Genomic DNA, 230,686 nt, shown 5'->3' on the forward strand with positions numbered 1-230,686 from the left:
GCCTTTGCGATGGATGACTGCAATCGCCCGGGCACGACGCTCGAAGGGCTGGCGGGACTGAAGCCGGTACGAGGTGAAGAACACTTTGTAACCGCGGGGAATGCCTCGCAATTGTCTGATGGTGCTGCCGCGCTGGTGGTAATGGATGCTGATCTTGCTGCAAAGCAAGGGCTGGAGCCCCTGGGTGCGCTCAAGGGGTTTGTGACCGCCGGCTGCGAGCCCGATGAGATGGGGATTGGCCCTGTCTTTGCGGTGCCGCGCCTGCTGGAGCGTCATGGTCTGAAGGTCTCCGACATCGATCTGTGGGAGCTCAACGAAGCCTTTGCCTCACAGGCGCTCTACTGCCGGGATCGGCTCGAGATTGATCCGGAGATCTGCAACGTGAACGGCGGGTCGATTTCCATTGGCCACCCCTTTGGCATGACAGGCGCACGGATGAGCGGGCACCTCTTGTTGGAAGGCAAACGGCGCGGCGCAAAGCTCGGCGTTGTCACCATGTGCATTGGCGGCGGTCAGGGCGCTGCGGGGCTGTTCGAGATCTTCTGACGCGGGAACGCCCCGCGGAACATCAGCCACGACGTCCAAGTCCGGGCGTCGTGGTCCCAAAGTGCAAATGCCCCAGAAAACAACTGTGAGACTATGGCAAAGGCGTTGAGGCAGCAGCAAAACTCTCTTTTCTTGACGCGAGAGAACTTTGTATGATGGTGCCTCCCGGTGACGGTAAAGGACGAAAAATGATGCGTGATCTTGAGCAGGATCGCCGATACGCCAACACTCTGGCGCGTGGGCTGAAGATATTGCGCGCGTTTCGTCCGTCCGACAACGGCTTGGGCAATCTCGAAATCTCTGAGCGCACCGGTATTCCGCGCTCCACCGTCTCCCGGTTGACGTTCACGCTCTGTGCCTTGGGCTATCTCACGCATGGGCGTCACTTTGACAAATACCGGCTTGGGCCTGCGGCGCTCGCGCTTGGCAATATCGCGTCTGCAGCGTTTGGGTTTGTGACGGTGGCCGCACCGATCATGCAGGAGCTTGCCAACAAGGTGAATGCCCTCGTCGGAGTTGCGATTCAGGACGATGGCACCATGCTGATCGTAAAAACCTGGCGGCCCGAGGGGTCGGGAGCGATCTGGCTCGATGTGGGCTATCGCATGCCGGTTCTGACCTCTTCATCGGGTGTGGCCTACCTTGGGGCGTTGACGCAGGAGGAGCGTGAAAAGCTCGAGGCGCTTTTGCCCGAGGAGGGGGCCGAGATCTGCGAAGAGGTCTGGCAGCACCAGAGCGCGCAGCTGCGGCGTGTGGGCTATGCCTGTGTGGCAGAGGATATGCGCTATTCTCGCGCGATCCATGCGGTCGCAACCCCGTTTCGCCCCTCCGAAATCGGCGAACCGGTGTCGATCTTCTGCGGGGCCAATGTGGATGATCTGAGCACCGAACAGATGCATGTCGAGGTCGGCCCCGAGCTTGTGAAGGCGGTCAACAGGCTGAAGCTGCTCACGGGGCACGCGGTTTCGGCCGTAGCGTCGGCCTGAGATTGACGTGCTTTCTGTTCTGTCGGGGTCACTGATTTCTGAGCGGATGCACCTTCAGGGCGCCTGCGCCTTGGTGGGAGCGTGGCCAGCGACACGATCAGCCGCTGTTTGAGGGCGATGTTTTTTGCGGAATTTGTTTGCGCTAACACTTGCGTCTGGAGCGCTCTTGGGCGACAGTCGCGCGGGTTTTGGCCAACGATCAGCAAAGCGGTCGCGAAATGACCGCTGGGGCTTGACCCGCGCGCGCTGAGCCTGTTTGACCCATGGCAACTGACAACCTGAGCATCGGCTTTGCCCGCGCCTGTTTGGTGTGGCGAACTGGAGGGGCTAAGATGTGGAATCTGATCGCTGACGTCGGCGGAACAAACATGCGGCTGGCGGCCGTGAATGCGGAGGGGGAGATCCTCGAGCAAGCCCGGTATGACAGCAAGGGCACGCAGAACCTTGAAGAGGCCTGTGCAGATTTTGCAGCCCATCGCGGCAGCGCGCCTGGCCGTGCCGTCATTGCGGCGGCAGGTGTGGTGCGGGGCGGCTCCGTTCAGTTGACCAACGCCAACCAGAGTTTTTCCGAACGCGGGATTGCCGTAGCCCTGCAAACCGAGCGGGTCAAAGTTCTGAATGACTTTGAAGCCGCTGCCTGGTCACTGGCTTCGGTGAGTGCGGGGGATGTGACCGTGCTGCAGGGGCAGGCGGTGTTTCCCAAGGAACCCTGTCTGATCATCGGCCCGGGCACCGGGCTTGGCGTGGGGGCCCTGATTTGGGCCAATGGCGAACCCTGCGTTGTCCCCGGCGAAGGGGGGCATGTTGCCATCGGCCCGCGCACGGCCGATGAGGTCGCGATCTTTGAGGCGTTGCGCGAGGAATGGCCCGAGATCGGCATGGGGCCGGGGCTTGCGGTAGAGGCCGAAGGCATCCTCTCGGGCACAGGGTTGCCTTACTTTTACCGCGCGGTTGCGCGCAGCATGGAGCTGACCGCGCCGCTCACGACTGGGGCGGAGATTTTTCAGTCCGCGCAGGCCCGGCTCGACACCGCAGCGGTGCGTGCGGTGTCGCTCTTTGCGCAGTATCTCGCCGGAGTCGCGGGGGATCTCGGTCTCGTCTTCGCGGCCAAAGGGGGCGTGTTCGTCACCGGGGGCGTTGCCGCCGCAAACCCGTGGATCTTTGATGCGGCCTTTGTGGAGGCGTTCAACGCGGGTGGGCGCCACACCGCGTGGCGCGAAGAGCTGCCGCTGCATCTCTATCATCAGCCCAATTTCGGCCTGATCGGCGCGCGCAATTATCTGCGCGCCCGCTGAGATCGATGCGCCGTATTTGAGCCGCATCATCCAGCGCGCCCTGGCGTGTGTCCGGCCAGTCTCATCTTGATATTCCAACACAGAAGGCCAAGCATTGCAGTCATTCTTTTGACCGAAGCGGAGTTTCAAAACCTCTATGACGGATAGCACATTGCCTTCGCCGCAGATTTTTACCTTTCGCGGTCAGCCGGTGATCCGGGATGGCGAACTTGCAGAGCTGTTTTCCTACACAACCGGGAACCTCAACAAGCTGGTGAACAATAATGCCGACCGCTTTGGAGAGGATTTTGCCTTTCGGCTGACTGACGAAGAGTTTGCCGAGTTGAAATTCCAACTTGGAATATCAAAAACGCATGGAGGACTGCGCCATCCTCCGATGATGTATACCGAGCATGGTGCGGTGATGGCGGCGACGCTGATGCGATCGCCACGCGCAGCAGAGGCCTCGCGGTTTGTGGTCCGCAGCTTTGTGGCTGCGCGGCGTGGTCTGATGGCGAAGGCGCAGGGGCAGAACCTGCCACTATCGCTTCCAGTCAATGATCTGGTGCCCATCGCCGGGCGCGAGCGTAGCGGTCTCGTCGGAAAGCTGGATGCTGCTCTGGGGCGGGTGCTCGATGCCATTGCCGATCCGGTGCAGGAAACAACGGTGCGCGATGAGGCGCGCCAGATCGCGCTTGAGGGGCTGTCGGCGATCAAGGCGCATTTGAAAAAGCAGGACATCGCCAATGAAAAGACATTGGCCGAGGTGCAGAAGCTTTTGAAGGAGGCCGAGGCGATTGATGCCGAGATCTCGGCCCGCCACATTGAGAACAATCATCGCCAGATGGCATATCTTGCCAAGCAGTTGCGGATCGTTATTGAAGTGCAGCGTTATCTGGATCAGGGCGATGTGGACACGCTGTTAGCTGTGTTAAAGGACCTCGGCACCTGATGCCGGGTCGTCCTGCGGAGCGCCTGCGGCGCGCAGGCTGAGGCGCTGGCGCGCCCGTTGGGCTGGCGGTGCGGGCCGTGCTAACTCTCACCGGACGCCGCATCGCCGCGGCGGAGTGCTCCGGAGACTTGCTGCAAATGCTGGCGCATGGCGGCGCGGGCGTCTTCGGCGGATCCGGCGCAGATGGACTGCGCTATGTCGCGGTGCAGCGCCGGGAGGCGCGCGATGTCGTCGCCCGTGAGCGCTGCGCGCCGCGTGCGTTGCCAGTCGCCTGCACGTCGCAGGGTGCGAATTTCTTCAAAGAGTGACAGGAACAGCGGGTTTCCAGCCATCTCGGCAATCTTGTAGTGAAAGAGATCATCCGCGTGTTCGTAGCGCTCAATATCGTCCGCCGCGAGGCTGTGTTCCATAAGTTGAAGCAGGCGTGCCTTATCCTTTGCGCTGCCGCGCCGGGCGGCATGGGCAGCGAGCGCCGGTTCGAGATCGAGACGGACCTCCATCAGATCGCGCGGCGTGACGCGTTTGGCAAGCGTGCTCAGGCGCTCCGCAGCCTGCACGGGAGGTGGCTGCAAAAACGTACCCTGTCCGTGACGGCGAAAGATCAGCCCATCTCGCGCCATCGCGTCCAGGATCCCACGCAACTGGGTGCGAGAGATCGAGAGCTGCGCCGCGAGGATCCGTTCGGGTGGCAGGCGGCCATCGGGTGACGCGCCCGCATTGAGGATGGCTTCGCGCAGTGCTTGCTCCGGAGGGTTGGGGTGGCTCAGAGCCACCCCATTTGCTCCGCGAGATCGGCAAACATGCGCAGGGAGGTCGCCATCAAAAAGACCCCAAACGAGAGTTTGAGTGCACGGCGGGGGATCGAGTGGGCCAGTTTCACGCCCACCCGGGCAAATGTGGTCGAGAGCGGAATGATTACCGCCGCCAGCAGAAGGTTCACGTAGCCCAGCGAGAGCGGCGGCAACCCTTCGGCGCCAAATCCGGTGGCCATATAGATCACTGCACCGGGCAGGCCAATGATGAACCCGATGGCAGCCGAGGTGCCGACCGCCTTGCGAATGTCATATCCCAGAAAGCTCAGGGTTGGGACGCAGACCGTGCCGCCGCCGATGCCCATCATGGCCGAGACTGATCCGGCAAATACGCCGAGTGCAGCCCAGACCGGTTTGGAGAAGGAGCGGGGCTCTGGGGAGTCGTTGGGTTTGCGCAGCATCAGGTCCAGGGCTACCGCCATCGCGATGGTCGCAAAGACCACCAGAAGGACGATGCCTGACACTAGCCCGCCCAAGACGCCGCCGATCACCACGCCGCCAAGGATGGAGGGTGCCCAGAGCTTGAGGAGCGCCATGTCGATTGCGCCCTTCTTGTAGTGGCCATAGCCCGACGACAGCGCGGTGAACACGATTGTCGCAAGCGATGTGCCCACGGCGACCTGCATCGTCAGGGCAGGGTCCATGCCGGTGAGGCCAAGCGCAAAATAGAGCGCGGGCACGATGACAATGCCGCCTCCGACCCCCAAGAGCCCAGCAAGTATGCCCCCGGCGACGCCTGCACCTGCGGCCACGCCCAGCAAGGGCAAGAGCGTTTGAAATTCGAGCATATCTGTCCTGTCCCTCTCCGGGTGTTGATGGGAATACCAATTTGAAATTGGTTTAAGCGCTGCGCAACTCGCGCGTCAAGCCCCACAACGGATGGCACGGTCCGGCGCTTGCGTGTGGTTCGCGGGTGTCAGCTTGTGGCAGTGAAACCGGCGTGAGTATCAAGGAGATACTGCGCAATCAGGGGTTTGGCGGCCGCTCCAAGGGCCGAGGCATGCGGGCCGATCTGGCCCTCCTGGACGTCGGGTAGGATCAGGCCGCGGGCATCCAGCTTGGGGAGCTCTTCGCGAATGCGATCGACCAGGCGTTGGCGGATGGACCTTGGCAGTACCCCATCTACCACAACAGCCTGAAAATCAATGACCGCGCAGGTGGTCAGCGCTGCACGCGCCAGGGCGCAGGCGGTTTCTTCGAGCCATTGATCCACCTGCGGGGCAAAGGCACTCCAATCCTGCGGTTGCTCCCAGAGCGCGCGTGGATCAATATCGGCCTCATTCAGAAGCCGCTCGAGCTCGCGGATGGACGCGCTGTCGAGCAGGCGGCAATTGCTGCCATCAGCCCGTTGCGAGGGCAGGGGCCCTAGAGCCCCCGCATTGCCCATGCCGCCTTCATAGACGGAGTGATTGAGCACCACGCCACCGCCAATGAAGGCCGCGATGAAGAAATAGATGCTGTCGCGCCAACGGCTGCTGGCGCCGAACATATGCTCGGCTCGGCATGCTGCGGTGGCATCATTGATGACAAAGACCCGCAGGGGGCTGAAGCGGGCAATTTCGATCGTCGGATCCAGCGCGCGCCATGCGGTGAGGCTGGACTTTGGGGCGCCGACTTGTGCATGCCAGCGCCAGAGATCAAAGGGGGTCGCAACGCCGATGCCGCAGATCCGCGCCTGTTGCTCGGCACTCAGATCGGCGCTGATGTCTTCTATGCCGGTTTTGATAAACTCAAATACATCGTCAGGTTGCGGATAGGCGTATCGCAGTTGCCGCTCGGCGCGCAGCCCGCCTCGAAAGTCTGTGAGCACCAAATCCGTACTGCGCCGGCCAATCTTGACACCAAAGGAAAACAGGCCCTCGGGATTGATGCCCATCGGGACCGAAGGCTTGCCCACGCGGCCTTTCTGGCTCTCGCCGCGCAGTACCAGACCGTCCTGTTCGAGCTTGCGCAGGATCACCGAGACGGTCTGGGACGACAGCCCGGTGCGCCGTGCCATTTCACTGCCGGGTAGGGCGCCACCTTGGTGCAAGAGCGTGAGCAACAGGCGTTCATTGTAAGCACGAAGCTCACTCTGGCTTGCGCCGGTGGAGTAGGGGCGTGGATCTGGCATGACTGGTCTATGCGCTCCTCCTGCATTTGAGGCAAGAGCCTGCATGGGTCGCTTTAATAAATCAACTTTATTTATTTATTGACAGAGATGCGGAATCACGGCTTTGATGCAGGCATCGACCGCAACAGCCCCACGGAGGAAGAGGGCTGAGCGACGCAAACTGACTGAGTAGAATGTTGTTTCTGGGAGGAGACCATGAAGAAACTACTGCTGACCACCATTGCCGGTGTGGGCTTGCTGGCGGGTGCTGCGCAAGCGGATGAAAAGGTGACGGCCTGCCTGATCACCAAAACGGATACCAACCCGTTCTTTGTCAAAATGAAAGAAGGGGCGACCGCCAAGGCCGAGGAACTGGGCATGGAGCTCAAGGCGTTTGCGGGCAAGATCGACGGGGACCATGAAACCCAGGTGGCCGCGATTGAGACCTGCATTGCAGACGGCGCCAAGGGTATCCTGCTCACCGCGTCTGATACGTCTTCGATTGTACCCGCTGTTCAGCAGGCGCGCGATGCGGGCCTCGTGGTGATCGCACTCGATACACCTCTCAACCCGATTGATGCGGCTGATGCGACCTTTGCCACCGACAACTTCCTTGCCGGCGAGCTGATTGGCCAGTGGGCGGCGGCGGCCCTTGGGGATGACGCGGCCAATGCCAAGATTGGCATGCTCGATCTGGCCGTGAGCCAGCCCACCGTCGGCGTGCTGCGCGATCAGGGCTTCTTGCAGGGCTTTGGCATCGACATCGGGGACCCCAACAAATGGGGTGACGAGACCGACCCGCGGATCGTCGGCAATGACGTCACGGCGGGCAATGAGGAAGGTGGCCGCAAGGCGATGGAGAATCTTCTCGCCAAAGATCCAATGATCAACGTGGTTTACACCATCAACGAGCCTGCCGCTGCCGGGGCCTATGAGGCGCTGAAGTCCATCGGTCGGGAAAACGATGTGCTCATCGTCTCCGTCGATGGCGGCTGCCCTGGCGTGCAGAACGTCAAGGATGGCGTGATCGGCGCCACCTCGCAGCAATACCCGCTGATGATGGCCTCGCTGGGCGTTGAGGCGATTAAGAAATGGGCCGAAGAAGGCGTGAAGCCGGAGCCTACTCCGGGCAAGGCGTTCTTTGACACCGGCGTTGCGCTGGTGACGGACCAGCCGGTTGACGGTGTTGAAAGCATCGACACCACAGAGGGCACCAACCTCTGCTGGGGCTGATTTGACCCAAAGGCGAGGCCCACGCGGCCTCGCCTGATCCGGAAATGACTGCCTTTACCTCGAGGCGAGGCGTCAAAGGGCGTTCTCAGCACTCAATTCAGTTGGGCGGCGCGCCTTCGCCGCCCCTTTGGCCCTATTACAACAATGATAAAAACAAACCCCGCCGTTGCGGGTGATTTGGAGGAGTATGATGTCAACCCCGCAGAGCTATGAAGCCGCGGTCGCCGGAAGCCCGGACAAGGTCGCCGAATTTGATCAGGGCCCGCAGAGTTTCATCCAGAAATTCCAGCACGCCCTGCATGTGACGCCTTCGCTCGTGCCGTTGATCGTGCTGGTGCTGTCCATCATCATATTCGGCCTCTTGTTGGGGTCAAAGTTCTTCTCTCCGTTTGCGCTCACGTTGATCCTGCAACAGGTTGGAATCGTGGGTATTGTCGCCTGTGCCCAATCGCTGGTGATCCTCACCGCGGGCATCGATCTTTCGGTGGGGGCCATCATGGTGCTCTCGTCGGTCGTGATGGGGCAGTTTACATTCCGCTATGGCCTGCCGCCAACCCTTGGGGTGGCCTGTGGGCTTTTGTGCGGCACGCTCTGCGGCTACATCAATGGCTGGCTCGTTGCGAAGATGAAACTGCCGCCGTTCATCGTGACGCTCGGCATGTGGCAGATCGTCCTGGCGTCGAATTTCCTCTATTCTGCCAATGAAACCATTCGCAGTCAGGTGATCGCCGAAGAGGCGCCCTTCCTGCAGTTCTTTGGCGAGAAATTCAAAGTGGGCGGTGCGGTCTTCACCTACGGTGTGATCTTCATGATCGTCTTGGTGCTGGTGCTTGCCTATGTGCTGCGTCACACCGCCTGGGGGCGACATGTCTATGCGGTTGGCGACGACAAGGACGCAGCCGAGCTGTCGGGGGTCAATACCGACAAGGTGCTGATTTCTGTCTATATGCTCTCGGGTCTTATTTGCGCCTTTGCGGGCTGGGCGTTGATCGGTCGCATCGGTTCGGTGTCTCCCACTTCGGGGCAGCTCTCCAATATCGAGTCCATCACCGCGGTGGTGATCGGGGGCATTTCTCTCTTTGGCGGGCGAGGCTCGGTGCTTGGCACGTTCTTTGGCGCGCTGATCGTGGGTGTCTTTACGCTTGGTCTTCGACTGCTCGGGGCAGATGCACAGTGGACCTATCTCCTCATCGGTGTGCTTATCATCGCCGCCGTGGCCGTGGACCAGTGGATCAGAAAGGTGTCGGTATGATGGAACCCATTCTCAAAGGCCGCAATCTCGTCAAACGCTACGGGAAGGTCACGGCGCTCGATCATTGTGACTTCGACCTGATGCCGGGGGAGATTCTCGCGGTGATCGGAGACAATGGCGCGGGCAAGTCCACGCTGATCAAGGCGCTCTCGGGCGCGGTGATCCCGGACGAGGGCACGGTGGAGCTGGAAGGCAAACCGGTGAATTTCCATTCGCCGATCGATGCGCGCGAGTCCGGGATCGAGACCGTCTATCAGACCCTCGCGATGTCGCCTGCGCTCTCGATTGCCGACAATATGTTCATGGGGCGCGAGCTGCGCAAACCCGGCTGGCGCGGGCAACTCCTGCGGCAACTGGACCGCAGCCGGATGGAGGAGATTGCCCGCCAAAAGCTCAATGATCTGGGGTTGATGACAATCCAGAACATCAATCAGGCGGTGGAAACCCTGTCGGGCGGCCAGCGCCAGGGCGTTGCTGTGGCGCGGGCGGCGGCCTTTGGATCGAAGGTGATCATCCTGGACGAGCCCACGGCCGCGCTTGGGGTGAAGGAAAGCCGCCGCGTGCTGGAGCTGATCCAAGACGTGAAGTCGCGGGGTATTCCGATCATCCTCATCAGCCACAATATGCCACATGTGTTTGAGGTCGCGGATCGTATCCATGTGCATCGTCTGGGGCGCAGGCTCTGTGTGATAGATCCCAAAGAGCACGAAATGGCCGATGCGGTGGCCTATATGACCGGCGCAAAGGAGCCTGATGCGGAGCTGTCGGCGGCATGACCCTCGCGGCGCTCTGCCAAGGCGTTCTGGAGCGGCTCGACCCTCGCCAGCCGGGACGACAGTTGGTGGCTCTCTCCGGGGCGCCCGGAAGCGGCAAGTCCACCCTGTCCAACCCGCTGGCCGCCGCTCTGAGCGCGCAGGGGCTCCCTGCTGAGGTGGTGCCGATGGATGGGTTTCACCTCGACAATCGCCTGTTGGAGCCACGCGGGCTGCTGCCTCGCAAAGGCGCACCAGAAACCTTTGATTTCGAGGGGTTCCAGCGCCTGTGCCATGCGTTGAAACACCAAGAGCGTGTGATCTACCCGCTCTTTGACCGGGCGCGCGACATTGCCATAGCGGGTGCGGCCGAGGTCGGGCCGGAATGTCGTGTGGCGATCATCGAAGGCAACTATCTGTTGTTTGACGCGCCGGGTTGGCGCGATCTGACTGCCATCTGGGACGTGTCGATCCGGCTTGAGGTTCCAATGGCGGATCTTGAGGCGCGGCTGGTGCAGCGTTGGCTGGATCACGGGCTGAATCATGACGCGGCGGTGGCGCGGGCGCAGGGCAATGACCTGGCAAATGCGCGCGCGATCGAGGCCGCGCGCCTGCCGGCGGACCTTACATGGCCGCAGGCCTGAGTTATGGACTTACAAAAGGAGTGCGGGCGTGAAACGCTCTGAGGTGAATGAAATACTGGACCGGAGTTGGTCTTTCATCAAAAGCCACGGGGTGCATCTGCCCCCGTTTGCGCATTGGACACCCGACCAGATGCGGACGCCGGAGGCAGCCGATATTCGGTCGCGCGGCTTGGGATGGGATATTACCGACTACGGTCAGGGGCGGTTTGACGAGTTGGGTCTGTTCCTTTTTACCGCGCGCAACGGGAGCCATGAGGATCTGAGCGCAGGGCGCGGGATGCTTTATGCGGAGAAGATCATGATCTCGCGGGCAGAGCAGCTGTCTCCGATGCATCGTCACAACATCAAGGCCGAGGATATTATCAATCGCGGCGGCGGCACATTGGTGATCGAGCTATTTGCCCCGGATCGCGATGGAGGCATTGATCGCGCGGCCCCGGTGACGGTGCCCTGCGATGGGATCGCGCGCACGCTTCCTGCGGGCGGCAAGCTCAAGCTTGCGCCCGGTGAAAGCGTCACCCTGATGCCGGGGATCTGGCATGCGTTCTGGTCCGAGGGAGGCGATTGCCTGATTGGCGAGGTGTCGACCGTCAATGATGATCGCACCGACAATGTGTTTGAAATGGAGATCGGACGGTTCAGTCAGATCGACGAGGACACAGCCCCGACGCATCTTCTGGTCTCAGACTACTAAAGAACGGGTTGGTTTTATGCGAAACACCGGGGCGGCGCCCCGCTGCGCCCGTTTGATGTCGCGAGATGCGTTGTCCTTCGAGCGCCCCGGTATCTTTCTCAAGAAGATGAACCAGGACACTATCTGTGCTGAGGAACCCTTGTAGTACGGGGGCTGGAGTTCGATAAGACTGTTCCAACGTGGATTTGGTGGCTTTCAGGCGCTCAGAGGGGCGGGAAGCACTGTTCCAGATCTTGATACTGCGGGACCCAACCCGTCGCTGCTCGAAGGCGCGCTCCACTGAGCCTCTGGTCGAGCATTGGCCCCTCCGCCCAGTGCCCTGCAAGTGCCTGAGCCTTGGCGCGAGAGAGGCAATTCAAGGTTTCATCATGGCCGTGGGCACGGGCGAGCGTTGCGGCGATTGCGCCGATCTCGACCCCGCATTGGGCAACCGCGTTGAAATGCCCGGTGAGGTCTGGGTCCTCTGCGAGCAACCGATAGGCAACCGCGAGATCTTTGCGGTGGATCAGTGGCCAGCGGATGCTGGCGTTCCCCCACAGTTCAATCGGGCGCTCTGCCGCGATGTCTGCAAGCATGCGATCAAAGACGCCGCCTTCTTGATGGTACACCATTGCTGGATGCAGTGTGGCTGTGGAGAGAGTGGGCTCCCTCATCAGACGTTCGGCCTGATTCAGAAAGGGGCGAAATGCAGGAATTGGGTTAAACCCGTCTGCCTCGTGTAGAATTCGACCTCGGGTGTCACCGTAGAGCCAGCATCCCCCGGTATAGATCACGCGCAGGGCAGCAGCGCGCGTCTGGGCCGCGTTGATCAGCGTGTCGACAACCTGACGGTCGGCGGCGGCCATCTCTTCATCGAAGGTGATGGCGGCATGGATCACCACATCCTGGCCCTCAAGCGCAGGGGCCCAATCCTGAGGCGCGCGCATGTCGCCGCGACACACTTTGGCACCCTGCGCATCTACGGTCCTGGCCGCTATGTCAGAACGGCAAAGTGCGGTGACATGATGCCCCGCGGCCAAGAGTTCGGGCAGGAGGGCAGTGCCGATAGAGCCCGTGGCCCCCAAGAGGAAAATACGCATGGTTTTGTCTCCGGTAAAACGTCTCTGGGATGTTGTCGGATCTCAACCATGATTGAGGGCAAGCGGTATTTCAGCGACGGGAATGATTTTGGGGCAATCCATCAGTTTTATCAGCCGCAGCGATGCCATCGACCCATTTGGCCCGGTCTGACCAGCAGATGCCCGCGCTGATCGGGACTTCGGGCACCTGATCGAGACAGCCTGCGGGGATCACAATGCAATCGGGCTGAACCTGAGGCATGGGACTTGCACAGGTGGGGCAGAAGCTGCGGCAGTGGCGGCTGTTGTTGTGCTGGTACTGGCGCAGATGTTCCGCGCCACGGGTCCAGTAGATCAACGCGTCGGGAGCGAAGAGATTTGCAGCATGGGCGCTGCCCGTTCCTTTGCGGCAGCGCGAACAATAACAAAGGAAGAAGGCGGCGATATCACCCGTGAGTTCAAACGCAATGGCGCCACAGAGACAGCTTCCAGTGTAATCTTGCGTCATGGGCGCTCCGTTGGTTGTGGGGGTGCGCGCAGGCTGTCGTGGCTTTGGGGGCGGGTCAAGCCTGGGTCTGTAGAAATGCCACCGGGCGCCGCTGGCTAGCGGCGCCCGGTACAAGTTCTGTAAGATCGGTCATCGCTCCTTCAGCGGGCGAGCGTGCTTGCCTCGCGGGCCAGGTCTTCAATGGCTTTCCAGTCGCCTGCCTCGACGAGTTTGGCCGGTGCAACCCAACTGCCGCCTGCGCAGACCACGTTGGAGAGGCCCAGGTAGCTTTCGGCATTGCTGGGGCTGACGCCCCCGGTGGGGCAGAAGGAAATCTGCGGCAAAGGCGCGCCGATGGCCTTGAGCGCGGGCGCGCCCCCGGAAGCTTCGGCGGGGAAGAATTTAAGCATGTCATAGCCACGCTCCAAGAGCGTCATGGCCTCAGAAGCGGTGGCCGCACCCGGCAGCATCGGCAGATCCGCAGCCAGAGCCGCATCAAGCAGCAGGGGTGTGGAGCCGGGGGAGACACCGAACTTTGCGCCAGCTTCAACAGCAGCGGTCACGTCTGCGGGCGTGACCAGCGTCCCGGCACCGACAACACCGCCTTCGACCTTGGACATCTCGCGGATCACATCAAGTGCAGCCGGGGTGCGTAGGGTGACTTCGAGGGCGGGCAGACCGCCAGCGACCAGTGCTTCGGCCAAGGGGCGGGCGTGGGCGACGTCATGCACAACGAGGACCGGAACGATCGGGGCGAGGGCGCAGATTTCGCGCGCCTTCGCGCTGGACTGTTGCGGGGTAAGTGTCATGAGGTCAAACTCCAAATACGGTTGCGCCGGTGTCGGCAGAGGTCACGGAACTGCGAAACAGGGCAAAGAGCTCGCGCCCAGTGCCGTGTTGATAAGAGGTAAGATCGGCGGTTGCCGCCGGGCGGTCTAGCACGCCTTCTGTGAGGACTTCGAGATTGCCCGAGATCGCATCCACCCGCACAATGTCGCCATCCTGCAGCTTAGCGATTGCGCCGCCATCGAGGGCCTCGGGGACGACATGGATCGCGGAGGGAACCTTGCCAGAGGCACCCGACATCCGACCATCGGTCACAAGCGCCACCTTCTGGCCCCGCCCCTGCATGATCGACAGGAAGGGTGTCATCGAGTGCAGCTCCGGCATGCCATTGGCCTTGGGGCCTTGGAAACGGACCACGATCACAACGTCGCCTTCATCAAGCTCGCCCGCCTTGAAGGCCGCCTTGGCCTCGTCCTGGTCGTGGAAAACGCGCACGGGTGCCTCAACGACGCGGTGTTCTTCGGCTACGGCAGAGATCTTCATCACCCCGGTGCCGAGGTTGCCGGTCAGGCGTGCAAGGCCACCGGTCTTCTGGAACGGATCCGAGGCAGGGCGCACGATCTTGTCGTTCAGGGATTCCGTGGTGCCCTTGCGCCATGTGAGCGCGCCACCGTCGAGGAAAGGCTCCATCAGATAGGCGCCAAGCCCCTCGCCGGTTACGGTTTTTGTGTCGGGGTGCAGATAGCCATTCTCGAGGAGTTCTCCGATCATGTATCCAAGCCCACCAGCGGCGTGGAAGTGGTTCACATCCGCCAGCCCGTTGGGATAGACGCGCGCCAGCAGCGGCACCACATCGGAGATCTCGGAGAAATCCTGCCAGTCGAGGATGATGCCGCCCGCGCGGGCCATGGCAATAAGATGGATCAGCAGGTTGGTAGAACCACCGGTCGCCATCAGCCCGACCATGCCGTTCACAAAGGCCTTTTCATCAAGAATATCGCAGGTCGGCGTGTAGTGATTGCCAAGCGCCGAGAGCGACAGCGCGCGTTTGGCGCCTTCGCGGGTGAGGGCGTCGCGCAACTCGGTGCCGGGATTGACAAAGGACGACCCGGGCAGGTGCAGCCCCATGAACTCCATCAACATCTGGTTGGTGTTGGCGGTGCCGTAGAACGTACATGTGCCGGGGCCGTGATAGGCGGCCATTTCGGCCTTGAGTAGCTCGTCCCGGCCGATCTCACCCTTGGCAAACTTCTGGCGAATCTGCGCTTTTTCGTCGTTTGACAGACCAGAGGTCATCGGTCCTGCGGGCAGAAACACGGCGGGCAAATGGCCAAAGGCCTGGGCGCCGATCACAAGGCCGGGAACGATCTTGTCGCAAACGCCCAGAAACACAGTGGCGTCAAAGACGTTGTGCGACAGGGCGATGCCGACGGACATCGCAATACTGTCGCGCGAAAAGAGCGACAGCTCCATGCCGGCTTCGCCCTGCGTGATGCCATCGCACATGGCGGGCACGCCACCGGCCACCTGCGCGGTGCCGCCCGCTTCGCGCACCGCTTCACGGATCAGCATGGGGTAGGTTTCAAACGGCTGATGCGCCGAGAGCATGTCGTTGTAGGCGGTGACGATGCCGAGGTGCCCGCCTGTACCGGTGGCCAGTGTCTCCTGATCCGGGCCGGTGGCGGCATAGGCGTGGGCCTGACCGGAGCAACTCAGATGCGCGCGGGCCGGGCCTTTGGAGGCGGCGGCGCGCATCCGCGCCAGATAAGCCTCGCGCGTGGGGCGGCTGCGTTCGATGATACGGTCAGTGACGGCGGCGAGTGTTGCATTGAGCGACATTGGCGTGCCTCCTTTCAGATCTCAGTACAGGGTCAGGCACCGATGGAGCGCCAGCGGCGGCCATCCCGGTGCAGCAGCAAAAGCGCATCCTCGGGGCCGGAGCCACCTTGGTCATAGGGTTGCGGCGCGCGGGTGGATGTGTCCCACGCGTTGATGATCGGGTCGGCCCAGGTCCAGGCAGCTTCGACCTCATCGCCGCGCATGAACAGGGTCTGATTGCCCCGGATCACATCCATGATGAGGCGCTCATAGGCGTCCTGCGGGCGACCCGCTTCGGGCAGGCTGTCAGCAAAGGTCATATCGAGGTCCGCAGACGTCAGGCGCATGCCTCCGGGGCCGGGATCCTTGATCGTGGTCTTGAGCGTGATGCCTTCGTCGGGTTGCAGGCGAATGACCAGCATATTGCCATCAATCGCATTGTCCTCGCCAAAAATATTGTGCGGCGGTTTGCGAAAATACACCGCAATCTCCGACACGCGCTCGCGCAAGCATTTGCCGGTGCGCAGGTAGAACGGTGTCCCTGCCCAGCGCCAGTTTGCCACCTCGACCTTCATCGCGACAAAGCTCTCGGTGCGCGACTGCGGGTCACCTGCGTGGTCAAGGTAGCTGTCGTTCCCAGATTTGGCGCGATACTGGCCGCGCACGATGTCATCTGCGGCCACGGGTACGAGGCTCTCGATTACCTTGAGTTTTTCATTGCGCACCGCATTGGGTTCAAAGGTGGAGGGAGGCTCCATCGCGGTGAGGCACAGAAGCTGCATCAGGTGGTTCTGCACCATATCCCGCATGGCGCCGGATTTGTCGTAATACTCGCCCCGACCCGCAACCGAGATGCTCTCGGAGACGGTGATCTGCACATGGTCGATGTGATGCGAATTCCACTGCGGCTCAAAAAGCGAATTGGCAAAGCGCAGCGCCATCAGGTTCTGCACCGTCTCTTTGCCAAGGTAGTGGTCGATCCGGTAGATCTGGCTTTCCTCAAAGTGCTCGCGCAGGGCCGCATTCAACGCCTGTGCCGAGGCCAGATCGTGACCGAAGGGTTTTTCCACCACGATGCGGCTCTGGTCGTCCGCGATACCCGTGGATTTGAGCCGCCCGGCGATGTCGCCAAAGAGCGAAGGCGCGACCGAGAGATAAAACGCCCGCACTACGCCATCGCGCAGCTTGCTGCCCAGATCCGACCAGCCGCCATCGCCCTTGGCATCTACCGATGCGTAATCCAGAAGCGACAGAAACCGCTCCACATCTGGTTCTGCATCGGCGGGGATGTCGCCGAATTCCTTGAGCGCATCGCCCACGAGGGTCTGAAACTCACCCTGATCCATCTTGGAACGCGAGGCCCCGATGATGCGGCTGTTGTCGTCGAACTGGCCGATCTGAAAGCGGTGGAACAGGCTTGGCAGGATCTTGCGTCGGGCAAGGTCGCCGGTGGCGCCGAACAAGACGAAGTCGAAACTGTCGACGGGGATGACGCGGGATACCATGGGTGTCTTCCTCTTGGTTGACGGTCAGGTGGAGAGTTTGGCGAGCAGGCCGCGGGTGGAGGCGTCTTTTTGGGATGCATCTGCCCCTTCGACCATCGGCAGAAGGCGGGTCGCCAGTTCTTTGCCCAGCTCAACCCCCCATTGATCAAAGGAGTTGATCCCCCAGATCACGCCTTCGGTGAACACACGATGTTCGTAGAGAGCAACGATCTGACCAAATACGAATGGCGTCAGTTTGGGGTAGGCGAGGGTCACCGAGGGACGGTTGCCGGGAAAGCTCAGATGCCCGGCCATACGGTCGGCATCCACCCCGTCAAATCCGCGCGCGATGGCAATCTCGCGCGCCTCATCCCAGGATCGCCCCAGCATCAGCGCTTCGGATTGAGCAAGGCAGTTGGCTTTCAGAAGATTGTGCTGATGGGCCAGCTCGGGCTCGTGACCCGTTGCGGCAATCAGGAACTCGGTGGGGATCACCTGCGTACCCTGATGCAACAACTGGTAAAACGCGTGCTGGCCGTTGGTGCCGGGCTCGCCCCAAACCACGGGACCGGAGGCGCGGGGCAGGGGGCTGCCATCGAGCGCGACGGATTTGCCGTTGCTCTCCATATCAAGCTGCTGAAGATAGGCGGGCAGGCGGGACAGACGCTGATCATAGGGCAGAACCGCGCGCGAACCATAACCGCAGATGTTGTTGTGCCAGACGCCAATGAGCCCGAGCAGCGCAGGCAGGTTTTCCATCAGCGGCGCATCACGGAAATGCTGATCCATCGCGGCAGCGCCTGCGAGGAATTCGCCAAAGGACTCCGGCCCCACGGCAATCATGATCGGCAGACCGATCGGTCCCCACATGGAGTAGCGTCCGCCCACCCAATCGGCAAAGCCAAAGACACGGGCGTCTGGGATGCCCATCGCGGCCGTTTTGTCCAGTGCTGTCGACACGGCCGCCAGATGGGTCGAAACATCCTCACCCAGCGCACCTTTGAGCCACTGGATAGCGGTCTCGGCGTTGGTCATCGTCTCGATGGTGGTAAAGGTTTTGGAGGCGATCACGACCAGAGTGGTTTCCGGGTTCAGACCGGCCAGCACGTCATGGATATGCGCGCCATCCACGTTGGACACAAAATGACAGGCGGGCCCGTCGTGATAGGGGGCAAGCGCCAGCGTGGCCATCACCGGGCCAAGGTCAGAGCCGCCGATGCCGATGTTCACAACATCGGTGAAGGCCGTGCCGGTCTTGGTCTGGTAGCTGCCCTCCCGCAGGGCGGTGGCAAAGGCGCCCATCTGCGCCAGGACCTTTTGGATGCCAGGGACGACGTTTTCGCCGTCCACCTCAATGACTGCATCCTTTGGCGCACGCAGGGCCGTGTGCAGCACGGCGCGGTTCTCGGTTGAATTGATCTTGGCACCCGACATCATCGCCGCGATCCTCGACTTCAGATCCACGCTTTCGGCCAGTTGGACCAAAAGGTCGCGCGCGGTATCGTCCAGCGCGGTCTTGGAATAGTCCAGCAACATCTCACCGGCAGAGGCGGAGTAGCGCGCGAACCTGTCGGCGTCCTGAGCAAAGTAGTCGGTGAGCGGGGTGGCCTCGGTCGCGGCGCGATGGGCTGAGAGTTGCTGCCAAATGTCACTCATCAAGTGGGCTCCTCGTTATTCGCATCGAATAGGCGGCGCTGGTGGCGCGCCTGCGAGATCCGGTTCGCGGCCTATATGCCAAGTTAGCGCTAACAATGCTAGTTCAAATTCCAAATTTTCGCAAACTTGCCACTGACGGGTTGGTCTTTGACGCCTGCAGATCCTGAGCCAAGCCCAAAGGCGCGGGGCTGGCGAGTTCAAGTCCCAGCTTATCGCATGCGCGGTGGTCTGGTCCAAGCGAAGGTCGAAGTTTTTTGCGCCTTATGTGAACCGCTTCATATTTTGCATGCAAGCTGCACGTTAAACCTGCTGGTGTGAGGGGCGAATGTTGCCCCTGTCGCCAGAGGATACCGATATGATCCAACATATTAAAACAAGTGCATTGGTGGTTCTGATCGTCGGCGTGAGCCTGACCAAATCCTATGCACAAAACGAATATTGCGCTGATGTGACGCCTGCGGGGCAGATTGCCCAGACGCAGGCAGACCAGACACAGAATATCTAGACCCAAGACCCGCGGTCTTTGGCCTGGTCCCAGATATAGGTCCCCGACACCTCGTGAGACGCCGCTTCGGGTTTGCCCGGGCGGCGTTCTCTTTATGTCACCGCGCCCGAGTCGATGCCGCCGATGTCAAAGAGATGGCGGAGCACGGTGTCGACTCCTTCGCCATGACGCAATGCAGTAAAGGCAAATGGCAGCCCATTGCGCATGCGCTTCGCATCGCGTTCCATCACCTCAAGCGAAGCCCCCACATGAGGGGCAAGGTCGGTCTTGTTGATAATCAGAAGGTCTGAGCGGGTGATGGCCGGGCCACCCTTGCGCGGGATCTCTTCGCCTGCGGCCACGTCGATGACATAGAGCGTCACATCCGCCAGTTCCGGCGAGAACGTGGCCGAGAGATTGTCACCACCGCTTTCGATCAGCACGATTTCCACCTCGGGGTGGCGGTTTTGCATCTCGGCCACCGCCGCGAGATTGATCGAGGCATCCTCGCGGATTGCCGTGTGCGGGCAGCCGCCGGTCTCCACGCCGATCACCCGGTCCTGTGGCAGGATTTGCTGGCGCATCAAGGCCTCGGCATCTTCCTGTGTGTAGATGTCGTTCGTGATGACGCCGATGGAGTGATGATCCTTCAGCGCGCGGGCAAGCTCTGCCATGAGCGTGGTCTTGCCTGCTCCCACGGGGCCGCCGATGCCGACGCGGAGCGGTCCATGGGGCGCAGTTGTCTGCGATGTCATGAGCGAAAGATCCTCGAATATTGGGTTTCATGGCGCATGGAGGCAATATCGGCGGCAAAACTCGCACCAAAGAGATCGTCGATCGTACCCGAGAGCGCCGCGTCGACCGTCCTGCGCAGTTGTGGCCCGCAGGCGTTGAGGCGTTGCTGTGCCTCCGTCTGTCCAAGCGAAAGAAGCCTTTGACCGGCCGCAACAAGGTTGGAGAGGAAGGCATGCAGATACATGTTCAGCGTAAGATCCAGCGCAACATCATTGAGTCTGGCCGCGTGCCCCACGGCCACGGGGTAGGTGAGGCTAGGCAATGCTGTGTCCCAGATCGCGGCCGTGGTCCGACAAAAGGCCGCGCCCTGCAGGTCGGTCTCCTGCAGACGTTCCGCCGAGGGGCAAAACGCGCGCGCGGTGTCGTCGATCTCCGCCAGCGACTCTGCGGTTTCTGTGCGATAGGCACAGGCCAAGAGCAGCGCATCCGAGCGCGCGCCACCATGGGTCAGCAGGTCGCTCAGCCAGTCCGACAATGTGTCCCCGTCGCGCACATGCCCCTCTGAGACGGCGCCTTCGAGCCCGTGCGAATAGGCAAAAGCCCCCACCGGATAGGCCGGCGAAAGCCATTGCATCAGCTTCAGCGTCGCCTCACTGGTCATGGGAATGGTCGTGGCTGTGGCCATGATCTGCGTGATCGTGGTGCTGGCCGTGATGGTTCGTATGGCCGTGTTCATGGGCGTGGGTGCGCCCGTGACCATAAGCGCCGCCTTCGGGCGTGAAGGGCTCCTCCACCTCTCTGAGCTGCGCGCCGAGCTGTTCGAGCATGGCCCGGATCACATGATCGCGCTGGATCAGCAGCCGGGACGCCTCGATCTGGCAGGGGGTGTGGCGGTTTCCGATGTGCCAGGCCATTCGCGGCAGATGATCGGCGGTGACCTCCAAAAGTGGCTCTGGGGCCGCAACCACACGGATCTCGCCGCCGCCTTCGAGCAGCAAGACACCATCGTGATCAAGTGATGTCGTATGCGAAAGGTCCACCAGAAGACGCTCTCCGCTCTCACAGGTCAGAACCTTTCGGCGCAGGAAGCGGGCGTCGTAATCAAGCACCACGCAATCTCGCGGGCTTTCGTCATGGGGGTGCCCGTGATAGTGCCGGGCAATCAGCCGGGGGGCGCTCATGATCGGCCCCCCGCGCTGGTCAGGTTTTTGATGCGCGATGCGCGGGTCGTCAGACGTACATGATGTCCGAGAAGACGTGCTTTACAACGTCTTCGCGTTTCAGGCCGCGCTGTGCCAGTTCTTCGTCCGACAGCTCCATCAGGGTGCGGGCGCGGTTCACGCGGTGGTTGGATTCTGCGAGATGCACCAGACCATTGCCAATCGCGCGGAAAAAGCCTGCGATCAGGCCGAACGGATTGAAGGGGGTGCTGGTTTGTGCGTTCGATGCGTATGCCATGGGGACGTGCTCCTGTGTTCAAGACTGTCTCTCCCGTGGCTTCAACATAGCCGCATCGCAGCAAATAGGTTAGCACTTCTGACGCATTCCCGGCATGCGCCAGAGGCAAGGCTGTTGCGGTTGGCGTGGTCTCATAGGTCACTTCACGCTCCTGATGGATTGATATTCATAGGTTTCTTCGCCTTCCGCCGTGATATTGCCCGCGAGATACGAAATCCCGAGCGCGGGCAGGTAGTGCAGAACATCGCGATCCGTGAGTGGAGTTTCGCTGTAGTGGACATGGACCGGAAGGACGTCGTAGGTGCAGTCGCCGTAGCTCTTCTCGAATTTTGGCTGCGGGGTGAAAGTCTGCGTCTCCTGGTCAATGTAGCCCACATCATTATAGGCCACTTTATAGCTCCATTCCGCGAGGCCATTGGTCTCGGTCTCCGGGAGAAGAAGCGCGTCCGCCGCGACAGGAAAGGCATAGGTCAGCCGGGTGTTCGGCCGCAGTTCGCCGCGCTCGAGCTCGATGATTTCCAGAACATAGAGCCCCTTTGCGAGCAACACCCGCGTGGCGCCGGAGGCTTCTGCGTCATGCGCGTAAACGCTCTCGATCAGACCGGGGCGCAGCTCGCGAAATGTCTCGGAGTCGCCTTCTTCGAACTCAAAAATGATACCCCCCTCAGTCAGATCCGACGCAGTCGGACATGCCTGTGCCCACAGGGGCAGCGGCAGAATGGCAGCAAGAAGAACGGCAGAAAGGCGCGACATTATGGGCTCCTGAATTGAGGGTCGCTCAACCTTAGAAGAGGAAATATCGCTGTGCCAAGGGCAGTTCCTCGGCGGGCTGACAGGTCAAAAGCTCCCCATTCGCGCGTACCTCATAGGTTTCAGGGTGAACCTCGATCTCAGGCGTGGCGGTGTTGAGCTTGAGTGCTGACTTCCCGATCCCGCGTGTGCCCTTTACCGCAAGTGTCTGTTTTGCAAGACCCAGTGTCTTACCGATGCCTGCGGCCTGCGCGGCCTCGGACACAAAGGTGACGGCAGAATGCTCGACCGAGCGCCCGTAAGCGCCCCACATGGGACGCGAATAGACCGGCTGCGGCGTCGGAATGGAGGCGTTGGGATCGCCCATTTGCGCGCAGGCGATGGTGCCGCCCATCAGGACCATCTCGGGCTTTACACCAAAGAAGGCTGGGTTCCACAGCACCAGATCCGCGCGCTTGCCCACCTCGATAGAGCCAATTTCATGCGCGATCCCATGCGCGATCGCCGGGTTGATGGTGTATTTTGCCACATAGCGCCGCACGCGAAAGTTGTCGTTCTCACCTGTTTCCTCGCTCAGGCGGCCGCGCTGTTTCTTCATCTTGTCTGCGGTCTGCCATGTGCGAATGATGACCTCGCCCACGCGTCCCATCGCCTGGCTGTCGCTTGCGATGATCGAGAAGGCCCCCATGTCGTGCAGGATGTCCTCGGCGGCAATGGTTTCGCGCCGGATCCGGCTCTCGGCAAAGGCCACATCCTCGGGGATGGATTTGTCGAGGTGATGACAGACCATGAGCATGTCGAGGTGCTCTTCGATGGTGTTCACGGTGAAGGGGCGGGTCGGGTTGGTCGAGGAGGGCAACACGAACTCCTCACCGCAGATCTTGATGATGTCCGGTGCGTGGCCACCGCCCGCACCTTCGGTGTGAAAGGCGTGGATGGTGCGGCCTTTCATGGCCTTGACGGTGTGTTCCACAAACCCCGACTCATTGAGCGTGTCTGTATGGATCATCACCTGCACATCCATTGCATCGGCCACCCCGAGGCAGCAGTCGATGGCAGCGGGTGTGGTGCCCCAGTCCTCATGCAGTTTCAGCGCGCAGGCGCCTGCGTTAACCTGTTCTTCAATGGCGGCGGGCAGCGAGGCATTCCCTTTGCCTGCAAACGCCAGGTTCATCGGAAACGCATCTGCGGCCTGCATCATCCGACCCAGGTGCCAGGCACCGGGGGTGCAGGTGGTGGCCAAAGTCCCATGGGCTGGCCCGGTGCCGCCGCCGAGCATGGTGGTCAGACCCGAGTGCAGCGCATCCTCGATCTGTTGCGGGCAGATATAATGGATATGGCTGTCAAACCCGCCTGCCGTCAGGATGCGCCCTTCGCCCGCGATCACCTCGGTGCCGGGGCCAACGATAATGGTCACATTGGGTTGAGTGTCGGGGTTGCCGGCCTTACCGATGGCATGGATGCGCCCGTCTTTCAGCCCGACGTCAGCCTTGTAGATGCCGGTCCAATCAAGGATCAGCGCGTTGGTAATCACGGTATCGACCGCGCCGCCCGCGCGCGTCGTCTGCGCCTGTCCCATCCCGTCGCGGATCACCTTGCCGCCGCCAAATTTGACCTCTTCGCCGTAAGGGCCGGTGAGGTCGCGCTCCACCTCGATGATCAGGTCAGTATCGGCCAGCCGCACGCGGTCGCCGGTGGTCGGCCCATACATGGCGGCATAGTCAGAGCGAGGGATGTTGGCGGGCATGATTGAATTCCTATCGGAGGAGACGGTCGAAAATCTCAGACGAGACGTTTAGAAGGCGAAAGACAGGCCGCGGCGTACTTGCGCCTGAAAGCTGCAGACGGTTGGTGGCGCATCACAGATCCCCCATGATTTCGGCGTTGAACCCAAAAATCCTGCGTGCCCCGCCGATGGGGATCAGCGGCACCTCACGGCGTTGGCCGGGTTCAAACCGCACGGCGGTTCCGGCGGCAATGTCGAGACGTAGGCCCCTAGCGGCCTCACGGTCAAAGTCGAGCGCAGGGTTCGCTTCGGCGAAATGGTAGTGGCTGCCCACCTGCACCGGGCGGTCGCCGGTGTTTGCAACCATCAGTGTGAGGGCCTCGGCGCCCTCATTCAGGGTCAGATCACCTGCGGCGGGCATCAGCTCTCCTGGGATCATTTGCGACTCCGAAACCACGAAATGGTGCCACCGACCACGGCGGCAGCAAGGATGAGGGCAATCCAGACCTCGGCCCCGTGTGGATGCACATGCGCCCCACCATGAGCGAGGGCCGGACCAGCGGTGAGCGCGAAGGCAGGCGCGAGAGCGAGCAGGTGTTTCATGGGGCAAGATCTCCGGTTTGAGCTGTCAACGGATGGGGTTGTGTACGGTCACGAGCTTGGTGCCGTCGGGAAAAGTGGCCTCGACCTGCACTTCGTGGATCATCTCGGCCACGCCGCTCATGCATTGATCGCGGGTGATGACCTCGGCCCCCGCCTGCATCATCTCCGCTACCGATCTGCCGTCGCGCGCCCCCTCGACCACGGCATCGGTAATGAGCGCGATTGCCTCTGGATGATTGAGTTTCACCCCGCGCGCCAGTCGCTTGCGGGCGACTTCGGCCGCCATCGCGACCAGAAGCTTGTCTTTTTCTCTCGGTGTCAGATTCATGCGCCTGTCGCTTTCATGGTCTCAAAGTCTCCAGCATCGGGGCAGGCTGCCCTCGGTGAGCTTGTCAAGAATGGGCAAGAGGCTCTGGCGTAAGACAAAACTGTCGCGCGCCAGAAGCCGCATATGCAACAGATTCGGCGCGAGGAGGGACGCCCCGCCATAGGCCTCTTTGCCCGCAGGCAACTGAGTGCGCAGCCACGCCAAGGCGGCTTCGGCACCGGGGCTTGCCAGAACGAGTGTGACCATGGCGGTGCAGGGGCCAGACAGAACGCCGGCAATGCCCGGGCGCTTGAGCTGAGCCATAGCATCCCCGTCGAGCCGGATTGCATCGCGAAAGAGGATGCGCCCTGCGCGTCGGATCTGGATCTGGTCGTGAAAGCGCAGCGCGGAGAGATGCTCGCCCATGGCGACGCGGCCAAAGACAAGCGGCTCGACCAGCAAGAGCTCCGCATCGTCGGCGAGTTCCACATGAAGGCTGCGCCGGAAGGCGCTGTGCTGAAACAGGATTGTCTCTTGCGGCACCCATCGAAGGCGCGCTTGTGGCTCCACGCTCAGCCGCGTTGTCATCTGTCCGGTCTGATGCGGCTGTGCGCGATAGACCCGTTCGGCGGCTTGTGTTGTCAGGGTGAGCTGGCTTTGGGCGCCAGCCTTGGCCGTCAGCGCGAAGTCATCACCGCCCGTGATGCCGCCTGCAGTGTTGACAGTCACCGCCTCAAGATCTGGCCGACCAGTCGGGAACAGAAGCTTCAGCGCCCCGGATTGGTGAAGCGTATCGAGGGCTACTGCGCCATCATCGCGCCGTTTGCTGCTGACATGGGCCCGCCCCCGAGCGCGCGGCGGCTGACCAGCTGCCACAACATCCCCAGGGGCGCTTGGGCGTTGGGGCGCTGTCGCGATATCTGCGGCCTGCGGCATGGCAGCTTCCCTGAACATTATACCAGAGCCTTTGAGGGTTGCGGGATGGATTTCGCTGAGAGTGCGAGGTCTTGCGGCAGTGCGCTATCCGCGCGGTGTGGCCAGGGAGCATCCGTCCGCCGTGGTGATTAAAAAATAAGCGCAATGGGGTCGTGTGGTGTAAAATGAGGCATTCTTGGGTCGCGGGCGCACTCCCGCCCGCTTTGTCCGCATTGAAATGCAGTCAAACCCGTTGGGCCGGGCAGCGCACCTGCGGTGCGCTGCGGGGGTCGCACGCGGGTCCGGGGGCGGGGGCGAAGCGAAGGATGCTTGGCCTTTGAGAGCGCGGTCCGCTATGCAGGGAGCCAAAGTGATTAACGTGCAAAGGAAGTCGCCGCATGACACCGCTTCATGGCCTCAAGGTTGTTGAACTCGCCCGCATTCTGGCTGGTCCCTGGATTGGTCAGGCGCTCGCGGATCTGGGCGCCGAAGTGGTCAAGGTCGAAAGCCCCGAGGGTGATGACACCCGCCGCTGGGGGCCGCCCTTTGTGGAGCGGGAGGGTGACAAAACGGCCGCCTACTATTATGCCGCCAACCGGGGCAAGACCTGTGTCACGGCTGATTTTCGCACATCAGAGGGGCAGGCCCAGGTGCGCGATCTGGTCCGCGATGCCGACATTCTGATCGAGAATTTCAAAGTGGGCGGGCTGAAGAAATATGGCCTGGATTTCGAGAGCCTCTCCGCTCTCAATCCGCGTCTGATCTATTGCTCTGTCACCGGATTTGGTCAGGATGGTCCCTATGCGACGCGCGCGGGGTATGACTTCTTGCTGCAGGGCATGTCGGGGCTGATGTCGATCACCGGGGCCGCCGATGGGGAGCCGCAAAAGGTTGGCGTGGCGATCACGGATGTGGTGACGGGGCTTTATGGCAGCATCGGTATTCTGGCAGCGGTGGAGCAGCGGCACCGCACCGGGCGGGGGCAGCATATCGATATGTCCTTGCTCGATTGCGCCACAGCGATGTTGGCCAATCAGAACATGAACTATCTGGTAACCGGGGAAAGCCCCACCCGAATGGGCAATGAACATCCCAATATCGCACCCTATCAGGTGATGGCGGTGCGCGATGGTCATGTCATTCTTGCGGTTGGCAATGATGGTCAGTTCACCCGACTGTGCGATGTGCTTAACCTTGCAGGGCTCAAGGATGATCCGCGCTTTTCCACCAACCAGCTGCGGGTGGCGCACCGTGCAGATTTGACGCCGCTGCTGGCGGCGGCGCTTGCACAGTGGAGCCAGTCGGATTTGCTGGCTGCGCTTGAGGCCGCGACCGTTCCGGCTGGGCCGATCAACACCATCGGGCAGGCTTTTGAGGATGCGCAGATCAAACATCGTCAGATGCAGATTGCGCCCGAGGGCGTGCCAGGCGTGCGGGGGCCTTGGGTATTTTCTGACGCGGACCTGGCGCTTGACCGCTCGGCCCCCGTCCTGCCGCGCGACACGAAGCCCGAGAAAGATTAACTGGGTGCCAAGAGGTCCGATACGATACTGAGCGGCGAGTCATCTCCGAGGAGGCGCCGCACTTTGGGGTCAAGGCGCGGGCTGTCCTTGGCCAGGGTGCCCGTGGCGGCAAGTGCTGCGCGGGCAGAAGTCTTTTCTTCGATCCTGACCCAGACGGTGCGGGTGGAAAAAGGTCGGCGGTTTGCGCCTGCAGAGACTCCGAGCACCAGACCCTGCAGGTACGAGATCTGATGCGGGTGCTCGGGCATTAGGATCGTTTCTGAGAGCGCGCCGACGGCATTGCGGGGGCGCTCTAGTAAGCAGAGCCGACCACCACGTTCTGCGACCAGGCCGCGATAGCTGCTGCGCTGGTGGATGCTGCCATCCAGCGAGCGGGCGCGCTCGAACGTGTGGCTCGTGACATAGCCGTCGACGTCCCGGAGATGAATGAGCGTGCGAAGCACCTGCCCGGGCCAGGTCGGGGTGGTGAAATAGCCATGATAACTGCCCAAGAAACGGCGCAAGATTCGCGCCTGATCGGCAAAGCCTGTCCCGAGATGAAACAGTGGAGCGGGCAATTGGGGGCTGCGCTTGGGGCGACGCGCGGCTGCAAATTGATCGGGGTTTGTGAACAGATCGGCCTCCGGAACATCAAAATGGCGGGCGATGCGGCGCAGGTTATGTGCCGAAGGCAGGCCTGCTCCGGAAAGATAGCGATTGAACTGCTGTCGGTTGAGGCCGATGTCGCGGCAGGTCTGCGCAATCGAGGGAGTCTCGGCGCAGAGAAAACGCAGGTTCTGGCTAAAAGCGGTGCGCATGTCTCATCCTTCGCGATGTGATGCTACCTTGCGTACATATGCATCATGTCGCGTACAAGCGCGCAGTTTCCCCGGCCCGACATTTCGCGCAGAGTTTGCAGACATCGCCAAGACCGAAGAGAAATCTATGACACAGCCCTCTGCCATCACCGTGACCGAACATTTGTGGATTCCCCTGCCTGATGGCCGCAGGCTTGCGGCGCGGATGTGGATGCCCGAAGGTAAAGGTCCGTTTCCTGTCATTCTTGAGTATCTGCCTTACCGCAAACGCGATGGCACGGCGCCGCGCGATGCCACGACGCATCCGGTCTTTGCCGCAGAGGGCTATGCTTGCCTGCGTGTGGACATCGCAGGCTCTGGCGATAGTGACGGGCGGTTTGACGACGAATATTCCGAGCAGGAACTGTCGGATGGTGAGGCAGTGCTGGAGTGGATCGCGGCGCAGCCCTGGTCGAGCGGAAATGTCGGTATGATCGGGATTTCCTGGGGTGGCTTCAATGGCTTGCAGATGGCCTACCGCCGCCCCGAGGCGCTAAAGGCGGTGGTCTCGGTGGCCTCTACCGTGGATCGCTACGCCGATGATATTCATTATATGGGGGGCTGTCTTCTTAGCGACAACAAGAATTGGGCGAGCCAGATGTTTGCCTATATGACGCGACCGCTGGACCCGAAACTGCGTCCGGATTGGCGGGAGGAATGGCTCGGCCGTATCAACGATCTTCCTTTTATGGCCGCTGATTGGCTGAAGCACCCAACCCGGGACACGTTCTGGAAACATGGGTCCGTCAGTGAGGACTGGTCGGCGATCAAGGCGCCGGTTCTGGCGATCACGGGCTGGGCCGATGCCTATGTGAACGCACCATCTGCGCTCGCCGCCAAGATGACTGGCGCCCCTGCCAAAGCCTTGATGGGGCCGTGGGAGCATCGCTATGCACATATTTCCCAGATCGAGGCGGCGGATTTTCACGGTGAGGTCCTGCGCTGGTTCGATCACTATCTCAAAGGCGAGGACGCCGGGGCAGACGCGCTGCCGGATTACCGTGTCTTTCTGCAAGAGTTTACCGAGCCGAGCCCCAAGAACCTGCCGCAGAACGGCCGGTGGGTGGCCGAGGCGCATTGGCCGTCGCCCAATGTCAGCGATGTGACATGGCCGCTGGCGCGTGCGGGATTTGCGGCTGCCCCGCAGGCGGGAACGGTCGTGGTCAAGAGCGCGGCAACCGTGGGGCAGGCGGGCGGGTATTTTTGCCCCGGGATCCGGATCGACAACGAACGTCCTGGTGATCAGAGCGTGGATGACGCGGCCTCGACCTGTTTTGACAGCACACCGCTCCTGGCGCCGATGGAGATCCTGGGCCGCCCGCGTGTGCGCTTGGCCTTTAGTGTCGACAAACCCGTGGCGCAGGTGGTGGCGCGGCTTTGTGATGTGGCGCCTTCGGGGCAATCGCAGCGTATCACCTATCGACCGCGGAACCTATGTCATGATGACAGTCATGAGGTCGCCACCAAACTCGAACCCGGCAAGCGCTATGAGGTGGAGTTTGAGCTCAATGAATGTGCCCATCGTGTGCTGGCGGGGCATCGACTGAGGCTTGCGCTCTCGACCTCGTATTGGCCAATTGTCTGGCCCGCGCCGGAAGCGGCGGAGATTATGCTGCATCTGGAAGACTGCGCGCTCGTCCTGCCGGAGCGCCGCGTCGAGGTTGAGATTGACGCGCAGGCCCCGGGCGCGGCGCGGGACTACCCGAGGTATCAAGCACAGGTGTTGGAAAAGCCCTGGGGCGAGGCAACAACCAGGATCGAGGCGGATGGAACCCATGTTCTGGAGAGCTATGACAGCTACGGGGCCGCGCGCGATCTCTCCCATGGCCAGCAGGTGAGCAGCAATGTGCGGATGCGCTATGCCATCCACCCGGATGATCCGGCCAGCGCGCGGTTTGATTGCGCCTGGGTCTTTGCCTTTGGGCGCGAGACAGACGGGGATGCTCCGGATTGGAACCTGCGCATCGAGACCGACAGCGCGATGTGGTGTGACACCGAAACTTTCACGCTCTGGCGCGAGATCAAGGCCTTTGAGGGCGAAGACTTGATCCTGACTCGTGACTGGAAAGAGGTGATCCCGCGCGGCTGTCACTAGGCGCGGCGGTTACAAAAGAGCCCACCGCGTGCGGCGGTGGGCGTCATTCTGCGTTGAGCGATCGCTCAGGATTGTGGCAGGGCGCGGGGGTCGAACTGGCACATCTTGCCCGCCTTGGCCAAGGCCTGATCGAACCCTTCGAGGGAGAAACCGCCATACAGCCATGTCTCGCCATCCACGGCGCGGTCGACGGCAAAATCAAACCGCTCACCATTGGCGATCATTTCGGCCGTCAGTTCAGAGATGAAGCCGGGGGTTAGGCTTGCGCCATAGGTAAAGCCGGGGCCGGTATAGAAGAACATCTCTTCTCCATACCAGACTGGCTGATCCCCGATGTAGAGCGAAACACTGTCCATGGACTCGTCCCAGGGGGCGTCGATCTCATCGGGCGTGTAAGGCGTGTAGATGTAGTCAAACGTGGCGTTGAAGCCGTTGTTCTGGAAGGTGAACTCGAGATAGCCCGATGTGTCCCGCGCCGAAGAGAGCGTGTAGACGTGGCAGGTGTCGCCTTTGTAGACCGCCGCCCAATTGCCGGCCTCAAGAAACAGCGATGAGGCCTGAGCGAGGCTGCCGACCAGAGAGAGTGCAAGTGCCGCAAAAATGGAGTTCCGCAAGAATCATATCCCTATCAATGATGTTTGGCGCCAAAATAGGACGCGAAAGATGCGGAAACCTTAAGCCGAGCTGCCGTATGGGGAAACAGGGATTCTTCGCACGGCCGCCCGGCTTGCGCTCGCCTAGTCCTCGGTCACATGGATCGCAAATTGTTCCAGACCTGCCGATTGGGCCTCGATGACGCGGAAGCTCTCGCGCACACCGGCCTCGGTCAGCTCGCGCGCCACGGTCAGGAGCGTGTTGGGATCGTGATCCTCACAGAGCTCGGCCATATGGTCGATTTCGGCCTCTGCCACAGGGCGGGCGCTTGCAAGATCCGGGGCGCCGTAGATTTCCATGAAATGCTGGGCGAGTTGCTCGACGAGTTTCGTGACCTCTTCGGGTTCGATCTGGGTGACCGCGACAAAGGTCACCCGCCCAGCGGTTTCGAGCCCCATCCAGCCGTTTGCAAAGGCCTGACGTTGTTTGCCGACCAGATCGCCTTCGCTCCAGTTGGAGAACTCAAAGCCCCCGGAGATGCACCATTCTCCTGTCCGTGCGGGGCTGGCAAAGACGTTCATGTCGCTTTCGTCAAAATGGATGGCGCGGGCCAGTTTCATCACGTCTCTCTCCTGTCAGTCCTGCACCAGAACGGTGGTGAGCGGGATCAGATGAGTGGTGGTCTCATCCCGCAAAAGCATTCCGAAATCCTCGTCTACACCAAGGAACGTGCCGCTGCGCCCGGCTTCGGTGCGCGCTTCGCCCATGCCATGCGCAAGGCCGCGCCATTCGCCGTGGATCGTCTCAAGCTCGCCCTCATCCCATCGGTTGATCCAATGCAGGCAATGGCGTGCCCAGCTTTCCAGCAGGCGCGGTGCAGCAACATCAGCACAGCCTTCGGCATAGAGCGCGGTTTCGTCGGGGGTCTCGCCGCCATCGCCTTCAGGCCAGAGCGGCAGGTCCAGCCCCACCACAAGCCAGTCCGGTTGCGTGTCCGGATCATCTGTGCTGGCGGCGATCCGCAATCTGCCACAGCGTGCGCCATTGATGCGCAGGGCGCCGTTCCAGTCCAGATGCACCGCGACCTCTGGCGGAGCGAGAGCGCCAAGCGCGTTCTGGAACCCGACCCCGCAGACCGGCAGCATCGCCATAGCCTTGGCGAGTGGCACCTCGGGGGCCAGCACGAGGGCCGCCCGCAGCACGTCTGTTCCGAGCTCATAGACCACAAGCCCCGCATCGACACCGAGTTCTGCCTTCTGGCATGCAAGGTCAAAGGGATCCTGTCCCGGGCCTGCGGCCTCCCCCGTCATCAGGGGAGGGAAGGTGATCGTCTCGCTCATGCGGCGCCACGCTCCAAGAGGGCTGCCGCGATGTCCTGAAACGCCCGCGCCTGGGCGCTGTCAGGTTTGGACACCACGATCGGTGCGCCGCCATCCGCCGCCAGACGAACGTCAAGATGCAAGGGCACCTCGGCGAGCAGCGGCACATTCAGTTTCTCGGCTTCGGCGGCAACGCCACCATGGCCAAAGATGTGCTCCTCATGGCCACAGTTGGAGCAGATATGGGTCGACATGTTCTCGATCAGACCAAGGATAGGGACATTCAGTTTGTGGAACATATCAATGCCTTTACGGGCATCAATAAGCGCAACGTCCTGCGGTGTGGAAACAACGATCGCACCGTCCACTTGCGCCTTTTGCGCCAGTGTCATCTGCACGTCGCCGGTGCCCGGCGGCAGGTCGACAATCAACACGTCAAGTGCGCCCCACTGCACTTGCATCATCATCTGTTGCAGCGCGCCCATCAGCATCGGTCCACGCCAGACCACCGCCTGGTCATCATTGGTCATGAGGCCAATCGACATCATTGTGACGCCGTGATTGCGCAGCGGCAGGATGGTCTTGCCATCCGGGCTGGCGGGGCGACCGGACACCCCGAGCATCCTCGGCTGGGAGGGGCCATAGACATCTGCATCCAAAAGCCCCACGCGACGCCCGGCCTGAGCCAGTGCACAGGCGAGGTTGGCAGAGACTGTCGATTTCCCGACGCCGCCCTTGCCAGAGGCAACCGCGATGATCTTGGCAATGCCGGGGATCTTTTGCGGGCCTTGCGGCTCTGCTGGTTTGTTGGGCTTCAGATCCGGCGGCGCCTTGGTGCTGTGGGCCGTCATCAGGGCCGAGACCTTTTCGACCCCGGCCAGAGCGCTCACCACTGCCTCGGCCTGATCGCGCACAGGCGCGTAGGCGTCGGATTTTGCAGGATCGATTTCGAGGACAAAACGCACGGTGCTGCCTTCGAGAGTAAGGGCACGGACAATGCCTGCGGCGACGATGTCGCTGCCGCTAACAGGGTCATTGAGGGTCTTCAGGGCGTCGAGGACGGCGTCGCGGGTGATGGACACGCGGGGCTACTCCTTGCTTGGTCTATTACGGTCTCGCGCGGGCATGGTGCCCGTTGTGGGCGCGGGGGGAAAGGGCGGAATGGTGCGGGTCTGATTTAATGATCACGGCGCGTGCTGAGATAGTCTTCCGTGGTGCGGACGCGCGGGCGTTCCTTGCTCGCAAAGGGCGAGTCCTTCTGGTGGAACTGCGCATTTACCCGGCAATCATCACACATCTGGATCATCTTGGCGGCCTCGGAGCTCGCAAACATCGCGTGATTGCCCGCAAGCTTCTCCATGATCCGTTCGACTGTGGATTTGACCCCAAAGAGGCTGCCGCATTCGATGCAGGCAAAGGGCTCTTCTTCGTTCAGTACTATTTGATCCAGCGCCGATGGGGCGAGGTTCAGGCGGGGCGCAAATGTGATTGCATCCTCCGGACAGGCATTGGCACAGAGACCGCATTGCAGGCAGGCGTCCTCTTGAAAACGCAGCTGTGGCAGATCTTCGTTGTCGCCAAGCGCACCGGAGGGGCATAGCGAAACACATGACAGGCACAGCGTACAGGCGTCAGTGTCCACAACCACGGCACCATAAGGCGCGCCCTCGGGCAACGGCAGCTCGGTGTCAGCCGCGGTCAAGGCCAGGGCTGCCTGACGGGTGATCTGTCGGCGGGTGCCCATGGGGCGCTGTGGTGTCTCCGGCGCGGCGGGCAGGGTGCGCGCCTCATAAAGCGCATCGCAGAGGGCTTCGGGTTCGGCGGCGTGCAGCAGGCGAGCCGCGTCGGCCGAGATTGCATTGGCCAGCTCCCGTTCACGTGTTTGCACATCGAGATCGGCGCGGGGGCCGGGCAAGAGGCACACTTCGCGAAAACCAGCTGCGCGTGCCGCGAGAATTTCGGCATGGCCAAAAGTGTTGAAGGCTTCGACTTCGAGTGGAATGACAGCTGCAGGCAGACCGCGATCAAACCGTGCCGCGAGGCGGATCATCTCGGCTCCATGCGCATCAACGACCAGCAGGCGCGGGGCTTCGCCCCCCGCGTCGAGATAGGCTTTGGCAAGGGTCTGGATCCGCAGGAACAGGCTCTCGGTGGGTGGCGCGTCATAGGTGATCGCGCCCGAGGGGCAGAGCGAGGCGCAGGCCCCGCAGCCAGCACAGATCATCGGATCAATGGCAACGCTGTCCCCATTGGGGGTGATGGCACCGGTGGGGCAGGCATCGAGACAGCGCGTGCAGCCGGTCTGGCGGGCGCGGGAATGCGCACAGAGAAGTGGCTCGGCTTTGACATAGAGCGGCTTTTCGAAGGTGCCCACCAACTGGCTTGCGGCAAACACCGCATCCGCCACCGCCACAGGCGATTTGGGATCTGCACGCAGATAGCCTTCGCGCTTTTCAGGCGCGGGGAACAGGGGCGTGCCGCCGCGCAGATCGAGGATGATGTCGCACTCTGAACGGCCGCCGTCACGCGGTGCGCTCCAAGACCATTCTCGCCCGGTCACATCAAGCGATTGCAGCGCGTCTACCGTGATCTCAAAACCGCCAAGCGCCCCTTGCGCGCTGCGCAACTGGCCGCGGATCGTGTCAAAGCCTCGGCTGAGGGGCGGTTCTGCAGCATCGGTCAGCAGGACGGTGACGCCAAGACTGTCTTGCAGTTTTTCTGCTGCCGGGAGCGCCGCGTCCGCAGTTCCCACGATGAGGCACAGACCCTCGCTTACCACATCGACGCTTTTGGCAGGGCGCAGGTCCAATTGGGCCTCTGACACCAATGCGGACATTTTGGGTAGTACATCGGCTGCCTTCAGGGCGTCACGGGACCATCCGGCACGGTCTCGCAGGTCCAGGAAGGCGGGGGCATCTTGGCCCAGCTCCTCGGCAAGGGCGGTGAAAAACCGACTTTCCTGCCCGCAACAAAAAATTGCATCCGGGTCCTGAAGGGCGGCCGCAGCGGCCTCTGACTCGGTTGTGCAGAGGTGTGAATGTACCTTCGAACAGGGCAGGCCGGTGGCCGCGCTGAGCGCCTCTGAATCGAGCGGTTGGGAACCGGAACAATCACACAATATCGGGTGCTTGGGCATATTTTCCTCGCTGGCGGTCGCGCTGGCATTTGGCCGCGAAATCGCGGTATCGGAGCATATCCTAGGCAGGTTTCTGCGCGTTCGTAAACCACCCCGACGGCGAAGACGGGTCGCAAAAGGCCGCCACGAATTGTGGTGATTCGGGAAAGCATCGCAAAATTCGAATACCCGAGTGAAAAGCTAAGTTTGGACAAAACGTCCACTGCCGACCTGCGCCGTAAAAACCGCGAGTCAAAATGTCCCCTTAAGCGTGAAATGCTCAATCTGGGGGCACTGTGTGCTTTCGCATGCAGGCCCTTTTGCGGCAAGCTAGGCGAAACAAGCCAGGGAACATCCGTGAACCAAGCCAACGCAAAGACAGTGGTTATGCCCCTTGGAGTCGTGATACGGCGCACGCCGGGTGTGACGCCTTGGGCCAAATGGTCTTGGCGCGCGGTTGCGGTTCTGCCCGGCGCTGCAGAAGCCGATTGGAGCCTGCTGCGCGAAGAAGGCGAGGCGAGCGAATTTCACGCCGCGACCCTGCCGCTGGAGCTGCACCGTGCGGATGCCGAGGCCTACATGCAGGGGCTCACCGCCAATCCGCCCAGCATCTATGTCGTGATGCGCCCCGGTGCGGATGCGCGCCCAGAGGTGGCTCTGGTCACGGCATCGCCTTTCGAGGCGCAAGACTACGCCGATACGGGCGAGGACCAGGTTGAGAAAGTTGACATGCCTGTCGGTCTGGTGGCCTGGGTGCGCGACTTCACGTTGGCGCATTTCAAAGAAGAGGAATTCAAAAAACGACGCCGCGATAGGCAACGCGTGGATCTCGAAGAAGAGGGCGTTGGCGATGCACGTATCCCGCAGTTGTCGGACGTCTACCGCGCACCTGTCAAAGCCCGCAAGGAGCGTCTGCAATGAGTGCGCAGGATTTCTGGTCCCGCCGCCGCGCTGCGGTTGAAGCGGAAGCCGCACAGGGCGAGCGCGCCCTGAAAGAGGCGGAAGCAGCAGAGCGTGACGCCGAGGCCGCCGAGCGCAGCGACGAGGAGCTGCTGGCAGAGCTTGACCTGCCAGATCCCGATACGCTTGGGCCAGGTGATGACTTCAAGGCGTTTTTGAGCGAGGCGGTGCCAGCGCGTCTGAAGACACGCGCCCTGCGTCGGCTCTGGATGACCAACCCGGTGCTGGCCAATCTCGACGGTCTTTTGGATTACGGCGAGGATTTTACCGACGCCGCGATGGCGGTCGAAAACATCCAGACGGCCTATCAGGTTGGTAAAGGCATGACCGCCCATGTGGAAGAGCTGGCGCGGCAGGCAGAGCTTGAGGCGGCCGCGGCGCGTGCGACAGAGGAACAGCCAGTCGAAGACGCGCCAGACGTCGATCAGGACGAAGCGGATTTCGACGCGCCAGCCGAGACGAATGAGCCGCCCGCAACTGCGCCTAAGGATGCAACCCCATCCGTGACCGCGCATGCGAGTGCTGCAGGCGGGGATCACGAAGAAGAGGCCGTGGCGCCCGTCACATCGCGCCGCATGCGCTTTGTGTTCGAGGACGGGGCGGCCAGCACATGACACAGGAGAGCCCGATGACTGAGGCAGCCGTGACTGCAGAGACGGTCACTGAAGAGGACCGTCTGCGCGCGGATCTTTACAACTATCTCGGCCTGATGCTTGCGGCCCCGCCGGCAGAGATGCTGCTGGAACAGACTGCTGGGCTCTCTGGGGACGATACCCCCTTGGGGGAGGCGATCACCCAATTGGCCCGGGTGGCCAAACGCACCAAACCCGCCGCGGCTGAACGCGAGTTCAACGCGCTGTTCATCGGTTTGGGTCGTGGCGAGCTCTTGCCTTACGCAAGCTACTATCTGACGGGTTTTCTCAACGAAAAACCTCTGGCGGCGTTGCGCAACGACATGAGCGCTCGCGGCTTGAGCCGCGCGCCGAACGTATTCGAGCCCGAAGACAATATCGCATCGCTCATGGAGATGATGGGGGCGATGATCGTGGGGCGGTTCAACACTCCGGTCTCGTTGGCGGAACAAAAAACCTTTTTCAACAAGCACATCGGCCCGTGGGCTGCGCATTTCTTTGCGGATCTCGAAGGAGCGAAAAACTCTGTGCTTTATGCCTCGGTGGGCGCGGTGGGTCGCGCCTTCATGGAGATCGAGGCCGAAGGATTTCGGATGGGGGGCTGAGGCCCGCAATCCAAAACGGCGCGCCTGCAGGGGGCAGGTGCAGGGTGGGGCGGCCCGGACGCCCGAATGACTGGACCCAAGACGACCCAAAAGGAGGAGGATCCACATGTCACGGAAAGAGGATGGCGCAAGCCGCCGCGACTTTCTGAAACTGGCTGCAACCACCACGCCCGCTGCGGTAGTGGCGCTTGCAACCACCGGAGGCGAGGCGGAGGCCGCGACCCCGGACCTGTCATCAAGCAAGATGCAGGATACCGCGCATACGCGCGCTTATTACGACAGCACCCGGTTCTGATCGGTTGCTTTTCGTGCCTTGGCCGACTGGTTGCGTGACGCCCGACCGAGCGAAGGTTTCTCATTGAACCCAGCGCGCTTCTGATTTCAGGGGCAAGCAAGGGAGGTTTTAAAATGCTTAGGAAAAAGACCAACGGGGTTGCGCGACGCCCCCAGCGGACCAGTATCCTGTCCAAGGTCGGTGAGTCAGCCGTCGACCGCCGCGCGTTCCTGCGCGGATCTGGCCTTGCCATCGGCGGGCTTGCTGCCATCAGCGCAACCGGTGGTACAGTGACGCAAGCCAATGCGGCGGCGTCTGCAACCGGCGCGATGGAAACGATCAAATCCGTCTGCACCCACTGCTCGGTCGGCTGTACCGTGGTGGCAGAGGTGCAAAACGGTGTCTGGGTTGGCCAGGAGCCAGGCTGGGACAGCCCCTTCAACCTCGGTGCGCATTGCGCCAAGGGCGCTTCGGTGCGTGAACACGCTCATGGTGAGCGCCGCCTGAAGTACCCGATGAAGAAAGAAGGCGGTGAGTGGAAGCGCATCAGCTGGGAGCAGGCCATCGACGAGATCGGCGACGGCATGATGCAGATCCGCGAAGAAAGCGGCCCTGATAGCGTCTACTGGCTCGGTTCTGCCAAGCACAACAACGAACAGGCCTACCTGTTCCGCAAGTTCGCCGCCTACTGGGGTACGAACAACGTGGATCACCAGGCCCGGATCTGTCACTCCACCACGGTTGCGGGTGTTGCGAATACATGGGGCTACGGCGCCATGACCAACAGCTACAACGACATCCATAAATCCAAGGCGATCTTTATCATCGGTGGCAACCCCGCCGAGGCGCATCCGGTATCGCTGCTGCATGTGCTGAAGGCCAAGGAAGAGAACAACGCGCCGCTGATCGTCTGCGATCCGCGTTTCACGCGTACGGCGGCCCATGCGGATGAATATGTCCGCTTCCGTCCCGGCACCGACGTGGCGCTCGTTTGGGGCATCCTGTGGCATATCTTTGAAAACGGTTGGGAAGACACCGAGTTCATCCGCACCCGTGTCTGGGGTATGGATCAGATCCGGACCGAAGTGGCCAAATGGACGCCCGAAGAGGTCGAACGCGTCACCGGCACCCCGGGTAGCCAGCTCAAGCGCGTTGCGCGCACCCTGGTCAACAACCGCCCCGGCACCGTCATCTGGTGTATGGGTGGCACCCAGCACACCAATGGCAACAACAACACCCGCGCCTACTGCATCCTGCAGCTGGCCCTTGGCAACATGGGTGTGTCCGGCGGTGGCACCAACATCTTCCGCGGCCACGACAACGTGCAGGGGGCAACCGACCTTGGCGTTCTGAGCCACACTCTGCCGGGCTATTATGGTCTGTCGGCTGGCGCATGGGGCCATTGGGGCCGCGTCTGGGGCGAAGACATGGACTGGCTGAAGGGTCAGTTTGAAACCGTCAAAGGCGCCGACGGCAAGGATAAGAACCTGATGAACCTGACGGGCATTCCGGTGTCCCGCTGGATCGACGGTATCCTTGAAGACAAGGAAAACATGGACCAGCCCAACAATGTTCGGGCCATGGTTCTCTGGGGCCACGCGCCGAACTCTCAGACCCGGATGACGGAGATGAAGACGGCGATGGAGAAACTCGACATGCTTGTCGTGGTTGACCCCTATCCGACCGTCTCTGCCGTGCTGCATGATCGCACCGATGGTGTCTATCTGCTGCCCGCCTGCACCCAGTTTGAGACCCGCGGCTCCGTGACGGCCTCGAACCGTTCGCTGCAGTGGCGCGATCAGGTGGTGGAGCCTCTCTTTGAGAGTCTGCCGGATCACGTCATCATGGCCAAATTCGCCAATAAGTTCGGCTGGGCAGATCGTCTCTTCCGCAATATCGAAATGGAAGACGCCGAGACCCCCAACATCGAAAGCATCACCCGTGAGTTCAATGCGGGCATGTGGACAGTGGGCTACACGGGTCAGAGCCCGGAGCGCATCAAGCTCCATATGGCCAATCAGCACACCTTTGATCGCACGACGCTTCAGGCCGTTGGTGGCCCGGCGGATGGCGATTACTACGGGATGCCATGGCCCTGCTGGGGCACGCCGGAAATGAAGCATCCGGGCACGCCGAACCTCTATGACATGTCCAAACCTGTCGCCGAAGGTGGTCTGTGTTTCCGCGCCCGTTTCGGGGTGGAGCGTGATGGCGAAAATCTCCTGGCAGAAGGGGTCTCCAACCCCGGTGCGGAGATTCAGGATGGCTATCCTGAGTTCACCATGCAGATGCTGATGGATCTGGGCTGGGATGGCGACCTGACGGCCGAGGAACGCGCGGCGATCGACGCCGTTGCCGGGCCAAAGACCAACTGGAAAACCGACCTCTCCGGTGGGATTCAGCGGGTTGCGATCAAGCACGGCTGCGCGCCCTTCGGGAACGCCAAGGCTCGTGCGGTTGTGTGGACCTTCCCGGATCCGGTGCCGCTGCACCGCGAGCCGCTCTACACCAACCGGCGTGACCTGGTGGCGGATTATCCGACCTATGAGGATCGGAAATTCTATCGTCTGCCCACCATGTATGCCTCGATCCAGAAGAACGATGTCTCCAAGGAGTATCCGATCATCCTCACCTCCGGCCGTCTGGTCGAATATGAGGGCGGCGGTGACGAGACCCGTTCGAACCCGTGGCTTGCAGAACTGCAGCAGGACATGTTCGTCGAGATCAATCCGCGCGATGCCAATGACATCGGAATCCGCGATGGGTCTCAGGTCTGGGTCGAAGGCCCGGAAGGCGGCAAGGTCAAGGTGATGGCAATGGTGACAGAACGCGTCGGGGCCGGTGTGGCCTTCATGCCGTTCCACTTTGGCGGGCACTTCCAAGGTAAGGATCTGAGGGATAAATATCCCGACGGGGCCGACCCTTACGTGCTGGGTGAAAGTACCAACACCGCGCAGACCTACGGCTATGACTCTGTCACGCAGATGCAAGAGACCAAAGCCACCCTCTGCAAAATCTCAGCAGCCTAAGGAGTAGAGAAACATGTCAAGAGCAAAGTTCCTCTGTGACGCCGAACGCTGCATCGAGTGCAACGCCTGTGTCACCGCTTGTAAGAACGAGCATGAAGTCCCCTGGGGCATCAACCGTCGCCGTGTTGTGACCATCAACGATGGTAAGCCCGGCGAACGCTCGATCTCGGTCGCCTGCATGCATTGTTCCGATGCTCCCTGCATGGCGGTCTGTCCGGTAGACTGTTTCTACCAGACCGAGGATGGGGTGGTTCTCCACTCCAAGGACCTCTGCATCGGCTGTGGGTACTGCTTCTATGCATGTCCCTTTGGCGCGCCGCAGTTCCCGCAGGCGGGTAACTTCGGATCTCGTGGCAAGATGGACAAATGTACCTTCTGTGCAGGCGGTCCCGAGGAGAACAACTCTCAGGCGGAGTTCCAGAAATACGGGCGCAACCGGATTGCAGAAGGCAAGTTGCCGATCTGCGCCGAGATGTGCTCCACCAAGGCGCTTCTTGCGGGCGATGGCGATACCGTTTCGTCGATCTACCGCGAGCGCGTGGTGGCCCGTGGCTTTGGTTCCGGCGCCTGGGGTTGGGGCACGGCCTACGATCAGAAAGGCGGCTAACGCCTCCTTTTGATCCCAAAACGCCTACAACGGGAGGCGGCCCGCCGTTTGGCGGGCCCCTTCCGCTATACGAATAATTCATCTTAACAAATCCGGCTCAACGGGAGGTCCATCCATGCCGCGCCTGATTTTCGTATTCGTCCTCAAATTGGCCTTGCTTTGCGGCCTTTCTGTCAACGCGCAGGAGGCGAGCCCAGCTGCGCCAGACCGCTCCGCCACCGGCGGCGCGCAGACGCTCGAGGATATTCTCGCGCGGCAACGTGGCGAGGATCTGGACGACAGCTTCCGCAGCGAGGCCACGGGCAACCCCGAGCTTGCCGCCGGGATTGAACAGCAGCTTGGCACCCTTGGAGGCCAGTCCGACCCCGAACTCTGGCGCGCATTGCGCTATAATTCTGCCGACATCAGTGTTTCGGCCGGCGGCGATGTTGCGACGGTTCTGGTGCAGGATGGCGGCATGAGCTGGCTGAGCTTCCGCGAAGGACCGCTGCGCCAATATGGCGGGTGGCTCCTTTTAGGCACGATTGCCGCGCTCGCCGTCTTCTTTGTGCTGCGGGGCCGGATCGGTATCGATGCAGACAAGACCGGACGCACCGTGACCCGCTTTGCCTTTGTTGAGCGCATGGCCCATTGGACGCTTGCGGGATCGTTCATCCTGCTGGGTATCACCGGGCTTTTGACGCTCTTTGGGCGCGTCGCAATCCTGCCCTACCTGGGCAAGGATGTGAATTCGGTGCTGCTCATCGGCTCCAAGTGGATCCACAACTCCGTATCGTGGGCCTTCATGCTGGCGCTGATCGTGGTCTTTTTCATGTGGGTGGCGCATAACATCCCAAACAAGCTCGATCTTGTCTGGCTCAAGCAGTTCGGTGGTATCATCGGCAGCAAGCACCCGCCCGCAAAGAAATTCAACGCAGGGCAGAAGGTGATCTTCTGGTCGGTGATCTTGCTCGGGGCCTCGATTTCCGTCTCTGGTCTGTCGCTGCTGTTTCCCTTCGAGATGCCGCTCTTTGCCAAGACCTTTGCCGCTCTGAACAGCACGGGAATCCCGGAATTGCTGGGCTTTGGGGTTCTTCCCACCGAGCTTACGCCACATGGCGAAATGCAGCTTGCACAGCTCTGGCACGCCATTGTCGGCTTTGTCCTTATGGCGATCATCATCGCGCATATTTATATCGGCTCTGTCGGCATGGAAGGCGCCTATGATGCCATGGGGTCGGGCGAAGTGGATGAGGCCTGGGCCCATCAGCACCATTCGATCTGGCTCGAAGAAGTGAAGGAAAAAGAGCGCGCAAAAGGCAGCGACGCGAGCGCCACTCCGGCGGAGTGACGCGATGCTGCGGCGACTGGCTCTTGGCCTGCTCCTCTGCGCCGCCTCTGGGGTGAGCGCGGAGGAGTTCCAGACCCTCAAAGGACACGGAGGGCCGATCATGGCGCTTGCCGTGAACGATCGGGGGCACGTGGCCAGCGCCAGTTTCGACAATTCCGTCTCACTCTGGCAGGAGGGGGCGCCGAGCTGGCTCGAGGCACATGAAGCAGCCGCGACCGTGGTGGCCTTTGGCCCTGATGATACCCTGTTCAGCGCAGGCGACGACTTTGTGATTTATCGCTGGCAGCAGGGCCACCCCCAAGAGATCGGACGGCATACCGCCAAGATCCGCGCCTTGGACCTCTCGCGCGATGGGGAATGGCTCGCCTCCGCAAGCTGGGATGGCGGCATTGGTCTTTGGCCTATGAGTGCGGGCACGCCCCGCCGCATCGCGGTTGGAACGGGCGTGAACGATCTTGCCTTTGACGGGGCCGGTCGCCTCTTCGTCGCCACCATGACCGGGCAGATCCAAGTCTTCGACAGCCCGGAGGCTGCCCCACGAATTCTGGCGGAACAAGGGTTTGGCATCAACCGTTTGGTGCTCTCTGCTGCTGGCTGGCTGGCCTATGGCGCCGTTGATGGCGGCACCCGTGTGATCAACGCAGAAACCGGGGCCGAGATTGCCGATTTCACCCTCGACCGGCGGCCCATACTGGCCCTTGCGCATCATGCCGAGAGCCAGCAGATCGCCGTGGGTGATGGGCATGGCTATATCATGATGATCGACACACACGACTGGAGCATTGCGCGCGATTTTCGGGCCATGCGCGAAGGCCCCGTCTGGGCTCTGGCGTTTTCAAAGGACGGCCAGCGGGTCTGGGCAGGCGGCATACACGATGTGATCTATGGCTGGCCCATCGCGCTGATGGCCAGCAGCCCAGCGGCGGGAACCGAGACCCGCACATTCCTGCAGGCGCCTGAAACCATGCCCAATGGTGAGCGCCAATTCATGCGAAAATGCTCGGTTTGCCACGATTTGGTCGCCACAGAGCAGCGGCGCGCCGGTCCTCATCTGGCGGGGCTCTTTGGACGACCGGCCGGCAGTCTGCCTGGCTATCGGTATTCCGACACGCTGGCGCAGTCTGACATCATCTGGGGTGCCGAGACCATCGATGCCCTGTTCGATCTCGGCCCTGACCATTATATTCCGGGGTCCAAGATGCCGATGCAGCGCATCACCGCCCCCACAGATCGCCAAGATCTGATAGACTATCTGAAAACCGCGACACAACTTTCGGAGGATAATTGAAATGAAAGCCATGCTAACAGGCTTTGCCCTCATCGCCGTCATCGCCGTGGGCGCAGATCTTGCGCTGGAGCAGGCAGGGTATTCGGCGCAGGAGCAAAACTCCGGCACCGCCGTGCGCCTGAACTGACACCCTCAGATGAACGTCTCCAGCGTCATTCGCGACGAATACTCTGAATCGCTGTCGTCAGCGTCGATCCTTGTGATTGATGACGAACCCGGGATGCGTCATTTCATGACAAAAATCCTGGAACCCCGCTGCAAGCGCGTGGAGCAGGCCGCCTCGGCGGCCGAGGCGTCGGATATTCTCGACAAGGCCCATTTCGACCTCATTGTGCTTGATAACATCATGCCGGGCAAAACCGGCCTTGATTGGGTGGCTGAACAGCGCCGGGTCGGTTTGTTTGCCGATACCATCCTGGTCACAGCCTATGCGGACCTCGATACGGCGATTCAGGCGCTGCGGATCGGAATTGCAGATTTTGTGCTCAAGCCGTTTCGCGCCAATCAGATCCTCAATGCGGTGGCGCGCGCCCTCGACCGCAAGTACCTGCGGCGTGAAAACTATCTATTGAAACACGAGCTCTCTGCCGAGAAATCCAGCGCGCGGGGGCGTCTTCTCGGAAAATCTGCCGCCATTGAGAAGGTGCGAAAGATGTTGCAGCGTCTCGCGCCGCTGCCGACGCCGGTGCTGTTTACGGGGGCGTCGGGAACCGGCAAGGAGATCGCGGCCCGCACACTGCATTCGCTGTCGGATCGCGCAGAGCAGCCCTTTGTTGCCATCAACTGTGCCAGCCTGTCGCCGGATCGGCTTGCCGAAGAGCTTTTCGGCGTCGTGGACGCGCAAGATCGCCGCCGTGATGGGCTGTTTTTGCATGCAGATGGTGGCACGCTGTTTTTGGATGAGGTGGCGCAGATGCCCGAACAGGTGCAGGCGGCCCTGTTGCGGGTTCTGGAGGATCAAAAGGTTCGCCCGGTAGGCGCCGAACGTGATATTCCGCTCAACCTGCGCTTTTTGTTGGCCACCAATGCGGATCTGCTGCAGGCGGTCGAGGAGGGAAAATTCCGCGCTGACCTTTATCACCGGATCAATGTGGTCAATATCGAGATGCCCGCCCTCAAAGAGCGCATCGAGGATATTGTGGAGCTGGCCGCGCTGTTCATGGATCAATTTGCGCTGAGCCTTGGCATGCCCGCGCTGGAACTTGATGAGGAAACACTTCTGAAATTCTCACGCTATGCGTGGCCAGGTAATGTGCGCGAGTTGCGCAATCTGATCGAACGCTCGGTTATCCTTGGCGCTTTTCCCGAAGAGTTTTCCGGCACGGGTTCTGTGATCGGAGCCGCCGCCGTCGAAAACCTCGATATGGTCATGCAGCGCCACATCATGCACGTGTTGGACGCCTGCGATGGGAACCGGGCAGAGGCGGCCCGACGACTGGGAGTGTCGCGCAAGACCGTCGACAGGAAATGCGCAAGCTGGGGGCTATAGCGCCGCCTGCGTCTTGCGCGAAACAGCGCGTTATCTCTGATCCGGGTCATCCGCGTCAGTTGGCTCTGGCAGCCAGATCAGGAACTCCGCCCCCCGCGCGCGTCTGTTGCGCACCGTGATGCGCCCGCCAGCCCGCTGAATGAGGGTCTGGCTGATGGACAGCCCAAGCCCCGTGCCTTCGCCCTGTTTTGTCGTAAAGAAAGGGTCGAATATGTGATCGATCCGCTCCATGGGGATGCCGGGGCCGGTATCGGCGATCCGCAGGGCAACACCTGTCTGTGCATCGCGTACCTCGCCCGCAACAGAGATCGCAAGCGTGCCTTTGCCCTCCATCGCCTGGCTGGCGTTGATGATGATATTGATCACCACCTGTTGCAATTCGCCCGGGTCGATGCGGACGTGTGGCGCGGCGTCAAACTGTGTGAGGACCCGCACCTCTTGTTTCGAGATGACGTGATCCACCAACACAAGACAGTCGCGGACCACGGCGGCCACATCCACATGCTCGGCAAAGGTGCCAAACTCCGACGGGCGCGCGAACTGCAAGAGTTTGCCCACGATGGCCCCGATGCGCATCACTTGATTGTCGATCAGATCGAGCTCGGTGCGCACCGGCTCTGCTGCGTCGCCAAGGGTCATACGCATCACATCCACATTGCCCTGGATCACCGCGACGGGATTGTTGATCTCATGGGCGACGCCTGCGGTGATTTCCCCGATCGAGGCCAGTTTTTCACTCATCACCAGCTGGCGAAAGGTCTCTTCGAGTTTGGCATTTGCGACTTGCAACTCTCGCGTGCGCTCTTCGACGCGCAGGTTCAGCTCTCCGGCCCAGTTGCGCAGCCGCCGGTCGCGTTCCTGGACCTGATCAAGCAATGTGTTGAGGTGATTGGCCACCTGACCGATCTCGTCACCGCGCGCCGAGGTCTGATTGCGGGCGGTGAGGTCGCCGCGCTCCACCCTCGCCATGGTGCGCGTCATCTGCTCGAGTGGGGCAAAGATCCCTTTGGCCAACCACAAGAACAGCGGCGCGGTGAGTGCGATCACCAGCACAAATGCCCCAACCACCGTCCAATAAGCCGCGCGTTTTGCGGTCTCATAGGGGGCTTCCAGGAAGCCGACGTAGAGCATGCCGACCCGTTTGCCAAAGCTGTCGCTGATCGGCAGATACCCCGAAATGTACCAATCATTCACGACAAAGGCGCTGTCTAGCCATGTGCGCCCCTTGCCGAGCACCGCGTCACGTACGGCAGCAGACACCCGCGTGCCAAGCGCACGCACGTCCTCGAAGAGGCGCACATTTGTGGAGACGCGGGTGTCTGATAAAAACAGGGTGGCGGTGCCTTGTCGCCCATCGCTGTACTGTCCTTGCAGATAGACGAGTTCGTTGAGCGTATCGATGAAATCAAGGTTGCGGTTGAGCAAGATCCCCCCCACCAACACCCGGATCTCGCCATTCACGCGCACTGGGGCGGCGGTGTGCACCACCATACCCCGATCCTCCACGGTGTGATCGGCGGGGGCGGCGGCTTCGGTCTCGATCAGCTCAATCCGGGCTTCTGCCGCCAGCGCAGGGGAAAGGGCCGCCAGATCGCTGGCCGAGAGAATATCGATCTCCGAGACCATGCGGCCAGCGGCGGCTTGAAAGATGACCGGCCATTTTTCTTTGGCGTCAGTCAGCTCATCGCCTTGTAGAAGATAGAGAAAGTCGAGTCCGAGGCGATCCTGGCTTTGCTCCAGAAAGGCTGGCGTTAAACCTGGGTCGCGCGTGAGGACGTCTGCGATCTCGGCTGATTGGGCAAGTCCTTGCAGCGCACGCGCCGAGTTGCTCTGAAGGTGGCCGAGATATTGCTCGGCGATGCGCAGATCGCTTTCGACCTTTTCGATCAATATTTTATCGTAATCCGCATTCCAACGCGCCATCGCCACCACCATCAAAAGCGGCATCAACACGATAAGCGGTAGCAGCGCCAGAATGAGCAGGCGCAAGCGGACAGATTTCAGCATGAATGGGGCTCCCTCCCAGCGCCGCCAGACGGCGCTCCATGTGCGAACAGTCTCGCTGGAACGCGCCTTGGGTGCAAGGCGGGCGCTGAGGGATTTGGATTAGGCTGGTACCTCCGCACCCGCCCAGTCGAACTGTTTGCCGCTGTCTTTGGGGGTCAGCTGGCTCAGCACGGAGGCCAGGCATTTCGCAGAGTATTCAGGCGTGAACAGTTTGCCCTCGGGAACATTGCCCTGAAACGGGGCGGAAAGCCCCGTGTCCACGGTGCCGGGGTGCAGGCAGACGCAGATCGCATCTTCGTTCTTGCGTGCAACCTCGATGGCGTAGTTGCGCATCAGCATACACAATGCAGCCTTGGAGGCACGATAGGCGTGCCAACCGCCGAGGCCGTTGTCGCTGATGGATCCCACCCGAGCGGCCAGTGCCGCAAAAACCGTGCGTCCCTTGCGGGGCATCCGCCCCAGAAAGTGTTTGGCCACCAGCGCAGGGCCGATCGTGTTGATGCCGAACACCTGCTCAAACGCGGCTTTGTCTTGATGCCGGTAGCTCTTTTCCGGTGAAAGCCCTGTCTCTTGGTCGGTCAGAATGCCGGTTGCCACAATCACCATCTCCGCCGCACCGATCCGCGTTGCGAGTGCTTCAAGATCCGAGTCGGATGTTATATCTGCTTGATGTTGAGCGATTTTCTCTTGGCCAGCGGGCGACCCTTCAAAGGAGATGTCACCCCCGCGGGATACGGCATGGACCGTCTCAACCGCCGACATGCCGGCATAGGTTTCCACCAGGGCGCGGCCAATGCCGCCTGAGGCTCCAAAAATCACGACTGTGCGCGGGTCTGTCATATCAACCTCGTTACCAATTTGCGGGGCAGGAGTGCAGCGATGCGAAACACCCACGAAAACGGCGCGGGAAAAGAAGTCTGGAACCGATTTGAGCGCATCGCCTTGATGCAGCAGGCAGCGGCATCTTCGGGGGTCTGGATCATCGGCATCTTGAAGTCATTCTTGGCCGTAAGCCGGGTCTTGATAAAGCCTGGATTGACCACCTGTACTTTCACGCCGCTGTCGCGCAGATCGCGGTGCAGGTTCTCGCCCAGATGCATCACTGCCGCCTTGGAGGCGCCATAGCCGATTGCCCCCGGAAGCCCGGTGAACCCCGCGAGCGAGCCAATCAACACAATATGCCCATGCCCGCGTCTGGCGAACCGTGGGGCCACCCGTCCCATGGCGCGCATTGCGCCCATGAAATTGACTTCGCAGATGGCCTCTGCGGTTTCGGGTTCCCATTCCTGTACTGTCATCGGGTCGTACAGACCGGCACAATAGATCACCCCGTCAGCATCAGAGGCGGCTTCGGCGGCACTCGCAACCGAGCGCGAATCGGTGACATCCATAGGCAGGGCTTGCGCATCACCGAGCCCGTCAGAAAGCGCCTGCAGACGGTCTGCGTTGCGTGCAGACAGGATCAAGGATGCGCCTTCTTGGTCGAGGGCTTCGGCCAATGCGCGCCCAAGACCCTCGCTCGCGCCGATGATCCACCATGTTTGATTTTTGAAGCTCATGACTGTTCCGGTGCGTCTGTGTCGGGCGCGGGGCGAATGGTGGCGACAAGCTCTGCAACCTTGATGCCGAATTTGCGCATCTCGGAACGGTTCATGATGGTCCCATTCTCCATTAGATACATCCAGTCAGTCACATCAAGCACATGACCACCGGCATCCTTGGGCAGGCGAATGCGATACTGAAGCCGCACCGTGGCGCCTTCGTGCTGGCCTGTGCCCGTGCCGATGATATCCTCTGCAGTTGCGGTGAAGCTGCCGTTTTCGTGGATCTCGAGGTTCCATTGTCTGGCCTGTGTGCCACCGCCAGCATAGGAAAAATCTTCTGACAGCGTGCCACGGGTGCCGTCCCAGGTGCCGTTCATCTCAGCCACAAAGCGGGAGACCACGCGGCCGGTTGGCCCGTAGATCATCCCTTCGGAAATGAAACGCCCGTTCAGATGTGTGCGGATGTCAAAGGCAGGACCTGTGCCGGTGTAGTCAGAGGGGCGCTGGGCGCGAAAGCCAAAGCCGGGCCGCCACAAAAGCAAGAGCAGCACGAGGACAGTGATGCCGAGGAGGAGTTTCATGCATGGACCTCTTCACGGGGAAGTTGCAGCGCCAGCACGATTGCGGCGCATTTGATGACACAGGGCAGAACCGCGTAGGCGAGGGTCAGCGCGGTCAGCGCCGCTGCGGAATTTGTTTCGCCGGGCCGATAACCGCTCACTTCGAGCAGCGGCAGCAGCAGTGCCGCCGCGCTTGCGAGTGCAAGCTTTGCGGCAAAGGACCAAAGCCCGAAGGCGCGACCAGCTTGCAGCCCTGCACGATCGAGCGCGCCTGCAAAAAGGGCGGGCAGGATGACCATATCTGCGCCAAGCGCAGCGCCGGACCCAATGCAGATCAGCGCAAATCCAAAGGCTGCACCCGCAGGCAGGAGAGCGGCGCCGACAAAGGCCAGAATGGCGAGGCACATCGCAAAGATCAGGCTGCGAGTCGCCCCATATCGCGCTGCGGTGCGGGTCCAGACCGGCACCGAGAGCCCGGCTGCGAGAAAGAACAGGATCAGGAAGGGGCCGGCAAACTCCGGCAGCAGAAGCCTGTCTTCGACAAAGAACAAGAACAGCGTCGAGGTGATTGCCACCGGCAGCGCATTCACAAACGCCAGCGCCAGAAGGCCGAGGGCCCCCGAGCTGCGCAAGTCGGACAGGGTCAAAGGGGCGTCAGACGCACTTGGGACGCGCCAGAGCGGGCGGCTTGACCAGAGCGCGACGAGGCAGATAGCGGCCAACAGGATACCAAATGCGCCGTATCCACTGCCCGATGCCCCAAGTGCCACCAGTGCCGCCGGGGCACTCGCGGCAATGATAATGCCCGCCAGCGTGCCTGCCTCACGGTAGCCGGCCAGTGAAATCAGCCCGTTTCCCTGCGCCGCCAGTGCGGCGCTTTGCCCGTAAAACAAGATCGTCCCAAGGCTGTAGGCGGTGAATACCACCGCAAGGGCTGCGGTAAACCACACCGTGCTGCCCGTCTCGGGCCGCAGCGTGTAGAGCATCACAAACCCCAGTGCCATGCCCAGAGCGGCAAGGGTGGCAAAGGCAGGCTTTTGACGCGGGTAGCGGTCCACCAGCCAGCCAATCGCGGGGTCCTGTGCAAAATCCATCACCCGGATGCCGGCCAGGATCACGCCGAGGGTGGCAAGACTCATGCCAAGCTCCCCCGTCGCGTATCGCGGTAGGTGGATATAGAGCGGCAAGCCAGCCGCAGCCAGCATCAGTGCATATGTGCTGACCCGCCAGTTCACTGTCACTCCCCCCGCAGTTGCGCAGACAAACGCGCAGAGCGGCTGTTTGGCGAGAGCCAGATCCCGAGGAAACGCTTGCGCAGATCCGGATGCGAGATCCGGCAGGTGCGTTGCCCGTTGAGGCGCATGTCGATGACGTTGGCAGCAGGAGAGACGGCAACATAGCTGTCGCCTGAGTTTACATCGCGAAAGCAGCTGGCAAGCTTTTGCAGCATCTGGGGCTGGTCGGACCGCGCACCCTCAATCCGCTGAAGCTCTTTCTCGGTGCCTTCAAGGAGCTCCGCATCGGAAAACCCCCGCGCATAATCAATGCGAAGCGACAGCGGCTGGTTCCAGTCAAAGCGCCGCGCTCCCTCAATATGGAGCGTCGCCGTGTAGATCTCGAAGCCCAGAAACCGCAGCGTTGCCTTACCCAGTTCCACAGGGGCGCGCAGCCCGGTGGAAACCGGGTTCGCCGCAAGCGGCGTCGCCAGCGTCACGGCCGTAAAGAGCGCGACGCCTGCAAACCAGCAACAGAGGGCGGTGAGGCCGGTTTTAGGTCGCATGAGCCAGCTCCACCTGAACCACATCGGTCTGGCGGGTTTCGAAAGAGGCTGCGCAAATCTGCAGGTAGAACTGCCAGTTGCGCAAGAAACTCTGGTCATACCCGAGACCAAGCACCTTGTCCGAGGCTGCACTCAGGCGCTCGGACCACATGCGGCAGGTGCGGGCGTAATCCTGACCGAAGCCAAAGTTATCCGTGACCTGAAGCCCTGCATTGCGTGCGTGATGTGCGATCATGGCATCCGACAACAGCATACCGCCGGGAAAGGTGTATTGCCGAATATAGTCGGAGCCTTTGCGGTAAATGTCGAAATAGGCGTCAGGCACCGTGATGGCCTGCACCACCGCCCGTCCGCCTTCGGCGAGGCGGTCCTTCAGCATCGCGAAATACTGCGGCCAATATCGTTCTCCGACCGCTTCGATCATTTCGATCGAGACAATGCCGTCGAATTTGCCGCTGGTATCTCGGTAGTCGCAGAGCTGAATATCGGCCCGCCCATCGAGGCGTGCATCGGCAAAGCCATGTTGGCTGGGCGAAATCGTGATGCCAGTCACATGGCGGCCATGGTCTGCGGCGCGCTCGGCAAATCCGCCCCAGCCGCAGCCAACCTCGAGAATGCGCTCGGCCTCGCCCGTGCGGTTGAGGATGCGGTCATATTTGCGGTGCTGGGCGTCCTCCAGCGTGGCATCCCCCGGCGCAAAAAGGGCGGAGGAATAGGTCATGCTTTCATCGAGCCACAGCTGGTAGAACTCATTGCCGACGTCATAGTGCGCCTTGATGTTGCGGCTGGCACCAGAGCGCGAATTGGCGCGCAGGATGCGATCTACGATGCGGAATTTGAGCGTGGCAAGGCGGCTGGGATAGGCGAACCCCTCGAGATAGTCGAGGTTCAAAAGGGCCACCTGCGTGACGGCCTCAATCGACGGGGTGTCCCAAAGGCCCGCGACATACGTCTCGCCGAGCCCGATGTCGCCGCGAGACGCCAAAGCTGTGACCACGCTCCAGTCGTTGATCTGCATCTCGGCCGCCGGTTCGCCTTGGCCGAACTCGTAGACTTCACCCTCAGGGGTGATCAGACGCAGGCTTCCACGCCGAATGCTGGCGCAACTGTCGAGAAAATCACGTTTTACGCGGTTGGTAATAAACAGCATCAGCTGACCTCCTGTTCGGGCGGGAGCGGGCGTCTTCGATACCGGGCGCCCTTGAGTTTGAGTTTCAGCGCCTGCCAGTAGATCAAGGCGACCGTGCGCATGGCCCCAAACGGGCGACGCAGGCTGGCTTTGATCAGGCGGGCGTTATTCAAGTCGTGCAATTCGCCCATCAGGGTTGCGATGACGCCTTCGGAGCCGTTTTTGTGGGCGATGCGGATCGCGATCCGAGTCCCTGTTATATCAAAGGTAAATCGATAGTCGCCCGCGACCTCCTGAAAGGGGGAGACGTGAAAGATTTTCTGCGCACTCAGGCAGGATTTTGCGGTAATCGGTGCAAATTCAGGCTCAGCACAAAGATAGCTGTGACGGTCGCCAAAGGTGTTTGACACCTCGGCGATCACGCCCCTGAGGGTCGCTCCGTCGTATGCGAGCCAGAAGCTCACCGGGTTGAAGATGTAACCCAGAAAGCTCGGCTGAGTGAGCAACAGGATCCGGAGGTTTTGAGGGGCAAGGCCCGCGTGTTCGAACACCTCTTTCGCCCAATCCAGACCGCGTCCTTTTTTGGGGGCGCCACCGTGGTTTCGATCCATGACAGAGGCAAGGTTCCAGCGGTTGCGCGAAAAGAGCAACGGGCCGCGGGTCGATTGCGGATCAATCAGAACATAGTCCACGCCATATCGAAACGCGTTCTGGATGGCGCCGCGTCTGGCGTGGGTGGTGGTGCCTGCCAGATGCAGCGGCCCTTTTACCAGGGGGGATATGGGCGCGCTTGCGCTCATGCGACAAGGTCCTGCGCGCTGCGGCTACCCATGGTGCGCGCATCAATGGCCCGCGCGACGCGAACTGCACTGGCAAACCCGTCTTCGTGAAACCCATGGCGTAGATAGGCGCCTGCAAACCAGGTGTGGTTTTCGCCCTGCATGGCCTGAACGGCCCCCTGCGCGCGGATCGCGGCGCGATCAAAAACCGGATGGCGGAAGGTCTTGTCATCGTAGATCAGCTGCGGATTGACGTCCTGCACCGGGTTTAGGGACACGAACAGCGGATCGTTTTCCGGCAAGTTCTGCAGACGGTTCATCCAGTAGGTGACACCAATAGCTGGACGGTCGTCGCGCAGATCGGCCTTGTAAACCCACGAGGACCAGCAGGCGCGCCGCTTGGGCATCTGGCTTGCGTCACGGTGCAGGATCATGTGGTTGTCCTGATAGCGCATCACCCCGAGGGTCGCCTGTTCCTGCGGCGTCGGCGCAGCAAGGAGGCGCAGCGCATCATCGGAGTGGCAGGCAAAGATCACTTCGTCGAATTGCTCTGAACGACCATCGCCCAGACGCAGGGTCACACCCGCATCGTGGCGCTCGACCGTTTGCACAGGGCTGGCGGCGCGCAGGTCAACGCCGGTGTTCTGAAGGTGCCGGGTGAGGCGACGGACATACTCTCGGCTGCCGCCTTTGACCGTCCACCACTGATGCTGACCGGTGGCCGACAGCAGCGCGTGGTTGCGAAAGAAACGCACCAATGACCGGGCTGGAAAGGCGCTGATTTCTTCGGGTGGGGTTGACCAGATCGCGCCACAGATCGGCATCAGATAGTACCGCTGAAACCAGTCCCCGAGCGAGAGTTCCTTGACCAACTCGCCGATGGTGGTGCTGTCGTCGCGGGCGAACTCTTCGGCGCGGGCGTTGAAGCGCAGAATGTCGCGGACCATGCCAAAGAACGCGGGCCGTGCAAGGTTGCGGCGCTGTCCAAAGAGCGCATCCAAGCTGCGCAGTCCGTATTCCATCGCACCGTTCTCGATGGTGGCTCCAAATGACATGTCACTGCGCACAACCGGCACGTCCAGTTCGTTAAACATCCGCGTGAGATGCGGATAGTTCACGTAGTTGAACACGATGAACCCGGTATCGACCGGCTGGGTCCCGTGCAGGCCTGCCTCGACTGTGCGCGCATGCCCGCCAAACCGCGCGGCCGCTTCAAACAGGGTCACATCGTGGCGCGGACCAAGAAGCCAGGCGGCGGCCAGACCGGAAATGCCACCGCCAATGATGGCGATGCGGCGGCGCTGGGGGGGCAGGGCATCAAATGACATAAACTCTCCATCGGTTTTCATGAACTTACGAGTCCAAACGGGCGATCGGATCAAAAAACTAAAAAATACTCGGGGCAGAGCACTATTTTGCGGGATGAGGCATTTTTTTATGATCTGCTCGATGAAGCCGTGCGTACTGAAGGTATGTTCGAAGCATCTGCAGCTCTTTGTGAGGACCCACTTGATGCCCGCGCCCCGACCGCTAGTGTGGGCGAGGGCACAAGCGGTTGCCGGGAGAGCGACAGAGTGACAGGTGAGGCATATTCCGAGACGACAGTCTGGATGCTGGCAGTGCGCGATGACAGGGACAAAGCCGCCTTCGGGCGCTTGTTCGATCACTTTGCGCCCCGCCTCAAAGGCGTGATTTGCCGCTCGGGTGTCTCCCCTGCGCAGGCTGAGGACATCGTTCAGGACGTGATGCTCACGGTCTGGCGAAAGTCGCATATGTTCGACCCCGGTCGCGCTCAGGTTTCGGCCTGGATCTACCAGATCGCGCGCAACCGGCAGATCGACATCTTGCGCAAGGAAAAGCGTCCCGTACCGGAAGAGTTGAAGCCGGTCGAGGACACAGAGGATGACGCGTCACAGGTCGTGGCGCTGGAACAGGAGACGCAGGCTCTGCGTGCGGCGCTTCAGACCCTGAAGCCCGCGCAGCGCGAAATGGTGGAGCGCGCCTATCTGGGCGAGCTGACCCATGCGGAGATCAAGGCCGAGACCGGTCTGCCGCTGGGAACCATCAAGTCGCGCATCCGGCTGGGGCTGGAGAAACTGCGTCATGAATTGAAGGGAACGCAACGCTCATGACGGGTATTACGCACCATATCCCTGACGAGTTGCTGATAGCCTACGCGGCGGGCAGCTTGACAAAGGCGTTTTCACTTGTGGTCGCCGCGCATGTTTCCATGTGTGACGAATGCCGCGCGCGCCTTGGCGCGCATGAGGCGCTCGGTGGCGCGCTCCTTGATGATATGCCCGTGGCCGAGGTTTCGGCGGATATGAAGGGACGGCTGTTTGACGCGCTCGACGATCCGGTTGCCCGAGAAAAGCGCTATGACCGGGCGGGGATTTTTCCTGCACCTGTCATGGAAGCCTTGGGGGGGCTGCCGCCAAAGTGGAAGCCCCTCGGGCTCGGTGTGCGGCAGATGATCCTCGATCATGATCGCAGTGGCAGCGTGCGGCTTCTCTACATTCCGGCTGGACAAGGGGTTCCGGATCATGGGCACAACGGGCTGGAATTGACCTTGGTACTGCAGGGCGCGTTTTATGACGAGACCGGACATTTTGGTGTCGGTGATCTGGAGGTTGCAGATGGGGATCTGGAACATGAACCCGTCGCTGCTGATGGTCCTGCTTGCATCTGTCTTGCTGCGACGGATGCCTCGCTTCGGTTCCGCTCTTTTGTGCCTCGCCTTTTGCAGCCGATTTTCCGGATCTGAGCCTTCAGGGCTCAGGTGGTGACGGGAGCGAGGCGCTGCCTCGCGCTCCGGGATATTTTTGGTTAGAAGAAAACGATGACATGAAGAAGGGCCGCGGCATTTGCTGCGGCCCTTTGTAACATGGCGTGAGGTATGTCGCGCAGCGGTATTGCGTCAGAGGAATTTGCCCATGGCGCGGCCGGTGTCGATCATGCGGTTCGAAAAGCCCCACTCGTTGTCATACCAGCTCACCACGCGCACCAGGCCCTCGGAGGTCACGGCGGTTTGTGGGGCGGCGAAGATCGACGACCGCTTGTCGTGGTTGAAGTCGATGGACACCAGTGGAGCCTCTTCATAGCCGAGAATGCCCTGAAGCGGGCCCTCTTTTGCGGCGGCCGCGATCGCGGCGTTGATCTCTTCGACCGAAGCGACACGCTCGGGCTGGAACGTCAGGTCCACCACCGAGACATTTGGTGTCGGGACGCGAATGGCGGAACCTTCAAGGCGGCCCTTGAGGTGTGGCAGCACCAGGGAGATCGCGCGCGCCGCGCCGGTAGATGTTGGGATCATCGAGAGCGCTGCCGCGCGGGCGCGGTAGAGATCCTTGTGGGTGGTGTCATGGGTCGGCTGGTCGCCTGTGTAGGCGTGGATCGTGGTCATATAACCGGTCTTGATCCCAAAGGCGTCGTCCAGAACCTTGGCCACCGGGGCAAGGCAGTTGGTGGTGCAGGAGGCGTTGGACACCACGATGTCCTCTGCGGTGAGGTCGCGATCATTGACGCCAAAGACCACGGTGCGGTCAACTTCGGTCCCCGGCGCGGAAATCAGCACGCGTTTGGAGCCGTTTTTCAGATGCGCGGCTGCTTTGTCGCGGGTAGTGAAGAGGCCAGTGCATTCATAGGCGATATCGACATCGGACCAGGGCAGCTCTTCTGGGTTGCGGATGGCCGTCAGGCGGATCTCATGGCGGCCCACTTTCATGGTATCGCCCTCGACTGTAACCTCTGCGTCGAGGCGGCCGTGAACGCTGTCGAACTTCAGCAGGTGGACTTGGGTTGCCGGGGGGGCGAGATCGTTGATCGCCACCACCTCAACGTCGGTGGTGTCGTTCTCCAAAAGTGCACGCAGCACGTTGCGGCCGATCCGGCCAAATCCATTGATCGCGATTTTAAGGGTCATTTGCCAATAACTCCGGTTGGGTTTCCGGGCACGGCACCACCACTGGTACCGCTATCACTCGCGGCTATCGTTATCGCTAACGAAGGCGCCGATCAAGCCCCGTCGCTCAGCGTGAAACTGTCGCGCGATCACGAATGTGCAACTCTGGGCCTGCGCGTCAGGATAGCGCAATCTCAGACAGCTGCACGTAATATGCCCGGAAAATGGTCACAGACCCCGCCCATCCACTGTTTTGGCGGCACAGAATTTGCCCGCGTGACCGTAGGCTCCTAGGGTTACAGAGGACCCTGTCTCACGGTGAGGGAGGCATCTGCCGCGCTATCGCAAAAGGGAGAAAGATGGCCACATCCTTTGCTGCACGCCTGTCGCAACTGCTGACCCAAATCTATCCGGATTTGGACACGGAGATCCTTGGCTCCAAAGTGGTTGAGGCGTTTTGGCCCGAAGGCAGTCACCGGCGCAAGCGCCCGCGCAGGCCTGGAAATTCTCTTTGGTCAGAACGCGACGCATTGCTGATCACCTATGGCAACACCATGCGTGATGGGGCGCATAAGCCGTTAGACCTGCTGCATGATTTCCTGCTGACTTATATGAAGGGTGTTGTGAATGGCGTGCATATCCTGCCGTTTTTTCCCTTCACTTCGGACGACGGGTTTGCCGTCACGGACTATCGCAAGGTGAATCCTGAGCTGGGTGATTGGGCCGACATTCGCCGGATCGGCGGCGCGTTTCACCTGATGTCTGACATGGTGCTCAACCATGTGTCCTCGCAGAGCGCCTGGTTCAACGCCTACCGGCAGGGGCAGCCGCCTTATGACCGCTTCTTCTACGAGGCTTCGCCCTCGGACGATCTGAGCGCAGTGGTGCGTCCACGCACAACGCCGCTGCTGCAGGAGGTAGAGACAGCCACGGGCGCGAAACATGTGTGGTGCACCTTCAGCCACGATCAGGTTGATCTCAATTTTGAGAACCCGGAGGTCCTGCTGGAAATCCTTCGGATCATTCGCCTGCATATCGATCAGGGGGTCCGCATTATCCGGCTCGATGCGGTGGCCTTTATATGGAAAGAGGTTGGGACCAGTTCGATCCACCTGCCGCAAACCCATGCGATTGTACAGCTGCTGCGCCTGCTGGCAGATTATGCGACCGAGACGGTGGTACTGCTGACCGAGACCAACGTGCCGCGGGCTGAGAATCTCAGCTACTTTGGCAATCGCAACGAGGCCCATGTGGTCTATAATTTTCCGCTGCCGCCATTGATCCTGCACGCGATGATGGCGGGCTCGGCGCGCTACCTGCTGAATTGGGCACGGGCGATGCCGCCGGCGCCCCTGGGATGCGCCTATTTGAATTTCACCGCGAGCCACGATGGAATCGGGATGCGCCCGGCGGAGGGGGTGTTGCCGCAGGAGGAAATCGACCAGATGATCGCCTGCGTGCGGGCGGTAGGGGGTCTTGTGTCCATGCGGGCCTTGCCGGGGGGTGGTGAAGCGCCCTACGAGGTGAACTGCACCTATTTTGACGCGCTTGGCCGAACCTTTGACAGGGGCGAAGCGCGAAAGGTGGATCGATTCATCTGTGCGCAGACCATTCCCATGAGCCTTGAGGGAATTCCGGCGTTTTACATTCACGCGATGCTGGCGACGGCCAATGATCATGATGCGGTGGCGCGGCGCGGTATGAACCGGGCGATCAACCGCCACCGGTGGGATTACGGCGAGCTGAAGGCGCGTCTGAATGACGCGGACAGCGCGCAGGCTCAGGTGATGTCGGCGCTCTCCGAACGGCTGCGGGTCCGGGCCGAGCAGCCGGCGTTTCACCCCAATGCTACCCAGTTCACTTTGCAGCTGGATGATCGTGTCTTTGCGCTCTGGCGGCAGTCGCTGGACCGGGCGCAGTCGATCTTTGCGCTGCACAATGTCAGCGGAGATGGGGTGATCCTGCATCCCGGCGCGCTGAACCTTATTGAAGGTGAGACATGGCGGGATCTGTTGTCCGGTGACATGTTTGAAAGCGATGCAGAGATCACACTGGCACCCTATCAATGCCGTTGGATCACCAATCAGGCTTGAGCGGCGGCGCGGGAGAATGTTAGAGGAGCGCAGACGCCCCTCCAGACAAGGGAATTGTTGATGTTGGAGATTGCACCCACCCGCTGACAGGATCCGCACTCGGAGACCTGTCACACCCGGACAACCGCAGCACGCGTGTGCGCGGCCCGGTTTGACGTGGTTCAATCACAGGCAATATCACATGAACATTTCCAAGAACGAACAACGCGTGTTGCACGTGTTGGCGCAGGGTGGGCGCATCCTGTACGAGCGTGCGCCCAATGGTCGGGTCACCGAAGTGACATGCTACACGCGTGAGGGTCTGATCTTGGCCAATTGCAAGCTTGATGTTTTCAACAAGCTGAGGCGAAAGCGGCTTGTCGAAAGCAAATCCTCAAGACCTTACCAGATATCTGAAAAGGGGCGGCGTTCGGTACGTGCGCAATTGGACAACCGATGACGCAACAGGTGGGTGCGAGGGGCCAGCCCCTCGCGCTCCCCGGGATATTTGGGGTTAGAAGAATGGGGGCGCTGATCCGGGAGGCAGCAAGAATCCTGGGATAAGGCCATTATATCAGATCTGACCGCTTCGCCTTTTTTGGAGGTGCGGCGCAGAGCGGGGGCAGTGACATATTGATCCTTTGGGGGCGCCGGCTCTTGTAGCTGCGGCGCTCCTTGGGCAGGGGTCAGGGACTTGGGCTGTATTCGGCCTCATCCGCAAGCGCTGCAGCCTTGAGATCCTGCAGAAAGGTCGGATTTGCCGAGTGGATGCGGTTCCAGTTTGGAATGAAAGGGGTTTCATGGGGGTTTTCCAGAAACACCTGCCCGGCGGCCATGATGTTGTTTGCAAACATTTCGACCATTTTTTCTTCGCCGTGGCGATCCAGAGCGAGGCCATTCATCATGGCGTCGTGGGCATAGGCTTCCAGCAGATCAAGGGCCGAGCGATAATAGGTGGCCTTGAGGGTGCGAAAGACATTGGGGGTGAAGACCGTGCCGTCGGCGGCGAGCTTGCGAAAGATCGCCTTGCAGATGTCTGTTGACATGCGGTTGAGCCCCGCAGAGGCATCTTCGGGGCTGAGGGACTGGTGTTTGTGGTCGTAGTTGTCGGCGATCTCCACCTGACAAACGGCTTTGCGGCCAAGATTGCGCCAGGCTTCGGACAGAACGCCGATCTCCAGCCCCCAATCGGACGGGATGCGCAGGTCCGGCAAAAGTGGTGCGCGCAGGGCCATCTCCCCCGAGAGCGGGTAGCGAAAGCTGCGCAGGTAGTCGATATAGTCGCGATCTCCGATGGTGCGCTTCAGCGCGATCAACAGCGGCGAGACCAGCAGGCGCGAGACACGACCATTGAGTTTGCCGCCGCCCACCCGCGCATAAAACCCTTTTGAGAGCTGATAGGAGAAGGCGGGATGCGCCACGGGATAAACCAGCCGTGCCAGCATCTCCTTGGAGTAGGTGCTGATGTCGCAATCGTGGATCGCGACCACCGAGCTTTCGGCCTGGGCCAGAAGATAGCCGATGCAGGACCAGACATTCTTGCCCTTGCCCGGCTCGGGCGGCGCGAGCCCCTGTGCAGCCAGACGCGCGCCCAGCTGCTTCATGCGGGGGCTGTCATTCCACAGGACGCGGTGGCTTTGGGGCAGGGAGGCAAAATAGGTACGGGCGTGGCGGTATTCGGCCTCGCTGGCGCGATCCAAGCCGATTACGATGTGATGGAGGTAGGGAACACGGGCGAGTTCGTCGAGGATCGGGCGCAGGGCCGGGCCTTCGAGTTCGGAATAGAGGCAGGGTAGGATCAAGGAGATCTTGCGGGTCTGGGCAAAGGTAGTGAGCTCATACTCCAGCTCCTCGACCGGGCGGCTGCGCAGGTTGTGGAATTGGGCGATATTGCCATTCTGGTGGAAGTCAGCCATGCGCTGCGGCTCCTTTGTGGTCGTGGTCCCATTCGCTGAGGATCTGCAGCATGGCCGCGTTCCAGCCTTTTGGACCCTCCTGTTGCGTGTGCATGATCCGGTGCTCAGGCGGGATCGCGGGCATATCCGGACCATGATCGTTGCGTACAATGACGCCAATATCGGCGGTGGCGATCATTTCCGCGTCATTGGGGGCATCGCCAAGGGCGACGGTGAAGCAGGGGGCGTGTTGCTGGCGGATCTTTTGCATCTGCTGTGCCTTGGTGGCGCCATAAGAGAGCGTGAGGAACCGCCCCCCTTGGCGCGCGGTGACCCCTTCGCGGGCCAGTGCGGCAAGGAACGCGTCTTTCTGAGCAGGGGTGCCATGCCAGATGCCGGGTTCGCTGAACTGGCGCGTCTTGGCGCGCACTGCGCCCTCATCGCTGAGGCCCGTGAGGGCGGCAACCTTTTGCGTGGACATATCGCCAAAGCCTTCAAAGGGCATCTCGAGCCGCGTGAGAAGCCTGCGCAGTTTGTTGTAGGTGGCCGGGTCACTGTCGATCTCTGTCGGGCGCTGACAGGCGGATCCGTTCTCGACGATCATTGGGGCGTCTCCCAGCCCGAGTTCCTGATGCAGCGGCAGCATTTCGACCGCGGTCTTGGAGCTTGCCAGGATCAACACTGCATCGCGGCTGCGCAGCGCGGACAAGGCCGGTTGAGCGGCGGCATGGCTGTAGGTCGTGTGATCCAGCAAGGTGCCATCAAGATCACTAAAAACAAGCAGCCGGGGCATGACGGGGCCTTCCTGCAAGACGGCGCGACAAGGCCGTGCGTGAACTGTTCCCCAAGCCTAAGGAGCGCCGGGTATCTGGGCAAAGGTCGCGGGGCGTGCTCTGCTTTGATATGCTACAAATCTCAACATATGCCCGTTTTTTGTGCAAAGTTCGCGTACGGGCGCGATGCTGCGGCGCGGCGTGATTGGATCTGCGGCTTTGCGACGTGGCTCTCAGCTTCGCGACATCCCCCCGAATTTCAGTCCCAGCGGATGCCGCATCGACGAGTTTTCCTGTCGGATCGCAGTTGGCGCAGGTGGCGCCAAATCGAGACGATCGCGCAATCCACCTGCAGGCTTTTGCTGCGGTGGCAACCAAGATTGCGCCCGGCACATTCGCCCGAGGTCGCCTTTCCCCAACAGAGAGGACCAACCACCATGCCGCTTAAACCGCCTTTGACGGAGCTTGAGATCAAGACTGCCGACAGCGGATTCTACAAAGGGTTTACCAAGGATGTGACAATCACTGCCAAGATCCTTGTTGCCGCCCTGATCCTCTGGGCCGTGGCCTTTCCAAATCAGGCGGCCAGCGTGCTGTCGCACCTAAACGGGGTCATTCTGGCCAGCTTCAACTACTGGTACATCTACGTGGTCGCCTTTTTTGTGGTGGTGAGCCTGGGGCTTGCGATCTGGCCTGCATCCGGACGTCTGCGGCTCGGAGCGGAGCATGAAAAGCCAGAGTTCTCGGCCTTCTCCTGGTTCTCCATGATGTTCGGCGCTGGCATGGGAATTGGTGTTCTGACCTATGCCACCGGTGAGCCGATCTATCACTTCCAGAACAACCCGGATGTCATCCAGGGTTTTGTCGAAGGGGCCAGCGCCGAGACGGTGCGCTCTGCCTACAAGTGGTCCTTTTTGCATTGGGGTCTGTCTCCATGGGGGGCCTATGCGTTGACCGGGCTTGCGCTCGCGTTCTTCGCTTACCGCCGCGGGCTCCCGCTGACCATTCGGTCGGCGCTGACGCCTCTGTTCGGCGATCGGCTGTCGGGTTTTGCGGGTCATGCCGTCGATGTGGTGGCCGTCATCGCGACCGTGCTGGGGGTGGCGCAAACGCTCGGCTTTGGGGTCGAGCAATTCGTCGCGGGGCTGAGCCGCATCGGCTTTGGCGACTGGCTTCTTGTCACAACCGATGAAGGAACCCAAAAGGCGTCTGTGGTGGCGATCGTGCTGTCGCTGGTGATCATCATGGGGGCTTCGACGCTGTCGGCCCTGTCGGGTGTCGGCAAGGGGATCAAATGGCTCTCCAACATCAACATGGGGTTGAGCGTGTTCTTGCTGTCGTTTTTCCTGATCTTTGGCTCCACGGTTTTTGGCCTCACGGCGCTGGTGACAGGGATCTATGACTATCTCCTGGCTTTTCCCGCGATGCTGTTCACCGTCTGGAGCGACAAAGGCACCGAGACCAGCAGCGCACTTGAGAGCTGGCAGGGTGGTTGGACCATTTTCTACTGGGCTTGGTGGATTGCGTTTGCTCCCTTCGTCGGTTTGTTCCTCGCCCGGATCTCTCGAGGTCGGACGATCCGCGAATATGTCTTTGGCGCGATGCTGGTACCATCCGTCATGTGTTTTGTCTGGTTCGCCCTGATTGGCGGCACCGCCATCGATCTGGAACTGTCGGGCATCGCAGAGGGTGCAATCCTTGGAACGGGGCTGTCAGACCAGCTCTATGCAACCCTCGCAGTTCTCCTCAGCGATGGTCTGGCCTGGGTGTTCTCGGTGGTCGTCGCGGTTCTGTTGATGACCTACCTTGTCACCTCGGCGGATTCGGCGGTGTTGATCATCAACACCATCAACGCCGCAGGTGACGAGGGACCAAAGGCACGTCCTCATATCATCTTCTGGGGCGTCGCCTTGGCGTTGGTTGTCGGAGCTTTGCTGATCATTGGTGGTCTCGGTGCGATCCAGACCGCGATGATTATCGGCGCGCTGCCCTTCTCGGTGGTGATGGCGTTGATGGGCGTTGCCTTGATCAAGGCCATCATCCTCGACGGGCTTCGGGGCCGCGCGGGACTGCCAGTTACGGCAGATCAGCTCGCGGGCGAGTAGTCCGGTCATGTCCAAACGATTGCCCGCGCGACATCCTGCGCGCGGGCAATGACATCCTGCGCGCGGGCAATCCGGGGGCTTTGCGCGGCACAGGGACATCGGCCATGCACAGCAATGCTTGGCCTTCGGGGGCGAAGCCTCTATCTCTTTTGGTGACAAAGAGAAAAGGACCGCCCATGCCCGCCGCGCAGCCCGACTATGTGATTGCTCCGCCCCCACAGCCCGCCCTGCCAATTGCCGAGAGCACCGCCCTGTTTCCCGTGCGCAGGGTCTATTGCATCGGGCGCAATTATGCCGCGCACGCGGTCGAGATGGGACATGACCCGGATCGCGAGCCGCCGTTCTTTTTCCAGAAAACGCCCGACAGTCTCGATGCTTCGGGGCGCTTTCCCTACCCGGTGATGAGCGAAGACGTCCATCACGAAGCAGAGCTTTTGGTGGCGCTCGGCAAAGGCGGCGAGAATATCTCTGAGGATGCCGCGCTTGATCATGTCTGGGGCTATGGGCTGGCGCTTGATATGACCCGTCGCGATCTGCAGGGGATCGCCAAAAAAGCGGGCCGGCCTTGGGAAATTGGGAAATCCTTTGAACATGCGGCCCCGGTTGCGCCGTTAACGCCGGCCACGACGATCGGGCATCCCGACGCGGGTGTGATGACGCTCACCGTGAATGGAACGCCGCGCCAGCAGGGGGATCTCAATCAGATGATCTGGAAGATCCCCGAAATGATCGCGCATCTTTCGCAGTATTACAGGCTGGCGGCGGGGGATGTGATCCTCACGGGTACGCCTGCGGGTGTTGGCCCGGTTCTGCGCGGTGACCAGCTTGAGCTCACTTTCGACGGCCTGACCCCGCTTCGGGTTCTGGTGGAGTGACAAGCGCCGATCCCAGGAAACAGGGATTTCATCATGCACCCCCCCTCGGGGCGCCGGGGATTGGCGCGGGTTACATCGCCGCACTCCATACCCTATCTCTGCACTGAAGGACGGCACGGATCTGAAATGAGGGACACATGACTGTTGAATTCGACGCGGCGCGCCTTGGTCCCATCCTGTACTACCGAGGTCTGGAGGGCGACGCGCTGCAGCTGGCGGCGATGGTCATGCTACCGATTGGAGAGCGCCCCGAAACTCTGCGTACGGATGCGGGGGACCACGCGCCGACGCTCTTGCGCGAGATTGGTCGCAGCGCGGTTTGGCGGTATGATTTCGGTCTGACGCCCAGCTGCGGCAGCTATCGCCTTGGGGATCAGAGCTACGACGTGCAGACTGATCTTCATGGCGATATGCGCATTGCCTTTGCGTCTTGTAATGGCGAGGAAAAAGGTGATCTCGACCGGGATCAGGAAGAGCGCAACCGCATGTGGGCGCATATGTGTGCCGAACACCGCCGTGCGCCTTTTGCGCTGTTGTTGCAAGGGGGCGACCAGATCTATGCGGATGAGGCGACAGAGGGCCATCCCCTGAGCGAAGACTGGCCGGACAAGGCCGGGCGTCCGCGCAACGCAGAAGAGCTGAAAGACCTGGCCGATCATCTCAGGCTGCGGTTTGCGGAGCGGTATGTGCAGGCGCTCTTTGGCGAGGCGCCAAGCTGGATCATGGCGCGGGTGCCGACACTGGCGATCTGGGACGATCATGACATCTGCGATGGCTGGGGTTCACTCTACCGCAGCAAGACCCACTCCGAGGTGGGGCAGTGTCTCTATGCCGTGGCGCGTGAAATGTATCTCTTGTTTCAGCACGCCGCCGTGGAAGGCGACATTCCGGATCTCTTTATGGACGAGACGGGCACCTCGCTGTCATGGCAGCGCGCCTTGCCGGGGGTGAAGCTGCTGGCGCCGGATCTGCGCGCCGAGCGCGGCCGCCGTCAGGTTCTGGGCGCCTACGGGTGGTCTGCGGTCGAGGCGATGAAGCCGGGATCGGAACATACTTTTGTGATTTCCAGCGTACCGCTCCTGGGGCCGCGGTTGTCATTGGTGGAGGGGCTCATGCTGATGATCCCGACCATGCAGAAATACGAGGACGATCTGCGCGATCAGTGGCAAAGCCGCGCGCACCGCAAGGAATGGATACGCATGCTCAAGCAGGTCATTGCATGGCGCGAGGAGGCGCCGGTGACGATCCTGTCTGGCGAGATCCACCTCGCCACGCGCGCCGAAATGGGTCCTGACGAGACGCGCGTGCATCAGCTTGTGGCCTCGGGCATTGCCCACCGTGCGCCGCCGCAGAGCTATGCCCGAAGTCTGGGCACTTTGGCGGGACTCGGTGATGCGCCTGTGAGCGGGCATCCGATCCGTATTCATCCGCTTCCGGGTCAAAGCCAACGCTATACGGCGGAGCGCAACTATCTTGAGCTCAGGCGCACGCATGGAAAATGGCACGCGGTCTGGCACCTCGAAGAGAGCGGGGACACAGTCCCGATGGTTCTGGAGTAACAGCAGCGGGCGGGTCGAGATCTTCACCTTTGATAAATTTTTCTGAACTTTTCCTTTCTTTTCAGGCCGTATCGTGGGGTCTGACAGGGAGACATTAATCTCTTTGCGTCACGCTGTTCTCGCGTTGGGGTGACGCAATTGGGTGAGTGACCTTTGCATGTATCAGGCCATTGGACCGGTGCCGTGCAAGGGTAGGGGATAGTAATACATGAGTGAAAAAGATCAGAGACGACCAAGCGGTCTGCGCGGGGCCGAGTTTCTTGGTGTGGCGACAGCCTTGATATTGGCGGTACTGGCGGGGCAGGGGCAGGCAAGGCTGCCCCATGACACGGGTTTTGCCGCTCTTCAGGGGCCGGGCGCGACGCCGCTCAGCCGGGATCGCCGTGTAGTGAAGGCGCCTATGCCGCAAATGTCGCCCCTCAGTTGGCGGTGCCAGTTGGTCTGCGACGAGACTGGCCATGTGCGCCAATCCTGCCTGATGCTTGCAGACCCGCGATTGAGCAGCATTGGGCAGCGGCTTGACTATCTCTCAAAAAACAAATCCGCGCTCAAATCCCTTGGTGATCTGGGATTGAGCGATCTGACTGAAACGCCCACCTGCTAGGTGGCGCGCCCCAGCCCGGGGCGCGCGAGGTCAAATCTGAGTCGTGTAGGAACGGAGCGCCTCGCGTGTTCCTTTGCTCCAGATCAGTGCATGCCAGTGGCAGAACCGGTCCGCAAAGTGCGTCTCCTGAGCGAGATCTCCGTAATATTCGGACTGCGCCAGCCAGACCTCGGGGGCGGTCCTTGCGGCCTGCGCCGCTTGTTGCAACTGCGGCCAGTTGGGGTCATTGGCTTCGATCTCGGTTCCGTCTTCGCGCAGCCCAGCGCACATCCGCGCCCAGAGGGCCTCGACCAGAGCGAGACCATCGACCGGACCCCGCGCAGCCAGCGCGTCACGCAGGATCGGCAGGATAAAGCCCGCGTGCCGTGAAGAGCCGTCGAACGCCACCCGCCGGGTGGTGTCGTGGATGGCTGGGTTCGAGAACCGGTCCGCAATCAACGCCACATAAGCGTCCGCTGTGATGCCAGGCACCGGCGATACATAGGGCGCGATCTCTTGGGTCTCCACCTTCTCGAACATGGACCGAATGTCGGGATCCTGCATGCAGTCCGCGATCGTCTCACAGGACAATAGCTCGCCCGCATTGGCGATGACCTGGTGCCCGGCGTTCAGGATACGGATCTTCATCGTCTCATAGGCGTGGACCTGATTGGTGAAGGTCGCCCCGACCTTGTCCCAATCCGGACGCCCGGCGCAGAAATTGTCCTCGATCACCCATTGGCGATAGGGCTCATGGGTGACGGGGGCCTGATCGGCGACGCCCATTTCCGCAGCAAGCGCTATCTCTGCCGGGCCGGTTGCGGGGACAATGCAATCGACCATGGAATTGGGAAACGTGCATTGCGCCGCAATCCAGCTTGCGAGCTCTGGATCGCTGCGACGGGCCAGGCCAAGCACGGTCTGGCGGGTGACATCGCCATTGCCCTGCAGGTTGTCGCAACTTTGTACAGAGAACGGCCCAACACCGGCGGTGCGGCGCAGCGCAAGGGCCGCAATGATCGCGCCGAACACGGTGCGCGGGGTGCTTGGATTGGCAATATCGTGCAGGATATCCGGATGTGTGTCATCAAACGCGCCCGAGACCGGATCCCGGTAATACCCGCCTTCGGTCACCGTCATGGAGACAATGCGGATCTCGGGGCGGGCCATGGCCGCAATCAGCGCGCCATTGTCAGCCTCGATCGGCAGGTAGTCGATCATAGAGCCAACCACCTCGGCGGACGTGGTGTCAGGGGAGAGAGCGATCAGGGTGGTGAGACAGTCCTGCGCCTTGAGGCGCGCGCGCATCGCGGCGTCATAGTCGCGCACGCCAGCGCCGATGATGGCCCAATCCTGGGCCTCGCCCTGCTGCATCAGTCTGTGCAAGTACCAGCTTTGATGGGCACGGTGAAAATTGCCAAGCCCGATGTGAAGGATGCCCGCCGTCAGCGCCGCGCGATCATAGGTCGGGCGCGTGATATGTTTGGGCAAATCCGAGAGAGTGTCGTTTGAAAGGCGCAGCGAGGTCATCAGCTCATCCAGTTTCCGCCGTCGACGTTATAGGTCTGCGACACCACATAGTCGGCCTCAGCGCTGGCGAGAAAGATCGCCATACCGGTCAGATCATCTGCGGTTCCCATGCGCCCAAAGGGCACGGCGTCGCCCACTTCGCGTTTTTTTTCGCCGGGGGCTTTGTTTTCATATTTTGCAAAAAAGGCATCTACGCCATCCCAGTGCTCGCCATCCACCACACCGGGGGCGATGGCATTCACATTGATCCCGTGCTGAATGAGGTTCAGCCCCGCTGACTGCGTCAGACTGATGATCGCCGCCTTGGAGGCGCAGTATACAGCGACCAGAGCCTCGCCGCGTCGTCCGGCTTGACTGGCCATATTGATGATCTTGCCACCGGCACCACGCGAAATCATGTGTTTCGCAACCGCCTGCATGGTGAACAGCGTCCCGGCAACATTGATGTCGAATACGCGTTCAAAATCGTCGCGGTGGATTTCCGTGATGGGTGCGGCGGTGAAAATCGCGGCGTTGTTGACGAGAATATCAATGCACCCCAAGGCCTCGACGGTTTGCTCGACCGCGCGCTCGATGCTCTCTTGGCAGGTCACGTCCAGTTCTATCGCAACCGCTTGGTCGCCGAGCTCGAGTGCCGTCTGGCGCGCGCGTTCAGTGTCGATATCAGCGACCGCGACGCGGGCACCTTCGCGAATGTAGGCCTCGGCAAAGCTGCGCCCGATGCCACGGGCTGCGCCGGTGATCAGGGCGGTTTTTCCTTCAAGTCTCATTAGGGGATCCTCAGGCCTTGGGCGTCAAAGCGATGCATCACATCCGTACGTGGCGTCAGGCTGACCCGATCGCCGTGGCGAAAGCCAACCTCGCCGTCGGCACGCACGGTGATGGTCTCGGCGAGACCCGTGTCGTGGATGTGAAAGAAGGTATCCGACCCCAGGTGTTCGGAGACCCCGACCACGCCCGACCACATGCCGCCGCTCTCGCCGATGTCGATATGCTCGGGACGCACGCCAATGGTGTGCGCGTCGTATTTTGCGGCCTCGTCGCCTTCGATAAAGTTCATCTTGGGCGAGCCGATGAAACCTGCCACAAAGAGGTTGCGGGGGCTGTGATAAAGCTCTAGCGGGCTGCCGACCTGCTCGATGTGACCCGCGCGCAGCACCACGATCTTGTCAGCCATCGTCATGGCTTCGACTTGGTCATGCGTGACGTAAATCATTGTGGTTGCGAGTTTCTTGTGAAGTTCTGAGATCTCCATCCGCATTCCGACCCGCAGGGCGGCATCGAGATTGGAGAGCGGCTCATCAAAGAGGAACGCTGCAGGTTCCCGCACGATGGCACGACCAATGGCAACCCGCTGACGCTGTCCGCCAGAGAGCTGGCCGGGCTTGCGATCCAGATAGTCGGTCAGATTGAGCGCCTTTGCAGCGGCATCGATGCGGCGCGTTTGCTCGGCGTCGTCGATGCCTGCCATTTTCATCGGAAAGGCGATGTTTTTGCGCACCGACATATGCGGATAGAGCGCGTAGGATTGAAACACCATGGCAAGGCCGCGTTTGGCAGGCGGCGTCATGGTTGCATCTTGACCGTCAATGCGGATCTGACCAGAGGTCACGTCCTCAAGCCCTGCAATGAGGCGCAGGAGGGTGGATTTTCCGCAGCCCGAAGGGCCGACGAAGACTGTGAATTCACCGTCCTCAATCGTCAGGTCCAGTGGCGGGATAACTTCTGTCGCCCCAAAGCTTTTGGTGACTTTGTCGAGTGTAATACGTCCCATAAGTCGTCGTCCTTATTTCACAGCGCCAAAGGTCAGGCCGCGCACAAGTTGTTTCTGGCTGAACCAGCCAAGGATCAGGATCGGCGCGATGGCCATGGTGGAGGCCGCGCTGAGTTTTGCGTAAAACAGCCCTTCGGGACTGGAGTAGCTGGCGATAAAGGCCGTGAGCGGAGCCGCTTTGGCGGCCGTCAGGTTCAGGGTCCAGAAGGCCTCGTTCCAGGCGAGGATGATGTTGAGCAGCACGGTTGATGCGATGCCTGGAATGGCCATAGGTGTCAGAACATAAAGAATTTCTTCTTTCAGGGTGGCGCCATCCATCCGCGCTGCCTCGAGAATTTCGCCGGGGATTTCCTTGAAGTAGGTATAGAGCATCCAGATGATGATCGGCAGATTGCACAGCATCAGCACCACAATCAGACCCGTACGACTGTCGAGCAGTCCGAGGCGGATAAAGATCAGATAGATCGGGTACAGCACGCCTACGGCGGGCAGCATTTTTGTTGAGAGCATCCACAACAGGATATCCTTGGTGCGCTTGGAGGGCACAAAGGCCATCGACCAGGCTGCGGGCACCGCGATTAGGATGCCAAGCAGGGTTGAGCCCCCGGCAATCGCGATGGAGTTCCACAAGAAACGCAGGTAGTTGGAGCGCTCCTGTACGACGGCGTAGTTTTCCAGCGTCCAGTCAAATGCGAGGAACAGCGGCGGGTCGTTGATTGCCTGCGCCTCGGTCTTGAAGGAGGTCAGGATCGTCCAGAGGATCGGGAAGAAGATCAACAGGCCAACCGACCAGGCGGCGATGGTATTGATCGCTTTTCGGTGTTGGGTCACGGAACGTGCCATTTCGGGTCTCCTCCCTTATGCGTCGAGGTTCTTGCCGACGATGCGCATCAGGAATGCGGCAACAATATTGGCAAGGATGATGGCATAGACACCGCCAGCGGAGCCAAGACCGACGTTCTGGCTCTCCAGCACACGCTGGAAGATCAGGTAGGTCAGGGTCCGGGTGCCAAAGGAGCCTTGGGTGGTTACAAAGATCTCGGCGAAGATCGACAGCAGGAAAATCGTCTGGATCAGGACGACCACGGTGATCGCCCGGCCGAGGTGGGGCAGAATGATGTAGCCAAAGCGCGCAAGCGGGCTTGCCCCATCCATCTCTGCCGCTTCAAGCTGTTCGCGGTCGAGCGACTGAATGGCCGTCAGGAGGATCAGGGTCGCGAAAGGCAGCCATTGCCAGCTGACGATTATGATCACGGATTGCATCGAGGCTTCGGAGAGCCACGCGATCGGCTCTGCCCCGAAAAACTTCCACAGATGCGCAAAGAGCCCGTTCACGGGATCCATGAACATGTTCTTCCAAACCAGCGCCGACACGGTGGGCATCACAAAAAACGGCGCGATAACAAGGATACGTACAATGCCTTGGCCCCACATGGGTTGGTCCAGCAGGAGCGCAAGCAATACGCCAAAGATCACAGTGATCACGAGCACGCCGCCTACGATCAGCAGCGTCGCCTGCACGCTGGGCCAGAAGGCGGAGGACGATACAAAGCGGACGTAATTGTCAAAACCGACCCATCCCAGATCGCCCCCGCGCAGGGGCAGATATTTCTTGAAGGAGAAGAGCAGGGTCATTGTCAGCGGAACAAGCATCCAACCGAGCAACAGAATGACGGCAGGGGCCATCATGAAGCGCGCGGCCGAGCGGGAATGCTGGGTTGCCATTTGAGACTCCTCATCGGTCGGGTCGGGCCCTTCCGAGGCTGCAATTGAGTGAAAAAGGGCCAAGGCTCGCGTGTTGCGAAACCCTGGCCAGGAGGAGTGAGGTTAGTAGCCTGCGGCTTCCATTTCGTCAGCGACCAGAGCCTGTGCTTTTGCAAGCGCTTCGTCCGGGGTTTGCTGACCTGCGACCATGGCCGAGAATTCCTGGCCTGCGCTGGTGCCGATGCCGGCCCATTCGGGGATCGCGACATACTGGATGCCCACATAGGGCACGGGATCCACGGTGGGGCTGTTGGGGTCCGCCGCATTGATCGAGTCGAGCGTCATCTGCGCAAAGGGAACCTTGGCGTATTCAGGGTTCTCATAAAGCGACGTGCGGCTGCCAGGCGGTACATTGGCCCAACCTTCGTTTTCCGCCACAAGCGCAAGATACTCCTTGGAGGTGGCCCATTCGATGAATGCCTTGGCCTCATCCTTGGCGTCAGAACCCGCAGGCACGGCCAGCGCCCAGGCCCAGAGCCAGTTGGCCCGTTTGCCCTTGCCGGTGTCGGGTGCCAGAGCAAATCCAACCTTGTCAGCGACGGTGGAATCGTCGGGGTTGGTCACGAAGGAGGCCGCCACAGTCGCGTCGATCCACATGCCACACTTGCCTTGCTGGAACAGTGCGAGGTTCTCGTTGAACCCATTTGTAGAGGCACCCGGAGGTCCGTAGCTTTGCAGCAGATCGTTGTAGAAAGTGACCGCCTCTTTCCACTCGGGGCTGTCGAGCTGCGGCGTCCAGTCTTCGTCAAACCAGCGCGCACCAAAGCTGTTCGCCACGGTGGTGATGAAGGCCATGTTCTCGCCCCATCCTGCCTTGCCGCGCAGGCATGCGCCGTAGATTTCGGCGTCCTTGTCTGTCATCGCGGCGGCGGCTTCCTTGATGAACTCCCATGTGGGGGCTTCGGGCATTGTCAGGCCCGCGGCCTCCATCAGGTCGGTGCGATACATGACCATGGAGCTTTCACCGTAAAACGGCGCGGCATAGAGAGTGCCATTGTGTGAAAGGCCAGCGCGCATCGCGGGCAGGATGTCGTCCGCGTCGTAATCAGCCCCCATGTCGGTCAGCGGCACAAGCCAATTCTGAGCGGCCCAGATCGGGGTTTCGTACATGCCGATGGTCATCACATCGAACTGGCCGCCGTTGGTGGCGATGTCTTGTGTCACGCGCTGACGCAGCACGTTCTCTTCGAGCGTGACCCACTCCAGCTGGATGTCGGGATGTTTGGCGGTGAAGTCGTCAGTGAGGCCCTGCATCCGGATCATGTCGCCGTTGTTCACGGTCGCGATGGTCAATGTGGTCTCGGCCTGGACGGCGCCAGTTGCCATAACCGCAAGTGCAGAGGCCGCACAAAGTGCGTTTCTCAGGTACATCCGTTTCCTCCCTAGTGTCTGGATGTTGTGCCCTTACGGTAGGAGCAGGGAGGCGAATTCGTCAATAAAAAATTTACGCGCGTAAAGAATAGTCATCGAAGGGCAGCAAACTCAAGACCTTGGCGCAGGGCTTAGGCGGAGGCGCGTTTGATCAAGGTGCCCTCGAACAGGGTGCTGTTGCGCAGGTCCGGGTGCTCTCCCGATTCGATGAGGTTGAGAATCGCCTCAACGCTGCGCGTTGCGATGGCGGAATAATCCTGCGCGATGGTGGTGAGTGGCGGGCATGTAAAGCGCGCATAGGGGTGGTCGTCGTGGCCGGCAACGCGCAGCGCGCAGCCGGTCCCGCAGCCAACCCGAAGTCCGCATTCATAGGCGGCAGCCAGAAAGCCGATCGCGAGGCGATCATTGGAGCATAGAACCGTGTTTGTGCAGAGTTCGCGGTTTCGGATGGCCGCAAGGCCGCCTTTGTAGCCGATCTCTTCAAAGTCCCAGGTTTCGCCTTCAACCTGAACCAGTTTGGGGTCCAGTCCCAAGGCTTCCATGGTATCGATATATGCGCGACGGCGTTTGTAAGCATTGGGGTTGGTGGGGGTTTTCATCTCAAAGAAAACGGGCGGCTCCCCAGTTTTGCAGAGATGTTTCACCATTAAACCAACGCTTTGCGGGTTGTCGAGCCCAAAGAAGGCCTGTCCGAGGTCATCAAGGTTGTTGTCAAAGAGAACGGTCGGGACATCGGTGCAAAACCGATCGACCGCGGCCGTGTCAGAGCGGCGGCCAAGGGGGGCCAGCAGAACGCCAGCCGGACGGATCGAGCGCAGCGAGTCGAGGTTTTCGACCTCCTGCCTCGTCTCGCCATGAGAGCTGAGCAGGATCGGTCGAAAGCCACCCTGAATGACGAGATTCTCGATCACACGCGCAATCTCAGCAAAGAAAGGATCCGCAAGATACGGCACCACGATGCCAATGTTCTTGGTCAGCCTCCTGTTCTGATTCATTGCGTAGATGTTGGGCTGATAGTGGTGCTCTTGCAGTGCGGCCTCGACCTTCTTGCGGGTTGAGGCGCGGACGCTGTCGGGGTTGTTGAAATACTTGGAGAGTGTTGGTCGGGAGATGCCGCTGACGCTGGCCAGCTCTTCCATGTTGCGGATTTTCGACTCTGACATGTGCCCTCCTGAGTATTCTGGGTCCCGATTGCAGAGGTTTCGCCGTGCGGTTTGAGGCGCATTGTGCACCTTAAACTTTGCGGGCGCAAACTTTACTGGAGCTTTCTTAGAGGCTGATCCCCTGTTTTACATAAAAACGCAAGGCCGCACCTTCGAAGGTGCGGCCTTGCGTTTGACCTTGTAGTGCTGCGTTGGCGTCTAGCCCGCTGCCTCATGTGAAGCGGCAGGTGTGTCGGAGCCGTCGTCCCAAGAGGCGGGTGCATCTGTGCTCATGGGGGGATCAATCTGAAAGCGTCCGGTGACGCTGGAGAGCGTGCGCGCTTCGCTTTGCAGCAACTGACTCGACGCGGATGCTTCTTCGGCCATCGCGGTATTCTGCTGGGTGACGGCATCGAGTTCGCGCATAGCGGTGTTGATGTCTTCAAGTCCCTGCGACTGATGCTGAACACCGCCCGCGATTTCAGAGACAAGATCGCCCACCGAGGAGACCTGAGCGATAATGCTCGTCAGCGCATTGCCCGCCTTGTCCACCATCGACACCCCGTTGGCGACATGCTCCTCGCTTGCGGAGGTCAGGGTCTTGATCTCGCCGGCGGCTTCAGAAGCGCGGCGCGCAAGGTTTCGCACCTCAGAGGCCACAACGGCGAACCCTGCACCTGCTTCCCCGGCCCGTGCGGCCTCCACTCCGGCGTTGAGAGCGAGGAGGTTGGTCTGGAAGGCGATATCATCAATCATATTGATGAATTTGGCAATTTCGCTGGAGGCCTGCTGGATCTGATCCATGGCGGCCACGGCAGAGCGCACCACCTCGTTGCTCTGTTCTGCCTCGCGGCGCGTGCCACGCATGGTGCTGTCGACCTCGGTGGCCTTTTCCGCTGTTTCGCGAAGGCGCTGGCTCAGGTCCTGCATGGCTGTGGCAGTTTTCTCAAGCGTGGAACCCTGGCTCTCGGTGCGTTCGGCCATTTCGTTGGCGGCGGCGCGCTGCTCCTGCGAGAAGCGATCCACATGCTGCGAGGCTTCCACGACTTCCCGCAGGGAGTTGCGCAGGTTCTGCAGGCTGTGGTTGTAGTTCTCGCGTAGGGTCTCGTAGTCTTCGGAGAAGGGGTGTTCAATCTCGCTCACGAGATTGCCATCCTGCAGCTGCGCCAAGGCGCGGCTCATTTCATCCACCACAAAATCTGTTTCGCGTTTGGCTTCCTCTTCGCGCTCTGCAGCCTCATCCGCGCTCTTGAGCTTGTCGCGGAAGGTATCGAGGCTGCGCGCCAGATCGCCAAATTCGTCGCCACGGCTGAGACCGGAAATGGCAATGTCGTAGTCCTCTTGCGCGAGCGCATTGGTGGCGTCGCGCAGCTGATGGATCGGGCGTGTAACCCTGTTGGCAGCCGCCCAGGAAACCCCGATGGAGACAACGATCGACGCGCCGATCAGGGACAGCACCATCCAGCGGATTCGATAGATCACGGCAAAGGCCTGGGCGCTGTCGGTTTCCATCACCACCGACCAGTCAAAGCCATTGAGGTCAAGCGGCACCACAACGGCGGTTGCGGGTGTGCCCAATGCGGTGACCGTAGCGGTGAAATTACCGGCTTCGCCTGCGCGTGCCGCGGCGATATGGGGGGCATCGGGAAGAACGCTCAGGAGAGAGAAGGCACCGGCGATCATCCCCGGGCTCTTGGTGCGGCCATCCGGGTCGACAAGAAAGATGTTCTCATAGCCATCGTCCGCGAGGTTTGCGTTCAGGGCAGATTGCACAAAATCCGTTCCAATCCGTACTGCTATCACGCCCACCGGATCGCCACGCTTGTTCAGGATCGGAGAGGCAAGAAACGCATCAACGGCGCCGGAGGGCCCATAGGCTGAGAAATCTTCGACGACGACGCTGCCGGGCTCCGCCGCGAGAGCGGCTTGCGCGACGCGCGACAAGGCAGTGTCGGCCAGCACGCTGTCATTGATATTTTCCGCAAAGTCCCCTTTTTTGTGGACCGAATAGGCCACAAGCCCCGCGGGGGTGATCAGGTATATGTCTGAATATCCACTGAGTTCGGCAGTCTGCACAAAGGTCGGATGATACGTCACATGCGATTGGCTGTAGTAGGAGCCATCACCGGGATCGACCAGTGCAGCGCGCTCTTCTTCGGTGTTGGGGTTCTCTACGATGTAGTGCGTTTTAAGGAAGCCGATCTTGTCGTCGACCTCGATCATCCCGATGACGCGCTCGAAATTATTGATGGCGCGAAAGGTGGTTGGCAGTGCTGCGAGGTTGGAGACATCGCGTTGCGCAGCATCGATGCTGAAACGCAGGGCCTGCGCGCCGGCGTGCGCTTTGGATTCTTTTGCAGAAGCGACCTTCTCGTGGATGCTGCGTTCGGCCATCGTGTAGATGAGCAAAGATACGGTCACCACAAATGCAACTGTGAGGGCAACCATCAAGACGGGCAGTTTGAGTTTGAGCGAAACGCTCGATGGCTTTAGCAACACAGGGGTGGTCTCCTTGAGGGTCATACATGCGCATTTCGGTAATGTTCTCACAACTTTCCTAAGATTCAGTATTGCGACGATCTCGCGGCTGTTCGCGGTTGCTTGACTCAAGCTTTGTTGCGGTGCCATCGCATGCAGCGTGTTTGCGTCGCGATTTGCCAAGAGATTGTACAAGCTGAGGAAATCTGTCGCGCGTGCTGGTTGCGTTGCGTGCGCATCAAGGACTGCAACTGAATGTCTAAAAACTGACATATTCGCGTTCTGCAAATCTCTGATCTCGCATTTGCGGTGCGCGCCGAGCCTGACGTTGAGAGAGGGCACCTGTTGAAGTGCAGCGAGTTGACGGAACCGACTGGTCAGGCGGTTGCCGCTGCAGAGCAGCGTTATTGGTGGTTGAGATTTGCTGATCCGGGGTGGGTTTTGCTGTTCCACCCTTGCGCAATACGCGTGTTTGCGCCATAACGCGCGGGTGCGGTTGAGTGGCAAGAACTCGGGCAGTTTTTGCCAGGTTCTTTGTGCGCCTCACGCAATTACATCTGGGTTATCTGCCTTTCGTGCCTTTGCTGGCGATGGATCTCCCGCGTCTTTGAGGGCGTAGAGTTGCCCATCGAGGCTGGGTTTACGTGCAGTGTCACCTTTTTGCTGCCATTACCATTCGGTAAGTTGCCATTACCACTCGGTAAGTTGAGCGTGCACGGTGCCTACCGTTTGGTAAGGTTGGCGCTAGTGAAGTGCAGAAACCTCAGTCCAGAATAAGTTAAGAGATTGAAAGTTATCACTTTCTCACTCTCTCCATCGCGGGGTCGAAGAGCGGTTTGAGCGAAGCGGTTGCAGCGATCTTGGTCCCTGCGATGTCGATTGACCAAGCGCCTGACGTGGCGATCTCTGAGGTCAGTGGCGTTTCGATCTCCGCAAATCCAATGCCGACCGCGCCTTGAAGGGTATGCCCATAGGCGCCGACCTGGATGTAGCCGACGGGTTTATCGTCGAGATAGATGATTTCATTACCATGCAGCAGCGGCTCGGGGTCTCTCAGCAGGAATTGCAGCATGCGCCGCTTGGGCGCGCCTGCGGCCTTTATTTTGGCGAGGGCGTCGCGCCCAATGAAGCCGCCGGGTTTGTCGAGCTTCACGGCAAAGCCCAGGCCTGCCTCAATTGGTGTGTCGGTATTGTCGAGATCCACGCCAAAGTCGCGATAAGCCTTTTCCAGTCGCAGCGAAGACAGTGTTTGCATCCCGGCATTGCGCAGCCCGTGGTCTGCGCCAGCCTGCATCAGCAGGTCATAGACTTGCACGGCGTGCAGGCTCGGGACGTGCAGTTCCCAGCCCAGCTCGCCGACATATGTGACACGGAGCGCGTGAATGCGAAAGAGCCCGACATCAATATGTTGCGCAGTCATGAAGGGAAAGGCCTCTTGCGAGAGGTCTGCGGCGCTCACTTTTGCGAGGATGTCCCGGGCCTTGGGTCCATGCAGGTTGATCTGCGTGATCCCGTCGGTCATATCCGTGATTGTTACAAATTCATCGGCGCCGATGTGGCGCCGCATCCAGGTCTCCGTATGGCCGTGGCTGTTCTCCCCGACCACAACCATGAAGCGGTCGACGTCCATGCGGGTTACCGTAAGGTCAGCTTCAAAGCCGCCCGCTTGGTTGGTCCAGGCGGTATAGACCACCTTGCCGATGGGGACGTCGATGTCATTGCAGCTGATGCGATTTAGCAATGTACAGGCGTCACGTCCCTGGACAAGGAATTTTGCCATCGAGGACATGTCCATCACGATTGCATCCTCGCGGGCGGCACGGTGTTCTTCGGCGTGCCAGTCAAACCAGTTCTGCCGGCCCCAGCTATAGCGGTCGATCTTCGCCGCCTCTGGGGTCGGGGCAAACCAGTCAGGCAGTTCCCAGCCGTGGCTCTCCGTGAAATAGGCCCCGGCGGCCCTGAGCCGGTCGTAGAGTGGCGAGCGCTTGAGGCCGCGGGCCGTTTTGAAGCTGTCGTTTGGAAAATGCGCGCCGAAGCTCTTGGCGAGGAGTTCGGGGGTGCGGGCGCGTCGGTAGGCGGGTGTGTTATGCGTGCCGTCGGCAAACCGGCTAACGTTGAACGCAGTGTGATCTACCGGGCAGCGTCCTTCCACAATCCAGTGCGCCAGTGTCTTGCCGACCCCCGGTCCATAGAGGATCCCGAGCGAGTTCATCCCCGCGGCAACCCAGCAATTACGCAGGCTGGGGGCCTCGCCGATCAGGGGGGCAAGATCTGGGGTAAAACTCTCGGGTCCGCAAAAGAGCTTGCGCACACCCGCTTCGGCGACCAGTGGCACACGGCTGAAAGCGGCTTCGAGGTGAGGGGCCATGCGATCCCAGTCCGGTTCAATCTCGCCAAAGGCAAAGTTGTCCGGGATGGCGTCGATCATCCACGGGGCGGCGTCGGGTTCGAACATGCCGACCAGCAAGCCGCCAACTTCTTCTCGGTAGTAGGACCAATTGTGCGGATCCTCGAGCAGTGGCAGATCGCGGTGGATACCCTCGATCTCTTCTGTGATCAGATAATAGTGTTCTGCGGCCTGCAGCGGCAGATTAAGGCCAGCCTTTGCGCCGATCTGACGCGACCACATGCCCGCAGCAATAACCACATGCTCGGCAGCGATGTCGCCATGATCGGTACGTACACCAACAGCGCGTCCTTGCCGCGTGAGGATATCTGTCACAGCGACATCTTCAAGGATCTGCGCGCCGCGAGTGCGCGCGCCGCGCGCCAGCGCCATCGTTGTGTCCACCGGGTTGGTGCGGCCTTCCTTGGGATACCAGAAGGCGGCAAGCGTGTTGCTGAAGTCGCCAATCGGAAAGCGTTCCTGCGCCTCGCGCGGTGAGATCTCGTGGATTTCGAAACCGTGAAGGTTCATGAAGGCCGCGCCACGGCGCATTTCCTCAAGGCGTTCCGCGGTGTCTGCCGGTTGAATGTAGCCGACTTCGCGCCAGCCGGTCGCCAGTCCTGTTTCTGCCTCAAGGCCAGCAATCAGTTCGCGGCCGTGTAGATAGAGTTCGCATTCCCACTCCGCACCGAGAACGGCCGGGACGATTTCGCCTGCGGCGTGCCACGTTGTGCCAGCTGTCAGTTTGTCGCGCTCCAGAATCACAACGTCTGTCATGCCAAGTTGCGTGAGGTGATAGGCGATATTGCAGCCGATCGACCCCCCGCCGATGATCACGACTTGCGCTTGGGTCGGAAGGGAAGAGGGCATAGTCTCAACTCCTGCAGCGAACTCTAATTTGATCAAATGGCTAGCTTGACCCTAAGCCAAAATCAAGAAATTGATTGAATGAGCATTCAGTGGAGTGGATAATGTCAGACAACTTGCCTAAAAAGCAGCCACGAACCGCACCGCCCGAAGCCCGGCGTGAGCAGTTGATCGATGCGACCATCACTGCAATCAGCACATATGGTCTCTCGGGAACAACACTGGCGAAGGTCACGGCGGAGGCAGGTCTGTCGCTTGGGCTGGTTAATTTCCATTTCAAAAGCAAGGAGGCGCTTCTGACGGCAACGTTGACGCATCTTGCAGACGAACACCGCGCCCTTTGGTTCACAAGGTCCTCACAGCCGGATGTGTCTGCCGCTGACAAACTGAAGCTCATCGTCGACGCGCAGTTTCACGCCAAGATCTGCAACCGCCGCAAGCTTTCGGTCTGGTTTGCATTCTTCGGTGAGAGTCGCCCGCGCAAAGCCTATCGGGAGCTGACTGGCCCCCTCGATGAGGAGCGTCAGATTGCGACCTCTCGCTTGTGTGCGGACATCATAGCAGAGGGTGGCTACAGCGGCATCGATTCCGATACGGTTTCGGCGATGCTCGAAAGCCTCTTTGACGGGTTCTGGCTCAATATTCTGATGTATCCAGACCGCTTTACACGGCAGTCAGCCAAGGCGCAGGTTCTGTCGTATCTGCGGCTTTGCTTTCCGCAGCACTTCACGTGCCTCGATGCCGAAACGTTTGCATGAGTGTCGTGCGTGGGACAAGTGCCTGCACAGGCGTGTGCCCATGGTGTTGGCTGTGTGTCTGTTGTGGGAAGGGTGGTAGCGGAGGAGGGACTTGAACCCCCGACACGCGGATTATGATTCCGCTGCTCTAACCAACTGAGCTACTCCGCCGCTCGCTGTGTGGAGGCCATTTACGGAATGCGATCGACAGGGTCAAGGGAGAAAACAGAAAGATCCGACATTTTGGAGATTTTTTTTGCCCGCCGTCCGGCTTCTTGTTTGATGTCAGCCAGTTACGGCGATTGTGCCTTGGGGCGCAGCTTGTACGGCCACAGGGGCAGCGTCTTCGATTTCTGCCAGTTCGGGCTGCGGCAACTTGTCGAGCAGGGCAAAGACCCGCGTGCGACAGGATTCTCCGCTCCAATCTGCGGGGTGAAATATGCGTGGCACGTCCGGGTGTCGGAGCGTAATCCGGCGCCAGCGATGGACGAGGAGCGTGCGCAGGCAGGCGCGTTGCAAGGGAGAGAGGTCTGGTGGGCTCCCGAGGGGCGCAAGGGCCTGGTCAAGAGCCGCGCAGCTCTGCCGCAATGGTTCTGGAAAGAGATCGTCCTGTAGCCAGCCGGGCACATGCGCCACATCGAGATTTGCAACCAGCATGTGCGAGGTCTCTGCGGCGTGCTGCATGGCAGGGCCCGGTGTGATCGCGGCGTGGCGATTGACCCGGATGCTGGTTAGTGGCGTCTGGTCGCAGAGCGCATCCAGCGTCTCCAGCCCGTCTGGCGTGCCCGCAACAAGCAAGGTCCAGGCGTCTGTTTCACATGTGCTGCGCGCGTAGATACGGGGGGTCACCAACGCGGATTGCTGCCGCCCAAAGGGAGTCAGGAAATGAAAGGAGCCCCGCCCGCGTCGCTGGCTCTCGGTCCAGCCATCCTTACGCAAACGGTGCAGCGCAACCCGAATGGCCTCTGGTTTGATGCCAAGCGGAGTAATAACCCGCGTCAAGGCAGCACTGCTGACGCCGGCGCCTTTGTCTTGCGCCATATCTCCGAGGAAGGACACGATGATGGACCAGACCCTCAGGCCATCCGGTTCAGTGAGCGCCGTGATTGCAGTGGTAAACCAGTCGTCGGTGTGTTGTGTCATGCAGATACGATAAGGGCTGGCGCGGGTTAGCGCCAGCCCAACTGCCATGACGTGACATCATCGAGGCTGAGGTGGGTTCAGAACGCCACCATGGTCAGCAGGTCGTATTCCGCCACCAGCTCATCATCTTGATTGGTGAGGGTCACATGCCAGCGGACCTCGCCATATTCTTCGTTTCGCGGGGTCTTGGCTTTGACGGTCAGGCGCACCTTGATGCTGTCGCCAGGCACCACCGGCTTCATGAAGCGCAGGTTATCAAGTCCGGTATTGGCGAGCACGGGGCCCTCATTCGGCTCTACGAACATGCCCGCTGCAAAGGACAGGAGCAGGTAGCCATGAGCAACGCGGCCGGGAAAGAACGGGTTTCGCTCTGCGGCGGCATCGTCCATGTGGGCATAGAAGGTGTCGCCGGTGAACTGCGCAAAATGGGCGACGTCATCGCTGGTGACGACACGCGGCGCGGTGTGCAGTGTTTCCCCAATCGTGAGTGCGCCAAAGCGGCGCGTGAAGGGATGTGCGGGCCCTGTGGTTTCGGGGCCGCCGGGCACCCATTTGCCGGTGATCGCCGACAGAATCTCGGGCGAACCCTGTACCGCAGTGCGCTGCATGTAGTGTTTCACCGCACGCACGCCGCCCAGCTCCTCGCCGCCGCCGGCGCGACCGGGGCCGCCATGCACCATATGGGGCAGGGGAGAGCCGTGGCCCGTGGATTCCTTCATGGAGGTGGCATTGTTGATATAGACGCGTCCATGGAAGGCCGCGATGTTTAGCGTGACCTCGCGTGCGACCACCGGGTCTGCGGTGATCAGGGACGCCACGAGGGAGCCTTGGCCGCGATTGGCGAGTTCGGACGCATGAGAAAGGTCGCGATAGCCCATGACGGTAGAGACAGGGCCAAAGGCTTCGGTGTCGTGCACATGTCGCGCGGCGTCCGGGTCGGCACAGTGGAACAGCATGGGCGGCACGAAGGCGCCTTTGTCTTTGTCAGCGCCCTCAACGGTGAAATTGTCGGGGTCGCCAAAGACGCGGGTGGCCTCGGTTGCGATTTTGTCGGCTTGCTCCAGCACATCGCGTTTTTGCGCGGCGGAGACCAGCGCGCCCATACGGGTGCTGTCGGCGCGTGGGTCACCAATGGTGATCTTGGCAAGCGCGGCGCTCAGCCCATCGATCACAGCGTTTACCTGTGCGTCGGGCACGATGATGCGGCGGATCGCAGTACACTTCTGACCCGCTTTGGTGGTCATCTCACGCTGTACTTCCTTGAGGAAGAGATCAAACTCCGCGCTACCGGGTGCTGCGTCGGGGCCGAGGATCGACGCGTTGAGGCTGTCTTGTTCCGCTACAAACCGCACGGAGTTTTCAACAATCGCGGGGGTCTGGCGCAGTTTGAGCGCGGTTGCGGCAGAGCCGGTAAAGCTCACCACGTCCTGACAGGTCAGCCGGTCCAGCATGTCGCCAAGTCCGCCACTTACCAGTTGCAACGCCCCTTCGGGCAGAAGACCGCTGTCGAGCATTAGGCGCACGGCGGCCTCGGTGACGTAGCAGGTGGCGGTGGCTGGTTTTACAATGGCCGGAACACCGGCGAGCAGGGTGGGTGCGAGCTTTTCCAGCATGCCCCAGACCGGGAAGTTGAAGGCGTTGATATGTACCGCAACACCGGGCAGCGAGGTGCAGATGTGCTGGCCCATAAAGCTGCCGTGGCGCGACAGTTGCTCGACCGCGCCGTCTGTATAGACCGTGCTGTCGGGCATTTCGCGTCGCCCCTTGGAGGCAAAGACAAACACCGTGCCGATGCCGCCGTCCACGTCGATCAGGTGGTCCTTCTGGGTCGCGCCGGTGTCAAAGCTCTGGTCGTAGAGCTCTTGTTTGTGGGCGTCCAAATGCTGCGCCAGCGCCTTGAGCATGCGGGCGCGGTCATGGAAGGTCATGGCGCGCAGGGCGGGGCCGCCCGTATCGCGGGCATGATCGAGCATCGCTTGCACATCGAGCGTGGCATTGCCCGCGCGCGCAATCACCTCTCCGGTGATGGCAGAGGCAATCTCGCGTGCGCTGTGGTCCGGTGCGATCCATTCTCCGGCGGCAAAGCTCGCCACATCTTTCGGGCACATGTCTCGTGTCTCCCTGAAGCCTGTTGTGCAAATGCAGTGCCAGCGCCCGAGTTCGGGGCGGCTCATTTTCCTGATTGAATATATTGACCGTCCGGTCGGTTTATGCAAGTCTTTTCCCAATCGAGCGCGAAATCGGTCGCCAGGGGCAAGGGGAGGGCTCATGGAACAGAGCATTCTGACACAGGATCACGACACATGGTGCGAGATCACGCTGAACCGCCCGGATCGGCTCAATGCGTTTACCGATGAGATGCATCTGGCCCTGCGTGCCGCTTTGGAAGAGGCGCGCGACTCTGGAAAGCGGGCGTTGCTGCTCACGGGTGCTGGGCGCGGGTTTTGCGCGGGTCAGGATCTGTCGGCGCGCAATCCGGACGCGGCGGGAGGCCCCGTGGATTTGGGCTATACGGTGCGCACGTTTTATGCGCCACTCGTGAATCTGATCCGATCGCTGGAGTTTCCGGTCGTCTGCGCCGTCAATGGCGTTGCCGCAGGGGCAGGGGCGAACCTGTCGCTGGCCGCAGACATTGTGCTCGCTGCACAGAGCGCGAAGTTCATCCAGTCTTTTGCCAAGGTCGGCCTCATCCCCGACACCGCTGGCAGCTATCACCTGCCGCGCCTACTGGGCGAGGCCCGTGCCAAGGCTCTGGCCTTGACCGGAGAGCCTCTGAGTGCCGAACAGGCCGCGGATTGGGGACTCATTTGGAAATGCGTTGCGGATGAGGCGTTGATGGACGAGGCCCGCACCCTGACGGCAAAGCTCGCCGACGGGCCGACACTGGGGCTGGGGCTGACCAAATCTCTGATCCAGACCTCGGGTGCCTATACGCTTGCAGAGCAACTCGAGCGTGAGGCGGATGCGATGAAGACCTGTGGCGAGAGCGCGGATTACGCCGAAGGTGTGCGCGCCTTTCTGGAAAAACGAACGCCCGTGTTTCGGGGGCAATAATCCATGTCATTGACCGCACAACAACGGGCAGAGAAATCCGCACAGGCCATGTGGGCCGACGATCAGGCGTCCAAATGGGCCGGCATGGGCATCGAACGTGTCGACGAGGGCAGTGCCGCGCTGGCCCTGACCGTCGAAGCGCATCACTGCAACGGCCATGGGATCTGCCATGGCGGCGTGATCTTCATGCTCGCCGACAGCGCCTTTGCCTTTGCCTGTAACAGCCGCAACCAGGCGACGGTGGCGCAGCACAATATGATCAGCTTTATCGCGCCAGGTCGCAAAGGCGACAGGCTACTGGCCGAGGCGCGTGAGGTTTCTCTGACCGGGCGCAGCGGCATCTATGACGTGAGCGTCAAGAATCAGGACGGGCAGCTGATTGCAGAGATGCGTGGCTGCTCGCGCGCGATCAAGGGACACCTCTTCGAGGAATGACCCGAGGCACCCGGACCACGGGTGCAGACAGACACCAAGGCGATGGAGGACGCCCATGCTTGATTTGACACCAAACCGGGACGAATTGGATCCGATCGAGATCGCGTCCATCGACGAGATCCGCAGCCTGCAATTGGAGCGCCTGAAATGGTCGCTGCGCCACGCCTATGACAATGTGGCGATGTATAAGGCGCGGTTTGATGCAGCGGGCGTCCACCCCGACGACCTGCAGGAGCTGTCGGATCTCGCAAAGTTCCCCTTCACCACCAAAGGTGATCTGCGCGATGCCTATCCTTTTGGGATGTTTGCGGTCCCGCGCGAACAGATCCTCCGGCTGCATGCGTCTTCTGGCACCACGGGCAAGCCGACCGTGGTGGGGTACACGCGAAAGGACATCGACACTTGGGCGGACCTCTTGGCGCGGTCCTTGCGCGCCTCCGGCCTGCGGCGCGGCGATATGGTGCATAACGCCTATGGCTACGGGCTGTTCACTGGCGGGCTTGGCGCACATTACGGCATTGAGCGCCTCGGCGCGACGGTGGTGCCGATGTCGGGCGGCCAGACCGAAAAGCAAGTGACGCTGATTGAGGATTTCCGCCCCGACGGCATCATGGTGACGCCGTCCTACATGCTGAACATCCTCGAGCAATATCACCGCATGGGGATCGATCCGCGTAGCTCTTCGCTGAAGGTTGGCGTCTTTGGCGCGGAACCCTGGACCGATGCGATGCGCCGCGAGGTCGAGGCGGCCTTTGATATGCATGCGGTGGATATCTATGGTCTCTCGGAAATCATGGGGCCGGGTGTCGCCAATGAATGTGTGGAGACGAAGGACGGGCCGGTCATCTGGGAGGATCACTTCCTGCCGGAAATCATCGACCCCGAAACAGGCGCGGTGCTGCCCGATGGCGAGTTGGGCGAACTGGTCTTCACAACACTCACCAAGGAAGGCCTGCCGATGGTGCGCTACCGCACCCGCGACCTGACACGCCTGCTCCCGGGCACGGCGCGTTCAATGCGGCGGATGGCCAAGATCACCGGCCGGTCGGATGACATGATCATCCTGCGGGGCGTCAATGTGTTTCCCAGCCAGATCGAAGAGCAGATGCTCACGGTAGAGGCGCTCGCGCCCTACTATCAGATCGAGCTTTACAGCAAGGGCCGCATGGACGCGATGCGCATCCATGTCGAGGTCTTGCCAGCGGCCACCGCACCCGAACAACGCGAGGCCTGCACCAAGCAGCTGGCCAAGCGGATCAAGGATATCGTTGGCATCTCGGCAGAGATTTCGGTAGGCGAGCCCGGCAGTGTCGAACGCTCGCAGGGCAAGGCGCGCCGCGTCGTCGACAATCGCAACAAAGGATAAGAACTCTTGGCCCGGACGATTGCCAAAGACCACGATCAAAAGCGCGCGCAGATCCTCGCGGCATCGGCGCGCCTTTTTGCCGAGGAAGGCTATGACCGGGCCTCGATGACGCAGATCGCGCGGGCCTGCGGGATCTCCAAGGCCAATATCTATCACTACTACGAGGGCAAGGACGCGCTGCTCTTTGACCTTCTCGACAGCTATTTGCGCGGGCTCAGGGACCGGGTCTGCGGTCTTGAGCTGAGCGATCCGGACCCGGTTGTGCGCCTGCGCCTTATCCTGACCGAGGTACTTTTGGCCTATGAGGGCGCCGATCACGAACACAAGGTGCAGCTCAATGCGATGTCAGCGCTGCCGGAGCCACAACAGGAGCATCTGCGCGCGTATCAGCGTGAAATGGTAAAATTCATGAGCGCTGCGATCCGCGATGCGGCGCCTGATACTTTGGCTGCGGACAAGGACAAGCTGCGCGCGGTGACGATGTCTGTGTTTGGGATGCTGAACTGGCACTACATGTGGAATGCGGGCGCAGATACCGAGGACCGCAAAGGCTATGCCGATGTGGTTGCGCGCCTCACGCTTCACGGCGTCTCCGGGCTTTAGACCGCACCACAACCCATGATGCATCGGCAACGAACCGCGCTCTCTGCGCCATCGCCGAGGGAACGCTTGGGAACAATTTCCGACGTGCTACGTTTCTACATGGACGGTCAACCATCACCGGCGGCGAGGAGCCGGGAGGCAGTGTGGCGCATATGATGCGGCTCCTCCCCTTCTGGCTCCGGTCATCAGAGAGGAGATGGATCAATGTCCAAGACGTCAGGACTCTTAGCGACACTCTTTGCGGCGAGCGTGCTTGTGGCGGGGTGCAGCGACAATCAAGACATCAACGCTGTGAGTGGCGCTCTCGCGGGTGCGGCTGTAGGCAACCAGGTTGGCTCTGGCAGCGGCAAGGTAGCCGCCACGCTGATCGGTGGTGCGGTCGGCGCGCAGATCGGTGCCAATGCGCCGCGTCAATGTACCTATCGCAACAGCGCCGGGCAGACCTACAAGGCCGCGTGCCCGTCGTAACCTTTGTGCGCAACATGCAGTCTGCCCGCAGCTGCTCTGGCGCAGAGAGTGTCGCGCAAACAAAGGCTTCGTGCAAAGAAGAGGGCCGCCCAATCAAACGGGCGGCCCTCGGCAGTTCTGGTCATCGCAGTTGATGTGCTGCGATCAAATCTCGACCGGGGCGACCATGCCCACAATGTCGTAGGTCTTACGCAGGATCGGTGCAGTGATTGCGCGCGCACGCTCTGATCCCCGTGCGAGGATCTTGTCGATCTCGTCCTGGTTTTCCATCAGACGGGCCATCTCGGTGGTGATCGGCGCCATACGCTCGACCGCGAGATCGGCCAGCATCGGCTTGAATTCCGAGAACTGTTTGCCACCCACATCTGCAAGAACCTGATCCACCGTCTGATCGGCCATCGCCGCGTAGATGTTCACAAGGTTGCGTGCCTCGGGGCGCTCTTCAAGCCCTTTGGCCTCGGAGGGCAGGGCCTCGGGATCGGTCTTGGCCTTGCGGATTTTCTTGGCGATGGTGTCCGCATCATCGGTGAGATTGATCCGGCTCGCATCAGAAGGGTCGGATTTCGACATCTTCTTGGAGCCATCACGCAGGCTCATGACACGGGTGGCCGCGCCTTCGATCACCGGCTCGGTCAGCGGGAAGAAGTCAACGCCATAGTCGTGGTTGAACTTGGTCGCGATGTCGCGGGTAAGCTCGAGGTGCTGTTTCTGGTCCTCGCCCACCGGCACATGGGTGGCGTGGTAGATCAGGATATCGGCGGCCATCAGGGACGGATAGGCCAACAGACCCAGCGAGGCGTTTTGCTGGTTTTTACCTGCCTTATCCTTCCACTGGGTCATCCGCTGCATCCACCCCATGCGGGCGACGCAGTTGAAGATCCATGCAAGCTGCGCGTGCTCCGGCACCTGGCTCTGATTGATCAGGATGGATTTTTCCGGATCAAGCCCCGCGGCAATGAAGCCTGCGCACAGCTCACGCGTGGCCTTCTTCAGGTCTGCCGGGTCTTGCCAGACGGTGATCGCATGAAGGTCAACCATGCAGTAGATCGACTCCACGTCCCGCGATTGCCAGTCGACGAACCGCTTCAATGCACCGAGGTAATTCCCCAGATGCAGATTGCCCGAAGGCTGGATGCCTGAAAAGACACGCGGGGTGAAGCTGGTTTCGCTCATTGTCGAAAACTCCCGTCTGGAATTATGCACCATCGTCGCTTACCCATGGCGCAGAGTATCGTCAACAGGCGTAGACCCGTAGAGAGCGCGCCAGAGCGCCGGAGAGCAGGACCAATGCAAGATCAGAACCAATCTCCTTTTAACGCCCTGCCGCCAGTGGTGGTGGCTTTGGTGATCGTGATCATCGGTATCGAGGCAATGTTTTCCTTCGGCGCCCGCGGCTACATCGGTGGCCCGGAGGCGGTGGGCTGGCGGCTGAACGCCCTGCAGGAATACGGTTTTGGCGCGCAGTATTTCTGGTGGATGTGGGAAAACGGCACCTGGCCCTTTGATCTGCTGAAGCGTTTTGTCACCTACGCCTTTGTGCACGGGGCCTTTACCCAGGCAGTTTTTGTCTGCGTGTTCCTTCTGGCCATGGGCAAGATGGTAGGCGAAGCCATGGGTGAGATCGCCGTGGTGCTCATCTTTATCGGCTCTGCCATCGGAGGGGCCTTGGCCTATGCGCTGCTGGTCGGCGGCAATGTGGCCCTGTTCGGGGGCTTTCCGGCGGTCTACGGGTTGATCGGCGGCTTTACCCATCTTTTGTGGCTATCACTTGCGACCGTCGGCGCGCAGCAATACCGCGCCTTCACGCTCATTGCGTTCTTGATGGGGGTGCAGTTGCTCTTTGGTCTGATTTTTGGCGGCAGCCCGGAGTGGGTTGCCGATCTTGCGGGCTTTGTCACCGGGTTTGTGATGTCGTTCTTTCTGGTGCCCGGTGGTTGGGCCCGCATCCTGCAGAAACTGCGTCAGGACCGGTGATCGGCGACCCCTGCGGTCAGGCTTTGCCGCGCCGCAGGGCAGATCTGAACTCCGACAGTCTGAATGCGCCGATGATCTGGCCAATGGTGAAATAGGCCACAGCGCCCACCACGATCAGCGCCAATAGCGCAAGGTAACGCCAATACGCCAGCGACAGCACGTCGCTCAGAATGGTCGCAGCGCCCAGCAGCACCACGCCCATCGCAACGGAGGCCAACACGATGCGCAGGCAACGTCGCTGGAAGCGCGCGTCAAATTGCGCCGCCTCTCCCATGCGCCGCGACCCAAGCCAGAGTTGCAGCACCATCACCCAGCCTGCAGCCGGCGCGGCGATGGCGGGGGCAAGCCAGCCCACAAGAGGTTGCAGGCCCACTGCAAGCACTGCGTTCACCACCATCGCCACAAGAGCATAGTGAAACGGGCTGCGTGTGTCCTCGCGGGCGAAAAAGAGCGGTTGCAGTACCTTTTGCAGCACGAAAGCCGGCAGGCCAGCGCCATATATCGCCACAGCCATGGCAATCGCCGCTACATCCTCCGCTCCGGTTGCGCCGCGTTCATAAAGCACGGAGACCAGTGGCACAGGGATAGCGATAAGCGCCGCGGCGGCGGGGATCGTCAACAAGAGAGAGAACTCTCCGGCACGCGAAAACGCATCCCGCGCGCCTTCATCGTCGCCTGCGCGCAAGCGGCGCGACAGATCCGGCAAAAGCACGATGCCAACGGCGATCCCCACCACGCCAAGTGGCAATTGATAGAGCCGATCCGCCAGCGAGAGCCAGGACACTGCGCCCTGATAAGCAGAGGCCACGGCTTGCCCGACCACCAGGTTGACTTGCGTGACCCCCATCGCGAGGGCAGCGGGCAGCGCCACGCGCACCAATTGTCTCATCTCGGGGGTAAGGCGGGGTAGCCCGGGGCGCAGGGAAACCCCTGCGCGGGCGGCGGCGATCCAGACCAAGGCCAGCTGAGCAATCCCTGCAAGCGGGACCACCCAGACAAGCCAGTCAATCACGGCCTGACCTCGCAAAGCTCCCGCAATCATGGCGGCGCAGGCAAAGATGTTCAAAAGTACAGGTGCCGCTGCTGCAGCGGCAAAACGACCGGTGGCATTCAAGACACCTGAAAACAACGCAGCAAGCGACATGCAGAGGATATAGGGGAAGACGATCCGGCCATAGCCAACCGTCAGATCAAACCGCGCATCGCCTTCAAAGCCGCCCGCGGTCAACCAAACCAGAAACGGCATGAAGACCATGCCCAGGGCCGTAAGCCCCAAGACAGCTGCCGCAAGCAGGTTAAATGCATCCTGCGCAAACCCTTGCGGATTCTCGCCCGCTTCCCAGCGTTTTGCAAACATCGGCACAAAGGCGGCGTTGAATGCGCCCTCGGCAAAGAACCGGCGAAACAGATTGGGCAGGCGGAAGGCGGCATAGAACGCATCCCCCAGCAAGCCGGGGCCGATATAGGCCGCAATCAGGATCTCGCGCAGAAACCCGAGAACCCGGCTTGCGAGTGTCCAGAAGCCGACGGTCAGAAAGCCGGACATCAGTTTGATCGGCTTCATGTATCCGCCCGTTTTGCACCGTCTACGATGGCTTCGCGCAGCTTTTTCTCCAGCGACTGTTGCTTGGAGGCCGAGTGATATTTCAAGCCAAACATGTCTTTCACATAGAAGCTGTCTACCACCTGCTCGCCGTAGGTCGCGATCACCGCATTGGCAATATAGACATTCGAGGCCGCAAGCGTGCGCGCCAGATCATAGAGCAGGCCGGGGCGATCGCGGGTGTCCACTTCGATAATGGTGTAAATATCGGAGCCATCGTTATCAAAGGTGATATGGGTCGGCACACGGAAGGCGCGTTCGCGCTTTTTGATCTTGTCACGCGATTTCAGCGCATCGCGGGCGATCACTTCGCCACGCAGTGTCTTTTCGATCATGCTGCGCAGGCGCGGGAGGCGGGAGGCCTCGAACGGGTGACCGTCTGCATCCTGAATCCAGAAGGCATCGGTCACAAAGCCATCCTTCGTTGTGTAACTGCGCGCGTCGACCACATTGGCGCCGACAAGCGCCAGTGCGCCCGCTATCCGCGCGAAGATTCCAGGATGATCCGGCATCACGAAACAGGCGCGGGTGGCATCACGGTCTTCATCCGGATGCAGGCGCACCAGCATGGCCGATGGATCATCCAGCGCGTCGATCTCGCGCAGCATTTCGGCAAAATCCACATGCGCGGTGACATGCAACCCCTGCCAATAGGGCGGATAATGGCGGGCGGTTTCGCGTTTGACAGCGGCCTTTTCCCAGTCGGGCAGGGCCGTGCGCAGGCGTTTCTTGGCCTCGGTGCCGCGGTGCTCGCGGTTAAATGCCTCAAGCCCGTTTTCCATCGCGTCGCGTGTCTGGCTGTAAAGCGCGCGCAAGAGAACCGCTTTCCAGTTGTTCCAGGTATCAGGGCCGACGCCGCGAATGTCGCAGACCGTGAGCAGCAACAAGAGATCCAGCCGTTTGACCGTCTGCACCGCCTTAGCAAAATCGCGCACCGTGCGCGGGTCGGCAATGTCGCGTTTCTGTGCCGTATCCGACATCAGGAGGTGATAGCGCACCAGCCATTCCACCGTCTCGGATTCGGATTTGTTGAGCCCCAGCCGAGGCGCGACCTTGCGGGCGATCTGCGCGCCAAGAATGGAGTGGTCCTGCGGGCGTCCCTTGCCAATGTCATGCAGCAGCATGGCGATGATCAGCACCTTGCGATTAACGCCTTGCTTGATCAGTGAGGACGACAGCGGCAGCTCGTTCTCAAGTTCGCCCCGCTCAATGGCTGAGAAATTGGAGATCACCTGAATCGTGTGCTCGTCCACCGTGTAGGAGTGATACATGTTGAACTGCATCATCGCCACGATGGGTTCAAACTCCGGGATCAGGGTCGATAGGACACCCAGTTCGTTCATACGCCGCAGAACGCGTTCCGGGTTGCCGTGTTTCAGAAGAAGGTCGAGGAAGATCCGCTGAGCATCCGGAGAGTTGCGCATCTCGTCGTCGATGAGATGCAGATTGGCCCGCACCAGTCGCATACTGTCAGGATGCAGCAGGAGCCCCGTGCGCAAAGCTTCTTCGAACATGCGCAGGAGGTTCAGCTTGTCCTCAAGAAAACTCTCAGGGTCCGCGATCTCGAGCCGGTTGTGGTGAATCCGATAGCCCGGTTTCACGCGCGGCTTGCGTCGGAAAATACGCTCTAGCAGCGGCTCGCTCTTCAGCTGGCTGTCTTCCAGTTTCGAGAGCAGGATGCGGGTGACATCGCCCACCTGCGTGGCGTGGCGAAAATAGTCCTGCATAAAGACCTCGACTGCGCGCCGGCCAGAGGTGTCCTCATAACCCATGCGTTCGGCGACCTGCACCTGCATGTCAAAGGTCAGCTGTTCGGTGGCACGCCCCGCACTGAGGTGCAGATGGGCGCGTACCGCCCAGAGAAAATTCTCGGCCTTGGCAAAGAAGTCGAACTCTTCGGGGCGAAACAGGCCTAGTGGCACCAGCTCGGCCACGTCCTGCACCTTGTAGAGATACTTGGCGATCCAGAAGAGCGATTGCAAATCGCGCAGGCCGCCCTTGCCTTCTTTCACGTTGGGCTCGACCATGTAGCGCTCACCCTGCTTGAGGTGGCGCGCATCACGCTCCGCCAGCTTGGCATCGATGAACTCGGCAGAATCCTTGGCGAAGAGATCCTTCGCCAGCCGCGCTTCGAGTTCGGCTGCAAGCGGTCCGTGACCGGCCAGAAAGCGGTGCTCAAGCATGGCGGTGCGGATGGTGAAATCCTCAGAGCCGAGCCGGATGCAGTCTTTGATCGTCCTGCTGGAATGGCCGACCTTCAGGCGCAGGTCCCACAGGATGTAAAGCATGGATTCGATCACGCTCTCGGCCCATGCGGTGATCTTGTAGGGGGTGAGGAACAAGAGGTCGACGTCGGAAAACGGCGCCATCTCACCGCGGCCATAGCCGCCCACGGCAAAGACGGAAATCCGTTCGCCCGTGGTGGGGGTGGCAATGGGGTGCAGCACCTCAACAGCGGCCATCTGTGCTGATGTGACCAGCCCATCCGTCAGATAGGTATAAGACCGCGCCAATTCGCGCGCCGCAAAGGGCTGCAGCTCAAAGGCCTCGGCAATTGCACTGCGCCCGGACTTGTTGGCCTCTCGCAAGAGCGCAACAACAGCGGCACGGAACTCCGCGCCCTGATGGTCCTGCGCCAACTCCTTGATCCGAAGCCGAATTGCATCGGCATCGAAAATCGCACTGGGGTCGCAGATGAGCGACCCCAGAGGTTCAGGATGGGTTTTGTCGAGAGTGTTGGTCGGTTCAGGAACCGGCTCCGGGGAAGCTTCGTGGCGCTGGGTCAATGATGACGACTTTCTTGTCCTGGATCGTTGCGATGGCGAGACCACGTTCACTGGTGCCATCCGGGCGCAGGCGGAAAATACCCCCTGTGCCCTGGAAACCTGCGGGTTGTGTCAGAGCCGCACCGGTGAGCGCCCCGGAGTTGCCAGAGCTGACCAGCGCGCCAATGGCGGCGATCCCGTCATAGGCCAGACCACCGATCGGGTGCGGTGCCGCGCCATATGCGGATTGATAACGTGCACGGAAAGAGGCAGACTTCTGTGGGTCGGGCAGGGCGAACCAGCCGTTCTGAACTCCGGGCAGTTCAAGCGTCTGCGCGGGGATGTCCCAACGGGTCAGGCCCATGTACTGCACGTCTTCTGGCGTGACACCGGCTTCGGGCAACAGCTGCGACAACAGCGGCAGCGCGCCTGCGGTGGTCGCGGTCATGAACATCACGTCCGCTTTGTTCTGACGCACATTCTGGCTAATGGTCGGGATCGCGTTGATCACACCCTGCTGCGACAGCTCATAGCTGACGTTGCCCGTAATGGTCATGCCACTCTGCACGGCGGCCTGCTGAATGGCAGAACGCCCGGCCTGTCCGGCGGCATTATTGCCCGACACAACCACCATGGAGTTCTTGCCCTGGCGTTTGGCATATTGGGTCAAGCGGTTGGCGGAGTTCTCAAAGGTCGAGCCCAGAACGAACACGTTGCCGCCCGCGATCGAGGCATTGTTGGAGAAGGCCAGCACGTTCACACCGCGCTTTGCGGCGGCAATCCCTGCGGCATTTGCGGCTTCGGCATAGACCGGACCAAGAATGATGCGCGCGCCGTCCTGCACCGCTTGCGAGGCAACGGCAGCGGCGGTTTCAGGGTTGCCCGCTGTGTCATAGACACGCAGGTCCACCTCTACGCCGTTCAGATCCGCAATCGCGAGGCGGGCTGCATTTTCAAGGCTCTGGGCCAGAACGCCATCACCATGCTGTGCCGAACCGCGCGGTACCAGCAGTGCGACAGGCACAGGTTTGGAGGTGTTGATGGTCGGCCCCCCGCCGGACAATGCTCCGGGGTCACAGGCGGCGACAAATGCAGAGGCAACAACTGCGGTGGCGGTCAAAGCAATCTTGCGGGCCCGATTGAAAACAGCAAACATAAAGCGCATAAACTCCCTGTTCCGGGCCGCAACGATATGCGAGGCGTACCCGTTTTGGTTTGGAGCGATCATAGACGACCAGAAAAGCGGGTCCAGCGTGAATCATAAAATCGTCAGTTTACCGCCGGGGTTGTACTTCGTCGCAACGCCCATCGGCACGGCCCGTGACATCACGTTGCGTGCGCTTGACATATTGGCGTCCGCCGATGTGATTGCAGCCGAAGACACACGTTCGATGCGCAAGTTGCTCGACATCCACGGGGTCCCGCTCGGGGATCGTCCGGTGGTGGCCTATCACGACCATTCCGGCACGGGCGCGCGGGCGCGCCTGATGGCGGATCTCGCGGCGGGCAAGTCGGTGGCCTATGCATCCGAGGCAGGTATGCCGATGATTGCAGACCCGGGGTATGATCTGAGCCGCGAGGCCGCGCGGGCTGGCCATCTGGTCACCGCCGCACCGGGGGCATCGGCGGCGCTTTGTGCGCTCACATTGGCGGGGCTGCCGACAGATGCGTTTTTCTTTGCAGGCTTTTTGCCGAACGCCAGCGGGGCGCGGCGCAAACGACTGCAGGAGGTCGGAAATATCCCCGGCACGCTCGTTTTCTACGAATCACCCAAGCGCGTTGCCGCGTCGCTGGCCGATATGGCAGAGGTCCTTGGCGCGCGCGACGCGGCCCTCTGTCGTGAGCTTACCAAAAAATTTGAAGAGGTGCGCCGAGGGCCGCTTGCTGAGCTTGCCTCCGGGCTTGCCGACGCACCGGTAAAGGGTGAAATCGTGATCCTCGTCGACCGCCAGCGCGCGGCGACAGTCACGGCTGCTGATCTGGAGGCGGATCTGCGCGCCGCGTTGCGGGAGAACTCTGTCAAGGACGCAGCAGCGATTGTCGCCGAAGCCCATGGTGAGCCGCGACGCAAAATCTATCAACAAGCGCTGCAGATTGCGCGCGAAGATCAAGGATAGAAGTCATGACGCAGGACGCACGCGCAAGAGGGCAGAACGCTCATTTTGCGGGCGCGGCTGCCGAAGAGATCGCGATCCGCGCCTATCTGGCGCGAGGTCTTACGCTTGTGAAGAGTCGCTGGCGCGGCCCGCATGGCGAAATCGATCTGATCCTTCGAGACGGAGAGACCGTGATCTTCGCCGAAGTGAAATCCAGCACCACCCGCGACAAAGCCGCGGCACGCATCAAACCCGCGCAGATGCAGCGGGTTTTCAACAGCGCGGGTGCCTTTCTTGAGGGCGAACCCTTGGGCCAACTGACTCCGGCGCGGTTGGATGTTGTGCTGGTTTGGGGCGCGGGCGAGGTGGAGATTATCGAAAATGCCTATGGCCACGGCTGAGCCATTGAACATGGCCAGCGCCTACGCCATGTATCTGTTGTGAAACAAGGGACACATATTATGAAAATCGCATTTCAGATGGACCCGATCATGGGCGTCGATGTGAACGCCGACAGCAGCTTTCGCCTTGCGGAAGAGGCGCAGAAACGCGGTCACGAGCTGTTCTATTACAGCCCCGATCAGCTTGCCTACCAGGAAGGGCGCATCACGGCGCGCGGGCATGACATGGTGGTGCAACGTGTCGAGGGCACGCCGGCGACGCTCGGAGAGCTGCGGGAGGTAGACCTGGCAGATTTCGACGTGATCTGGCTGCGCCAGGATCCGCCGTTTGACATGCATTACATCACCTCGACGCATCTTTTGGATCGTCTGAAGGGCCAGGCGCTTGTGGTCAATGATCCCTTCTGGGTGCGCAACTACCCTGAGAAACTGCTGGTTCTGAACTTCCCTGATCTCACGCCGCCGACGACGATTGCGCGCGATCTTGAGACCATCAAGGCCTTCAAGGCCAAACATGGCGATGTGATCCTGAAGCCGCTCTACGGTAATGGTGGTGCCGGGGTGTTCCGTCTGGATGCCAATGACCGCAACTTGTCGTCGCTGCATGAGCTCTTTACCGGCTTCAGCCGCGAGCCTCTCATTGTGCAGAAATTCCTCCCGGATGTTTCAAATGGTGACAAGCGCGTCATCCTCGTCGACGGAGAGCCTGTGGGCGCCATCAACCGCGTGCCCGCGGCGGGCGAGACACGGTCCAACATGCATGTGGGCGGGCGGCCTGAAAAAATCGGGCTCACGGAGCGCGATCTGGAGATCTGTGCCGCGATTGGACCGCTCCTCAAGGAGAAGGGGCAGGTGTTTGTCGGCATCGACGTGATCGGCGATTATCTGACAGAGATCAACGTGACCTCTCCGACCGGAATTCAGGAGCTTGAGCGCTTTAACGGCGTCAATATCGCGGAAAAAGTCTGGGAGGCGATTGAGGCGCGCGTTGCGTGAGTCTTGCGCTTGATTTGCTATTGGTTGGGCTGCGCCATGTGGTGCGGCCCCGCCTGCGCCGTGCGCATGGCCCGCTAGAGGCGCGCCGAGCCTTTGACCGCGCGGCAGCGGTGACATTCCGGGCGCCGCCCTTCCTTTGTCGCATCAAGGACCGGGCAGGGCTCGACCGGATCCACTGTGGTCCGCGCCTGCATGGCAAAATTATTCTTTATTTTCACGGCGGTGGCTATGTGGCCGGTGGCCCGCATACGCATGCAGCCATGCTCGGGCAGCTGTCAGGGCTTTCACAGCTTGAGGTCTGCGCGCCGGCGTATCCGCTGGCCCCCGAACATCCTTTTCCGGCGGCGTTCGAGGGCGCCGTGGCATCTTGGGAGCATCTGATGGCTGCGGGTTACGCGCCGTCGGATGTGGTGTTGGGCGGCGATTCTGCCGGTGGCGGCCTCGCGCTCGCGCTGCTGTCCTATCTATGCCACGCGGCAACACCGCCTGCGGCCGCGTTTGCGATGTCGCCCTGGTGCGATCTGAGCCTGAGTGGCGACAGCCTGCAGGGCAATGCAGAGCGAGATCCGCTCCTGCCCGCAGAGCGTATCCGGGAACTTGTGGGCTATATCCTGCCCGAAGGCGCCGATGACACGGACCCGCGGGTGTCGCCACTTTTTGCAGAGTTCCCCACCTGCCCGCCGGTCTTGCTGCAGTATAGCGAGACGGAAATCCTGTTTGATGATTGCCGCCGGATGGCAGAGCGCCTCAGGGGTTTTGACGCTGACGTTCTGGAGAGGCGGCATCCCCGCGCACCACATGTCTGGCATCTGTTTCAGGGCTGGGTCCCCGAGGCCCGTAAGTCGCTGAGGGAGATTGCCGATTTTGCACGCGCGGCGTTTACTGCGCGCTAACTGGGCAGGCGGTAGGACAGTGCCTCGGCTACATGATCGCGGGCGATCTGCGCTTCGGCATCCAGATCCGCAATGGTGCGGGCAACGCGCAAGACCCGGTGATAGCCGCGCGCACTCAGGCCAAACTGCTCGGCAGCTTGGAGCAGGAGCGCGCGACTGTCGGTGCCCAGCTCTGCGACTTTTTCCAGCATCTCACCCTCTGCATCCGCATTGGTATGGGTGCCGTCGCAGGCGGCATAGCGTTCCCCCTGAAGCGCGCGCGCTTGCGCAACGCGGCTCGCAACACTGGCAGAGCTCTCGCCGGGGCGACTGCGTTCGAGATCGGCAAAGGCGACGGGCTCGACCTCGATGCGCAGGTCAAACCGGTCCATCAACGGCCCTGAAATCCGGCCCATGTAATCCGCACCGCACCCCGGCGCGCGGGGGCAGGCGCGGGCAGGGTCGGTCAGATAGCCACAACGGCAGGGGTTGGCCGCTGCCACAAGCATGAAGCGGCTTGGATAGCGCACATGAGCATTGGCGCGGGCCACCATCACGTCACCCGTTTCCAGCGGTTGCCGAAGGGTCTCAAGGACGGCGCGCGCAAATTCCGGCAACTCGTCGAGAAACAGCACTCCATTATGCGCGAGGCTGATCTCTCCGGGGTGCGCACGACGCCCGCCCCCCACGATGGCCGCCATGGAGGCGGTGTGATGAGGCGCGCGAAACGGGCGCGCGCGGCTGACGCCCCCGGCTTTGATCAGGCCACAGATGGATTGGATCATCGACGTCTCCAGCGCCTCCCCGGGCGAAAGCGGTGGTAGGATCGAGGGCAGCCGCGCCGCAAGCATGGATTTCCCCGCGCCTGGTGGGCCGCTCATCAGCAGGTGATGGCGTCCAGCAGCGGCAATCTCGAGCGCACGGCGCGGACCCTCCTGGCCTTTGACATCGGCGAGATCCTTCTCGAGCGGGTCATCCAACACCTCGCCCGGCTGGGCGGGTGCAAGGACGCCTTGTCCGGTGAAATGGCGGATTACGTCTGAGAGCGACGCCGCACCAATTACGGTTGCAGCTTCGACCCAGGCTGCCTCGGCGCTGGAGCTTTTGGGGCAGAGCAGCGTGCGCTGTTGTTCGGCGGCTGTTAAGGCGGCGGGCAAGGCGCCGGTGATTGCGACCAAGGTTCCATCCAGCGACAGCTCACCAAGCGAGAGGGTCTCCTCGGCAGCTTCCGGTGGCAAGATTTCCAGGGCCGTCAGCAATGCGACTGCGATTGGAAGATCAAAATGGCTGCCCTCTTTGGGGAGATCGGCTGGCGATAGGTTGATGGTGATCCGTTTCGCGGGCAAGGCAATCGACATGACCGCCAAGGCTGATCGCACCCGGTCGCGGGCTTCGCTGACGGCCTTATCGGGAAGGCCCACGATGGAAAACGCCGGAAGCCCTGGGGCGACGGCACATTGAACCTCAACCGGACAGGCTTCAACACCTTGAAATGCAACAGTTTGTGCACGTGAAATCATGGCCGCCCCCTGCGGTGCCTCAAAACAGGCCCATAGGGAGCAGCATTTAAAAACGTGGTTACCGATTGGTTAAGGATGGCGTAAGTCCAGCGCGAAATCGCAGGCTGGGATCACAGCGCCCAGGGTTTGCGCTCCAGATCCAGCGCATAGGGTTCCGGGTCGTAGTGGACTTTGCGCGCTTCCGCCTGCCACGCAAGCACCGCGGGATCGCTCAGAAGCTCCACGCAGTAGGCGCGGGTTTCTGTAGAGACCGGGAGGTCAAATCCGATGACCCGTGCCGCAACTGGGGTGTAGAATACATCGGCAAGGCTATAAGCGCCAAAAAGAGGGCCCCGTGCGTGGCCAGAGACCGCACGCGCGTGGGCGAAGAGTTTCTCCAGTCGGCTTAGATCGTTGAGAACGGCCTCCGAAGGCTCAAATCCCTGCCAGATATGACCAAGCTGCATGGGGCAGGCCGACCGCAAGGCCTCAAACCCCGCCGCCATCTCTGCGCAGAGCCAGCGCGCCGTGGCCCGACTGGCTTCTGATGCGGGCCAGAGCCCGGCTTCGGGGTGACGCTCGGCGAGGGTCTCAGCCATGGCCATGGTTTCGCCAACCACGGTGCCATCCGGCAGGACCAGCGTGGGCACCAATCGAGCCGGTGCAACCTCGGCAAGGTCCTGCGCCATGGTTCCGTTGTAGAGTCCCACCAGCCGCGTGTCGTAGGGCAGGGAGAACTTCTCGAGCATGAGCCAGCCGCGCAAAGACCAGCTGGAATACATGCGATCTGCAATATAGAGTGTGTATGTCATGGGGAGAGATTAGCGACGCCACATGCATCAGGAAAGCTAATGTTTGTGCGCTCACGCATCACAAAATTTGATTGATCGCTCCGGCACTCCATCCCGTGCTCTCGTGATCTATCCGGCTCAGGGACAGGTTGTCGATTTTGTGGGCAAAAGCCTCGGTCGCCGTGAGGCCCAGGGCGCGTTGCACCTGACAGAGGATCTGGCCGAAGTGGCCCACGACAACAACATCCTGACCTCTGTAGGTCTCTGCAAGCCTGTCGAACTGTCGTGAGACCCGTTGCATCAGCCTGTTCCAACTCTCGCCATTTGGGGGGGCGACGTCTCCGGGCTTCTCCCAAAAGGCGCGAATGTGGTCCGGGTCCTCGGCGTCGATCTCGCTCCAACGGCGCAGTTCCCAATCTCCAAAATGGATTTCGCGCAAATCTGAGGTATGGGGCAGGCGGGTGCGTGATCCCTGGATCGCATCTGCCGTGGCAACGGCCCGGCTCAGATCTGACGAAATAACCACCGCCGTGTCGGGGAGGGCGCGCGACAGCCGAGACAGCATCGCCGCATCCGAGAGGTCTGCGGGTAAATCCGACCAGCCCACCATGGATTTGGCGTGGGTCGGGCCATGGCGTATCATGTGAAAACGCGTGATCATGTCGTGCCTTTCAGCGTCATTGGCAGCCCTGCTGCGACCAAGACCACCGTGTCCGCCGCAGCGGCGAGCGCAATATTCAAGCGTCCCTGCGCCTCGCGAAACCGCCGTGCCAGCGCATTCTCGGGAACAATCCCAAGACCGGTCTCGTTGGTGACGATGACAACTTCGGCGGGGCAGTCCTTGATCGCCTCCAGCAGGACGCGGGTCTCTTTCTCGAGGTCATTTTCCGCAAGCAGATGGTTGGTGAGCCACATGGTCGCACAATCCATCAAGAGAACATCCTGAGATTGAGCGGCGCCAAGCGCCGTTTTGGCTTCATAGGGCTCTTCGATTGTGGTCCAGCCGGCGCCACGCTGATCGACATGGCGGGCGACCTTCTCCTGCATTTCAGAGTCAAATATTTGTGAAGTCGCCCAGTAAACCCTGCTTTTCCCTGTCTTAACACAAGCTTGCTCAGCAAACGCAGATTTGCCCGACGCTGCGCCGCCGAGAATGATTGTGACTTTGCTGGCCAATTTGCGTATCCTCAGAGTTGTAGGCGCGTTGAGCATCATGCGCCAAGACGCCCACGCCCGAATGATCCGTAGTTTCGCCGGCGACCAGGATGCATAGAGCATCTTTTGAATATCCGACAGATTATTTTTGAACCAAAGCCGGCCCTCGCACGTTGTCAACGTAGTTCTTAGAACAGGGAGTTTAAAATGGCACTGGACGAGACCACCAAGAACCCCCTCCCGAAGCAGGCCATGAAAGCCGAGCTTCTGGATGCAGAGACGGAATTGGCGTTGGCCTACGCATGGCGCGATGAGAAGGACGTGCAGGCGCTCCATCGTCTGATCACAGCCTACATGCGGCTCGCAGTGTCGATGGCGTCAAAATTCCGCCGCTATGGCGCCCCGATGAATGATCTCATCCAAGAGGCAGGGCTTGGCCTGATGAAGGCGGCAGAGAAATTTGATCCCGACCGCGGCGTGCGGTTCTCGACCTACGCGGTCTGGTGGATCAAGGCGTCCATTCAGGACTACGTGATGCGCAACTGGTCGATGGTGCGCACTGGCTCGACCTCCTCGCAGAAGTCCCTGTTCTTCAACATGCGCCGTGTGCAGGCGCAACTCGAGCGCGAGGCAGCCGGCGAAGGCGTGGAACTCGACCGTCACAAGCTGATGCAGATGGTTGCAGAAGAGATCGGCGTGCCGCTGCGCGATGTCGAGATGATGGACGGCCGCCTCGCGGGTGCTGATTTCTCGCTGAACGCAGTGCAGTCGGCAGACGAGGACGGGCGCGAGTGGATCGACGCCTTGGAAGATGACAGCGAACAGGCTGCGGACCGCGTGGAGGCCGATCATGATCGTCGCCAGCTGCGCGAGTGGCTGCTCTCGGCGCTGAATGGTCTCAATGAGCGCGAGCGCTTTATCGTGCGCGAGCGCAAACTGAGAGAAGAGGCGCGCACTCTGGAGAGCCTCGGCAATGAATTGGGACTGTCAAAAGAGCGCGTGCGTCAGCTGGAAGCCGCCGCCTTCTCAAAGATGAGAAAGAGCCTTGAAGGTCAGTCCCGTGAGGTGCAGAACTTCCTTGCATGAGGAATATGCATTTTAGGCGCGGACCTGGAGGTCGGCAATTTCATCTGGCAGCAGTTCTTGCACTTTTGCCTTTTATTACAAACGCCCAAGCGCTTGCGGAGACAAAGCTGGCGCATATCATCGAGGAAGCCAAGCAGGCCGATGTGGTCTTGCTTGGCGAGATCCACGACAACCCGGCGCATCACAAGGTCCAGTCCGAGGTGATAGCTGAAATTGCGCCTGTGGCGGTGGTCTGGGAGATGCTCACCGAGGATCAGGCGGCGCGACTTACGCCGGATGCGCTATCGGACCCGGCAGGGTTGGGCGAGGTGCTCGACTGGGGCGAAAGCGGTTGGCCCGCGTTTGCTATGTATCAGCCTCTGTTTGAGGCGGCCCCGGAGGCGCAGCATTGGGGCGCGGCGGTCCCGCGGTCGGTGGCGCGAGACGCCGTTGCCAAGGGGGCGGTCGCGTTTTTCGGGGTAGAGGATGCGGCCCGCTTTGGGCTGGATCTGGCACTGTCTCAAGAGGAACAAGCTGCGCGCGAGGCCGAGCAGCAAGCGGCGCATTGCAATGCATTGCCCTATGATCTTCTCCCTGGAATGGTGGAGGTGCAGCGGCTCCGGGACGCGACGCTGGCTCGTGTGGCGCTTCTTGCGCGCGAGGCCGCACCTGCGGGCGCTGAAGGGCCCGTCGTCATTGTGACGGGCAACGGACACGCGCGGCTCGATCGTGGAGCGCCGGTGTATCTGCGCTACGCGGCACCCGACCTTGATCTCTTGTCTCTGGGGCAAGCCGAGGATGGGCAGATCCGAGGCGAGTTTGATCTCGTCCGGAATGCGGCGCCCATCGCACGCCCTGATCCCTGCGCGGCCTTTTACTGAGGCAAGGCAGCCCGCAAGATACACATGTAGCCTTGGCCTTTGCCCTCGTTTTCCCCTTTCACTAGGGGGGGGGAGGGCATAAGTTTGCCGAGCAAAGGCAAGGATCGAGGGCCCATCATGCTGTCAGGAAAACATATTCTGCTGATCATTGGCGGTGGGATTGCAGCCTATAAGTCTCTGGAACTGATCCGGCGACTGCAGGATCAGGGCGCGCGGGTGACGCCGGTTCTGACCCGCGCCGGAGAGGAATTCGTCACCCCTCTGTCTGTTTCCGCGCTTGCGGGGAACGCCGTGCACCGAGATTTGTTTGACCTCACCGCCGAGGCGGAAATGGGCCACATCCAGCTCTCGCGGAGTGCCGATCTTCTGGTGGTGGCTCCGGCGACGGCTGATCTGATGGCGAAGATGGCGCAGGGTCATGCAAATGACCTCGCCTCCACCTTGTTGCTGGCGACGGATACGCCGATTTTGTTGGCGCCCGCGATGAATGTGCGGATGTGGGAGCATCCTGCTACGCAGCGCAACCTCACCCAGCTCAAAAATGACGGTGTTTCCGTGGTCGGCCCGAATGAAGGCGGAATGGCCTGCGGTGAGTATGGCGCCGGGCGACTGGCCGAGCCGGAGGAGATCATCGCGGCAATCACCACGCGTCTTGCTGCCGGGCCGCTCGCGGGCAAGCGCATCATCGTAACTTCCGGTCCCACTCACGAGCCCATCGACCCGGTGCGGTATATCGCCAACCGATCCTCCGGGGCGCAGGGCACGGCGTTGGCCCGTGCTCTGCGGGCACTGGGGGCGGAGGTGGTCTTTATCACGGGCCCTGCAACGGTGCGCCCGCCGGAGGGGGTGCAGGTGGTGCCCGTTGAAACCGCCAGCGACATGCACGCGGCTGTTCAGGCGGCGCTGCCCGCGGATGCCGGGGTTTTTGCGGCGGCTGTAGCAGACTGGCGCGTGGCCTCCGCTTCTGACCGCAAGCTCAAGAAAACCAAAGACGGCATGCCCCGTCTCGCGTTTGAGGAAAACCCCGACATTCTGCGCGAGGTGGCCTCTCAGACGCAGGATCGTCCCGGCCTTGTGGTTGGCTTCGCCGCCGAAACCAATGATGTTGTCGAACACGCAACGGCAAAACGCCTGCGCAAGGGCTGCGACTGGATTGTTGCCAACGATGTTTCCCCCGCGACTGGCATCATGGGGGGAGCCGAAAACGCCGTGATCTTGATTACCGCCGAGGGCGAAGAGCATTGGCCTCGTATGCCAAAAGACCAGGTGGCGCAGCGCCTGGCGGAAAAAATTGCAGCTACACTCACCCCGCCAGTTTCGGGGGGATAAGATCCGGAAAAATTGATTGCCTTCAATTCGGCGTCGATATGTTCTCTCCTTTTTTCTCGCCTAGCGTAAGATTCGACCCTCGCTTTTTTATGCTAAGGCAGTAGGGATTTAATAAGTTAACGGCTAAAACCATCCAGCGGATTGTGCTCAATTCCATTGGAGGTGTCATATATGTGTTGTTGTGGGGAGAGCTTGCCAAGCGCGACACCCTTTGGGTTTGCAAAGGACTGCACGAGATGACGCAGCCGGCGGGTGACATTCTGGTGCTTGAAGATGACATCACGCTTGGACAGCTCTTGTGCAATATGATCCGGATGTATCGGCTTGGGGATCCGTACCTTTCCCTGAGCGAAGTGGATGCCTGCCAGATGCTCCGGGAGCGGGACTTCAAGCTGTGCTTTCTGGGGCTGCGGCTGCGTTCGGGGGTGTGCAAGCGCGCAGTGGCTGAGGCGGATGCGCGGATGGTTCCAACCCTGCTGATGGTCGACTCCGAAGGGCTGGAGGAACTCGTGCCGCCGCCACGCCGCGGGTTGGTCCTCCAGATGCCAGCCCGTGAGGAAGTGATCCGCGCCGCTGCGGTCACGCTTTTGGAGCAAAACGCAGCCGACTGAGCGCGCGCCGGTATAAATTTTTGAACTTTAAGTGATTTTCACCGGTGCCGGTCCGTGCTAGCGTAATTCTGCGCGGCTGTCAGAGTTCCTTCCACGTCGTATCGAAGCGTCCGGGCAAGGCTTGAATTCGCCGCTGTATGCGGCGGGTGGCAATAGAGCAGGGTTTCGTCCCAGAGGACACATCAATGAGCGACCGAAGTATTCCTTTTTTGGTTGGTATCGCTGCTTCCGCTGGGGGGCTTGAGGCTCTGTCCGAACTGGTTCAGGAGCTCGGAGAGCAAAATGAAGCGGCCTATGTGATTGCCCAGCATATGTCGCCAAATCACAAGAGCATGCTCAGTGCGTTGATTTCTCGCGAAACGAGATTGCCGGTTCGTGAGCTGACACCCGATGCGGACATCTGGCCGGAGGCCAACACGATTTATGTGGTGATGCCCGGCCATGACGTCATCGTCACCGAAGGTGGCCAGCTGGGGCTGCGAGCACCGAGCGGGCTGCGCGGGCAGCCAAAACCGCTTGCGGATCTGTTGTTGAAAACCATGGCCGAGGAATGCGGCGAAAACTGCGCCGCGATTATTCTTTCAGGCACTGGGAGTGATGGCAGCTATGGGGTGCGCGCCATTCGCGAGGTGGGCGGCATTACCATTGCACAGGATCCCGAGAGTTCCAAATATTCCGGGATGCCGACCTCTGCGTTGCAAACCGGCTGCGTTGATCTGACGCTTCGTCCGCGTGAAATCGGTGAGCACTTGGGGAAAATCCTTTCCCGTCCCCGGGATTTCACCGAATTGCAGGAGCTGCATCAAAAGCCAAATCACCTGTCTGATCTGTTCCAGATCCTGACGGCGCGCACCGGTGTGGATTTTCGCGAATACAAGGCGTCGACCATCAACCGCCGCATTGCGCGTCGGATGCTGGCCCTCGGTTTTTCGGAATACAACGCCTATGTGGATTTTTGCCGCAGCGACCTTGCTGAAGTGGATGCGCTTTATAAGGATCTGATGATCTCCGTAACGCGGTTCTTTCGCGATCCCCAGCAATTTGATGCCCTGAAGGCCGATATTCAAAAGCTGGTTGCAAAGCTCGAATCCTCATCCGATCAGCGAACGGTTCGCGTCTGGGTGTCTGGCTGCGCCACAGGCGAAGAAGCCTATTCGGTTGCAATCCTGTTTTTGGAAGCGATGGGCGGCCTTGAAAAAGTATCCCAGCGCCGATTGCAGGTGTTTGCCACCGATATTGACCAGCATGCACTGGATGTGGCGCGACGTGGGGAATATCCGATCTCTGCGATCAATGACATTCCGCAGGAATTGGTTGATCGCTATTTTGTCGAGCGCACTGACACCATCGAGGTCAAAAAGGCGCTTCGGGCTTTTGTCCTGTTTTCGCGCCACAACGTCATCCAGGATCCGCCGTTCACCAATCTCGACTGTGTGAGCCTGCGTAACCTGCTGATTTATTTCAATGGGCCCTTGCAGGACAAAGTGCTCGCACGGATCGGTTACGCTCTGGTCCCTGATGGGCTGCTGTTCCTTGGGGCTGCCGAAACCGTGGGTGGGATGGAGACGATCTTTGAACCCACCAGCACCTCCGACCGGATCTACCGCAAAAGACTCGTGACGCGCAAACCCGCGCTGCAACCGTTCATCGAGGATGCAACGGCCCGGCGCCCCTTAGAGCAGTCCGCGCTGCCGTATCTGGCTGACAAGAATAAGCACCATAGTGCGACACGACAATTTGACAATCTGATCCGTGTGTTGGCCCCAAATGGTTTCCTCGCCAGCGCCACAGGCGCGATCCTGCGCGTGATTGGCGACATCTCATTTGTGACCGCACTGACGGAAAACACCGGGCTGCAGGTGGACCTCAAGATCCTGCTCCCGGAGTTGCGCAGCGAAGCCTCAAGTCTGATCAATGTCACCTTGCGCTCACGCGGTGTGCGCAGTGGCCAGTGGCATCCTTTACCACGGTCCAAGCATGAACAGGTGCGTCTGACCTGCTATCCTATCGTCTCCGCGCCAGACGGTGAAATGGACGGCAACAGCATTGTTCTGATCGGCGTCGAATCTCGGATCAAGGAAGAGCAGGCCGCACCGCCCGAGAGCCGCAATCCCGAGGAACAGGATCGCTATATTCGTCAGATCGAGGACGAGGTGATCTCAACCCGCGAGGCGCTCCAGCAGACCATTGAAGAGTTGCAGACTGCCAACGAGGAACTGCAGTCGGTCAACGAGGAAATGCAGGCCGCCAACGAGGAATTGCAATCCACCAATGAGGAGCTTGAAACCTCCAACGAGGAATTGCAGTCCACCAATGAAGAGCTGATCACCGTCAACGAGGAAATTCAGGTCAACTCCAGCGAGATCCAGCATCTGAGCGCGGAGCTCAGTGCAGTATTGCGGGCCAATCCTTTTGTGATGATCGTGGTGGATCAGGCTCTGCAGGTGCGTCACGCTTCGCGACAGGCAATGACGATGTTCGAATTGGACGCCCTTCCCAAGTCGGGCATCCACATCAGCCAATGCGCGCCCGTTGAAGGGATGCCGGATCTGACGTCCCGGATTTCTCATGTCTTCCGTACCAGTGCGCCCCTGGTCGAAAACGCCGAGTTTGGCGGTGCATCGCATGAAATGACATTCACGCCGTTTCGGGAGCGCGAAGGCCGGGACCTCATCGGGGTGGCCGTCACCATCGTCTAGGCGTGACATGGGATGGGGCCATGTGGGGTGGGCCTGATTTACAGGCGCTGTCGAAAACCCAGTGGTGTTTCCTACCCGATTTGCGGCATAAACGTCGCGAATTGGACGGCGCGGAACAGGACACGCGCGCAGAGACAGAAGGATCGCCCCGATGACTGCATCGCAATTTGCGGTAGACGTGAAAATCATTGACCCGCGTATCCGGGATTGGGGGATGCCCAGCTACCAGACCCAAGGCTCTGCCGCGATTGACCTTTTTGCCTGTATCGACGCGCCCAAAGAGATCGCGCCGCAGGCGCCTGCAGTGCTGATCCCCTCGGGGCTGGCGTTTTACATGGGCGATCAGTCCTGCGCCGCGCTTGTGATGCCGCGGTCCGGGCTTGGTCACAAAAAAGGGCTGGTGATGGGTAATAATGTCGGCCTCATCGATGCCGACTATACTGGCGAAGTGTTCATCAGCGCCTGGAACCGCAACCCGCCGGGGGCCGCGCCGATCGTGATCGAGCCGGGGGAACGCATCGCGCAACTCATGTTTGTGCCAGTTCTGCGGGCGACCTTGAACGAGGTCGAGACATTCTCAAACAGCACGGAGCGTGGTGCGGGCGGCTTCGGCTCGACCGGCTCGGGGGCGACCGGCGCATGATTTTGGTACTGGGGCTTGCGGGGCTGATCTGGTGGGGCGGGCGGCTCTTTGGGGCATCGCAGTCGATGCGCTGGGCGTTGCTTGGTCTTTTGTTCCTGGCGGTTCTCAGCATCCAGCTGACCTTGCCCGAAGGCAATCCATTGCGTGCCGCCACTGGGGGATCTGCGAGCCTGTGGCTCCTGATTGCCGGGACAGGGGCCTTGGTTGCGCTCTATGGCCGCGTGTTGAAGCGGCTGCGCAACCGTGCGGATGCGCGCGAGGACAGTGCTGATGCGCCTGAGGCGGCTGCTCCGTTTCGGGACTCGGAACTGGACCGCTATGCCCGCCACATCGTCCTGCGCGAGGTCGGAGGCGCTGGGCAAAAGCGCCTGAAAGACGCCAGAGTTCTGGTGATCGGAGCGGGTGGCCTGGGGGCTCCCGCGCTGCAGTATCTGGCCGCTGCGGGCGTCGGCACCATCGGCGTTATTGACGATGATCGCGTCGAGAACGCCAATCTGCAACGACAGGTTATCCATCGTGACGCCGATATTGGCATGCCCAAGGTCTTCTCGGCTCAGGCCGCGATGGAGGCGCAAAACCCTTTTGTGACCGTCCGTCCCTATCATCGTCGCCTCAGCGAGGATATCGCATCGGAACTCTTTGCGGAATATGACCTGATCCTCGACGGGACTGACAATTTCGACACTCGCTATCTGGCCAATGCGGCGGCGGTTGCGCAGAGGAAACCCCTGATTTCCGGCGCCTTGTCGCAGTGGGAAGGCCAGATCTCCGTTTTTGATCCCGCCTCGGGCGGCCCGTGTTACCAGTGTATTTTTCCCGAAAGCCCCGCCGCTGGCCTTGCGCCCAGCTGTGCAGAGGCGGGTGTAATTGGACCTTTGCCCGGCGTTTTGGGCGCGATGATGGCTGTGGAGGCCGTGAAACAGATCACAGGCGCAGGAGAAGTCTTGCGCGCGCAGATGTTGATCTACGATGGTCTCTATGGTGAAACCCGCCGGATTGCGTTGAAAGCGCGCGCCGATTGTCCGATTTGCGGACCCAATGCAGGCACCCCGGCCCCGACAGGAGAAAACTGAATATGACCCGCACTTTTGCCCTGACTGCCCTTGCAACGGCTGTCTTTGCCACCGGCGCCCTGGCTGCCGATCTGCCGGATCTTGAAGGGCGCGAGGTCGTGTTTGCGACCGAAAACACCTATCCGCCTCTGCAGTTCATCGACCCCAACAGCGGCGAGGCAATTGGTTGGGAATATGATGCAGTGGCCGAGATCGCCAAGCGCATCAACATCACCGTGGTCTACGAGAATTCGAGCTGGGATGCGATGATCCCCGCGATCACCGCAAGCCAGTATGATGTCGCCATGAATGGCATCACCATTCGCGATGACCGCAAGGAAAAGGTCGACTTCTCCGAGAGCTACCTGACCTCGCAGATGCGCATGATCGTTGCGGGCGACGAAGACCGGTTCGAGGACGCAGCAGGCTTTGCCGCGGATGACGACCTCCTGGCGGCAGCGCAGCCCGGCACCACGCCCTTCTATGTCACCGTCTATGATGTGCTGGATGGTGATGAAGCAAACCCGCGGATCAAACTGTTTGAAACCTTTGGCGCCTCGCTGCAGGCGCTGCGCGCAGGTGATGTGGATCTCGCTCTGTCCGACAGCACCGCCGCAAGTGGCGTTGTTGCGGCCTCGGACGGTGCACTGAAAATCGTTGGCGAGCCGCTCGGCACCGAGGACTTTGGCTTTATCTTCCCCAAAGGCAGCGATCTGGTGGAACCCGTCAATGCCGCGCTTGCTGCGATGAAGGCCGATGGCACGCTGGATGCGCTCAACAAGAAGTGGTTCCTCGACTACAAGATGGGCCAATAAGCGCCTTTCCTTCTGAACTCCAATACCGCCCCGGCCAAACACAGGCCGGGGTTTGTCGTGACAGGGCAAGCACATGACCAATCGCCACAAGCGCGAAGACAAAGAAGATTTCCCGTGGTGGCTGGTCGCAGTCGGACTGACCGCGCTCTATCTGGGCATTGAGGTCGCACTGAGCGACGTCTACGCACAGATCATGAACACGCTGTGGCGGGGCGTTGGGATTACCATCTTCGTCACGATTGTGAGCTTCTTCTCCGCCTCGGCTTTGGGTCTTGCGCTCGCACTCGGGGCAGAATCGCGTTGGCTGGTGCTGCGGCAGGTCTGCCGCTTTTACGTCGAGGTGGTGCGCGGCGTGCCAATCATCGTGCTGTTGCTTTATGTGGCCTTTGTACTGGCACCGGCGCTTGTGGATCTGCGCAACTGGCTTGGCGGTTTTCTCGGTCTTGAGGACATTCGCACCCGCAACTTCCCGCTCCTGTGGCGCGCGATCGTGGCCCTTATGATCGCCTATTCGGCCTTCATTGCCGAAGTCTTCAGGGCCGGTCTGCAGTCGGTACCCGACGGCCAGATCGAGGCGGCAAAGGCGCTCGGGCTCTCGGGTTGGAAGCGGTTTCGCTTTGTGGTGTTCCCGCAGGCCATCCGCACGATCCTGCCGCCGCTTGGCAATGACTTTGTCGCGCTGGTCAAGGATTCCTCGCTGGTGTCCGTGCTGGGCGTTCTGGACATCACGCAGCTGGGCAAGGTCACGGCCGCCAGCAACTTTCGCTATTTCGAGACCTACAACATGGTCGCGCTCATCTATCTGGCGATGACGATTTCCCTGTCTTTGGCCCTGCGCGCATTGGAGCGGCACTTGCGCAGCAAGCAAGAGCATCGCTAGGCAATCCGGGGTCTTAGGCCAGCGAAAACCGAAACACCGCAGACAGATTGCAGGTCCCCGGTGAAGGCGCTAGCGTCGGTGCAAAGGAGACCTCATATGACAAATCCGCTGCTTCGCGACTGGCAAACGCCCTTTGGGATTGCCCCGTTCGATCAGATTTCCGACGAAGACTTTGCGCCTGCGCTTGATGAGGCGCTAAAGGCGCATACTGCGCAGATCGATGCGATTGCCACCAACCCCGCGCCGCCCACATTCGCCAATGTGATCGAGGCTCTCGAGACGCCATGCCAGCCACTTGAACAGGTGCTGTCGGTGTTTTTCTCGGTGGCCGGGGCGGACAGCAACCCGGCGCGCGAGGCGCTCCAGCGCGCGTTCTCTCCGAATCTTGCGGCGCATTTCTCGGCCATTACTGCCAATAAGGCACTTTATGCACGGGTGCAGGCGGTGTGGGACCAACGCGACACTCTGGACCTGACCGACGAACAGGCCCGTGTCCTGATGCTCACCCATCGTGGGTTTGTGCGCGGCGGCGCGGCGCTCAATGGCGCGGAAGATACCCGCATGCAGGAGATCAAATCCCGCCTTGCGACGCTTGGCACCAATTTCACCCAGAACCTGCTTGCGGATGAGCGGGACTGGTTCATGGAGCTCTCCGAGGACGATCTTGAGGGGCTTCCTGATTTTGTTGTGAAGGCCGCACGGACCGCGGGGGCCGAAAAAGGCGTTTCCGGGCCGGTCATTACGCTTGCGCGCTCTATCGTGACGCCTTTCCTGCAGTTCTCGCCGCGCAGGGACCTGCGTGAAAAGGCCTTTCGGGCCTGGGCTGCACGAGGGGCAAATGGCGGCGCACATGACAACCGGGCGATTGCGGCAGAGATCCTGTCGCTGCGTGAAGAACGGGCCAAGCTCTTGGGCTATAGGAATTTTGCGGCCTACAAGCTGGAAACCGAGATGGCCAAAACGCCGGAGGCGGTGCGTGAGCTGTTGATGGATGTCTGGGGGCCAGCCAAGGCGCAGGCGGACAAGGACGCCGAGGTGTTGACGCGGATGATGCATGAGGACGGCATCAATGGCGATCTGGCGCCTTGGGATTGGCATTACTACGCAGAAAAACGTCGCAAGATAGAACATGATCTCGACGAAGCCGAACTCAAACCATACCTGCAGCTCGACCGGATGATTGAGGCGGCTTTTGCCTGCGCAAATCGTCTGTTTGGCCTGGAATTCGCACCTCTTGATGTGCCGCTTTATCACAAGGACTGCCGCGCCTGGGAGGTTACGCGGGAAGGCAAGCATCTGGCGGTGTTTATTGGGGACTATTTCGCGCGGGGATCAAAGCGGTCCGGCGCGTGGTGTTCGGCTATGCGTGCGCAGGCGAAATTCCCCGAGGAACAGACGCCAATCGTGGTCAATGTCTGCAACTTTGCCAAAGGCGACCCGGCGTTGTTGTCCTATGACGATGCGCGCACGCTGTTCCACGAGTTTGGCCATGCGCTGCACCAGATGCTGTCGAATGTAACCTATGAGAGTGTCTCCGGGACCTCCGTGGCGCGCGATTTTGTGGAACTCCCGAGCCAGCTCTATGAGCATTGGCTGGAGGTGCCCGAGGTACTGCAGGAGTTTGCCACCCATGCAGAGACCGGCGCGCCGATGCCGAAGGAGATGCTCGACAAGGTGCTTGGGGCTGCGACCTTCAACATGGGGTTCCAGACCGTCGAATATGTGGCGTCCGCATTGGTGGATCTGGAATTTCATGATGGCAGCGCACCCGAGGATCCGATGGTCAAACAGGCCGAGGTTCTCGCACAGATCGGCATGCCGGCAGCGATTGTCATGCGCCATGCTACGCCGCAGTTTGCGCATGTTTTCTCAGGCGACGGGTACTCCTCGGGCTACTACAGCTATATGTGGTCAGAGGTAATGGACGCCGATGCTTTTGAATCCTTTGAGGAAGCCGGCGGCGCCTTTGATCCTGCACGCGCTGCGGCGCTTGAGGCACACATTCTGTCCAAAGGGGGCTCTGAGGATGCCGCTGAGCTGTATACGGCGTTCCGGGGGCGACTTCCGGGGGTGGACGCGCTTTTGAAAGGGCGTGGGCTGGCCGCCAAGTGAGCGCCCCTTCTGGGGCGCGGCCCCCGATGGGGAGATTTGGGAAAGATGAAGAGGGGCGCCAAGTTGGGCGCCCTTCGTCGTCAATAGCCGCGGTTCCGGTCGACGAGATGCACAAAATCCTCACCTGCTTCGCCGCGGCGAATATTCTCCGCAATCACGCGTGAGGCCGTGATGGGGCGGGTTTCAGCCGCGATGTGAGGGGTCACAGTGACTTTGGGATGGGCCCAATAGGGATGATCCTCGGGCAGGGGCTCAATCCGGAACACATCCAAGGTCGCATGTGCGATCTGCCCCGTTTCGAGCGCCGCAAGCAGGGCCTCGTCGTCGATCAGGGGGCCGCGGCCGGGGTTTATGATGCGTGCGCCCTTGGGCAGCCGAGCGAGGCTTTGCGCATTCAGGATGTTTTGGGTGTGAGGCGTATCCGGCAAGAGCAGGATAACGATCTGCGCCTCCGCAAGCGCTGCATTCAGGCCCTCTGGTCCGTGGTGACAGGTCACGCCCGCAACAGATTTGGCGGTGCGCGACCATCCGGAGACGGGAAAGCCGAGTTGCGTCAAAGCCGTGGCGCAGGCCTGGCCCAGAGCGCCGAGGCCGAGAATGGTGATGGGGCGCTCTTCGGCAAGCGGCGGGATATAGGGCGACCAGCTGTTCTGCAGCGCGAGAGAGCGGTCGATGTCCAGATGATACCGTAGCACATGGCCCGTGACCCATTCGATCATGGATTGCGTCAGGCCAGGGTCGACCATACGGCAGAGCGGTTGGGTCAGGGTCTCATTGGTGGTGATCTTCTCCACCCCGGCCCAGAGGTTCAGGACCGCTTTGCAGCGCGTGTAGGGGCGAAAGTCCTGAAGGTCTGAATTGGGCGCATAGACTATGTAATCCACGTCCTCGGGCGCGAAATCCTGGCGCAGATCGACTGCGAGCCCCTCGGCCTCGAACGCAGCGCGCAGGGTTGGCTCATAGGTGTCCCACCGTTCCGGACGGGCTGCAAAAAGCGCATTGATCATGTTGCAAACACTCCGTCCATATCGGCAAAGCCTTTGACCTCGATCGGGTTTCCAGCCGGGTCGTAGAAGAACATGGTGCTTTGCTCGCCCGGTTCTCCTTTGAACCGGGTGGTGGGCGGAATTTCGAATTCGACGCCTGCGTCATGCAGCCGCTCTGCAAGGCGTACCCATTCGTCTTGCGGAAGGATCACACCGAGATGCGGCATAGGCACCATATGCTCTCCGACGCGGCCGGTCTTGGCGGTTTCAAAGGGCGCGCCCTTGTGCAGCGAGATCTGATGGCCAAAGAAGTTGAAGTCGATCCAGGTGTCGGTGCTGCGCCCGGCCCGGCAGCCAAGCGTTTCGCCATAAAAGCGGCGTGCGGCGTCCAGATCATCGACGTGATAGGCGAGGTGAAAGATGCTCATGCGGCGTCTCCTGCGTCTTGAGTGCGGGTCATGTTACCCATAGCGCTCCCGGACATGCACATGCTAGCTTGTTTTTGGATCTTCAATCGTAAGGAAAACTGTGGATACGAGATTCGTAGCGAGCTTGCTGGCCATAATCGAGGAGGGCTCGATCGCGGCTGCGGCGCGGCGCAGCGGGGTGACGGCCTCGGCGCTGTCGCAGCGGATCTCTGCACTTGAGGCTGAACTGGGCGTCACGCTTTTGCGGCGCGAGGGGCGAATGGTGCAGCCCACGCATGCCTGTCGCAGCGTGCTGCCCCGGCTGCGGGCGATGCTTCGGCTGGAACAGGACTTGCGCGCGGACTTGCGGGGTCAGAGGCTGGCAGGGCCCTTGCGGGTGGGGGCGATCTCTACCGCGCTTGGGGACTGGGCGGCGCAGCTTTTGCGGCATCTGCATCACGCGGCTCCCGATGTGGATCTGCGGTTTGTTCCCGGGACCTCGCCGGGTTTGATGGCTCTTCTGGAGGCAGAAGAAATCGATTTGGCGCTGGTGGTGGAGCCGCCTTTGTCGCTGCCAAAATCCCTGCGGTTCCAGCAGATGTTTCAAGAGCCCGTTGGGTTGTTACGCCCAGCTTTGGATAGCGCCAGCACCTTGCCTTATCTGGTCTATTCGCGTGAAGCCTGGGGCGGGGCGATCTGTTGGTCGGCCTTGACTGCGCGCGAGCCAAACCCGTCTGTCTTGGTGGAAATGGATGCGCTCGAAGCGCTGGCGCAGATGGTCGAGGATGGTGTCGGTCAAGCGGTGCTGCCAGCGTGGCGCAGTCTGGCGCGCCATGCGCCCGCAGCCCGGTTCACCGCGTGGCCTGGTGTTTATCGTAGCATTGGCCTGCTGCACCGTCTGCGCGATCAGGACAGCCCGTTTCTGACATTGGTGCGCGAGGGGATCGGGCAGGAAGGCGGCCCTTAGCGCGGGCGATGGACGTTGGCGCTCTGGACAATCCCGAATGCAGCGAGGAGCACCAGCATGGCCGAGCCGCCATAGGAGACCAGTGGCAAGGGCACGCCGACCACAGGTGCGAGCCCCATCACCATCGACATGTTGACCGCAAAGAACAAAAAGAAGTTGAGTGCGATGCCGAGTGTCACCAGCGAGGAGAACCGGTCCCGGGCCGAGATCGCGGTGGCAACGCAGAAGACGATGATCATCACATAGATCGACAGAAGCATTACGCCGCCCACAAAGCCGAACTCTTCGGCAAGTGTGGTGAAGATGAAATCGGTGTGCTTTTCCGGCAGAAAGTTCAGGCGCGACTGCGTACCCTGCATAAAACCGCGCCCGGACCAGCCCCCGGACCCAAGCGCGATCTTTGACTGCGTGATGTGATAGCCAGCCCCGAGTGGATCTTGGGAAGGATCGAGAAACGTGTCGATGCGGCGGTACTGATAATCCTTCAGCAGTTGCCAGTCGGTGCCCCGGCTCTGGAAAACAGCGGCGACCAGCCCACCGGCGGCGGCAATCACTGCAGCAAAATAGGCCCAATGTACCCCGGCCAGGAACATCACCCCGCCGCCCGCTGTCAACAGAAGGATAGAGGTCCCAAGGTCAGGCTGTTTCAGCACCAAAAAGGTCGGTGCAAGGATTAAGAACACCGGCACGAGCACGAACAGCGGCCGCGAGGTGCGATTGGCGGGCAGCCAGTCGTAATAGGCCGCAAGCACCATCACGAGGGTGATCTTCATAAGCTCGGAAGGTTGCAATCGGAGCGGTCCGATATCGACCCAGCGCTGCGCCCCCATGCCGACGGAGCCAAACAGCTCGACCGCTACCAGCAGCACAAGCGCCATCAGATAGGCCAGCACTGAGATATTGCGCCAGAACCAGATCGGCACCATCGCCACCACCAGCATCACGCCGAGCCCGACCAGAAAACGCTTGGCCTGCGGTTCGACCCAGGGCGAGAATGACCCGCCCGCCACCGAATAGAGCATCAAGAAGCCAACGCCTGCAGCCGCGCAGAGCAGCAGCACCAGGGGCCAGTTCAGAAACAGGATCTTGCGCAGGCCGGTCGGGGTCGATTTGGCGTGATACTCAAGATAGCTCATGCCCGGTCGCTCCCGCCGCTTTCCTCACGCTGATGCATTTCGCGCTGGAGACGTTCCTGTTGCGCTTGGATCTTGCTGCGATCGCCTCTCGGGTAGGCCTCGAGCGGGGGCGTGCCGCCATAGAGGGCCTGCAGCAGCACATCCCGTGCAATAGGCGCGGCTGCGGTGGAGCCGCCCCCGCCGTGTTCCACCACGACCGAGACAGCGTATTTGGGATTGTCATAGGGCGCATAGCAGACATAGAGCGCATGATCGCGCCGCTCCCACGGCAGATCCTGGTTGCGGATCACGCCCGACGCGCGTTCGGCGGCGGTGATATTGCGCACCTGGCTGGTGCCGGATTTTCCGGCCATGCGCATGTCCTCTGCAATGATCCGCGAGCGGTAGCCGGTACCGCGACGGTCATTGCTCACGGCGTACATGGATTTGCGGACATGGTTCAGGTGGTTCTGGTTGAGCCCGAGTGGCTCCCCCAGGCCGGAGGGCTGTTCGATCCCATTGATGGATTTCACCAATCGGGGCGAGATCTCGCGCCCCGATGCAATCCGGGCGGTCATCACCGCAAGCTGCATGGGGGAGGCAAGCATATAGCCTTGTCCAATCGATGCGTTCACCGTGTCCCCTACGAGCCAGTCCTGACCGTAGGTGCGTGATTTCCATTCCCGGTTGGGGGCAAGACCCGCCGCAACGGCAGACATCGGCAGATCGTGGCGTACACCAAGCCCAAGCCTGTTGGCCATCTCGGAAATGCGATCCATGCCCACTTTGATTGCGAGATCGTAATAATAGACGTCACAGGAGCTCTTGAGTGAATCCAAGAGGTTCACATGGCCATGCCCGGCGCGTTTCCAACAGTGGAACCGCCGCCCCGAAACCTCGAGGTGACCGGGGCACCACGTGGTCTCGGCCGGTGTGATGACTCCCGCCTCGAGTCCTGCAAGGGCAGTGACCATCTTGAAGGTGGAGCCGGGCGGGTAGGTGCCTTGCACGGTTTTATTGGCCAGCGGGCGGTAAGGGTCTTCGGTGAGCGCGCGATAATCCGCGACCGAAATCCCGCGCACAAAAAGGTTGGGATCAAAACTCGGGCTTGAGCAGATCGCCCTGAGATCGCCGTTCTCCACATCCATAATGACTGCCGCAGCGCTCTCGGAGCCAAGGCGCGCCTGCACATAGCTTTGCAGATCTGCATCCAGCGTCAGCTGCATATCCGCGCCCGGCTCACCTTCTCGCCGGTCAAGCTCTCGCATCACCCGGCCTGCGGCGTTGACTTCGACCCGCTTGATCCCGGCTTTGCCACGCAACGAGTCCTCTTGCTTGGACTCAAATCCGACTTTGCCAAACTGGAAACGCGGCGTGAGCAGCACGGGATCCGGGTCTTCCATTTTGGAAAGATCATAGTCCGAAACCGGCCCGACATAGCCCACAACATGTGCAAAATCAGGGCCTTGTGGATAAACGCGGGAGAGGCCGACCTCGGGTGTGATGCCGGGCAGGGCCGGGGCATTCACCGCGACCTTGGAAATATCATCCCAAGAGATCTGATCTGCCAAAGTAATGGGCAGGAAAGGACGCGAGCGGCGCATCTCGTTGCGAGCGCGCTCCAGATCCTCTTCGTCGAGGGGCAGCAGCCGGTTGAGATTGGCGATCACCTCTTCCACATCGCCGGCGTCCTCAGGCACCAGAACGATCCGGTAGGAGGGCGAGTTCTGAGCGATGATATTGCCGTTGCGATCATAGATCTCGCCTCGGCTGGGCGCGAGCAGGCGAATGTTGATGCGATTCTCTTCGGCAAGCAGGCGGAACTGGTCGGCCTGATCCACCTGCAAAAACCGCATGCGCATGGCCAGCGCCCCGGTGAATCCGAGCTGAAGCCCCCCGAGCAGCAAGGTGCGACGGGCGAGTTTGCGATGGCTGTGATCCTGATCTTTCTGATTGCGTTTCACAGGCGCGCTCCAAGGGTTTCTGCATCCGCCGCCGACAGGCGACGTACTCCGAACAGGCTCTGGCTTATCAGCACAACGAGCGGATAAGCGGCGATCGTCATGATGACTTGCACCAGAATCAGCGCGATATGCGCCTGTTCCACCGCCAGAATGCCAAGGATCATCCGGTTGAGCAAAGCGATGGCGATCATCACGATGCTCACGGCCACCCATTCCCCCAAAAACGGAGTTTCGCGATGGGTCGAGAGGCGTGATTTCAAGAACTCGCAGGCCAGAAGCGCCAGCAAGGCCCAGAGACCGGGCGGACGTTGAAACAGCAAGTCTGCCAAAAGCATGACCGCCGCGATCAGCAGCGGTGGCACGAAATCGGGACGACGCGAGGACCACGCCAGCGCAAAGGCAAGCAGCAGATCCGGCGGGCTCCACCGCCGGGGCATCGTATCAAGCGGCAGCAGGTGAAAGAACATGATCAACAGCGCCACCCCGGCAAAGACCGCACGCATGAGCCAGATCGCAGCCGGAGAGGTCTTAGCCATTGTCACCCTCATCCTGTGTTCCACCCGGGGCCGCGCGCTCCAAAAAACCTTCGGGGCGAGGCAGGGGGATCATATCGTCGGGCACTGGCGCGATCAGAGCGCCGGGATCGCTTATGGGGGCGCTGCCCTGATGGCGCAGCACACGCAAGAATTCCAGCCGCTCATAGTCCGCCGAGAGCCGCACCCGCAACCGTCCCGCGCGGTCCTGCGCGACCTGTCCGATCAGCAGGCCGGGCGGAAAGACCTTGCCGTCTCCGGATGTGACGACCCGGTCACCCGGGCGCACCAGCTCCGGGTTTTCGACGAAATTCAACAGCGGCGCGGCGGTGTTGTCTCCGCTCACCAGGGCGGTCTGGCCAGAGGGCTGCAGAGTTGCAGGCACCGCGCTTGCGGCGTCGGTCAGCAGGATCACCCGCGCGGTATCGAGCCCGGTGCCGGAAATACGCCCGACCAGCCCGATCCCATCCATCGCGGCCCAGCCGTCCTGAATGCCGTCTCTCGCGCCGACATTCAAAAGCACCGACTGCCGAAAGGGAGACCCCGAGTCCGCCAAAACCACGCCGGTGACATAGGTTAGCTGCGGATCAAGACGGACGTTGTTCAAATCCAGAAGGCGGGCGTTTTCCTGCTCCAGCTGCAAGGCTGCTTCTTTCCAGGCACGCATCTGCCGCAACTCGGAGCGCAACTCGCGGTTCTGTTCCGACAGACGTTGATAGCTTTGAAAATCGCGCACCAGATTGATCGCGCCGGTGACCGGCGCCATCGCCCATTGCATATTGGGCACCACCGCATCCACCACCTGCGCGCGAAATCGCTCCACACGGGGGCTGTCGATGCGCCAGACCAGAAATATTACCGCCAGAACCAACACCAAAAGCCCGACAAGCAAACGCTTGAGCGGGCCTGCATAGTCTTCGCGCTGTGACCGATCTTTGGCCAAGGCTCTCCTTCCAGCAGTCTTTCAAACCAGAGCCATGTCCGCTCTGTTCGGGACGTCAGCTGTCGTAGTCGATCGCGTGACGCAGCTGCTTTTCGTATTCCAGCGCCTTGCCGGTGCCAAGAGCCACACAGTTGAGGCTTTCATCTGCGATGGAAACCGCAAGGCCGGTCTGCTCGCGCAGGGCCAGATCCAGATCGCCAAGAAGCGCGCCGCCCCCGGTGAGCATCACGCCCCGGTCGACGATGTCTGCGGCCAGATCGGGTGGCGTGGTTTCCAGTGCCGTCATCACCGCCTCGCAGATCTGCTGAACCGGTTCGGCAAGCGCCTCGGCGACTTGGGCCTGAGAGATCTCGATCTCCTTTGGGACACCGTTCAGCAGGTCGCGCCCGCGGATCTGCATCGACTGGCCTCGGCCATCGTCAGGCATCCGGGCGGTGCCGATGGAAGTCTTGATCCGTTCGGCCGTGGCCTCCCCGATCAAAAGGTTCTGCTGGCGGCGCAGATAGGAGATGATTGCCTCGTCCATCCGGTCGCCACCGACGCGCACGGAGCGCGCGTAAACGATGTCGCCCAGTGACAGAACTGCGACTTCGGTGGTGCCGCCGCCGATGTCGACAACCATGTTACCGGTCGGATCGGTGATCGGCATGCCGGCCCCGATCGCTGCGGCAATCGGTTCGGCAATGAGGCCAGCACGGCGCGCCCCGGCGGCCAGAACCGACGAGCGGATCGCACGTTTTTCCACAGGCGTGGCGCCGTGCGGGACGCAGACGATCACCTTCGGCTTTGAAAAGGTGGAGCGTTTGTGGACCTTGCGGATGAAGTGTTTGATCATCTCTTCTGCGGTATCGAAGTCCGCAATCACACCTTCACGCATCGGGCGGATCGCCTCGATGGAGCCCGGGGTCCGTCCCAGCATCAGTTTGGCGTCCTCGCCCACTGCGAGCACCTTTTTCACGCCATCCTTAACGTGATAGGCCACCACTGAGGGTTCCGACAGGATGACGCCTCGACCCTTGACGTAGACCAGCGTGTTTGCGGTACCGAGGTCAATGGCCATGTCCGAGGTGAACAGACCGCCGAGATTTCCGAAGAGCGCCATGTAGAAGGGATCCTGTGAGTACTGCAATTGCTGGGCCGCGACTCTTTTGCCGGGCCACTGACTGTGCCCTTATAAGCGTGGCAGGCCTGCCGTAAAAGGGAGTATTGGGAGCACCTAGCGTCTTTTCGCCTGTAAACAGGGCCAATCTGTCCCCTCTGCGCAATTCCCGCACAACAGGCCCGTCTCGTAGGTCAGCGCGTCAGCCAGAAAAGATGGCATCCATGCGCGCCTTGTAGGTATCCCATGTGACCGTGGCGCGGTTTCCTGCGTAGTTGTGATAATAGGATTTTCCGTTCGAGGTCGGTAGCCCGGCCCAGATCTTGGCGAGGTTGTTCATGAACTTGGTCTGGCTGATTTCGCCAGCCTTGAACTGCGACAGGCCCGCTTCTTCAATCAGCTGATGCGCCAGTTGGTCCTGCAAGGACTTGTTGAACTTGCGCCCCAAAGGCACGCCCTGGTGTTTCACCAGGCGGCGCAGGGTGGCAGGAATGAACTGATACCGGCCGATCGCATGCGGCTGCCCCGGTGTTGCGTCGATCCAGGTATAGATTTCCAGCAGCGTCATGTCGGTGGGTTTTGCAGGTGGCTTGATCTTGGCGCCATGCTGGACCGCGTCATAGTTGGCCCGCCCGGCCTCGGCGCTGGCGATCACGTTCATGATCTCTGCTACATCGACACCAACCGCAACGGCAGCGCGTGCAAATAGACTTCCGCTGCTGCGCCCGCGAAAAAGGCTTGCGGCGCTCGGGTTCATCGAAACTGCGCCACGCCCCGTGGCATCGTCATTCAGGATCGCCTCGCGCGCCGACGGGGTAGAGGTGCGCATGAAGAAGCCCCCATCCCCCACCAGAGAAAACCCCGCGGAATTTGCGTGCAGCGCGCTGTGTGGGAGGGAGAAGATAAGCGCCAGCGCAATCGCGACGCCGGGCTTGAGGCTCGTTCTGAGGGACATATGGACCTGCTTCTGCGGGTGATTTCGCCACTCAATTTGCCGCAATGTGGTTGAGATTTGGTTTAGGGCGCGCGCGGAGCCTCTTTCGCAAACCCCGCATTACAGCTAAGGGACGCATATGCTGTCGTATCAACATATCTATCACGCGGGAAATCTTGCGGATGTCCAGAAACACGCGCTTTTGGCGTGGATGCTGGACTACATGACCCAAAAGGACAAACCGCTGAGTTACCTGGAAACCCATGCGGGACGTGCGCTCTATGATCTTGGTTCTTCGGAGGCGCTGAAAACAGGCGAGGCCGCGAAGGGGATCGATATTGCGCGCGACTGGTTTGCCCCGGAGCACCCATATGCGCGTGTGCTGGAGCTGGTCCAGGCGCAGCATGGGGCGACCAGCTATCCGGGCTCGCCTCAGATCGCGGCAGAGCTGCTGCGCCCTGGCGACAGGCTGCATCTGGCAGAACTTCACCCGCAGGAAGCAGCGGCGCTGCGTGAAGCCATGCGCGGGTCGGGCGCAAAGGTTCATGTCCAGGATGGTTTTGAGATGGTGCAGTCGCTGGCACCGCCAGAGCCGCGCCGGGGGCTAGTGCTGATCGATCCGAGTTATGAAATCAAAGCCGACTACGCCCGTATTCCCGGTATCATCGCAAAACTGCACCGCAAATGGAATGTCGGCGTGATCGCGCTGTGGTACCCGATCCTGAGCGACGGCACGCATGTCCCGATGCTGAAGGCGCTTGAGGCGCACGCATTGCCGGAGGTTTTCCGCCATGAGGTGCGCTTTGCCCCGGCGCGCGACGGGCATCGGATGGTTGGCTCCGGGATGTTCGTGGTGAATGCACCCTTTGGGTTGTCACAGGAAGCCGTGCGTCTTGATGCGAAATTTGCGTCGCTCTGATTGAAGCTGGCGCGTTTGAAAAGGGAAACCGCCCGCACGGGGATGCGGACGGTTGGGTGTCAGGGGCGAGCGGGCTGTCTTATGAGGCCCGGCGTTGCGCAGCGGGATCCGCGTCATCAACCTGAAACTGACGGGCGTTCTGAGCCAGGGCGTTTGCCTCATCCCGCAGGCGCTGGGTTGCAGCAGAGGTTTCCTCGAACATTGCCGCGTTCTGCTGTGTGACCTGATCAAGCTGGTCGGCGGCGGAGGTGATCTCCGAGAGGCTTGTGGCTTGTTCCCGGGCCGCCTCAGCAAGGGCGCTGACGGTTTCGTTGATGGCGGAGATATGCGCGTTGATCTCGTCAAGAGCCGTGCCAGAGTCGCGCGCCAGTGACACACCGGTCTCCACCTCGCGGCTGGCGTTTGTGATCAACTCTGCGATCTCGCGCGCCGCATCTGAGGATTTCCCGGCCAAAGCGCGCACCTCGCCAGCCACAACCGCAAACCCGCGGCCGGCTTCGCCCGCGCGTGCGGCCTCAACCCCGGCGTTGAGCGCCAGCAGGCTGGTCTGAAAGGCGATATCGTCGATCAAAGAGGTGATGCTCGAGATCTTGTCGGAGCTTTCCTCGATCCCCTGCATGGCCTCAATGGTGCGCCGGACCACCTGCGCGCCGCGCTCGGTCCGTTCGCTGGCCTGCTGCACCCGCTCGGAGGCTGCGCGGCTCTCTTCGGCAGAGTTTTTCACCGAAGCCGAGAGCTCTGTGAGGGCCGCGGACGTTTCTTCGAGAGAGGCTGCCTGGGTTTCCGTACGCATGCCAAGCTCACGCGAGGAGCTGTCGAGGGATTCGCTTTCGCTCTCAATCCGCTCCACCCCGGCGACCAGCGTGCGCATCAGGTCGGAGATCTGCGTAACCGTTGCGTTAAAGTCTTCTGCCACCTGCCGGAACTCGTCGGGCATGGCGTCATCGACGCGCACGGTGAGATCCCCCTGGGCAAATTTCGCGAGACGCTGGCTTAGGATGGCGACGACGCGCTGGCGTTCCTCATCCTTGATGTGCGCCTCTGCTTCCAGTGCTGCCTGCATTTGCAGCCCATCCCGGAAATTCGCCACTGCATGCGCCATTTGGCCGATCTCGCTGCGATCCGACAGGCCCGGCACATCCGCGTCCAGGTCGCCATCGGCCATGGTGGCCATACGTGCCTTGAGCGCATCAAGAGGCGGCAGCATGCTGCGGATAATCAAGAGCGATACGCCGATCAACACGGCGAGGGCAACACCAAGCCCCATCAGGGCCTGCATCCGCATTTGCGCGATGTCGGCCTCAATGTCGTTCATGTAGGCGCCGGTCCCAAGGTACCAGTCCCAGGGTTCATAATATTGTGCGTATGTGAGCTTGGGTTCGACGGCTTTGGTCGCGGGGTTCTCGAAATAGATCGTCGAGAGCGAGTGCCCCTCAGCATCCAGATTGCCGAGGATGTTTTCGAAGATCCGGTTGCCATGCACGTCCTTCAGGTCGCGCTGGCTCTCACCTCCAACCCATTGCGGGCGGAAGGGGTGGACGGAATAGACGATGTCGCTGTCAAAGGCATAGACATAGCCGTTTTCGCCAAAGCGCAGATCATTGAGAATTTGAGCCACCGAGGCTTGCGCCTCGGCCTGGGTCATTTCACCGGCTTCGACGCGGGCATTATGGGCGTCCAGATGGCTGCGGGCGATGTCTGTTATGTGGCGCAACTCTCCCGCCCGAAGATCATAGGCGGTCTGAGAGGCATGGTTCAGGGTGTAGAAAGTCAAGCTTGCGGCCGCGACGAGCGCAAGCGCTACAAGGGCGTAGATCCGAGTGGATAGTCCGTAAAATGCGGCGGGCATGGGTTTTTGGCCTTGCGTGTTTTCGGTTCGCGACCTTTTTCTGACAAAAAACCTAACACCGGCTTTACAGACTCGATCTGATGCGCCTGCGGGTACCCGGTATTCAAAAAATGCAATGCACCTGTGGAACAGAGGCGGGTTTCCCCTCTGACCATGCAAAAAGCGCCCGGACTGTGCCGGGCGCCTTGTGATTTTTGGACTTTGATCCTGAGGTCAGGCTCAGCCGATGATGCCGTTGAGGGTTGCAGAGGGGCGCATGACGGCGGCCTTCTTTTCAACGGAGGGGTGGTAATAGCCACCGATGTCGGCTGCGCCTCCCTGAGCGGCGGCGAGTTCAGACAGAATCGCCGCTTCGTTGGAGGCAAGAGCCTCGGCAATCGGTTTGAAATGCGCGGCCAGCTCCGCGTCATCACCCTGTGCCGCGAGGGCTTCTGCCCAGTAGCGGGCAAACCAGTAGTGGCTGTCGCGGTTGTCGGGCTGGCCGACTTTGCGCTCGGGCGATTTGTTGTTGTCGAGGATGCCTTGGGTCGCAACCTCGGCAGCTGCGCCAAGCACGCCTGCCTTCTCGTTGCCTTTGACATCGGCGAGGAACTTCAGGCTTTCGCCCAGAGCGCAGAACTCACCCATGGAGTCCCAACGCAGGTGGTTTTCCTCAACCAGTTGCTGCACGTGTTTGGGCGCGGAACCGCCTGCGCCGGTCTCAAACAAGCCGCCGCCGTTCATCAGCTTCACAATCGACAGCATCTTGGCCGAGGTGCCAAGCTCGAGGATCGGGAACAGGTCGGTCAGGTAGTCGCGCAGCACGTTGCCGGTGATGGCGATGCTGTCCTTGCCCGCAGTGATGGTCTCGAGGCTCTGACGGGTGGCTTCGCGCGGCGCCATGATCAGGAACTTGTCGGCGACGCCAGCCGCATCAAGCGCGGGTTTGACGTATTTGATCAGCTCTGCGTCATGGGCGCGGTTTGCGTCCAGCCAGAAGATCGCCTCGGACCCGGTCAGGCGCTGACGGTCCAAAGCCAGTTGAATCCAGTTCTCGATTGGAGCCTTTTTCACGGTGCAGGCGCGCCAGATGTCGCCGGCCTCGACTTCGTGGCTGTGCAGGGTCTCGCCATTGGCCAGAATAACGCGGATCTCGCCGTCTGCCGGGGCTTCGAAGGTCGTCGGGTGCGAGCCATACTCTTCCGCCTTTTGCGCCATCAAGCCGACGTTTGCGACCGAACCGGCAGTGGTCACGTCGAGCGCGCCATTGGCTTTGAAGAAGTTGATGGTCTCGTCATAGACGGTGGAGTAGCAGCGGTCGGGGATCACGCAGTTGGTGTCGCCCTTGGCGCCGGTCTCGTCCCAGCCCTTACCGCCAGCACGGATCACGGCCGGCATGGAGGCATCGATGATCACGTCGGAGGGCACATGCAGGTTGGTGATACCCTTGTCGCTGTCCACCATATACATGGAGGGGCGTTCGAGCGCGGCGATCTCGGATTTGATCTCATCTGCGTTGGGCAGGCTGTCGATGGCGGCCAGAACCGCACCCAGACCGGAGTTCGGCGACCCACCTGCGGCAGCAATTGCGGCGCCGTGTTTATCCCACACAGGGCCGAGCCAGGCTTTGACCGCGTGGCCAAAGATGATCGGGTCGGAGACCTTCATCATGGTGGCCTTCATGTGCAGCGAGAACATGGTGCCGTCCGCCTTGGTATCCTCGATCGCGCCAGACAGGAACGCGGCGAGCGCTTTGGCGGACATGAAGGTCGCATCGGCAACCGTGCCTTCTGCCAGCGGCCAGCCGTCTTTCAGAACGGTGACGGACCCGTCTTTTGCGACAAATTCGATCTTCGCGTCACCGGCCTGCTCGGCGGAAATGGTGGCGGATTTCTCGTTGGCATAAAAGTCGTTGCCGGGCATCGACGAGACTTTGGTCTTGCTGTCGCCAGACCATGCGCCCATCGAATGCGGGTTGTTCTGAGCGTAGTTCTTCACGGCTTTGGCCGAACGACGGTCCGAGTTGCCTTCGCGCAGGACTGGGTTCACCGCGGAGCCCTTGATGGTGTCGTAGCGGGCGCGGATTTCCTTTTCCGCGTCGGTTGCGGGCTCGTAGGGGTAGTCGGGCAGCTTGTACCCCTGCGCCTGCAGTTCCTCGATCGCGGCCACCAGCTGGGGCACGGATGCAGAGATGTTGGGCAGTTTGATGACATTTGCGTCGGGGGTCTTCACCAGCTCGCCCAGCGCGGCGAGGTCATCGCTTTGGCGCTGCTCTTCGGTGAGGTTCTCCGGGAAGGTCGCGATAATGCGTGCGGCCAGCGAAATGTCCTTTGTGCCAACGCTGACACCGGCAGCATCCGCAAATTTGCGGATGATCGGCAGGAAAGATGCCGAGGCCAGCTCGGGCGCTTCGTCTACAATGGTATACAAAATGTCCGGCGTTGAATTTTCTGCCATGTTCCACAACCTTTCTGCGAATTCGGAAGCTGTTGTTCGTCGTCAATTCGGTGCGCGTGTGCCGCGTCACTTGATACTTGTCCGGCAGGGGGCGCGGGGCCTGCGCCGGGCATGCATGATGTTCACACGCCTCTCCTAGACCACGAGACGACACAAGGCAATTGTCTGCATGCGACTTCGCGGCATTGTTGCGCAGGCTTGCCGCTTTGTGCGCCCCCCCTTTGCGACATGACCTATCCTTGCGAGAGTTCCCCCTGTTCCTACGGACGTCGCTCATATTCTGTAGCTGAATAGCGATTGCCTGTGATAACATGGTTAAATTGGAATGTGGGGTGCTCTGAGGAGCGTACCAGCACCAAGGCGGGCGCGAAGCGGCAGGGGGGCTTTGTTTCGCGCCCCGGGCGCCCGAGCGTCCACGGACAAGAGCCATGGCAACAGCCATCGCAGAGTGCAGGGAGGGTGCGGCATGTAATCGTTTCCCGGCGCGTAGGAGGAAAGTGATGAGAAGCATGGCAGCGGGCGACCTGTTCATTTACGCACCCGTCCCGGTCTATCGGGACGCGGGTACGCTCTATATCGAGCGTCAGGCGGTGAATGGCCTGCGGCTCTGGTCCCAGCATTTTTCCCGGGTGACGGTCCTCATGCCCGAAAAAAATCACGACGTTCCAAAGGGCTGGATCCCCGTTGACATGGCGCTGGCCGATTTGCCCGCGGTGCGGCTGGAGACGGTTCCGTCTGCTTTCACCCCCCTGCAGTTCCTTCGAGCGTGGCGGCGAGAGCGCCGTCGCATCGGCGCGCTTGTGGCTGAAGCAAGCTACCTCAGCTTCGCAATTGGGGGCCTCTTTGGGGATTGGGGGGCGGTCTGTGCGCTGGAGGCGCTCCGGCAGCGCAAGCGCTTTGCGATCTGGACCGATCGGGTCGAATCTGATGTGCTGCGGAAATCACGCGACTGGGGCGACTGGAAGCAGCGTCTGAAATCGCGTCTTTACAGTCGCCCTATGGCCTGGCTCGAGCGCGCCTTGATTTCGCGCGCCGCACTGGGCCTGTTTCACGGTCGGGAGACCTTTGATAGCTACGCGGGATTCAGCCCCAATCCACAGCTGGTTCATGACATCCACATTTCGGGCCGGGATCACATTCGCACCAGTGCGCTTCAGAAGAAACTCTCCGGGCTTGGGGCGCGACCGTTGCGAATCGTTTATGCGGGACGCGCCGAGGGCATGAAGGGTCCAGGTGACTGGATCTCGGTTCTCGAACGGCTGGCCGTGCTGAATATCCCTTTTGAGGCAGAATGGCTTGGCGAGGGAAGTTGTCTTGCGATGATGCGCAATCGTGTCCGTCGCGCAGGTCTCGAAGATCAAGTCCGCTTGCCTGGATTTCTAGAGGACCACGCCGAGGTGCGTGCGCGCTTGCAGCGGGCGGATGTATTCCTTTTTTGCCACAAGACCGCCGAGTCGCCGCGCTGTCTGATCGAGGCGCTCACTGGCGCGACGCCCATCGTCGGCTACGAGGGCGGCTATGCGCGGGACCTGATTGCGGGACATGGCGGCGGCATTCTGGTGCCACAGGGCGATACAGAGAGATTGGCGCAGACGCTTTCGATGCTGCAGGGGGCACCGGATACGCTTGCGACGCTGATGCAATCGGCGCATCTCGAGGCTGCACCTTTCACCGATGAGAAAGTCTTTGCGCACCGGTGCGACCTCATTCGCCGATACCTTGCACCAAGCGCCAGTCGTCGTGGTCCGGGTGGGCCAGGCGGGAGGATCCTGCGGGTGGTTGCGGAGCGCTAGGTTTGCTGCACGGGTTACTCGCGCAGTTCGTCCGGATCAACGCCCCAGAGATTGTCTTTGTGCGTCCAGCCGCTGTGTCCCCCGGCGGTGATTTCGCACCAGTCGCGCGTGCAGGCGCCAAGCTGGGCCACAACCCCAAGCTCAAACGCGGCCACCGCCGGCGCGTCCTCCTGAGGGCGTGCGCGCACTTGCACAAGATCCTGTTCGACCAAGACCGTGCGCACCCCCGACAAAAGCGCGTAATGAACCCAGCCTCCTTGTCCATCCCGGTCACGCACGCGTCGCCAGTGGCCATATTCGGCCGTGACCTCCAATGGCATCCCGCGGCGTTTGAACACCCAGTCGATACGATGATTGAGTGACGGGCCACGGCGCACGTTGCCTTCGGCGGCTTTCATGGACACGTAGCGGGGCAGGGGCAGGTTCGTGACCGGCCCAAGAGTTTGCGCGGCAGCTCTCTCGGGCGCGCTCTCCTGCGCGGTGGCGACGGGGGCCGTGCTGACAAAGAAACCACCCATCACAAGTGCACAAAGCGCCCCGCGCAGGGCGACTCGCACAGAGCGGCTGCGCGGGCGTTCATTTTGTTCAGTGAATGTCTGCACGGCCTCGATGCCCATTGTTGTCTCGGGCGCCTTGTTTTTATGATCTCGTCACCCGCTGATCCTGCATCGGCTCTTAGCGCAATGCAAGCGCGGGCGGAAGGGTGCTTGTACCCGCAATTATCTTGCGACACGATGTCATGGAATGGAACGACTTGCATAGCCCGAGGGAGAAGGCACGTGCCCAGAGAACGCCTGAGTGTTGTTGTTACGCGACGGTTGCCAGAGCCGGTGGAAACCCGCCTGAGCGAATTGTTCGACGTGCGGTTGCGCACCGACGACACCCCAATGACCCGCACAGAGCTGGCCGCCGCCATGAAAGAGGCGGATGTGCTGGTACCGACGGTCACCGACACGATTGACGCAGGCCTTCTGGGGCAGGCGGGCGAGCGGCTGCGGCTGATCGCCAATTATGGCGCGGGTGTCGACAATATCGACGTGGCCACTGCGCGCCAACGGGGCATTCTGGTCTCCAACACCCCCGGCGTGCTGACCGACGACACGGCCGATATGACGATGGCGCTGATCATGGCTGTCGTGCGCCGCATTCCCGAGGGTCTTGCGATCATGCAGCGCGGCGATTGGGAGGGCTGGTCGCCCACGGCCATGCTTGGCGGGCGTCTTGCAGGGCGCCGACTTGGCATTCTGGGCATGGGCCGCATCGGTCAGGCCGTCGCACGCCGTGCCCGCGCTTTTGGCATGCAGGTGCATTACAACAATCGCCGGCGCCTGCGTCCCGAGGTCGAGGAAGAGCTCGAAGCAACATGGTGGGAAAGCCTTGATCAGATGGTGGCCCGCATGGATGTGATTTCGATCCACTGTCCCTCGACGCCTTCGACCTTTCACTTGATGAACGCGCGGCGCCTGAAGCTGCTGAAGCCCGATGCGGTGATCGTCAACACCTCGCGCGGGGAGGTGATCGACGAAAACGCTCTGACGCGCGGCCTGCGCGCGGGCGAAATCGCGGGCTGTGGGCTTGATGTCTACGAACATGGTACCACCGTTAATCCGCGCCTGCGCGAGCTGCCCAATGTGGTGCTCCTGCCTCATATGGGGTCTGCTACGATCGAGGGGCGGATCGAAATGGGCGAGAAGGTTCTATTGAATATCAAGACATTTGAAGATGGGCATCGCCCACCGGATCAGGTGGTGCCTGCCATGTTGTAAGCGCAGAGTCCGGTGCAACGCGGGCAGCGCGATTTGGGAGGAAAGATATGAGACCATTATTTTTAGGCGCGGCGCTCTGTGCGGCGCTGGCGCATCCTTTGTCGGCACAACAGGCCGCAGATGCGGTTGCCCCTGAAACAGCGACGACGGGCGCTGGTGCGGCGGGGCTCTCGCTCTCCGAAGCCGCCGCTGCTGCGATGGCTGCGCGGGATGCGGGCACGCCTGTCGAGGCGGAGAACTGGATGGTCGCTGCCGCAAACCCGCTGGCGGTCGAGGCGGGCGCGCGGGTGCTCCGTGAGGGCGGAAGTGCCGCAGACGCCATGGTTGCGGTGCAGGCCGTGCTTGGGCTGGTGGAGCCGCAATCCTCTGGCCTCGGTGGTGGGGCTTTCTGGTCTACTACAATGCCTCCACGGGTGCCATCACGACGCTTGACGGGCGCGAAACCGCGCCGCTCGCGGCCACGCCGACGCTGTTTCAGGATGAAAACGGCGAACCGCTCAAGTTTTTCGATGCTGTCGTCGGAGGCCGTTCGGTGGGCACGCCCGGCACACCGGCCTTGCTGGAGGCGGCCCATCGCAAATGGGGCCGCGCCAACTGGGGCGGGCTCTTTACCGATGCGATCCGTCTGGCTGAACTGGGTTTTGCCGTTTCCCCACGGATGGCGGACTCGATTGCCAATGATGCCGAACGGCTGGGTCGGTTCCCGGAGACCGCAGCCTATTTTCTGCCCGAAGGCATCCCGCTTGCGGCGGGTGAGGTGATCACCAACCAGCCCTACGCCAATGTGCTGCGTCGCATCGCGATGGAGGGGACGCGGGCCTTCTATTCAGGCCCGGTGGCTGCCGATATCGTGCGCGCCGTACAGGGCGCGACCGGGAACCCCGGCGTCCTCTCAGAGCTGGATCTGGCGCTCTATCAGGTCAAAGAGCGTCCGGCAGTCTGTGCCAGCTACCGCGCCTTTGAGGCCTGTGGCATGGGGCCGCCTTCGTCTGGCGCGCTTACTGTCGGGCAAATCCTGGGCATGCTAGAGCCTTATGACCTGGCAGCGCTGGGCCCAGACAGCCCCGAGAGCTGGCGTCTGATCGGGGACGCCTCGCGCCTCGCATTTGCAGACCGCGGCCGTTACATGGCTGACAGCGATTATGTCCCGGTGCCCACCAAAGGTCTGCTGGACCCGGAGTACCTCTCCAAACGCGCGGCGTTGCTCGAAGGCGATGCGGCCTTGGAGACTGTCGCCCCTGGCGCGCCTGAGTTCGATCATGCGCTGATCTGGGCCGATGATGAGAGCATCGAGTTTCCCTCGACCTCGCATATCTCGATTGTCGATCAATACGGCAATGTGCTGTCGATGACGACCACGATCGAAAACGGCTTTGGATCGCGTTTGATGACAAACGGGTTCTTGCTCAATAACGAACTGACGGATTTCTCATTCCGCAGCCACCGCGACGGGGTGCCGATTGCAAACCGTCTCGAGCCCGGAAAACGCCCGCGCTCCTCGATGGCGCCGACCATTGTGATGCAGGATGGCAAACCCGTTCTTGCGATTGGCTCTCCGGGGGGGAGCCGTATCATCGGTTACGTGGCAACGGCGATCATCGGCTGGGCCGACTGGGGGCTCGACATTCAAGACGCAATCTCGCTGCCTCACGCTGTAAACCGGTTCGGCACTTACGATCTTGAGGCAGGCACCGGAGCCGAGGCGCTCGAAGCCGCGCTCACGGACATGGGGTACCAGGTAAATGTGCGTGACCTGACCTCGGGCCTACATGCGATCGAAATCGATAATGGCCTGAAGGGAGGCGCGGATCCCCGCCGTGAAGGCATTGCGCTTGGTGACGAGTAGGGCAGGGGCTTTGCCCCTCCTGACCTGACGGTCAGTTCACCCCAGGATATTTTGTGTTAGAAGAATGACGCTGCAGATCCTTCTTCTAACCGCAAATATCCCGGAGCGCGAGGCAGAGCCTCGCAAGTCTGGCCGTTGAGCCACAGCCCCTTGCCGCTCTGAGCGCGACGGCCTAGAGTGCGCGGTATATTTTGTTAACAAGGCAAATGCTTTGCGAGATCTTGTTGGCGCTGGGAATACGAGAGAGGACACCATCATGGTTCAGGCCATCACATTGCCCCGTAACGAAGGCGGTATCAAAGCTGCAATCGCCGCGCTGTCTGAGGCGTTTGGCGATCGTCTGCAGACCGGGCAGGCCCTTCGTGAGCAGCATGGGCACACGACCACCTGGATCGACAACCAGGCGCCGGATGCAGTGGTCTTTCCAACATCCTCCGAAGAGGTCTCTGGTATTGTCAAAATATGCGCCGAGTTTGGTGTGCCGATTATCCCCTTCGGAACGGGCACCTCGTTGGAGGGGCATGTCAACGCCCCCGCTGGTGGCATCTGCGTGGATATGATGCGGATGGATCAGATCGTTGCGGTCCACGCGGAGGATCTCGACGTGGTGGTGCAGCCCGGAGTGACCCGCGAGCAGCTCAACACGTATCTGCGCGATCAGGGGCTTTTCTTCCCCATTGATCCCGGCGCAAACGCATCACTGGGTGGCATGGTGGCAACGCGGGCTTCTGGCACCAATGCTGTGCGCTATGGCACCATGAAGGACAATGTTCTGAGCCTTGAAGCGGTGATGGCAGACGGCAGCATCATCCGGACCGCGTCTCGGGCCAAGAAGTCCTCGGCGGGGTATGACATGACCCGTCTTCTGGTTGGTTCTGAGGGGACTTTGGGGCTGATCACCGAGATCACCCTGAAGCTGCAGGGCATTCCCGAGGCAATCCGCTCGGCGCGCTGTTCGTTCCGTTCGGTGGATGAGGCCTGTCAGGCTGTGATGATGACCATTCAATACGGCATCCCCGTCGCCCGCATCGAGCTTTTGGATGAAATGAGTGTGCGCGCCGCCAATCAGCATTCCGGGCTGGATTTGCCTGAGGTGCCGCTGTTGCTCCTTGAATTTCATGGCTCGGACGCCGGCGTCGTCGAGCAGTCGGATACCTTTGCGCAAATTGCAGAAGAGTTCGGCGGGTTTGACATTGCCGCGACATCGACGCCGGAAGAACGCAACAAGCTCTGGCAGGCGCGTCACGACATGTATTGGGCCAGCCTTGGGCTGCGCCCCGGTGCCAAGGGGATCTCGACCGATGTCTGCGTGCCGATTTCCAAACTCGCCGATTGCGTCTCTGCGGCCCGCTCCAAGGCCGAAGAAATGGGGCTGATTGCGCCCATCGTGGGACATGTGGGAGATGGCAATTTCCATGCGCTTTTGCTGATCGATATGGAGAGCGCAGAAGAGCGAGAAAAGGCGGATACCTATGTCAGCTGGCTCAACGATCTGGCGATTTCCATGGAAGGCACCTGCACCGGGGAACACGGCATCGGTCAGGGCAAACGCCCCTATCTGGTTCGTGAATTGGGGGAGACCACCCGCTTTATGGCGGCGGTCAAGGCAGCGCTGGACCCGGATAATATCCTCAACCCGGGCAAGATCCTGATTGACGGCTAACCTCTGGCCGGTCAAAGGCGCGGCATCAGCTGCTCCTTTCTATGGCCCAATTTCTGCCCCATCTTCTTGCTAGCAGGGCTTTGTGAGAAGGTGGGGTAAGATGTTTTTCATTAGACGACTTTTGAGCCTGTTTCGGTTCTATATGTTCATTTTGATCTGCGGTCTCATCATGGTGGGCGTCGATTACGATATGCAGGCCAAGGCTGTCGGGCGGACAATCGCGACCTATGACGTCGATTCCTATCGATTGACATTGCAGCGACGCCTCGGCGGGGAGCCGTTGCGCGTGGCGTCGGATGGGCGTGTTGGCGCGCCAGAGGGCGAGGTCACATCGCCCTTGGATGTCGCGTTTCGCGCGCTGCGCGGACTTGCGGTGGCAAAGGCGCATGTGATGGGGCAGGACCTCGAGATGGAGCAGGTCGTGCTTTTGCCGCCGCCCTCTGCGACCCAGGTCCCGATACCGCAGCAACCACAGACGATGCCGGTGCGGGACACCCAAGAGCAGCGCCCCTGTGTGCGGCGCGGCAATGTGCTGGACTGCTGACACGCGCAAGGCTATTTCGGCAATCTTCCGAGGATCACAGCCCAGAGGGTTCCCCAGCCGGTCAGCGCGGTCTGTCCCTTGTCGGCCAAGGCGTAGTGATCCGGTTTTTCATCGCTGAAGATCTCCCTGCGGAGGTACCAACCGGTCTGATCATCGAAAAGCCCCTGTCCGAAAGTGTAATGCTCCGAGTGCCTTGGTTTGTGCCACAGGCTAGAGCCGCAGTAGCGGCAACTGCCTCTACTGCCGATGCGAGAGGACTCCCAGGACCGTACTGGGCCTTCGATCGAAAGTACCTTTGTGCAGACGACACCCATCCATACGCCTCCTGTCCAGCGGCGACACATCTGGCAGTGACACGCGCCATAGGTGTCGGGTGCAAGCACCTTAAATTGGACTGCACCACAGGCACATTTGCCGGATTTTTCTGAAATCTGATCACTCATAAAAATGCCTCTCTTTACCGGGCGCAATGCGTGTATGGCCTCCGACTACGCTCGGGACTGGACCTCCAATACTGACGCGATGAGCGGAAACAGGTTTCCGGGAAAAGCCAAGCCATACTCTCTGACACCCCCCTCATTTGGCGATGAGTGCGCGGTTTTTGGCTGAAACTCTGACGTGAAGTCGGTTTTGTCATTTTTTGCGTCGGACTGATTTGCCGCCTTGGGCGCTCTGTGCGTCATAACCGATTCAATTGTGAATCAGAGAACTCGGAGAGCGGGCTCATGAAAACCCAAGTCAAAGCACTGGTCGTAGGCGGTGGCGCCGTCGGTACTTCGATCGCATATCATCTGGCCAAGGCTGGTTGGGACGATGTCATGCTGATTGAGCGCGACGAGCTGACGTCCGGCTCCACGTGGCACGCCGCTGGCCTTTTGCCACTGTTCAACATGTCCTATGCGACCACCCACATCCACAAATACTCGGTGGATTTCTACAAGACGCTTGAGGAAGAGACCGGCCTCAATGCGGGCTTTGCCGTTGTCGGCAACCTGCGTATGGCGCAGACGCAGGAGCGTATGGACGAGTATATGCTCTATGCCTCGACCGCCGAGACCTGCGATGTGGCCTATGAGTGGCTCACTCCGGAGCAGATCAAGGAACGCTGGCCGCTCATTGAGACCGGCGACCTCAAAGGCGCGATCTACCACACCGAGGATGGCTATATTAACCCCGCAGATGTGACCCAGGCGATGGCCAAGGGCGCACGTCAGCGTGGTGTTGAGATCGTCCGCAAGATGCAGGCCGACGCCTTCCACTGGAACGGTACCCATTGGGAAGTGACCTGCACCGTGATGGCGGAAAAGGGCGGCAATCTCGTGGAGACAGACGAGCAGGTGGTGATCACTGCCGAGCACGTTGTCACAGCCTCCGGCAACCACGCGCAGCGCACGGCCAAGATGCTTGGCATCAAGATGCCCGCAATCCCGGTCGAGCACACGTTCATCGTGATGGACAAAGATCCCGAACTGGTCAAATGGCGCGAAGCGGGCAACCCCGAGCACCCGGTTATCCGCGACGCCGACAATGAATCCTATGCCCGCGAAGAGCGCGGTGGCTGGATCCTTGGCATCTACGAGCACGGCGCCCCGGCGCGGTTTGAGCATGGCGTACCGGACAGCTTCCGTGCAGATCTGTTCCCGCTTGATCTGGACCGGATTGCGGAACAATACATGGCGATGGCGGAGCGTGTGCCCTCCTGTGCTGACAGTGGTCTCAAGGACGATTTCAACGGCCCGATCTGCTACACGCCTGATGGCAACCCGCTGGTCGGCCCGGCGCCGGGTCTGCGCAACATGTGGCTGGCCGAAGGCTTCTCCTTCGGGATCACCGCTGCAGGCGGCACCGGCTATTACCTCGCGCAGATGATGGTCGATGGCGAAGCCGAGATCGACATGGCGTCGCTTGATCCCAAACGCTACTCCTCCAACTGGATGACCACAGAGTTCGCGGCCCGCAAGAACGAAGAGTGCTACGAGCACGTCTACATTCTGCACCACCCGGACGAAGAACGCCCCGCTGCGCGCCCGCTGCGCACCGCGCCTGCATTCGACCGCCAGAAAGCGCGCGGTGCACAGTTTGGCTGGGTCAATGGATGGGAACGTCCGAACTACTTCGGCCCGGTGGATGCACCGGACAATTTTGACGAAGAAGCACGCTCCTTCCGTCGTGGTGGCTGGTGGCAGCATGCCGTGGACGAAGCGAAGGCAATCCGCGAGGGCGTTGGCCTCATTGACGCGACCGCCTTTACGAAACATGTCGTCAAAGGCCCCGGTGCCACCCAGTTCCTCGACTGGTTCACCTGCAACAAGCTCCCGAAGGTTGGCCGCATCAACCTGACCTATGCGCTGACCGCATTCGGTACCACCCGCACCGAATACACCATCGTGCGCAACGGCGAGAACAACTACTATCTGGTCTCCGCCGGTGCGTGGTCCGAATATGACGCCGACTTCCTGCGCAAGGCGGCCGAGGACAAGATGGAGGAATTCGGCTACATCGAGATCCAGGATGTGACAACCCAGTGGGGCGTCTTTGCCATCGCAGGGCCCAAGTCCCGCGATGTGCTGAAAGAGGTCATCGTGGATGCCGATCCGGCGACTGCGCTCTCCAACAAGCGCTTCCCGTGGCTGTCGGCCAAGCAGATCGAACTGGGCATGTGCCCGGTGAACGCGATCCGCGTGGCCTATACTGGTGAACTGGGCTGGGAACTCCACCACCCGATCGAGATGCAGAACTACCTCTTCGACCTCCTGGAAAAAGCGGGCGAGAAACACGGTATGAAGCTCGTGGGCGCACGCGCTCAGAACTGGCTGCGTCAGGAGAAATCCTACCGCGCCTTTGGCAACGAACTGGGCCGTGACGCGACCCCACTCGAAGCCGACCTGCCGCGCTTTGTCGACCTGGAGAAGGACTTCCACGGCAAGGACAAGCTGGTCGAAACCGGCGTCCGCGTGAAGTGCTGTACCCTGCTGATCGATGGGCCAGAAGACGCCGATCCCTGGGGTCGCGAGGCGCTCTATGCCGAGGATGGCACCCGTGTGGGCCGCCTGACCTCGGGTGGCTACTCGGTCGCCTTCGAGAAATCCATCGGCATGGGCTACGTCAAACCCGAGATGGCTGTCGAAGGCACCAAACTGAAAGTGAAGATCCAGGATAAGCTCTGGGATGCGGTTGTCACTTGCGACAGCCCCTATGATCCCAAGAACGAAACCATCCGAAAGGACGGTTGATCCCTACCATCTTCGTCCGCGCCCTGTGGCGCTGGGCTTTAAGGTCGCACAAGCGCTCCGGTTTTGCCGGGGCGCTTTTCCCTTGGTCCTGCGACCAATTTGCGGGATAATGACGACCGTGTTGCGGCGCCTCTGAACAGGGCGTCGGAGGTTAAAAAAGACAGTGATCCTGAGTAAGTTCCTAGCTGTGGTTGCGGATATACCCGCGCGCTATCTCGACTCGATTACCCGTGGCTTTTGTGTTGCGTTGCTGCTGGGGCTTGCGGTCAAAAGCGTGCTGCTGTCACATTGGGCGCTGAGTGCCATCCTTGTTGTGTTGGCGGGGATCATTCTGGTGAACATCATCGCGCTGCACCTTGAGCGCGAGGCCTTCATTCCATTGTGGATGCTTGTCACCGTATTGACCGCCACCGTGATCCTGACCACCTGCTATGTCGGCCTGTCCGGCGCAACCTGGATGTTCCCGACCCTGGTTGGGTTGAGGTTTGCGGCGCCCCCCTCGCAATACCAACCCGCGCGGCTGGTGCTGATCGCGGTTGTGCCACTGGTGGTGCTCCTGCAGGGCGATCCGGGCAACGCGGCGCGTCTGCTGGCGGCGGGGCTCATCACCTCGGCCTATCTCTGGCTCGCCGAGGGGGAGATCGTGTCGCTGCGTTCGAGGCTGGATGGCGATGATGGGCGCGATCCGGTGACACGGGCCTTTTCCCGCGCGCGCATGGAACAGGACAAGTCAATGATCGCATCCCATGCGCCTGTCGGTCTGGTCGTGGTGCGCCTCGATGGATTGATGGATCTGCGGGTGCGGGGCGAAGGCGCGCGGGCGGATGACATCATGGCCTCTGTTGCGGCCGCGATCATTCCCCTTCTGAGCACCCGAGAGCGGCTCTACCGGCTAGGTAGCAGCGAATTCCTGATCGGCCTTGCGGGCTGGAGGGCATTTGAATGTTTCGAGCTTGGTCAAACTGTCTGCAAGACCGTGCAGCCCCATTTGCCAAAAGGGATCAGGGCCAGAAGCGGCGTCGCAGAGGTCACCACGCCTCAGGACTTTGATGCAGCGCTCGATCTGGCATCATCCATGGTGTCCAAAAGCGGGGATCTGGGGCGCAGCGTGTTGTCCACAGCACTCTAAGCCTAGCGTGCCATATCCCTATCCGAAACGATGCCATCGCCGTCCCGATCAAGGCTCTGAGCGAAGCGGTCGGAATGGCGGTGAAACTCCCGCCTCGAGATCAGGCCATCCGCATCCGAGTCGGCAAAAGTGAAGGCGTCAATCCGGCCGGGGCTGGCCCTGTGCTCCTCATAGCCCTGACCCATCTGGCGGAAGCGGGTTCTGGTCTCTTGAAGCGAGCGATCAAACTCGTCCGCATCGATAAACCCATCGCCGTCCCGGTCGATCTGCTCGAACTTCTGATTGCGCACCAGGGCGACTTCGCTCACCGTCACCGCGCCATCGCCATCAAAATCGAGGCTCGCCAGAAAATCCGGATCTGCTCCTGCCGTCTGCGCGCCGAGGGTGGCAACCAGACAGAGTATGGCCAGCGTCAAAACGCGTGGCCCTGATGGTGCAGACGCGACAAAGGAAGGGAGGGGCTGGGCCATGAGACACCTTGCAGTTGTTGCTTGTGTTGCTTGTCTCTGAGTTAAGCGCGCAGGTCCCGGTTTTTGAGGGGCTCCTGTTACAAAAGCGTCATTTTTTCAATCGGCTCATGTAGTGGTCAAGACCAGACAGAGGTTGTTTGCGGGCATGTGGTTTGGCGGTGCCATCTGCAATCCGGCTTCGGCGGCCCAGATCGAGACGGTTTCGACGTTCTTGTAGCCGATGTCCGGGTCATGCTCTGTGAGGGCTGTGTGAAACGCTTTGTCACCTGCGCTCACCAAAAGGCCCTCGCGCGAGAAGGGGCCATAAATCAGCAAACGTCCAGAGCGTGTCAGCGCGGTGGCCGCTTCTGACAGCAAGGTTTGGGCTTCGGTGTTGCTGATCAGGTGTAAGAGGTTCGAGAGCACAATCAGATCAAAGGGTCCGATCAGCGCGCCCCATCCCTCTGTGGTGGCATCCAGCGCCGCGGCGGGTGCGATGTTCGTGAGACCGGCCTCACTGGCATAGGCATCAATGCTGGCGCGTCTGCTCGGGTCTATGTCGCTGGGATGCCACGCAATGTCTGGCAAGGCGCGGGCATAGCCAATCACGTGCTGGCCGGTGCCACTGGCGATTTCAAGCGCCCGGCCCCGCTGGGGCGCATGCTGGGATACGATTTGAAGCAGGGGCTCCAGATTACGCGCCGCAGAAGGGGCAAAGAGCTTGCCACCCTCACTTTGCTCGGCGACCGAAGCCTGGCCCGGGACGGAACGAAAGGGCATCAGCGCAACCTCGCAGGATCAAGAGCGTCAATGATGTGAGGAGCGATCTCTGGGCGCTGCCCTGTCATCAGGTCGCGCAGTAGCCGGGCCGAGGCAGGGGCGCTTTGAAACCCGTAGCCACCTTGGCCCGCGTACCACCAGAATCCGGGATGATCCGGATCCTCGCCAATAACCGGCACACCGTCGGGAGCGAAACTGCGCAATCCGGCCCAGCTGGTTTCGAGCCGTGTAACGGGCGTGGTCACCATCTCCTCGTAGCGCGCAAGCCCCTCCGCCAGTACCATGTCATCCGCCCAGGCGTCCTGTGGAGGCAGGGGATCAGCATCCGCAGGCGAAACCAGAAGCTTGCCCGCTTGGGGTTTGGCGTACCAGGCCTCTCCCACGCCCATGAGCATAGGCCAGTTGGCGACGTCTCGACCCTCTGGGGCAGGCAGTTGCGCGATGGAGCGGCGTTTGGGCTGGAGCCCGATCGGAGTGACCCCGGCGGTTTCTGCGATGATGTCTGCCCAAGCCCCGGCAGCGTTGACGATCTGGCGGGCCTCATATTGGGTGTCGCGGGTTTCAACGCGCCAGCCCTTGTCGGTGCGCGAGATCGTCATCACCTCCTGTCGCAAGACCGTTTGGCCACCCTGCCGGCGCAGGTCTTTGGTCCAGTCTCCCATCAACCGGTCGGTGTCGATGTCGGTTGCCGTGTCATGAAGCGCAGCAAAGGCGACGACCTCCCGGTTCAGGATCGGCACCCGTGCCAGCGCATCGTTGATGGGAATCTCCTGAAGATCGAGTTCCGCAAGATCTGCATCAAACGCTGCGCGTTGATCCGCGCGCCCAACGAGCATCAGTCCGCGCGGGCTGAGATATGTCTCGCGCCCCTCGCCGGGGGCCTCGAAAAAGGTGCGGCTGGCCCGCGACAGTGCCTTGATGGCAGGAGGGCCATAGTCCTGCTCAAACATCGCGGCAGAGCGCCCGGAGGCGTGGTAGCCAAGCACCTCCTCGCGTTCCAGCACCACCACCTGATGCGATGGCGACAAATGTGCCGCTGCACCAAGCCCGGCCACTCCGCCGCCGATGATCAGAGTGTCTATCATGCTTCTTCGAGCCGGTCCGTGGCGGGGGCCGGGCGGGGGCTCAGGGCTTCGATACGCGCATAAAGTTCTGGAGACATGTCAAATTCCGTGGCCTTGAGCGAGGGCGCAAGCTGGGTTGCGGAACGTGCCGAGAGGATCGGAGCCGGGCGCGCGGGGTGGCCTGCGGCCCATGCGACTGCCAGCGTCGCGGGATCGGTGCCAAGATCCTCGGCCAAGTGCAGAAGATCGGAGGCTGTCCGGTGCATCCAATCCTGGCCATAGCGGGCACGATAGTTTTCATCCTCGCTCAACCGACCTGTGCCGCCTTGCGCATATTTCCCGGTCAAGAGCCCGCCGCCCAGCGGCGAATAGGGTACGGGCAAAATCCCCTGGTCGGCACACATCGGCAGGATTTCCACCTCGGCCTGTCGTTTCACCAGCGAGTACATCGGCTGTAGCACGTCAATCCGGAGGCCCAGTCGCGCCGCGAGAGCAACGGCTTTCATGACCTGCCAGGCGGCGAAGTTTGACAGGCCAACATGGCGGATGTGCCCTTCCTGTTTAAGTTCGGCAAAACAGGTCAGCGTGTCCTCGAGCGGGGTTTCAGGGTCAAACCGGTGCAAATACAGAAGATCCACCTGATCGAGCTTCAGGCGCTGTCGGCACTGATCGAACTGCGCTCGCATATTCGCCGCGCTGGCGCCGCCGGTGAAGCCAACCTTGGTCGCGACATAGAGGCTCTCGCGGTCCTTGGCGATCAACTGACCGAGGATCTCTTCGCTGGCGCCCTCGGTATAGAGCCACGCGGTATCAAAATGGCGCAGACCTGCTGCGCGGCAGGCCTCATACATTTCGGCAGAGGCCTGCGCATCGGCGCGTCCGCCAAATTGCATGCAGCCAAAGGCGAACCGGCCAACGTCATGGCCATCAAGGGTGGTGAGCGGGGGGCAAGTCTGAGCAGTCATGCGCCGGAGACTGACACGCAGACCGGGCGCGCGCAACGCAGAGTTTGGCCTGATCATCACGACGCGGCAGCGGCAACGTGAGTGGATGTTTCACCGTCTAGCGGTTAGATCTGGATCATGTTTGATGCCAAGATCCGCCCCCTCATCGACCCGTTTCTGAATGCGCAGGGCGCCCGGCTTGCCGCGCGCGGCGTCACGGCCAATCAGGTCACCCTTGCCGGGCTTGGTCTTGGGCTTGCGTCAGCCGGGCTGATCGCAATTGGCCTGACCTGTTGGGCGCTGGCATTCCTGTTGGCGTCGCGGATGGCGGATGGGCTGGATGGAGCCGTGGCCCGTCAGCACGCCCCAAGTGATTTTGGTGGCTACCTCGATATTGTCTGTGATTTTGTATTCTACGGCGCTGTACCGCTTGGATTTGTGGCGCTTGCCCCCGAAGCAAACGGATTGGCCGGGGCGTTCCTGTTGTGCAGCTTTTACGCCAATGGAGCGAGTTTCCTGGGCTATGCGGTGCTGGCAGAAAAACGCGAAATGAAGACTTCTGCGCGCGGGGTGAAAACGCTCTACTTCACCGGGGGGCTCCTTGAGGGTGCAGAAACCATCGGCTTTTTTGTGGTTCTGTGTCTCTGGCCCGACGGGTTTGCGCCACTGGCCTATGTGTTTGGAACCCTGTGTTTTGCGACGGCTGCATCGCGGGTCGTATTGGCCGCAAAGGTGTTCTCGGCCTGAACATCTGCACCGTGTCGCGCCGCCCTGGGTCTGCGCCCCGATGGATGCAGGATCTCTTGGAACTGGCGACTGCCACCACAGCGCGTGCGGATGCAGAATTGGCGGAACGTGCGGTCTGCGCATCTGGCGCTGCGTCGGAGCATGTAGTTCGTTAGGGACGCCTCGAATGTGCCAAATTCCGCAACCCGGCGATACCACAGACGGCCTCCGACAAAAAAGACCCGCCTGTGCTGGCGGGTCTTTCAAGGTCTCAGGTGACGATCGCCGATTATTCGGGGATCGTGCCTTCGATGCCTTCAACGTAGAAGTTCATGCCAGCAAGGGTGCCGTCGTCCGCAGTTTCACCTTCGGCGAGGAACACCGAGCCGTCCTGCTTTTTCAGCGGGCCGGTGAAGGGGTGGTATTCGCCAGAGGCGATCGCGTCCTTCAGAGCCAGCGCTTCGGCTTTGACGTCTTCAGGAACCGCATCGGTGATCTCGCCAATACCGACCATGCCCGGGCCGATACCGTCCCAGGTGTCAACAGACGTCCAGGTGCCGTCCATGACCGCTTTGGTGCGCGCGATATAATAGGGCGCCCAGTTGTCGATGATGGAGGAGACGCGCGGCTTGGGCGCATACTCGGCCATGTCGGAGGCCTGACCAAAGGTGATCACGTTGCCTGCGGCCTGCGCTGCGGCTTGCGGGGCGGTGGAGTCTGTGTGCTGCAGAATGACATCTGCGCCCTGCTCGATCAGCACCTTCGCAGCGTCCGCTTCCTTGGCGGGGTCAAACCAGGTGAAGGCCCAGACGATCTTGAACTGCACGTCGGGGTTTACTTTCTTGGCGTGGATATAGGCCGAGTTGATGCCGCGAATTACTTCCGGGATCGGATAAGAGCCAATGTAGCCGATGATGTTGCTCTCGGTCATATGACCCGCAATAACGCCTTGCACGGCGCGACCTTCGTAGAACCGGGCCGAGTAGGTCGACACGTTTTCCGCGCGCTTGTAGCCGGTGGCGTGTTCGAATTTCACGTTCGGGAACTTCTTGGCGACATTGATGGTCGGATCCATGTACCCAAAGGAGGTGGTGAAGATCAGATCCGCACCCTGAAGAGCCATCTGCGTGATCACGCGCTCGGCGTCTGGGCCTTCGGCAACATTTTCAACATAGACGGTTTCAACCGCGTCGCCGAACTCCTCGACAACCGCTTTGCGGCCCTGATCGTGCTCGTAGGTCCAGCCGCCATCTCCGACGGGGCCAACATAGACAAAGCCGACTTTGGTTTTGTCCTCGGCCAGCGCGCCACCGGCGGCCAGACCCAGTGCAACCGCTGCACTGGCAAGAAGTTTGGTGAGTTTCATGTGATGGGTTCCCCCTGATTGGTTCCATGTTTGAATGTCCGCCCCGGTTCGATCCGAGACTGGACAGGTCTTGATCGGCGCAGGCAAACACCCCGCACCTGCCATAGGCCTCCGACGTCAGCGGGAGGCGTGAAAACTCCGGCCAAGCGACGCTGGCGCGCTGCTCTTGTCGGCGGAAAGAATGACGAGCACCAGAATAGTGATCAGATACGGCGACATTGCCAGATATTCCACCGGGATAGCAACGCCCGCCGCCTGAAGATTAAGCTGCACCACGGTCACACCGCCAAAAAGATAGGCACCCAAAAGCGCGCGCCATGGCTTCCAGCTGGCAAAGACCACCAGCGCCAATGCAATCCAGCCAATCCCGGCTGTCATGCCCTCGGTCCATTGCGGGACGCGGATCAGGCTGATGTAGGCCCCGCCAAGCCCCGCGCAGGCACCTCCAAATAGGATCGCAAGCGTGCGGATCTTGACCACCTTATAGCCCAGTGCATGCGCCGCGTCGTGGTTTTCACCCACCGCGCGCAGGATGAGGCCAACGCGGGAGTATTTGAGCACTGCCCAAACCGCAGCCGTGAGAGCAATCCCGAAATAGAGCACGACATCATGGCCAAATAGGATTCGGCCAACCACGGGCAGATCCGAGAGAAGAGGAATGTCCACGCGCCCCATCTGAGGAGGTTTCACGCCTACGTATCGCTGCCCCATGAGCGCGGACAGGCCGAGCCCAAATAGCGTCAGCGCCAGACCCGAGGCCACCTGGTTGGCCAGCGCCACCTGGGTCATGATCACGAACAATAGCGACAAGAGCGCCCCGGCCGCGGCCGCGGCGACAAATCCCAATAGCGGAGAGCCCGTCTCGACCGCGGTTGCAAACCCGGCAATAGCCCCGACGATCATCATACCTTCAACGCCGAGGTTCAGAACGCCGGATTTCTCCACCACCAGCTCGCCGATAGCGGCCAGCAGCAACGGGGTCGCCGCCACCATCAGAGAGGCGATGAGAAGGACTGGATTGATAGCAGACAGATCCATCAGAGCGCCTCCGGCTTGCCAATTGCGATGCGGTAGTTGGTGAGCAGATCAAGCGCCAGCAAGAAGAACAACAGCATGCCCTGAAAAACCTGAATGGCCGACGAAGGCAGGCCGAGATTGCCCTGCGCAATGTCGCCGCCAATGTATGTCAACGCCATCAAGGCGCCTGCCAGCAGGATACCCACCGGATGCAGGCGCCCCAGAAAGGCCACGATGATCGCGGTAAACCCGTAGCCCACGTTGAAATCGATGGAGACCTGGCCCGAAGGCCCAGAGACCTCGAACATGCCTGCAAGCCCTGCCAGAGCGCCAGACATCCCAAGGCAAAACAGAACCAGCCGGGCGGGTTTAACGCCTGCAAACCGGGCCGCCCGCGGTGCTTCGCCGGTCAGGCGGATGTGATATCCGAGCATATGCCGGTTCAGCAGCACGTAGGAGAAAATCACCGCAATCATCGCCGCGACAACACCCCAGTGCATGCCGGTTCCGGCAATCAGTTCAGCGTTGTGGGCGCTCTCGTATTGTTGCAGGTTGCGCGATCCCGGAAAGCCAAAGCCTTCGGGGTTTTTCATCAACCCCAGCGACATGGATGCAAGCAACTGCTCGGCCACATAGACCAGCATCAAGGATACGAGGATTTCATTGGTGCCAAAACGGGTTTTGAGCACCGCTGGAATCATCGCCCAGGCCCAGCCCCCTAAGGCACCCGCCAGAACCATCAGCGGAAAGATCACCCAGGAGTCCGTGGGATAGAACGCCAACCCCACACCTGCGCCGGTCAAAGCACCGATGATGTATTGCCCTTCGGCGCCAATGTTCCAGATCCCCGCACGAAACCCAAGGCTCAGTCCGATTGCGATCAGAACCAGCGGAGCGCCCTTAACCAGAAGCTGCGGGCGATAATAAAAGGCGAACTCGCCAAACAGTGGCTCCCAAAAGATCGTTCGGATTGCCTCGACGGGGTTTTTGCCGAGGGTCGCGAACAACAGCCCTCCCATCACCATTGTCGCAAGCACCGCCAGCAGCGGTGTCGCCATGGACCACACCCGCGATGGCTGCGGTCGTTTCTCTAGCCGGATCATCCCTCTTGTCCCTCTTGGCCGGATCTTTGTGTTCCGGTTCTTTTCATCTTCTTCCAAATATCCCCGCCGGAGGCTTCCGCCCCGAGCGTCACTTCCCCAAAGTCCGCGACAAGTGCGCTACACATGCGCCACTTCCATGCCATGTGCACCGCCCATCATCAGGCCGATCTCATCCACCGTCAGCTCCCCCGTGGGGCGCGGGGCGGACAGACGACCCTCATTGAGGGCGGCGAAATTGTCGGAGATTTCCATCAGCTCATCGAGATCCTGACTGATGCAGATCACCGCAGTCCCCTGCGCGGCAAGATCAAGTAGCGACTGCCGTATTGCCGCCGCCGCCGCCGCATCCACGCCCCATGTGGGCTGGTTCACGATCAGGACCTCGGGGCGCTGCAGCACCTCACGGCCAATGACGAACTTCTGCAAATTCCCACCAGAGAGCGAGCGCGCCGCGTTCTCCGGTCCCGGTGTGCGCACATCAAACGCCTTGATGATCTTCTCTGCAAAGGACTTGGTCGCCCCCCATTTCAAAAAACCGTTCTGCTCCAGCCCCTCGCGCACCGACCCGGTCAAAAGCGCATTTTCGGTCAGGCTCATATCCGGCGCGGCGGCATGGCCCAGGCGCTCTTCTGGAGCACTGAGGACACCAAGAGCGCGGCGCGCGGTTGGGCCCATTCGCCCGATGGGCTGGCCGTCGAATTTCACCGCGTCGCGGGCTGTGGTCACCTCACCCGACATCACTGATAGCAGCTCGTCCTGCCCGTTGCCTGCAACACCACCAATGCCAAGGATCTCGCCCCGACGCACGGTCAGGTGCACATTCTTCAACGCGGTGCCAAATGCCGAAGGCGCGGGCACCGAAAGGCCAGAAATATCCAGTGCCACATCACCAAATCTGCGCGCGCCGCGTTCCGGCGTCTTGAGCGCGCTACCCACCATCAGTTCTGCCATCTCGCGGGCAGAGGTCTCGCGCGGCACGCATTCGCCCACATTCTTGCCGAGCCGCAGGATCGTCGCGTGGTCGCAGAGCGCGCGGATTTCTTCGAGCTTGTGCGAGATATAAAGGATCGAGGTCCCTTCGGACTTCAGCTTGCGCAGGGTCTCAAAGAGGATCTCCACCTCTTGCGGTGTCAGAACTGATGTCGGCTCGTCCATGATCAGAAGCTTTGGGTCCTGCAGCAGGCAGCGAATGATCTCCACCCGCTGACGCTCGCCCGCCGAAAGGTCTCCGACCGTGCGGTAAGGATCGAGCGGCAGCCCATAGGCTTCGGACACCTCACGGATCCGGGCCGCCAGATCACGCAGCGCCGGTGGGCTCTCCATGCCAAGGGCAATGTTTTCTGCCACATTCAGCGCATCAAATAGCGAAAAATGCTGAAATACCATGGCAATGCCGTCTGCGCGCGCTTGACGCGGCTCGGAGGGCTCATAGGCCGCTCCGCGCAGGGTCATGCGACCGGAATCCGGTTTCACGAGGCCATAGATCATCTTCACGAGTGTCGATTTTCCGGCACCGTTTTCACCCAGAAGCGCATGCACCTCGCCTGTGCCGATGGTGAAGGAGACCTGGTCATTGGCGACGACGCCGGGATAGGCCTTGGTGAGGCCGTCAAGGGTCAGAAGGGGAGGCGTGCTCACGCGCTATGCTCCTTTTTCAAGTCCAAACGCTGCGAGAGCGCCATGAGTTCTGCCGCCACGCCGATGGCGATGGCATGTGGATGTTTGCCCAGTTCGGGCATGCCGATCGGGCAGGTAAGGCGCGCGATCTGCTCCGGGCGATGGCCCAGCGCTGCAAGGCGCGCGCGAAACCGGGCCCATTTGGTCTTGGATCCGATCAGACCTGCAAAATCAAACCCATGCTCCAACAGCCGGTGGCATAGCGCCAGATCCAGCTGATGGGAATAGGTCAGGATCAGATGATAGGCTTCCGTGGGCGCATGTGGCACCAGACGGCCCGGCTCCTGCGCGGGTAGGGCCGTGACGGATGCGGGGATCTCCTGCGGGTACTTTGACCGCATCACATCGACCCAGGTGATCGCGTAATCCGGCAGAGGTGCCAGCACCTCAACAAGCGCACGCCCCACATGGCCGGCGCCCCAGATCCACAAGGGTCGCGTCGCGCAGGCGACCGGTTCGATCATCCAGCCAGCAATCAATTGTGGCGCTGGCGCAAGCCCTTGCGCGCGGGCATGGTTCAGAATCCGGCTTACCGCCAAAGGCTCCGGTCCGGGAGCCACCGCCCGTGAGATCACTTGGCCTGTGAGCTGCGCGATGTTCACTTCGGTGTAGACTTCGCTCAACAGGGTGACAGCGCCCCCGCAGCATTGCCCCAGATCTGGGCCCAATGCATGCGTCGAAAGCCGGTATGGCGCATCCTGACGTCTTGCGGCGTCTGCGGCTTCAAATTCCAGCGTCCCACCGCCAATGGTGCCAGATTGCCCGCCGTCCCAAACCAGCATGGCTGCACCGACTTCACGCGGCGCAGAGCCTTTGACCTCGGCCACCACCACGCGGATCACCCGACCATGGGCCTCTAAGGCCGCCTTCAGCGCTTCGACGTCAAACCCCATGGCGTAGTGTCTCTGTTGCCCGCCAGATCTCTTCCGCCGTCGCAGGCGCGTTCAAATGTGGATGCCCTTCGCCGAAACGAGACACCGCATCCGAGAGCGCAAGCCAGGCCGAAATGCCCAGCATAAACGGTGGCTCGCCCACCGCTTTGGAGCGATAGATGGTCTCTTCGCGGTTTGATCCGTCATAGAGCGCCACGTTGAACACATCGGGCCGGTCAGAGCAGGCCGGGATCTTGTAGGTAGATGGCGCATGGGTGCGAAGTCGCCCGGTCTCGTCCCAGACAAGCTCTTCGGTCGTGAGCCAGCCTGCGCCCTGAACATAAGCGCCTTCCACTTGTCCGATATCGAGTGCTGGGTTCAGCGAGGCGCCCGCATCATGCAAGATATCGGCGCGCAGAATGCGGTTTTCGCCGGTCAGCCGGTCGACCACCACTTCGGTGATCGCTGCCCCATAGGCGAAATAGAAAAACGGCCGTCCGGCTCCCTTGATCCGGTCCCACTCCAGCGAGGGCGTTTTGTAAAACCCCGTTGCCGAGAGACTCACCCGGCCCGTGTAACACTGCATCGCCGCCGCCTCAAAACTGATCCGTTCAGAGCCGATGCGCACCTGATCCTTCTCAAACGAAACTGCGGATTGCGGCTGTTGATAGACTTCGGCCAGATGCGCCGCCATGCGGTCGCGAATGATGTCACAGGCGGCTTTCACCGCCATCCCATTGAGATCAGAGCCCGAGGAGGCTGCGGTGGCCGAGGTATTTGGTACCTTTGCGGTGTCAGTCGCTGTGATCTTCACCCGCCCGAGGTCGACCCCAAAACGTGCAGCCGCCACTTGGGCCACCTTTTGAAACAGCCCCTGTCCCATCTCGGTGCCACCGTGATTGAGATGGATGGAGCCATCCTGATAGACGTGCACCAAGGCGCCCGCCTGATTCAGGTGGGTGAGCGTAAAGGAGATCCCGAATTTCACCGGTGAGAAGGCCAGGCCGCGCTTCAAACGGTCATGGCGCGCGTTCCAGGCCGAAATCTCCGCCTTGCGCGCGGCATAATCGGCGGATTTCACGAGCTGCGCGGTCATCTCATGCAGCTCGAAATCTATCACTTCCATGCCATAGGGAGTGGTATTGTCCTTCTCTTTTCCAGAAATATCCCGGGGGGAGGTCGCAGACCGGGGGGCAGAGCCCCCTTTGGACGCAAGGGGGGCGGCATAGTAGTTGCGTACCCGCAGCTCGACCGGATCCATCCCCAAGACCTGTGCGGCATGATCCATCACCCGCTCGATGCCGACCATGCCTTGAGGGCCGCCAAAGCCGCGATACGCTGTGGCGCTTTGCAGGTTGGTTTTCAGCCGATGGCTCTCAATGCGGATCGCAGGGATTGCATAGGCGTTGTCCGCATGCAGCATGGCGCGATCTGCCACCGGTAGCGACAGGTCTTGCGCCCAGCCGCAATTGACCAAATGAGTGAACTCGACGCCCGTGATCCGCCCCTCTGCGTCAAAACCGGCGCGATAAGAGATCCGGAACGAGTGGCGCTTGCCGGTGATGGTCATGTCATCGTCGCGGTCATAGCGCATCTTGCAGGCTTTGCCGGTGAGGCGCGCGGCTACGGCGCAGGCCACTGCCAGGGCATTGCCCTGGCTTTCCTTGCCGCCAAAGCCGCCGCCCATGCGTCGGGTCTCGACCCGGACTGCGTGCATCGGCAGTCCAATCGCCTCGGCCACCTTGTGCTGTATTTCGGTTGGGTGCTGGGTGGACGAATTGACGATCATGCCGCCATCTTCTTGCGGCAGCGCCAGCGCCGCCTGACCCTCGAGATAGAAATGCTCCTGACCACCAATGTCGAAGCTGTCTTCGATCACATGCAAAGAGGCCTGAATGGCTGCGGGGGCATCGCCTTTCTCATAGATGCGCGGGCCGTCTTCAAAGCGGCTGTCTGCTGCCAGTGCCGCCTCCACACTCAAGAGCGCGTCGGTTTTGCGGTATTCGATATCGCCCTTGCGCGCCGCAACGCGTGCAGCGCGATGAGAGGTGGCAACCACCAAAAAGACGGGCTGGCCGAGGTAGTGCACCTCGCCCTTGGCCAGGAGCGGCTCATCATGGGCTGAGGGAGAAACATCATTGTCAAAGGGCAGATCGTCCGCGGTCAGCACTGCCACCACACCGTCCGAAGCGTGCACCTCGGCAAGGTTCATCGCGGTGATGGAGCCGCTGGCGATCGGCGCAAGACCAAAGGCAAGATGCAGTGTGCCCTTGGGGGTGGGGATGTCATCCACGTAGCGGGCCTGGCCCGTGACGTGCAGGGCGGCGGCATCATGGGGCAGGGGGGTGGACACACTCATGGCTGGACCTCCAGCACATGTTCCGGCGCTCCGTTCAGGTCGGAGAAGTAGCGCCGGAGCATATTGCGTGCGCAGTCGAGCCGGTAGGCGGCAGACGCGCGCATATCGCTCAGGGGCGTGAAATCGTGATCAAACGTGGCCTGTGCAGCCACAAGCGTCGCCTCTGTCCAGGGGCGACCGACCAGTGCCTCCTCGACGTGGGTGGCGCGTTTGGGAATGGCCGCCATGCCGCCAAAGGCAATCACAGCAGCCGTGACATTGCCGTTCACGACGGTCACATTGAAGGCGCCCAGCACCGCCGAGATGTCCTGATCAAACCGTTTTGAGAGCTTGTAGACCCGCAGGCTGTCGGGCTGCCGGTCAAAGCTCACGGCTTCGATGAATTCGCCGGGCGCGCGGTCCTGCTTGCCGTAGTCTATGAAGAAGTCCTGCAGCGGCAGGCTCCGGCGCATGTCGCCCTTGCGCAGATGCAGTGTGGCGCGCAGGGCGATGAGCGCGGGCGGGTTGTCCCCGATGGGAGAGCCATTGGCGATATTGCCCCCAAGCGTGGCGGCCGCGCGTACCTGTTGGCTGGCATAGCGGCGCAGCATCTCGGCATAGGACGGGTGCAAGGGCGCAAGGGCGGCGCGCAGGTGGTTCATATCGGCCATGGCACCGATGCGCACCTCCGCGTCGCTGATTGTGATCTTCTTGAGGTCGCGACAGCCGTCCAGAAAAATCACATCCCGCAGCTGGCGCAGATGCTTTGTGACCCAAAGCCCCACATCAGTGGCGCCAGCAATCAGCGTGGCCTCGGGGCGGGCTGCGTAAACTCTGGCCAGATCATCCGAAGAGCAGGGACGCAGGGCGTTTGGGGGCTCTGCCCCTCGGTCTGCGTCCTCCCCCAGAGGTATTTCTGAAAAGGTGAAACTGCGATCCTGCGCGATATGATCAGGGACGGGCGCGTCCTGAGCGGCCTCGGCAGCACGGATGATCGGCGCATAGCCGGTGCAGCGGCAGAGATTGCCGGCAAGCTGATCGTCATGGTCTGTGGCGCCATTTGTATGCGCGGTGACCATCGACATCACAAATCCTGGCGTGCAGAAGCCGCACTGGCTGCCGTGATGGTCGATCATCGCACGCTGAACCGGATGCAGCGTGCCTATTGGTGCTGCGACACCTTCCACGGTGCGCACGGATTTGCCATGCAACTGAGGCAGAAAGAGAATGCAGGCATTGAGCGCCTTGGCGCCGCTCTGATCAGTCACCATGACCGTGCAGGCCCCGCAGTCGCCCTCGTTACAGCCTTCTTTGGTGCCGGTGAGGCCGCGCTCTTCTCGCAGCCAGTCCAGAAGCGTCGTGGTGGGGTCCGGTTTCGCAAGCGAGACCTGTTCACCATTGAGATGAAAGGTAATCGTCATCTTGAAAAGCCCGTCGCGGTACCCGGTTGTCCCATGCGGCGCGGCCCTCGATGCGACGTAGAAGGCCTGCGGGAGTATTGGTGGATGATGCGCCCAGCTTGTGTGGCCCGATCAATCAAAGCAAGAACAATGGCGGAAGGCATCTTGAGGCTATCCTTTGGGTGCGGGGTGGGGAGCAGCAAAGATTGCGTGGTTACCGGTTGATTTGTAACAATTTTACGCGTCGCGCGCTACGGGTGAGTTCGCCTTTGGGATAAAGAGTTTTAGGGAAAACCAGAAAATCACTGCAAATAATTTGGGCGTGCGCGGGCACTCAGGTGACTTTTGGCCACGCGCGAAGAGGGGCGCAATGTCGCCGTCAGATCACATCTTTCGCGCCACCCCGCGTGAGGGTACGGTCTGCCCATGACAGCTCATCCCCGATTCATTCACCTGCGTACCCATACCGAATACTCTCTGCTGGAGGGGGCGGTTCGGCTTAAGAAACTGCCGGATCTGTGCAAGGCCAACCAGATGCCTGCAATTGCGATCACCGACACCAACTCGATGTTCGCGGCGCTTGAGTTTTCCGTCACGCTTTCGGGGGCAGGCATCCAGCCGATCATTGGCTGCCAGGTTGATCTTACGTTTGAAAAGTCTGATCCCGGCGAGAAGCCGAAGTTTCCTGCACCGGTGGTGCTTTTGGCGCAGGATGAGACCGGGTATGAGCATCTCATGCGCCTGTCGTCCTGCCTCTATGTTGATAATGGCGGGCAGCTGCCGCAGGTCTCGCTTGAGGAGCTTGAGGCGAACGCAGGCGGGTTGATTTGCCTGACGGGGGGGCCGGAAGGCCCGATTGGCAAGCTCTTACAGCAAGGGCAGCGCCCGGCGGCCGAGACACTGATGCAGCGCCTCAAAGGAATGTTTCCGGATCGTCTTTATGTGGAGTTGCAGCGCCATCCGGGCGAGGACGGCCAGCCCGAAGCGGAAACCCTGACCGAGCGGGGCCATGTGGAGATGGCCTATGCGATGGATCTGCCGCTGGTGGCCACCAATGACGTCTATTTCCCCAAAACAGAGATGTATGAAGCGCATGATGCGCTGATCTGCATTGCCGAGGGGGCCTATGTTGATCAGGCGGAGCCGCGACGTCGTCTGACCGCTCAGCATTATTTCAAGAGCCAGGAGGAGATGATCGCGCTGTTTGCGGATCTTCCGGAGGCGATTGAAAACACCGTGGAAATTGCGCAGCGCTGTGCATTCATGGCCTATCGCCGCGACCCCATCCTGCCCAAATTCGCAGATGACGAGGTGGACGAGCTGCGCCGACAGGCCAACGAGGGCCTGCAGCAGCGCCTCGCGGTGATCCCGCATGCGGTTCCGGTCGAGAAATATCAGGAGCGGCTCGATTTTGAACTCGGCATCATCGAGAGCATGGGCTTTCCCGGCTACTTTCTGATCGTTGCCGACTTTATCAAATGGGGTAAGGAACAGGGGATCCCGGTGGGGCCCGGGCGGGGCTCGGGCGCTGGGTCGCTGGTGGCCTATGCGCTGACGATTACCGACCTTGACCCGCTGCGCTACAGCTTGCTGTTCGAGCGCTTCCTGAACCCCGAACGGGTCTCGATGCCCGACTTCGACATCGACTTTTGCATGGATCGCCGCGAGGAGGTGATCAAATACGTGCAGCAGAAATACGGCCGCGACAAAGTGGGGCAGATCATCACCTTTGGTGCGCTTCTGTCCAAAGCGGCGGTGCGCGACATTGGTCGTGTGCTGCAGATGCCCTTTGGACAGGTGGATCGACTGTCGAAGATGATCCCGGTCGAAGGCGTGAAGCCCGTCTCGATTGAGAAAGCCCTGCAAGATGAACCGCGCCTCGCTGAAGAGGCGCGCAACGAACCGGTGGTGGACCGGCTGCTTACGTATGGTCAGCAGGTCGAGGGACTGCTGCGCAATGCCTCCACCCACGCGGCGGGGGTTGTTATCGGGGACCGGCCTCTGGATGCGCTGGTGCCGCTCTATCAGGATCCGCGTTCGGACATGCCTGCAACCCAGTTCAACATGAAGTGGGTGGAGCAGGCCGGATTGGTGAAATTCGACTTTCTCGGTCTCAAGACGCTCACCGTGATTGAAAACGCGATGAAGCTGATTTTCAAATCCGGGCGCGACCTGCATATCGGGGCTGACGGCACCGAGCTATATGAACCCGCAGAAGGGGCGGAGAACCAGATCAACCTGATCCCGCTCGATGATGAGGTTACCTACAACCTCTATTCACGCGCCAAGACGGTCGCGGTGTTCCAGGTGGAATCCACCGGCATGATGGATGCGCTGAAGCGCATGAAACCCACCTGCATCGAGGACATCGTGGCGCTTGTGGCGCTCTATCGTCCGGGGCCGATGGAGAATATTCCGGTCTATTGCGAGGTGAAAAACGGCCAGCGCGAGATTACCTCGGTGCATCCGCTGATTGACCATATCCTCGAGGAAACCCAAGGCATCATCGTGTATCAGGAACAGGTGATGCAGATTGCCCAGGTGATGGCGGGCTATAGCCTCGGCGGTGCGGATCTCTTGCGCCGTGCGATGGGTAAGAAAATCAAGGAGGCGATGGACGCCGAACGCCCGAAATTTGAAAAGGGCGCGGCCGAAAACGGCGTCGACAAGAAAAAAGCCTCTGAGGTTTTTGACCTTCTGGAGAAATTCGCCAACTACGGCTTCAACAAGTCCCACGCCGCAGCCTATGCGGTGGTGTCCTATCAGACCGCTTGGCTCAAGGCGAACCACCCGGTCGAGTTCATGGCCGGTGTCATGAACTGCGATATTCACCTTACTGAAAAGCTCGCGGTATACTTCGAGGAAGTGAAAAAGGGGCTGCAGCTTCCCTATGTGGCGCCAGATATTAACCGTTCGCTTGCCACCTTTGACGTGGTCGACGGGGAACTGGTCTACGCGCTGGGCGCGCTCAAGAACGTGGGCGTTGAGGCGATGAACATGATCGTCACGGCGCGTGGCGACAAACCCTTTGTGAACCTCTATGATTTTGCGCGCCGGGTGGATCTGAAACGGGTTGGTAAACGCCCGCTCGAGATGCTTGCGCGCGCCGGGGCTTTTGACGTTCTAGATCCCAACCGCCGCCGCGTCTTTGAAAGCCTCGAAGGGTTGGTGCAATACTCCGCCGCCATTCAGGAACAGAAGAACTCCAATCAGGTGTCGCTCTTTGGCGAGGCGGGAGATGATCTGCCGGAACCGCGCATGGCCGGGGTGCCCGACTGGCTGCCGGCGGAACGGCTGAGCGAAGAGTTCAAGGCGATTGGCTTTTATCTCACGGGGCATCCACTGGATGACTACATGCCTGCCCTCAAACGCAAGGATGTGATGACACTCGATGAGGTCATGGCCAAGGCCGAGCGCGGCCCGTTTATGGCCAAGATGGCAGGGGTCGTGGCCGGACGTCAGGAACGTAAATCCGCGCGTGGCAACCGTTTTGCCTTCGCGCAGCTTTCAGACACCACCGGTGCTTACGAGGTGACGATCTTCTCGGATGTGCTCGAGAAAAGCCGCGACCATCTGGAGACGGGCTCCAAGGTGGTGATCACCGCCGAAGCCACGATGGAAAGCGATCAGCTGAAGCTGTTGATGCGTTCGGCGGGGCCGGTGGATTCTGCGATTGCGGATGCGGGGCGCTCCAGTTTGCGCGTCTATCTCGAGAGCGCCTCTGCGGTGGCAACCGTGGCGACCGTGTTGGAGGACGCCAAGAAGGCCGCCAAAAACGCCAGCCCCGGTGAGATCTATGTCTACCTGCAAGATCCGGCGCTGCCCGGTGATGTGGAAATGGACCTTGGCCAATTGTTCCCCATCAACCCGCAGATCAAAGGCGCGCTCAAGAGCCTCGAGGGGGTGATGGACGTGGAGGAAATTTAACCCTCTCGCTGGTTCGGCATCAATTTTTGCTGACTAACAATACTGTTGGTGCTGGAGCGACAGTTTCTGCACATCTGGGTGATTGTTGCACGCTCTTTGGCGGGGCCAAAATTGCGCACGCGGATCGGGAATCACACACACTGCGGTCTTGATCGCGGTGGCAAGCATGGCTCAGCTCAGATTGCTTGGCGCCATGCGATGTCACCTGTCGGCTGCTGCGTGACGCGCGCGCCAGTGCAAGCTACCGCGCGCGCCAAAAGAGTTGCCCAAAACACCTAGAGCCCCGCAGGTCTTGCGCCTTACGCAAGCCGTCTTGTGCGAGGCTCGGGCGTGCTCAGAGGCCGAGCTTGTTCTTCACAGAGTTCACTTCGGACTGGAATACATAGCCGTTCTTGAAGTCTCTGACGTTGTTGGAATTGGTCACGGGCCACCACTCGGAGTCTCCCTCCCAACTGCGGTACAACACACCCCAGCCGTTCACAACATGTTGAACGCAAATAGGTTCTGAGACGGAACTGCCTGCGCCGTTGCCCTCTGGGTAGTACCAGGTGAGGGTCTGGCAAAGCGTTCCATCCGCAGAAACGCTCCATGTGCCGACGCCGAGGCTCTCGGACTGTTCAGAGCACCAGGCGCGAGCCTGATTGTTGGGCGAGAAGTAAACGCCGCCCTCGCAGTTCTGTCTCCAGATGGCGGTTTTGCCGGAATAGGTCGAGAGCACCTTGTCCACCGGAGCAGGGCGCGCGTTTGCGGGTTTGGGGTCGGCCGTGGCGGCTACAGGCAGGCTTGCCACCAGCGAAATGGACAGAAGTGTTTTGAGTGATCGGGCCATCGGGCATGTCTCCTTGCGCATCAGAATGGGCAGATGGGTCAATTTGTGCAAAATCTTGTCCAAACTTTAACGACCGTAGCAAGGGCGAAGCCCGCGCAACCCCGATCAAAACGGCCGGAGCCGTTAGTAATGGGGCGGGCGCTCATCGCCAAAGACAGCTCCGCCAGAGCCCTCTGCTTCGCGCTGCGCCTCGCGCTCCATCAGCATCTGAACGCGGCGCTTCAGCAGATCGAGATCCGCCTGTTGGCTGGTCACAACCTCGTTGAGCTCGTCGACGGTCCGGCTCAGATAAGCGATCTGTTCTTCGAGATGTTGCATGCCCGGGGTCTCCCTTGTGTGAATGGCTGATGTAGCGCGGGCACGACCGCGCGTCTATGGGAGTCCTGAAGCGCCGGAAGGGTGTCGCACCTTGCTCACTGAGGCCCCTTGGGCTAGACGCAAGCGCGAGAAACCACCCGCAAGGAGGCCACCATGGCCAAAGCCAAGAAACAGCCCCGTCCCAAGGCAATTACGCCCAAAGGATTCCGTGACTATTTCGGCGAAGAGGTGACCCAGCGCACGCATATGCTGGCCACCATTGCGGAGGTCTATCATCATTACGGGTTTGAGGCGCTTGAGTCTTCTGCCGTTGAAACGGTCGAGGCTCTGGGCAAGTTCCTCCCCGATGTGGATCGCCCGAATGAGGGCGTCTTTGCCTGGCAAGAGGCCGAGGACGATGGCAAAGGTGACTGGATGGCGCTGCGCTATGATCTGACAGCGCCTCTGGCGCGGGTTTATGCCCAGCACCGTAACGATCTGCCAAGCCCCTATCGCCGCTATGCGATGGGGCCTGTGTGGCGCAACGAGAAGCCCGGCCCCGGTCGGTTCCGTCAGTTCTATCAATGCGATGCGGATACCGTTGGCACCGCGTCGATGGCAGCAGATGCCGAGATCTGCATGATGCTCTCGGATACGCTGGAAAAGGTCGGCATCCCGCGTGGCGACTATCTGGTGCGCGTCAACAACCGCAAGGTTCTGAACGGTGTTCTCGAGGCGATGGGCCTGCTCGAGGACGACCCCAAGCGCGACGACGTCCTGCGCACCATCGACAAGTTCGACAAGGTCGGCGAAAGCGGCGTGCGTGAGCTTCTGGGTAAAGGGCGGCTTGACGCCTCTGGAGCCTATATCGACGGCGTGGGCCTTGAAGATCATCAGGCCGAGCCGGTTTTGGCGTTCCTGACTTCGAAGGGCGACACCGTTACCGAGACCATGACCAACCTGCGGGCTGCCGTAGGGGACAGCAAGGTCGGCCAGGAGGGCATCGCCGAGCTGGAGCTGATGGGGTCGCTCTTTGCCGCTGCGGGCTATGGTGAAGACCGCATCCTGATCGACCCGTCGATTGTGCGTGGCCTTGGCTACTACACCGGTCCGGTATTTGAGGCGGAGCTGACCTTTGAAATCTTTGACGAAAAAGGCCGTAAGCGCCAGTTCGGCTCGGTTGCAGGCGGTGGGCGCTATGACGGTTTGGTGAAACGTTTCACCGGCCAAGAAGTCCCTGCCGTGGGGCTCTCGATTGGCGTGGACCGCCTGTTGGCGGCGCTGCGCGAAAAGGGCCGTTTGGCCGCGACCCCGACGGGGCCGGTTGTGGTCACGGTGATGGATCGTGATCGCATGGCGGACTACCAGGCGATGGTGGCTGAGCTGCGTCAGGCGGGCATTCGCGCCGAGGTCTATCTCGGCAATCCCAAGAACTTTGGCAATCAGTTGAAATACGCCGACAAGCGCCATTCGCCGATTGCGGTCATCGAAGGGGGTGACGAAAAGGATCGTGGCGTGGTCCAGATCAAGGACCTGATCCTCGGCGCCAAGATCGCAGAAAGCGCCACCTTGGAAGAGTGGAAGGAACGCCCCAGCCAGTTTGAAGTGCCCCGCACGGAACTGGTTGCCAAGGTGCGTGAGATCCTCGTCAGCCAATCCAGCGATCGGGAGGGCTGAGCATGCCCAACAGATCCCAAATCGAAGCCCGCGCGGCACTATTGCGCCAGCGTTTTGAGGTGGCAGGCGGCGTTGTCGTCGATCCGCCGCTGCTGCAGCCTGCCGATGTGCTCCTTGACCTTTACGGCGAGGACATCCGTGCGCGCGCCTATGTGACATCAGACGCCCTGCGGGGCGAGCAGATGCTGCGCCCGGATTTCACCCTGCCGATGGTCCAGATGCATATGAAAGGGGGCGCGGAACCTGCGCGATATACCTATGCAGGACAAGTGTTTCGCCGCCAGGAGCATGACCCAGAACGTGCCAATGAATTTGTGCAGGTCGGCTATGAGGTCTTTGACCGCACCGACCCGGCGGACGCGGATGCTGAGGTCTTTGCGCTGTTTCAGCTGCAATTGCGCGGCCTCGAGCTGCGGGTCGCCACCGGGGATATCGGCATCCTGATGGCCGCCGTCGAGGGGCTCAACACCACCGAGGTGCGCAAGGCGGCGTTGCGGCGTCACATCTGGCGCCCACGCCGGTTCCGCGCTCTTCTGGATCGTTTTGCCGGACGCACGCCGATGTCGGAGAGCCGCAAGAAGCTTTTGTCGACCACCGGTCCGCTGACCGGCAGCGCGCCGGAGATTGGCAAACGCCGCACCGCCGAGATCGACGCACGGGTCGAGACCCTGCGCGCGGATGCAGGCGCGCCGCCAATCTCTGAACATGAGATGGAGGCGCTGGAGGCCTTGCTCGCGGTACGTGAAACGGTTCCTTATGCGCTTGAGCAAATGCGCGATATCGCCGTTGATCTACCGGCTATCCTGCCTGCCCTTGAACGTTTGGAGGCCCGCTCGGCGGCGATGAAGGCCCGTGGGATTGCAATCGATCAGCTGGATTTCGAGGCTGCATATGGGCGCACATCGATGGAATACTACGACGGCTTCGTGTTTGGCTTTTATGCGGAGCGCCGCCCGGATCTACCACCGATCGCGACAGGGGGGCGCTATGACGCTCTCACGCGCTATCTGGGGCAAGGGGATGAGATCCCTGCCGTGGGCGGTGTCATCCGCCCCGACCTGATCCTGGCTCTGGAAGGGGAGGCCGAGGCATGAGCATCAAACTCGGTGTGCCGTCCAAGGGACGGCTGATGGAGAAAACCTTCGACTGGTTTGCAAAACGCGGTATCACCCTGTCTCGGACCGGTTCTGATCGCGAATACGCCGGCGCAGTAGAAGGCGTTGAGGGCGTAGACCTGGTTCTGCTCTCTGCTGGCGAAATCCCACGAGAGCTGGCTGCTGGACGTATCCACCTGGGTGTGACCGGTACGGACCTCGTGCACGAGAAGCTGCCGCGCTGGGAACAGCAGGTCGAAGAGCTCGAGCCTATGGGCTTTGGTGAGGCGGATTTGATCCTTGCGGTGCCGCAGTTCTGGATCGATGTGGACACGCTCGAAGATCTCGATGCGGTCGCTGCGGCGTTTCGCCGAACCCATGGTCACCGCCTGCGGATTGCGACGAAGTACCACCGTTTGATCCGCGAGTTCCTCGCAGATGCCGGAGTTGCGGACTATCAGTTGATTGACAGCCAGGGCGCAACCGAGGGGACTGTGAAGAACGAAACGGCGGAAATGGTCGCGGATATTACCTCCACCGGTGAAACTCTGCGCGCAAACCACCTCAAGATCCTCTCGGATGGGTTGGTACTGCGCAGTCAGGCAACGCTGTGGCGCAGCCGCGTTGCAAAATGCACGCCTGAAGAGAAGCAAACCCTGCAAACGCTTTTGACAAAGATTGAAGGCTAAACTGGGATGCGAGGCTCTGCCTCGCGCTCCGGGATATTTCTCGTTAGAAGAAGGAAGGCTGCGGGATCCGCGGCCTTTCTTGCTTCTTCTGACCTCAAATATCCTGGGGTGAACTGGCCGTTAGGCCAGGAGGGGCAAAGCCCCTGCAGCCTTTGCGTCAGATCACGCCCATTTCCGCAAGCGCTTGAGAGAGCTCGGCGGGGAGAGGCTCTTCGCTTTCGCGTCCCTCTGGCAGGTCCGCGGGGGTGTCCTCGGGCTTGAGATAGCGCCAGCCCTGGAAGGGGCGTTTCGGGGCTGTGTGGGTGCGATGGACCTCTGGGTCGAGTACGATGGCGCAGCGTCTGATATCATCGTCCCCAAAGACCTCGTCCATGCGGATGATGCGCTGCCGACATTGGATCAGTCCTTTGATGACCCAGTAGATGGATCCCCCATCAACGATCTCGGACTCTCGCTTCGGCCACATGCGAGTGATGTGGCGCGGCAAACCATCCGGCCAGCGCCGGGCGTAACTCTGTTGCCAGTCCAAGAGGCTCTCGACACTTTCAGAGCCGACGGAGAGCTTTACGAGATTGATATGCTTGTCCATGGGGGTGTCCAGAGTCGTCTGCTTTGATGTCGTCATATTGTAGCTCTGGCCACTAAAACAACAAGCTCTGGTGCGTAAAACCTGTGTTGACCGAAGCCCAGTGCCGTGAGGCCTGCGCGGTTTCGATCAAGGCGAGGTTGGGTGCGGTCTCCCCGGCGCAGGTCTTGCAGGCAGGGGAGACCGGACAGATCAGCTTTCTTCGTCCTCAGACGCGACGTCTGCGAGTTCGTCGAGGGACACGTTGTCCTCATCGTCGTCATCGTCCAGAACGTCGTCACCGAGATCCATATCGACCGCATCGTCATCATCATCGAGCACCGCATCATCGGAATCGGTGTTCTGTTTGGCCTTCAGGCTTGCGGCGTCTTCGGCGTCGGCTTCGATCATACGGCTCTTGGTGGTGTCGATTTCGACGACCTCACCAGTGTAGGGGCTGATGATCGGGTTGTTGTTCAGGTCGTAGAACCGTTTGCCAGTGGTCGGGCAAACGCGTTTCGTACCCCATTCTTCCTTGGGCATGTGGATTCCCTTATAAAATAGCGTGAGTCGGTGAGACGATTCAGGTGCCTTGCCATATGCTGTCTACCCTGTCAAAGCCTTTGCTCGCCTGTGGCACATGAGGAGAAATGTGATGCCGGAACTGAGCCTCTCGGGAGAGCCGGAAGTGCGGGTGACTTTGCGTCGCTCTGCGCAGGCTCGGCGCATGTCGCTCCGGATCTCTTCGCTCGACGGGCGCGTGACCCTAACCCTGCCCAAACGGGTCTCGGAACGGGAGGGGCGGGCGTTTCTGTTGGAAAAGGAAGACTGGATTCGCAGTCACTTGGCCCGGCAGCCGGAACGGATCGATGTTGGCATCGGGATATCTCTCCCCATTGAAGGGCGCACGATCACCATAAAGGCCGGGGCAGGGCGTCGGGTGCGGCACGCGGAGGATACGCTTGTGGTTCCGGAGCCTGCACCTGCACGGCGGCTCGAGCGATACCTGCGTGAGCTGGCGCGCGACCGGTTGGCGGCGGCGTCGGATCTCTATGCGGAAAGGCTGGGGCGGCGGTACAGCAGCCTCACCCTGCGCGACACGCGATCCAGATGGGGGTCGTGTTCCTCTGCAGGTGGCTTGATGTATTCTTGGCGGCTCATTCTCGCGCCGCCGGACATCCTCCACTATGTCGCCGCCCATGAGGTGGCACATCTCAAGGAGATGAACCACTCACGCGCGTTCTGGGCCACGGTTGAGGATATCCATGGAGACTATCGCGACCAACGGCACTGGCTGCAAACCGAGGGCAACGCGCTGCATCGCTACCGGTTTGAGGAAAACGTCGAGAGGGATTGATCTTCTGACGTTTTGTGATCACATGCTGCGTCATGGACAAGCTGCTGACGGGCAACCGGCCCACTGCCGAAAATACGGGGTCCGCGCATGATCGCGTCTACCGCGCCTTGCGGACCCGGATCATGCATGGGGCGATTGCGCCCGGAGCATCGCTGACCCTGCGTGGAATCGGCAAGGAATATGATGTCTCGATGACCCCGGCGCGCGAGGCGGTGCGCCGGCTGGTGGCCGAGGGCGCGTTGTTTCTCTCTTCTTCCGGTCGGGTCTCCACGCCAGAGCTCTCCAATGAGCGGATCGAGGAGCTGGCAGCCCTTCGGGCGCTGATCGAGGTGGAACTTGCCTCGCGGGCGCTGCCACGGGCGCATATGGCGCTGATCGACCGGCTGCAGGCGATCAATGGGACCGTCGCAGAGATGATCTCTAAACGTGATGCGGTGGGCTATATTCGCACCAATCTCGAATTTCATCGCACGCTCTATCTGCGTGCGCAGGCGCCAGCGATGCTGGCCATGGCCGAAACAGTCTGGCTGCAACTGGGGCCGACCATGCGGGCGCTTTATGGTCGTCTGGGCCGGACCGAACCGCCGCAGAACCACAAGCTGATCATTGCCGCGCTCAAGGCGGGTGACGAGCCGGGGCTACGGCTCGCGTTGCGCACGGATGTGACACAAGGGCTACGGCTTCTGGCGGGCTAGATTTGAGGCAGGCGTTTCCGAAGCGTGGTCTGTGTGTTCAAATTTTGGCAACGTAGCGCTGCCGAACTGTGTCTTGTGAAGATCGCGGGATCTGTGCAGTCTCTGCCCAAACGCTGCGAGCGAGGAAGACATGGGCGCCAATCCCCTGAGACAGAGCCTTCTGCAAGAGGTGCGTGATCTTTTTGCGCAGGAGCCAGCCCTGCGCGGCCTCTACGGCTATGACCCCGATCAGGTCGGTACCGTGCCTGCGTTGTTCGCTGCGGTGCTTTCCTCCAGTTCGCCCGACCCAAAGCTGCGGGATCTGGTGCGTGACCTTGCTCTTAAGGTTTTTGAAACTGGGTCTGAGCTTGTGGAGGTTATTCTGGACGATTTGCTGGCAACAACCGCCCGGGATGAGGCCGAGAGTGCTGCGCAGGTGCTGCACAGCGCGCATGGGTTTCAGGCGCTGATGTCCTACCGTCTGACCCGCGCGCTCTGGCTTGATGGGCGGCAAACGCTTGCGCTGGCGCTCAAGCTTCAGTTTACCCGCGTGTTCTCGGTCGAGATCTGGCCTCAGGCCCAAATCGGACGCGGGGTCTGGGTGGATCACGGGCTTGGGCTGGTGATTGGCCAGGCCGCCGTGATCGAGGACGACGTCTGCCTCTGGCATGGCGTCACGCTGGGATCGAACTTCGTCGATATGGGCGAGGCCCGCCACCCAACCCTGCGCCGTGGCGTTGTGGTGGGAGCCGGCGCGACCCTCCTTGGTCCGATCGAGATCGGTGCCGGCGCGACCATCGCAGCCGGCGCGGTCGTCACCCGCGATGTGCCCGCGGGCCATGTGGTTGCGGGGCCACCCGCGTCAGATCGGGGTGTCGGTCGCTTCGCGGGCTTCACACCTTTGCAGCAACTCAGGGGGCAAGACAGATGACCACACTTGGCATAGATCATCCGCTTGTCTGTGTGCGCGATCTGGCCGCGAAGCGCGCGACGTATCAAAGCCTCGGCTTTTTGATGAAGCCCCCGGGGATGCACCCTTGGGGCACCTCGACGGCGCTGGTGATCTTTCGAAACCAGCTTCTTGAGCTGGTCAGTATTGAGGATGAGAGCCTGCTGGATGGCTATGCAGCGGGATCATTCCGCTTTGGCCGTCATGTCGAGGCGTGGCTGGCAGAGCGCGAAGGGGTCTGCCTTTCTGCACTCAATTCAATGGATGCTGAGGCGGATGAGGCAGCAGTGCTGGCGCGCGGTGGCAGCTGTGCTGGCACGGTTGAATTCGGGCGCGACGTGGTGCGCGATGATGGCACGCCGGATCGTACCAAGACCACGCTCAAGATTTTCCCGCATGCGGGGTTGCCGCGCCTCAGCATGTTTGCCTGCCAGCAACATCGCCGCGACCTGATCGAGTTTCCTGATTGGATGGATCATCCCAATGGGGCACATGGCTTTGCCTCTGCGACCATCCTTGCCGCGCCTTCGGATCAGGGCAGGGTGCGCGATTGGCTGTCCGTGCTCCACGGAGCTGACGCGGTACGGGACACCGACTGGGGATTTGAGGTTGCAACAACCAATGGGCGGTGGCGCGTGGTTAGCCGGGCCACCGCGCCTGCGCTCTTGGGAAAGCTGCCCGACGGGCTCGCGTCCGATGGCGCGCCATCGGTGATCTCGCTCGACATACGCTGCCATGCGCTGTCACAGCTTCGCCCCTTCGTCGAGGCAGGAGAGTTCGTCTGCCAGGACGTCAATGGGGCCTTGGTGCTGACAGAGGTTGCGCGTCTGGGTGGCATCCTTCTGAGTTTTCACGAAATACCAAAGGTTTGAGAGAGAGCATGTTCGACACGACGCATATCGAAGAGGCCATCGCCCTGCGCCATGACCTTCATCGCCACCCAGAGTTGGGGTTCGAAGAGCATCGCACCTCCGAGATCATCGCGGGCCTTTTGCACGGCTGGGGCTGGCGTGTGCATCGTGGTCTCGCAGGGACAGGGGTTGTTGCGCAGATGGGGCAGGGGGAACCGGTCATAGGTCTGCGCGCCGATATTGATGCATTGCCGATGGAGGAGGCTACAGGGCTGGCCTATGCCTCGGGGACGCCCGGCAAGATGCATGCCTGCGGTCATGATGGTCACACCGCGATGTTGCTGCTGGCTGCGCGCAAGATCGCCGAAGAGGGCGTGGCCACAGGCACGGTAACGCTGATCTTCCAACCCGCAGAGGAGAATGATGGCGGCGCACGGGTCATGATTGAACAGGGGCTGTTTCGCGAGTTTCCGGTCGATCAGGTCTATGGCATTCACAACTGGCCGGGGCTCGCGCCAGGGCGCATGGTGGCGCGTGACGACAAGATGATGGCGGCCTTTGCCGTCTTTGAGATCGAGGTTGCCGGGCAGGGTGGGCATGGCGCAATGCCGGAGCAATCGGATGGGGTCATCGCGGCTGCAGCGGCGATGGCGTCGACGTTGCAGGAAATTCCTGCCCGCGCTTTGTCGCCGCTGGAGCCGGGCGTGGTCTCGGTGACGCAGATCCATTCCGGATCGGCGTGGAATGTCTGCCCTGACCGTGCGGTCTTGCGCGGGACCGCGCGCTGGTTCGATCCCGCTGCTGGCGATACGATTGAGGCCCGTCTGACACAGGTGGCGAACGCCTGCGCCGCCGCACAGGGGTGCAGCGCGCGTATTGATTACCAGCGTCGCTATCCCGCGACGATCAACTCTGCTGTCGAGGCCGCTGCGGCGCGCGCGGTGGCCGCCGAGATGGGGCTTGAGACAGCCAATGTGGCACCGAGCATGGCATCAGAGGATTTTGCCTTTATGCTCAACGAGGTGTCCGGCGCCTATATCTGGCTTGGAGCGGCGCGCGACGGAGAAAATCCGGGTCTGCACTCAGCCAAATTTGATTTCAATGATGCCGTGCTCCCAGTCGGGGCCGAGTTCTGGGTGCGGCTGGCCCGCCGCCAGCTGGCGACCTGATGGACGCGCTTGAGACAAAGTTCCTGCGCGAGTTTCTCGCGGTGGCGCATGAAGGTTCGATCCGGCGCGCGGCAGACCGGCTCAACGTGGTGCCTTCTGCAATTTCGCGCAAGATTGCCGAGGCCGAGGCGCGGCTCGGGGTCACGCTGTTTGAACGCAGCTCCAAGGGGGTTGTCCTCACCGAGGCCGGGGAACTCTTGCGCGAGCACGCGCAACACATGCGGGACGAGCAGACCTACCTGCTGGATCAGATCGGCCATTTTCGCGACGGGCGCAGCCAGATCGTGCGTATTGCAACAGGCGAGGGGTTTGCCGCTGACCTGATGGGCAAGGGGCTGTTGGGGCTGACGCGCGCGCATCCCGAGCTTCGGTTTATTGTCGACCACGCGGGCACGGATGAGATCCAGCGCAAGGTCATCGAGGGTGAAAGCGACATCGGCATTGCCTATAACCCCCTGATCACAGACGCGACCCGATCACTGGCCCAAGCGCGGCAATCGCTCTGTGTGATCGCCCCGACGCACTCGCCTTTGGCCCAGCGAAAGAGCGTGACCCTTGCCGAGGTGCTGGAGCATCCGGTGGCGATGCTCAATGCCGGCTATGCCATCCGGCATCTGGTCGGGCAGGCAGCTGCGGACCGGGGGTTGGCGCTGCGGGTACAGGCGGAGATGGCCTCGATCCCGTTGCTGATCCACTATGTCTGCGCGGGGGTCGGGATCAGCTTTCTGCCGCGCTTTTGCGCCACCAGTCAGGCTGAACGCGGCGATCTGGCGGTACTCGACATCGAAGAATCCTCGCTGCAGCAGGTCAGCACCCATCTGATGGTGCGCGCGCGCCGACGCCTGCCAAAGTCGGTGGCATTGGTGGCACGATATCTCGCCGAGAATATGCAGGCCTTTCGCGACTGACCGCACAATGCGTTGCTATGATGGCAACGCATTGTGCGCAAACGACCATCTTCCTGAGATCACCCTAGCTGCGGTTTCCTGATGTAAAGCGCCCAAGGTGGGGCGGTGCAGCAGGGAACACAGATGGTAGCAACACAGAACAAACGGGCCGGGGTGATCGGCCTCGGTGCAATGGGATTGGGCATGGCGCGCAGTCTCTTGAAGGCGGGTTTTGCCGTGTCTGGATATGACCCGGCAGAGACCGCTCGCGAAAACGCGGCGGCGGCGGGTGTTTGGCTCACCGCTGACACGGATGCTGTCTTTGCCGACTGCGATGTGATCGTGCTCTCCCTGCCGACCGCGCAGCATGTACTCGCTGTTGTGCAAGCGGCTCAGGCTGCGGGACATTTGGCGCAGACTGGCGCTGCGCGGGTGATCGTGGACACCTCCACCTCCGAGGCCGCGACGAGCCGGACTCTCGCCGCAGAGCTCTCAGCCCTAGGGCACGGCTTTCTGGACGCCCCTGTGAGCGGAGGTCCAGCCGGGGCGGCCTCGGGACAGCTTTCGGTGATGCTCGGCGGCGAGACGCAGTGGCTTGAGGCCGCGCGCCCGGCGCTGGAGGCCATGGCTGCAAAGATCCTGCATGTCGGCCCGAGTGGGGCAGGCAACGTGGCCAAGCTCGTGAACAATATGTTGGTTGCAAATCATATGGTGACCACCCTTGAGGCGCTGCGTTTGGGCGAAGCGGCGGGTGTGGCCGCAAAAGAGATGCTCGAAGTGGTGAATTCCGCGACCGGACGCAGCGCGATTTCGGAGGTTCACTATCCCAACTGGGTGTTGCCGCGAAGCTTTGACAGCGGGTTCTCTGCAGGGCTGATGCGCAAGGATCTTCGTCTCGCACGTGCGCTGGCGGCAGAGGTCTCTGTGGCGACCCCGATGGCTGACCGCGTCGCCGAGCTCTGGGCTGAAACCCAATCGGGCCTGAGCGATAGCGATGATTTTATGCGCATGGGGGACCCGCAAGTCGATCGCCTGAGCGCCAAGGAGGAACAGGCATGACAAAAGAAATGATCGACATCACGGGCCGTGTGGCGACCCTGTTGCGCGACCTCACAGGCACGTCGGAGGTCCGCTCATATGTCGGGGGGGAACTGGTTCAGGGGAGCGGCGCTGAACTGGAGCTTACCGATCCGGCCAGCGGAGTGGTCTTTGCCCGGTATCGCGATGCAGGTCCCGATGTGGTTGCGCGTGCGGCAGAGGCCGCGCAGGTGGCACAGAAAATCTGGTATGCCAAAACCGCGTCAGAGCGTGGGCGCATCCTCTTTGAGATCGGGCGCCAGATCCGCCAGCATGCCGCCGCGCTCTCGGAGCTTGAGGCGTTGTCGTCAGGCCGTCCCATGCGAGACACAGGCGGTGAGCCTGCCCGAATGGCGGAGATGTTTGAATACTATGCAGGCTGGTGTGACAAGATCACCGGTGATGTGATCCCGGTGCCTTCGAGCCATTTGAACTACACTCGCCAGGAACCGCTCGGCGTGGTGGCGCAGATCACGCCCTGGAACGCTCCACTCTTTACCTGTTGCTGGCAGGTGGCGCCCGCGATCTGCGCGGGCAATGCGGTCATGATCAAGCCGTCGGAACTGACGCCGCTTACTTCGGTGGTGATCGGGATCTTGTGTGAAAAAGCGGGCGCTCCCAAGGGATTGGTCAATGTGATCGCGGGGGATGGGCCCGGGTCGGGGCAAGCGATGATCGCGCACCCGGAGACCGCGCTTGTGGTCTTTGTTGGGTCGGCAGAAGCAGGCAGCAAGATCGCCGCCGCGGCTGCTAAACGCCTGATCCCTTCAGTGTTGGAACTTGGTGGCAAGTCCGCCAATATCGTTTTTGACGACGCCGATATTGACCGCGCCGTGGTGGGCGCGCAGGCAGCGATCTTTGCCTCTTGTGGCCAAAGTTGCGTGGCGGGGTCACGCCTCTTGGTGCATCGCTCCGTACAGACTGAGGTGGTGGAGAAACTCTCTGCTGCTGCAGCGCGTATCCCCGTGGGTGACCCGATGGATCCTGCGACACAGGTCGGGCCCGTCAACAACCTGCGCCAATGGAACAAGATAGACACAATGGTCCAAGCCGCGACCCGTGCCGGGGCCAGTGTCGCCAGCGGTGGTGGCAAGCCTGCAGCGCTCGCGGCATCGGGCGGGTTCTTTTACGCGCCTACGGTGCTAGATGCAGTCACGCCGCAGATGGAGATCGCCAATGAGGAAGTCTTTGGCCCGGTGGTTTCGGTGCTGCCCTTCGACGATGAGGAGGAGGCCATTCAGCTTGCGAATGCGACACCCTATGGCTTGGCCGGGGCGGTCTGGACCCGAGACGTGGGGCGGGCACACCGGGTCGCGGGCGCTGTACGCGCGGGCACCTTCTGGATCAACAGCTACAAGACCATCAATGTGATGTCGCCTTTTGGCGGGTTCGGGCGCTCTGGCTATGGACGTTCCTCCGGGCGCGAGGCGCTCTCGGCTTACACGCAGACCAAATCCGTATGGGTCGAAACAGCTGAAAACCCGGCCCAAGGCTTTGGCTACGCGCCGGGCTGACGCCAAAGCTCATCGCTCCCCCCAGACAGTTCATCGGCACCCGCCTTGCAAGGGGGCCGTTGCTAAATTCACGCGCCTCTGAGAGTGCGGGCGCAGATCGAAATGACAGGAAGTATATTCATGAATATCAAGCACATCGTCCTAGATTGGCGATTGCACCTGAGTGCGGTTGTCATCACGGTAGTCGCCGAGGCCATCGGCGTTGTCAAAGTTCCCATCGGCTTTGGAGCGATCCTGCTGCTGCCGTTGCTTTATGCTTTTGTGCTGGGGCTTTTGATCAACCCCAATGTCGTGGGTGCGGCAAAGGTCTGGATCTCGGATCGCAACGTGAAGGCTGCCTCTCCGATGATTGTGATCGCGATCATGCCCTTCATTGCCAAATTTGGCACCATTATCGGCCCCTCGATGGAGACCATCATTGCCGCCGGGCCAGCGCTGATCCTGCAGGAGCTTGGGAACCTCGCCACTATCGTGCTCGCCTTTCCGGTGGCGGTGCTTGTGTTGCGCATGGGCCGAGAGTCGATTGGCGCCTGTTTCTCTGTCGCGCGCGAACCCAATATCGCGATCATCGCGGATAAATACGGTCTCAAAAGCCAGGAGGGCGCTGGGGTCATGGGCGTCTATGTGATCGGCACGCTCTTTGGCACGTTCATCTTTGGCATTCTGGCGTCGATCCTCGCCACCACCGGGATGTTTTCCATTGAAGCGCTCGCCATGGCCTGCGGTATCGGCTCCGGGTCGATGATGGCGGCTTGTTCTGGTGCCCTCGCCAGTGCTGTGCCCGAAATGAAAGACCAGATCCTCGCGCTGGCGGGCGCCAGTAATGTACTGACCTACGCCACCGGCATGTATCTTTGTGTCTTCGTCGCACTGCCGGTGACTGAAAAACTTTATGATTGGCTGGGTTCCAAAGAAACCACGGCCCCACAGGCGGGAGAATAATCATGAGCGAGACGCAGTTTTTCGAAGATCCGACAGTTGAGCAGAAACTGGGCCTTGGCGTGCATGCTGCGGCGTTGATTGTCGTGTGCGTGGTGGTGCTCGTGGGCAATACCGTGGCCACTGACAACAGCCTGCCCGACGGGCTGGTCGGGCTCATTGTGTTGTGGCTGATCTCTATGGTGGGGCTGACGCTGACCGAGATCGTCCCGTTCAAACTGCCTTCGGTGGCGTGGATTTCGCTTGTCGGCATCATTGCAACCTTGCCCTGGACCCCCGGCAGCGCCTGGGTGCTGGATAAGGTTGCGCATGTAAACTTCCTGACGCTCGCAACCCCGTGTTTGGCCTATGCGGGTATCGCGATTGCCAAACGCGAGATCGACATTGCCAAGACCTCGGGCTGGAAAATTGCGGTGGTTGCGGTTCTGGTGATGACAGGCACCTACGTGGGCTCGGCCGTCGTGGCGCAGATGTTCCTCTGATCTCGTGCTCTCGCCCTTGTCTTGCCGGGTGCAAATCGGGCGGGGCAAGGGCGGATTGCTCTAGGGTGGCCTCACGTGCCACCGCACAGGAGACAAAAAAGCCGCCAGCGGGAACCCCGCGGCGGCTTTCGTGTTTTGAGGACCAGTCCCTCAGAAATCCCAGTCGTCATCCTCGGTCGCAACTGCCTTGCCGATCACATAGCTTGAGCCGGACCCGGAAAAGAAGTCGTGGTTTTCATCCGACCCCGGCGACAGTGCGGCCATGATTGCCGGATTGACGCGGCAGGTCTCTTCCGGGAACAGGGCCTCAAAGCCAAGGTTCTGCAGCGCCTTGTTGGCGTTATAGTGCAGGAAGTTCTTCACATCCTCTGTGAGCCCAAGCCCATCATAGAGCTGCTCTGTGTAGCGCGCCTCGATATCATAGAGGTCAAACAGCAGACCAAAGGCAAAATCCTTCAGCTCCTTGCGCTCAGCCTCGCTGGCGCGCTCCAGGCCGCGCTGGAACTTGTAGCCGATGTAATAGCCGTGAATGGCCTCGTCGCGAATGATCAGACGAATGAGGTCTGCGGTGTTGGTCAGGCGCGCGCGGCTCGACCAGTGCATCGGCAGATAGAAGCCCGAATAGAACAGGAAGCTCTCAAGGAACACGCTGGCGATCTTTTTGCGCAGCGGCGAGGCGGTGGCGTCATATTCGCCGAGGATCAGACGCGATTTGGCCTGCAGATGCTCGTTTTCGGCCGACCAGCGGAAGGCTTCATCCACCTCGGTGGTCTGACAGAGGGTCGAAAACACCGAGGAATAAGACCGCGCATGCACCGCCTCCATGAAGGAGATGTTGCTCAGCACAGCCTCTTCATGCGGGGTGATCGCGTCCTGCATCAGGGTCGGCGCGCCCACGGCATTCTGGATTGTATCCAGAAGCGTGAGGCCAGTGAACACCCGAATGGTCAGGGTCTGCTCGTCCGGTGTGAGCTGGGACCAGGACTGGATGTCATTGGACAGCGGCACCTTTTCAGGCAACCAGAAGTTTACGGTCAACCGGTTCCAGATCTCGAGATCCTTGTCGTCCTGAAGCCGGTTCCAGTTGATCGCTTTGGGGACAGCGCGGGCTTGGGTCATATCTTTCATACACTCGATCTCAGCAGCTTGGGGGCAAGGCCCCTTCATCTTTTCCAAAATACCTCGGGGGAGGCCACGGAGGTGGCCGGGGGCAGAGCCCCCACCCGATTTACAGCGAACAGGACACGCAGCCTTCGACTTCGGTGCCTTCGAGGGCCTGCTGGCGCAGGCGGATGTAGTAGATCGTCTTGATCCCCTTCTTCCACGCGTAGATCTGCGCGCGGTTGATGTCGCGGGTCGATGCTTCCGCCGGGAAGAACAGGGTCAGTGAAAGCCCCTGATCCACATGCTGTGTCGCAGCCGCATATGTGTCGATGATCGCCTCAGGCCCGATTTCATAGGCATCGCGGTAATATTCGAGGTTGTCATTGGTCATATAGGGCGCGGGATAGTAGACGCGACCGATCTTGCCTTCCTTGCGGATCTCGATCTTTGCGGTGATCGGATGGATCGAGGAGGTGGCATAGTTGATATAGCTGATCGAGCCGGTGGGCGGCACCGCCTGAAGGTTGCGGTTATAAAGCCCGTGCTTCATCACCTTGTCGCGCAGCGCTTCCCAGTCCTTGCGGGTGGGGATCTCGACACCTGCGGTCTCAAACAGCTCTTTCACCCGGTCGGTTTCCGGCAGCCAGTCCTTCTCGACATATTTCTCAAAGAAGCTGCCATCGGCATAGGCCGAGTCTTCAAACCCTTTGAACTTGGATTTCTTTTCCTTTGCCAAGGCGTTCGAGGCGCTGATCGCGTGATACAGAACCGTGCAGAAGTAGATATTGGTGAAATCCACACCTTCTGCGCTGCCGTAATGGATGCGCTCGCGGGCGAGGTATCCATGCAGGTTCATCTGACCAAGACCAATTGCGTGGCCTTCTTCGTTGCCCTTGCGGATGGAAGGTACGGAGTCGATGCTCGACATTTCCGACACTGCATTGAGCGCGCGGATCGCGGTGCCCACAGTGCCTGCCAGATCGCCACCGTCCATCGCACGGGCGATGTTCATCGAGCCAAGGTTGCAGGAAATATCCGTGCCCATCTGCTCATAGGACAGGTCGTCATTGAATTTGGACGGCTCGTTGACCTGCAGGATCTCCGAGCAGAGGTTCGACATCGCGATGCGGCCCGCAATCGGGTTTGCGGCATTCACCGTGTCCTCGAACATGATGTAAGGGTAGCCGGACTCGAACTGGATCTCGGCAATGGTCTGGAAGAACGCGCGCGCGTTGATCTTCTTTTTGCGGATCTGCGGGTTGTCCACCATCTCGTGATATTTCTCGGTGACCGAGATTTCCGAGAAGGCCTGACCGTAGACCTTTTCCACGTCATGCGGCGAGAACAGATACATGTCCTCGTTTTTCTTGGCGAGCTGGAAGGTGATGTCGGGGATCACCACGCCAAGCGAGAGCGTCTTGATGCGGATTTTCTCATCTGCGTTTTCGCGCTTGGTATCCAAGAAACGCAGAATATCCGGGTGATGCGCGTTCAGATAGACCGCGCCCGCGCCCTGGCGTGCGCCCAGCTGGTTGGCGTAGGAAAAGCTGTCCTCAAGAAGCTTCATCACCGGGATGACGCCCGAAGACTGGTTCTCGATGCCCTTGATCGGGGCGCCGTGTTCACGAATGTTGGTCAGCATCAAGGCCACGCCACCGCCGCGTTTGGAGAGCTGCAGCGCCGAGTTGATGCCGCGTCCGATCGACTCCATGTTGTCTTCGAGACGCAAGAGGAAGCAGGACACAAACTCGCCACGGGCTTTTTTGCCGGCATTGAGGAAGGTTGGCGTAGCAGGCTGGAAACGACCGTCGATGATCTCCGACATCAGCTTCATCGCGAGCTTTTCATCGCCGCGTGCCAGCGTCAGCGCGTTCATCACCACACGATCTTCATAGCGCTCGAGATAGCGCTGCCCGTCACGGGTCTTGAGCGTGTAGGAGGTGTAGTATTTGAACGCCCCGAGGAAGGACGGGAAGCGGAACTTCTTGGCGTAGGCCGCATCCCAGATCTTGCGGTGGAAGTTGCGGGAATACTGATCCAGCACCTCCGGCTCGTAATAGCCTTTCTCGACGAGGTAGCCGAGCTTTTCATCCAGCGAGTGAAAGAACACGGTGTTCTGGTTCACGTGTTGCAGGAAATACTGCCGGGCCGCCATACGGTCGGCGTCGAACTGGATGTTGCCCTCGTCGTCATAGAGGTTCAACATCGCGTTCAGCGCGTGATAGTCGAGATCGGCGGTTACGCTTGCGTCAAGCATGTCTGCTGCTCCTGTGCCGCCCAGAACCGGGCGAGGCCCGCGCGCATGCGGGCGATGTCTGTTTCGGTTCCCGCCAACTCAAAGCGGTAAAGGACGGGGACATTGCATTTCTTGGCGATCACATCCCCCGCGAGGGCAAAGGTGTCACCAAAGTTGCGGTTGCCTCCGGCAATCACACCCCTGAGGAGGGCGCGATTGCGGCTGTTATTCAGAAATTTGATGACCGGTTTTGGCACTGCGCCCCGGCCTTCACCATCGGCAAAGGTTGGCGTCACCAACACATAGGGCGCATCTACTTCGGGGGAAGGCTCCGTCTGCGGCAGCCGCAGAGCCTCGAGCCCCAGTCGCTCCATCAAACGGGCCGTATTGCCCGAACGGGAGGAGTAATAGACAAGCCCGACCACTTACCCGGTCACCTTTTACCTTTACGCCAACTGGCCGATCAAGTCAGGGCGAAAACCAGCCCAGTGCTCTTCGCCAGCGACCACCACGGGTGCCTGACGATAGCCCAGACCCTGCACCATTTCCAGAGCAGCGGCATCTTCTGTCAGATCAACGAGGTCAAAAGAGATCCCTTTCGCCTCAAGAGCGCGGGTGGTGGCGGTGCACTGCACGCAGGCAGGTTTTGAATAGACAGTGATGCTCATCTGCAAGATCCCCTCAGGTGTTGTCCTTCTGGGCGGAGAGGCCACGGCAGCCGACACCGGTTCCGGTGTCAGATGACGCGTCCGGGCCCACCGCCGCGGTCGTCGTGTGTCGTGCTCTGGCAGGTCTCCTGGCTTCGCGGCTCAAACGCCCCCTCCCGCCTTCCCAACGCAGCGATGCGTCAGTGGCACGGGCAGGGCTTGCCGCTTACAGTTGCGGGGGCAGCACCGGATTTTCACCAGTTTCCCTCTTCGCTTGCGAGTCGCCTCGAAAGAACCAAAGCAACACGATATTGATGCAGATGCGCGAAATGGTCAATATATGGTGTAGGGCGCGGTGGTTTTTGTTTTCCACAGGGCAGGGTGTTCGCCCGCGGTTTCTTTGTGGCTGCAATGTAAGGGGATCGGCAAATTCGCACACCCTTACCCCCATCTTTATCCACAGTCTTGGATCAGACGGGCCGTGTGAAATTGTCGCGCAGCTGTGTCCTGCAAGACATACTGCATAGAAAGACGCCTCCGGCGCACGCCGCCCCGGTCCTCACGCCCCGCGATTGCGAGAATGCTGATGGGCTCTGGCGAGTGGGGTGAGCCAGTGCTCGCGCCGGTCTGTCCATAGCTCATAGGTCGGCGTGAACTGGTTTGGCTGATCCATTGCTCCGAGATGGAGCTCCACCTCACCTTCGCTGCATGAATAGACCGATGATCCGCATCTCGGGCAAAAATGGCGGCCCTGATATTGTTGCGTCTGGCCGAATACTTCGACCGCCTCAGCCGGGTAAACCGCCGCGGCCCAGAACACCGCACCATGGTGCTTGCGACAATCCATGCAGTGACACAGGCCGACACCGATGGGGGACCCGGAGGCTCTGACGCGGATATCGCCGCACAGGCAGCTTGCAGTGACCTCGGACATGGTGGACCTCCTCAGCGCATGAGGGCTCAGCTTGCCTGGTGGTCTGCTCCGGTCAAGGCAAACCTGGCACGGGTGCGATTGGCAAAGGCCACCAGTGTCAGCATCACTGGAACCTCGACCAGTACGCCAACCACGGTTGCGAGCGCCGCCCCGGAGTGAAGCCCAAAGAGGCTGATCGCGACAGCCACCGCCAGTTCAAAGAAATTCGACGTCCCGATCAGCGCGCAGGGTGCTGCGATCCGATGTGGCACCCGCAGCGCATAGGCGGCGCCATAGGCGAGAAAGAAGATCCCGTAGCTCTGGATCAGGATGGGCACGGCGATCATCGCAATCACGCTCGGGCGGTCCAGAATGACCTGACCTTGCAGGCCAAACAGGATCACCACCGTTGTGATCAGCCCCAGCATCGAGAGCGGTTTGATCCGTGCGAGAAAGGCCGTGATACGCGCCTCTTCCGCCAAACGGTTGCGGGTCCAGAGACCGGCCATCAGCGGCAGAGCAACAAACAGCACCGCCGACAGGATCAGCGTGCTCCATGGCACCTCAATGTCCGTGACACCCAAGAGAAAGGCCACGATAGGGGCAAAGGCCACCACCATGATGAGATCGTTCACCGAGACTTGCAGCAGGGTGTAGCTTTCGTCGCCCCGGGTGAGTTGCGACCACACAAAAACCATCGCGGTGCAGGGCGCGGCCCCCAAAAGGATCAGCCCCGCGATATACTGCTGTGCGTCTTGTGGCTCCAGAAAGGGCGCAAAGACCACCTCGAAGAACAGCACGCCAAGTGCGGCCATGGTAAAGGGTTTGATCAGCCAGTTGACCACCAGCGTGATCGCAAGGCCCTTGGGCTGGCGCGCCACATCTCGTAGGCTTCGTGGGTTCACGCCAATCATCATCGGGTAAACCATGGCCCAGATCAGTGCCGCGACCACTAAATTGACACGGGCCACCTCCAGCGCGGCGATGGCCTCCATCACGCCGGGGGCCAGACTGCCAAGCGCAATGCCGGCCGTCATCGCCAATGCCACCCAGAGGCTCAGGTATTTCTCGAAGATGCTCATGCCGTGGCTCTTTCAGATGTAGGGGCAGAGAGGCGCCCTGCAGCCAATGCGCTAAGTGCGATCATCAGGGCTGCGGTGCCAAGGCAGGCCGCGACCCCGCCCAGTTGATAGGTGAGACCAGAAAGCAACGTGCCCAGGAGCCGCCCACCCGCATTGGCCATGTAGTAAAAGCCCACATCCATCGTGACCCGCTCGTCCTTGGAGAAGGCAAGGATCAGGTAGGAATGCAGGGAGGAGTTCACCGCAAAGAGCGCCCCAAACAGCAAGAGGCCGATGACCAGTGTTGCCGTGAGCCAAGGCGCGGGCGCGCCAGACATCACCACGGCCACGGTCAGCGCCGCCGGAACCAACGCCAGCAGGCTCGCCCAGTGCCGCGCGGCGGAAATCAGCTCTGCCTCAGAGCGGCTCGAGGCCCGTAGGATGCGCGGCGCCGCCGCTTGCACCGCCCCGTAGCAGATGATCCAGACTGCCATGAAGCTGCCGATCATGAAGAACGCCGCGCGGTTGCTGGCCTCGGTGCCGTCCGAGATGACGGCGTAGAAGTAGACCGGAATGCCGACCACGAACCACACATCGCGCGCCCCGAAGAGAAACACCCGTGCCGCCGAGAGCCAGTTGATGTTGGCGGACTTGGAGAAGACCTCGGAAAATTTCGCGCCTTTGCGTCCCGTCGGCAGCCCCTTTGGCATCGCGATCAGAACCGCAATCAGGATCGCGGCCAGGATCAGCGCCATTCCGAGCGTGGCCCATGTGAACCCGGCAAGCGCCAGAAGCACCGCGCCCAGCCCAAAGCCCAGCCCTTTGACCGCGTTCTTGGACCCTGTCAGCACCGCAACCCAGCGAAACAGCCCGTCGCCTTCTTTGGGGGCGAGCAGTTTCACGGCAGATTTGGACGCCATCTTGGCCAGATCCTTCGCCACACCCGACAGGCCCTGAACTCCCATCACAAAGGCAACCGACGTGGCGATCTGCCAGCCGGGATCAAGCTGCGTCAATGCAAGCAGCGCCACCACTTGCAGCGCAAGCCCCGCATAAAGTGTGGTCGTCAACCCGAAACGCGCAGCAATCCAGCCCGCCGAGAGGTTGGTGACCATGCCCGCGATCTCGTAGAGTATAAAGAGATAGGCCAGCTGCACCGGGCTGAAGCCCAGCGTGTGAAAGTGCAACAGCACCAACATGCGCAGCGCGCCATCCGTGAGCATGAAGGCCCAATAGGCTGCGGTCACCGCCATATAGGCGGCGAGGCCATTTTGCGCGGGCGATTGGGTCACAGGCTCTCACCCACCATCATCGCCACGTCCACCAGACGATGCGCATAGCCCATCTCATTGTCGTACCACGCATAGATCTTCACCTGCGTTCCGTTCACGACCATGGTCGAAGGCGCATCCACAATAGAGGACCGCGTGTCGTTGGTGTAATCGGCCGAGACCAGCGGGCGCAGCTCATAGCCAAGGATGCCGTCGAGTGCGCCATTGGCAGCCTCCTTGAAAAAGGCATTCACCTCTTCAACGGTGGTGTCGCGCGCGACCTCAAAGACGCAATCCGTGAGTGAGGCATTGAGAAGCGGCACCCGCACGGCGTGGCCGTTCAGCTTCCCTTCTAGCTCCGGGTAGATCAGCGTGATCGCCGTGGCGCTGCCGGTGGTGGTCGGGATCAGCGAGTTGAGCGCCGAGCGCGCGCGCCGCAGATCCTTGGCAGGGCGGTCCACGATGGTCTGGGTATTGGTTACGTCATGGATCGTTGTCATTGATCCGTGTTTGATGCCGATCCCCTCGTGCAGCACTTTGACCACGGGCGCGAGGCAGTTAGTGGTGCAGCTTGCCGCGGTCACAATCCGATGGCGGGACGGGTCATAGATGTCATGATTGACACCCATCACGATATTCGCCGCATCTCCGTCCTTGACCGGGGCAGAGACCACGACCTTTTTTACGCCAGCCTCAAAGTAAGGTGCAAGCTTTGCGTCGGTCTTAAAAACGCCGGTACAGTCGATCACGACATCAACGCCGTCCAGCGGCAGATCCGCAAGATTGGTCTTGTTCAGAACGGGCAGGCGGGTGCCGTCGATGGTGATGCTTTCGGCATCGCATGTGAATTCTGCGTCCCAGCGGCCATGAACCGTGTCAAACTCCAGAAGATGCGCGTGCATTTCAGCATCGCCCACCGCGTCATTGATCCAGGCGATCTGAGCGCCGCGCTCGAGCAGGGGGTTGAGGGCCAGTTTGCCCATCCGGCCGAGGCCATTTACTGCGTAGACGGTCATCTGCTGTCCTTTATATCGATTGGGTCGCGCCCCTTGGGGCTTCAGTGTGTGCGGGCGATGTCGTCAACCGCCCGTTGCAGCGAAATCCGGTCCAGCTCCGTAAAGGGCAGGGCGGCAAAGGCGCGGATCCGGTTCTTGAGCGTGCCATAGGCCTGCTGAAAGGCGAGACTCTGTTCCGCTTCGCTGCCTTCGGCCTTGACCGGGTCAGGCATGCCCCAGTGGCCAGAGATCGGCTGACCTTCCCACGCCGGGCATTCCTCATTGGCGGCGCGATCACAGACGGTAAAGACGAAGTCGAACTTTGGCGCGGTATCCCCGATAAACTCGGAGACGTTCTTTGCGCGCAGCCGGCTCACGTCATGGCCCTTGCTGCGCAACACGTCGAGCGCGACCGGGTTCAGCTCGGAATAGGGGCGGGTGCCCGCCGAGTAGACATTGAACCGCTCGGCGCCCTCGCTGTGCAGGATCGTTTCGGCAAAGATCGACCGGGCAGAGTTGCCGGTACAGATGAAGAGGACATTGTATTTAGAGTCGGGCATGGCGGGGACCTCTGATGTCATGTCTGCAGACGCGGGAACGCAGAGGTCCGGACGGCCACGGCAGCAGTCGAGAAACAGGGCATCAAGCGTTTCGCGCATGCCTGTCATATCGACCTGATAGTTGAGCCATGTGCCCTCGCGGGTTTGCGTCACCAATCCGGCCTGCATCAAAGCAGATAAATATGACGACAATGTACTGGGCTTCACATCCAGCGCTGTCGCGATCTCTCCCGCAGGAACACGGTCGGGATAGCGGCGCATCAAAAGCCGAAACACCATGAGGCGCTGCGGGTGGCCCAGAACGGACAGGCGAAGGGGAATCTCTTTTTCCATATTTCGGGTTTTATCGAAATATTGATGCGGTGCAAGAAAATTCAGCCAGGTCGCACTAGGTGGCCGGAAGCCTTTGCCAAAAGGCCGGTGTTCCGGTTCTGAAAGGCTCCTTGGGCGGAGCAGTCTTAGGGTGCGCCTTGTCGAAGTTCGGGTCATCGGGCCGGGTGGTCGGGAACAGCTAAAAGTTTAACGACCTGCGGAGCGATTCAGAGGATCTTAATCCGGGTAAATGTGGCAGAAAGGACAATTTCTGCCGCTCCGACCTGCCGATTTATGAAGAAATTACCCTCCAAACCGAGAACAATGCGCACTCATCGATGCGAGAGAAGATACAATTTGTTATAAATTTCAGGATATTAGTGACAATTTGTCCAAATTGTTAACTTTTCCACCTGCAAATCCTTAATTTTCTGGCATTCTGGCAACGTCTGACCTGGGGGGGTTAAGATTTGTTAAGACTGACACAATCAATCCATGTTTTGGTCCAAGGCCTGCAAGGGCCAGCCATATTCCAGCCGCACGCCTGAACGAGTGTGGAGTTGTGGGAACATGGAGTGGAAACATGAGACGAGTGCTTGCGATTATCGCGGCTTGCTTATCCTTAGGCCTTGCCGAAACAGCGACTGCTAAAGATGGACGTGCCAGCAGCCTTCCGGGGTGGGAAGCGGTTGGTAGATTGAATATTGCTGGCAAGTATATGTGCACCGGCACGTTGATTGCACCAAATCTGGTACTAACGGCGGCGCATTGCGTGTATGACGCTCGCACCGGCCAGCGGGTGAACCCGCGCGGTATCCGTTTTGAAGCGGGGCTTGATGGGCGCCGGGTCAAAGCGCAGCGTTCTGTGTCAAAAGCAGTGGTGCATCCGGCCTATGAATTCCGCACCGGCGGAAACTCGCAGCTCGGTGCCGATCTTGCGGTTCTGCGTCTGTCTCAGCCGATCAACCGCTCTGACATCCGCCCCTTTGCGATGTCGGCCTCCGCCAATCAGGGCGCCAGCGTGGATGTGCTCTCTTATAGCTATCACAACGCCACCCGCGCCAGCCGCGAACAGGATTGTCAGGTGCTGTCGCGGCGGACCCGGACCCTCGTGATGTCGTGCAGAGTGGATTTTGGGGCCTCGGGTGCTCCGGTTCTGGAAATCACGCCCGGCCAGCCGCCCAAGATCGTCTCGGTGATCTCGTCCAAGGCTGCCATGGGGCGTCGCCCGGTCTCGATCGGAACGGCTCTGGACCGGACCCTGCGGGCGATGATGCAAAACGCGATCTGAGGACCTTTTTATAGACCGCACGCGACATGTGGCCAAAACGGCAAACCGTCGCCGCGTAAGCATCCAGAGTTATCGACAGGATCCGGTGCCAGAATGGCAACCGGACATTGTCGTTTCCCACCTATGGCTCCCGGAAGGCTTCGCGTGATTTATAGAGCGGTTTCAACAGGTAACTGAGGATCGTCTTTGATCCGGTTTGCAGCTCTGCCGTGGCGCGCATGCCTGGGCGGATTTCGATTTGTTTCTGGCGCGCGGTCAGGCTGGAGCGGTCTACGCGCACGGTGACCCGGTAAAACGGGGCCGCGCGGGGGTCGCGCTCATCCTCAAAGGTATCGGCGGACACGATGTCCACCTTGCCCCGGAGCGAACCATAAATCGTGTAGTCATAGGCGGTGAGCTTGATGGTCACATCCTGCCCGCGCTGCACATTGGCGATGTCTTCGGGTTTGACACGGGCTTCGACAAAGAGCTCTTCGCCCAAAGGAATGATCTCGAGGATCTCATCACCGGGGCGCACCACGCCACCGATTGTGGTCACGGCGAGGCTGTTGACGATCCCCGCCATGGGCGAGGTGATGACCGTCCGGTCAAGCTGGTCACGCGCAAGCCGCTGTTCCTGACGCAGCGAAGTCAGCTCGCGCAGGGTGTCGGAATATTCTTCGGCGAGCGTCAATTCGGCCTGGGTACCGATCTCGTCGAATTTGGCCTGCGCGTCGCTCACCTTTTTCTTGGCCTCGTTCACCTCAAGCAGTGCGACAATCTTCTGTTCGTGCAGGGACTGCAGGTTGGAAAGCTCGTTCTTCAGCTGCCGCAGGATGTCCTCGGCGCTGTTGCGGCGGCTGTCAAAGTCGCTCTGACGCGCCTTGAGCAGCGCGCGTTCCGAGGCAAGGATGTCCGGTGAACGGCTTGCCAGTGCGTCAGGGACGGCAAACTCATAGGCTCCCTCGATCTCCGCCTCGAGGCGGTATTGCTTGATCTCAAGCGCATCAATCTGGTCTTGAAGGTCGTCTGAGGCTGCCCGAAATTTGGTATCCTGCAGCTTGGCGAGGATCTGCCCGGCCTGCACGGTATCGCCCTGACGCACATAGAGTTCCGCAAGGATGCCGCCTTCGAGGTTCTGTACGATTTGCGCCCGCGAGGAGGAGACAACCTGTCCGTCGGCGCGCACGATCTCGTCCACCGAGGCGAAACCGGCCCAGGTGACAAACATAACGAGCACCAGCGCCACCAGCTTGATCATGCGGCTGGCGCCATGGGTGCCTTCAAGGATGTCCATGTCTGCTGCGATGCTCATGAGGCTTTGCTCCCCCCGTTCAGATGCGCCAACACCTCGTCGCGTGGCCCGTCCACAACCATGCGCCCGGCCTGCAGGATCAAGGTGCGGTTGGTGAGCGACAGGATCGGCATACGGTGCGTTGCAACAATGGCAGTGCGCGTCCCGAGCCAGCTGTCCAGACGGCTCACCAGCGTGCGTTCAAGCGTCTGATCGAGCGCCGCGGTGGGTTCGTCCAAAAGCACGACCGACGGGTTCTGCAAGTGCAGGCGCGCCCATCCCACAGCTTGACGCTGACCGATTGACAGGCCCGCGCCTCCGTCACCGATTTCAAGGTCGAGCCCGCGCGGGTGTCCCCGCACGAATGCCGCAAGCCCTGCAAACTCAAGCGCCTCCATGATTCGCTCGTCTTCATGAGGCAGATAGGAGAGGTTCAGGTTGTCGCGCAGCGTGCCTGCAAAGAGGCGCACCTCCTGGCCGAGATAGCCGATGTGGCGCCGCAGGTCGCGCGGCTCGATCTGGCTCATATCGGTGCCGTCCAGCATCACGCGCCCACGTTCGGGGGTGTAAAGCCCGGCGAGCAGCTTCAGGAGCGTCGATTTCCCGGACCCGTTGACGCCAAGAATGGCAACGCGCTGACCGGGGAGCACCGCAACCGCTGGAACATCTACTGTCGGCGCTGCATCAGGGTCATAGCGAAATACGACTTCGCGCAGCTCAAAACGGCCTTCGATGCTCTCGCGGCGCAGGTAGGCGCGGCCCTTTTCGCGCTCCTGCGGGGCGTCTGCGATCATATCAAGCGCATCCAGCGCCGCACGCACATTGCTCCAGCGCGCCAGCGTGCCTGCAAACTGCGTGAGCGGAGCGAGTGTGCGGCTTGTCAGGATACCTGTTGCGATGATGGTGCCGACCGTGAACTCACCGGCGAACACCATATAAGTCCCCAGAATTACAGCACAAATATAGGTTGCCTGCTGCACCCCCTGCGACCAGTAGGTGAGCGCACTTGCGAGTTTGCGCTGGCCGTTGGAGGCCTGAGAGGACAGGAGGTTCAGCTCATCCCAGAGCCGCAGAACACGTTCCTCGCCACGTTGGGTCTTGATGGTCTCCATCTCATTGACCACCTCATTCAGCAGCCGCCCGCTCTTGGTGGAGGCACCTTGCGCCAGTCGTGTCATCGCCAGCATCTTTTTCTGGATGAAGTAGGCGGGCAACAGCATCAGGACGGCGCCGATCAGGATGACATAGACGACCGGCCCACCAATCGAGGCGACCAGCAAGAGGAACACCGCGATGAAGGGCACGTCGGCCAGGGTCGACAGGGTTGAGGAAGTAAAGAACTCGCGCACCGAGGCAAAATCTCGCAGCGCTGCAAAGAGACCCGACGGGGGCAGGGGGCTCTGATCCATCTTGAGGCCGATCACCCGACGCATCAGCTTGTGCTGCACGGCCATATCGATTTGGCGGCCTGCCGCATCGGTGATCCGGGCACGTGCCAGCTTCAGGATGCCTTCCATCCCGATCGCCATGAGAGCCCCGACGGCGAGCACCCAGAGGGTCGCCTGCGACTGATGGGGCACCACGCGGTCATAGACCTGGAGGGAGAACAATGCCACCGCAACCGCGAGTACATTGGCAACCAGAGAGCCCAGCATGATCTCGCCCATCTGTCTGCGATACTTGGGGAATTCTCCCCAGAACCAATGCGAGGTATCCAGCTGAGGCGTATGGCGCTGCGTCAGTTGCGACAGGGTCGCGCGTGTCGTGAGGATCTGGCCCGCATAATAGGGCATGAACTCCTGCATTGGCACTTCGGCGCGCCCATCGGGGCAGGAGCTGTCGTAAATGGTAACGCCAGCCTTGCCCTGAGAGAGCACCAGAACGGGCTGTCCGCCCTGCATGATGGCGATGCCCGGCCAGTGCCGGGGTGTGGGGCGTTTCACGCTTTGCACGCGGGCCTTGAGGCCAGCGGTGATCAGCGCGCTCATCATGGCTTCGGGGCGCAGGGCTGCGGGACCGCTGGCCTGAAGATGCTCGAGCATATCCTGTGCGTGAAGCGTGCAGCCCCGCAAAGCTGCAAGGCGACAGAGCAGCTGTGCCCGTGCTTTGAGGCGTCCCAACGTGTCTTCCGCCGCGACCATGGACGCAGAGGCAGCTTCGGTCTCGCGAGCCGTTTGCGGCGCGGGCTCCGGGCGCATCTGGTCTTGATCCGCTGCTTCGGCGTTCTGTGGATCCTCTTCGGGTTCGAAAGTGGCCAGTGGCTCTGTTGCCGGCGCGGCGTCCGGCTTTGTTGCGGCAGGGCGGGGCGCCACGAAGGATTCGATCTCAATTGGATCTACGGCAGGGGGGGCTTGCGTTTGGGGGGCGGCGGGTGTCTCGGCTGCTGCGGGCTTTGCTTTGCGTTGCAGAAACTTAGGGACAGAGAGCCGCGCATCCAACTTGGCTTCGGCGTTTGCGGGCTTTGGGTTCGCTGTCGGCGCGACCATGGAGATCTTGACCGGCCCCTCGGTCTGGTTCGCAGCGTCTCCGCGTCGTTTGCGGGTCAGGTTGGGCGTGATCGAAGACAGCTTCAGCCCACGTTTTGCGGGCTTGGAGGCGGGGGGTGCGGGCGTATGCGAGTCCTGATCCGTCAAATCTTGTCCCCATCTGCAAGCAGACCCAGAGAGGCGGCGAGTGCCAGTTGGATCATGACCACTTCATATTTCGCGTCGATATAGGCCTGCTCGCGTTTCACCAGTTCCTCGTAGATCGGGATCACGTCCATCACCGGTCTTTGACCGGCCTCGAACTGGGCTTTGAACAGGTTGTAGGTCTCGCGGCTGGCGCGTGACAGGGCCAAGGCCTCGCGCTCCTGGCGGCGATAGGACGCAAGACGTTGCATCTCGCGGCTGTATTCACGGCGGGCATCTTCTTCTGCCTCACCAATCCGGCGCAAGGCCGCTTGTTTGGAGGCCTCGACCGCGCGCAGGGCGGCTGGCGTGCCCAGTCCGAGAGGTTCGGCAAGGTTCAGCAAAACGCCGGCGCCATTGCCCTCGCTGCCGACCTGTCCGCTGGCCGAGACCTGCGGCAGCAGGCCGGCGCGTTCCATCTTGGCCTGTTCAATGGCGCGGGTGGCCTCCGACTTGGCTTTGAGGACGCTTAGATAGTTGCTGCCATCCGGTGGCAGATCTAGGCTCAGGCGTTGGGGCGAGGCTGGAAAACTCTGCCCCGTCATGGCTTGAAGCTCTGCACGGGCGGTGCGTGCGGCATCATTGGCTGTGGCCATGCTCGATTGCATGCCACTGATTTTGGATTGCACCACATTGAGGTCGGAGCGGTCTGAAACGCCACCATTCACCCGCCCTACAACCACGCGTTCAAAGTCGCGCATGGTACGGATGGCGCGGTGGGCGTAGGCGGCTTTCTCATCGCCGCGCAAACCGGATACATAAAGCGAGAGCGCGGTTTTGACGCGGTCGTTCATATCTGCCGAGAGGGTCACGGCAGCCACTTCGACGTCCGCGGCGGCAAAGGCGCGCTCGGCCTTGCGACGTCCGTTGTCGAAAAGAACCTGCTCGAGGAGCATGCTGGCCACCATCTCGCCGAGATCGTTCAGGCTGACGGTTGGCCGCAGCGACGGCAGCCAGTTCGTCGATTTTGCCTCTGCACGCAGCTTGGCACTGATCAGCGCAGCTTCGGACGCCCGGGCAGATGCCGAGAGCGCCGCAGAGGCCACCGTGTCATATGCGGTGCCACCCTGCAGCAGGGATTGGCGCTGCATCAGCGCCGTGATCACTTCCGATTGGGGCGCGTCTTCGGCCTGCGCGAAATTGCTGCGCCCCGCGGTGCTGTCTTGCGTACCCGACAGGGTGCCGGGGAGTGGCAGACCACACGCCGTCAGGCTGCACAAAAGTGCAACGGCAGAAATGCGTCGTGCCAGAGCCATAGAAATCCCTCGTGCCTCAAACTGTCCCGCGGTTTGTCCGTGGGTTATTGCGTGCGCGCAGCCCGTAGCCTTGCCTGAAGAGGCAGCAAGGGGCTGCGCGGAGCTGTCTTAGATGACCGGTGTGCCGTTCAGGCTGATGCCGGCGTCTTCTTCGATCAACACGGTGGCATCGCCGATCGAATAGGCGCTGTAGCCGCTCACGGTAGAGGTGATCTCCGTCGCGCCTGTCAGCGTGACCTCATGGGTCACATTCGCCAGCTCATCCGCGCGGATGGTCAAGGTGTCGGAGTTGTCCGACATCTCCTTGATCAGCGCCTCGGTGAGCACAAGGTTTGCACCGTCGGTGCCATCTTCGAACACAAGGTCGATGGCATCGATGTTGAACCCATCGAGTCCGGAGAGCAGGCTCGATGTAGGGTTCTCCTGGTCGATCACGAGGGTCGAGGATTTGTTGCCGGCATCATCCGTGCTTTGCACGATCAGGTTGGCGCCATCCGAGATCGGAGTGTCAAGGTCGAGTTTATCAACACCCGAAATCCCCGAGGACGTCTCGGTCGCGTCCAGTTGCGTTGCATTGCCGCTGCTGTCCAGCGAATACATCGTCAGGGCATCATCGGATTCATCGAGGAAGATACTCTGGATTTGGCCCGCGATTGTCGTGGTGCCTGCAAACTCTGGCGTTTCATAGAGCGTATCGATGTCGATCGGCTGCATGAGTGTGTCGACGTTGCCCGCCGGATCGGTCGCGGTCACGGTCGCGACCAGTCCGCCCTGCGAGAAACTGCCGATGTCATCGCCATCTACGGTCAGGCTCCAGTTGCCGCTGCTGTCGACCACGGCGTCATGGGTCGTGCCGTTGATCTCAACCGAGACACTGGATCCCTCTTCAACGGTGCCTTGCAAGGTGAAGCCCTGCTGCATCTGCTGAAGGTTCACACCCACGGTATCGTTCTGATCTGCCGAGGTGTAGTTGGTCACTTCGGTATCATAGGCCACGGTGTCGGTATCGCTTGCAGTATTGCCTGCGCTGTCCTGAATCGTCGCCGAGATGTCGAGATCGCCGGTGCCTTCGGGGATTTCGCTGGCGGCAAAATCATAGGACCAATCACCGTTGGAATCCGCAACCACCGTGCCCTGCGCCGTTCCAAGCTGGACGGTCACTGTCTCGCCGGGCGTTGCGGTGCCGGTGATGGTCACGCCATCGGCGCGCTCGTCTTCGTTGATCACATCATCGGTTTCGATGGGATCATCGCTCAGTTGAACAAAACCAGCCTCGGTATCGACCGCAATGGTCGAGTCGGCAGTGGCGCTGTTGCCTGCAGTATCGGTCGATGTGACCGAAATATCAGCGTCATAGGTGCCACTGGGCAAGGTGCCCGCCTCATAGATGACGGACCATGTGCCGTTGCTGTCGGCGGTGGTCGTGCGGGTTACCCCCTCGACCACCACCTCGACGGCGGCGCCTGCTTCTGCAGTGCCGGTGATCGCAACACCCGCGGCGGCTGCGGCCTCGGCGGCGTTGATCAGATCATCGCCCCCCGCAAGACCCGTGTCGATTGCCACCGTTGTTTCGGTGTCCACTACCAGCACATCGCTGCTCACGGTGGAGTTGCCGTGCGGATCGGTGGTCGTGATCTCGATGTCTGTTTCGTACTCGCCGGTATCGATTTCATCGGAGCTGAACGTCACCGTCCAGTTGCCATTCTCATCGACGGTTGTGGTCTGGCTGTGGCCCTCGATCACAAGTGTGACCGTTGCGCCCGCCTCACCGGTACCGCTGATGATCGTCCCGCTTTCCTGTTCGTCGCCATTGACGATGTCATTCACGGATTTGGTGCCTTCGGTGACGATCACAGTCGGCGCTTCGGTATCGATGTCGATGGTGGGGCCATCAAGATCGTCGTAGGTGGTGCCGTCTGGCGCAACCACGTCCACGACAGTTTCATAGACGCCGTCCCCCGGTAGATCCGAAGTTGGGAAGTCCACCGACCAGGTGCCATCCTCGCCCACTGTTGTGGTGCCGGTGACACCGCCAATATCGACTTCTACCGTAGAGCCTGCCTCGCCGGTGCCGGTGATGGTCACCCCGTCAGGGTCGCCCTCAGGAACATCATAGGTGCCATCGGCGTCGTCGACGGTTGGCACGATTGCGCCATCTCCGTCTCCACCACCGCCGCCACCGCCGCCGACAAGAACCGCCGCGCCTGCCGCTGCTGCGCCGAGCCCGCCGAGACCGCCAAGCAGCGGTGCCGCCAGGGGCGCAACCACGGGTTCGATCCGGTCCACATCAAGGAAGACCATGTCGTCGTAGGCGCTCCACTTGCCGGAGATATCAATCGGCTCGTAGCTGGCAAACAGCATCCCGTCGGCCTTGTCTTCAAGCACGACTTCGATGAAATCGCCCCCGTCACTGAGGAAGAGGTTTTTGGACCCGGTCGCGACGGGATCATAGAACCCCTCCAACTCGACAACGGTCCCATCAAACAATGTAATGTGAAGATCGCGACCGCGCCGCGCGTAACTCTGTACGTCGCTGGGATCGAGATTGAGGGAAATATCCGTCGCGCCATTGGTCGGAATGACGGAGGGGGAACCTTCTGCAGAGGTCCCATGCTGGTTCGTACCCGAAGCGTTGCGGGTAATATATGCAACGGTGCTCATGCTCAACTGCTCACTTTATAAGCGCACGCGGAGAGACTTACCTCGCGCCGCTGGGTTCATTAGCCTGTATGTGTCTGCCTTGTGCCGTCTTTGCGGCGTTATTGAGGTTAATATGCATTCAACTTACTTAAGCTGTCTAGACCGTGATTGGTCTTTTGCGCCCGGATTGAGGGCAGATCGTGCCTCAAACACCTCACTTTTTGCCCAAGTCGCCGATGCGTGACCTCGCGCAGCTAAAAACACTCGAAGGTGTTAATATTTGATTAACCATAATTGACGCGCTCATCCGGGGTGGGGTGTCTCGGTGACAGGCGGCGCGCGCGTTGTGGTGAAATGCCCCGCTTTGAAGGCGTATCTGGCCCTAAGACACACGGGTTTCGCGTGCAACTGAAGCAAAGTTACGTTCAAATTTACCGGTGTTAATAGAAAATATACCAAACTTAGGTATCAAGAGGGGCATATGTAGTGTATGCTACAAAGAAAACAGATCCGACGCTAAGCCCCTTGGCAGCGGTGGAAACCCACCTACCATCAGGTAGAGAGAGGGTTGCCGACTGATCATGCGGCCAATAGCGCCGAGCAGACCCAACAAATAACCACAAACGCGGATACCTTCATGGCCCTCGTCAGGCCACCCTGTTCGCGTGCGATCCCAAAACCCAGGAGGCCGGGTAACGACGTTAACCAGGAGGCGAGACCCCGATGAATAAAGTTGCAGAGCTTTTTGCAGAGGCCTATGGCCAGACGCGCGAGCAGGAAATGTCTTTGCAGGACTATCTCATGGCCTGTCGCGATGACCCAAGCATGTATGCAAATGTTGCAGAACGGATGCTGAAGGCCATTGGTGACGAGGAACTCGTAGATACATCGAAGGACGCCCGACTGGGGCCGATTTTCCAGAACCGGACCATCAAGCGATACTCCGCCTTCAAGGATTTCTATGGCATGGAGGACACGGTCGAGCGGATCGTGGGATATTTTCGCCATGCAGCGCAGGGCCTTGAGGAGCGCAAACAGATCCTCTACCTGCTCGGACCGGTGGGCGGTGGCAAGTCATCGCTTGCGGAACGGCTAAAGCGCATTGTTGAGGATGAACCGATCTACGTCCTGAAGGCGGGCGATCAGATGTCGCCGATCTTTGAAAGCCCGCTGGGCCTGTTTGACCCCGTGCGCATGGGCAAACTCCTTGAAGAAGAATACGGGATCGCCACCCATCGTCTGCCGGGCCTGATGTCACCCTGGGCCGTGCAGCGCCTTGATGAGTTCGAAGGCGACATCAACAAGTTTACCGTTGTGAAACTCCACCCCTCCCGCCTGCGTCGCATCTGTGTCGCCAAGGTCGAGCCGGGGGACGAGAACAATCAGGACATCTCCACCCTTGTCGGTAAGGTCGATATTCGCCAGCTGGAGCACTTTAGCCAAGACAATCCAGATGCCTACAGCTTTTCTGGTGGGCTGAACCGCGCCACGCAGGGTGTGCTTGAATTCGTCGAGATGTTCAAAGCGCCGATCAAGATGCTGCACCCGCTGCTAACCGCGACGCAGGAAGGCAACTATATGGGGACGGAGAGCTTTGGCGCGATCCCATTCAATGGCCTGATCCTAGCGCACTCGAACGAAAGCGAATGGCAGACGTTCAAGAACAACAAAAACAATGAGGCCTTTATCGACCGGGTGTCGATCGTGAAGGTGCCTTACTGTCTGCGGGTCTCGGACGAGGCGCAAATCTACGAAAAACTGATCCAGAATTCCGAGCTGCGCGAGGCACCCTGCGCGCCGGAAACCCTCAAGATCCTCAGCCGTTTCTCGGTGCTGACGCGTCTGAAGCCGCATGAAAACTCCAACCTTTACAGTAAGATGCGGGTCTATGACGGCGAAAGCCTGAAGGACACCGACCCCAAGGCCAAGACGGTGCAGGAATATCAGGACCGCGCTGGTGTTGATGAGGGTATGAACGGTGTCTCCACCCGCTTTGCCTTCAAGGTTCTCTCGTCGGTGTTCAACCACGACACGCAAGAGGTCGCCGCCGATCCGGTGCATCTGATGTATGTGCTCGAAGGGATGATCAAACGCGAGCAGTTCCCCCAGGAGACCGAGCAGAAATACCTGGAGTTCATCAAGACCGAACTGGCCCCCCGCTATGAAGAATTCATCGGCAACGAAATCCAGAAAGCCTATCTCGAGAGCTATACGGAATACGGCCAGAACGTCTTTGATCGCTATATCTCTTATGCGGATGCATGGATCGAGGAGCAGGACTACAAGGATCCTGACACCGGTCAGCTTTATGATCGTGAGGTGCTGGACGCGGAGCTCTCCAAGATCGAAAAGCCTGTGGGGATCGCAAATCCCAAGGACTTCCGCAATGAGGTCGTGAAATTCGCCCTGCGTCATCGCGCCAACACCGGGTCAAATCCGGCATGGAACTCCTACGAGAAACTGCGGGATGTGATCGAGAAACATATGTTCTCTCAAGTCGAAGAGCTGCTGCCGGTGATCTCTTTTGGCTCCAAGAAAGACAGCAAGACCGAGAGCAAACACCAAGAGTTCGTCGAGCGCATGCGCGCCCATGGCTACACCGACAGGCAGGTCCGACGCCTTGTCGAGTGGTACATGCGGGTGAACAAGGCGGGCTAACAGGCGGGAGGTGTCTTCATGCACCACTTCATCGACAGGCGCGCAAATCCAAAAGGCAAGAGTTTGGGGAACCGGCAACGGTTCCTCAGACGCGCGCGCGAAAATATCAAGGAACGTGTAGATCGCTCCGTAAAGGAAAAATCCATTGGGGCAGGGGAGACCGTGCCAGAGAATGGTGAAAAGATAACAATTCCTTCCAAGGGCCTAAAAGAGCCGCGGCTGTATCATGGTCCCGGCGGGAACCGGCGGCATGTGTTGCCCGGTAACAAGGATTTTGTGGTCGGCGACACCCTCGACCGCCCTCAGGGCGGCGCCGGGGAAGGCGGGCGTCAGGCTTCTGAGGATGGGGGGGGGATGACGAGTTTTCCTTCACCCTGACACGGGATGAATATCTCGAAATCCTGTTCGACGGGCTGGAGCTGCCGGATCTGGTGGAAAAAGCCACGGTAGAGACGGAAACCATCGGCACCCGTCGCGCTGGCCTGACAACGGCTGGTACGCCCAACAACCTCAATCTGGTGCGCACCATGCGCAATTCCTTGGGGCGCCGCATCGCGCTGCAGCGCCCGAGCACGCAAACGCAGCGGGACCTGGAGGCGCAGGTCGCCGAATTGGAGGAGATCGAGGCCCGCTCGCCGAGCCAAGACGAATTACTGGCCGAGCTCGTCGCAAAGCTTGATGGCATCAAGCGCAAGCGCCGGGTTGTGGGCTACATCGACCCGCTCGATTTGCGCTATGATACCTTTGTGCCGGAGAAAATCCGCAACTCCCGCGCGGTGGTGTTTTGCCTGATGGATGTTTCGGGCTCGATGCAGGAGCGTGAAAAGGATCTCGCGAAACGGTTTTTCCTGCTTCTACATCTGTTCCTGACGCGTGGCTACGAGCACACGGAGATCGTCTTTGTCCGCCACACCCACTATGCGCAGGAAGTGGACGAAGAGACTTTCTTTTATGCCCGCGAAACCGGTGGGACTATTGTCTCTACGGCGCTGGAAAAGATGAAGGAAATCATCGACGAGCGCTATCCGCCGGATGAATGGAACATCTACGGTGCGCAGGCCTCGGACGGGGAGAATTTTGGCAACGACTCGGTGCGGTGTCGCAAGATCCTGACCGAGCAATTGCTGCCGATGTGTCAGTTCTACGCCTATGTGGAAATCGTCGAAGAAAGCGCGCAGATGCTTTTGGACAATACCGAGGCGGGTGAGGACCTGTGGCAGAACTACCGGCAAGTCAAAGAGGCCTGCCGCCATTTTGAGATGCAGCGCGTCTCGGAGCCGGGTCATATCTATCCGATCTTCCGGGAGTTCTTCCTGCCCAAAGTGAAAGGCTGACCGCGATGGAGACTGCAAAAACCGCCACCGCCCCCCTGTTTGATGGGCCAGAGTGGACGTTTGAGCTCTTGGAGAAGGCCCGCGACGCGATTGAGAAAATCGCGCTGGGCGATCTGGGTCTGGACGTCTATCCCAACCAGATCGAGATTATTTCGGCCGAGCAGATGCTCGATGCGTATTCTTGTGTGGGGCTGCCGCTGATGTATCAGCACTGGTCCTTTGGGAAACACTTCGCCCGTGATGAGGCGCTCTATCGCACCGGGCGTCAGGGGTTGGCCTATGAGATCGTCATCAACTCCAATCCCTGCATCAGCTATAATATGGAAGAGAACACCATGGCGATGCAGACGCTGGTGATGGCGCATGCGGCGTTCGGGCATAACCACTTCTTCAAGAACAACTATCTGTTCCAGCAATGGACCGATGCGGATGGCATTCAGGACTATCTGGCCTTTGCCAAGAATTACATCGCCGCCTGCGAAGAGCGTTATGGCTTTGATGCGGTGGAGGAAATTCTGGATGCAGCGCACGCGCTACAAAGCCAGGGTGTCTTTCGCTATGGCCGCCCGCCCAAGCCCACAATCGAGGAACGCCGCGCGATGCAGCAGTTGCGTGAAGCCTATGAAAAAGGCCAGAGCGCGCTGGATATCTGGACAGATGCAACACTGGGTCTGAAGCGGGATGCGGATGCGCCGGATGCGGATCTGGATCATTCAGAGCGACGCAAGCGGATGAACCTGCCGCAGGAGAATATTCTCTATTTCTTGGAAAAGCACAGCCCTGTGCTTGAACCCTGGCAAAGGGAGATCCTGCGCATCGTGCGCATGTTGGCGCAGTATTTTTATCCGCAGAAACAGACCAAGGTGATGAACGAGGGCTGCGCAACCTTCGTGCATTACTACATTATCAACGAACTCTACGAGCAGGGGCTGATTACCCAGGGCGCGATGATGGAGATGATGCACAGCCACACAAATGTGGTGATGCAGCCCGAATATGACGATCCGCGCTATTCTGGCATCAACCCTTATGCGCTGGGCTTTGCGATGATGCAGGACATCCGACGGATTTGCGAGGAACCGACGGAGGAGGATCGAGAATGGTTCCCGGATATCGCTGGGAGCAAGGATTGGCGCGGTGTCCTGCGCAACGCATGGGCCAATTACCGCGATGAGAGCTTTATCCAGCAATATCTCTCGCCGCATCTGATCCGTAAGTTCAAGCTCTTTACGCTGACGGATGATGAGAGCCACCCCAAACTGGTGATCAGCCAGATCCATAACCGCGCGGGCTACAAGGCGATCCGCCGCGATCTCGCGAAACAGTATGATCTTGCCTATATCGAACCGGATATCCAGGTGAGCGATGCGGATCTCAAGGGGGATCGCACGCTGAAGCTCGTGCATAAGGTGCGCGACAACGTGCATCTGGCCGAAGCTGACCGGGATGAGGTGCTCAAACACTTGCGCAGGCTATGGGGGTATGACGTGAAACTCGACGCGGTTGCGGACGGACCACAGTAAAACCTGCGAACCTCAGAGCAAAAAAGGCGGCCCAAGGAGGCCGCCTTTTGTTTTTTGTATCAGGGGCTTCTTAGAACTCGACAACGGCTCGGATCGATTTGCCCTCGTGCATGAGGTCAAACCCTTCGTTGATCTGATCAAGCGTCAGTTTGTGGGTGATCATCGGATCGATCTCGATCTTGCCGTCCATGTACCAGTCCACGATCTTTGGCACATCTGTGCGACCGGACGCGCCGCCAAAGGCGGTGCCGCGCCAGGAACGGCCGGTCACAAGCTGGAAGGGGCGGGTGGAAATCTCTGCGCCCGCCGGAGCCACGCCGATGATGATGCTCTCGCCCCAGCCTTTGTGGGCCGCTTCGAGTGCAGTGCGCATGACGCTGACATTCCCGGTGGCGTCAAAGGTGTAATCCGCACCGCCGCCCGTGAGCTCAACAAGGTGCGCCACCAGATCACCCTCGACTTCGGAGGGGTTTACAAAATCGGTCATGCCGAATTTTTCCGCCATCGCAACCTTGCCGGGGTTGAGGTCCACACCGACGATCTGGTCCGCACCGGCCAAGCGAAGGCCCTGAATAACGTTGAGACCAATCCCGCCAAGGCCAAACACGATCGCAGTCGACCCGATTTCGACCTTGGCCGTGTTGATCACAGCACCGATGCCCGTCGTGACGCCGCAACCGATGTAGCACACTTTGTCAAAGGGCGCGTCCTCACGGATCTTGGCGAGCGCGATCTCGGGCACAACCGTGTGGTTGGCGAAAGTCGAGCAGCCCATGTAGTGATGGATCGGCGTCCCGTCCGGTAGCGAAAAGCGGGTCGTGCCATCGGGCAGAAGACCCTGACCCTGCGTCGAACGGATCGCCTGGCAGAGGTTGGTCTTTGGGTTGAGGCAGTAATCGCACTCGCGGCATTCGGGCGTATAGAGCGGGATCACATGATCGCCTGGCTTCAGACTTTTGACGCCTTCGCCGACCTCAATCACAACGCCTGCGCCCTCGTGGCCGAGAATGGCGGGAAAGATACCTTCGGGATCATCGCCTGAACGGGTGAATTCGTCGGTGTGGCAGAGGCCAGTGGCCTTGATCTCGACGAGAACCTCGCCCGCCTTGGGGCCTTCGAGGTTCACCTCCATGATTTCAAGCGGCTTGCCTGCTTCGAGGGCCACTGCGGCGCGGGTTTTGATCATCACTTTGTCCTTCTTCTCAGACGTTTCAGACCGTTACGCCTGCTGCCGGGTGTGGCGGCGCAGACGCAGGCAAACGATTTGGGCATATGTGGTCACAGGTGTGACTTTGGCTCGCGGGGCCATTGGACGCTTTGGCCATGTGTTCAGGGGTACAGCAGCCCGGTGGGGCTACGCAACCATCGAACGCAAGGCGCCGCGCCATCTGGTCTCGGTCCTTCCCTCTATACCGGCTGCGCCTTGGCGGCGAGAGAGTCAAAACCGACATTCGCATTCTATGCTGCGTCACGCCGGGGTGTCGGCGCGTCTTTGCAGCGGACGACTTGAGATTGCTTGCAGTCGTCTCCATCTTGGGGAAGATGATGTAGTAAGCTTAGCGCAAGCGATGTCTGGGAGGCGTGGACAGATGAATATCGGTGACGTAGCGGCGAAGTCGGGACTTCCGGCCAAGACGATCCGCTATTACGAGGACATCGGTCTGATCTGTCCCAACCGTAGTGCCAATGGTTATCGCTGTTTTGAGGAGAGGGATCTCCACAAGCTGGCCTTTTTGGGGCGTGCTCGGGCGCTGGGGTTTTCGATAGAGGACTGCCGTGTCCTGCTTGGACTCTACGAGGACGACAGCCGCGCCAGTGCGGATGTAAAACAGCTTGCGCAGGCACATTTGTGCAAGATCGAAGCAAAGATCAGCGATCTGGCGGCGATGCGTGAAACCCTCAGCGAATTGATCACCTGCTGCTCTGGCGACAATCGTCCTGACTGCCCGATCCTCAAGGATCTGTCCGGCGAAACCGATCCGATTGGATGATCAGGCAGGCTATCCCGAAGATCAAACCCTGACAGAAGGCACAATCAAGGCTTGATGGGCAATCCTTGGGGCCGAGAGGCGCGGCGCGCTTACCTGAAAAACTTGCGGATCTTTGCACCTGCTCAGGTCTATGGCAGCTGTCTCTCAGATAGGTACCTGGCGTGGAGTTTTCATCTTTTCAAAACTAAGATCGGGAAGCCAGCGCTATCTGGTGTTGCGGGGGCGGCCTGCTAGCGACGCAAACGTGCAGAATCACCGCACCCTGCGTCTTGGGAGCTTTGTGATGGCTCTGTTGTACCACTGTTTGCCCTGAATGATTTAGCGGTAATTTTACGCCAGCGCGAGTCAAGGACCTGCGCTGTCTTGCCGTGCAACGCGGCCTCCTGACCTCTCAACTGCACGCTCCAAGGGGCCGGTTTCGACTTGGTTCCTGGGTGCAGCGAACAGGGTACGACGCGCCATCACAAGATCGGGGTAGGATACACGGACTGGCAGTATCGTTAAACGCATGCAAAATGCCGCATGTTATCAAGGCTTTCCGCGCTCTCTCGATCCGACTAATTGAAAGGTTTCCTTTTATTTAGCACTCATAGGTTGTTTTGAGGTTACCTTCGTTAAATTCCCTCTTCGTTTGTTTGTAATTTGTTAACCTATTGCGGATCTGTGCTTTTTTGCCGCGGCGATTTTTTGTTTGTCGCACCGTGCGTTTGCTGGTTTAATGGTAGTGTAAGGCTGCAGGCGCTTATTTATTTTAACTTTTGCTCTTGTAGTTCGCGTAACTTGTTTGTCGAGAGTGTCCCATGGTTGTAGTTTTGAAAGTACGTCAATACGGCGCGTTTGGTGTCTACAGACCCGACGGAGAACCCATTCAACTTGGTGCGAAACACCAGGCGCTCATGGCGCTGATGGTGACAGCGGAAGAAGGGGTTCGAACGCGCGCATTTCTCGAACACACGCTTTGGAGTTTTGCGCAGCCGGAACAGGCCAAGGCGAGCTTGCGAACGGCGCTCTCCACCCTGAGAAAACACATCGGGCCGACCGCTTCTGCCGCTTTCAAGGCCAATCGCGAGCGCGTCACGCTCGATTTGAGCATGATCGAAGTGGAGCGCGATCCGGCAAGGGGTGAATTTATGGAAGGCTTTGAGCTTCCACATGAAAATGCCTTTTCGGAGTGGCTTTCTGAAATGCGGTCTCAGGCCTCCGGGACGGCAAGCGTCGCGCAAGAACAGCCTTGGGCGCCACGTGACAGGAGCCGCGTCATCCTGGACGAGTTGCTCCCCTCCATCGCAGTCTTGCCTTTTGCCCAGCGTGCGCCCGGAGGGTCGACCGCGCCGCTTGGTGCGATCCTGTCGGAGGAACTGTCGCGACAGTTGTCACGCAGTCAGGCGTTCTCTGTCACCTCATATCTGGCGTCGCGCCAATTCAGCCTCGAGGATGTGCGCCCAGCCGAAGTCTCCTCGGTCGCTGGCGTAAGCTATCTGGTCTCTGGTTCCGTTTTTGTTAGGGTCACGATTTTATTGCGCAAATTGATTTGCATGACGCGCATCGGGAAAAAGTCATTTGGTCGCGGGAGTTTCGTGGGAGCCTTTCGGATTTGTTAATGGGGCAGGGGGGCGCATTGCGAGATGCCACCAGCCAAATCGGGCAAACGGTCGTCGGAGAGGCTGTCAGACTTGTAAGTTTCCGGCCTTTGGGAAATCTCGCCAATCACACATTGCTGATGGCCGCGATTGTGATGATGCAAAGCAAGCACCCCGATCAATTTGAGAAATCAAATGAAATTCTCGACACGCTCATGGAGCGCGAGATGCATCATCCGGTCGTGTTGACCTGGGCAGGCATCTGGCATGTGATGCGTGTTCAAAAAGGGCTGTCGGGGGATCGCCGCAAGAGCACACTGATGGCAGAGAACCTCGCGAACGCGGCTCTCGCCCAGGACCCCGCCTTTTCGCTGGCGCATACCCTGAAGGGAATGATTGCCAGCTATCTCACGTTTGACTTCGACAACGCACAGTACTCCTATGACAAGGCGCTGCAAGACAATCCCAATGAGGCGCTTGCCCTGCTGCTCAAGGGCGCGACGCGCGCCATGCAGAACCGTCCGGATGAGGGCGTGGTGTTGACCGAAGCTGCCCGCAAGCTCACCCCGCTTGGGCCACAGCGCTATTATTTTGACTCGCTGGCAGCTGCGGTGAGCCTGGCGGCGCGCGACTACAACCGGGCCATTGAGCTCGCGGACCGTTCGCTTGAGGAAAACGACTCTTATCCATCGACCCTGCGCACCAAGGCGATCGCCTTGCAGATGTCTGGCCGCTCCGATGAGGCGCGTCACGTTGTCGAAAGCCTGATGAAGGTGACGCCGGATTTCTCTCTATCGCGCTACATGCAGGAACATGCAGCCGGCTTCACCCCCTCTGGCCCGGATTGGGCCAGCGCATTGCGTGAAGCGGGCGTGCCTGAATAACTACGCACACATCCCGCGGCGCCCCTCTCGATTGCCCTCTCCATCGCTCCCGAGCATTGGAGGGGGCAGCGTTGTTTCAAACAGTCCTATCGCGGTGTCAGAACGGTCCTCCGCCCCTGCGGTGTGAGCCATCATAAGTATCTGTTCTAAAGGAACATCTCAGCATTTTTTTAGGGCGAGTATTTTTTTTCCGAAAAACCTCTTGCAGCCCCTCGAAACTCTCATTAGAAGGCCCCTCACACACAGCGTTGGGGTGTAGCCAAGCGGTAAGGCAGCGGTTTTTGGTACCGTGTACCGTAGGTTCGAATCCTACCACCCCAGCCAGTGTTTTCCTGAACATTGCAGCATGAGTGTCGGTTACGGTAGGTGACTGGAATTCCCCCGTTTAGTGCCCCAGTCCGTTAGCGCAGGGACCGTGAGCTGAGCCGGATGCTTTCCCCGGGTGGGAGAGGTCGTTAGGTCCGAGTATAGTCGGGCATAGGGATAAGCAATGGAAAACGCAGGATAACACCGGGATGACGCTTACGTGCTTGCCAGTTCCCCAGAATCCAAAGAACAAACATAGAGAAGACGTTCCTTAAAGAGCCGCTGTCGCACCATGTCGGCGGAGCAGCGAGGAAGGGACCTGAAGGCGAGGTAGTCTCCGGCCAGTGACGGATGGGGCCGCCGGATTTCATTAAGGCCTTGAAAGTTCTGCGATACCTATACCTCGACTCCGAGAACTGCGCGCGCAGCTAGCCGCATAACAGTCTTCAGCTGATGCGCTCTCTCATCGACGATAATGAAGCTACCGCAGTCGAGCTGTGTTGGCGCCAGAATGATCCGGCCATTGTTCGATATGCTTGCCTGAGTGGTGTTCAAACAGGATGGGCGTGGCATTGGCGGGGCGTGTGCCGACGCCGGTTTGTTGCGCGAGAAGGCGTGTTGCGCGGATCACGCCGGAATGGCAGACCAGCACCGGCAATGCGCCCTGAGACTGCGTGCAACACCAGGTTATGGCGGCGTGCACCCGCAGGATCATGTCGCGCCACCCCTCGCCTTGGGGCGGTGTGCTGTCCCGGGGCGGCAGCTCCGAGAGGGGGCGCCCTTCAAATACCCCCCAATCTCGTTCTCGCAGGTCTGGAACCACCTGGGCGGTGGTGTCGTGGAACCCAAGCGAGGCGGTCTTGATTGCGCGATCCATCGGGCTGCAAAACAGCGTGATGGGCTCCGGGAAGGAGATCTCTTTGAGCAGGCTCGCCTGTTGCCGCCCCAGATCCGTCAGCGCGACATCGAGCCGCCCCGCGATGATTTCATCGCGGTTTGCGGTCGTCTCACCATGTCGGATCAGACAGAAGCTGCGGGCGGGCAGGGCAGGAAATGAGGCCATTAGAGCTCCACTGTTTCGTGTAAAAAGACCTGCGCATCAAAACCTTCTTCGACCAGATAGTCCTCGGGCATGGTGCAGAAGGCGGGGGCGTAGCGCTTGGTGCCGAGGCGGCGGATCATGGCGATCTGGTCCGAAAGCGGGGGATGAACGTTCCAGCGGCGAAAGTACCCGCCCTCGACAGCCTCGATGCCGCGGGCATGGGCGGTCATATGACCTGTGAAGATCACATGAGCATCCCGCCCCAAACGGCCACTTTCGCGCCACGCGCGCACATAGGCCCAGGCGGCGCCGCCGTCGGCGTTTGGGGTGTCGCAGATCAGAAACCGGGCCTCATCGAGCGGGCCACGCTCCAGCAGCGGCGCAATTTCTTGCGCGCGCGGCGCGACACCGCCAGACCTGAGGGCGGCGCGCAGGCTGTCGCAGCATTCGGGGTCGAGCAGAACCGCTTCGGGGCCAAAGCGGTGCATCAGGTGCAACGCCAGCTCGCCCGCGCGGCCAGAGGGCGGCACCGGAAAGAGGATCTGGCCACCAAGGTCGTCAATCAGCGCGTCGAGGTCCTGAAGTCGCTGGCTTTGGGGGACGTTGCTCAGGTGATAGGAGCAGTCGATAATCGCAGTGGCCGCGTCTGGTGGCTCGTCAAAAGCAAACCATTGGCTCTCTTCAGACCAATCGCCGGAGTAGAACAATCCCGCGCCGAGATCAAAATGCATCCACACGCCACCAAGAGCATGGCCATTGCGACCGGTGGTGAGGCAAATTCCGTCAAGGTGCGTCTCTCCCTGTTCAGGGAGCGCGATCACCTGTGCCGAGGGTGGCAGTGCTTGCGCGGTGCGACGGGTGGCATAGATCGGCAAGCCCGCCTCCACGGCGTAGGCCGCGCCGCCGATGTGGTCGATATGGTCGTGGGTCACAAAGACCGCGTCGACCCCGATCAGCCAGTCGGGATCAAAGGTGGCGTTGGCCTCCGGGCCAAAGCCGCAATCCAGAAGCCAGCGGTGGCGTCCGGTATCAAGGCGCATGGCGGCGGGGCCTTTATCGCCGATACCGGAGAGAACGGTGATGGTGCTCATGAGATCCTCCTAGGCGGCAAAGGCCCATGGGGCGGATAGGGTCAGGCCGATCTGTTCGCCTAGGGCAAAGCGGGTTGCGGATTGGGTTACCAGGCTGTCGCCACTCGCGGCGGTCAGTTCGAGCCGGTAGCGTCCCCCGAGATACGTCACCCGCTCCACCCGCGCGCGAATGTTGCCGGCGTCCGAAATCTGCAGGTTTTCAGGTCTGAGGCAGGCAAGCGCCGGGGTTTGAGTGTCGGTTTCAATGGGGTAGCGCGCCCCGAGCAAGGTCGCCTCTGCGCCTCTGTCGTGATGGGTCGCGCCGATCAGGGGCACCACAGCGCCTTCGCCCACGAATTCGGCGACAAAGCGGCTGCGGGGGCGGGCATAAAGGGCCTCGGGCGTGTCGAGTTGTACGATCTCACCCTGGTTCATGACCGCGATGCGATCCGCCATGGCCATCGCCTCGGCCTGGTCGTGAGTGACATAGACCATGGTGGCCTGAGTGCGCTGGTGAAAGTCGCTAAAGACCTGTTGCATCGACGCGCGCAAGGCCACGTCCAGATTTGCGAGCGGCTCATCCAGCAAAACCGCCGTAGGATCAGAGACCAGACAGCGCGCAAGCGCCACCCGCTGCCGTTGCCCACCCGAAAGCTCCGCGGGCATCCGCGCGCCATAGGGTTCAAGGGCGGTCGCCTGCAGCGCCGCATCAATCCGGGCGTCTTGCTCTGCCCGGGGCAGGCGGCGGATTTCCAGCGGATAGCCCACATTGCGCCGCACGTTCATATGCGGCCAGAGCGCATAGGACTGGAACACAAAGCCGATGTTGCGTTCTTCGGGCGGCAGGTTCAGGCGTCTTTCTGCATTGGCGACCTCGCGCGTTCCAATGGAAATGCGCCCCTCGCTGGGGGTCTCGAATCCGGCCAGCAGTCGCAAAAGCGTGGACTTCCCGCAGCCCGAAGGACCCAGAAGGGCGAGGAACTCTCCATCGCGCACAGTGGTCGAGATGGAGCGCAAAGCAGGCGCGTCGCCAAAGTGTTTGGTGATGTCGGACAGGGTCAGCTCTGCCATGGCACAACTCCTTTGGGCAGGTGGCGGGATGTGGCTTGGATCACCGCCATCAGGATCATGACGACAAAGACGATGGTCATGGCGACGGCGGAGGCCATCACCGTCTCGCCGCTGTCGTCGAGGTTGAAGATCACTACGCCAAGCGTCTCTGTTCCTGAGGACCACAAAAGCGCGGATACGGTGAGCTCGTTGAATGCGGTCAGGAACACAAGGATCGCGCCAGCCGCGGCCGAAGGGGCAGAGAGCGGCAGGATGATGTCACGCAGCCGACGCCACAACGGCGCGCCCACCGCTTGTGCGGCCTCGTCCATCGCGGGGTCCAGCTGACGCAGGCTTGATTGCACCGGGCGAAACATCACTGCAAAGAACCGCGCGAGATACGCGATAAAGATGATCCAGATGGTGCCGTAGAGCGTGACGTCGGTGAAGGGCAGGTTGATCAGCAGCAGGATCATCGCAATCGCGAGTACAACTCCGGGCAGCGCGTAGGGCAGGTCCAGAAGGCTGTCAAAGACGCGACCAAGCCGGGTTTTGTGACGCTCCATCAGCCAGGCAAGCGGCAGGCAAAGCGCCATCAAGAGCGCAGCTGCCCCTAGCGAGAGTCCGAATGAGTTCACAAAGGCGCGCTGGGTGACCGGTTGGCGAAACAGCGCCTCATGCCAGCCCTCGAAAGAGAGCGTATCCAGCCGCAACGGCACACCGTAGGCGGGCACAAGGGATGTGGCCAAAAGCCCGGCCATGGGAAGGACGAGGATGGTGGCGATGACGCTCCAGAGGGCGATCTCGATCGGCAGACGAGCTTTGCCCAAAGGAATTGAGAGCGCGCGCCCGGAGCCGCCGACCAGATGCACGCGCTGTCGGCTCTGGCAGAAGCGCTGCAACAGGATGCCTGCAATCGCAACCACGCCGATGAGGGTGGCGAGAACCGCAACCTCGGCCAAAACCGTGGTGCCCATGCCGGCAAGTCGTTGATAAATCAACGTAGGTAGGGTGGCATAGCCTGCGGGAATACCGAGCATCGCGGGAATGCCAAAATTCCCAAGTGCGGTCACAAAGGTGATCGCGACCCCGGCCAGAAGGCTTGGCAAGGTGAGGGGCAACACGACTTGCGCCCAGATGCGAAAGCCCTTCGCACCCGAAACCCGCGCTGCCTCGACCACATCCTGGGGGATCGCGCGAAGGCCGGCGCGCAGGGTCAAAAAGATGATCGACGTATGCTGAATGCCCAACAGCAGAATAATCCCTGCAGGCGAATAAAGAGGCTGAGGCGCGCCGAGCGGCGGTGCGAGACCAAGGGTTTTGAGAAATACCGATGATGGCCCCATGATCTGCGTCCACGACAGGGCGGTGATCTGAGGTGGGATCATCATCGGGATCATCAGGCAAAACACCAGCGCGCCCTTGCGGCGCAGATCGGTGAGCGCGACCAGAAAGGCAAAACACCCCCCGATCAGCAATGAAAGGGCAGTGCCCAGTCCAGCCGTCACCAGAGAATGTTTGAGCGCCGAGAGCGTGGCGGGTTTTTGCAAGACTTCGGCAAAGAATCCGAAATTCAACTGATCGCCAGCGGTGAGACCCTCAACAAACAGGCGCACGACCGGTGCAAGGGTGAGTACAACCGCCAGCACCAGAATGAGCGACAGCAGCCGGCCCTCGGACCGGCTGCTGCTGGAATATGCGGCGAGCGAACTCATTCCGCGCCAAAGAGCTCTGCGAACTTGGCTTTGTTGGCATCGGCATCCGTGAGTGCCTGCGCCGGATCAAACGACATCAGCTTGATCTCATCGCGTGCGGGGAACCCGGCAGGTACCCCCATGTCATTGCGGGCGGGGATGTAGCCCATGTCAAGCACCAGGTCCTGACCTTGCTGTGACAGCACGAAGTCGACAAACTTCTGCGCCGCGTCGACGTTCTTGGCGCTCTCGAGGATCGCCACCGGCTCGGTCACATAAGAGACGCCTTCCTCGGGGAAGACGAATTCAACCGGCGAGCCATCGGCCTTGTTGCGGATCGCGAGAAAGTCGACCACGACGCCATAGGGTTTTTCACCCGACGCAACCGCCTTGAACGTGCCGCCGTTGCCGCCCTGTGCGCGGGCGTCATTGCTGGCGAGGTCGCCGTAGTAGTCCCAGCCGAGATCCTTGTCGCCGGTAAGCGTGGCAAGGTGAATGAGCGCCGCACCCGAGTAGAGTGGCGAGGGCATTGCGATTTGACCCTTGAGGGCAGGATCTGCGAGATCGGCCCAGGAGGTCGGCTGTGTCGCCGCGCCGGTGTTGTAGACGATGCCCGTCGTGATCAGCTTGGTGGAGTGGTAATAACCCTCCGCCGAATAAAGAGCGGGGTCATAGGCCGCGGCTTCCGGGGACTGGTACGCCTTGAGCTGGCCGTTTTGCGCCATGCCTTCGAGGGTTGCAGTATCCGCGATCAGCAGCACGTCGGGCTGGGGGTTGCCGGCCTCGATTTCTGCCATCAGGCGGGCCATCAGTTTCGTGGTGCCATCGCGAACCCACTCGACTTCGATTTCGGGGTTGGCTTTCATAAAGGCATCGACGGTCATCTGCGCATCCGCGTTGGGCTGCGACGTGTAGAGCGTCAGGGTCTCGGCCATCGAGGCTGAGGCGGTAAAGGCAAGAAGGGCGGCAGACAGAAGGGGCTTCATCCGAGATCTCCGTGTGGCTTTCGTTCGAAAGTTAAGATGCCGCTCGTATCCCCTGAGTCTGAAACGATCATGTGACAGTTTCGCAAATCTATTATTATCTTGCCCGGAGGGCGCTGCTCTTGTTAGGACGCCCGCACGGATTTTCACTTTCAAAGGAAAGCGAATGCGACGGGGGGAACTCAACGAGCGCCGGGATGCGATTATTCGGTTGTTGTGCGCACAAGACGAGTTGTCCGCGCAGGATCTGGCCGCGCGGCTGAATGTGTCTGTCCAGACCATTCGCACCGATTTGCGAGAACTCGATGAGGCGGCCCTGGTGCAACGTCGCCACGGCAGGGTCCGGCTTCGGCAGCCCTCGGAGAACATCGGCTACGCCCCGCGGATGAGTGTCGCGCGCAGCGAAAAGCAACAGATCGCGATGGCGGTAAAACCGATGATAGAAGATGGTAGCCGTGTTGCTTTGGGCACGGGGACCACGGTCGAGGCCTGCGCGCGTCAGCTGGCCGCCAGCCATAGGGACCTCTTTGTTGCCACCAACAACATTCACGCGGTGATTGCGCTGCAAGGGGCAAGCGGGGTCTCGGTATCGCTTGCCGGGGGGGCGGTGCGGCTGCGCGATCTGGATTTTGTCGGCGCTGCGAGTCGCGCGTTTTTTGCCGACTACATGGTCGACATCGCGATTTTTAGTTGCGGCGGTCTTTCCCTTTCCGGGGATGTTTTGGACTACAACACGGATGAGATCGCCGCGCGTGAGGCGATTTCAACCTGCGCCACGCGCCGGGTTCTGGTCGTGGATCGAGAAAAATTCGGGCGTGCTCTACCGTGCCGAAAACACATGATCTGGGACTATGACGTGGTGGTCACGGGGGCTGATTTTCCTCGGGAAATCATGCGCAAATGCCAAGAAGCCGGGTGCGAGGTTCTGCGTGTCGCCACAGATGAACGCCCGCTGCGCGCCTGATGCGGCTGGCAGGTTGAGGCCGTTAATCGTTCAAATTTGAATCGATATTTTTGAAAATAATATAATCTTTTCAGATTGTTGCAGGGGTTTTTGTTAGGGGTTCGTAAAGGGGTTTGACCCACGGTTCAGAAGAGCTTCGGGCGGCGATGTCGTGGCAGTCGAGGCGTTTCTGTTCAGTAGGATGGTCCCATGATACCTGTATCACTCAAGGCTGCCACAGCAGCCGCGTTCGCGATTTCCCTTTCGGCCTGCGGAGGTAATCCGCGAACCGACTTCAACGAATTCAGCAGCGTGAGCACGCGGCTTGATATCGACAGTGATCTCTCTGGTCTGACCCGGGTCGCAATCGCCCCAGATCAAGAACAAAGCATGAACGTATTCCTCACGGGATATAGTTGGTGGGACAATACCCCGCGTGGCTCCGCCATCATCGCGCGCCCGGTGATCCATCGCAGCGCAGGTGGTATTGGCACCTACGACGACCCTATCACCTTGGCGGTTGGTCACAAGAAAACCGGCGGGCGCAGCATCATGGATTACAAGCCCGGCACCCGGTTCTACATTGAGCGGCTCCAGAAGTACGCCATTGTCGAGGACATGTGCGGCGATGGACCGCGGCCACAAGATGGGCCCTGCCACACGGGCCACAAAGGTCACGACTGGATCGACATCTATGTTGGTGGGCGTCGCATGGATGAGGCCTCGGTGGATGCCTGCATGCGCCACATCACGGGCATTCAATCGGTGATCCTGAACCCGCGCCCCGGCTACCCCGTGACCCCTGGCGAGATTGCCTCCACTGGCTGCCGCACCTTTTAAGCCGACAATGGGACATGCGCGTCAGCCGGAGGTTGTCAGCTGATGCGCAATGGCCTGAAGTATGACGCTGTTGGTGTTGAGGTCGGTGTAATTGCGCGTAGCGCGACCCGATCTAACAAAGATGCTTGAGGAGTAGCCGTTATCCGTCTTTGCGTTCTCGCGCACATATGCGCGCAGCCGATCCGAATAGGAATGGGGCTGCAACGCCGACCAGAGATAGGCGGCCTTGCTGCTGACGGCGAGATACTCATCACGAAATTCCGGCGTGCGATATTCTGGCTCTTGCCCGACCGTGTCCATCGCCCACGTGCGCGTCTCGGCATCAAGTTGCAGACCCTGATATAGAAACCAGGGGCTGGTGTCGATTGGGCCTTCAGAGACGCAGATCAGACGGCCGGTCTCGCGGAAATCTTCAAGCTGCGTTGAAAACAGCACATCCGCGAGATAGGCGCTCTCTTGCGACATGCCGAGCTCCAGCGCTTCGAGCAAGAGCGGCTCTGCCCCGATCGGGCCAATGGTTGCAACGGCCTCCAGAAGCGCCATCTGCCCATCTGGCTCCGAGCGCCCCTCGAACACCTCGTAGGGCGAGCGGACATCGTGCCCCCAGCGTCGAAACGCGCGTGCCACGTAATGCGCACTGTGCGAAACATAGGCGCTGTGCAGCTTGCCGTCGGTCACGGAATGGACTTCACCATCGATAATGACCTGGTCGAGATCATAAGACGCGACAAGCTTCAGGAGCTGGTCGCCAAAGTCGCTGTGCCTGCGCAGGTTGTCCAGAGAGGCGAGCAAACGCCCGGCGTCACTGGCGTCAAAGTTGCGGTTGCCCCAGCGGGTGCGGTCGGTGCGGATCCACCCCTGCGGCAGGCGGCGATCATCCGAGACGCGCCCCGCGATATTGGGCAGGATCTTTCGGATCGCAGTCTCAAAGCGCTGCTTGTCAATGAGGCCAATCTGTTTGGCGGCCACCAACCCGTTGATATGACTGCCAACATCCCACATTGTCACTGCTTCGTGCAGGCGCCCACCGGGAGATGAGTCAACCGTCGAAGGGCAAAGCCCCGTTTCGGGATGGGTAAATCGCTCCAGATAGCGCCATGCGACCTGCGCATCCTCCAACAGCTCTGCGCGCCGCTCTTCAGAGAGTTGAAGCTTCCGCAAAGTCAGCTCCGGCTGCGTCGCGGCCACACGTCGATAGCGCAATGGCAGTGGCCCATTTGGGATCATGCCCTGTGTCATCTTCTCCAGTGAGGTGAATTCTGTCACCGGCGTGCGCTTGGCGCTGGTGAGCGCGTGTTCGAGCGCGGTCAGGGTGCTGTCGTCCGAGAAGTCATCGCTGCGCAGCACCACAACCACATCGTTGAGACCCGTGAATGCGGCCTGAAGGCTCTCGGGGGTGATCGGTGCATCCACATCGCGGCGCGGCAGCGTAAGCACGCCATCCGCACCGATACCGAGGTGGGACGCAGGGTCCACATCAAGTCGCACCGCAATCCCTGCCGAAAGCGGGCGCGTTGTGGTCAGGAGGGGGGCACCAGTTGCAGAGACGCCGGTGAGGGTTACCGGATGCGGCTGGGGCGGGGGCTCGCCTCCGTGCGTTGGTGTTTCAGTCGGCACCCAGATTGCCAACTGACTGGCGGAAGGTCCCGCCAACGCCGGGCTTTGCAAATACGGCAGTTTCATCCGATCAAGGAGCCGAGTCAGCGCTGATGGGGCGTCGGGGGCAGGAGCGTTGAGGCTGCTCTGCACATAAACGCAGATGGAGCGTTTGAAATCATAGGCATCCCGCAGTTGCAGATCTGAGACAGGCAAAAGCGACGCCGTGCCATCGACTTCCTGTTGGGCAAGGCGCTGGGCGTACCGATCGGTCAGGGCCTTGAGATCATCAACATCCACCTGTGCAAAGGAGGTTGCGGACAGGTAATCGACGTTCTGCGTCGCAGCCGGTAACTCGGGTGCAGCCTCGCCCGTTTGAAACAGATCCACAAGCCGCCCCCCAAAGAGACGTGCCACGCCATTCTCCCAGGTTTGCGAGACAATAGGGGCGCTGGCCCTTGGCAGGCTCAGAATATTGAAGACCCCGGCCGAACGCACCGCCATGGGGGAGGCGGGGCGCGCCACATCGTGGCAAGCCAGGGTCGGGACTCGGATGGGGAGTCCGAGCGTTCGTTCCACCGGGCTCAGCATTTCGCGCAGCGCTGCAAGTGCGCCATGCGCCCTGCGGGCCTGAAAATGCTGAGACAGGGTGGCGAGATCGGCTGTGAGGGGGGCAAGTTCGATACCGCTGCCGCCCAGAAGATACCCGGACAGGACGCGTGCCAACGGATGCTGTGGCGACAGTGGCGCCCCTTCTCCATCAAAGGGCGACACCACACAGGTCACGGGAATGTTGCGCTCCCAAAAGCTGTCGAGCGCCGCGATCAGATGCGGCACCGAAGTGGTCGCATCAATGCCCGTGATCACCGGGTAGGTCTGGGGTGTCACTGCACCGATGAAATCCGTGGCGAAAGATTTCACCGGGATCAGGGCCGCGCCCGCGCCGAGCGATTTGAGGAAGCATCTGCGTTTCATGTGCCGCTCGTCGCAAGGCTGTAGTCACGCCCCAGCCGTTTCTGCGCACCCCAGCTGAACAGGCGGCCCGTGATGGCCCGCAGGATCGCACGGATCACGGAGTAATAGAGGATCGGCCGGTAGAGAACCCGCTGGACCGGGAACAGCAACAGCGACCACATGCTCTCATCCTTGTCCCGTGCGAGGGCAAAGGCGGCAATCACGAACTCGAGCGCGGGTAGGGTGAGGTAGGCGAGGAGATACTGCATGTTCTGCGCGCCAACCGCCCCGCTGTCCCAACCGCCGCTGACCATCTGGTAAAGCAGGATGGCGACAAAGAGGTCCGCAATCGGCGCCAGCAGTGGGAAGAGATAGCCAAAGATGAACATGTCAGGGATCGAAATCAACCCCACAGAGCGCCCCTCGAACATCGCTTTTTTGTGCTTCCATGCGCTTTGGAACATGCCAAACGACCAGCGCAGGCGCTGTTTCAAAAGCTGCCCAATGCGCTCGGGTACCTCGGTGTAGCCGCGGGCGAGCGGCTCATATGCGATCCGGTATCCTGCACGGTTGACCTCGATGGTGAGGTCGGTATCTTCGGTCATCGTCTCGTCGCTGAAGTGCCCCGCCTTGCGCAGCGCAGCCACGCGCCATGCACCGAGGGCGCCGGGCACCACCAGCATGCCGTTGATCAGATCAAAGGCCTTGCGCTCAACGTTCTGCGCGGTGGTATATTCCAGCGCCTGCAGTCGGGTCAGAAGGTTCACCTTGTTGCCCGCGATGATCTTGCCCGCGACCGCACCGATCCTTGGGTTGTCGAAATGTCTGACCATGTGCCCAATGGCGGATTTCTCGATCTGCGTGTCTGCATCGATACAGACCACAATCTCGGCGGATGTGTTCATCAGCGCCCGGTTCAGCGCACTCCATTTGCCCTGGTTCGGCTGCGAGATCAGGCGGACCTCGCGCATGTGCGAAAAGGCAAAGATCTCGTTCAGCGTATTGTCGCTGGAGCCATCGTCGACCACGATGATTTCGAGGTTCTTGTAGTCGCTTGCCCGCACGCTCTGGATGCAGCTGCGGATGACCTTCTCCTCGTTGTGGGCCGGGATGATCACCGCCACCTTTGGGGTGGTCAGCGAGATGGTGCGATGTCCGCGCCAATTCAGGACGGCGAGCAACAAGATCGCAACAGAGCGCACAACCCCGATGCCGAGCGCCAGCCAGAACAGGATCACGATGGCGTCCTGACCCCAAGCGACGAGAGAAAAGGAAACACGGTCAAAGGTTTGATAACCGCCCTCGGTCACGGGCATCAATGCTGCACGGGTGCTGCCGGTCAAGTCGGCCACGGTGGTAAACTCATAGCCTTTGGCAGAGAGCTCGGTGATGATCAGCCGCGTGGCCTCGACCGAAGCGGTGCGATCCTCGCCGCCGTCATGCAGCAAGATCACGTTGCCTGCACCGCGTTCGACTTCCTCGATAGCAAAGTCCGCAATCTCGCGGCCGCTCCATCCGGCCCAGTCGTGGGGTACCACATCCATGCCGACCACTTGCATGTCGCGATCCCAAGCAATCTCGAGCGCGGCGACGCGATCGGCCGTCACCGGGCCGCCACTGCGCTGGAAAGGTTCACGATAGAGGGTCAACTGCCGACCTGCCGCCCCGGCCACCACCTTGTCGAGCATCGCGTATTCAAGCGTCGCGCGGGTCTTGGAGACCTGATCCATCCGGGGGTGAGAGAACGTATGTGCGCCGATTTCATGTCCCTCGTCGATCATCCGGTTCAAAACCTCGGGCGCGTTCATCACGCTTTTGCCGGTCACAAAGAAGGTCGCGGGCGTCTGGGTTTCCTGCAGGATGTCGAGGATCTGCTCGGAGAACACCGGATGTGGGCCATCGTCGAAGGTCAAAACCACCTTGCGGCCGGCCGGTTTTCCATAGCGCTCCAGCGCGTAGGGGCGCGGCAGCAGGTCATAGCTCTGCGAGACTACACGCCCGGTTTCCGTATCAAACCCGATCTGGCGGATGCCGGGAGACTGCCGGCGGTGAAGGCGCAGCAACGCGCCTTCGCCGCGATAGCTCACATATGAGTCGAGCTTCACCAGAGCCAAGTCTGCACTCAGCGCGTCGTGGCTCAGGTCACGGTTTTGCAGCACGCTCCAGATACCCGGATCCTCGAGGCCAAGCGACCAGACAGCGCTATTGGGGATCTCAAGCTGCTGCAGGATGACAAGCTGGTTGATGAGGCTGGCGACGTCCTGCATCCAGATCTTGTTGAGGCGCCCTTCGGGATCGCGATAAGACGCAAGCGATCCGGAGGTCTTTTCGCTGAAGCGCAGCTCGGCGCCTGCGGCTGCAATTTTCTCCATTGCCGCCGCATAGGGCAGAACCTTGGGCAGCGGCTCACCCGACACCCACTCCACCGCGAAGGTTCCAAGAGCGATCACCAGTTTGTCTTTGCCAATCTCCTGAAGTGCGGCCTTGGCGGTTTTCTCGAACCAGGCGTCCGTGGCCAGCGGCGAAGGCGCGGTGCCCACCCAGGGATCGAGAAAGAGCTTGAGGATGACCTTATCAAACAGCGCTGTGGTTTCGCGCGATTGCCACGCCGTCGAGGTGCCGCTCAGGATGAGGCAGGGGCTATGGCCTTCGCTTCTCAGGCTCGAGGTCAGGGTTTTGAAAAACGGCTGCAACACATCGAGATCAGCGGTCTCAAGCCCAGGAATGCTGATGCAGGTTCCTTGGGCATAGAGCGGTCGAAGCTGTGCAAGCACCTGAGACGTTACGCTTTGAGCAGTCTCGGGCGTGCTGAGGTTGCGCAAGAAACCTGCCTTGTCGCTGCCAGTGTCCACTTCAAGCACTGGCATCAGATCTGGGGCATGGCCCGATGTGCTGCGGTAATCCACCAGAGGCGCGCGGCTTTCTTCGGATTCGATCTTCACCACGGGCCCTTCGGGGGTGGTTTCGAGCCGGAGCCAGTCCGGCACCAGAACCCCCAGTTGATTGCAGCTCTCATTCAGGGACAACTGTCCCCAATCCGTATCCGAAGGCACATGTCCAAAAATGGTCGCGGCAGAAGGGCTGGCCATTGCCGCAAAGAAGGGCTGGCTTGGTGCTTCGCAGGTGGGGCGGGTAGGGCGCACTGGCAGGAGGGAGGCAAGGCGCAGGTCTTCGGGGAGTTGAAGCGGGTCGTCCGAGAGGCGCAATACGTCCTCTTGTTGCGTCCATCTGCCCCGCACCTCTTGCCAGGCCGTTTGCCACGATAATGCGCCATCCAGAAACAGGTAGGCCCATGTCCCGGCCATCAGGAGCGCAATCACCAAGGCAGCGCGCAGACGGCGCAGGCGCAGTCGGCGCGGGTCGTCAAACACCTTGCGCCCACCCGCCTTCACCGCGAGCTTTTCATAGTGGAACGCAAAACGGCTCACGCAGCTGGCCTTTCGCGGTCCGATCGCACCACGGCGACAGGCGACAAGCCGCAGCTTGCCGCAATTACATTGAGCGCAATTGCTGACACGGTTCCCCACAACCCGACTGATCGTCCTGCATCGCCACTGGTCGCCCTGCGACAGGAGTCCCCACCCCCGTTCCGCAGCTGGTGCAAAACTGTTCATTTGATGAGGTGAGCTTCTCGCCGATCCTCGATCATGTCAAAATTCTGTTAATCTTGAGCCGAATTTAGCTCAAATTCGACCCAAATTACAGGAACAATCGCGTCATCGGGCGCGGATTGTCCTCGGTGGGGAAGTGATCGGTTTTGGGCAAGGGCAGAGGGGTGGCGTTGATTCGACCTTTCAGCCTTGATGGAGCCATTGTTTTCGCGGGCGTGGTCGGGCAGTCTCAACCTCAAGAGGGCGGGGCTTCAGCAGTGAACGCCGGGATGGGCCAGCGGGATGGGCTATGCACTACATCAATATTTCCGACCTCACCGACCGGAGTTGGCGTTTTCTGGAGCCATATGACACCGAGGCGCGGATGGGCTGGGAGATGCACCATGGTCTCGCGCGCAACGCCTTGGAGCGTGCGATCACGCGCCCTGCCTTGGGGCGGTACCGCGCCTGTCTTGAGGCGGTGCGCGCGGCGCGCCGCAGAGCGGATGCGGTTCTCGTGTCCCATCTGCCGAATGTCACGGTGGCCACGGCAGCATTGGCGCGCGGGCTTCGTGTCACCCGTCCGCATGTCGCTTTTGCATTTAATTACACACAGGTGCCGACCGGGCGCCGTCTTGCGCTCTCGCGGCGTGTGCTGAGGAATATTGAAGAGTTCACGGTTTTCTCGCGTTATGAGATCGGCCTTTATGCGGAGCTCTTTGATCTACCGTCGGAGCGGTTCACTTATCTGCCATGGGCGATGGAGCCCCCCGAGGTGGCAGAAGGTATGGAGCGCCCATTTGATCGCCCGTATTTCAGCGCCATCGGCGGGGAAGGGCGCGACTACCGCGTCCTTGCAGAGGCGATGGCGCAAGCGCCGGAACTCAGGCTTGCGATCGTGGCGCGTCCCGCCGGTATCGCGGGTATCGCGTTCCCAGACAATGTGAGCGTGTTCACCAATCTGCCTGCACCGGTGACCTGGGCCATCGCGCAGCAGTCTTGCGGGATGGCGATTGCGCTCAAATCCAACCACACGCCCAATGGGCATGTGACGATGGTGGGCGCGCAGAGGCTGGGTATCCCGCTGGTCGTGACCGATTCCCTTGGGGTGGCTGACTATGTTGATGCCGAGACGGCGCTCATGGTCGCGCCACAAGAGGTCACGGATATGACGCGTGCCTTGCGTGCTGTGGTGGAAGACCCTGAGGCGGCCACCCAGCGCGCCGAGCGCGCAAAAGAGCGCGCCGCAACTTGCAGCGATCCGCGCGTCTGGCTTAGATATTTCGCGGGGCTCGATCTGCGTCTGAGTGGCGCGCGCTGATCACGTCTCGCGTCAGCTCGGGCGATCCGCGCTCTTGATGTCGCCCGTCGTGAGAACGGGCGCTGCGTCCATATCGTCTGCATCAAGCATTGCGGCCACGCGCTCCAGAGAGGCCAGAAGCTGCGCCTGTTCCCAGTCTCTCAGCTTCTCGAAGGCGCGCACATAGCGCTGTTGAAGGGCGTCCGGTGCCGCCTTGACCGCCTCGCGTCCGGACGGCTCCAGTACCACATTGGTTTGCCGGCGATCCGCTTCGGAGCGCATCCGTGTCGCCATCCCACGCGAAACGATCTTGTCCACCAGCGCTGTCACCGTTGCCTGCGCCACGCCCATGGTCTGCGCGAGCTCTTTTGGTGTGGCGCTGCCACCGTTGGTCGCAAGCAATTGCAACACACGCAGCTGTGCGGGGGTCAGGCCGGAGGCCTGCGCAAGATTGCGCGAGTAAAGCTCGGTCGCGCGCAGAATACGTCTGAGCGCGATCAGGCTTTCATCGGTTCGGTTTCGTGGGTGGTCACTCATAGCGCTCTAAGGTGTCACGGATGACAAAATCCTTCAATACACGAAGTATTCGAGTGATATTTCTTCAAGTTGAAGTAAGTCGCAAAGTGTATCATTCGTTGTGCGAAGAAATATAAGTAAATAAAAACAACATATTAAATGTGTGGGGAATAATATTGCTGAGGTTCTTGAAGTTTTTACATCTCTACTATATTTAGGGAGGCGAACGAAAATGGAGACGGTGAGCGATGCCCAAAGACATCCTGCAGACTGAGACTGATAGCCCCCGAACTTGCCAGCCCCGCCTGCGCAAGCCAAATGCGACGGACGGGGCCGATATCTGGGAGCTGGTCAGGGCCTGCGAGCCGCTCGATCGAAACTCCATGTATGCCAATTTGATCCAAGCGGATCACTTCCGCGACACCTGTGTGGTGGCGGAGCTTGATGGCGACATCGTCGGCTGGATTTCCGGCCACATAATCCCGGGCGAGGATGCATTCTTCGTCTGGCAGGTCGCGGTTGGTGAAGCCGCGCGCGGCATGGGATTGGGCAAGAAGATGTTGAAGGCGCTGATCGCGCGTGACGACATCCGGGATGCCTCCGTGCTGAAAACAACGATCACCAAAGACAATGCGGCTTCTTGGGGCCTCTTCCGCAGCTTCGCCCGCGACATCGGCGGCGAGCTCAGCGATGCGCCGCATTTTGAGAGAGAGGTCCATTTCGACGGCGCGCATGACACCGAGCACATGGTGACCATTACGCTCGACAATGAGGCAAAGATCCTCAAGCGCGCGGCCTAAACTCCTCCCCTCATCCAGAATTTACCTTATCCGAAAAGGATTTACCCATGCCCAAAGACATGGCAACCGATACGTCTATCTATACGCGCCGCGAAAGTAATGCGCGCTCCTACTGCCGCTCCTTCACAGCGTCGTTTGACACCGCACGCGGCTCCGAGCTGTTTACTGAAGACGGCACCCGCTACATCGACTTTCTGGCGGGCTGCTCCTCGCTCAACTACGGCCACAATGACCCCGACATGAAGGATGCGCTGGTTGCGCATATCCTGAAGGACGGCATCACCCATGGCCTCGACTTTCATACCGAAGCCAAGGAAGCCTTCCTGCACAGCTTCACCGATTTGATCTTGGCGCCCCGTGGCATGGATCATAAGGTCATGTTTACCGGCCCGACGGGCGCGAACGCTGTTGAGGCAGCGATGAAGATCGCCCGCAAGGTGACCGGCCGGACCAATGTGATTTCCTTCACCAACGGGTTTCATGGCGTGACCATGGGGGCGCTGGCCGCGACTGGTAACGGCTATCACCGCGGTGGGGCAGGCATGGACAAGGCGGGTGTGACCCGCATGCCGTATGATGCCTATGTCGATGGTGTCGACAGTGCAGCGCTTCTGGACAAGATGCTGTCTGATCCGTCGGGCGGGATCGACGCGCCTGCTGCAATCATGCTGGAACCGGTGCAGGGCGAAGGCGGTCTGAACGCCGCTTCGGCTGGTTTTGTGAAGAAAGTTCAAGAGATTGCCCATAAGCACGGCGCGCTGTTGATCATCGACGACATTCAGTCCGGGTGTGGTCGCACAGGCACGTTCTTCTCTTTTGAAGACATGGGCGTTCAGCCTGACGTCGTGACCATGGCGAAATCGGTCTCGGGTTTTGGCCTGCCGATGGCGATGGTTCTGGTGCGTCCGCAGCATGACGTCTTTGGCCCTGCCGAGCACAACGGGACCTTCCGTGGCAACACCCATGCCTTTGTGACCGCCCGTGTCGCGATCGAGAAATTCTGGGCCGATGATGCGTTCCAGACTGAGCTTGCCCGCAAGTCGGAGCTGGTGACGAGCGCGCTGCAGGAAGTGGCAAGCCACATTCCAGGAGCCTACCTCAAGGGTCGTGGCCTCATGCAAGGTGTCGACGTGGGCTCTGGCGAGCTGGCCGGGGACATCTGTGCCCGTGCCTACGAGCTGGGTCTCGTGGTCGAGACCTCTGGCCCCAACGATGAGGTGGTCAAGATCCTCGCACCGCTCACCACATCCGAGCAGCTGCTTTGCGAAGGCTTCGCCATCCTGAGCACTGCGGCCCGCGAAGTGGCTGCAAAAACCAAAATTGCCGCGCAATAATCTGAAGACCGGAGACCAAGACTAATGATCGTACGCGATTTCAACGAACTGAAAAACACTGACCGCTCCGTCTCTGATGCGCGCTGGACATCCACCCGTATGTTGCTCGCTGATGATGGTATGGGCTTTTCCTTCCACATCACTGTGCTGGAAGCGGGTTCTGAACATCAGTTCCACTACAAACACCACTTCGAGAGCGTTTATTGCATGAAAGGTAAGGGCTCGATCACGGATATCGCCACCGGCGAGACCCATGAGATCAAGCCTGGTGTCATGTATGCGCTGAACCTGCACGACAAACACATCCTCCGGGCAGAAGAAGAGCTGCATATGGCGTGCTGTTTCAACCCGCCAGTGACCGGCACAGAGGTCCATCGCGAAGATGGCTCCTATGCTCCGGCGGAGGAGCTGGCCTGATTCAGGCTCGAGAAACAGGTGACGTATGACACATACTGTTGAAAAAATTGGCGGGACATCCATGTCCCGCGTGAACGAGCTGGTCGGCACGCTCTTTACTGGGGGTCGCAAACCGGATGATCTCTATGGCCGTGTGTTTGTGGTCTCGGCGTTTGGTGGCATCACCAACCTGCTGCTTGAACACAAGAAAACAGGTGAGCCGGGCGTCTATGCCCGGTTCGCAGACGCCGAATCCGATCATGGCTGGCACGAGGCGCTGAGTCGCGTGGGCGACGAGATGCGCAAGGCTCATGAGGCGGTTCTGGAGAACGCGGGCGATGTGGCGCAGGCTGACGCCTTTGTCTCCGAGCGCATCGAAGGCGCGCGCAACTGTCTGATCGATCTTCAGCGCCTGTGCAGCTACGGGCACTTCCGCCTGGCAGAGCACATGCTGCAAATCCGGGAGCTGCTGTCGGGGCTGGGCGAGGCGCATTCCGCCTATGTGACCGCACTTTTGTTGCAGCGCGCGGGCGTGAATGCACGTTTTGTGGACCTCTCGGGCTGGCGCGACGAAGGTGACGTGACGCTAGAGGAACGCATCTCGAGCGCTCTAAATGACGTCGATCCGGCAACGGAAATGCCGATTGTCACAGGCTATGCACAATGCGCCGAAGGCCTGATGCGCGAGTTTGATCGCGGTTATTCCGAGGTGACGTTTTCCTGTCTGGCAGCCCTGACCGGGGCCAGCGAGGCGATCATCCACAAGGAATTCCACCTCTCCTCGGCCGATCCGAAGCTGGTGGGTGAGGGCGTGGCGCAGAAGCTCGGCCACACCAACTATGATGTTGCAGATCAGATGTCGAACATGGGCATGGAGGCCATCCACCCCAAGGCGGCCAAGACTCTACGTCAGGCCGATGTGCCGCTGCGGGTTACCAATGCGTTTGAACCCGAAGATCCAGGCACGCTCATCGACGACAAGCCGGCCGATCAGCCTGCAGTGGAGATGATTACGGGTCTCGACATCATCGCGCTTGAGCTCTTTGAGCAGGATATGGTCGGGGTGAAAGGCTATGATGCTGCCATTCTTGAGGTGCTGACACGCCACGATGTGCGCATCGTCTCCAAGACCTCGAATGCGAATACCATCACGCATTATCTCGACACTTCCTTGACGGTTTTGAAACGGGTGGAGAAAGATCTCGCAAAGATCTACCCCAACGCGGATATTTCCGCGCGGCTCCTGTCGATGGCGTCCGCAATTGGGCGCGATCTCAAGGGGTTGTCGGTTCTCACCCGTGGCTTGCAGGCCATTGCGGACGTGGGTCTCGCAAGTCTGGGCGCCTCTCAGGGGCCGCGCAACGTGGACGTACAGTTCATCGTGGAACGCGAAGATCTGAAACCTGTGATCAGTGCTTTGCACAAGGTTCTGGTCGAGGGCAGACCCGCAAAACAGGAGAAGCCGATCAAAGCGGCAGCCTGACCTAAACACAGCCGTCGTCTGACAGGGATGATGCATCACCAAAGAAGGGGCGCCTGCGGGTGCCCCTTTGTGCGTTGCGGCTACATGTGGCTGGGAAGGTTTGTCATATCGTTTTATATTCAATGGGTTGGGGCATAGGGAGAGGATCTCCCTATGCCCCCGGGTAACATCCCCGGCACTTAAAGAACGGTTGCAGGGGCACTCTTAACGAACGTGCAGCCATAAGGGGAATATTCATAGGAATTGCAACCTCAGATTTGGGCCTCTCCCAGATGCCTGCCTGTATAAACAGCAGTGCCGCAGCTATATGTTGAGTGAATCGGGTACGGCAGGGGCAGGCCAAGAGCAGAGTCGCTGGTTTTCGAGCGTAAAAATCGGCTCTGTGCGAGAAGTGAAGACGGACCGCGCGGGTCAACGCGTGGTGGGAGGCTCGCCGATGCGCGTGATTGCCTGCACCTGCCGGGTTGCGAGGCGGAGTGCGGCTCCGGTGCAGGTCATCATTGCCGGCAGAACCATCCACTCAAGCGTCCACATGGCGCCCGAGCGCTCCTGTTCATGCACGGAGGCCTGATGCATCAGGGCAACCTGTCCGGCGTTGTAGCGTGAGAGCGTCACCAGCATCTCTGCGGTAACCGGGTTTTGCTTGTGCGCCATGGCAGAACTGCTGCCGCCTCCGGCCTGCGCGAGCGCATCCACACCCTGTTGCACCATCAAACACACGTCTTGGCCGAATTTGCCCAGACTGCCGGTAAGCGCAGAAAGCCATCCGGCATATGTGACCAATGAGTCGCGCTCCGTGTGCCAGCAGCGTTCAGGCGCGCGGAGCCCCAGTGCCTTTCCCATGTGGTCGGCCATGGCGGCGGCATGGGGCTGGCTGCGCTGCCCGTCGCCAACCGGGCCACCAAATTGCAGGGCTTCTACCTCGGGGCGCAGTATCTCCAGCCGGGAGGTATGACGCACGAGCGGTGAGATCCAGCTTGAGATCCGATGTCCGGCGGAGATCGGCAGCGCCGCCTGCATCCGGGTGCGCCCCATCAGGCGATTATCGCCATGGGTTTCTTCCAGATCGCGCAGCGCGTCGATCAGCGTGGTGAGGCGCGAGATATAAATTTCGTTTGCGGCGCGAAGAGCCAAGGCCTGTGCAGTGTCTATCAAGTCCTGACTGGTAGCCCCCGGATGCACGGCGGCGACACATTCGGCGCCGACATGGGCCTTGAGTTGACGCACATATCCGGGCACCGCCATGCCGTCGGCTGAGAGATCGCTCTGAAGCTCCGCAACATCGGGGGTGAAATCTACCATGGCCGCCAGCGCACGCTGCGCCAGACCGATGTCGATCTGCCCAACCTCTGCGGCGGCACGGGTCAGGGCCATCTCATACGCCAAGAACGCGTCTGCCGTGGCCGCCCCTTCAAACAAGGCCGTGATTTCCTGGTCGGCAAAAAGGCCTGCAAAATAGGGGTTCGATGAGGTCAGCGGATTCACAGGTGGCACGGTCCTTCGAAGCGGAGTCAGAACAGCAGATCAGGCCCGCAATGGCACGTCAAGGATCTCTCTGGCCTGTTGCCAGGTGGCGACGGGGCGCTCATATTTTTCGCAGAGTTCGGCAGCGCGCCGGATCAGTGCCGCGTTAGAAGGGGCCAGCGTATTGCGGTCGAGGCGCACGTTGTCTTCAAGCCCGGCGCGCGTATGGCCCCCGGCGGCGATGGCCCATTCGTTGACGACCAATTGGTTTGCGCCAATCCCTGCGGCACACCAGTTTGCATCGGGCGCGCGGCGTTTGACCAGATCAACATAGAAGTCGAAGACCTCCTTGTCGGCGGGCATGGCGTTTTTCACGCCCATAACAAACTGCACATAGAGTTTGCCGTAAAGCGCACCGCTCTTGTGTAGCGCAATCGCATTCAGGATATGGCTGAGGTCAAAGGCTTCCACTTCGGGTGTCACCTGATGCGTGCGCATCTCGCCCGCCAGCCAGTCCACGAGGTCAGGTGGATTCTCATAGACGCGGGTCGGGAAATTGTTCGACCCAACCGAGAGCGAAGCCATGTCGGGCGCAAGCGGCAACATGCCCCCACGCGCCTTGCCTGCACCCGACCGCCCCCCCGTGGAGAACTGGATGATCATGCCGGGGCAGTGTTTTTCCAGCCCTTCCTTGAGACGTTCGAATTTCTCCGGGTCCGAAGAGGGCGTTTGATCGTCATTCCTGACATGCGCGTGGCAGATCGTTGCGCCGGCCTCAAAGGCTTCATGGGTGCTCTCGATCTGCTCGGAGATGGTGATCGGCACCGCCGGATTGTTGTCCTTGGTCGGCAAGGACCCGGTGATGGCGACGCAGAGGATGCAGGGGGTGCTCATGATCGGGCCTCAGATGTCGAAAAAGACGGTTTCATTGTGCCCCTGGAGGCGGATGTCAAAGTGATACTGCCCGTCGCCCTGTGCCTCGGCAATGAGGGTTTTGACACGGGTCTGATGTTCGATGCGCGTGAGGATCGGGTCGGCGACGTTTGCGTCTGCTTCGTCGGGGAAATACATCCGCGTGTGCAGGCCGAGGTTGATGCCGCGCGCGACGATCCAGAAGGTCACATGCGGGGCCTGCATGCGCCCGTCCACAAAGGGCACCGCGCCGGGCTTTACTGTGTCAAAGGCGAAGGCGCCGGTGGTCATGTCAGACGGGCAGCGCCCAAAGCCGGTGAAATTCGGATCTGCCGCGCCGCGTGTCTCGCTTGGGGCATTGAACAGACCGGCCGCATCCGGCTGCCAGATCTCGACAAGCGCGTCGCGCAGGGGCGTGCCGGTGCCATCGATGACATGGCCGGTGATGCGGATGCGCTGACCTTTGACATCGCCGAGGATCATCTTTTGACCGAGGTCCTCGGGATAGACCCCGGCGATGTCAGCAAAATTCGGTGTACAGCCAATATGTACATAGGGGCCAGCCGTCTGAGACGGGGATTCCTTGAGGTGCGTCAGAGGTTGTACCATGATCAAAGCCCCTCCATGCGATTTTCAAACAGGGTCTGGCGGCGGCCGCGCAGGGTGATGTCGAATTTATAGGCACGCGCGTCCATCGGCACGGTGCGCGCCATATCAAGGGGCGCCACGAGGCTTTCAATCGCTTCGCGCGTGGGGATCGTATCCACGATTGGGCAGCGCCAAATGAGCGGATCTCCCTCGAAATACATCTGGGTGATGAGGCGCTGGGCAAAGCTCGCGCCAAAGATCGAGAAATGGATATGCGCGGGGCGCCAGTCGTTCATGGTATTGGGCCAGGGGTAGGGGCCTGGCATGATGGTGCGGAACTCGTAAAACCCCTCTGCGTCCGTGATGCAGCGCCCGCAGCCACCAAAATTGGGATCGAGCGGCGCAAGATAGCTTTCCTTCTTGTGGCGGTAGCGACCGCCTGCATTGGCCTGCCAGACCTCGATCAGCGCGCCGGGAACGCCACGGCCAAATTCATCGCGCAGCTGCCCGTGCACAATGATACGCGGGCCGATCGCCATGCCGCCGTCCTTGGCAAAATTGAGGATCAGGTCGTTGTCGCGCGGGCCCAGGATCTCGTGGCCAAAGACAGGCCCGGTTTCCTCGACCAAAGTGGTGGGAAAGGACAAGGGCGCATGGCGCGGCCCGCGCGCGACGGAGGTTTTATAATCGGGCGTGATGCTGGGGGGATGCCAGCGTCGGTCGCGATTTACATATCCGTTGCTCATGACTGTTGGTCCTCCCGGTCCATTTCGGCATAGGTTTCCTTGGCCAGTTTCAGCGCATGATTTGCGCGTGGCACCCCTGCATAGACCGCGACATGCTGAAAGGCCTCAAGCACGTCGGTCTTGCTGGCGCCGGTTCGGGCCGTGGCGCGGATATGCATGGGGATCTCGTCAAAGTTCCCAAGCGCTGCCAACAGTGCGAGTGTCAGCATGGAGCGTTCGCGGTCCGAGACTCCATCGCTGGCCCAGACGTTGCCCCAGGCGGTTTCAGTGATCAGTGTTTGAAATGGCTCATCAAATGCGGTTTTGGCAGCTTCGGCACGGTCCACATGGGCGTCGCCCAAAATCTTGCGACGGACCGCCATTCCGGCGCCGTAGCGGTCATTCGAAGGGCAATCAGACATGGCCCAGCTCCTTTATGAAATCCGTCAGCATGCCTGCATAAGCGTCCGGGGCTTCGACACAGGGCAGATGGCCGCTGTCCTCGATCACATTAAAACGCGCGTTTTCTATCAGGTCGATGGTTGCTTCAACGAGGGCGGGTGGGCTCGCCCCATCGTAACGGCCAGCGATGCCGAGGGTTGGCTGGTGCAGGGTTTGTGTCAGCGCGTGCAGATCAGCGTTTGCGATTGCATGACAACTGGCGATGTAGCCTGCTTCGGGGGTGCGCTCCAGCATGTGCCGCCAGAGGATATGGGCGTCCGTCTCGAGGAATGCGGGGGCGAACCAGCGCGCCATGACCGCATCCGAAAGCGCGGCAATCCCGCCCGACTCGATGGCTTGGATGCGGTCCAGCCACATCTGCCTCTCACCCATCTTAGCGGCAGTGTTGGACAGAACCAACGCCGAGATCCGATCCGGAGCGCGGGCTGCGAGGGTCTGGCCGATCATGCCGCCAATCGACAGCCCCACAAACACGCAACTCGAAACGCCTGCGTAGTCCAGGAGTTCGAGCGCATCCTCTGCCAGATCGTCGATGGAATAAGGCCCCTCAGGGCAGGAACTCAGGCCGTGCCCCCGCTTGTCGTAGCGGATCAGGCGCAGATTTTGTGGTAAGCGCGCGATCACGGCATCCCATAGCCGCAGATCGGTCCCAAGCGAGTTGGCAAAGACCACTGCCGGGCCATCCGGGCTGCCGTCCTCTCGCCAATGCAGCATGGCGTTTTGCAGGCGTGCTACCCGCATCAGTAAGGCAGCCCGACATAGTTGGTGGCAAGCACGCGTTGCGCGTCCTTGTTGTCGCGCAGGAACGCCAGTTCTGCCGCCTGCATCTTTACGTCAAACGGACCTTGGTCGGGGAACCGATGCAGCAAGGACGTCATCCACCAGCTGAACCGCTCCGCCTTCCAAACACGGGCGAGGGCTTTTTCGGAGTAGCGATCGATCCCTTCGCTGTCTTTGTCCTCATAATACTGGATCAATCCCGTGTAGAGGTAATGCACGTCCGAGGCGGCAGTATTCAGACCCTTCGCCCCGGTTGGCGGCACGATATGAGCCGCATCGCCGCAGAGGAACAGCCGCCCCCAGCGCATTGGCTCGCTCACAAACGAGCGCAGCGGTGCGATGGACTTCTCGATCGAGGGGCCTGTGACCAGGGCCTCTGCGACCTCGCTCGGCAGGCGGCGGCGCAGGGTGTCCCAGAACCGGGTATCTGTCCAATCGCCCACGTCATCGCCCAGAGAGCATTGAACGTAATAGCGGCTGAGATTGGCGTTGCGCATCGAACAGAGCGCGAACCCGTCCTCTGAATTGGCGTAGATCAACTCCTCATTGACGGGCGGGGTTTCGGACAGGATGCCGAGCCAGCCAAAGGGATAGACTTTTTCGTATTCCGTGCGGACAGAGGCCGGGATCGTGCGTCGGCTGACACCATGAAACCCGTCGCAGCCCGCGATGAAATCGCAATCGATGCGAGTCTCTTTGCCGTCCTTTTGAAAGGTGACATAGGGGCTCTCGGTGTCAGCATCGTGGATTGTGGCATCTTCGACGTCAAAAAACGTGGTCGCGCCAACGCTTTCGCGCGCCTCATAGAGATCGCGGGTCACCTCGGTTTGGCCATATAGCGTCACCGATTTACCGATCAGGCGCTCAAAATTTATGCCGAACATCTCGTCATTGTGTGAAATCAATGTCCCGTGATGGCGAAAGCTCTCGCGCTCGAGCCGCGCACCGACGCCTGCTTTATGCATCAGCTCAACCAAGCCCTGCTCGAGGATGCCGGCGCGAATGCGGCTGAGCACATGCTCCTTGGTCCGTCGTTCCAGGACGATGGTGTCGATGCCATTGAGGTGCAAAAGCTGTCCCAGCAGCATTCCTGATGGGCCGCCACCAACAATTACAACCTGTGTGCGCATGATCGTCTCCTCCAATGGAGCAAAGGCTATCATGCAATTTCATTATTCAAAAATGAGTTATTGGCAGGTATGAATACCAATATGGTAAACTATCAGCACGCGCGTCAGGTCAAAATCCGACATATGCAGTGCTTGCTTGAGGTGGTGTCCTGTGGCAGCCTGAAGGGTGCAGCAGAGCGGCTCTATCTCACGCAGCCCGCCATCTCCCGCACGCTCAAGGAACTCGAAGACATTCTGGGCAGCACCTTGTTGTTGCGCAGTCGGGCTGGTGTCGAGCTGACGGAGGCAGGCGAAGTCTTTGCGCATTTTGCGCGAATGAGCCTTGCCGCGTTGGACCATGGGCTCGAAAGCCTCGAGCGCACCCGTGGCGGGGCGCTGCAGCAGACAGTGACGATCGGGGCCCTTCCCAGCGTTGCGGCGGGGCTGCTGCCCAGGGTGGCCGAGGGATTTCAGCGCCTTGCGCCGGGTGCTGTTTTGCATCTCTCGGATGGGCCGCATGGGGCACTGATTGACCTTCTGCGCGGGGGCGCGGTCAGCATGGTCATCGGGCGGCTTGGAGATCCGGCCAGTATGCAGGGCGTGTCTTTCACGCAGGTTTATACCGAAGAAGTCGTCTGCGTCGTGCGCCCCGGCCACCCGTGCCTCGCGGCGCCAGAACTTGACGATCTGTCGCGTTGGCCTGTGATTTTCCCGCCAGTGAGCGCAGCAATCCGACCGCAGGTGGAGCGCTGGTTGATCAGTCATGGCCTTTCGGAGCCGCCCAATCGGATCGAGACTGTATCAGGCGCGTTTGCGCGGGTGCATGCCCGCGACACCGACGCGATCTGGATGATCTCTCATGGGGTTGTGCGCAATGAACTCTCGGACGGGCGGTTGATACGCCTGCCTTTTGATACCTCGCTTACCAAAGGTCCGGTAGGATTGATGCAGCGTCAGGATGCGGACCCGAGCCCCCTCGAGAGCTTGTTTGTCAAAGCGCTCCATGAGGCGATTGAAGTCTTGGGATATGATGCGAGTTGAACGCTCGCCCGGGGTAGGGCTGGGCGTTGCCCCTCGCCGCGGGGTGTTTGCAAAGAAGATGACGAAGCCCTGTTGTTTTGATGCGTCTCCGGCCGGAAATCGATGCTCGCGCAGCCGTGACGATCTGTGAATGCAGGTTGGTTTCGACAAACAGGGATATGCTTATTCATATATTTCAATCGGTTACTGTGTTTTTTTGGTTTTTCATGATCTTTTGTGACGCAATTCACAGAGGACAGGCCAGAGTGTTTGTATAACACTGGGCAAGGCGCGCTTGAAAACTGCGCTCATGACACGCACATGGGCTGAGATTGAGGTCCTTCTGTATTCGAAAGGGACAGTTCCGATGGCAAATTATGCAAACCTTCCCGCCCCGTCTCCCGAAGGCGGACTCAATCGGTATCTGCAGGAAATTCGCAAGTTCCCGCTTCTGGAGCCGGAAGAGGAATACATGCTGGCCAAGAGATGGGTCGAAGAGCAGGACACCGAAGCCGCGCACAAGATGGTAACATCGCATCTGCGACTGGCAGCAAAAATTGCCATGGGATACCGGGGTTACGGGTTGCCTCAGGCAGAAGTCATTTCTGAAGCTAATGTTGGTCTGATGCAGGCGGTAAAGCGGTTCGATCCGGAAAAAGGCTTCCGTCTGGCAACCTATGCGATGTGGTGGATCCGCGCCTCCATTCAGGAGTATATCCTGCGGTCCTGGTCGCTGGTGAAGCTTGGGACCACATCTGCGCAGAAGAAGCTGTTTTTCAATCTGCGCAAAGCCAAGGCCCGGATCGGTGCACTTGAGGATGGAGATCTGCGGCCCGAAGTGGTGAAGAAGATCGCCACAGATCTTGGCGTGACCGAGGATGAGGTGATCTCCATGAACCGACGTATGTCGGGCGGCGATGCGTCGCTCAATGCCATGGTGGGCAGCGACGGTGACAGCACCATGCAGTGGCAGGATTGGCTCGAGGATGAGGACGCCGATCAGGCGGGAGATTACGAGGCCCGTGACGAGCTGCAAGCGCGCCGGGAGCTTCTCGCCGAGGCCATGAGCGTCCTCAACGATCGCGAGAAAGACATTTTGACCCAGCGTCGTCTGGCCGAGCAGGCCAAGACGCTTGAAGAGCTGAGTGTCCAATATGATGTGAGCCGGGAGCGCATTCGCCAAATCGAAGTGCGCGCCTTTGAAAAGCTACAGAAGAAAATGCGCGAGCTCGCGGCTGGCAAGGGGATGCTGCAGTCGAAGCTCTGATCTTCTGTCTCAGAGATGTCCATTGATGCGCCAATCTCCCTCGGCGCGGACATTCGAAGGGGTCGCCCATCTCGGCGGCCCCTTTTTTGTTTGTGCGGACCATTGATGAAGGCGCGGTGCAAACCTTTGTCGAGGCTCCAGTGTCGAGCCTGCTGGCAGATAGTTGGGGCGGCGCCAGGGGGGCGGCTGCATGGCTGGCGCAAAGGCATGGCTAGCAAAGCGGACTGCGTTTGGCTGGCTGGATGATCTGGAGGCTGGCGTGGCTAGCGATCTGGCTGGGGACCGAGGGGAAATCCCATGGGTGCCTTGCTGGATGGCGGGCTGCTTGCTGCCGGATCGTCTGGCGTGCTGCAGTTGGTGTCTAAATAGCCGCTGCTTTTGATGAGGTCAATAAAAAACTCAACCAAATCAAATAGTTGACTATTGTTGTCGGGTTTCTGGTTGCGCCCGTGCAAAGGCGCTCTGCCAAAGGCATGCTTTGCACTCAGTCGAGGCGTGCGCGCAGGACGCGCAACATGTTCTCCCCGGCGACTTTGCGGATTTGGGTCTCGCTCAGCCCCTCATCGAGCATGGCCTGGGTTAGCGCAGCAAGTTCGGAGCTGTCGAAAGTCGTCGCAACAGAGCCGTCAAAGTCTGAACCAAGGGCAACGTGGTTTTCTCCAACCACCTCGATGGCGCTGTGAATGGCACGGGCGATCCCACTGGGGGAGGCATCACACACGGCATCTGCCCAGTAGCCAATTCCGATCACCCCGCCCGTAGCGGCGATGTCGCGCATCAGGGCGTCCGGTAGGTTTCGCTTTACGGGGCAGGCCTTGTGGATGCCGGTGTGCGACAGAACCAACGGGACATCGGTCATCGCAATGACATCCCGCACCACCTGCGGGCTGGAATGTGCAAGATCCAGGATCAAGCCGCGATCAACCGACTCCGAAACCACGTCGCGCCCAAACGCCGAGAGACCCAGATCGCCTGCGCCATGCAACGAACCCCCAAGCGCATTGTCAAAGAAATGCTGCAGCGCGATCAGGCGGTATCCGGCCTCCTCTAGGCCTTGCAGTTTACTGATGTCGCCCTCCAGCGGGTGTGCGCCCTCGATGCCCAAAAGCCCACCGACGACTTCGTGACCTGCGCGTTTGCGCTCCAGCAGAATGTCGAGATCGGCCTCAGTACGAATGATACGCAGCCGCCCTTCGGAGCGTTCCTGGAACCGGTGCAACTTCTCGGCTTGATGCAGGGCGCGTTCATAGAGCGACGTCCAGGTGGGAAGGGGCCAAAGCTGACCGATCGCAAGCAGCGTGATGTT

200 protein-coding genes, 2 tRNA genes, 3 pseudogenes and 1 riboswitch (2 of these 206 running past the window's edge) are annotated in these 230,686 nt (G+C 60.6%); of the genes and pseudogenes, 91 read left to right on the forward strand and 114 right to left on the reverse strand.

Annotation, left to right across the window (positions count from 1 at the left end):
* The 4 genes from TM1040_RS06120 to TM1040_RS06135 all read left to right on the forward strand — a co-directional run.
* On the forward strand, positions 1-546 hold the 3' end of the coding sequence (locus tag TM1040_RS06120) for an acetyl-CoA C-acyltransferase (protein ID WP_011537709.1). Its footprint begins 633 nt before the window's first position; the window shows 546 of its 1,179 coding nt (coding positions 634-1,179); its start codon lies off the left edge, out of view; its stop codon occupies positions 544-546.
* A 191-nt stretch (positions 547-737) separates the two neighbouring features.
* Positions 738-1,532, forward strand: a complete 795-nt coding sequence (locus tag TM1040_RS06125; protein WP_044027000.1) for an IclR family transcriptional regulator — start codon at positions 738-740, stop codon at positions 1,530-1,532.
* A gap of 332 nt (positions 1,533-1,864) precedes the next feature.
* A complete protein-coding gene (locus TM1040_RS06130; protein WP_011537711.1) occupies positions 1,865-2,827 on the forward strand; it encodes an ROK family protein in 963 nt (320 codons plus the stop codon).
* Between the two features lie 136 nt (positions 2,828-2,963).
* On the forward strand, positions 2,964-3,758 hold the full coding sequence (locus tag TM1040_RS06135; RefSeq protein WP_011537712.1) for an ORF6N domain-containing protein: 795 nt from the start codon (positions 2,964-2,966) through the stop codon (positions 3,756-3,758).
* An 80-nt stretch (positions 3,759-3,838) separates the two neighbouring features.
* On the opposite strand, the gene TM1040_RS06140 is transcribed toward TM1040_RS06135, so the two are convergent.
* From TM1040_RS06140 to TM1040_RS06150, 3 genes are all read right to left on the reverse strand, one after another.
* Positions 3,839-4,531 (reverse strand): FadR/GntR family transcriptional regulator, encoded by a 693-nt coding sequence (locus TM1040_RS06140; protein WP_011537713.1) that lies wholly within the window; start codon positions 4,529-4,531, stop codon positions 3,839-3,841.
* Positions 4,522-5,358 (reverse strand): sulfite exporter TauE/SafE family protein, encoded by an 837-nt coding sequence (locus TM1040_RS06145; RefSeq protein WP_011537714.1) that lies wholly within the window; start codon positions 5,356-5,358, stop codon positions 4,522-4,524. The genes TM1040_RS06140 and TM1040_RS06145 overlap by 10 nt, the downstream gene beginning before the upstream one ends.
* Positions 5,359-5,486: 128 nt before the next feature.
* Positions 5,487-6,683, reverse strand: coding sequence for an ROK family transcriptional regulator (locus TM1040_RS06150; RefSeq protein ID WP_044026655.1), 1,197 nt, complete (start codon positions 6,681-6,683; stop codon positions 5,487-5,489).
* 195 nt (positions 6,684-6,878) lie between these two features.
* Here TM1040_RS06150 and TM1040_RS06155 point away from each other — a divergent pair, with 195 nt between their 5' ends.
* The 5 genes from TM1040_RS06155 to TM1040_RS06175 all read left to right on the forward strand — a co-directional run bounded on the left by TM1040_RS06155 (position 6,879) and on the right by TM1040_RS06175 (position 11,237).
* Positions 6,879-7,895 (forward strand): sugar ABC transporter substrate-binding protein, encoded by a 1,017-nt coding sequence (locus TM1040_RS06155; RefSeq protein WP_011537716.1) that lies wholly within the window; start codon positions 6,879-6,881, stop codon positions 7,893-7,895.
* 190 nt (positions 7,896-8,085) lie between these two features.
* On the forward strand, positions 8,086-9,147 hold the full coding sequence (locus tag TM1040_RS06160) for an ABC transporter permease (RefSeq protein WP_044026656.1): 1,062 nt from the start codon (positions 8,086-8,088) through the stop codon (positions 9,145-9,147).
* Positions 9,147-9,923, forward strand: a complete 777-nt coding sequence (locus tag TM1040_RS06165; RefSeq protein WP_044027002.1) for an ATP-binding cassette domain-containing protein — start codon at positions 9,147-9,149, stop codon at positions 9,921-9,923. The genes TM1040_RS06160 and TM1040_RS06165 overlap by 1 nt, the downstream gene beginning before the upstream one ends.
* On the forward strand, positions 9,920-10,543 hold the full coding sequence (locus TM1040_RS06170) for a nucleoside triphosphate hydrolase (RefSeq protein ID WP_011537719.1): 624 nt from the start codon (positions 9,920-9,922) through the stop codon (positions 10,541-10,543). The genes TM1040_RS06165 and TM1040_RS06170 overlap by 4 nt, the downstream gene beginning before the upstream one ends.
* A 28-nt stretch (positions 10,544-10,571) precedes the next feature.
* On the forward strand, positions 10,572-11,237 hold the full coding sequence (locus TM1040_RS06175) for a D-lyxose/D-mannose family sugar isomerase (protein WP_011537720.1): 666 nt from the start codon (positions 10,572-10,574) through the stop codon (positions 11,235-11,237).
* A 203-nt stretch (positions 11,238-11,440) separates the two neighbouring features.
* Here the strand turns inward: TM1040_RS06175 and TM1040_RS06180 are convergent, their stop codons facing one another.
* The 6 genes from TM1040_RS06180 to pgi all read right to left on the reverse strand — a co-directional run bounded on the left by TM1040_RS06180 (position 11,441) and on the right by pgi (position 18,526).
* A complete protein-coding gene (locus TM1040_RS06180) occupies positions 11,441-12,316 on the reverse strand; it encodes an NAD-dependent epimerase/dehydratase family protein (protein ID WP_011537721.1) in 876 nt (291 codons plus the stop codon).
* A 70-nt stretch (positions 12,317-12,386) separates the two neighbouring features.
* Entirely contained in the window at positions 12,387-12,803 is a 417-nt protein-coding gene (locus TM1040_RS06185) for a GFA family protein (protein ID WP_011537722.1), read from the reverse strand.
* A 140-nt stretch (positions 12,804-12,943) separates the two neighbouring features.
* Positions 12,944-13,591, reverse strand: coding sequence for a bifunctional 4-hydroxy-2-oxoglutarate aldolase/2-dehydro-3-deoxy-phosphogluconate aldolase (gene eda / locus TM1040_RS06190; protein ID WP_011537723.1), 648 nt, complete (start codon positions 13,589-13,591; stop codon positions 12,944-12,946).
* A 4-nt stretch (positions 13,592-13,595) separates the two neighbouring features.
* The gene (gene edd / locus TM1040_RS06195; RefSeq protein ID WP_011537724.1) at positions 13,596-15,407 is read right to left on the reverse strand and encodes a phosphogluconate dehydratase; all 1,812 of its coding nucleotides are present in this window, start codon (positions 15,405-15,407) and stop codon (positions 13,596-13,598) included.
* A gap of 32 nt (positions 15,408-15,439) precedes the next feature.
* Positions 15,440-16,891, reverse strand: a complete 1,452-nt coding sequence (gene zwf, locus TM1040_RS06200) for a glucose-6-phosphate dehydrogenase (protein WP_011537725.1) — start codon at positions 16,889-16,891, stop codon at positions 15,440-15,442.
* 24 nt (positions 16,892-16,915) lie between these two features.
* On the reverse strand, positions 16,916-18,526 hold the full coding sequence (gene pgi, locus TM1040_RS06205) for a glucose-6-phosphate isomerase (RefSeq protein WP_011537726.1): 1,611 nt from the start codon (positions 18,524-18,526) through the stop codon (positions 16,916-16,918).
* A gap of 355 nt (positions 18,527-18,881) precedes the next feature.
* Between pgi and TM1040_RS06210 the strand changes: the two genes are divergently transcribed.
* Complete coding sequence (locus tag TM1040_RS06210) at positions 18,882-19,031, forward strand: hypothetical protein (RefSeq protein ID WP_166485525.1); 150 nt, start codon at positions 18,882-18,884, stop codon at positions 19,029-19,031.
* A gap of 92 nt (positions 19,032-19,123) precedes the next feature.
* Here the strand turns inward: TM1040_RS06210 and ureG are convergent, their stop codons facing one another.
* From ureG to TM1040_RS06260, 10 genes are all read right to left on the reverse strand, one after another.
* Positions 19,124-19,765, reverse strand: coding sequence for an urease accessory protein UreG (gene ureG, locus TM1040_RS06215; RefSeq protein WP_011537728.1), 642 nt, complete (start codon positions 19,763-19,765; stop codon positions 19,124-19,126).
* The gene (locus tag TM1040_RS06220; protein WP_011537729.1) at positions 19,762-20,406 is read right to left on the reverse strand and encodes an urease accessory protein UreF; all 645 of its coding nucleotides are present in this window, start codon (positions 20,404-20,406) and stop codon (positions 19,762-19,764) included. Before TM1040_RS06220 ends, ureG begins: the two co-directional genes overlap by 4 nt.
* On the reverse strand, positions 20,396-20,926 hold the full coding sequence (ureE, locus tag TM1040_RS19980; protein ID WP_011537730.1) for an urease accessory protein UreE: 531 nt from the start codon (positions 20,924-20,926) through the stop codon (positions 20,396-20,398). Before ureE ends, TM1040_RS06220 begins: the two co-directional genes overlap by 11 nt.
* A 49-nt stretch (positions 20,927-20,975) precedes the next feature.
* Entirely contained in the window at positions 20,976-21,203 is a 228-nt protein-coding gene (locus TM1040_RS06235; protein WP_011537731.1) for a DUF1127 domain-containing protein, read from the reverse strand.
* A gap of 138 nt (positions 21,204-21,341) precedes the next feature.
* Positions 21,342-21,956, reverse strand: a complete 615-nt coding sequence (locus TM1040_RS06240) for a hypothetical protein (RefSeq protein WP_011537732.1) — start codon at positions 21,954-21,956, stop codon at positions 21,342-21,344.
* A 31-nt stretch (positions 21,957-21,987) separates the two neighbouring features.
* Positions 21,988-23,700, reverse strand: coding sequence for an urease subunit alpha (ureC, locus tag TM1040_RS06245; RefSeq protein ID WP_011537733.1), 1,713 nt, complete (start codon positions 23,698-23,700; stop codon positions 21,988-21,990).
* A 112-nt stretch (positions 23,701-23,812) separates the two neighbouring features.
* Positions 23,813-24,118, reverse strand: coding sequence for an urease subunit beta (locus TM1040_RS06250; protein ID WP_011537734.1), 306 nt, complete (start codon positions 24,116-24,118; stop codon positions 23,813-23,815).
* Positions 24,115-24,282: a hypothetical protein gene (locus TM1040_RS20220; RefSeq protein ID WP_166485526.1), complete on the reverse strand. Its 168-nt coding sequence runs from the start codon at positions 24,280-24,282 to the stop codon at positions 24,115-24,117. Before TM1040_RS20220 ends, TM1040_RS06250 begins: the two co-directional genes overlap by 4 nt.
* Before the next feature lie 25 nt (positions 24,283-24,307).
* A complete protein-coding gene (locus tag TM1040_RS06255) occupies positions 24,308-24,610 on the reverse strand; it encodes an urease subunit gamma (RefSeq protein ID WP_011537735.1) in 303 nt (100 codons plus the stop codon).
* A gap of 21 nt (positions 24,611-24,631) precedes the next feature.
* On the reverse strand, positions 24,632-25,525 hold the full coding sequence (locus TM1040_RS06260; RefSeq protein ID WP_011537736.1) for an urease accessory protein UreD: 894 nt from the start codon (positions 25,523-25,525) through the stop codon (positions 24,632-24,634).
* Between the two features lie 377 nt (positions 25,526-25,902).
* Here TM1040_RS06260 and TM1040_RS06265 point away from each other — a divergent pair, with 377 nt between their 5' ends.
* Positions 25,903-27,027 (forward strand): CaiB/BaiF CoA transferase family protein, encoded by a 1,125-nt coding sequence (locus TM1040_RS06265; protein ID WP_011537737.1) that lies wholly within the window; start codon positions 25,903-25,905, stop codon positions 27,025-27,027.
* Here the strand turns inward: TM1040_RS06265 and TM1040_RS06270 are convergent.
* Positions 27,024-27,824, reverse strand: coding sequence for a helix-turn-helix transcriptional regulator (locus TM1040_RS06270; RefSeq protein ID WP_011537738.1), 801 nt, complete (start codon positions 27,822-27,824; stop codon positions 27,024-27,026). The genes TM1040_RS06265 and TM1040_RS06270 overlap by 4 nt on opposite strands.
* Positions 27,825-27,951: 127 nt before the next feature.
* On the opposite strand from TM1040_RS06270, the gene TM1040_RS06275 reads away from it, so the two are divergent.
* Positions 27,952-29,958, forward strand: a complete 2,007-nt coding sequence (locus tag TM1040_RS06275) for a CocE/NonD family hydrolase (protein WP_011537739.1) — start codon at positions 27,952-27,954, stop codon at positions 29,956-29,958.
* 65 nt (positions 29,959-30,023) lie between these two features.
* Here TM1040_RS06275 and TM1040_RS06280 read toward each other — a convergent pair whose 3' ends face one another.
* The 5 genes from TM1040_RS06280 to TM1040_RS06300 form a co-directional block, all read right to left on the reverse strand.
* The gene (locus TM1040_RS06280; protein WP_011537740.1) at positions 30,024-30,572 is read right to left on the reverse strand and encodes a hypothetical protein; all 549 of its coding nucleotides are present in this window, start codon (positions 30,570-30,572) and stop codon (positions 30,024-30,026) included.
* 123 nt (positions 30,573-30,695) lie between these two features.
* Positions 30,696-31,172, reverse strand: coding sequence for a DUF6505 family protein (locus TM1040_RS06285; RefSeq protein WP_011537741.1), 477 nt, complete (start codon positions 31,170-31,172; stop codon positions 30,696-30,698).
* A gap of 15 nt (positions 31,173-31,187) precedes the next feature.
* The gene (locus tag TM1040_RS06290; protein WP_011537742.1) at positions 31,188-31,892 is read right to left on the reverse strand and encodes a DUF4444 domain-containing protein; all 705 of its coding nucleotides are present in this window, start codon (positions 31,890-31,892) and stop codon (positions 31,188-31,190) included.
* Positions 31,889-32,953: an iron-sulfur cluster carrier protein ApbC gene (gene apbC / locus TM1040_RS06295; RefSeq protein ID WP_011537743.1), complete on the reverse strand. Its 1,065-nt coding sequence runs from the start codon at positions 32,951-32,953 to the stop codon at positions 31,889-31,891. The genes TM1040_RS06290 and apbC overlap by 4 nt, the downstream gene beginning before the upstream one ends.
* Positions 32,954-33,048: 95 nt before the next feature.
* Positions 33,049-35,007, reverse strand: a complete 1,959-nt coding sequence (locus TM1040_RS06300) for a 4Fe-4S binding protein (RefSeq protein ID WP_011537744.1) — start codon at positions 35,005-35,007, stop codon at positions 33,049-33,051.
* A 366-nt stretch (positions 35,008-35,373) separates the two neighbouring features.
* On the opposite strand from TM1040_RS06300, the gene TM1040_RS06305 reads away from it, so the two are divergent.
* The 10 genes from TM1040_RS06305 (at position 35,374) to TM1040_RS06345 (ending at position 45,200) form a co-directional block, all read left to right on the forward strand.
* A complete protein-coding gene (locus TM1040_RS06305; protein WP_044026660.1) occupies positions 35,374-35,907 on the forward strand; it encodes a DUF3305 domain-containing protein in 534 nt (177 codons plus the stop codon).
* Positions 35,904-36,560 (forward strand): DUF3306 domain-containing protein, encoded by a 657-nt coding sequence (locus TM1040_RS06310; protein WP_011537746.1) that lies wholly within the window; start codon positions 35,904-35,906, stop codon positions 36,558-36,560. Before TM1040_RS06305 ends, TM1040_RS06310 begins: the two co-directional genes overlap by 4 nt.
* Positions 36,561-36,574: 14 nt before the next feature.
* Complete coding sequence (locus TM1040_RS06315; RefSeq protein ID WP_044026661.1) at positions 36,575-37,183, forward strand: TorD/DmsD family molecular chaperone; 609 nt, start codon at positions 36,575-36,577, stop codon at positions 37,181-37,183.
* Positions 37,184-37,289: 106 nt separating this feature from the next.
* Positions 37,290-37,478: a twin-arginine translocation signal domain-containing protein gene (locus tag TM1040_RS06320; RefSeq protein ID WP_011537748.1), complete on the forward strand. Its 189-nt coding sequence runs from the start codon at positions 37,290-37,292 to the stop codon at positions 37,476-37,478.
* 113 nt (positions 37,479-37,591) lie between these two features.
* Positions 37,592-40,486, forward strand: a complete 2,895-nt coding sequence (locus TM1040_RS06325) for a formate dehydrogenase subunit alpha (RefSeq protein WP_011537749.1) — start codon at positions 37,592-37,594, stop codon at positions 40,484-40,486.
* A 13-nt stretch (positions 40,487-40,499) separates the two neighbouring features.
* Entirely contained in the window at positions 40,500-41,093 is a 594-nt protein-coding gene (gene fdh3B / locus TM1040_RS06330) for a formate dehydrogenase FDH3 subunit beta (protein WP_011537750.1), read from the forward strand.
* 115 nt (positions 41,094-41,208) lie between these two features.
* On the forward strand, positions 41,209-42,423 hold the full coding sequence (locus TM1040_RS06335) for a formate dehydrogenase subunit gamma (RefSeq protein WP_011537751.1): 1,215 nt from the start codon (positions 41,209-41,211) through the stop codon (positions 42,421-42,423).
* A gap of 4 nt (positions 42,424-42,427) precedes the next feature.
* Positions 42,428-43,711: a c-type cytochrome gene (locus TM1040_RS06340; RefSeq protein ID WP_011537752.1), complete on the forward strand. Its 1,284-nt coding sequence runs from the start codon at positions 42,428-42,430 to the stop codon at positions 43,709-43,711.
* 1 nt (position 43,712) lies between these two features.
* Positions 43,713-43,838, forward strand: coding sequence for a hypothetical protein (locus TM1040_RS20540; RefSeq protein ID WP_256378211.1), 126 nt, complete (start codon positions 43,713-43,715; stop codon positions 43,836-43,838).
* A 9-nt stretch (positions 43,839-43,847) separates the two neighbouring features.
* Positions 43,848-45,200 carry a sigma-54-dependent transcriptional regulator gene (locus TM1040_RS06345; RefSeq protein ID WP_011537753.1) on the forward strand — a complete coding sequence of 451 codons (1,353 nt, stop codon included), beginning with the start codon at positions 43,848-43,850 and terminating at the stop codon, positions 45,198-45,200.
* A gap of 30 nt (positions 45,201-45,230) precedes the next feature.
* Here TM1040_RS06345 and TM1040_RS06350 read toward each other — a convergent pair whose 3' ends face one another.
* The 9 genes from TM1040_RS06350 to TM1040_RS06390 form a co-directional block, all read right to left on the reverse strand.
* Complete coding sequence (locus TM1040_RS06350) at positions 45,231-47,207, reverse strand: sensor histidine kinase (protein WP_011537754.1); 1,977 nt, start codon at positions 47,205-47,207, stop codon at positions 45,231-45,233.
* Between the two features lie 99 nt (positions 47,208-47,306).
* Positions 47,307-48,047, reverse strand: a complete 741-nt coding sequence (locus TM1040_RS06355; RefSeq protein WP_011537755.1) for an SDR family NAD(P)-dependent oxidoreductase — start codon at positions 48,045-48,047, stop codon at positions 47,307-47,309.
* Entirely contained in the window at positions 48,044-48,766 is a 723-nt protein-coding gene (locus TM1040_RS06360; RefSeq protein WP_011537756.1) for an SDR family NAD(P)-dependent oxidoreductase, read from the reverse strand. Before TM1040_RS06360 ends, TM1040_RS06355 begins: the two co-directional genes overlap by 4 nt.
* Positions 48,763-49,332 carry a DUF3833 domain-containing protein gene (locus TM1040_RS06365; RefSeq protein ID WP_011537757.1) on the reverse strand — a complete coding sequence of 190 codons (570 nt, stop codon included), beginning with the start codon at positions 49,330-49,332 and terminating at the stop codon, positions 48,763-48,765. Before TM1040_RS06365 ends, TM1040_RS06360 begins: the two co-directional genes overlap by 4 nt.
* Positions 49,329-50,546 (reverse strand): MFS transporter, encoded by a 1,218-nt coding sequence (locus tag TM1040_RS06370; RefSeq protein ID WP_011537758.1) that lies wholly within the window; start codon positions 50,544-50,546, stop codon positions 49,329-49,331. Before TM1040_RS06370 ends, TM1040_RS06365 begins: the two co-directional genes overlap by 4 nt.
* 2 nt (positions 50,547-50,548) lie before the next feature.
* Positions 50,549-51,091, reverse strand: a complete 543-nt coding sequence (locus TM1040_RS06375) for a hypothetical protein (protein WP_011537759.1) — start codon at positions 51,089-51,091, stop codon at positions 50,549-50,551.
* Positions 51,081-52,241 carry an SAM-dependent methyltransferase gene (locus TM1040_RS06380; RefSeq protein ID WP_011537760.1) on the reverse strand — a complete coding sequence of 387 codons (1,161 nt, stop codon included), beginning with the start codon at positions 52,239-52,241 and terminating at the stop codon, positions 51,081-51,083. Before TM1040_RS06380 ends, TM1040_RS06375 begins: the two co-directional genes overlap by 11 nt.
* The gene (locus TM1040_RS06385) at positions 52,241-53,020 is read right to left on the reverse strand and encodes a DUF1365 domain-containing protein (protein ID WP_011537761.1); all 780 of its coding nucleotides are present in this window, start codon (positions 53,018-53,020) and stop codon (positions 52,241-52,243) included. Before TM1040_RS06385 ends, TM1040_RS06380 begins: the two co-directional genes overlap by 1 nt.
* Entirely contained in the window at positions 53,017-54,327 is a 1,311-nt protein-coding gene (locus TM1040_RS06390; RefSeq protein ID WP_044026662.1) for an NAD(P)/FAD-dependent oxidoreductase, read from the reverse strand. Before TM1040_RS06390 ends, TM1040_RS06385 begins: the two co-directional genes overlap by 4 nt.
* A gap of 246 nt (positions 54,328-54,573) precedes the next feature.
* On the opposite strand from TM1040_RS06390, the gene TM1040_RS06395 reads away from it, so the two are divergent.
* Positions 54,574-55,131: a sigma-70 family RNA polymerase sigma factor gene (locus tag TM1040_RS06395; RefSeq protein ID WP_305809490.1), complete on the forward strand. Its 558-nt coding sequence runs from the start codon at positions 54,574-54,576 to the stop codon at positions 55,129-55,131.
* Positions 55,128-55,763 (forward strand): ChrR family anti-sigma-E factor, encoded by a 636-nt coding sequence (locus TM1040_RS06400; RefSeq protein ID WP_011537764.1) that lies wholly within the window; start codon positions 55,128-55,130, stop codon positions 55,761-55,763. The genes TM1040_RS06395 and TM1040_RS06400 overlap by 4 nt, the downstream gene beginning before the upstream one ends.
* 153 nt (positions 55,764-55,916) lie before the next feature.
* On the opposite strand, the gene gap is transcribed toward TM1040_RS06400, so the two are convergent.
* Complete coding sequence (gap, locus tag TM1040_RS06405; RefSeq protein WP_011537765.1) at positions 55,917-56,921, reverse strand: type I glyceraldehyde-3-phosphate dehydrogenase; 1,005 nt, start codon at positions 56,919-56,921, stop codon at positions 55,917-55,919.
* Between the two features lie 338 nt (positions 56,922-57,259).
* Between gap and TM1040_RS06410 the strand changes: the two genes are divergently transcribed.
* Together TM1040_RS06410 and TM1040_RS06415 are read left to right on the forward strand one after the other, a co-directional pair.
* Positions 57,260-58,993 carry an alpha-amylase family glycosyl hydrolase gene (locus TM1040_RS06410; protein ID WP_011537766.1) on the forward strand — a complete coding sequence of 578 codons (1,734 nt, stop codon included), beginning with the start codon at positions 57,260-57,262 and terminating at the stop codon, positions 58,991-58,993.
* A gap of 181 nt (positions 58,994-59,174) precedes the next feature.
* Positions 59,175-59,432: a YjhX family toxin gene (locus tag TM1040_RS06415; protein WP_011537767.1), complete on the forward strand. Its 258-nt coding sequence runs from the start codon at positions 59,175-59,177 to the stop codon at positions 59,430-59,432.
* Between the two features lie 226 nt (positions 59,433-59,658).
* On the opposite strand, the gene TM1040_RS06420 is transcribed toward TM1040_RS06415, so the two are convergent.
* Together TM1040_RS06420 and TM1040_RS06425 are read right to left on the reverse strand one after the other, a co-directional pair.
* Positions 59,659-60,888: a glycosyl transferase gene (locus tag TM1040_RS06420; RefSeq protein WP_011537768.1), complete on the reverse strand. Its 1,230-nt coding sequence runs from the start codon at positions 60,886-60,888 to the stop codon at positions 59,659-59,661.
* Positions 60,881-61,660 (reverse strand): HAD-IIB family hydrolase, encoded by a 780-nt coding sequence (locus TM1040_RS06425; protein ID WP_011537769.1) that lies wholly within the window; start codon positions 61,658-61,660, stop codon positions 60,881-60,883. The genes TM1040_RS06420 and TM1040_RS06425 overlap by 8 nt, the downstream gene beginning before the upstream one ends.
* Before the next feature lie 417 nt (positions 61,661-62,077).
* Between TM1040_RS06425 and TM1040_RS06430 the strand changes: the two genes are divergently transcribed.
* The 4 genes from TM1040_RS06430 (at position 62,078) to TM1040_RS20475 (ending at position 66,783) form a co-directional block, all read left to right on the forward strand.
* Positions 62,078-63,745: a BCCT family transporter gene (locus TM1040_RS06430; protein ID WP_044026663.1), complete on the forward strand. Its 1,668-nt coding sequence runs from the start codon at positions 62,078-62,080 to the stop codon at positions 63,743-63,745.
* Positions 63,746-63,921: 176 nt separating this feature from the next.
* Positions 63,922-64,620, forward strand: a complete 699-nt coding sequence (locus TM1040_RS06435; RefSeq protein WP_044026664.1) for a fumarylacetoacetate hydrolase family protein — start codon at positions 63,922-63,924, stop codon at positions 64,618-64,620.
* Positions 64,621-64,757: 137 nt separating this feature from the next.
* Positions 64,758-66,179, forward strand: a complete 1,422-nt coding sequence (locus TM1040_RS06440; protein WP_011537772.1) for an alkaline phosphatase D family protein — start codon at positions 64,758-64,760, stop codon at positions 66,177-66,179.
* 208 nt (positions 66,180-66,387) lie between these two features.
* Positions 66,388-66,783, forward strand: coding sequence for a hypothetical protein (locus TM1040_RS20475; RefSeq protein ID WP_011537773.1), 396 nt, complete (start codon positions 66,388-66,390; stop codon positions 66,781-66,783).
* A gap of 30 nt (positions 66,784-66,813) precedes the next feature.
* Here the strand turns inward: TM1040_RS20475 and TM1040_RS06450 are convergent, their stop codons facing one another.
* The 9 genes from TM1040_RS06450 to TM1040_RS06490 form a co-directional block, all read right to left on the reverse strand.
* Entirely contained in the window at positions 66,814-68,292 is a 1,479-nt protein-coding gene (locus TM1040_RS06450) for a mannitol dehydrogenase family protein (protein WP_011537774.1), read from the reverse strand.
* Positions 68,292-69,062 carry an L-iditol 2-dehydrogenase gene (locus TM1040_RS06455; RefSeq protein WP_011537775.1) on the reverse strand — a complete coding sequence of 257 codons (771 nt, stop codon included), beginning with the start codon at positions 69,060-69,062 and terminating at the stop codon, positions 68,292-68,294. Before TM1040_RS06455 ends, TM1040_RS06450 begins: the two co-directional genes overlap by 1 nt.
* Positions 69,062-70,066: an ABC transporter ATP-binding protein gene (locus TM1040_RS06460; RefSeq protein WP_011537776.1), complete on the reverse strand. Its 1,005-nt coding sequence runs from the start codon at positions 70,064-70,066 to the stop codon at positions 69,062-69,064. The genes TM1040_RS06455 and TM1040_RS06460 overlap by 1 nt, the downstream gene beginning before the upstream one ends.
* A gap of 12 nt (positions 70,067-70,078) precedes the next feature.
* The gene (locus TM1040_RS06465; RefSeq protein WP_011537777.1) at positions 70,079-70,909 is read right to left on the reverse strand and encodes a carbohydrate ABC transporter permease; all 831 of its coding nucleotides are present in this window, start codon (positions 70,907-70,909) and stop codon (positions 70,079-70,081) included.
* 15 nt (positions 70,910-70,924) lie between these two features.
* The gene (locus TM1040_RS06470) at positions 70,925-71,791 is read right to left on the reverse strand and encodes a carbohydrate ABC transporter permease (RefSeq protein ID WP_011537778.1); all 867 of its coding nucleotides are present in this window, start codon (positions 71,789-71,791) and stop codon (positions 70,925-70,927) included.
* A 102-nt stretch (positions 71,792-71,893) separates the two neighbouring features.
* Positions 71,894-73,201 carry an ABC transporter substrate-binding protein gene (locus TM1040_RS06475; RefSeq protein ID WP_011537779.1) on the reverse strand — a complete coding sequence of 436 codons (1,308 nt, stop codon included), beginning with the start codon at positions 73,199-73,201 and terminating at the stop codon, positions 71,894-71,896.
* 131 nt (positions 73,202-73,332) lie between these two features.
* Positions 73,333-74,364 (reverse strand): LacI family DNA-binding transcriptional regulator, encoded by a 1,032-nt coding sequence (locus TM1040_RS06480; protein WP_011537780.1) that lies wholly within the window; start codon positions 74,362-74,364, stop codon positions 73,333-73,335.
* A gap of 198 nt (positions 74,365-74,562) precedes the next feature.
* Positions 74,563-76,866 carry a methyl-accepting chemotaxis protein gene (locus TM1040_RS06485; RefSeq protein WP_254658854.1) on the reverse strand — a complete coding sequence of 768 codons (2,304 nt, stop codon included), beginning with the start codon at positions 76,864-76,866 and terminating at the stop codon, positions 74,563-74,565.
* A gap of 751 nt (positions 76,867-77,617) precedes the next feature.
* A complete protein-coding gene (locus tag TM1040_RS06490) occupies positions 77,618-80,077 on the reverse strand; it encodes a GcvT family protein (protein WP_011537782.1) in 2,460 nt (819 codons plus the stop codon).
* Positions 80,078-80,178: 101 nt separating this feature from the next.
* Between TM1040_RS06490 and TM1040_RS06495 the strand changes: the two genes are divergently transcribed.
* Positions 80,179-80,832, forward strand: coding sequence for a TetR/AcrR family transcriptional regulator (locus TM1040_RS06495; RefSeq protein ID WP_011537783.1), 654 nt, complete (start codon positions 80,179-80,181; stop codon positions 80,830-80,832).
* Between the two features lie 73 nt (positions 80,833-80,905).
* Here TM1040_RS06495 and TM1040_RS06500 read toward each other — a convergent pair.
* From TM1040_RS06500 to paaZ, 3 genes are all read right to left on the reverse strand, one after another.
* Positions 80,906-80,982: transfer RNA gene (locus tag TM1040_RS06500), tRNA-Met, on the reverse strand.
* Between the two features lie 114 nt (positions 80,983-81,096).
* Entirely contained in the window at positions 81,097-82,002 is a 906-nt protein-coding gene (locus tag TM1040_RS06505; protein WP_011537784.1) for a PaaX family transcriptional regulator C-terminal domain-containing protein, read from the reverse strand.
* Positions 82,003-82,031: 29 nt separating this feature from the next.
* Positions 82,032-84,062, reverse strand: a complete 2,031-nt coding sequence (gene paaZ, locus TM1040_RS06510; RefSeq protein WP_011537785.1) for a phenylacetic acid degradation bifunctional protein PaaZ — start codon at positions 84,060-84,062, stop codon at positions 82,032-82,034.
* Between the two features lie 160 nt (positions 84,063-84,222).
* On the opposite strand from paaZ, the gene paaG reads away from it, so the two are divergent.
* The 5 genes from paaG (at position 84,223) to TM1040_RS06535 (ending at position 87,880) form a co-directional block, all read left to right on the forward strand.
* A complete protein-coding gene (gene paaG / locus TM1040_RS06515) occupies positions 84,223-85,008 on the forward strand; it encodes a 2-(1,2-epoxy-1,2-dihydrophenyl)acetyl-CoA isomerase PaaG (RefSeq protein ID WP_011537786.1) in 786 nt (261 codons plus the stop codon).
* Between the two features lie 3 nt (positions 85,009-85,011).
* The gene (paaI, locus tag TM1040_RS06520) at positions 85,012-85,443 is read left to right on the forward strand and encodes a hydroxyphenylacetyl-CoA thioesterase PaaI (protein WP_011537787.1); all 432 of its coding nucleotides are present in this window, start codon (positions 85,012-85,014) and stop codon (positions 85,441-85,443) included.
* A gap of 55 nt (positions 85,444-85,498) precedes the next feature.
* On the forward strand, positions 85,499-86,809 hold the full coding sequence (gene paaK / locus TM1040_RS06525; RefSeq protein WP_011537788.1) for a phenylacetate--CoA ligase PaaK: 1,311 nt from the start codon (positions 85,499-85,501) through the stop codon (positions 86,807-86,809).
* A 6-nt stretch (positions 86,810-86,815) separates the two neighbouring features.
* Entirely contained in the window at positions 86,816-87,412 is a 597-nt protein-coding gene (locus TM1040_RS06530; protein ID WP_011537789.1) for a TetR/AcrR family transcriptional regulator, read from the forward strand.
* A 204-nt stretch (positions 87,413-87,616) separates the two neighbouring features.
* A complete protein-coding gene (locus tag TM1040_RS06535) occupies positions 87,617-87,880 on the forward strand; it encodes a glycine zipper 2TM domain-containing protein (RefSeq protein ID WP_011537790.1) in 264 nt (87 codons plus the stop codon).
* A gap of 144 nt (positions 87,881-88,024) precedes the next feature.
* On the opposite strand, the gene trpS is transcribed toward TM1040_RS06535, so the two are convergent.
* A complete protein-coding gene (gene trpS / locus TM1040_RS06540; protein WP_011537791.1) occupies positions 88,025-89,053 on the reverse strand; it encodes a tryptophan--tRNA ligase in 1,029 nt (342 codons plus the stop codon).
* A gap of 114 nt (positions 89,054-89,167) precedes the next feature.
* Between trpS and TM1040_RS06545 the strand changes: the two genes are divergently transcribed.
* On the forward strand, positions 89,168-89,854 hold the full coding sequence (locus TM1040_RS06545; RefSeq protein ID WP_011537792.1) for a rhomboid family intramembrane serine protease: 687 nt from the start codon (positions 89,168-89,170) through the stop codon (positions 89,852-89,854).
* 16 nt (positions 89,855-89,870) lie between these two features.
* On the opposite strand, the gene murJ is transcribed toward TM1040_RS06545, so the two are convergent.
* Genes murJ through TM1040_RS06560 form a run of 3 tightly spaced genes read right to left on the reverse strand, consistent with a single transcriptional unit; the run spans position 89,871 to position 95,378 of the window.
* Positions 89,871-91,418: a murein biosynthesis integral membrane protein MurJ gene (murJ, locus tag TM1040_RS06550; RefSeq protein WP_011537793.1), complete on the reverse strand. Its 1,548-nt coding sequence runs from the start codon at positions 91,416-91,418 to the stop codon at positions 89,871-89,873.
* Positions 91,415-94,243 (reverse strand): [protein-PII] uridylyltransferase, encoded by a 2,829-nt coding sequence (locus TM1040_RS06555; protein WP_044026665.1) that lies wholly within the window; start codon positions 94,241-94,243, stop codon positions 91,415-91,417. Before TM1040_RS06555 ends, murJ begins: the two co-directional genes overlap by 4 nt.
* On the reverse strand, positions 94,203-95,378 hold the full coding sequence (locus TM1040_RS06560; protein WP_044027011.1) for a penicillin-binding protein activator: 1,176 nt from the start codon (positions 95,376-95,378) through the stop codon (positions 94,203-94,205). The genes TM1040_RS06555 and TM1040_RS06560 overlap by 41 nt, the downstream gene beginning before the upstream one ends.
* 97 nt (positions 95,379-95,475) lie before the next feature.
* On the opposite strand from TM1040_RS06560, the gene rsmI reads away from it, so the two are divergent.
* Genes rsmI through TM1040_RS06580 form a run of 4 tightly spaced genes read left to right on the forward strand, consistent with a single transcriptional unit; the run spans position 95,476 to position 98,608 of the window.
* Positions 95,476-96,339 carry a 16S rRNA (cytidine(1402)-2'-O)-methyltransferase gene (gene rsmI / locus TM1040_RS06565; RefSeq protein WP_011537796.1) on the forward strand — a complete coding sequence of 288 codons (864 nt, stop codon included), beginning with the start codon at positions 95,476-95,478 and terminating at the stop codon, positions 96,337-96,339.
* A 5-nt stretch (positions 96,340-96,344) separates the two neighbouring features.
* Positions 96,345-96,719, forward strand: coding sequence for a YraN family protein (locus tag TM1040_RS06570; RefSeq protein WP_011537797.1), 375 nt, complete (start codon positions 96,345-96,347; stop codon positions 96,717-96,719).
* Positions 96,720-96,779: 60 nt separating this feature from the next.
* Positions 96,780-97,715 carry a glutathione synthase gene (gshB, locus tag TM1040_RS06575; RefSeq protein WP_011537798.1) on the forward strand — a complete coding sequence of 312 codons (936 nt, stop codon included), beginning with the start codon at positions 96,780-96,782 and terminating at the stop codon, positions 97,713-97,715.
* The gene (locus tag TM1040_RS06580; RefSeq protein ID WP_011537799.1) at positions 97,712-98,608 is read left to right on the forward strand and encodes an alpha/beta hydrolase fold domain-containing protein; all 897 of its coding nucleotides are present in this window, start codon (positions 97,712-97,714) and stop codon (positions 98,606-98,608) included. Before gshB ends, TM1040_RS06580 begins: the two co-directional genes overlap by 4 nt.
* Here the strand turns inward: TM1040_RS06580 and TM1040_RS06585 are convergent.
* The 4 genes from TM1040_RS06585 to cobU all read right to left on the reverse strand — a co-directional run bounded on the left by TM1040_RS06585 (position 98,605) and on the right by cobU (position 102,089).
* Positions 98,605-100,107 (reverse strand): YifB family Mg chelatase-like AAA ATPase, encoded by a 1,503-nt coding sequence (locus TM1040_RS06585; RefSeq protein ID WP_011537800.1) that lies wholly within the window; start codon positions 100,105-100,107, stop codon positions 98,605-98,607. The genes TM1040_RS06580 and TM1040_RS06585 overlap by 4 nt on opposite strands.
* A 110-nt stretch (positions 100,108-100,217) precedes the next feature.
* Positions 100,218-100,898 carry a glutathione S-transferase family protein gene (locus tag TM1040_RS06590; protein WP_011537801.1) on the reverse strand — a complete coding sequence of 227 codons (681 nt, stop codon included), beginning with the start codon at positions 100,896-100,898 and terminating at the stop codon, positions 100,218-100,220.
* A gap of 58 nt (positions 100,899-100,956) precedes the next feature.
* A complete protein-coding gene (locus TM1040_RS06595) occupies positions 100,957-101,538 on the reverse strand; it encodes a histidine phosphatase family protein (protein WP_011537802.1) in 582 nt (193 codons plus the stop codon).
* Positions 101,535-102,089, reverse strand: coding sequence for a bifunctional adenosylcobinamide kinase/adenosylcobinamide-phosphate guanylyltransferase (cobU, locus tag TM1040_RS06600; RefSeq protein ID WP_371261775.1), 555 nt, complete (start codon positions 102,087-102,089; stop codon positions 101,535-101,537). The genes TM1040_RS06595 and cobU overlap by 4 nt, the downstream gene beginning before the upstream one ends.
* 150 nt (positions 102,090-102,239) lie before the next feature.
* Here cobU and TM1040_RS06605 point away from each other — a divergent pair, with 150 nt between their 5' ends.
* From TM1040_RS06605 to TM1040_RS06650, 10 genes are all read left to right on the forward strand, one after another.
* Positions 102,240-103,118 (forward strand): RNA polymerase factor sigma-32, encoded by an 879-nt coding sequence (locus TM1040_RS06605; RefSeq protein ID WP_011537804.1) that lies wholly within the window; start codon positions 102,240-102,242, stop codon positions 103,116-103,118.
* Positions 103,115-103,978, forward strand: a complete 864-nt coding sequence (locus tag TM1040_RS06610) for a ChaN family lipoprotein (RefSeq protein WP_011537805.1) — start codon at positions 103,115-103,117, stop codon at positions 103,976-103,978. The genes TM1040_RS06605 and TM1040_RS06610 overlap by 4 nt, the downstream gene beginning before the upstream one ends.
* A 117-nt stretch (positions 103,979-104,095) precedes the next feature.
* Positions 104,096-105,307, forward strand: a complete 1,212-nt coding sequence (gene coaBC, locus TM1040_RS06615; RefSeq protein ID WP_011537806.1) for a bifunctional phosphopantothenoylcysteine decarboxylase/phosphopantothenate--cysteine ligase CoaBC — start codon at positions 104,096-104,098, stop codon at positions 105,305-105,307.
* Positions 105,308-105,543: 236 nt separating this feature from the next.
* Positions 105,544-105,918 (forward strand): hypothetical protein, encoded by a 375-nt coding sequence (locus tag TM1040_RS06620; protein ID WP_011537807.1) that lies wholly within the window; start codon positions 105,544-105,546, stop codon positions 105,916-105,918.
* Positions 105,919-106,103: 185 nt separating this feature from the next.
* Positions 106,104-108,617, forward strand: coding sequence for a CheR family methyltransferase (locus tag TM1040_RS06625; protein ID WP_011537808.1), 2,514 nt, complete (start codon positions 106,104-106,106; stop codon positions 108,615-108,617).
* A 151-nt stretch (positions 108,618-108,768) separates the two neighbouring features.
* Positions 108,769-109,260: a dUTP diphosphatase gene (dut, locus tag TM1040_RS06630; protein WP_011537809.1), complete on the forward strand. Its 492-nt coding sequence runs from the start codon at positions 108,769-108,771 to the stop codon at positions 109,258-109,260.
* The gene (locus tag TM1040_RS06635) at positions 109,257-110,333 is read left to right on the forward strand and encodes a HesA/MoeB/ThiF family protein (RefSeq protein WP_011537810.1); all 1,077 of its coding nucleotides are present in this window, start codon (positions 109,257-109,259) and stop codon (positions 110,331-110,333) included. The genes dut and TM1040_RS06635 overlap by 4 nt, the downstream gene beginning before the upstream one ends.
* A 2-nt stretch (positions 110,334-110,335) precedes the next feature.
* Positions 110,336-111,127 carry a transporter substrate-binding domain-containing protein gene (locus tag TM1040_RS06640; protein ID WP_011537811.1) on the forward strand — a complete coding sequence of 264 codons (792 nt, stop codon included), beginning with the start codon at positions 110,336-110,338 and terminating at the stop codon, positions 111,125-111,127.
* Positions 111,128-111,200: 73 nt separating this feature from the next.
* Positions 111,201-112,007 (forward strand): amino acid ABC transporter permease, encoded by an 807-nt coding sequence (locus TM1040_RS06645; RefSeq protein ID WP_011537812.1) that lies wholly within the window; start codon positions 111,201-111,203, stop codon positions 112,005-112,007.
* 96 nt (positions 112,008-112,103) lie between these two features.
* Positions 112,104-114,119 (forward strand): M3 family metallopeptidase, encoded by a 2,016-nt coding sequence (locus TM1040_RS06650; protein ID WP_011537813.1) that lies wholly within the window; start codon positions 112,104-112,106, stop codon positions 114,117-114,119.
* An 80-nt stretch (positions 114,120-114,199) separates the two neighbouring features.
* On the opposite strand, the gene TM1040_RS06655 is transcribed toward TM1040_RS06650, so the two are convergent.
* Both TM1040_RS06655 and TM1040_RS06660 read right to left on the reverse strand, forming a co-directional pair.
* Positions 114,200-115,126, reverse strand: coding sequence for a 2-hydroxyacid dehydrogenase (locus tag TM1040_RS06655; protein ID WP_011537814.1), 927 nt, complete (start codon positions 115,124-115,126; stop codon positions 114,200-114,202).
* Entirely contained in the window at positions 115,123-115,533 is a 411-nt protein-coding gene (locus TM1040_RS06660) for a VOC family protein (RefSeq protein ID WP_011537815.1), read from the reverse strand. The genes TM1040_RS06655 and TM1040_RS06660 overlap by 4 nt, the downstream gene beginning before the upstream one ends.
* Positions 115,534-115,633: 100 nt before the next feature.
* Between TM1040_RS06660 and TM1040_RS06665 the strand changes: the two genes are divergently transcribed.
* Positions 115,634-116,479 (forward strand): LysR family transcriptional regulator, encoded by an 846-nt coding sequence (locus tag TM1040_RS06665; RefSeq protein WP_011537816.1) that lies wholly within the window; start codon positions 115,634-115,636, stop codon positions 116,477-116,479.
* Here the strand turns inward: TM1040_RS06665 and rodA are convergent.
* The 6 genes from rodA to TM1040_RS06695 all read right to left on the reverse strand — a co-directional run bounded on the left by rodA (position 116,476) and on the right by TM1040_RS06695 (position 123,088).
* Complete coding sequence (gene rodA / locus TM1040_RS06670; protein ID WP_011537817.1) at positions 116,476-117,615, reverse strand: rod shape-determining protein RodA; 1,140 nt, start codon at positions 117,613-117,615, stop codon at positions 116,476-116,478. The two genes, TM1040_RS06665 and rodA, sit on opposite strands and share 4 nt — an antisense overlap.
* Positions 117,612-119,558: a penicillin-binding protein 2 gene (gene mrdA, locus TM1040_RS06675; RefSeq protein ID WP_011537818.1), complete on the reverse strand. Its 1,947-nt coding sequence runs from the start codon at positions 119,556-119,558 to the stop codon at positions 117,612-117,614. The genes rodA and mrdA overlap by 4 nt, the downstream gene beginning before the upstream one ends.
* On the reverse strand, positions 119,555-120,094 hold the full coding sequence (locus TM1040_RS06680) for a hypothetical protein (protein WP_011537819.1): 540 nt from the start codon (positions 120,092-120,094) through the stop codon (positions 119,555-119,557). Before TM1040_RS06680 ends, mrdA begins: the two co-directional genes overlap by 4 nt.
* Positions 120,087-121,034 carry a rod shape-determining protein MreC gene (mreC, locus tag TM1040_RS06685; RefSeq protein ID WP_011537820.1) on the reverse strand — a complete coding sequence of 316 codons (948 nt, stop codon included), beginning with the start codon at positions 121,032-121,034 and terminating at the stop codon, positions 120,087-120,089. The genes TM1040_RS06680 and mreC overlap by 8 nt, the downstream gene beginning before the upstream one ends.
* Before the next feature lie 55 nt (positions 121,035-121,089).
* Positions 121,090-122,136, reverse strand: a complete 1,047-nt coding sequence (locus TM1040_RS06690; RefSeq protein ID WP_011537821.1) for a rod shape-determining protein — start codon at positions 122,134-122,136, stop codon at positions 121,090-121,092.
* 199 nt (positions 122,137-122,335) lie between these two features.
* Positions 122,336-123,088: a hypothetical protein gene (locus TM1040_RS06695; protein ID WP_011537822.1), complete on the reverse strand. Its 753-nt coding sequence runs from the start codon at positions 123,086-123,088 to the stop codon at positions 122,336-122,338.
* 118 nt (positions 123,089-123,206) lie between these two features.
* Between TM1040_RS06695 and TM1040_RS06700 the strand changes: the two genes are divergently transcribed.
* Positions 123,207-123,986 (forward strand): 23S rRNA (adenine(2030)-N(6))-methyltransferase RlmJ, encoded by a 780-nt coding sequence (locus TM1040_RS06700; protein WP_011537823.1) that lies wholly within the window; start codon positions 123,207-123,209, stop codon positions 123,984-123,986.
* A 79-nt stretch (positions 123,987-124,065) separates the two neighbouring features.
* Here the strand turns inward: TM1040_RS06700 and TM1040_RS06705 are convergent, their stop codons facing one another.
* Together TM1040_RS06705 and TM1040_RS06710 are read right to left on the reverse strand one after the other, a co-directional pair.
* The gene (locus tag TM1040_RS06705) at positions 124,066-125,835 is read right to left on the reverse strand and encodes a methyl-accepting chemotaxis protein (protein ID WP_011537824.1); all 1,770 of its coding nucleotides are present in this window, start codon (positions 125,833-125,835) and stop codon (positions 124,066-124,068) included.
* Positions 125,836-126,054: 219 nt separating this feature from the next.
* Positions 126,055-128,271 carry an NADP-dependent isocitrate dehydrogenase gene (locus TM1040_RS06710; RefSeq protein ID WP_011537825.1) on the reverse strand — a complete coding sequence of 739 codons (2,217 nt, stop codon included), beginning with the start codon at positions 128,269-128,271 and terminating at the stop codon, positions 126,055-126,057.
* Between the two features lie 500 nt (positions 128,272-128,771).
* Here TM1040_RS06710 and TM1040_RS06715 point away from each other — a divergent pair, with 500 nt between their 5' ends.
* Positions 128,772-130,064 carry a glycosyltransferase gene (locus TM1040_RS06715; protein ID WP_011537826.1) on the forward strand — a complete coding sequence of 431 codons (1,293 nt, stop codon included), beginning with the start codon at positions 128,772-128,774 and terminating at the stop codon, positions 130,062-130,064.
* 14 nt (positions 130,065-130,078) lie between these two features.
* Here the strand turns inward: TM1040_RS06715 and TM1040_RS06720 are convergent, their stop codons facing one another.
* Positions 130,079-130,681, reverse strand: a complete 603-nt coding sequence (locus tag TM1040_RS06720; protein ID WP_011537827.1) for an SH3 domain-containing protein — start codon at positions 130,679-130,681, stop codon at positions 130,079-130,081.
* 162 nt (positions 130,682-130,843) lie between these two features.
* Here TM1040_RS06720 and TM1040_RS06725 point away from each other — a divergent pair, with 162 nt between their 5' ends.
* From TM1040_RS06725 to TM1040_RS06740, 4 genes and pseudogenes are all read left to right on the forward strand, one after another.
* Positions 130,844-131,830: a 2-hydroxyacid dehydrogenase gene (locus TM1040_RS06725; RefSeq protein WP_011537828.1), complete on the forward strand. Its 987-nt coding sequence runs from the start codon at positions 130,844-130,846 to the stop codon at positions 131,828-131,830.
* Between the two features lie 47 nt (positions 131,831-131,877).
* Positions 131,878-133,676: pseudogene (ggt, locus tag TM1040_RS06730) on the forward strand (gamma-glutamyltransferase).
* Between the two features lie 256 nt (positions 133,677-133,932).
* Complete coding sequence (locus tag TM1040_RS06735; RefSeq protein ID WP_011537831.1) at positions 133,933-135,339, forward strand: FAD-binding oxidoreductase; 1,407 nt, start codon at positions 133,933-133,935, stop codon at positions 135,337-135,339.
* A gap of 100 nt (positions 135,340-135,439) precedes the next feature.
* Positions 135,440-135,883: a hypothetical protein gene (locus tag TM1040_RS06740; protein ID WP_011537832.1), complete on the forward strand. Its 444-nt coding sequence runs from the start codon at positions 135,440-135,442 to the stop codon at positions 135,881-135,883.
* An 11-nt stretch (positions 135,884-135,894) separates the two neighbouring features.
* On the opposite strand, the gene TM1040_RS06745 is transcribed toward TM1040_RS06740, so the two are convergent.
* Complete coding sequence (locus tag TM1040_RS06745) at positions 135,895-136,326, reverse strand: GFA family protein (protein WP_011537833.1); 432 nt, start codon at positions 136,324-136,326, stop codon at positions 135,895-135,897.
* Between the two features lie 282 nt (positions 136,327-136,608).
* Here TM1040_RS06745 and TM1040_RS06750 point away from each other — a divergent pair, with 282 nt between their 5' ends.
* Together TM1040_RS06750 and TM1040_RS06755 are read left to right on the forward strand one after the other, a co-directional pair.
* Positions 136,609-139,116: a GcvT family protein gene (locus tag TM1040_RS06750; RefSeq protein ID WP_011537834.1), complete on the forward strand. Its 2,508-nt coding sequence runs from the start codon at positions 136,609-136,611 to the stop codon at positions 139,114-139,116.
* Between the two features lie 187 nt (positions 139,117-139,303).
* Entirely contained in the window at positions 139,304-140,245 is a 942-nt protein-coding gene (locus TM1040_RS06755) for a GGDEF domain-containing protein (protein WP_254658856.1), read from the forward strand.
* Positions 140,246-140,247: 2 nt separating this feature from the next.
* Here TM1040_RS06755 and TM1040_RS06760 read toward each other — a convergent pair whose 3' ends face one another.
* The 4 genes from TM1040_RS06760 to TM1040_RS06775 form a co-directional block, all read right to left on the reverse strand.
* Positions 140,248-140,715 (reverse strand): EF-hand domain-containing protein, encoded by a 468-nt coding sequence (locus tag TM1040_RS06760; RefSeq protein ID WP_011537836.1) that lies wholly within the window; start codon positions 140,713-140,715, stop codon positions 140,248-140,250.
* Positions 140,716-140,820: 105 nt separating this feature from the next.
* The gene (locus TM1040_RS06765; protein ID WP_011537837.1) at positions 140,821-141,474 is read right to left on the reverse strand and encodes a DUF938 domain-containing protein; all 654 of its coding nucleotides are present in this window, start codon (positions 141,472-141,474) and stop codon (positions 140,821-140,823) included.
* Entirely contained in the window at positions 141,474-142,559 is a 1,086-nt protein-coding gene (locus TM1040_RS06770) for an NAD(P)/FAD-dependent oxidoreductase (RefSeq protein ID WP_011537838.1), read from the reverse strand. The genes TM1040_RS06765 and TM1040_RS06770 overlap by 1 nt, the downstream gene beginning before the upstream one ends.
* Positions 142,556-143,503, reverse strand: coding sequence for an aldo/keto reductase (locus TM1040_RS06775; RefSeq protein WP_044027012.1), 948 nt, complete (start codon positions 143,501-143,503; stop codon positions 142,556-142,558). Before TM1040_RS06775 ends, TM1040_RS06770 begins: the two co-directional genes overlap by 4 nt.
* Positions 143,504-143,620: 117 nt before the next feature.
* Between TM1040_RS06775 and TM1040_RS06780 the strand changes: the two genes are divergently transcribed.
* Entirely contained in the window at positions 143,621-144,229 is a 609-nt protein-coding gene (locus tag TM1040_RS06780) for a CDP-alcohol phosphatidyltransferase family protein (RefSeq protein ID WP_011537840.1), read from the forward strand.
* A 268-nt stretch (positions 144,230-144,497) separates the two neighbouring features.
* Here TM1040_RS06780 and TM1040_RS06785 read toward each other — a convergent pair whose 3' ends face one another.
* The 7 genes from TM1040_RS06785 to xdhA form a co-directional block, all read right to left on the reverse strand.
* Complete coding sequence (locus tag TM1040_RS06785; RefSeq protein WP_011537841.1) at positions 144,498-145,574, reverse strand: BMP family ABC transporter substrate-binding protein; 1,077 nt, start codon at positions 145,572-145,574, stop codon at positions 144,498-144,500.
* Positions 145,575-145,691: 117 nt separating this feature from the next.
* Positions 145,692-146,612, reverse strand: a complete 921-nt coding sequence (locus TM1040_RS06790; RefSeq protein WP_011537842.1) for an ABC transporter permease — start codon at positions 146,610-146,612, stop codon at positions 145,692-145,694.
* Complete coding sequence (locus TM1040_RS06795) at positions 146,612-147,694, reverse strand: ABC transporter permease (protein ID WP_011537843.1); 1,083 nt, start codon at positions 147,692-147,694, stop codon at positions 146,612-146,614. Before TM1040_RS06795 ends, TM1040_RS06790 begins: the two co-directional genes overlap by 1 nt.
* Positions 147,695-147,811: 117 nt before the next feature.
* Positions 147,812-149,332 (reverse strand): ABC transporter ATP-binding protein, encoded by a 1,521-nt coding sequence (locus tag TM1040_RS06800; RefSeq protein ID WP_011537844.1) that lies wholly within the window; start codon positions 149,330-149,332, stop codon positions 147,812-147,814.
* Positions 149,329-150,264, reverse strand: coding sequence for a xanthine dehydrogenase accessory protein XdhC (xdhC, locus tag TM1040_RS06805; protein WP_011537845.1), 936 nt, complete (start codon positions 150,262-150,264; stop codon positions 149,329-149,331). The genes TM1040_RS06800 and xdhC overlap by 4 nt, the downstream gene beginning before the upstream one ends.
* Positions 150,254-152,602: a xanthine dehydrogenase molybdopterin binding subunit gene (gene xdhB / locus TM1040_RS06810; protein ID WP_011537846.1), complete on the reverse strand. Its 2,349-nt coding sequence runs from the start codon at positions 152,600-152,602 to the stop codon at positions 150,254-150,256. The genes xdhC and xdhB overlap by 11 nt, the downstream gene beginning before the upstream one ends.
* Entirely contained in the window at positions 152,599-154,002 is a 1,404-nt protein-coding gene (xdhA, locus tag TM1040_RS06815) for a xanthine dehydrogenase small subunit (RefSeq protein WP_011537847.1), read from the reverse strand. The genes xdhB and xdhA overlap by 4 nt, the downstream gene beginning before the upstream one ends.
* A 405-nt stretch (positions 154,003-154,407) precedes the next feature.
* Between xdhA and dnaE the strand changes: the two genes are divergently transcribed.
* Positions 154,408-157,908, forward strand: coding sequence for a DNA polymerase III subunit alpha (gene dnaE, locus TM1040_RS06820; protein WP_011537848.1), 3,501 nt, complete (start codon positions 154,408-154,410; stop codon positions 157,906-157,908).
* Between the two features lie 334 nt (positions 157,909-158,242).
* Here the strand turns inward: dnaE and TM1040_RS06825 are convergent, their stop codons facing one another.
* Together TM1040_RS06825 and TM1040_RS06830 are read right to left on the reverse strand one after the other, a co-directional pair.
* Positions 158,243-158,737, reverse strand: a complete 495-nt coding sequence (locus TM1040_RS06825) for a DUF995 domain-containing protein (protein WP_011537849.1) — start codon at positions 158,735-158,737, stop codon at positions 158,243-158,245.
* 123 nt (positions 158,738-158,860) lie between these two features.
* Positions 158,861-159,055, reverse strand: coding sequence for a SlyX family protein (locus TM1040_RS06830; RefSeq protein WP_011537850.1), 195 nt, complete (start codon positions 159,053-159,055; stop codon positions 158,861-158,863).
* Between the two features lie 153 nt (positions 159,056-159,208).
* Here TM1040_RS06830 and hisS point away from each other — a divergent pair, with 153 nt between their 5' ends.
* Genes hisS through hisG form a run of 3 tightly spaced genes read left to right on the forward strand, consistent with a single transcriptional unit; the run spans position 159,209 to position 162,494 of the window.
* Entirely contained in the window at positions 159,209-160,711 is a 1,503-nt protein-coding gene (gene hisS / locus TM1040_RS06835; protein WP_011537851.1) for a histidine--tRNA ligase, read from the forward strand.
* Positions 160,712-160,713: 2 nt separating this feature from the next.
* Complete coding sequence (locus TM1040_RS06840; protein ID WP_011537852.1) at positions 160,714-161,805, forward strand: ATP phosphoribosyltransferase regulatory subunit; 1,092 nt, start codon at positions 160,714-160,716, stop codon at positions 161,803-161,805.
* Positions 161,802-162,494 (forward strand): ATP phosphoribosyltransferase, encoded by a 693-nt coding sequence (gene hisG / locus TM1040_RS06845; RefSeq protein ID WP_011537853.1) that lies wholly within the window; start codon positions 161,802-161,804, stop codon positions 162,492-162,494. Before TM1040_RS06840 ends, hisG begins: the two co-directional genes overlap by 4 nt.
* A 157-nt stretch (positions 162,495-162,651) precedes the next feature.
* Here the strand turns inward: hisG and TM1040_RS06850 are convergent, their stop codons facing one another.
* Together TM1040_RS06850 and TM1040_RS06855 are read right to left on the reverse strand one after the other, a co-directional pair.
* On the reverse strand, positions 162,652-163,083 hold the full coding sequence (locus tag TM1040_RS06850) for a DUF1489 family protein (protein WP_044026668.1): 432 nt from the start codon (positions 163,081-163,083) through the stop codon (positions 162,652-162,654).
* Between the two features lie 189 nt (positions 163,084-163,272).
* The gene (locus TM1040_RS06855) at positions 163,273-163,602 is read right to left on the reverse strand and encodes a TIGR02300 family protein (protein WP_011537855.1); all 330 of its coding nucleotides are present in this window, start codon (positions 163,600-163,602) and stop codon (positions 163,273-163,275) included.
* A 112-nt stretch (positions 163,603-163,714) separates the two neighbouring features.
* On the opposite strand from TM1040_RS06855, the gene TM1040_RS06860 reads away from it, so the two are divergent.
* The 10 genes from TM1040_RS06860 to TM1040_RS06905 all read left to right on the forward strand — a co-directional run bounded on the left by TM1040_RS06860 (position 163,715) and on the right by TM1040_RS06905 (position 172,958).
* Positions 163,715-164,416, forward strand: coding sequence for a M48 family metallopeptidase (locus TM1040_RS06860; protein WP_011537856.1), 702 nt, complete (start codon positions 163,715-163,717; stop codon positions 164,414-164,416).
* 32 nt (positions 164,417-164,448) lie between these two features.
* Positions 164,449-165,111: a GntR family transcriptional regulator gene (locus TM1040_RS06865; RefSeq protein ID WP_011537857.1), complete on the forward strand. Its 663-nt coding sequence runs from the start codon at positions 164,449-164,451 to the stop codon at positions 165,109-165,111.
* 130 nt (positions 165,112-165,241) lie between these two features.
* Positions 165,242-166,021: a serine O-acetyltransferase gene (locus TM1040_RS20545; protein WP_011537858.1), complete on the forward strand. Its 780-nt coding sequence runs from the start codon at positions 165,242-165,244 to the stop codon at positions 166,019-166,021.
* Positions 166,018-166,911: a VOC family protein gene (locus TM1040_RS06875; protein WP_011537859.1), complete on the forward strand. Its 894-nt coding sequence runs from the start codon at positions 166,018-166,020 to the stop codon at positions 166,909-166,911. The genes TM1040_RS20545 and TM1040_RS06875 overlap by 4 nt, the downstream gene beginning before the upstream one ends.
* 8 nt (positions 166,912-166,919) lie before the next feature.
* Entirely contained in the window at positions 166,920-168,059 is a 1,140-nt protein-coding gene (locus TM1040_RS06880) for an amidohydrolase (RefSeq protein WP_011537860.1), read from the forward strand.
* A complete protein-coding gene (locus TM1040_RS06885) occupies positions 168,059-168,967 on the forward strand; it encodes a LysR family transcriptional regulator (RefSeq protein WP_011537861.1) in 909 nt (302 codons plus the stop codon). Before TM1040_RS06880 ends, TM1040_RS06885 begins: the two co-directional genes overlap by 1 nt.
* A gap of 105 nt (positions 168,968-169,072) precedes the next feature.
* The gene (locus TM1040_RS06890) at positions 169,073-170,005 is read left to right on the forward strand and encodes an NAD(P)-dependent oxidoreductase (protein ID WP_256378212.1); all 933 of its coding nucleotides are present in this window, start codon (positions 169,073-169,075) and stop codon (positions 170,003-170,005) included.
* Positions 170,002-171,537: an aldehyde dehydrogenase family protein gene (locus TM1040_RS06895; RefSeq protein ID WP_011537863.1), complete on the forward strand. Its 1,536-nt coding sequence runs from the start codon at positions 170,002-170,004 to the stop codon at positions 171,535-171,537. The genes TM1040_RS06890 and TM1040_RS06895 overlap by 4 nt, the downstream gene beginning before the upstream one ends.
* A 120-nt stretch (positions 171,538-171,657) precedes the next feature.
* Entirely contained in the window at positions 171,658-172,479 is an 822-nt protein-coding gene (locus TM1040_RS06900) for a DUF3100 domain-containing protein (RefSeq protein ID WP_011537864.1), read from the forward strand.
* A 2-nt stretch (positions 172,480-172,481) separates the two neighbouring features.
* Positions 172,482-172,958 (forward strand): hypothetical protein, encoded by a 477-nt coding sequence (locus tag TM1040_RS06905; RefSeq protein WP_011537865.1) that lies wholly within the window; start codon positions 172,482-172,484, stop codon positions 172,956-172,958.
* 150 nt (positions 172,959-173,108) lie between these two features.
* Here the strand turns inward: TM1040_RS06905 and nrdF are convergent, their stop codons facing one another.
* The 9 genes from nrdF to TM1040_RS06945 all read right to left on the reverse strand — a co-directional run bounded on the left by nrdF (position 173,109) and on the right by TM1040_RS06945 (position 182,078).
* Positions 173,109-174,086: a class 1b ribonucleoside-diphosphate reductase subunit beta gene (nrdF, locus tag TM1040_RS06910; protein ID WP_044026669.1), complete on the reverse strand. Its 978-nt coding sequence runs from the start codon at positions 174,084-174,086 to the stop codon at positions 173,109-173,111.
* A 100-nt stretch (positions 174,087-174,186) separates the two neighbouring features.
* Positions 174,187-176,319 carry a class 1b ribonucleoside-diphosphate reductase subunit alpha gene (gene nrdE / locus TM1040_RS06915; protein WP_011537867.1) on the reverse strand — a complete coding sequence of 711 codons (2,133 nt, stop codon included), beginning with the start codon at positions 176,317-176,319 and terminating at the stop codon, positions 174,187-174,189.
* Positions 176,301-176,723, reverse strand: coding sequence for a class Ib ribonucleoside-diphosphate reductase assembly flavoprotein NrdI (gene nrdI / locus TM1040_RS06920; protein WP_011537868.1), 423 nt, complete (start codon positions 176,721-176,723; stop codon positions 176,301-176,303). Before nrdI ends, nrdE begins: the two co-directional genes overlap by 19 nt.
* Before the next feature lie 21 nt (positions 176,724-176,744).
* Entirely contained in the window at positions 176,745-176,966 is a 222-nt protein-coding gene (gene nrdH / locus TM1040_RS06925) for a glutaredoxin-like protein NrdH (protein WP_011537869.1), read from the reverse strand.
* Between the two features lie 100 nt (positions 176,967-177,066).
* Positions 177,067-177,260: riboswitch (cobalamin riboswitch) on the reverse strand.
* Between the two features lie 244 nt (positions 177,261-177,504).
* Entirely contained in the window at positions 177,505-177,879 is a 375-nt protein-coding gene (locus tag TM1040_RS19985) for a GFA family protein (RefSeq protein ID WP_011537870.1), read from the reverse strand.
* A gap of 26 nt (positions 177,880-177,905) precedes the next feature.
* Complete coding sequence (arsB, locus tag TM1040_RS06930; RefSeq protein WP_011537871.1) at positions 177,906-178,940, reverse strand: ACR3 family arsenite efflux transporter; 1,035 nt, start codon at positions 178,938-178,940, stop codon at positions 177,906-177,908.
* Positions 178,937-180,211: an organoarsenical effux MFS transporter ArsJ gene (arsJ, locus tag TM1040_RS06935; protein ID WP_011537872.1), complete on the reverse strand. Its 1,275-nt coding sequence runs from the start codon at positions 180,209-180,211 to the stop codon at positions 178,937-178,939. The genes arsB and arsJ overlap by 4 nt, the downstream gene beginning before the upstream one ends.
* Positions 180,208-181,206 carry an ArsJ-associated glyceraldehyde-3-phosphate dehydrogenase gene (locus TM1040_RS06940; protein ID WP_011537873.1) on the reverse strand — a complete coding sequence of 333 codons (999 nt, stop codon included), beginning with the start codon at positions 181,204-181,206 and terminating at the stop codon, positions 180,208-180,210. Before TM1040_RS06940 ends, arsJ begins: the two co-directional genes overlap by 4 nt.
* 41 nt (positions 181,207-181,247) lie before the next feature.
* A complete protein-coding gene (locus tag TM1040_RS06945; RefSeq protein WP_011537874.1) occupies positions 181,248-182,078 on the reverse strand; it encodes a helix-turn-helix domain-containing protein in 831 nt (276 codons plus the stop codon).
* Positions 182,079-182,775: 697 nt separating this feature from the next.
* Between TM1040_RS06945 and TM1040_RS06950 the strand changes: the two genes are divergently transcribed.
* Positions 182,776-183,348: a trypsin-like serine peptidase gene (locus TM1040_RS06950; RefSeq protein WP_044026670.1), complete on the forward strand. Its 573-nt coding sequence runs from the start codon at positions 182,776-182,778 to the stop codon at positions 183,346-183,348.
* Between the two features lie 121 nt (positions 183,349-183,469).
* On the opposite strand, the gene TM1040_RS06955 is transcribed toward TM1040_RS06950, so the two are convergent.
* From TM1040_RS06955 to TM1040_RS06970, 4 genes are all read right to left on the reverse strand, one after another.
* Positions 183,470-184,642, reverse strand: coding sequence for an HlyD family type I secretion periplasmic adaptor subunit (locus tag TM1040_RS06955; RefSeq protein ID WP_011537876.1), 1,173 nt, complete (start codon positions 184,640-184,642; stop codon positions 183,470-183,472).
* Entirely contained in the window at positions 184,639-187,254 is a 2,616-nt protein-coding gene (locus tag TM1040_RS06960; RefSeq protein WP_011537877.1) for a type I secretion system permease/ATPase, read from the reverse strand. Before TM1040_RS06960 ends, TM1040_RS06955 begins: the two co-directional genes overlap by 4 nt.
* Positions 187,251-188,546: a TolC family protein gene (locus TM1040_RS06965; RefSeq protein WP_011537878.1), complete on the reverse strand. Its 1,296-nt coding sequence runs from the start codon at positions 188,544-188,546 to the stop codon at positions 187,251-187,253. The genes TM1040_RS06960 and TM1040_RS06965 overlap by 4 nt, the downstream gene beginning before the upstream one ends.
* A gap of 108 nt (positions 188,547-188,654) precedes the next feature.
* Entirely contained in the window at positions 188,655-191,207 is a 2,553-nt protein-coding gene (locus TM1040_RS06970; RefSeq protein ID WP_011537879.1) for an Ig-like domain-containing protein, read from the reverse strand.
* A 702-nt stretch (positions 191,208-191,909) separates the two neighbouring features.
* Between TM1040_RS06970 and TM1040_RS06975 the strand changes: the two genes are divergently transcribed.
* From TM1040_RS06975 to TM1040_RS06985, 3 genes and pseudogenes are all read left to right on the forward strand, one after another.
* Positions 191,910-193,844: a PrkA family serine protein kinase gene (locus TM1040_RS06975; RefSeq protein WP_011537880.1), complete on the forward strand. Its 1,935-nt coding sequence runs from the start codon at positions 191,910-191,912 to the stop codon at positions 193,842-193,844.
* Positions 193,845-193,862: 18 nt separating this feature from the next.
* Positions 193,863-195,178: pseudogene (locus TM1040_RS06980) on the forward strand (YeaH/YhbH family protein).
* A gap of 5 nt (positions 195,179-195,183) precedes the next feature.
* Positions 195,184-196,701, forward strand: coding sequence for a SpoVR family protein (locus TM1040_RS06985; RefSeq protein WP_011537883.1), 1,518 nt, complete (start codon positions 195,184-195,186; stop codon positions 196,699-196,701).
* Between the two features lie 70 nt (positions 196,702-196,771).
* On the opposite strand, the gene TM1040_RS06990 is transcribed toward TM1040_RS06985, so the two are convergent.
* On the reverse strand, positions 196,772-197,884 hold the full coding sequence (locus tag TM1040_RS06990; RefSeq protein WP_044027014.1) for an S-(hydroxymethyl)glutathione dehydrogenase/class III alcohol dehydrogenase: 1,113 nt from the start codon (positions 197,882-197,884) through the stop codon (positions 196,772-196,774).
* A 406-nt stretch (positions 197,885-198,290) separates the two neighbouring features.
* On the opposite strand from TM1040_RS06990, the gene cueR reads away from it, so the two are divergent.
* The 3 genes and pseudogenes from cueR (at position 198,291) to TM1040_RS07005 (ending at position 201,480) form a co-directional block, all read left to right on the forward strand.
* Positions 198,291-198,692 carry a Cu(I)-responsive transcriptional regulator gene (cueR, locus tag TM1040_RS06995; protein ID WP_011537885.1) on the forward strand — a complete coding sequence of 134 codons (402 nt, stop codon included), beginning with the start codon at positions 198,291-198,293 and terminating at the stop codon, positions 198,690-198,692.
* A gap of 800 nt (positions 198,693-199,492) precedes the next feature.
* Positions 199,493-201,156 (forward strand): annotated as a pseudogene (locus TM1040_RS07000) (transcriptional regulator).
* A gap of 249 nt (positions 201,157-201,405) precedes the next feature.
* Positions 201,406-201,480: transfer RNA gene (locus tag TM1040_RS07005), tRNA-Gln, on the forward strand.
* Between the two features lie 463 nt (positions 201,481-201,943).
* On the opposite strand, the gene TM1040_RS07010 is transcribed toward TM1040_RS07005, so the two are convergent.
* Genes TM1040_RS07010 through TM1040_RS07030 form a run of 5 tightly spaced genes read right to left on the reverse strand, consistent with a single transcriptional unit; the run spans position 201,944 to position 207,304 of the window.
* Positions 201,944-202,525: a histidine phosphatase family protein gene (locus TM1040_RS07010; RefSeq protein ID WP_011537888.1), complete on the reverse strand. Its 582-nt coding sequence runs from the start codon at positions 202,523-202,525 to the stop codon at positions 201,944-201,946.
* On the reverse strand, positions 202,525-203,595 hold the full coding sequence (locus TM1040_RS07015; protein ID WP_011537889.1) for an MBL fold metallo-hydrolase: 1,071 nt from the start codon (positions 203,593-203,595) through the stop codon (positions 202,525-202,527). The genes TM1040_RS07010 and TM1040_RS07015 overlap by 1 nt, the downstream gene beginning before the upstream one ends.
* A 9-nt stretch (positions 203,596-203,604) precedes the next feature.
* On the reverse strand, positions 203,605-204,645 hold the full coding sequence (locus TM1040_RS07020; RefSeq protein ID WP_011537890.1) for an ABC transporter ATP-binding protein: 1,041 nt from the start codon (positions 204,643-204,645) through the stop codon (positions 203,605-203,607).
* On the reverse strand, positions 204,633-206,339 hold the full coding sequence (locus TM1040_RS07025; protein WP_011537891.1) for an ABC transporter permease: 1,707 nt from the start codon (positions 206,337-206,339) through the stop codon (positions 204,633-204,635). The genes TM1040_RS07020 and TM1040_RS07025 overlap by 13 nt, the downstream gene beginning before the upstream one ends.
* Complete coding sequence (locus tag TM1040_RS07030; protein WP_011537892.1) at positions 206,336-207,304, reverse strand: ABC transporter substrate-binding protein; 969 nt, start codon at positions 207,302-207,304, stop codon at positions 206,336-206,338. The genes TM1040_RS07025 and TM1040_RS07030 overlap by 4 nt, the downstream gene beginning before the upstream one ends.
* Before the next feature lie 163 nt (positions 207,305-207,467).
* Between TM1040_RS07030 and TM1040_RS07035 the strand changes: the two genes are divergently transcribed.
* Together TM1040_RS07035 and TM1040_RS07040 are read left to right on the forward strand one after the other, a co-directional pair.
* Entirely contained in the window at positions 207,468-208,265 is a 798-nt protein-coding gene (locus TM1040_RS07035) for a DeoR/GlpR family DNA-binding transcription regulator (RefSeq protein ID WP_011537893.1), read from the forward strand.
* Positions 208,266-208,454: 189 nt separating this feature from the next.
* The gene (locus tag TM1040_RS07040) at positions 208,455-209,084 is read left to right on the forward strand and encodes a hypothetical protein (protein WP_011537894.1); all 630 of its coding nucleotides are present in this window, start codon (positions 208,455-208,457) and stop codon (positions 209,082-209,084) included.
* Between the two features lie 21 nt (positions 209,085-209,105).
* Here TM1040_RS07040 and TM1040_RS07045 read toward each other — a convergent pair whose 3' ends face one another.
* Both TM1040_RS07045 and TM1040_RS07050 read right to left on the reverse strand, forming a co-directional pair.
* Positions 209,106-211,655 carry a DUF3131 domain-containing protein gene (locus TM1040_RS07045; RefSeq protein ID WP_011537895.1) on the reverse strand — a complete coding sequence of 850 codons (2,550 nt, stop codon included), beginning with the start codon at positions 211,653-211,655 and terminating at the stop codon, positions 209,106-209,108.
* Entirely contained in the window at positions 211,652-215,062 is a 3,411-nt protein-coding gene (locus TM1040_RS07050; RefSeq protein ID WP_044026671.1) for a glycosyltransferase, read from the reverse strand. The genes TM1040_RS07045 and TM1040_RS07050 overlap by 4 nt, the downstream gene beginning before the upstream one ends.
* Positions 215,063-215,534: 472 nt before the next feature.
* On the opposite strand from TM1040_RS07050, the gene TM1040_RS07055 reads away from it, so the two are divergent.
* Complete coding sequence (locus tag TM1040_RS07055) at positions 215,535-216,545, forward strand: hypothetical protein (RefSeq protein WP_011537897.1); 1,011 nt, start codon at positions 215,535-215,537, stop codon at positions 216,543-216,545.
* Positions 216,546-216,557: 12 nt separating this feature from the next.
* Here TM1040_RS07055 and TM1040_RS07060 read toward each other — a convergent pair whose 3' ends face one another.
* A complete protein-coding gene (locus TM1040_RS07060) occupies positions 216,558-217,061 on the reverse strand; it encodes a MarR family winged helix-turn-helix transcriptional regulator (RefSeq protein WP_011537898.1) in 504 nt (167 codons plus the stop codon).
* A gap of 227 nt (positions 217,062-217,288) precedes the next feature.
* On the opposite strand from TM1040_RS07060, the gene ectA reads away from it, so the two are divergent.
* Genes ectA through TM1040_RS07080 form a run of 4 tightly spaced genes read left to right on the forward strand, consistent with a single transcriptional unit; the run spans position 217,289 to position 221,053 of the window.
* Positions 217,289-217,840, forward strand: coding sequence for a diaminobutyrate acetyltransferase (ectA, locus tag TM1040_RS07065; protein ID WP_011537899.1), 552 nt, complete (start codon positions 217,289-217,291; stop codon positions 217,838-217,840).
* A 47-nt stretch (positions 217,841-217,887) separates the two neighbouring features.
* Positions 217,888-219,174: a diaminobutyrate--2-oxoglutarate transaminase gene (gene ectB, locus TM1040_RS07070; protein ID WP_011537900.1), complete on the forward strand. Its 1,287-nt coding sequence runs from the start codon at positions 217,888-217,890 to the stop codon at positions 219,172-219,174.
* A 24-nt stretch (positions 219,175-219,198) separates the two neighbouring features.
* Positions 219,199-219,591 (forward strand): ectoine synthase, encoded by a 393-nt coding sequence (locus tag TM1040_RS07075; protein ID WP_005620964.1) that lies wholly within the window; start codon positions 219,199-219,201, stop codon positions 219,589-219,591.
* Positions 219,592-219,616: 25 nt separating this feature from the next.
* The gene (locus tag TM1040_RS07080) at positions 219,617-221,053 is read left to right on the forward strand and encodes an aspartate kinase (protein WP_011537901.1); all 1,437 of its coding nucleotides are present in this window, start codon (positions 219,617-219,619) and stop codon (positions 221,051-221,053) included.
* A gap of 411 nt (positions 221,054-221,464) precedes the next feature.
* On the opposite strand, the gene TM1040_RS07085 is transcribed toward TM1040_RS07080, so the two are convergent.
* From TM1040_RS07085 to pobA, 7 genes are read right to left on the reverse strand one after another with little or no spacing between them, the layout of a single operon-like run.
* Complete coding sequence (locus TM1040_RS07085; RefSeq protein WP_011537902.1) at positions 221,465-222,538, reverse strand: 3-carboxy-cis,cis-muconate cycloisomerase; 1,074 nt, start codon at positions 222,536-222,538, stop codon at positions 221,465-221,467.
* Positions 222,539-222,577: 39 nt separating this feature from the next.
* Positions 222,578-223,411 (reverse strand): 3-keto-5-aminohexanoate cleavage protein, encoded by an 834-nt coding sequence (locus TM1040_RS07090; protein ID WP_011537903.1) that lies wholly within the window; start codon positions 223,409-223,411, stop codon positions 222,578-222,580.
* A gap of 9 nt (positions 223,412-223,420) precedes the next feature.
* The gene (gene pcaG / locus TM1040_RS07095) at positions 223,421-224,038 is read right to left on the reverse strand and encodes a protocatechuate 3,4-dioxygenase subunit alpha (RefSeq protein WP_011537904.1); all 618 of its coding nucleotides are present in this window, start codon (positions 224,036-224,038) and stop codon (positions 223,421-223,423) included.
* 2 nt (positions 224,039-224,040) lie between these two features.
* Positions 224,041-224,763, reverse strand: coding sequence for a protocatechuate 3,4-dioxygenase subunit beta (gene pcaH / locus TM1040_RS07100; protein WP_011537905.1), 723 nt, complete (start codon positions 224,761-224,763; stop codon positions 224,041-224,043).
* Positions 224,760-225,164 (reverse strand): 4-carboxymuconolactone decarboxylase, encoded by a 405-nt coding sequence (pcaC, locus tag TM1040_RS07105; protein WP_011537906.1) that lies wholly within the window; start codon positions 225,162-225,164, stop codon positions 224,760-224,762. The genes pcaH and pcaC overlap by 4 nt, the downstream gene beginning before the upstream one ends.
* The gene (gene pcaD / locus TM1040_RS07110) at positions 225,157-225,945 is read right to left on the reverse strand and encodes a 3-oxoadipate enol-lactonase (RefSeq protein WP_011537907.1); all 789 of its coding nucleotides are present in this window, start codon (positions 225,943-225,945) and stop codon (positions 225,157-225,159) included. Before pcaD ends, pcaC begins: the two co-directional genes overlap by 8 nt.
* Complete coding sequence (gene pobA, locus TM1040_RS07115; RefSeq protein WP_011537908.1) at positions 225,945-227,114, reverse strand: 4-hydroxybenzoate 3-monooxygenase; 1,170 nt, start codon at positions 227,112-227,114, stop codon at positions 225,945-225,947. Before pobA ends, pcaD begins: the two co-directional genes overlap by 1 nt.
* Before the next feature lie 81 nt (positions 227,115-227,195).
* Between pobA and pcaQ the strand changes: the two genes are divergently transcribed.
* Complete coding sequence (gene pcaQ, locus TM1040_RS07120) at positions 227,196-228,134, forward strand: pca operon transcription factor PcaQ (protein ID WP_011537909.1); 939 nt, start codon at positions 227,196-227,198, stop codon at positions 228,132-228,134.
* 346 nt (positions 228,135-228,480) lie between these two features.
* Positions 228,481-229,380, forward strand: a complete 900-nt coding sequence (gene rpoH / locus TM1040_RS07125) for an RNA polymerase sigma factor RpoH (protein WP_011537910.1) — start codon at positions 228,481-228,483, stop codon at positions 229,378-229,380.
* Positions 229,381-229,864: 484 nt separating this feature from the next.
* Here rpoH and TM1040_RS07130 read toward each other — a convergent pair whose 3' ends face one another.
* On the reverse strand, positions 229,865-230,686 hold the 3' portion of the coding sequence (locus TM1040_RS07130; RefSeq protein WP_011537911.1) for a dipeptidase. It continues 351 nt past the right edge of the window; 822 of the gene's 1,173 nt are visible here — the last part of the coding sequence; the start codon falls outside the window, past its right edge — the gene reads right to left on this strand; the stop codon is at positions 229,865-229,867.

It is taken from the genome of Ruegeria sp. TM1040 (assembly GCF_000014065.1).
Lineage (GTDB): Bacteria > Pseudomonadota > Alphaproteobacteria > Rhodobacterales > Rhodobacteraceae > Epibacterium.

Bases quoted from the DNA above. Each gene is read 5' to 3' on its own strand.
- nrdE (WP_011537867.1), bottom strand. From the start codon at position 176,319: ATGCTTGACGCAAGCGTAACCGCCGATCTCGACTATCACGCGCTGAAC.
- TM1040_RS07030 (WP_011537892.1), bottom strand. From the start codon at position 207,304: ATGAAGCCCCTTCTGTCTGCCGCCCTTCTTGCCTTTACCGCCTCAGCC.
- TM1040_RS06430 (WP_044026663.1), top strand. From the start codon at position 62,078: ATGCCGCTTAAACCGCCTTTGACGGAGCTTGAGATCAAGACTGCCGAC.
- TM1040_RS06850 (WP_044026668.1), bottom strand. From the start codon at position 163,083: ATGGACAAGCATATCAATCTCGTAAAGCTCTCCGTCGGCTCTGAAAGT.
- TM1040_RS06750 (WP_011537834.1), top strand. From the start codon at position 136,609: ATGAAAACCCAAGTCAAAGCACTGGTCGTAGGCGGTGGCGCCGTCGGT.
- TM1040_RS06695 (WP_011537822.1), bottom strand. From the start codon at position 123,088: ATGTCCCTCAGAACGAGCCTCAAGCCCGGCGTCGCGATTGCGCTGGCG.
- TM1040_RS06625 (WP_011537808.1), top strand. From the start codon at position 106,104: ATGAGCGACCGAAGTATTCCTTTTTTGGTTGGTATCGCTGCTTCCGCT.
- TM1040_RS06320 (WP_011537748.1), top strand. From the start codon at position 37,290: ATGTCACGGAAAGAGGATGGCGCAAGCCGCCGCGACTTTCTGAAACTG.
- TM1040_RS06680 (WP_011537819.1), bottom strand. From the start codon at position 120,094: ATGGCTAAGACCTCTCCGGCTGCGATCTGGCTCATGCGTGCGGTCTTT.
- TM1040_RS07055 (WP_011537897.1), top strand. From the start codon at position 215,535: ATGCACTACATCAATATTTCCGACCTCACCGACCGGAGTTGGCGTTTT.
- TM1040_RS06265 (WP_011537737.1), top strand. From the start codon at position 25,903: ATGACACCGCTTCATGGCCTCAAGGTTGTTGAACTCGCCCGCATTCTG.
- TM1040_RS06745 (WP_011537833.1), bottom strand. From the start codon at position 136,326: ATGAGTGATCAGATTTCAGAAAAATCCGGCAAATGTGCCTGTGGTGCA.
- TM1040_RS06150 (WP_044026655.1), bottom strand. From the start codon at position 6,683: ATGCCAGATCCACGCCCCTACTCCACCGGCGCAAGCCAGAGTGAGCTT.
- TM1040_RS06250 (WP_011537734.1), bottom strand. From the start codon at position 24,118: ATGATCCCAGGAGAGCTGATGCCCGCCGCAGGTGATCTGACCCTGAAT.
- TM1040_RS07010 (WP_011537888.1), bottom strand. From the start codon at position 202,525: ATGGCCTCATTTCCTGCCCTGCCCGCCCGCAGCTTCTGTCTGATCCGA.
- TM1040_RS06875 (WP_011537859.1), top strand. From the start codon at position 166,018: ATGACCACACTTGGCATAGATCATCCGCTTGTCTGTGTGCGCGATCTG.
- nrdF (WP_044026669.1), bottom strand. From the start codon at position 174,086: ATGAAAGATATGACCCAAGCCCGCGCTGTCCCCAAAGCGATCAACTGG.
- TM1040_RS06945 (WP_011537874.1), bottom strand. From the start codon at position 182,078: ATGGAAAAAGAGATTCCCCTTCGCCTGTCCGTTCTGGGCCACCCGCAG.
- arsB (WP_011537871.1), bottom strand. From the start codon at position 178,940: ATGAGCATCTTCGAGAAATACCTGAGCCTCTGGGTGGCATTGGCGATG.
- TM1040_RS06895 (WP_011537863.1), top strand. From the start codon at position 170,002: ATGACAAAAGAAATGATCGACATCACGGGCCGTGTGGCGACCCTGTTG.
- TM1040_RS06285 (WP_011537741.1), bottom strand. From the start codon at position 31,172: ATGAAACTGGCCCGCGCCATCCATTTTGACGAAAGCGACATGAACGTC.
- rodA (WP_011537817.1), bottom strand. From the start codon at position 117,615: ATGAGCTATCTTGAGTATCACGCCAAATCGACCCCGACCGGCCTGCGC.
- TM1040_RS06345 (WP_011537753.1), top strand. From the start codon at position 43,848: ATGAACGTCTCCAGCGTCATTCGCGACGAATACTCTGAATCGCTGTCG.
- TM1040_RS06620 (WP_011537807.1), top strand. From the start codon at position 105,544: ATGACGCAGCCGGCGGGTGACATTCTGGTGCTTGAAGATGACATCACG.
- TM1040_RS06715 (WP_011537826.1), top strand. From the start codon at position 128,772: ATGAGAAGCATGGCAGCGGGCGACCTGTTCATTTACGCACCCGTCCCG.
- TM1040_RS06700 (WP_011537823.1), top strand. From the start codon at position 123,207: ATGCTGTCGTATCAACATATCTATCACGCGGGAAATCTTGCGGATGTC.
- ectA (WP_011537899.1), top strand. From the start codon at position 217,289: ATGCCCAAAGACATCCTGCAGACTGAGACTGATAGCCCCCGAACTTGC.
- TM1040_RS06460 (WP_011537776.1), bottom strand. From the start codon at position 70,066: ATGGGACGTATTACACTCGACAAAGTCACCAAAAGCTTTGGGGCGACA.
- TM1040_RS06785 (WP_011537841.1), bottom strand. From the start codon at position 145,574: ATGAAACTCACCAAACTTCTTGCCAGTGCAGCGGTTGCACTGGGTCTG.
- TM1040_RS06125 (WP_044027000.1), top strand. From the start codon at position 738: ATGCGTGATCTTGAGCAGGATCGCCGATACGCCAACACTCTGGCGCGT.
- TM1040_RS06490 (WP_011537782.1), bottom strand. From the start codon at position 80,077: ATGCCCTCTTCCCTTCCGACCCAAGCGCAAGTCGTGATCATCGGCGGG.
- TM1040_RS06420 (WP_011537768.1), bottom strand. From the start codon at position 60,888: ATGGCTGACTTCCACCAGAATGGCAATATCGCCCAATTCCACAACCTG.
- TM1040_RS07035 (WP_011537893.1), top strand. From the start codon at position 207,468: ATGCGACGGGGGGAACTCAACGAGCGCCGGGATGCGATTATTCGGTTG.
- TM1040_RS06880 (WP_011537860.1), top strand. From the start codon at position 166,920: ATGTTCGACACGACGCATATCGAAGAGGCCATCGCCCTGCGCCATGAC.
- TM1040_RS06170 (WP_011537719.1), top strand. From the start codon at position 9,920: ATGACCCTCGCGGCGCTCTGCCAAGGCGTTCTGGAGCGGCTCGACCCT.
- TM1040_RS07040 (WP_011537894.1), top strand. From the start codon at position 208,455: ATGATACCTGTATCACTCAAGGCTGCCACAGCAGCCGCGTTCGCGATT.
- TM1040_RS06455 (WP_011537775.1), bottom strand. From the start codon at position 69,062: ATGAGACTTGAAGGAAAAACCGCCCTGATCACCGGCGCAGCCCGTGGC.
- TM1040_RS07020 (WP_011537890.1), bottom strand. From the start codon at position 204,645: ATGGCAGAGCTGACCCTGTCCGACATCACCAAACACTTTGGCGACGCG.
- TM1040_RS06360 (WP_011537756.1), bottom strand. From the start codon at position 48,766: ATGAGCTTCAAAAATCAAACATGGTGGATCATCGGCGCGAGCGAGGGT.
- eda (WP_011537723.1), bottom strand. From the start codon at position 13,591: ATGACACTTACCCCGCAACAGTCCAGCGCGAAGGCGCGCGAAATCTGC.
- TM1040_RS06560 (WP_044027011.1), bottom strand. From the start codon at position 95,378: ATGTTTGCTGTTTTCAATCGGGCCCGCAAGATTGCTTTGACCGCCACC.
- coaBC (WP_011537806.1), top strand. From the start codon at position 104,096: ATGCTGTCAGGAAAACATATTCTGCTGATCATTGGCGGTGGGATTGCA.
- TM1040_RS06220 (WP_011537729.1), bottom strand. From the start codon at position 20,406: ATGACCAGTGAGGCGACGCTGAAGCTGATGCAATGGCTTTCGCCGGCC.
- TM1040_RS06975 (WP_011537880.1), top strand. From the start codon at position 191,910: ATGAATAAAGTTGCAGAGCTTTTTGCAGAGGCCTATGGCCAGACGCGC.
- TM1040_RS06470 (WP_011537778.1), bottom strand. From the start codon at position 71,791: ATGGCAACCCAGCATTCCCGCTCGGCCGCGCGCTTCATGATGGCCCCT.
- TM1040_RS07015 (WP_011537889.1), bottom strand. From the start codon at position 203,595: ATGAGCACCATCACCGTTCTCTCCGGTATCGGCGATAAAGGCCCCGCC.
- TM1040_RS06650 (WP_011537813.1), top strand. From the start codon at position 112,104: ATGACAAATCCGCTGCTTCGCGACTGGCAAACGCCCTTTGGGATTGCC.
- TM1040_RS06425 (WP_011537769.1), bottom strand. From the start codon at position 61,660: ATGCCCCGGCTGCTTGTTTTTAGTGATCTTGATGGCACCTTGCTGGAT.
- TM1040_RS06645 (WP_011537812.1), top strand. From the start codon at position 111,201: ATGACCAATCGCCACAAGCGCGAAGACAAAGAAGATTTCCCGTGGTGG.
- paaZ (WP_011537785.1), bottom strand. From the start codon at position 84,062: ATGTGCCCGAAAGATGTGGCGAGCTTTGCCGCCGGAGAATGGATCGCA.
- TM1040_RS06535 (WP_011537790.1), top strand. From the start codon at position 87,617: ATGTCCAAGACGTCAGGACTCTTAGCGACACTCTTTGCGGCGAGCGTG.
- TM1040_RS06740 (WP_011537832.1), top strand. From the start codon at position 135,440: ATGTTTTTCATTAGACGACTTTTGAGCCTGTTTCGGTTCTATATGTTC.
- TM1040_RS06790 (WP_011537842.1), bottom strand. From the start codon at position 146,612: ATGGATCTGTCTGCTATCAATCCAGTCCTTCTCATCGCCTCTCTGATG.
- TM1040_RS06290 (WP_011537742.1), bottom strand. From the start codon at position 31,892: ATGAGCGAGACGATCACCTTCCCTCCCCTGATGACGGGGGAGGCCGCA.
- ureC (WP_011537733.1), bottom strand. From the start codon at position 23,700: ATGCCCGCCAACATCCCTCGCTCTGACTATGCCGCCATGTATGGGCCG.
- TM1040_RS06860 (WP_011537856.1), top strand. From the start codon at position 163,715: ATGCCGGAACTGAGCCTCTCGGGAGAGCCGGAAGTGCGGGTGACTTTG.
- TM1040_RS06940 (WP_011537873.1), bottom strand. From the start codon at position 181,206: ATGACCGTCTACGCAGTAAATGGCCTCGGCCGGATGGGCAAACTGGCC.
- TM1040_RS06385 (WP_011537761.1), bottom strand. From the start codon at position 53,020: ATGAGCGCAAGCGCGCCCATATCCCCCCTGGTAAAAGGGCCGCTGCAT.
- dut (WP_011537809.1), top strand. From the start codon at position 108,769: ATGACTGCATCGCAATTTGCGGTAGACGTGAAAATCATTGACCCGCGT.
- xdhB (WP_011537846.1), bottom strand. From the start codon at position 152,602: ATGAGTGTGTCCACCCCCCTGCCCCATGATGCCGCCGCCCTGCACGTC.
- TM1040_RS06970 (WP_011537879.1), bottom strand. From the start codon at position 191,207: ATGAGCACCGTTGCATATATTACCCGCAACGCTTCGGGTACGAACCAG.
- TM1040_RS06855 (WP_011537855.1), bottom strand. From the start codon at position 163,602: ATGCCCAAGGAAGAATGGGGTACGAAACGCGTTTGCCCGACCACTGGC.
- dnaE (WP_011537848.1), top strand. From the start codon at position 154,408: ATGACAGCTCATCCCCGATTCATTCACCTGCGTACCCATACCGAATAC.
- TM1040_RS06450 (WP_011537774.1), bottom strand. From the start codon at position 68,292: ATGACCTCGCTGCGCCTTTCAAACGACACTCTCTCGGATTTGCCCAAA.
- TM1040_RS06595 (WP_011537802.1), bottom strand. From the start codon at position 101,538: ATGATCACGCGTTTTCACATGATACGCCATGGCCCGACCCACGCCAAA.
- zwf (WP_011537725.1), bottom strand. From the start codon at position 16,891: ATGGTATCCCGCGTCATCCCCGTCGACAGTTTCGACTTCGTCTTGTTC.
- murJ (WP_011537793.1), bottom strand. From the start codon at position 91,418: ATGAAGCCGATCAAACTGATGTCCGGCTTTCTGACCGTCGGCTTCTGG.
- pcaQ (WP_011537909.1), top strand. From the start codon at position 227,196: ATGGTAAACTATCAGCACGCGCGTCAGGTCAAAATCCGACATATGCAG.
- TM1040_RS20545 (WP_011537858.1), top strand. From the start codon at position 165,242: ATGGGCGCCAATCCCCTGAGACAGAGCCTTCTGCAAGAGGTGCGTGAT.
- xdhC (WP_011537845.1), bottom strand. From the start codon at position 150,264: ATGGGGTTTGACGTCGAAGCGCTGAAGGCGGCCTTAGAGGCCCATGGT.
- ureG (WP_011537728.1), bottom strand. From the start codon at position 19,765: ATGACATCGCAGACAACTGCGCCCCATGGACCGCTCCGCGTCGGCATC.
- TM1040_RS06155 (WP_011537716.1), top strand. From the start codon at position 6,879: ATGAAGAAACTACTGCTGACCACCATTGCCGGTGTGGGCTTGCTGGCG.
- nrdH (WP_011537869.1), bottom strand. From the start codon at position 176,966: ATGAGCATCACTGTCTATTCAAAACCTGCCTGCGTGCAGTGCACCGCC.
- TM1040_RS06505 (WP_011537784.1), bottom strand. From the start codon at position 82,002: ATGGCAGTTGGGCTGGCGCTAACCCGCGCCAGCCCTTATCGTATCTGC.
- TM1040_RS06145 (WP_011537714.1), bottom strand. From the start codon at position 5,358: ATGCTCGAATTTCAAACGCTCTTGCCCTTGCTGGGCGTGGCCGCAGGT.
- TM1040_RS19985 (WP_011537870.1), bottom strand. From the start codon at position 177,879: ATGTCCGAGGTCACTGCAAGCTGCCTGTGCGGCGATATCCGCGTCAGA.
- TM1040_RS06275 (WP_011537739.1), top strand. From the start codon at position 27,952: ATGACACAGCCCTCTGCCATCACCGTGACCGAACATTTGTGGATTCCC.
- pcaC (WP_011537906.1), bottom strand. From the start codon at position 225,164: ATGTCTGATTGCCCTTCGAATGACCGCTACGGCGCCGGAATGGCGGTC.
- TM1040_RS07075 (WP_005620964.1), top strand. From the start codon at position 219,199: ATGATCGTACGCGATTTCAACGAACTGAAAAACACTGACCGCTCCGTC.
- TM1040_RS06955 (WP_011537876.1), bottom strand. From the start codon at position 184,642: ATGAGCATCGCAGCAGACATGGACATCCTTGAAGGCACCCATGGCGCC.
- ectB (WP_011537900.1), top strand. From the start codon at position 217,888: ATGCCCAAAGACATGGCAACCGATACGTCTATCTATACGCGCCGCGAA.
- TM1040_RS07090 (WP_011537903.1), bottom strand. From the start codon at position 223,411: ATGAGCACCCCCTGCATCCTCTGCGTCGCCATCACCGGGTCCTTGCCG.
- hisS (WP_011537851.1), top strand. From the start codon at position 159,209: ATGGCCAAAGCCAAGAAACAGCCCCGTCCCAAGGCAATTACGCCCAAA.
- TM1040_RS06380 (WP_011537760.1), bottom strand. From the start codon at position 52,241: ATGCTGTTTATTACCAACCGCGTAAAACGTGATTTTCTCGACAGTTGC.
- TM1040_RS06300 (WP_011537744.1), bottom strand. From the start codon at position 35,007: ATGCCCAAGCACCCGATATTGTGTGATTGTTCCGGTTCCCAACCGCTC.
- xdhA (WP_011537847.1), bottom strand. From the start codon at position 154,002: ATGACGATTACCTTTCATCTCAATGGTGAACAGGTCTCGCTTGCGAAA.
- TM1040_RS06355 (WP_011537755.1), bottom strand. From the start codon at position 48,047: ATGACAGACCCGCGCACAGTCGTGATTTTTGGAGCCTCAGGCGGCATT.
- TM1040_RS06270 (WP_011537738.1), bottom strand. From the start codon at position 27,824: ATGCGCACCGCTTTTAGCCAGAACCTGCGTTTTCTCTGCGCCGAGACT.
- TM1040_RS06775 (WP_044027012.1), bottom strand. From the start codon at position 143,503: ATGACTGCTCAGACTTGCCCCCCGCTCACCACCCTTGATGGCCATGAC.
- pcaD (WP_011537907.1), bottom strand. From the start codon at position 225,945: ATGCGGGTAGCACGCCTGCAAAACGCCATGCTGCATTGGCGAGAGGAC.
- TM1040_RS06720 (WP_011537827.1), bottom strand. From the start codon at position 130,681: ATGGGCATCGAGGCCGTGCAGACATTCACTGAACAAAATGAACGCCCG.
- trpS (WP_011537791.1), bottom strand. From the start codon at position 89,053: ATGAGCGAAACCAGCTTCACCCCGCGTGTCTTTTCAGGCATCCAGCCT.
- cueR (WP_011537885.1), top strand. From the start codon at position 198,291: ATGAATATCGGTGACGTAGCGGCGAAGTCGGGACTTCCGGCCAAGACG.
- cobU (WP_371261775.1), bottom strand. From the start codon at position 102,089: ATGCTCAACGCGCCTACAACTCTGAGGATACGCAAATTGGCCAGCAAA.
- TM1040_RS06605 (WP_011537804.1), top strand. From the start codon at position 102,240: ATGGCACTGGACGAGACCACCAAGAACCCCCTCCCGAAGCAGGCCATG.
- TM1040_RS06545 (WP_011537792.1), top strand. From the start codon at position 89,168: ATGCAAGATCAGAACCAATCTCCTTTTAACGCCCTGCCGCCAGTGGTG.
- TM1040_RS06865 (WP_011537857.1), top strand. From the start codon at position 164,449: ATGGACAAGCTGCTGACGGGCAACCGGCCCACTGCCGAAAATACGGGG.
- TM1040_RS06240 (WP_011537732.1), bottom strand. From the start codon at position 21,956: ATGTCGCGCCTTTCTGCCGTTCTTCTTGCTGCCATTCTGCCGCTGCCC.
- TM1040_RS06235 (WP_011537731.1), bottom strand. From the start codon at position 21,203: ATGGCATACGCATCGAACGCACAAACCAGCACCCCCTTCAATCCGTTC.
- TM1040_RS06885 (WP_011537861.1), top strand. From the start codon at position 168,059: ATGGACGCGCTTGAGACAAAGTTCCTGCGCGAGTTTCTCGCGGTGGCG.
- TM1040_RS06325 (WP_011537749.1), top strand. From the start codon at position 37,592: ATGCTTAGGAAAAAGACCAACGGGGTTGCGCGACGCCCCCAGCGGACC.
- TM1040_RS06950 (WP_044026670.1), top strand. From the start codon at position 182,776: ATGTGCACCGGCACGTTGATTGCACCAAATCTGGTACTAACGGCGGCG.
- TM1040_RS07080 (WP_011537901.1), top strand. From the start codon at position 219,617: ATGACACATACTGTTGAAAAAATTGGCGGGACATCCATGTCCCGCGTG.
- TM1040_RS06485 (WP_254658854.1), bottom strand. From the start codon at position 76,866: ATGACCCTCAAGGAGACCACCCCTGTGTTGCTAAAGCCATCGAGCGTT.
- TM1040_RS06690 (WP_011537821.1), bottom strand. From the start codon at position 122,136: ATGGCGCTCTTCGGAAATCTCGGCGGTCTGTTCACCTCGGACATGGCC.
- TM1040_RS06310 (WP_011537746.1), top strand. From the start codon at position 35,904: ATGAGTGCGCAGGATTTCTGGTCCCGCCGCCGCGCTGCGGTTGAAGCG.
- TM1040_RS06765 (WP_011537837.1), bottom strand. From the start codon at position 141,474: ATGCCCTTTCGTTCCGTCCCGGGCCAGGCTTCGGTCGCCGAGCAAAGT.
- TM1040_RS06795 (WP_011537843.1), bottom strand. From the start codon at position 147,694: ATGATCCGGCTAGAGAAACGACCGCAGCCATCGCGGGTGTGGTCCATG.
- TM1040_RS06210 (WP_166485525.1), top strand. From the start codon at position 18,882: ATGATCCAACATATTAAAACAAGTGCATTGGTGGTTCTGATCGTCGGC.
- TM1040_RS06635 (WP_011537810.1), top strand. From the start codon at position 109,257: ATGATTTTGGTACTGGGGCTTGCGGGGCTGATCTGGTGGGGCGGGCGG.
- TM1040_RS20475 (WP_011537773.1), top strand. From the start codon at position 66,388: ATGAGTGAAAAAGATCAGAGACGACCAAGCGGTCTGCGCGGGGCCGAG.
- TM1040_RS06570 (WP_011537797.1), top strand. From the start codon at position 96,345: ATGACGCAGGACGCACGCGCAAGAGGGCAGAACGCTCATTTTGCGGGC.
- gshB (WP_011537798.1), top strand. From the start codon at position 96,780: ATGAAAATCGCATTTCAGATGGACCCGATCATGGGCGTCGATGTGAAC.
- TM1040_RS06640 (WP_011537811.1), top strand. From the start codon at position 110,336: ATGACCCGCACTTTTGCCCTGACTGCCCTTGCAACGGCTGTCTTTGCC.
- TM1040_RS06130 (WP_011537711.1), top strand. From the start codon at position 1,865: ATGTGGAATCTGATCGCTGACGTCGGCGGAACAAACATGCGGCTGGCG.
- TM1040_RS06375 (WP_011537759.1), bottom strand. From the start codon at position 51,091: ATGCGACCTAAAACCGGCCTCACCGCCCTCTGTTGCTGGTTTGCAGGC.
- TM1040_RS06340 (WP_011537752.1), top strand. From the start codon at position 42,428: ATGCTGCGGCGACTGGCTCTTGGCCTGCTCCTCTGCGCCGCCTCTGGG.
- pcaH (WP_011537905.1), bottom strand. From the start codon at position 224,763: ATGAGCAACGGATATGTAAATCGCGACCGACGCTGGCATCCCCCCAGC.
- TM1040_RS06165 (WP_044027002.1), top strand. From the start codon at position 9,147: ATGGAACCCATTCTCAAAGGCCGCAATCTCGTCAAACGCTACGGGAAG.
- TM1040_RS06390 (WP_044026662.1), bottom strand. From the start codon at position 54,327: ATGTCATTTGATGCCCTGCCCCCCCAGCGCCGCCGCATCGCCATCATT.
- pobA (WP_011537908.1), bottom strand. From the start codon at position 227,114: ATGCGCACACAGGTTGTAATTGTTGGTGGCGGCCCATCAGGAATGCTG.
- TM1040_RS06735 (WP_011537831.1), top strand. From the start codon at position 133,933: ATGGTTCAGGCCATCACATTGCCCCGTAACGAAGGCGGTATCAAAGCT.
- TM1040_RS07060 (WP_011537898.1), bottom strand. From the start codon at position 217,061: ATGAGTGACCACCCACGAAACCGAACCGATGAAAGCCTGATCGCGCTC.
- TM1040_RS06830 (WP_011537850.1), bottom strand. From the start codon at position 159,055: ATGCAACATCTCGAAGAACAGATCGCTTATCTGAGCCGGACCGTCGAC.
- fdh3B (WP_011537750.1), top strand. From the start codon at position 40,500: ATGTCAAGAGCAAAGTTCCTCTGTGACGCCGAACGCTGCATCGAGTGC.
- TM1040_RS06410 (WP_011537766.1), top strand. From the start codon at position 57,260: ATGGCCACATCCTTTGCTGCACGCCTGTCGCAACTGCTGACCCAAATC.
- hisG (WP_011537853.1), top strand. From the start codon at position 161,802: ATGAGCATCAAACTCGGTGTGCCGTCCAAGGGACGGCTGATGGAGAAA.
- TM1040_RS06760 (WP_011537836.1), bottom strand. From the start codon at position 140,715: ATGGCCCAGCCCCTCCCTTCCTTTGTCGCGTCTGCACCATCAGGGCCA.
- TM1040_RS06585 (WP_011537800.1), bottom strand. From the start codon at position 100,107: ATGATTTCACGTGCACAAACTGTTGCATTTCAAGGTGTTGAAGCCTGT.
- ureE (WP_011537730.1), bottom strand. From the start codon at position 20,926: ATGAGCGCCCCCCGGCTGATTGCCCGGCACTATCACGGGCACCCCCAT.
- TM1040_RS06965 (WP_011537878.1), bottom strand. From the start codon at position 188,546: ATGGCTCTGGCACGACGCATTTCTGCCGTTGCACTTTTGTGCAGCCTG.
- TM1040_RS06705 (WP_011537824.1), bottom strand. From the start codon at position 125,835: ATGCCCGCCGCATTTTACGGACTATCCACTCGGATCTACGCCCTTGTA.
- TM1040_RS06465 (WP_011537777.1), bottom strand. From the start codon at position 70,909: ATGGCACGTTCCGTGACCCAACACCGAAAAGCGATCAATACCATCGCC.
- TM1040_RS06710 (WP_011537825.1), bottom strand. From the start codon at position 128,271: ATGGCAGAAAATTCAACGCCGGACATTTTGTATACCATTGTAGACGAA.
- TM1040_RS06435 (WP_044026664.1), top strand. From the start codon at position 63,922: ATGCCCGCCGCGCAGCCCGACTATGTGATTGCTCCGCCCCCACAGCCC.
- TM1040_RS06160 (WP_044026656.1), top strand. From the start codon at position 8,086: ATGTCAACCCCGCAGAGCTATGAAGCCGCGGTCGCCGGAAGCCCGGAC.
- TM1040_RS06255 (WP_011537735.1), bottom strand. From the start codon at position 24,610: ATGAATCTGACACCGAGAGAAAAAGACAAGCTTCTGGTCGCGATGGCG.
- paaK (WP_011537788.1), top strand. From the start codon at position 85,499: ATGCTTGATTTGACACCAAACCGGGACGAATTGGATCCGATCGAGATC.
- TM1040_RS06480 (WP_011537780.1), bottom strand. From the start codon at position 74,364: ATGTCAGAGTCGAAAATCCGCAACATGGAAGAGCTGGCCAGCGTCAGC.
- TM1040_RS06770 (WP_011537838.1), bottom strand. From the start codon at position 142,559: ATGATAGACACTCTGATCATCGGCGGCGGAGTGGCCGGGCTTGGTGCA.
- TM1040_RS07025 (WP_011537891.1), bottom strand. From the start codon at position 206,339: ATGAGTTCGCTCGCCGCATATTCCAGCAGCAGCCGGTCCGAGGGCCGG.
- TM1040_RS06185 (WP_011537722.1), bottom strand. From the start codon at position 12,803: ATGACGCAAGATTACACTGGAAGCTGTCTCTGTGGCGCCATTGCGTTT.
- TM1040_RS06440 (WP_011537772.1), top strand. From the start codon at position 64,758: ATGACTGTTGAATTCGACGCGGCGCGCCTTGGTCCCATCCTGTACTAC.
- TM1040_RS06350 (WP_011537754.1), bottom strand. From the start codon at position 47,207: ATGCTGAAATCTGTCCGCTTGCGCCTGCTCATTCTGGCGCTGCTACCG.
- TM1040_RS06495 (WP_011537783.1), top strand. From the start codon at position 80,179: ATGTCAGACAACTTGCCTAAAAAGCAGCCACGAACCGCACCGCCCGAA.
- TM1040_RS06180 (WP_011537721.1), bottom strand. From the start codon at position 12,316: ATGCGTATTTTCCTCTTGGGGGCCACGGGCTCTATCGGCACTGCCCTC.
- TM1040_RS06985 (WP_011537883.1), top strand. From the start codon at position 195,184: ATGGAGACTGCAAAAACCGCCACCGCCCCCCTGTTTGATGGGCCAGAG.
- TM1040_RS20220 (WP_166485526.1), bottom strand. From the start codon at position 24,282: ATGAAACACCTGCTCGCTCTCGCGCCTGCCTTCGCGCTCACCGCTGGT.
- pcaG (WP_011537904.1), bottom strand. From the start codon at position 224,038: ATGGTACAACCTCTGACGCACCTCAAGGAATCCCCGTCTCAGACGGCT.
- paaG (WP_011537786.1), top strand. From the start codon at position 84,223: ATGGAACAGAGCATTCTGACACAGGATCACGACACATGGTGCGAGATC.
- TM1040_RS06780 (WP_011537840.1), top strand. From the start codon at position 143,621: ATGTTTGATGCCAAGATCCGCCCCCTCATCGACCCGTTTCTGAATGCG.
- TM1040_RS07045 (WP_011537895.1), bottom strand. From the start codon at position 211,655: ATGAAACGCAGATGCTTCCTCAAATCGCTCGGCGCGGGCGCGGCCCTG.
- TM1040_RS06660 (WP_011537815.1), bottom strand. From the start codon at position 115,533: ATGAGCATCTTTCACCTCGCCTATCACGTCGATGATCTGGACGCCGCA.
- TM1040_RS06305 (WP_044026660.1), top strand. From the start codon at position 35,374: ATGCCCCTTGGAGTCGTGATACGGCGCACGCCGGGTGTGACGCCTTGG.
- TM1040_RS06135 (WP_011537712.1), top strand. From the start codon at position 2,964: ATGACGGATAGCACATTGCCTTCGCCGCAGATTTTTACCTTTCGCGGT.
- TM1040_RS06825 (WP_011537849.1), bottom strand. From the start codon at position 158,737: ATGGCCCGATCACTCAAAACACTTCTGTCCATTTCGCTGGTGGCAAGC.
- edd (WP_011537724.1), bottom strand. From the start codon at position 15,407: ATGTCGCTCAATGCAACACTCGCCGCCGTCACTGACCGTATCATCGAA.
- TM1040_RS06900 (WP_011537864.1), top strand. From the start codon at position 171,658: ATGAATATCAAGCACATCGTCCTAGATTGGCGATTGCACCTGAGTGCG.
- TM1040_RS06415 (WP_011537767.1), top strand. From the start codon at position 59,175: ATGAACATTTCCAAGAACGAACAACGCGTGTTGCACGTGTTGGCGCAG.
- pgi (WP_011537726.1), bottom strand. From the start codon at position 18,526: ATGAGTGACATTTGGCAGCAACTCTCAGCCCATCGCGCCGCGACCGAG.
- rpoH (WP_011537910.1), top strand. From the start codon at position 228,481: ATGGCAAATTATGCAAACCTTCCCGCCCCGTCTCCCGAAGGCGGACTC.
- TM1040_RS06905 (WP_011537865.1), top strand. From the start codon at position 172,482: ATGAGCGAGACGCAGTTTTTCGAAGATCCGACAGTTGAGCAGAAACTG.
- TM1040_RS06840 (WP_011537852.1), top strand. From the start codon at position 160,714: ATGCCCAACAGATCCCAAATCGAAGCCCGCGCGGCACTATTGCGCCAG.
- TM1040_RS06590 (WP_011537801.1), bottom strand. From the start codon at position 100,898: ATGACATACACACTCTATATTGCAGATCGCATGTATTCCAGCTGGTCT.
- paaI (WP_011537787.1), top strand. From the start codon at position 85,012: ATGTCATTGACCGCACAACAACGGGCAGAGAAATCCGCACAGGCCATG.
- gap (WP_011537765.1), bottom strand. From the start codon at position 56,921: ATGACCCTTAAAATCGCGATCAATGGATTTGGCCGGATCGGCCGCAAC.
- TM1040_RS06335 (WP_011537751.1), top strand. From the start codon at position 41,209: ATGCCGCGCCTGATTTTCGTATTCGTCCTCAAATTGGCCTTGCTTTGC.
- TM1040_RS06400 (WP_011537764.1), top strand. From the start codon at position 55,128: ATGACGGGTATTACGCACCATATCCCTGACGAGTTGCTGATAGCCTAC.
- TM1040_RS06315 (WP_044026661.1), top strand. From the start codon at position 36,575: ATGACTGAGGCAGCCGTGACTGCAGAGACGGTCACTGAAGAGGACCGT.
- TM1040_RS06475 (WP_011537779.1), bottom strand. From the start codon at position 73,201: ATGTACCTGAGAAACGCACTTTGTGCGGCCTCTGCACTTGCGGTTATG.
- TM1040_RS20540 (WP_256378211.1), top strand. From the start codon at position 43,713: ATGAAAGCCATGCTAACAGGCTTTGCCCTCATCGCCGTCATCGCCGTG.
- TM1040_RS06365 (WP_011537757.1), bottom strand. From the start codon at position 49,332: ATGAAACTCCTCCTCGGCATCACTGTCCTCGTGCTGCTCTTGCTTTTG.
- TM1040_RS06655 (WP_011537814.1), bottom strand. From the start codon at position 115,126: ATGATCAATGCGCTTTTTGCAGCCCGTCCGGAACGGTGGGACACCTAT.
- TM1040_RS06260 (WP_011537736.1), bottom strand. From the start codon at position 25,525: ATGCCGCAGGCCGCAGATATCGCGACAGCGCCCCAACGCCCAAGCGCC.
- TM1040_RS06610 (WP_011537805.1), top strand. From the start codon at position 103,115: ATGAGGAATATGCATTTTAGGCGCGGACCTGGAGGTCGGCAATTTCAT.